Source organism: Vibrio sonorensis, assembly GCF_001854765.1.
Taxonomy (GTDB): domain Bacteria; phylum Pseudomonadota; class Gammaproteobacteria; order Enterobacterales; family Vibrionaceae; genus Vibrio; species Vibrio sonorensis.
Map to the genome: position 1 here is coordinate 228,900 of NZ_LJJE01000063.1, position 184,789 is coordinate 413,688.

Genomic DNA, 184,789 nt, shown 5'->3' on the forward strand with positions numbered 1-184,789 from the left:
ATTTGGTGCATTAGGCATGGTGGGTGCGTGGATCGCCTACAGTTTCCAACGCAGTAAAGACTACTTTGTAGAAGTTTCAGAAGTAGAAGCGATTGAAGGTGAACACTTGGCAGCAGTCGCGAAGGCCAAGAATGACGTTCAAAAACCTGATCAGGAAGACGACTCGTCTCCTGACGATGATTTGAAACCAGTCGATGCACCTGCATAAGGATTAAGGAACAACTATGACAGCTTTTGTAGAAAGCACTTTAGATACTCATCAGCCGGGCTCTCCGGCTGATGCTAAAGACCCACATGGCGGCCACGATGACCATGACCATCACGACTATGCGGGTGACACGATTTTTGGATTTTGGATTTACATCCTGAGTGACTGTCTCCTGTTTGGTACCTTGTTTGCGGTATTTGCAGTTTTCTCTAACAGCTTTGCAGGCATCATTGAACCGAGTGAACTGTTTAACCTGTGGTTTGTGGCAGGCGGAACCGCGTTACTTCTCTTGAGCAGCTTTACCTTCGGTATGGGCATGCTAAAAGCACAAAACCGAGATATGAAGGGGATGTTGCTTTGGTTAGGCATTACCTTTGCTCTGGGCCTTGGCTTCCTAATTATGGAAGTGTATGAGTTTTATCACTTTAGCCAAGCTGGAGCGACATTTGATAGTAGTGCTTATTGGTCATCTTTCTATGCATTGGTAGCAACGCACGGTCTGCACGTATTTGCTGGTCTAATTTGGATGATCGTTTTGTACTTCCACTTTAAACGCGACGGCTTTACCGAAGACAACCAAGCTCGGTTGTCTTGCCTGAGTCTGTTCTGGCACTTCCTTGATGTTATTTGGATTTGTGTGTTTAGCGTGGTTTATCTGATGGGAGTAATGTAATGGGTTCTTCAACTACTCATAATGAAACAGGCCATGGTGGTCAGGCTCACGGCAGCGTAAAAGAGTATGTCACTGGTTTGATTTACTCAATTATTTTGACCGTCATCCCATTCGCAATGGTGATGATGGATGCGGGAAGCCCTCAATTAAAAGTAGCGGTCATCATGATTTGTGCAGTCGCGCAGATTATGGTTCAGCTTGTGTTCTTCCTACATATGAACACTTCTTCTGAGCAGATGTGGAACTCGACGTCGGCCGTATTTGTTGTCGTCATCGTCGCCATTATTCTTGTTGGCTCTCTGTGGATTATGGAACACCTAAACCACAACATGTTAATGGGTCACTAAACGGAAGATCGGATGTTTAAACATTACCTTCAATTGACCAAACCGGGCATTATCCGCGGCAACTTAGTTGCCGCGGCTGCTGGATTCTTTCTCGCTTCACAAGGCAGATAGACTGGCAAGTGTTCTTGGCAGTTTGTGTCGGCACGACATTAATCGTCGCTTCAGGATGCGTTTTTAACAATTACGTAGACAGAGATATTGACGCCATGATGAAACGAACGTGCCAGCGTGAATTGGTCCAGAAGATCGTTCCGGTTTCGCATGCAATAGCGCTTGGTGTGGCATCAGGTGTTGCTGGCTTTGCGACGCTTTATTTCCATACTTCGATAATGGCGTTTGCCTTCGGTGTACTTGGTTTTGTTGTTTACGTAGGTTTTTATACCCTCTATTACAAGCGACAATCGGTACACGGAACCTTAATCGGTGGTTTATCGGGAGCATGCCCTCCGGTCATTGGCTATTGTGCGGTGACTAATCAGTTTGATGCAGCAGGTGCGATTTTGTTCTTAACCTTCTGTATATGGCAGATCCCGCACTCTTATGCGATCGCGATTTACCGCTTCAACGACTACAAAGCGGCGTCGATTCCAGTACTTCCAATAAAAGAAGGTGTAGATAAAGCGCGTTACCACATTATGGGTTATATCGTCGCTTTTGCCATTGCAGCACTCGCGTTGACTTACCTAGGATACGCTGGCAGTTGGTATGCGTTGGGCATTGGTTTGGTCAGCTTGTATTGGTTGTATTTGGCCAAGGTCAGCTTTCAAAAAATGCCTACTGAGCAATGGGGAAAGCAACTTACCGTGTTCTCAATTGTTTGTATCATGGTATTTTGCCTGTTGATTTCAGTGGATTTTGTCGCACCTGAAGTCGAGCCAACGCAACAAGCTGCGTTGGCGCTAGAATCTATGTTTAAGGACAGCTAATGTCTATGAATCCTGTCAAATGGGTGATGCTTGCTGGAGCGCTTGCTCTGGCTATCATTCTCGCTTTGTATCTGGATAACATCACCGTTCCAGTTGGAGAAAAACCGGTTCAATACAAAGATCTTGGTGGACGCTTTCAGCTTAAAAATTTAGATGGCAATGTCGACTTGGAGCAGTACAAGGGCAAAGCAGTGGTGATGTATTTTGGTTATCTCAACTGCGCTGAAGTTTGCCCAACCTCTATGAGTATCGTATCGGCAGCATTGGGCTTAGTGGATCCGACTCACTACGACAAAGTTCAAGGTTTTTTTGTCAGTGTAGACCCAGAGAGGGACGATCTTCAGTCGCTGCATGAATTTGCCCAATATTTTGACCCGAGGATCCTCGGCATCACCGGTACACCAGAAGAAATACAAGCGATGACAAAACAATACGGTGTTTACTATGACCTTGTTGCTATGGAATCATCGCAGTTAGCATATACGGTAGATCACGTCTCGCGATTCTATATTATTTCACCACAAGGCGAGTTGGTTGACTCAATGAGTTATACCACCACACCAATAGAACTGGCAGCGCGAATTGAACGCGCTATTGAACAAAATCTATAAGGTAGTTTCATGAAACTAAAATTGATTAGTCTATTTGCATTGTCATTGATGATAACGCCAGTTTCGTTTGCCCATCACGATGCTCACCACCATGGTGATAAAGGCGACTTCAAAGGTGTTAGCCAACCATTGGCAAACGACCTTTTTGTCGAAGATGCGAGAGCGACAGAGACGATTCCGGGTGTGAAAGTGGGCGCGGGATATCTTACTATCGTTAACAACAGTAATAAAAATATTCGCGTTACCGCCGCTTCAACCGCCGCTGCCCAATACACCGAGATACATCGTATGTTTATGCGCGACAGTAAAATGGCGATGCGCAAAGTCGAATATATAGAGATCCCTGCCAATGACCGCTTTGTATTAAAACCGGGTGGTTATCACCTGATGTTTATGATGTTAAACCACAGTTTAAAAGCAGGTGACAACATTGAAGTAGAGTTAGTTCTAGACAATGGCGATAAAGCTTTGATCACTATGCCAGTGATTAAAAAGAACAAAAAGTAAGACGGTGTTATGAAGAAATCAGCGAGTTTAGTCACAATGGGTTTGTTGCTCAGTCATGCAGTTTTTGCCAGTGAGCAAGGTGAAGAGCCACATACATCGATGGATACTATTGCAAGCCAGCAAGTGATTCCTTGTTCTAGCGAATTGCGTCAGCTCGCTGCTGCTTCTTTAAAACAAAACCCGCACCGAATACTTACTCATAAAAATGACGACGATGATATTCACCTGTTCAATGCGTTATCCGTCACTCATTATCGAGATAGAGATAGCCACGTATCCTTCCATGGCGTAAGAAATGAAAAAGGTACATGTGATACGTCGGTAACTGAAAGTTATGTATTGCAAACTTCTTGCGCCGATGCGCGGCACGAGGCGTTTAGTAAATGGAATTTTCAGGGTAAGCTGGATAAAAAAACTATGGTGTTGACCAGTAAACGCGTTGAAGGGAAGCAAGCTTTTTTGACAGATCAGTTTGGTCAGTTTTGCTTAGTGACGACACGGTTAGTGGTTCACAATTAAGTTGAATAAAAGCGCCAGACACTGAACTGGCGCTTTTGTTTTGCGTTAAGCTTTTTTCGCAGAAATAAAACCCACTCTTTGCTTATCTATGCCAAGTAGCCTGCGCTTGGTTTTGTTTAAATTTCCAAAGTCGTAGCAGTGCGACACTTGTATGTCTGTAAAGCCAGCCTTTTCAAGCATACTTACCCAAGTTTTCTCGCTGTGAAACGCGACACCAACCCCCGCAGTGTTTGCACCAAAATAACGTGTTATTGGTGATAATAGCTGAGACGAAGTGAGTTGATTAATTCTTTTTCCCGGAACATCGCCACCGTTTTTGTCGTCGTAGAAGTTTTCAAAAATGGTGACGATGCCGTCTTGGGAGAGCATCTCGTTGGCGAGTTTTAAAGCGGATAATTGTGCGTGGCAACTGGCTTGGTAATTATCGCTAACAAAGTGATGCAGCACCCAATTAAAGTTAATCACATCGGTTCGAGCCAAGGTATCCATATGCTGAAAAGGAGCATGCATAAGACTCTTTCTTGGATGTACTCGGTTTTTATTGAGTAAACCTTGGTCGGGCTCTACTACTACAGTATTCGCCATCGGAAAGTGTTCCAATATCTTGTCCGAATAAGAGCCGTTACCACCGCCCACATCGACAAACCTGGTCGGTGTAAAAGGACCGCAGTGGTGATTAATCGCTTGCTTTACTCTTTCGAAAAGCAAATCATTGACGTACTCCACATCAAAAGCTTGTGTTTGTTCAGCACTTAAAAATCGAAGCTCGTTACCCATATACACCTCCCCCAAACTATTACTAAGTGAATAATCAAAGGATGTGCCACTTTTATGCTTTTTAAATACAGTGGTTTAAAATGATAACTTTAATACTATATGCATTATAAGAATCAGTTTGGTTAGCGGTTTTCTTTTTGCGAATAGTACGCGGCGACGTCGCGAAGGTCAGCGTCATCGAGATGCTGTAATTGCGCTTTCATCATCGCCGCGAGTGCGCCTTTTCTTTCGTCGTTTTGATAACTCTTCATCGCCATGAAGAGATAATTGGCGTCTTGGCCTTCAATTTTAGGGTAAGACGGATTGTTGGAATACGCTGCTGGGCTGTGACAGAAACCGCAGCTTGGCGTTTTTATTTTTCCAAGTTCAGGGTCCCCTTGAGCCTGAACTGACAACGAGATAAAAAGTAGGGTAGTAAGTAGTAAAATAGACTTTGCCATTAGAGTTCCAGTATTTTTAGATTTTCTGGAACAATAAAGCTTCCCCTAAGGGGAAGCTCAAGTAGTGAGATCAATAGTAAGGCTTAAAGCCATTTTTTTAGCGCAGCCAATAGAGTTTTGATATCTGTGCTGCAAACGTCTTTATGAGTAACAAATCGCACCGGATTGCTCGGTGAAATAATGATATTTTCTGATTTGAGTTTTTCAGTGATTCGCTCGATATCTACGGTATCGTCGAGCTTTGCAAAAACGATGTTGGTGTGAACGAGTTCAGGCTTAACGTGAAATCCAGGGAGCTGACTAAGACCTTCTGCGAGCACGCGAGCGTTGTCGTGGTCAACCTTTAGTTGTTCCACTTGCTCCGTCAATGCAAGCTTGCCAGCAGCGGCGAGAATACCCGCCTGACGCATTCCTCCACCAACCATCTTTCTAAGACGTCTTGCATCACTGATAAAGGCTTCACTACCTAAAAGCAAAGAACCGATTGGTGCAGATAAACCCTTTGAGAGGCAAACAGTCATTGAGTCAAAATATTGCGCTATCTCTTTGATATCTACATCTAGTGCGACAGCAGCGTTGTATACTCTTGCACCGTCCAAGTGCAGCGAAAGTCCATATTGGTCTACAAACTCGCGTGCTTGTTGCAAGTATTGTAAAGGGAGCACTTTGCCATTAATGGTGTTTTCTAAACTAAGGAGCTTAGTACGAGCAAAATGGCTATCGTCTGGTTTAATAGCAAGCTTTAGCTTGTCAAAGTCCAATGTACCGTCTGGGTTGTTTTCAATTGGTTGGGGTTGAATAGAGCCCAACACTGCTGCACCTCCAGCTTCGTAACGATAGTTATGAGCTTGCTGGCCACACAAGTATTCATCGCCTCGTTGGCAATGAGCCATCAATGCCAAAAGGTTGGCTTGGGTGCCTGAAGAGGTAAACAAAGCCGCTTCAAATCCGTGTCGTTCGGCAGCCCATCTCTCTAGCTCATTGACGGTTGGATCATCACCATAAACATCATCGCCAACTTCCGCTTCAGACATGGCTTTTCGCATTTGAGGGGTTGGTCGAGTTACGGTGTCAGAACGAAAGTCCATTCTAGTCTCCCTAATGTGTCGTTTTACTTAATGGCTCTTACGGTGCTTAAGTGCTTAAACTTAGATATAACCACAAAGCTTGGCTTTACAAAGGCACGCAATGGTTTTGGCGTCGGTTAATACGCCTTCTTTGATCTGCTTTTCTAGCTCATCGATCTCAAGTTCAACCACTTCAATAACTTCGTCATCGTCGCAGTTGGTGTTATCTGTTTTGATTAGATCTTTGGCAACATATAGGTACTGTATCTCATCACAGAAACCTGCCAGCGGGGTGACTTGCCCCAAGGGGAACAACTGGTTTGCAATATAACCGGTTTCTTCTGTTAACTCGCGGGAAGCACATTGAGTGGCGTCTTCTTCGGCTTCTAAAGTACCAGCGGGGAGTTCCAGTAACCACTTTTTAAGTGATGGACGGTACTGGTTTACCATGACGATTTTCCCAGCGGAGGTGATGGGGAGAATAACGGCAGCACCGGGGTGTTGGAGCGTGGTGTGAACGATTTGCTTTCCGTTAGGTAAGTCAAGGTGTTCTTCAATTAGGGAAATTCGTTTCCAGCGATGGATGGTTCTAATTTTACTATTTTTATCCATATTATTTTCAACTAGCTCAACTGTTGGTTAACCATATCCAGTTATCGCAGTGAATGAAAGGAGAATTCCGAAACTGTTTGTGAAATGCTCCTAGCGACAAGTGAGTTAAATCTCATTATTGCAAACAAAGTTTTCAACAAATTTCACCTATGTTGCATTTGATATAAAAAAAGGTGTAGCAATAGATATTACTCTTGTAACAAACTGCTAACAAATGTATAAAAATAAATAAATGTGCGAACAGTTTGCGCAGGAGCCCACAGATGATACAAGCCGGTACGATTACCAGTCCCAACAAAGCGTTACTTTCAGAGCGAATCACCAAGTTGGCTCATGCTCTTTCCGATGGTGTTTACGAGCGTGAAGAGACCATTAAACTATGCTTGTTGGCGGCTCTAGCCGGAGAAAGTGTTTTTCTTCTCGGTCCCCCAGGGATTGCAAAAAGCTTAATTGCAAAACGCTTGATTCAAGCTTTTGACAACTCTTCCTACTTTGAATATTTGATGACGCGATTTTCCACGCCAGAGGAAGTTTTTGGTCCTTTGAGTATTCAAGAGCTAAAAGACAATGGCAAATATCTACGCCTAACCGATGGCTACCTTCCTAGTTCACAAGTGGTCTTTTTAGATGAGATTTGGAAAGCGGGTCCAGCGATCCTAAACACACTACTCACGGTTGTTAATGAAAAAACGTTTAAAAACGGCAACGATGTAGAAAAAGTGCCAATGCGTCTTCTTGTTACCGCGTCTAACGAATTGCCCGATGACGAAAGTGGATTAGATGCTTTGTATGACCGCATGTTGGTGCGCATTTTTGTCAATAGAATTCAAAACAAGCAAAACTTTAAGTCAATGCTAACCGTTGGTACGCCGCAAGAGGCTAAAATCCCAGACGGGCTAGCCATTACGGACGATGAGTACCACAAATGGCAAACAGAGTTAGATCAACTCGCGCTGACCGATACGGTATTTGAAAAGCTCTATGAACTTAAAACGCTCATAGAGAAAGCGTCAGCAGAAAGCCAATTGAGTAATGAAGAACTCTATATCTCAGACAGAAGATGGAAGAAAGCATCCAAGCTGCTAAAAGCGAGTGCCTATTTCAACGGACGTGACTCCATCAATCCGTTAGATATCCTGCTATTGCAAGATTGTTTGTGGAACAGTCCTGAATCGCGAGAACTCGTACGCGGTATTGTCCGTCAGTTTGCATTGGGTTATGCGTTTGACCAAAACGAAGTGGAACACCAAGTCGACATATGTCGGGAAAACTTAAACGACGTTCAACAAGCCATTGAAGAAGCGCATGCCATTTTGCTTACCAATGAGCAAACAACAGGCCTAATCAAAAAGCAAGTTCACCATTTTGACACCAGTGACGCCAAAACATTCAAGGTGGGCACGGCTCGCGATTTAGTTAAATTAGTCATGTTGCAAAGCAACATGTCGGTTTCTGAATCAGAAAAAGGGGATAGCCGCTGGGTATATCTGCCAAAAAACGAGTTAGAGCGTGTGGTGAAGGACGGACACGGAGAGGTTTACGGGTATGTTAACGACAATACCAGCTTGTGTCGTCTAAAGTTTGAATTGGACGCGGATGACCATCTTATTGTGAAAGACATCGCTAACCGCAACGTTCTGGTATCACTAGTAACAAACCAAGGTTTGGACGTCGAAGAGCATCAGCAATGGGTGGAAACCTCGGAGAGTGCATTGAAGCAGTTAGCGGAAGCAGAACATCTAATTAGAAAGTCTAAATCTGACTTTCACGGTGCCTTGCCCCATAATTTTATTGATCCTGAATTGCCTATTGCAATGGAGTCCGGGTTACAAGCCTTGAGCAAAGACGTCGAGTCTACGCGCACTGAGACGGAAAAAGTGATCTTCCGTATTAAGGCACTCAAAGAGTACTTTAGCTAGGAGCCGATATTATGTTAGGTGTTGATGGTCTGCATCTTGCCGTAACGCTTGCTGACTCCGGTATGGTAGAGGCAGCGGTAAACGACATTATGGCTCGCTCTCAAGTGTTAGCGATGCCTGACAATAACGGTATTAAATCGTCGGTAAAGAATCACTTGGTAAAGTGGCGAGGCAGTGTAAAACGCCGCATCACTAAGGTATGCGAAACAGAAAGGTTTCAGCAAGAACTCGCTCTATACCAAGAAGTCATTTATTGGGATGAAGAGACTTTCTTTCAGCAATTGCCGGAAGTCATTAAAAAGCTAGAGTGGCACTCAGCCTTCTACTTGCAGGCGCGTCGATTGGTAGAGAAGAACAAAGGGATAAATAACCCTATGTTTCCTCACTATTTTTGCGATCAATGGTACCAAAGCTTAAACGATGCGATTAAACAAGCCCAACTGACTGAGCTGGAAGCCAGTAAAGAAAAAGTACTCAACGATCTCTATCAACGCATGGAAACCATGAAAAACATGGAGAAAGTGGGGGAGCGTGGCAGTGAGTCAGGAATGGGGCGTTTGTGGGACATGGCTGCGGCAAAGCTGAGTAAGGGCGACTTAACCGCTATTCAACGCCATGCAGAGTTTTTAGCTAAACACAAGACATTGCAAGATATCGCTGAAAAGCTTGGACGAATGGCGAGGGAAGTGAATGACCCTGATCTTAACAAGGCTCCTGTCGAAGATGTAGAAATGGTTGAAGAGCGCTCGGAGATGGCCACCGATGATATAGTCGGTGTTCATCAAAATGACGACCTCAATAAACTCTTGCCCAACGAAACCATGTTTCTCGCCTATCCTGAACTTGAAGTTGTCTTCTACAAGAACCTTATCGACAAGCGTTTGATGAACTATCAGATGAAAGGCAAAGCTCGCAAACTGCGCAAAGTCACCACGAATTTGCCAGAGAGTGCCGAGGCAGATATCGAAAAGGGTCCATTTATTCTGTGCGTAGACGCTTCGGGGTCAATGACTGGTTTTCCTGAAATGTGTGCTAAGGCAATGGCGTATGCTCTGATGCAAATCGCGTTAGCGGAAGAGCGCGATTGCTATGTTATGTTGTTTTCCTCCGAGTACATTACCTACGAGTTAACACGTCAAGATGGATTGCGAGAAGCGAGTGATTTCTTGTCCTATCAGTTTCACGGCGGAACAGATTTTGAAGCGGTTCTTTTGAAGTCTGTAGAGTTAATGCAAGGTGAGCGCTACAAAAACGCTGACTTGGTGGTCGTTTCAGACTTTATCGCACCAAAGCAGAGCGAAGAGCTTGAACAAAAAGTATCTGAACTTAAAAAGAGCCACAATCGATTCCACGCAATAAACTTGTCTAAATATGGCAACCCACAATTGATGTCTATGTTTAACCAAGTGTGGTCATATCACCCCAATTTGGTCGGTCGACTTGTCGAGAAATTTGGCAGGACCAAGCATTAACGCCGAACAAATAAGCTAAGTGTAGAATTATTCTTCAAACAGATGCTAAGTTGCAGATTTTATTTGACTCTGTACTCAGCATCATTAAAGTAAGCAGCGAACACACTGATGACACTTTTAGTGTGTGCAAATAAGGCGCGTTGGCAGAGTGGCTATGCAGCGGATTGCAAATCCGTGGACCTCGGTTCGACTCCGGGACGCGCCTCCATTCAGTTTCTAAATGACCTTGCTATTTCTCTTCTTTGCGCCCACTGCGGCAATCACTTTCTGATCGTAACAAGCTCCCCCGTCTACCTGCTTCGCCTTGTACATAGCGTTATCCGCTAAGGCAATCAAGGTATCTTTGTCCTGTGCTTGGTTTGGGTAGTAGCTGATACCAATACTGACTTGAATATTGAGCAATTTTCCTTTGAACTCCAAAGGTTGACACAATGTAGTCAGTAATTCACTTGCTTTGCTTTTGATGGCGTTAACAGATGAGAGTAGGTCATAACACAAAATAAACTCATCTCCGCCGTGCCTACCCACAAAGTCGGAACGGCGAATGGACTCTTTGAGGCGTCGACTCACCTCTTTAAGCACGGCATCGCCTGCATCATGACCGTGTTTATCGTTGATCTGCTTGAAATTGTCTAGATCGACAAAGAGTATCGCTAGACTGAGATTAGTTCTTTTGGCGCGTATGATCGATTCGTTTAAAGTGCGGTCAAAAGCTCTGCGATTGAGTAGGTCAGTCAGTGGGTCGGTTTCAGATAGCAGTTCTAGCTTGGTCTGTTTAAGCTTTAAGTCGCGTGTCTGCTTTTCAATTTCTTCTTCCAGTTCAACCTTTGTAACGGTCGACTGCCTTAGCGAAGAAGCCATTTCGTTAAAAGAGCCAGCTAACTGTTGAAATTCGTGATCGAGAGTATGTGCGTTAATGGTCCGGTCAAGTTTTCCCTTAGACAAGTCTTCCATCCCTTCTCGAACTGACATCAAGCCCTTGTGAAAATGGAAGATACTGAGAATGGCAACAGCGCAGACCAACAAAGTAAACACGACAAGCCCGAAAGCGGCGTAGTAAACAATCTGGTTAAGTCGTGCGCGGTTTTCAGCAAGGCAATCTTGATGGACTCTGGCGACTTCTTCTGTCATGGTCTGAATAAGCATACTGTAACGCGACTGAAGAAGATTTTGAGCTTGGGTACTGGCGGTGCTAAACCCATACTTGTACTGGTCGAGTAGGGAAGCGAGCGTTTGGTTCATTTTCTCAACTGCGTACATGCTTTTATTGGTGATTTGAGATTGGCTCAATAAGTTGGCAAATTGCTGCTGACTGAGTTCAACTTCCCTTAAGCTGATATCGTCGCGATGTTGTGAATAAGACCAAAGCTGGCTTCTCAACTGATCAAGGCTAATCTGAACCTGATTTAGATACATAAGATCGCGTTCCGATTTATTCTGAAAATGAAAGATTTTGTACAGAGAGCCCGAGAGCAAGACAGTCAGCAATATACTAACTGTTGCCAATACACTTATCTTTTTTGCTAGGGAGTCAATCATTTTAATCTCCCGCTACTTAATAATTTATCAAAGCTCTCTCTAGAAACGATATCGCGATAAGAAGGCATAGTTCCGCGGCGAATATCATTTTCAAGTGCCCAGCGAGCTTGTAACTGCAAGTTAGTTAAAAGAGCGTTGCCCAAAGAAAGGCGGAACACATAGTCATCCCATGACCAACGCAATTGTTCGACTGGTATGTCGAGAGAATTAGAAATAACGGCTTGAGCTTGAGCAGGATATTGGTTAATCCAGTCGATGGCTTTGGCTAATGCCTCTATCGTTCGTTCACTAGTGGCTGGTGGCAGAGAGTGGAGCACTGAAGTAGATGATATTAAGTTGAAAGAAAGTTGATAGACCCCTGGGCTTCCAATGTTGACTACTTTTCCACCGGCATCCTGATTTAACATGTATCCAAATGGCTCCCAGATAGAAATAGCATCTACTCCGCCGTTGATAAGCGCTTCATTCATGCACTTGGTGCCAGATACACCTTTTCTACGCTGTTACTTGGGGTATTCGCCGCGATAAGGTGCGAATCTAAAAAGAACTCACTGGCACTAGCTTGAATAACACCGACTCGTTTACCACTGAGCTGATCGACGTTAACTATGTTGCTCTTTTGCAAAGAGAGCAGCTTAAGGTCGTTACTAGAAGCGACAAAACTCACTAGTAAACGAATATCAGGGTGTTTAAAACTCTCAAACATGACCACTGATTCAGACGAAGTGGCAAAGTCGCTCTGTCCACTTAACATTTTAGCCGCGCATTTCATGCCTCCGATACAGGGGATAAGTTCAGCGTCGACCCCTGCTTGTTTAAAAGCGCCGATATGTTTTGCAATGATAAAGGGTGCAGATAAAGGCGTTTGAGAAGTTGCTATGGTTATCTTGGGCAAAGCTGGGGGCGCAGCTTTAGTCGAGTAGAAGAGTAAAGCCGACAATAGAAAAACAGTACAACCAACCACAGCTAAATAAGTACTTGCCTTATTATTTATTCTTTTCATTATTCTGTGCCAATAAGAATAGGGGTTCATAATAATTTTAGACCCTAATTTGATGTTATGTTGATAGAAATGTAACTAATCCTTGATTTGTTGCATAAGTTGCTGAATCAATATCACTATTAGGGAGTGGAATATTTGTAAGTATGATGAGGCTGTAGACGCGGCAAAAGGTGGCTTCGAAGACAATTGCTTTTAAGTAATCGAATTGTGTTGCAAAAATACTGGATGTTAAAAAAACAGTTTGTCGGTAGTTTAAACAGCTTAGGTTGTAAATTAGCCAATTGATTCATAAAGTTAAAAATTTCAGTTGACCCGCTCACAAGATGCGTTAAAGTACGCATCGTTCTCGCAGCAAAGCGCGTGAGAACGGTGGTGTACCATCGCTTTTTGCGTTGCCCTGGTGGTGGAATTGGTAGACACAAGGGATTTAAAATCCCTCGACGTTCGCGTTGTGCCGGTTCAAGTCCGGCCCGGGGCACCATCAAAATATAAGGCGCGTTGGCAGAGTGGCTATGCAGCGGATTGCAAATCCGTGGACCTCGGTTCGACTCCGGGACGCGCCTCCATTTTGATGCTGTATTCTTTAGCATCACCGATGGGATCACCCATCTACGTTAGCCAGCCCAGAGCTGGTTTTTTTATGTGTAAAAATCAGAAAAAAAGTCTCCCATTATTTCAACTTATATTTATTCAAGGTATAAAACGCTTAGACTCGCCTAATACAAAGTATTTTTTCAGAAGACATTCATCTTGTTCGTTAACACCTTAAAATGCATTTTTAGTTGTAGAATCTTTACTCGTAAGTGAGTGAAACACGCTGTTCTGTCGGTATTTTGACCGTTTGACGAAAAGATTTTGTGATTTTATTGACTGGCTGTGTAATTCAAGTAAAGTACACACCTTCTCAAGGGGATTGCCCGTTGAGAGGATAAGATTTGCAGTATTAAATACTCAAGATGGTGCCTATCATCGCAATGCGTGCCCTGGTGGTGGAATTGGTAGACACAAGGGATTTAAAATCCCTCGGCGTTCGCGCTGTGCCGGTTCAAGTCCGGCCCGGGGCACCAGTTTGAATTTCAATATTGTAAAAAACAGAGTTTTCTTTTTCTAAGGAACACGAGTTCAAACAGAACTTGCTTCGTTCAAAAAGGCGCGTTGGCAGAGTGGCTATGCAGCGGATTGCAAATCCGTGGACCTCGGTTCGACTCCGGGACGCGCCTCCATCTTCTTCTAATTTTCACTCTAAAGTTTACATCCACTCTGCGTGAATCAACGCAAAGTATGACCTTGCTCCCATTAATAATAATTCTTATTAACATTTAGCGATCATTTGTTTGAGTGATTAATACTCAAGTTGCGTTTAATTTATACCTTAACGTATCATGTTTTATAAAATTGTAAGTAAAAGCTCTAGAATTATATATTGCTCAACTATTAAGTTATTGTGTGGTATGGCGATTTTTTCCGTTTTTTTAATGAAATACACCACTCATTTACATTTTGTAACTTAAGTGGTTATCTGTTGAACGGCAGTTTTGTGACTCAAATTAGAACAGTAAGGCCTTACTGAGTGTTCTGATGGTTATCTTGTTTTTGTGACATTGATACATACAATGTTCTCCGGCTAGAGTGGAGAATATATAATTATGCAGTTATTCAATTCGTTCTTGAATCAACTAAAAGTCGCGTCAAAAATTCGCTTAATCATTTTATTATCGAGTCTGTTTATTATCGGTATAGAAGTGATGTCAGCGGTAGCGCAGAGAAACGCAATCCTAACGGAACGCAAAGAGGCCGCTCAATCTCTTGTGGAATCCATCGTTAATCAAGTTCACTACGCAGCGCAAAGTGATGATATATCTGATGATCAAATTAAGAGACTAGTGGGCTCGGTTCGCTACGACGAAAACGGATACTTCTTCATCCACAATCTCGACGGTGTGATGATTATGCATGCGTTAAAACCGGAGCTGAACAATCAAGACATGAGGGTAAGCTCGGCGATCAACGCCCGCAATGCAGTACTGCGCTTTATAGAAGTAGCAAAACAGCAGGGCAGTGGTTTTGTCACCTATGACTGGGTGCAACCGGGTAGTGACGACCTCGAAGAAAAAGTTTCCTATGTAAAAATGACAAACCACCAAAACTGGGTGGTAGGTACTGGTGTTTATGTCTCTGATGTCGAGGAAGCATTCGAACAACAGTTACGAGATACCTTAATAATCACCTTACTGTTATTGATTGGTTTGGTGGGTGTTTCTAGCCTTATTTCTAGAAACATTATTAGGCCTTTGCAAAAAGTCACCAAGACTATGGAGCAGATCGCTGACGAAAAAGATCTAACTATAGAAATGAAGGGACAGGGCAAAGACGAACTGTCCGTTATGGCACGTTCATTTAATAAGATGAACCAAAATATTAAATCAGTTATCAGTGATATTAATTCGAGTACCAGTTCGTTAGCTTCCCAAGCGGAAGAGTTATCGACGGTGACAGTGCAGATCCAAAGTGGTGTGGTGGAGCAGAAAGCGAAAACCGTTGCCGTATCAGAAAGCGTTAACCAGTTGGCTGATGTATCACAGACGGTCTCTGACAAAGCGAATATTGCGTTAGAGCGTGTAAGTCACGCGGCTCAATCCGCTGAAAGTGCCAATCGGAGTATTCACGACAATATCAAAGTGATTGGTTCGGCTGCTGATAAAGTGAAAAGCGCAGTGGTTACAGCAGAAAGTTTGGAAAATTCTTCGAGCAAAATTGGCAATATCATAGAAGTGATCACCCAAATTGCAGAGCAAACTAATCTTTTGGCATTAAACGCTGCCATTGAAGCTGCGCGAGCTGGTGAACAAGGACGTGGCTTTGCAGTGGTCGCTGATGAAGTTAGAACACTGGCGTCTAGAACCCAAGAATCTACTTGTACTATCCAAGCTTTGATTTCTGACCTGCAAAGTGACGTCAACACGACCGTTGATGTAATGCGAGATTGTGATAAGTACACTGCAGCAGGTATTGAAAAAGCCAATGTATGTGGACTTGAGCTGGCAAAAATTGAAGAAGCAGTTTCTGCGATAAACTTAATTGTTAATGAAATCAATGCATTTTCTAAGCAACAAAGCGAGCAAGCATCAGAAATTAACGAGCATATCGTCAATATAGCCACGGTGGCGGAACAGACAGAAAATGGTTCGTTGCAAACCAGTCAATCGAGCGAACAGCTTAGTGATATGGCGCAGAGGCTGAATCATCTAGTTAATTCCTTCAAACTGTAATATACCAAGCCCAATCACTATTGATTGGGCTTGTTTGCTTTTATAGTTGGCAAGTCAACATTTTAATCATTTGGATTAAAGGTGAACTTTTCCGCCAATGCCATTGCAATATGACTAGTGGCGTAAGCCGCTTCGTTTATAAAGTGCGGATAGACGGTGCTGCTGCCGTCAAAGTAGGTATCTCTGCCATCAAAATAAGAAAACAGTGGTTCGCCTAGTTCTAGTGGTAAGAAGTCGCGACCCAAAAGTGTTGGGTGAACGGTCGCTAAGCGCTTGTTTTCATGATTTACTGGGAATGAAACCTCTTCTAACAGCCTGTACGCTGGAATGTTTTCTGGCAGCGTTGGCAAAGCTTCAGAGTTGTAGGCTTGAATAAAATCTAAGGTTGCTGCTACTGCGTTTCTCGTTGCCTCTAATACGTCCAATTGTAGAACGCCATGGGCGTGTCCCCCCATTTCAATCATGATTCCGGCGGGGGCGACCGTGCAGAGATAGGGATGTTCTTCCCAGCTAACTTGATCTTCAAAAAGAATGTTTGCGTTTGGAATCGCTTGCTTTATATAACCGGCCAATTTTCTGTAAAAAGAAGATTGCTCTAGTAAGATAAAGGTAGTGCCCATGTTACTTGTGGTGTTGTGTATATCGATAACAAAGTGATGTTTTCTATCACCGTACCAACCTTTGATTCTTTCTGCTCTAGACGCCTCATAGGAGTCACTCGAAAGTTCAGGCTTATTACTATCGGAAAACAAGCGATTAAGATCGTTATCAATAAATCTCACCCCTTTGGCTATCGCTTCTGGATTAGCGATTAAGCGATGTGACGTAAAGCTTTCTCTTTCAATTGAAAAGAGTCCTTGTTGAATCAACTCATTGAGATAGATCCCCGTGAGCTCGTTGCCATGAGTACCTGAGACTAATACGACGTGATTAATCATCAATTTTTCCTTTTATCTGATAAAATTAGGCAGTCCGACAAATCGACTGATGGCGAAAAGAAAAGCGCCTGACACTGCCATTGAAAAAACGATAACGACCTGACCAATTTTACTCAGACGTTCTTGCTTGAAGTGTTTGAGCCAATGTCGCTTGATCCCGTTAGCGTTAAAAACAAACAGGGATATGGTAGTAATTGTCCCTGTTGCCATTGTGAAAGCGGCGAGGTAACCGAGTGGCGCAGAAGCAAACATAGTGGCTAAAAACATGGTTAGTAATGTACTGGTACAAGGCCTTAAACCAATTAAAAGTGTGCTGTATAGCGAATATCTATCTGCCTTAGAGACGTTTTTTTTACTTCTGTTGTTAAACAGGTTGAGAGCGTGTTTTATCGCCAACAACAGGATAAATAGGGCACAAGCTTTTGTTAGCCACTGAGTCATGATCGACATATTTTGTGGAAGCGACGGTGTTATCGCGGTAACGAGTAAAAAAAGTAGACACGCAGTTAATGCTTGCAAATAACTGATTGTTGATACTAGTACTAATATTTGCTTTGGCGATAATTGGTAGAGCAAACTAGTCGTGACTATTGCGGTTTTACCGTGGCCTGGAGCCAAAGCGTGCAAAGTCCCGTATAGATAGGCAAAACCCAAAAAGTAGAAAAGATGTTGATGCCAGTTGTTTTGGACGTTAATAAGCTGAGCACTTAAGTTATCTGCCGCTTCTCTTTGTAGTGAATTGAGTTGTATCCAATAGACTGGAAAATTCGAGTAGAGTTGATATCCAAGGAATGAGAAGAGAACAAACAGCCCCCCTCCAATAAGTAGTTTTACACCTGCTCTGTTCACTGGACTTATCCTAATTGCAATGTATTTCCGCAGACTGCGTAAACAGTTGCCCTAAGTCGTTATCGGGAGACTCATCAGGCCCAAGCGACAGCGCATATGTCACTTGCTCAGGAGTGGGGTTTGGTTCGATAACGTTTAACTGGCAGGTACCTGCATAGGCCAGTTGAACGTCTCCCGGGTTATCCCAACTCATATCGACGTAATAAGTCGGGTCGAAAATGAGTAAACGTATTCCCTGTTGGTTGATGTTGATGGGCTTGGCTATTAAGAGTTCGAAATGCATAGTCAACTTAGCACCATTAAGAGTTAACACTGCATCATCAACTCGCTTGTACTTAATAGGCTCTTGATTGAGGTAGAAATAGGTAAAGTAATGGCTACTCAGCATATTATTGATAACGGAGTGGGCAATGCGATCTAGTACCTCTTGTTGATTTGAGCTGGTCATGCCTTCTCCAGCTAACATATAGGCAGAGGTCATTGCGTCGAATTCCCACGTCATCGAAATAGAAGTGATCTTATCTTCAGAAGTATTGATTTGAGATTTAATCGAAATCCAAGAATGAGGGTGTGCCAGTATTGGCGATGAATGCAAAAGAATCGCAGTGGCAAATGCTAACAGTCGAAAAAAAGAAAGACTCAATGTGATTACGTATAGTTAAATAATTGATATGTTATAACATATCAATTAGTGCAACAAGTGGCGCTTTTAAAAAGGAGGGCTTGTTATTAACACTGCGTTGCAGTGAGTCTTCTAGATTGATTGACGGATATAAAAAAGGCCTTCATGAGAAGGCCCTAAAAATTATGCTACATCGCTTTTCTGGAACTGTTTCATCAACCTTTGCAACGCCTCGATACGCGTAACTAAGTCACTTGTTCGCTTGATAGAAGTATGCGAAACCGAAGAAGTATCATCAGCCAATTGCTTTATCTTGAAGATGCTCTGATTGACTTCATTAGTCACCGTTGCTTGCTCTTCGACAGCGGAGGCAATCTGGTGGCTGCTGTCGGTGACACTATCAAGCTTATCTGAGATATCTTTTAAGATGCCACCCGTTTCATCTGCGCGAACTCTGCATCGGTCTGATAGCTCAATGCCTTTTTCCATAGCCTCGACTGCACCATTCGCGGTTTGCTGAAGATGGCTAATCATTGCGTGAATTTCTCCGGCCGAAGATCCGGTTTTTGACGCCAAGTTGCGTACTTCGTCAGCAACCACCGCAAATCCGCGACCCGCTTCGCCAGCGCGCGCAGCTTCAATTGCGGCATTGAGGGCAAGTAAGTTGGTTTGCTCTGAAATGGCAGAAATCACTTCTAGAATACTGTCAATGCGTTGAGAATCTTCAGAAAGCTTATTAATGATGGCTTGTGACTGTGTTAACTCAACCGCTAGCGCATTCACTTCCGTAATAGTCGAGCGTATGCTTTCAAGTCCTTGAGTCGATGCGTCGTTTGCCTCATCGGTTAGCATTGAAGAGGCTGATGCAGCGGTTGCTACTTCACTGATCGAGTGAGTTAACTCTTCCACTGCCGTTGCGACTTGCTCGGTTTCATTACACTGTTGATCAAGACTTTGGCCAATAGATTGGATAGTGCCAAACTCATCTTCTGCCGAGATCAAAATTTTACCAGCCGTCTCCGTAGAGCGGCCTGTAATCGCTCGCAGCTCAGCCTTTTTCATCATTAGTGCGAGTTCAATTTGCGAATAGTCGTCAAATTTATCGGTATAAGGCTTTTCCATCAGAGGGTTGGAATAGGCCTCTTGCGCCAGCTTAGATACTTGGGCAAAGCGCCACCACTGGAAGAAGCTATTGCCTGCATTGAGCAAGCAAAACGCAGAAAACACAAAAGTGTACCAAGCAGGGGTTAGGATCGAAAACGCTAGAGAAGCAACGCAAATCAAACCGCTAAGGACCATGCCTAAAAGATTGAATTGATAACGAGGAGCCTTGGGCACCTTGCCCTTGTTGATTTGCTTGTACAGCTTTTCAGCTCTAGCCACTTGCTCAGGTGCTGGTTTAGAACGAACAGATTGGTATTCGACCGTTTCGCCTGTTTCGTCTTTGATAGGTGTTACAAACGCAGACACCCAATAGTGTTTTTCGCCTTTACATTGGTTTTTCACCAACCCCATCCAGCTTTTGCCTGCTTTTAGGTACTCCCACATTTGCGCAAATGCAGCTTTAGGCATATCTGAATGGCGAACGATATTATGGGCATTACCAATAAGTTCTTGCTGATCATACTCGGCGATATCGCAGAAATCATGATTGGCATAGGTAATGACGCTAGACGGATCGGTTGTCGAAATCAAATTAGCGTCTTGGTTATATTCCTTGTTGAGGGAATCCTTATCTCTCATTTGTCACTATCTCTATTCTGTCGCTTAAATGGGACGCTTCCAGTACAGACGGTTTCCTGCGATACACCCCAGAAGAACACCCTGTAATTACAATCAGATATGTTAATAGTCCTTTCAATAGAAGTGGTTTGACTTGAATCAATCTATCGATTTTGTCGCTAAATGGATCACAGAAATATGATACGGCGCACCTATTTTATGTAACAGTAATATATGTAACGTTACATTTCAGAGGGCATTTGATGTGATTCTTGTTCAATTAATACGGTATATAATTCTGAATTTTATAAACTAAAGTTATAAGAAGAGGTTAAAAATAAGGCTATTGAGTATGAGTTCCAGATAGACGACTGGCAAAGTAAACTGTTATACCGAACAGGGTGTTCCTCTCGTGTTTTTTTCTGATTTTCCCATTGGCATTTCATCGATAAGGCTACTGATTTTGTTCCAATCAGTACTTGGACCCCAACGCAGTTTTTCGTCGCCATCTTTGCCAATTAGAATCGTGGTATGGGATTTTTGATCAATACCGAACAGGTGATACATAGAGGGTAAATCGACGTGATCTTTCACCCATTTGGGTTCAGTGTGTCCTTCAGCGGTGATGACCAGAGTGACGACATCTCTATTTTTGATAATACATTCATTGATAAGCACATCTAACAGAAACTGTTTAACCACTTTGTCTTGTGTAGGGGCAAAAAGAATGACACTGCGGTGTCCATAGTTAGGCTGGAACATCGGATACGCAGAACAAGCGAAAGAGACCGTTAGAGCCATCAAAGTGATGATTCGAATCATGGTAGCCCCCGTTAAATAGCTTTTATACTTTATATACGGTGTTGGGCTGTTATCTAGATCATCAATAGATACAGATCCGGGGACAAAGAGGGTTTAAAAGATGTTGACTGGTTCGTTGCTAACAGAGTTCAAAACCATAGAGGCTATGATATTAATCTATTGCCGAGGACGCCATGGCTGTAAAGAACTGTGCAGTCAGTGCAAAACGCTACTCGAATACGCAGAGATGAGGCTCGATCGTTGCCCATACGGAGCCCATAAACCAGCGTGTAACCGCTGCCCAGTGCATTGCTATAAACCCGATCCCAAGCAGCAGATCCGAGAAGTGATGATTTATTCTGGACCACGAATGTTGTTAAAACACCCTTGGTTAGCTCTACGGCATCTCTATATGGAGCGGAACAAGAGTGTGGGCAAGCCAGTGGGCAACCATTCCAATAGAAGCCTAAGAAAGAAAAAAGAGGCTGCAAACATATAGTTGCAATACCTCTTATAATGAAATCAGTTTATTGAAATCCCGTCTATGGCTATTTACTCAGTGCTGACCTTAACCATTGCTCAAATTGGCTTTTTGGCAAAGCCCCGTTAATGACATCTAGGAGCTGGCCGTTTTTTAACACTTTAACGGTAGGAATACTGCGAATTTGATGCTCAGAAGCGAGTTGCTGTTCCACTTCGGTATTGATCTTCACAAACCTAACTTGGCCTTTGAAATTTGCAGCTACATCTTCAAATACGGGTGCAAAACCGACACATGGGTTACACCAAGGAGCCCAAAAGTCGATGACTATTGGTAGGTCGCTTTTCAATATTGCATGGTAGTTTAAACTGGTTCCTTCAATAGGCTTACCGTCAAGTAGAGGCTCTTGACACTTGCCACATGAAGGGGATTCACAAACTCGTTCCGTAGGAACGCGATTAACGCCACCGCAGTGCGGGCAGCGAGAATTGAATGTTGACATAGCTTTACTCACATTTCTGTCCCTAATACCTGTACTTGGTAGCACACGAGTCTTTGATACAGGTTAAGGGATTCTTTTCATTGGGATGACACCGAGTATAAGACCTAGTTATACTCAGTGGAAACAAATATTAAAACCGAAAGGGTACGCAATGAACTCTATTTATGCGGAAATTACGGGTTGGGGTAAATGTCTACCGCCAGCCACGCTCTCCAATAACGATTTAAGCACGTTTTTAGAAACCAATGACGAATGGATTAAAACCCGTACGGGAATTGAAAATCGCCGTATCAGTCATGCAGAGACGTCAGATATGGCGACGGTGGCGGCGAAGCACGCATTGGCTTGTGCTGGGCTGACACCAAGCGATATTGATTTGATAATCGTTGCAACCTGTTCTCCAGATTCTCTAATTCCGAATATCGCCTCAAAAGTTTCCCAGAACCTAGCTATTCAAGGGGCTGCGGCCTTCGACCTAAATGCAGCTTGTACGGGATTTGTTTACGGCCTAGAAACCGCGACTCGTTTAATTCAGTCTGGGAATTACCGTAATGCGTTAGTGATCGGTGCTGAGCGACTCTCTTTTTATATCGATTGGACTAAACGAGATACCGCAGTGTTGTTCGGCGATGGTGCTGGGGCCGTTGTGCTTTCGAAAACCGAAAATCAAGTAGGGCTACAACAAGCTCAGCTCGGTTGTGATTCCGAAGGTCGCGACATCTTGGCTGTTCCAAAGTTTGGTACATGTATGGATAGGTTTGCAGCAGATAATGGCTACTGGGATTTTAACTTCGTTGGTAAAGAGATATTCAAACGAGCGGTAAAAGGAATGGGAGCGGCAGCTCACCAAGTCTTGTCGCGCTCTAAACTTCAAACGAAAGACGTTGATGTGGTGATCCCTCATCAAGCTAATATTCGCATTATCCAAACCTTGTGTGATTTGGCGGGAATCGAACAAGAGAAAGCGTTTATCAACATTCAGAAATATGGCAATACTTCGGCGGCGACGGTGCCTATTGCGCTTTGTGAAGCATTAGAAGAAGGGGCGGTTAAGCCCGGAGACAATCTACTCCTAGCTGCATTTGGTGCTGGATTAACGTGGGGCGCGGGCCATATCAAGTGGGGTGACAGAGTCACGCCTTTGGGGGCTTCTGATGCCAAACTGCCTGACAATAACAAAAGTGCGCTAGAACTTTTGAATAATGCGATAGAAAAATGTAAAGCTAGATAACCTAATTAGGTAACGAGGACTGCAACATGCAGTCCTTTTTTAATCAATCTCAATATTTGACGCCTCTTTTAGCTTTGAGGTACTTAGCGTTTCACCCGCCTAATCATTTCTTGCTAGAATCGAACCTTAACTGAACTAAAACAAACTATTATGAAGTTTCTACACACCTCAGATTGGCACTTAGGCCGTCATTTCCACAATATCTCACTGTTGGACGATCAAAAAGCAGTATTGGAGCAAATATCTGCCTATATAGAGTCCAATCCAGTTGATGCGCTTGTGATTGCTGGCGATATCTACGATCGTACGGTTCCGCCTAGCGCGGCCGTTGATGTTATGTCAGATTTTGTTGAAAAGGTGTGTGGTGAGTTAAATACTCCAATAGTGCTCATTCCGGGAAATCACGATGGAGCCGCTCGCCTTGGTTTTGCGGCGCAGCAACTGAAATCATCTGGGCTGCATATCATTCACGAATTGGACCAGATGACCAATCCAGTACTATTTGAAAAAGACGGACAGACGTTGGCGTTTTACGGGTTGCCGTATACCGACCCAGAAAGGGTAAGGCATCAGTTTCAAGTACCAGTAAAAGATCACAATCAAGCTTATGAATTTTTGACACAAGAGATTGCTTCAAAGTTAAAGTCTGGTCATGTTAACGTATTGATTTCTCACTGTTTTGTTGATGGTGCGTCAGGGTCTGATTCAGAAAGACCTCTTGCTATTGGCGGTTCAGAACGGGTAGACCATCAACACTTTGCCCCTTTTGATTATGTCGCTTTAGGGCACTTGCACCAGCCGCAATTTAAAGGAAAGCAAACCATTCGATATTCTGGGTCAATTATGAAATACAGCTTTTCAGAGCAATTTCATAACAAGGGTATGACTTTGGTAAACGTCGATGACGATGGGGAAGTGCACACAGAGCAGATATCACTAACAGCACCACACGACATGCGTGTCGTTGAAGGGTGCATGGCTGACATATTGCAAAGTGGTCAAATTGATCCAAATTCGCATGACTATATTCAAGTTCGTTTGATGGATACACATGCCATTTTAGATCCGATGGAAAAGTTGCGGAGTGTGTATCCAAACGTTTTACACCTCGAAAAACCCGGGATGCTTGTCAACTTAGATCAACCGCTTGCCAAAGCGAGATTGGCAAGGGGGGAGCTAGAAATGTTTGCTGATTTCTTTTTAGAGGTACAGCAGCACCCCTTGAGTGACGACCAGCAAGATGCGATGAAACAACTATTGAGACAAATGCAAAAAGGCGAGGAAAACGACAAGTGAAACCGATAAATCTCACGTTAGAAGCGTTTGGACCTTTTGCACAGCGTCAAATCGTCGATTTTGAAAAACTGGGCCATGCAGCTCTGTTTTTGATTAATGGGCCAACGGGTTCGGGGAAAAGTTCGATTTTAGATGCCATTTGTTTCGCTTTGTATGGTGAAACTACTGGCAGCGAACGCACCGGTGACCAGATGCGATGTGACTTAGCTCCAGAGACGTCTGTGTGTGAAGTGTGTTTCAGCTTCTCTTTGGCGAAAGATCGCTATTTGGTACAAAGAAGTCCTGATCAATTTGTCCCCAAAAAACGTGGTGAAGGCCTAACCAAAAAGACCCACTCTGCGGTGCTTTACAAATTGGACGCCAATGGTGATAAGGGCGAGTTGATTGCAGAAAAACCCTCGCAAGTGACAAAAGAAATCGCCGCCCGAATTGGCTTAGACGTAAAACAGTTTAGGCAAGTAACCGTGTTGCCTCAGGGCAAGTTTCGAGAACTGCTTACCGCAAGTTCAAAAGAACGTGAACAGATTTTTGGAAGGCTTTTTCAAACGGAGCATTATCAGCAAATTGAGCGGCTTCTATTTGAACAAGCCGCAGGAATAAGAAAGAGAAAAGAAGAGTTTGATAGTCAATTAAAAGGTGCGCTGGACGTAGCATCTGTTGAAGATGAACAGGCGCTACAAGAAAAATTACAAGCGCTAGAGCCTTTGAAAAAGGAGAAAAGCGCCCATCTTGAGTTGTCATCTAAAGCACTAGAAAACGCAAGAACGGACGTCAAAAATGCAGCGTCGCTAAATGAGAAGTTTGAACAAGCAGAAAAGGTGAAAACAGAACTCGACGCACTTGAAACGAAAAGTGGTTGGTTTGAAGAGCAAGTGGTGAGACGCAAGCTGGCAATGGAAGCGTCAAAACTTAGTGAAGTTTATAACCAGAAAACCACTTTAGCGAGTCAAAGAGTTGAAAGTGAGCAATCTCTAGAGGTCACGAAAGCCAGCGAGCGACAAATTAAAGTTGAGCTGGCCCAAGCTATGACGCAGTGGGAGCAAGCCCACGATGCAGCAAAATCGGTGAATGATTTAAAAGAGAGGGTATTTCTTCTTACCGATATACAGGCCAAGTTTAAAAAGCTGTCGATAAATCAAGCCAAGGATTTGCAGCTGAAAAATAGAGTGGCTGAACTTTGTCGAGAGAAAGAACAAAAAGATCAGCTAAGTGCAAAATTGCAAAAACAGCATGAGGCAGTCGAACAGCAGCTCCTACAAGGCAAAGAGCAGCGTGCGCAGTTGCCACTGCTTAAAGAGCAGTTAAACAAAGAAGCTCGTTTGCAACAAACAGCGAAAGAGCTCGCCAACACTTTATCGGCCCAACGGCACTATCAAGAAGTGTATGACCACGCCTTTAAATACCATGCGTCGTCAGAGCAACAAGCACTAAAAGCAAAGCAATACGCTGACAGTCAGGAGATGGACTGGCACTTGTCGCAAGCGGCTATATTAGCAATGACGTTGGAAGACCAAAAAGCATGTCCAGTGTGCGGTAGTCTCGATCATCCATCACCGGCATTAATGACTGAAAAGACGGTAACTAAAGAGCAAGTAGAGATCGCCAGAGGTCGTCAAAATGAAATGGATGCGTTGGTGAAATCTGCTTCGGATGCTCTTGTGGTGGCGAAAACAGATTTGGCCAAAGTTGAGCAGGCGGTGATTGGCTGGCGTGCGCAGTTGGGGGAGCAAGCCGATAAGAGTCAGTGCTATTTTGATGAAAAAGTGGAATCACTAGGTAAAAGCATTTCCGAGCTAGAGCGCATAAACATCGACTCGCTTGAAAGCCAACTGATTGAGATGCAAACGCAGTCAAAAGATTTAGCTCGCGATATAGAACAGTTGTCGGAGCAACTTAAGCAAGTTCAACTAGAAGAGTCGGCCAGTAACGCTGCAATGCTACAGCTTAAATCATCAATCCCAAGTGAATTCCAAAGCGAACAGCAGGTGTTTGATGCGCTGAACCAAGTTAAAAAGCAAGTTGAAGCGTTAGTATCAGAAGAGTTGCGTTTAAATAGTTTAGTGTCGGAAAAGAAGCAAAAGTTAGCGCAAGTACAAGGCAAAGTTGCGGCTCAGGAAGGGGAATTAGCCAAATTAGTACAACTATATGATCAAAAACTTTCAGCTTGGATATCGGAATTAGAACAGAGTTCGTTTGAGAGTGAAGATATTTATCTCGCGTCATCAATGTCGATTACGGAGCTGGAAAAACTTGATAAGCGTTTAGAAGACCATCAACATTCTAAAGTGACATTGAATGCAAAAATGAAGGTTTTAAATGAGGAGCTCAGCGGCGTGGCTAAACCGGACTCGGTAGCTCTTGAAAAAGTGGAGAAAGAGTCGCAAATTTCCCATACACAGGCGTTAGAAGCCTATACACTAGTACAAACCACCGTAGAGAACTTGCTAAAAGTTAGCGAGCGAATTAAGGCGATTAAAGAACAAAACGCGGCGCTTGAGGCAGAATACCAAGTCTTTGGTACGTTAAGCGACGTGGCAAACGGGAAGACAGGCGCTAAGGTTAGCCTTCATCGCTTTGTACTCGGAGTCCTTCTCGACGACGTACTTATTCAGTCTTCGCAGAGATTACTGCAAATGAGTAAAGGACGATATCTGCTGATGCGGAAAAATGAACGTTCAAAAGGCAATGCGGGTTCGGGACTAGACTTATTGGTTGAAGATAGTTATTCGGGTAAACAGAGAGATGTGGCTACACTTTCGGGTGGTGAATCATTTATGGCAGCCCTCGCACTCGCGTTAGGGCTTTCCGATGTCGTACAGTCGTATAGTGGTGGAGTGAGACTAGAAACACTGTTTATCGATGAGGGTTTTGGTAGCCTAGATCCGGAATCTCTCGATTTGGCGGTTAAGACATTAGTTGATCTGCAACAGGGTGGACGAACCATTGGCGTGATATCACATGTAAGTGAATTAAAAGAACAAATGTCATTACGCTTGATGTTCAACCGTCAAGAAATGGAAGTCATGTGTCAGTTTACGCGGGTTAAACCCTAAAAGGGACGTTATTCTTTTTACGTTGCTGCTTGGGGTATAGCTCGGTTCTGTGCTAAGAATTAAAGAGAAAAAATAAACACTCTTTTAAGGGTGAGTTGGTTGCGCGATGGTTAAAGAGGCGGTACGTAAAATCTACGAATACGCTGAACCCAATCTGACCTTAGTTGGTTGGATGGGGTTCATCGGATTCCCTGTCTATTATTACACTTGGGTATATCTGTTTCCTCAGCCATATGAAAGCCTAACGCTACGTATTCTCGGCTCGATAATGTTTGGTGTAATTGCTTTTAGAAAGCAATTACCGAATCACATACAAAAGCACTTTGCCTATTATTACTTAGTGACCATAGGTGCTTGTTTGCCGTTTTTCTTCTCATTTATGATGTTTAAAAATGGGTGGAATACGGTGTGGGCCATGTCTTTTATGGCCTCAATCTTCCTACATATTCTGTTAGTTCATACCTCAAGCATTATGTTATCGCAGGCCGCGATATGTATCGCGCTGGCCTATTTTTCCGTCTATGGGTTAGATTCACAACAGGCATCACAAGAAGTCGTGTGGCCCTATATTCCGATTTTTATCTTTACTTACGTGTTCGGAAACCTGTTCTTCTTTAGAAATCAGGTAGAACACGAAACTAAAGTGTCGATCGCCAAATATTTTGGAGCTGGTATTGCCCATGAGATGCGCAATCCTCTCGGCGCACTAAAAGCCTCTTTAGAGGTGCTTAATTCGGTGTTACCAAATCCAAAACTGGAAAAAAGCCAAAGTTATCGCATTACCGCTGATGAAGTGGCACTGGCACGAGAAGTACTTACCGATGCCCAAGAGGTGATCCGAACGGGTAATGAAACCATCGACCTGTTGCTCACATCGATTGACCAGAATCGAGTTTCTACCAGTACGTTTGTTAAGCACTCCGTCGCCGAAGTAACGCAACAGGCGATCGACAGTTTTTCGTATAAAAAAGCCAGTGATAGGAGAGTCGTTAAAGTCGACCTTGAACAGGACTTTCAGTTCTTAGGCAGTGACACCTTGCTAAAGTACGCTTTGTATAACCTGTTAAAAAATGCCTTCTACTATCAGAATAATGACCGGTTTGAGATCGAGATTAAACTGAGAAAAGGGGACACCTATAACGAGCTTACTTTTATAGATAACGGTGTTGGCATCGATCCCGATACGATGGAGAACATCTTTAAAGACTTTTATACATCAGGAAAAACAAATAGTTACGGACTTGGTCTGCCATTTTGTAAAAAAGTGATGAAAGCGGTTCGAGGGGATATTACTTGCCGTTCTATCGTTGGAGAGTGGACGCTCTTTACTTTGACGTTTCCGAGCTACGAGTCGAAAGATGTCGACCAATTAAAGCTGCAACTGATCAAAGACAAATCAATCTTATACATAGGTGAAGAAGGACAGTTGTCTAAAATGTTGAGTGAGTCAGCATTTTATCAAGGGTTTAGTTTGACCTTTGCCAGCGTGGATTCTGCGTGCTGCCGTCAGGAGTACGAGTTTGAGTACAACGTTATACTTATCGATCTTGATGTGTTTAATGAAAAACCGAACCAACGAAGCCAATTGGAGAACCTGCTCCATTTCACTGAAGCAAAAATTGTCTATTTATATAATCGTTCACATCGTTACCACAACAACTATGATCGTCACTTGAGCTTTGAGGCCTTAGAAAAACACTCGTTACTGTTGGATAGTAAGAAAGTGGTTAATGAGTTGTTCTTTAACGCGGACACTTCAAATCGAAACGTGATACCCACTATTGAAAAAGTAACGGGAAAGACGATTTTGATAGCCGATGATAACCATTCTCTTAGAAACTACACATCAATACTGCTTGAGCAACAGGGATTTGAAGTGATTCAGGTTCAAGATGGAGAAGAAGCACTGGAGAAAATCGCTGGTGAAAACATTGACCTAATATTAATGGATATTGAAATGCCAAAAATTGATGGCTTACAAGCGACCAACGAAATTCGTACTTCAAATCAAGTTTATGCCAATATTCCTATTTTAGGTCACACCGGTGATTCAACCCCACCTGCTATAGAAAAAATACAGCAAGCGGGGATGAATGACTATATTATAAAACCTGCGCCAACAGACCATCTTTTAGATAAAATATCTAATTGGATTTAAGAATAGTTATTATTTATACAAAATACATATCTGGTTGTTGATATGCTTTTTGACATACTTGAATAATATGCTGAATAGTTTGGTCAGTGACCGATGAATTAAGTGAAAAACGAATGATGTTTTTATTTGGCGTCGTAGCTGGACGACAAAAAACGGCACCAAACACGCCATTACATTCAAGAAAATCGCGTACTTTTTCAGTATTTTGCTCGTCTCCTGTTTCTAAAGCGACAATTTGAGACTCACTGCGTATGGTTAAGCCAAGAGCTCGCAATCCATTTGCGAGTTTATCCGCCTGTATCGCCAAGTGTTTTCGTTGCTCTTCACTTTTCAAAATGACGTCGAGTGTAGCCTCAATACGGTCGAGTTCATAAGGCAGCATCGCCGAACTAAAAATCGCTGGGTAAGCCACAAAAGGAATACAATCGTTAGCGCGATTGTTACACCATATTGCACCAGCTCGATAGGCAAACGTCTTAGCTAAACTCGCGGTCATAAAATCAACCTTTTTGGTCAACCCCAAGTGATTCAAAAGTCCTGAACCGTACTTACCATGAGTACCTAAAGAGTGGGACTCATCGACAACCACGGCACAGTTATACTCTTTAGCGATTTCAATCAACTCTTCTAACGGTGCAATGGTTCCTATTGTACTGTAGATGGAATCGACCAATAAAACACCGGGGCCATGGCGTTTAACTAACTTTTTGAAATGACGAACGTTATTGTGCATAAATGGATGAATTTCTGCACCTGCGATTCGCGCACCTTCCCACAATGACATGTGGGCAAAAAAGTCGACGTAGACTTTTGTATTGCTATCGCAAATCGTCTGAAGTAGTGCTAAGTTCGCACTCCATCCAGATTGTGATAACAAGCAAGAAGAAAATCCTGTGAAGGCCGCTAATCTGTGTTCAAGAGCGGGTTTAGATTCTTCATCTTGCAGGAAAATACCAGACATAAAAGGAGAGTCTTGGCCAGATCGGATAGACGAGATATGGCGTTCGACAATTTCTTTGTTGTTTGATAGATCCAAATAGTCGTTGCTTTGTAAAACAATATCTTGGTTATTTGGCCTCTTACCCAGCACTAAGTGCTTACCGTTGTTGTTAGATTGGATCAGATCATCGAGATAGAAGTCGATTTTACTAGAAATAAATTCTGGCAACGTCGGGTAGTGATTGATCATGTTCATAATGCATATATCCTTTTAATTCAAAAACCAGTGCCAGCTGACAGGAGATATATGAATGAACTTTGATATTAATGCGAGTATGAAAAATGATTTCTTTGCGCTTAATTGCAAATAAAAATATACTTTGTACTAATATGTTTATTAGTTGCTAAGGCTTTGGAAGCCTATCTAAATTAATATCATCAATGTTTAATTTGAGTACGACGTTTTGAAAATATTTCAGGCCAGTACAGTTTTACATAACCTACAGACACCCAAATTACCAATCCAGTAGCAATACTCAGTTCCAAAAAACCAAAATGATGAAGCCAATGCCAATGCGGATGGTAATGTTCAAAAAACGCGGTTAAACGGTGCATAGCGATAGCACTAATAACCGATGGGAACGTGACGGCAGCGATAGATGGTTGAAATTTCAATCGCATTAAGCGTATGTAACACAAATAAATAAGTAAAGTCATGGTCACCGCGATACCAGCTAATGCACCCGTTAAAATAGGGTCCGGTTGGTCGAAGTTAACCAAGTAAGTCGCAAGCGTCAGATTTATCGGGGCAGCCATAATGGCGAGGGTAGGGCGAGCTCTTCTAGGTAGATTGCCTTCAAACACCAGTCGATAAAGTACCAGTGGCAACATGAAAAAGTAAATTGCGATGCAAATAGAAACCAGAAACTCTGAAAACACCGTGTGCCCAAACTGTGAACCTGCCAATGAAGAGCTAATTAGCCCTACTGGATACAAAAACCAGCTAGGGACGATGTTGGACATCTTAAAGTTGATAATCTGAAAACCAAAGAAAAGCACCATCATTGTAAAGTGAAGCAGTAGTGCTACAAACCAAATGGGATAGGCGATGAATGTCGATACTGCCGCCAAATAATCGCAAAGGATCAATAGGGCCATACTCATAGGAGCCATTAAACTGCCACTTAACGGATTTCTGATATCGTTGATAAAGGTTTGATAACTCGTTAGGTAGCGTAGCAGAACGGGTAAAAGTAACAGTGCACCAAGCCCAGCTAAGTACGGGCGGATCACCGTTCCTATTTCTGGCACGTATAATGCCCAGGCGTGTCCTAAACCAATAATACCTAACGCCAGCGAGGCTTGAGAAGGGGGGACATTCTGGACCTGAGTCAATCTACGCCAGTTCAAATTCGCTCCTAAAATGCACTATTTCAACTGAAAATGTGCTTTACTATTCACAAATCAGTCAATCCGTTGTTTTGGGGGCGAAAATGATAGCAAGCCAACCGTTTGCTATGCAATTGTCATTTGTCACTTATAGGTAGATCTTGCTGTCTTAACTTCTCATTTTTGATAGTTCGATGCAGAAGCTGGCTGTATAACGGTTGTCCGCCGAACAATTGAGCAAAAATCACCGAGCCTAAGCAGGTGATAATCAAAGGTAAAATAAGGTAGTAGTTATTGGTCATTTCAATGACCAGCAAAATTCCGGTAATGGGTGCGCGCACAGTAGCGGCAAACAGAGCTCCCATTCCAGCGATAGCATACAGTCCTGGCTCAGAGGCAAATTCGGGAAACCATTGATTGGTCAACAATCCGAAGGCGTAACCAAATAGCGTACCCAAAGCTAACATAGGGGCGAAAATGCCACCCGGAGCGCCGGAACCAAAGCATATCAAGGTAGTTAAAATTCTCAGTGCAAACAAGAGTAGCAGGAATTTTGCACCGTATTCGCCATTTGCCACTTCAGGAATTAGAGAAACACCACCACCGGTAATTTCAGGTAGATACAAGAGTAGTAGCCAAAGGTGCCGCCAATTAAAGAACCAGTGATCAAGTATCTCTTACGGTCGTGACGATGGACTTTTGCAAAGCCGTCTTGAGCTAAGGTGACAAGTTTGTTGAAGAGTACACCAAATCCGCCGAATAGGGCTCCAAGTACAAGAAAGAGCCACAAGGTTTTCAGTTCCGGCGCATCGTATTGGGGCATTTCAATTACAGCAGATTGGCCGTTGATAAAGCGGAAAACGATATTGGCGGTAACGGCGGCAATGATCACCGCTTTAATCGAGATTAGAGAGTAGCGAAACTGGGGGCGCATCTCTTCGACGACAAACATAATTGCAGCAAGAGGGGCATTGAATGCGGCAGCAAGCCCTGCCGAGGCACCAGAGGCGAGTAGGGAGTGTTTTGTATCGTCGCTCTTTACTCGAAACAGATCGCAAATCATTCGACCCACGGCCCCCCCCATTTGCACTGTTGGACCTTCTCTGCCAAGAACCATACCAGAACCTAGTGCGCCCATTCCGCCAATAAATTTTACTGGAATAACTCGCCACCAGCGCACTGGACGAATCCCATCCATTGCCCCTTCAATTTCAGGAATACCAGAACCAGAGGCTTCTGGGGCGAATCGATGTACCAAGTAGTATCCAACAAACGCTAAAAGGGCACTAATTAAGAACGCGGCGAGCCAAAGGGGAATAACACCGCCGATCTGTTCTCTAAGCCAGTCGGTTCTGTATTCAGAAACAAAATGAATTGCCATCTCAAAAAGAGTGGCTAACAAACCAGCAACGATTCCGACGACAATGGCCAGTAGCAGCACCGATATTGGAGTCTTGTCCCTAGACAAAAACTGATTGAGATTGTCTTTCGGTATTCTAGATACTAGAGATGTCATTCTACGTACTGGATTTGCCATTTTTAACATTCAACGGTTGTGAGATTACAACTTGTAATTATAAGGATTCAATCATTCTGATACAGGGCCAAGATTGGAAATATGAATTGCAAAAATGACAAAAAAGTGCGTACGAAATCACAGCTTTAGCCTTGAAGTTACGGGGATTTGAGCCATAGTTAAAGTGTAAGGTAAATCTGAACCGACTCGCAGGGAGGACTAAAACGCCTTACGTACAATTTGGATGGATTCAACTAATATTGTTACTTCCTCGTATTATTTCAGGCCGATTTGTAAGACCTGAACCGCAAACTCACGATATGAGTCACGAGGGATAGGGCGCGCTCACCGAGTGCGCCTTTTGTCGTTTATGCACTTAAAAACCACGAAGTGATGTTATCTCATAACTGATTGAGGTATATATAGGTAATGCTAAAAAACGGAGTATGTCGATGGATCAACGGGTTCCAACTAATATCATCACAGGTTTTCTAGGAGTGGGGAAAACCACCGCTATTCTCAATCTTTTAAAAGAAAAACCGGCCGACCAAAAGTGGGCAGTGTTAGTTAATGAGTTTGGGGAGATTGGAATAGATGGAGCCATGATGGCTGACCAAGGAGCACTTATTAAAGAAGTTCCGGGTGGTTGCATGTGCTGTACCGCCGGTGTACCCATGTCCGTAGGCATAAATGCCTTATTGCGACAGCAGCCTGATCGCTTGATCATTGAACCAACAGGGTTAGGGCACCCCAAGCAGGTGATGGCGACATTGACCTCTGAGCAATACAGGGGTTATGTGGATTTAAAGGCGACGATTGCACTGGTAGACCCTAGAAATTTTTCCGACTCAAAATACACAAGTAACCAAAATTTTAACGACCAGTTAGACAGTGCCGATGTAGTGATAGGCAATAAAGTAGACTTGTGCCAAGTTCATGACATTGATGCATTCAACGATTGGCTTACTAATCAAACGCCACCAAAGGTATTTCACAAGTTAGTGAAAAACGGCCAATTGCCATTTGAGCTACTTGATATCGAAAGACGAAAAGGTGACGAGGCAACTCGGATTGAAACTCATCATCACCATCACGCTGAGATGGAACCGCAGTTTCAACTTGCACCGGGAGAACCATTTGCTAGAAAAGAGAACAAAGGGCAAGGGTATGTGAGTTGTGGCTGGTTGTTTGGTGCGGAATACCAGTTTGATTTCGACAAAGTCTTTTCATTGCTTTCCGCCCTAAACGCGGAGCGAATTAAAGCCGTGCTAAACACCGATAAAGCTGTTACGCCTTTAATGTTACAAATGGCGTGGTGTCGGTTAATGAGCTTACCTTAGATGGGTTTGAGTCAAGGTTGGAAGTCATCGATTCCCAACTACTACCATGGGATGAGTTGGAAAGCCACCTACGACAGTTAGCAGGCATATAGCAAAAAGGGCTGCATGGCAGCCCTTTCGTTGTTATCTCTAAACCACCGCCTTTGGCTGTGGTGATTGCTCGTTAACGTTTATTCTTTAAGTAACGTTTGCGTCTTTCTTCTTTCTTCTTAGCCTTGGCTTCGGCTTTCTTAGCCGCTTCGATTTCTACTTGAACTAGTTCTTCAGTGATCATCTCTGGTTTTTCGAGCGTTACTTGACCAAGTGTTCCACCGCGCAATTCGTGAAGAAGGATCTCGGATGCCTTGTGAAGGTCAACGCGTCCGCCAGAGCGCAGAGCGCCTCGGCGTCTTCCAATCTCTTCCATAATTTCGAGATCGCTACTTGGTAGTTCGTCTATTTGGTAGCGTTCCTTGAGTCGATTTGGATATACCTCGGCGAGATATTCAACGGTATAAAACGCAACTTCGTCATATTCCATCGCTGTATCTTTAACTGCACCAGTTGCGGCCAAACGGAAACCACTGTGTGGGTTTTCCACCTTAGGCCACAGAATCCCTGGGGTGTCGGACAAAACAATACCGTTTTGAAGATTGATGCGTTGCTGGCGTCTAGTCACCGCTGGTTGGTTACCTGTCTGAGCGACGGTGCGGCCTGCTAGGGTGTTGATAATTGTAGACTTGCCAACATTTGGGATACCCATAATCATGGTGCGAATGTTTTTGCCAATCTCTTCTCGGTGTGGAGCGAGTTTTCGGCACAACTCTAGGATTTTGTTCACTTCGTTGACATTGGTGGTTGTAATAGCCATCGCCTTGACATTTTTTTCTTTCTCGAAATGTTCTATCCAAAGTTCAGTGAGTTCAGGATCGGCAAGATCGCGTTTGTTGAGCACTTTGACGACGGGTTTATCCCCACGCAGCTCAGAGATCATAGGGTTTTCACTACTAAAAGGGATACGTGCGTCGAGGACCTCAATTATGACATCGACCTGAGGGATCGCTTCTTCTATCTCTTTTCGAGCCTTGTGCATATGACCCGGAAACCACTGTATTGACATGGTATGTTCTCTTTCTTGCGGTGTTTTGCGGACATTGTAAAGGGATTGAGATCGGAGTAAAGCAGTAATTGGGCGTAGGCGAGCAATGTAAAGCACTAGCAGTGTAAAAAGGGGCTTTCGCCCCTTACTTGTTTTACTGTTCAACCTTGTAGTCAGCGACGACCTCATCCATCTTAGAGGCTTGCGACTGCACGTGATCAACCTCTAAGAGGCACTGTTCAGCAGAGCGCATATTTCGCTCGGAAATACTGCCCAATTCGTCAACTGCGGAACTCACTTGTTCCATAACACCATTTTGCTGATCGATAGCACCGGCAATGTATTCCGAATTTGACTTTATTTCTTCCATATCTGACAGAATCTGACTAAGGCTGTCGTCGAGCTGTTGCGAGGCAACCAAAGTTTCTTGGCCTTGCGCGTTGCACTGAGTAATATTACTCACCACGTTCGACATCTGACTTTGAATCGCCGTGACGACTTTAGTTATCTCTTCAGTAGAGTCATGGGTACGGCTGGCAAGTGCTCTAACTTCGTCGGCTACGACAGCAAATCCACGACCTTGTTCTCCGGCACGTGCTGCTTCGATTGCAGCGTTAAGCGCGAGCAAGTTAGTTTGTTCGGCAATCTCTTGAATAATGGTGACCGCGTTACCGATTTGGTCCACGTGTTGATTGAGCGAAGAAATTGAGGCTTCACTTTCCGCTAGCGTGGTAGAGAGTGCGTCTATGTTGCTGACTGTCGTTTTAACAACGTCTCTACCTGTTATGGCATTTTCAGTTGCCTGCATTACGCCTTGGCTGGCGGTAGAGGTGCTTTCAGAGATTTGGGTAAGAGTACCTAACATCTCGTTGATCGACGATGCCATGGCTTCGGTATGATTTACTTGTACCTTAAACTGCTCCATAACCGAGGCGAGTTCATTGTGCATACTCGAAGTGCTAGACGATAGCTGGGACGATTTGTCTTGAGTACTGGAGATAAGGTTTTCGAACTTGTCTAACAGCCTATTAAAATATTCCCCGATCGAGACCAGTTCATTTTTGCCAGTTAGTTGGGCTCGCAAGCTAACGTTATTGGTTTGCGAAATTTGCTGGATGATAGATAGAAGTGAAGTCACCTGCAAATTGATAGAACGGGAAATTTGCAATATACCAATCAGTATGAGTAGCACTACAGCAACAGTGATTCCCTGCTTAAACACGAAAATGTTATGTGTGTATACATCAGATTGCTCAGAAAGAGAGGCAGAGAATGACTTAAACTGCTTTTCAACCGCATGAGATAGGCCTCTAGTCTCACCTAACAAGCCGACATTGTATTTGACCCCGACAAGTTGCTTTTGATTAACTAAAGCTTGTGCCGCATCAATGAGAGGCGTTCCTTCGGCAAAGGGCACCAAACCAGTATTTAACTCCCCCCAACAGCGAGGTCACTGAACTCCGCAAGTGCAATGAGTTGTCCGCTGTTTAGACTTGGTCGCAACTTCTCTAACTCAGCGTTAAACGCACCCAGCAAGTTCGACTTGTCATCAAGGCCAAATGTTTCGAAACCAGCTACTAGGTTCTGAAAGCCTTTTTGATACGCAAGAATATCTTCGCGAAGTTTGGCGCTAGAGGGAAGGTCGTGTTGTTTTAACAGCGATGCGAGCTCGGACTCAGTTTGGAGAAAGAGCGTCATGTTGTCATTAAATCGACCTAGGTATTTGCTGTCAGAACGCAGTAAAAAATCTTTTTCGTTACGTCTGAGGTTTAACAGGCGAATTTCTAGCTCCGCTACCAAGAGCTTAGCTTGACTCAGTTGATCTGTTGTTCGGGAGAAGTGAAATGTCGAGGCCATCAAAACGATGATGCCCAAAATAGCAATTGCACCCAATGAATACAGTTTTTGCTTGATATTCATAAGACTACCTAAAGTTTGTACTGTGATTTATTGTATATCCAAGTGACATCGAGAAGCCGCCAAAGCAAAGCTACTAATTGTCATCCAAGCAATTCTCGATGAAACAAGGCATCGAGGTTAATTGGGTAGTTATTATGCTCAAAGCGTAGTAACTAATGAGCAATATATCAATATAATCAGATTTCTAGCAGTGTATTGAACTGGGATTTTACATGTGTTGTTATTGGTGTGACTTACTTCTAAAGAATTCGGATAAATGATTGAAGATATAAACAAATATCAAGGGTTGATCTTTGATATGGACGGCACGCTTTTAGATACCATGCCCGCTCATCTAGACGCTTGGGAACTCACTGCGCAAGAGTTTGGTTTTCCATTCACTCGGGAATGGCTAAACGGTTTAGGTGGGATGCCGAGTTTTAAAATTGTCGCGCAAATAAACCGGGAATTTGGGCTTAATCTCGATGCCACTTTGGTCTCTAAGTTCAAAGTAAAAACGTTTGCGAAAATGGATGTTACTCCTGCGACTATCGATTGCGCGAAGCAGGTGTTCGATCATTTTGTTGGACAATTACCTGTTGCTATCGGTACTGGGAGTCAGCGGGAAAGTGCAGAGCGACTGCTGTCGGAAAGTGGATTGTTAGATAAACTCGACGCTTTAGTGACGGCGAGTGATGTCGAGAACCACAAACCTCATCCGGACACATTTTTAAAAGCAGCACAAGCTCTGGGAATAGAGCCGAGCCAGTGTGTGGTATTTGAAGACACTCAGTTAGGCCTGCAAGCCGCGCACGCAGCGGGAATGGACTGCTATTTGGTGGTGGATGACCGGCTAGAGTTTGAACCGGTAAAAAAAGAGCCGCAATAGCGGCTCTTTGAAGTTCTATCTATCCCAATAGGCTTCTTCTAAGCTATCTTCACGCTCGGGAAGCGCTCTAGAGAGTCGAGGGGAGTGCTGAGTCAATACTTCGTAACTGACGCGATTTGCATATTTACAGATCTGAGACAGAGACGAATAGGTCATAAAGGGTTGTTCATGTTTAGAGGAGTTAGGCACGTTGCGCTGATGGAAGTTGTTTGCTGCCATATCGTGTAAAAGTGCAGATAGAGCACCATCTCCAGCACCATTGGTGTTTTTGATCTCCAACGGACCACCTAGATACGGGCCGATATGAGAATACACTTTAACAGGATGGGTACAATCCATTCTGCGCATCGCACGACTAAACTCGTACTTGTTAAATTCCGCAATATTGCCCGGCAAAAGAGGCAGTTCTGTTTCACGTTTTACACTTTCGTCGGTGTAACCAGCCATGTATAAGCCAGTAGGACCCGCGGTGCATAATACTAGATCTACCCAATCAAGTGCGCGGTCTGCTGCTAAAAGTGGGTCAGATTCTCCGGTGAGTGCCAATCCTTCCTCTTCGTTCATTGCCACTATATCGATGTTTTCACTCAAATAGCGCTGCCACCATTCTGCATTGCCTTCAATCACCCACTTGGTTCCAAGTGTAAGTACGACAGGAACCCCATTATCACGGGCAACAGCAATGGCACGAGCTACCGCTTGTGGCATTGGATCTTTTGGGTTGCCTCTCATTAAATATGAGGAAACCACCAATGCGGAAGCCTTTTCAAATACGCTACTTGGAATGCTGTCAGGGCTGAGTTTATTCATGTGTCCTTCGTTAATCGCGAAGGTGCGCTCTCCATCAGCAGAGATCAGCGTATAGCAGCGGCCTATTGGTCCATCAACTACCTGCAAGTGGTTGAGATTCATTCTTGAAGACGTTCTGCACAAATAACGGTAAGCAAACGAACCTACTTCGATGTTTTTTGACATTACCCCCAACAACACGGATTTACTGTCAGCAAGTACTGAGTAGTTGTGCAAGGTATTGCCGATAGTATCACCGGGGTATTGGTGCGTAATTAGGCCTCTGTCGACCAATTCTTCATACAGTGCATCGGCTTTGCTCTCTTCTAAAACGAGGGAATGACCCTTACTTAGATCATACTTGGCCAAGAATGCGTCATCGACGCAGGCTTCGATGTCTACAATGGTTTGCCCAACACCGACGACAATGGGTCGATAGAGCTTGGGTGTATTGTGGATCTGTTTGATTAGAGGATCACGAGCGTGAGTTGGAAAATAGTGTTTAGATTTACGCTGACCGGGAAACTTCATTTTAGATGATGGATAAGGAAATAATCCTGCATGATATCACATTATTTTGAGATGACTTTCAAAAATTACATTCGTCATGCAGGAGGAAGTCTGCTGGTGCGACTTGTAAACCTATTCAGGTTTATAAGAGTTAAAAGCTTTGGTGCCCCAAAGAGGAACGGTAGAAAGACTGTGTTTAAAGCTTCCAGATGTCTCTTTAGTTGAGTATGACAAGTACATCAGCGTTTGATTGTCTGCATCCAAAATACGACGGATTTTCATGCTTTTAAAAAAGATACTTTTCGACTTTTTAAATACGACTTCTCCATCATTAGATTTATCGATCTGAGCAATCATTTCTGGAGTGATCTCGCCAGTTTGTCGGCATGAGATTGAACTATCACTAGGGTCAGCGAGGCTAAAGTCTGCTTCTATCGATGCTACATGGCAAGTAACACCGGAGACAATTGGGTCTTGAAGGTGGTTGAGTTTGATGTCCTTCATGGTAAACAAACCCAAGCTTACGTCGCCAACTTCATCACTGCCGCATGCCACTAAGGTCGATGCGATTAGCAATGAAAGGGTTATCTTTTTGATCATAATTAACTCCATTCATATCGATAGGGAGATATTACCAGAATTAAAGCGAGATATTGAACTAATGAACAAAGCTTGTCTGAGCGACATTTATAAGGGGTGTATCTCATCTTAACTGACGTGGTGAATTTGTTCTTGTGGTGAAGGGGAGATAGGTTTAACCTTCGAGCGAGCAATAATAATTATGGATAATCATGGCACCTTCGAATCAAGTGATCGTATCGAAAAAAAATCAGTGGATGAAGCAACATATCGACGTCCAATTCCCGACCAAAGAGAGCATCGAAGGTGAAAAGCTATACGCTTCCCGCTATCAAGGAAGTGAGATAGTTGAACTAACAACACCGCTTGAATCTCACGCTCCCATCGTCGAAGAAATTTACAAGGTTGATTTCCATCGATTGACGGTTATGTTTGCCATTTTACAGTCAAACTGTTGGCCGAGTGAGTCTGAGCAGTCGTTGATTCTAGAATACCTTTCTCAGGTCATTTACCAACCACCTTGCACGCTTTTTCTAGGATTTAAGGGGCAAGAGCCCGTTGCTGGAGGCATCGTGACTGAGGAGGTCGATTCAATCCTAGTTTCAGATCTCTGTTACAAAGGTCAGACGCAAGGTAAAGAAGTTGAGGGATTTGCCAAACAACTAATTAATTACTATTTGGCGGAAAACCAAATGAATCCCAACGCGGTTTGGATGGAGTTGTAACTGTTACAATCGCAGTATGTATTTCTGGGTAATTATTGACCAATGTCGCAGTGCGTCCATGCGCTTAAAGTGACTCCTTTAGCGTTTTTGTTTTTCTCTAAAAAGCAAAACCCTAAACTGTTAACTTCATCTTCTCACATCTTAAAAAAGCCGCTTATGATTCTTAAAAAAGGAGAATCTAGTGGCAGCCCAAACTCGATGTATCATTTTTGATTGTGACGGAACCTTAGTCGATAGTGAAAGGTTGTGTTGCCAAGCTTTGGTTAAAGTATTTAATCGCTTTGGTTGCACACTGAGTATGTCTGAAGCACTTGCACATTTCGAAGGCGGCAAGCTGGCTGATATTCTTTCCAGTACCAGAGATAGACTTGGAATCAATGTGTCGCTTGATAGACTTGAACCACTTTATCGCCAAGAGCTCGACCAACTTTTTCTAAGCCACCTTAAGCCTATGGATGGCGCACTTAACCTTATTGCTTATTTGAAAAATAAAGGCGTCGAATTCTGTGTAGCATCGAACGGCCCTAAAGCCAAAATTGAAAGGGCACTTGCGCTGACGGGTATGTTAGAGCTTTTCGAAGGTAAGGTGTTTTCGGCATTTGACACCAACAGTTGGAAGCCTGATCCCGATCTTATCCGCTACTCCGCTATGAATATGGGGTTTACCTTAGATGAGTGTTTATACGTGGATGACACTCCAAAAGGGTTAGAAGCGGGAATCAATGCTGGGGTAAAAACAGTTCAGCTAGTTGGGCCGGTTAGCCGTAATCACAAGCTAGAGGTGACAAAGATTCATCACCTCAGAGAACTGGAAACAATGCTTTAGCTTATTGAGGAAAAGTGTTGGGGATAAAGTGAGTGACTTTGATTGCTTTAGCCGCGAAAACGACAGGCTTAGTAGAAAGCTTAGAGACGTTGTTAAAAGTAGAACCACAACCTGCACATAGCATGGTATCTTTTTCTGATAGCAGATACTCATCACTGCCACAAAGCGGGCAACAAAGTGTGTCTGAATGAGCATTGTTGTTGGTTTTCATACTTTCTCCGGAGCAAAATGTTGTTGTATTGTGCTTTCTTCGTAGCACTTTTGTAATTGAGAGTCAGCTTAATAGCCAATCTTCTGCCTTTCAATTATAGACTAGTCTTTGTTGTCGCATAATTACGGAAAGCTAGTCAGTTTAACTGAACTATGGGAGGGAACTCATAATTTCCCTTTTTCAATTGGTCACTAAATATCACATAAAAAGAGACTCATGACTAAAGAATTTTGTATCGTTTTAGTTACAATCGACGATTCGTATGATACCAACCCATTGATTACGGCATTATTACAAAGAAAATTAGCGGCTTGCATTCAAGTTATGCCTATTCAAAGCCACTACGTTTGGCAGGAAAAAGTGTGTAGTGACAAAGAAAAATTGCTGATCATTAAAACGCGCTATGATTGCTACCAAACATTAGAGTCGGCTATTGTTGAAATCCACCCCTATGATGTACCTCAGATTGTTTGTATTGATATAGAGGATGGGTTTGATCCTTACCTTGCATGGGTAAGAGAAAACACCTGTAGAACGGTCAAAAAATAAGTCACCGGATAAAACCAAATTAAGTAATAAATTTTAATTTGACCCATATATCAGATAGAAAAAGTATTCTGGGAACCATCTCTGCCGCCCAAAGCGCAATGGCATTTTCTTTCAGTGATAAGTACAGATAGCAAGCGAAAGAGAGCACAGCCAGTGTTTTTAGGCATAAACTGAGTTTCATCATTATCCATCCTTTATCTTCCATTAATAAAGCGGTGAAATAATACCACTCAATAAAACGGTGTTCAATTGTTGGTAACTAACCGTGTTGATTGTTAGCAATTTATCACAAACTCTCGTTATGACTGAACTAACCTTAGATGAAGGTTTGATTAAAGCGAACCGACTACCTAAACTCATTCGCCCAATAACAAACAAAGAAAGATAAAGTCATGAAACTGGAAACCGTGGACTACCTTGCTGACAATGCCGCTGAGCAGTTTGTAAAATCTCTAAGAGAAACTGGGTTTGGCGTGCTTAAAAACCATCCCATTCCGAAAGAGTTAGTCGAATCAATATACGAAAACTGGCAAGCGTTCTTTAACAGCGATAGAAAAACGTCGTTTTCATACAATGTCGAGACTCAGGATGCTATTTTCCACCAGAGGTTTCAGAAATCGCCAAAGGCCATTCAGTTAAAGACATAAAAGAGTACTTTCATATCTACCCTTGGGGACAAATTCCCAACGAATTAAGAGAAGAGATACTGGACTACTACAAAAGAGCAAATGAGTTTGCACAAACTCTATTGGGCTGGGTTGAGCAACATGCACCTAAAGAAGTACAAGATAAGTTTTCTGTTGCGCTTTCAGAGATGATTAGAGAAAGCGATAAAACGTTATTGCGCGTGCTTCACTATCCGCCGATGACAGGTGATGAAGAACCGGGAGCAATCCGAGCAGCTGCCCATGAAGACATCAATCTATTAACCGTTTTACCCGCTTCAAATGAACCGGGGCTACAAGTGCTAAATAAAGACGGCAGCTGGCTAGATGTGCCTTGTGATTTCGGTAGTTTGATTATCAATATTGGGGACATGTTACAGGAAGCCTCTGGGGGCTACTTCCCGTCTACGACACATAGAGTGATCAATCCGTCAGGTAAGCGCCAACGGCACTCTCGTATTTCACTTCCACTTTTCTTACATCCGAAACCAGAGGTAGTACTGTCAGACAGATATACTGCTGATAGTTATCTGATGGAAAGGTTGAAGGAACTAGGAGTAATTTAACGAATGCAAGGCCAACAGATCGTTGGCCTTTATTTTTGCCTACAAGATCAATTCTTAGTGGATTGAACTAATTTGGTGCTCGACAAATAGGCCGACTTAGCTTTGAATTAATAAAAAAGTTTAACGTGAATTGGTATGAGTGAGCATCAAGGATTAGCTGCACAGTTTCAGCAATACATGGAAAATCCACTTCTTTGGCCCATGTTAGAAGTATTGCGTAAACAACCCTCTGGATGGAAAGTACACACACTGGCCTCCCATTTAGGTGAGTTGGGCTTTATACCCATACTTGACGTTAAGCCGGAAAAAGATCTCTTTAAGAGAAACTTTTTAATTATGAATGCTCTCTACCAGTTACAAGAGACTCTTTATCCAGACAACTGGCTGCAAGTCGAAGCGATGGATATCACGCTTATGTCTTCCCATCACGTAGCAGGTCACTGTATCGATCTTGAAGATCCTCTAAGAGACTATTACACACAGTGGCATAACTACGAAGCTGAGGAAGGGGAAGTCAAGCGCTTACTCAATCAGTTTTGGACGCGTTATCGAGAGTTTGTGGGCAGTACTAACGGAAAAGATATGGACAGAGCAAAAGCCCTGTCTTTGTTTGAACTACCACAAGACGCAACCCAAATAGAGATAAGAAAAACGTGGCGTAAACTGGCGTTAAAGTGGCATCCGGATAGAGAAAATGGCAACAGCGATAGATTTAGAGTGCTTTGCGAGGCGTGGAATGTTTTGCGGCATTAAACTCACTGCTGAGTAAAGCCATAACCGTAGTGCTCCACCATCGCCCTTTAAAGTATCTGTTTTCCAAAAACTCCGCCTCACGACGCATACCGACTTTGCGACATAACCTGATGGCGGCTTTGTTGTCCGAAATAGTCTCTGCATAAACTCGGTGAACACCAAGTGTGTTAAATCCATAACTGACAAGTGCCGACATTGCTTCTTCGGCCAGTCCAGATGCTTGGACGTCTCGTTTTAAACCACAGCCAACTGAAGCTTGTTTCTCGTCTTCCAAACGCAAACCGGCAATGCCTAGGTATTCATTGGTAACCTTATCGATGATGGCGAGATGGTAGCTCTTTCGGGGCTGTTCAGACGCCTGTTCGGTAAAGAGTGATACCAAGTAAGAGCAAGTTTCTTCGCTGTAATCTTTTTCGGGATAAAAGCGTTGGTACTTCGGGTCCTGACACTGCTGAAAGTATTGGTGAGTGTCATCTAAATGGTAATCGCGGAGAATCAACCTAGAGGTTTCGAGCTGAAAAGACATAAATAGGTATACAAGCAGTTAACACTTCTCCTGTATACCCGTTTTGAAGCAGTTATTCTAGTGATTTACCTTGAATTGTGATTTTCGCATTCGGTTTAGAGCAGCCATCACATCAACGACTCTTGGCTTTGCTAAGTCTCCCTGGGCGGGCATTGCCGCATACCAGTTCGGGCTATCCAACAATTGTGCAAAGGCCTTAGAGGGATTGCTATTCCAGCTGGGTTGTTGTGCCAATAAGAACCACAGCCAACCTATTGCATTAACTTCACTGTCAGATTCAAGCTGTTCTAGAGAAGAGAGATCGACGAACTCCTTCCCAAATCGAAGTGAGTGTAATCCCTTTGCATTAATTCGATATTTACCATCCGCTAAAATGGATTGTAGGCAGTTTGCATTGAATGAGCGTGGCTTAAAGGTTTTTAACGCACTTTCACTATCATTTTCGCGACCAGTTGGGAACTGAGTAACCACCTCTTTTGCTTTCAAAGTGACATCAATTGGCTGGTAGTCGTGCATCTGGATAACCGTATTTGCAACGTCAAAATAGTCGCCTGAACCGCCCATGACAACAATAGTAGAAATCCCCAAGTCGCTATGTAGTTGCCCAATGCGATCAACAAGAGGGGTTATTGGTTCGTCCCCTTTACTGACTAAAGCCTGCATTCTGCGGTCTCGAATCATAAAGTTGGTGGCGGACGTGTCTTCATCAATCAGTAGTGTTGAAGCGCCAGCTTCTACAGATTCTTGCAACCAAGCCGCCTGAGACGTCGAACCCGATGCGTCTTGTGTACTAAAGTCACTGGTGTCGCCTTGTTGCGGTAAGTGATTGATGTAATTTTCTAAGTTAAGGTGGTGAACACAACGACCGTCTTCCGCCTTAATTTTTACCGCCTCTGTACTAGAAACTATGTTCTCGCGGCCGTCACCGGGTATATGGTTGTACACCGATTTTTCAAGCGCGTTTAACAGTGTCGATTTACCGTGGAAACCACCACCAACAATAAGTGTGATACCTTTGGAAATGCCCATTCCCACAATTTTGCCTTGGTGTGGAGTTTCTAATGTCACTTCGAGAGAGTCGGGGGACACAAAAGGAATAGCATCTTTCATCGGCAAGTCGCTATTACCCGCTAGCTAGGTAAAACTGAACCATTAGCGACAAAAGCACAAAGGCCGTTCTCTTCTAGTTGAGCTCGAAGCGCGGCTTGATCCTCGATGGCGTGACAGTGTGTTGTTAATCCAGCGATGTCTAACTCTCTTTCAAGGGTCGCTTTGCGAATGTATTTGGGCAAGTGAAAGGTGATGAGGTTAATCGCTTTTTTAGCGAGTATGGAACGTCCATCGGCTGGTAAATTGATCCTAAAGCGCAGCTCTATACCCTGATCTGTAAATACCACCGCAGTAGAATCGAGAACCGTTTGCCCTGTTAGAGCGACACTAATATGGTTGTCTTGTGCGGCGTAACGGGCAAAAGTCCGCGCAATAAAATCTCGTGCGCCTTGCTGAAACTCTTGTGACGAGTCCTTGAGCCATGACAATCCTGTTACTGACCAAGGCCTAATCGCTCTTACTCTGGACGCACTGGCATGTGGGTCCGATTGGACGTGATCGAAAAACAGTTCAAAGTCGGTAAAGTCATACGAACCTTTGATTTGTTGGTATGCTCTGTAGTTTTGTTTTTCGAGCTTTTTGAGTTTTGCGATCAGTAGATCCATAAAAGGTTTGTCCTAAAGAGGGGTATTAAAGGCGAGGATTATAGGAACCCATCGCCAGTGAGTAAAGGGCGATGTTACTGATAGCGTATCTTTTGTTGATTGGATAACTGCTGATCGTATAAGTGCGATTCAAACTCATCACAAGGCATAGGTTTTCCATAGTAATACCCCTGCCCATATTCACAGCCTTGTTCAAGGATAAAGTCTTCGTGAGACTGATTCTCTACACCTTCAACGGTGACCGCTAAATTTAATTTTTTTGCGACGCTGATAATAGAGCGAACGATCTCTTTGTCTTCTTCGCACTTGTCTAACTGATGTATGAAACTCTTATCCACTTTGATCGCGTCAAAGGGAAACTTTTTGAGGTAGTTAAACGACGAGTATCCAGTGCCAAAATCATCAAGAGAGAGCGTAATTCCAATATCGTGCAGCGCGGAAAGTGTGTTTCTAGCAATCACTTCATCGGCTATCAGACCGCTTTCTGTTATCTCCAGCTCTAAATGCGTAGGGGAGAGTTGATAGGCATCGAGTAAGTCTCGAATTTGCTCTACTAGCTGCGGGTTTCTCAACTGGACAGCAGAAAGGTTAATGGCGATTTTAAACTCGTTGACACGCTCGGCCCAAACCGATGCTTTCTCAATGGCATTGCGCAGAACAAAGCTGCCAACTTCAAAGATAAGTCCATTCTGCTCAGCAAGATGGATAAGGGTTTCGTTAGAAATATCACCAAGAAGTGGATGGCGCCAACGAAGCAGTGCTTCTGCACCGGTCCATCTATGAGTAGTGGGAGACACCTTGGGTTGAAAGTATAGTAACAGGTCATCGTTTCTGACCGCTTGCAGTAAATAACTCTCAAGTTGACTGATGTGTTTGTGAGCATCGGAAGCCCCTTTAGCAAAGAAGCTGTACTTATGGCCAGAATCTTTACTGACGTGCATGGCTTCTGAAGCCTGTTTTAACAAATGGTGCCCATTTTCGGCGGTATCAGAGGTTGCCACGCCCATATAGGCATGAAGGTGTATGGTTTCATGCTCCACTTGATACTCTGAGTGACTGACATCTACTAGTGTTTGGCAGAGCTTTAGCAGCCTTGGCTGTTGAGGGTTACCTGCGACTAGTATGGTGATGTCTGTGGTAGTAGGGCGAGCAAAGAGAAGATCGTCACTAACGCTTGCTACAACTCGATCGCGGAATGACATCAAGACGCGCTCCCAATTTCCATGTCCGTGTTTGTGTTGCACTTGGCGTCCATTGGTAAAGGCGATGTGTATAGCGGCGAGCTCTTGTTTTGAATCAAGCTGGCTAAACCTGTTTTGACACTGGTATTCAAGGGCCGCTCTATTTAAAAATCCAGTGCCTAGATCGTGTTTTTGTTGATATTGAATACGCTGTTCGGCGGCCCGTCGTTTGTCAATTTCTAAGTTTAAGGAGTAATTGAGTTGAACTAGATCTTGCGTTCTCGTTGTAACCCTAGATTTAAGCTCTGCATTGAGGAGTTTTAACTCCTCATTTTTGTAAAGGGTTGCGAGTTGAGACTCGATAGATTGTTTAAAACTCAACAATAGATCTTGGTAGGTTTTACTGTAATGGTTCTCTTTGGTATCCAACACACAAATGGTGCCAAAGGCTTCGCCGTTGGGCCAAGAAAGTGGTAGGCCACAATAGGCGATCATCCCCAGTTTGATATCGGGATTGTTTTCCCATTGTGGATCTTTTATTGCGTTGGGAACGAGCAGTTGGTGTTGGCTCTCTACAACGGTTTCGCAGTACAACCCTTGGTCTAGTGGCTCGCGTTCGCCGATGCTGTATGGGTGGGCCACATTGTTATTGCAGCTAAACACTTCGATGTGTTTTGGGTGTAACCTCATCACCAAAGCCGCGGGCACATTAACAATCTCTGCTAACAAGTTAACTATGTTTTGCCAGCCTTGTTGTGCTTCATTAGGAATGGATAGCTGATGAGTGAGTACTTTTGACATACGATATCCCTGTCGGTTGCGATTAGCGAGTCCTTCGCACGCACACGTTTAGTATAGCTTCTGTTATTGATTTAGAAGGGTTTGAATCATCTTCAATGATGAATCTGCGAGCACTAAAAGTGATTAAACCCTGCTGTTTGTTGTTGGGGAAGTAGATTAATCACAGAGAAAAAGACAAGTTGAGAGACTTGTCTTTTTTCAGTAAGGCCTGATGTTTCAATGACTAATCGGCCGTTGAAGGCTGAGAGTAATCGATTTGCTCAAAGTCGAATCCATTGAGTTGCAGAAACTCTTGCTTAACGCCCTCATAGTCACCCAGCTTGGCAAAGTTATCTGCGTTCATATCTCTCAAAATAGAGCCAACGGTTTCTTGTACTTTTGCATCCAATTCAAGGTCGTCAATACGGATTAGCCTTTCTCCGTCAACGGGAACTACGCTACCGCAATAGAGTTTCGTCGTGAAGAGTCTCTGTACTTGCTGAATACAGGTTTCATGAGTGCCATTTTGCTTCATCACTTTGTAAAGGGCTGTTAAGTAGGGCGTTAGACCCGGAATAAAGACACTCGCTTTGGTGACTAGAGCTTTACAAACGGTCGCGTATGCACCGCCGGAAAAGTTAGCCAGTTTAAGGTTAAGCGAATGGCTGGTCTGGTGGAGATCGACCTTTGCGCGACCTAGTGTGCCATCGAGATAAATAGGATGTGTGTGTTGTGAACCTATGTATGAGAAGGCGATGGTTTTACATCCTTCTGAGATAGATTCTGAGTTGATAAGCGAATCTATCCAAGCTTCCCAATCTTCACCACCCATTACTTTTAGTGTGGCACGTGCCTCTTCTTCTGTAGCTGGTGGTAGAGTCTGCTCTGTCCAAGTGTCAGAGTCGAGCATAATACTCGCCCCAGTAACAGATTGACCAATGGGCTTGATGCTTGAACGCCAAAACTCACCAGTTTCATCATTTGGGCGCACACCACTGGCTAGGCTATAGATGACCAAATCTACTTCGCCTTCAAAGTAGGTTTCGATGGCCTCAATCACTTGCTCTTTAATTGACTTAGAAAAGGCGTCGCCAGCAATATTAATCGCAACTCGCCCCTCTTTTTGCGCGTGTTTCTTAAAGTAATAGTCGTTGTACCATCCGGCAGAACCGGTGCGTTCAGCAGTGGGTGCTCTTTCGAAAGATACACCTATGGTGTCTGACTGAGATGCGCCAAAGCTTAAGGCAATACGAGAAGCGAGGCCAAAACCCGAAGAAGCGCCCAATATTAAGACGCGTTTGGGGCCATGCTTGATCGGATTGGATTGTTTTACGTACTCAATTTGTTGAAGTACAGACTGTTCACAGCCTTCTGGGTGGGCATTTTTTGCAACCACGCCTTGAATATTTGGCTCAATGATCATGTTTGGATCCTAAATGTGGGCACATCGTTACGCCCATGTTACTAAAAGTCCAAACGCAATAAATTGAGCCAGAATAATTAAAGGTGGGTTATTAGCTCTTTAGCAACAAAATCGGCAATCCAAGGTTGTGCTTCGGACTTTGGGTGGATGCCGTCTGACATCATCCACTCTTTATTAGTAATGACGCCTTCTAAAAAGAAAGGAATAAGCGGCACTTCTAGTGTCTTTGCAAGGCTGGGGTATATGTTAGAGAAAGCCTCGGTGTAGCGCTTACCATAGTTAGGCAAAACATGTATTTGCATTAAAATTGGTGCTGCATCTGCTGCGCGAATAAGTGTGATAAGATGCGATAAGTTGTTTTCGATAATTTTAGGTGGAAAACCGCGCAGTCCATCATTGGCACCCAGTTCGATTAGTACCACATCGGGCTGATGCTTTGCCAATAACGAGGGCAAGCGATCTAATCCATTTCCAGTGGTATCTCCAGAAATGCTGGCGTTAACAACGGAGACTTGTTTGCCTTGTTCGGAAAGAACTGAAGGGAGCAAGGTTGGCCAAGCTTTTTCGATTGGCATTTGATAGCCTGCGCTTAAGCTGTCCCCCAAAACCATTAAAGTCGTGCTGTGAGCAGTTGCGGAAATTAGTAATAAAATGACTAAGGAAAAACGTCTGAACATGCAAACACCTGTTATAAAAGTTGAATCACTCTCTAAGCTAGTTTCTACCAATAGAGAAGAATTAACAATCCTTGAAGACGTAAATATGGACGTCGAAGACGGTGAGTCTGTTGCGATTGTAGGTCCATCTGGAGCAGGGAAGTCGACCTTAATGACGATGCTGGCGGGTCTTGACACTCCAAGCCGTGGAGAAGTGGTGCTTCTCGGTAAGCCCTTATCCAAACTGGATGATGAACAAAGAGCTCAAATTCGGAGCGAATCGATTGGCTTTGTGTTCCAGAGTTTTTTATTGATTCCCAGCCTTTCGGCAATAGATAACGTCACTCTTCCGTGCTTGTTACGCGGCGAGAGAGAAAATAGAGAGAGAGCCAAAGCGTTACTGACATCGGTAGGTTTGGCACAGAGGATAGACCACTCACCAGCTCAGTTGTCTGGTGGAGAACAGCAAAGGGTAGCGCTTGCTCGCGCTTTTATGATTCAACCGAAGATCCTCTTTGCAGATGAGCCTACGGGAAACCTAGATCAGAATACTGCGGAAAAAGTGATAGAGCTTCTTTTTGAACTCAATCAGCAACACGGTACGACTTTGGTGTTGGTAACCCACGATATGAATTTGGCCAATCGATGTAACCGACGTTTCCTGATTCAAGCAGGTAAGTTAGAGGAAGCGTAGCCATGGAACAAAGCAAAAATTTAAACTTTCGCCTTCTAGATTGGAGTGTCAGCGAAATACGCCATGGGCAATTGTGGCCAGTGTCCATCGCATTGACGTTAATTATTGCCTGTATTTTTGCTTTAACCGCATTAGCTGCCAGAATGGAACAAGTGGTTGTTAAGCAGGGTAAAGATGCGTTAACAGCAGACACTCTGTTTACGTCATCTAATCCCATTCCCGACGTTTTACTCAAAGGAGTAGAAAAGCGGGACCTAGATGTATCAACTCAAACTCGCTTTGCGACGATGGCGTTTAGCGATGCAAGTATGAAATTAGTGACGGTCAAAGCCGTCGACAGTCAGTTTCCTTTGAGAGGTGAGTTGAGGCTATCTGATGGCAAACGTCTGCAGACTTCCGTAAAAAGAAACGAACTTTGGCTCGACGAAAGGCTGTTTAGCGATTTGAATGTTGCAGTCGGTGACGCTGTCACAATTGGTGATGCAGACTTTGTTATTAGTGGCAAAGTACTGGAAGAGCCGGGATTAAGCTTTAATCCTTTCCAACAAATGCCTTCGGTATACATTCACTTAGACAGTATTAAAGAGACAGGTGCGATTCAAGAGGGGAGCCGAGTTCGATACAACTTGTATATCAATGCAGAGCAAAGCCAAGTAGAAGCGCTAAAAGAGCTGTATGAACTCACTCCAAGTGATCGCTGGCGCGATGAAAATAGCGCGAGTCGTACCAACGACGTATTCCAAAGAACACAACAATATCTTTCGCTTTCTGTAGCGATTGTTGTGATTATGGCGGCGACCACCTTAGTACTGACATGTCAGCATTATGTGTCGACAAGAGCTAAGACGATTGCGATGTTAAAAAGTCTGGGTGCGAGTAGAGCATGGCTAGGCCGGTGGTTAACTACACAAGTGACAATTTTAATCAGTGCCGCAGTAGTGGTAGGGCTGATTGTAGGTTTTGGACTAGAGAATTTATTGAGGATCCCCCTCAAAGATATGCTTCCCGATCCACTGCCAAGTTATGGTGCCCAGCCATTCTTGTACTCCATCTTTACTACTTTACTCATTGCGATTCCAGCGTTAGGTATCCCATTATTAAATCTGCTTAGTGTCTCAGCGGTCAACGTGTTGCAACCGGACGCTTCAAACAGCAAAAAGCGTTACTTGTGGTTACTTTTATTTCCGGTTGTCGCATTAGTGGTTCTCTATTGGGACAATGTGCTGGTCTGGATGGTACTTGGCGGAATAGTGCTCCTGTTTGTCGTGTTGGCTGGGTTGAGCGTTTCAATCAGCGCTGCTATTGCACGTTTACCACTTTCCACCGCGTTTAAACTTGCCATTAGTCGTATTAATCGAACGCCTTTGGCAACTGGACTTCAGTTTGGCGCACTTGCGTTGTCTTTGATGTTATTGGCAATAATGTGGCTAGTGAGAACTGATCTTTTAGCGGACTGGCAACGTACACTACCGGAGAATGCACCAAACGCATTTGCTCTTAATATCGCGCCTTATGAGAAAGAGGCCTATTTAAATGTGATAGACGAGAACAACATTGAGCGTTCAGAGGCCTATCCCATAGTTCGCGGCAGACTGACCCAAATTAATGGTGAAGAGGCAAAGTCGAGAGCGACAGGTGAAGAAGCGAGTGACGCACTAAGGCGTGAGTTGAATTTCACTTGGGGAGAGGGCATTCCAGACTATAACGAAGTGTTAAGCGGTGCGTGGACGACCGATGATGGTGTGTCCGTTGAGTCTGACATCGCTTCTGAGCTGGGTCTTACTTTAGGAGACACCTTGGAGTTTGTCATTAACAGTCAAACAGTGTCGGCAAAGGTGAACAGTATAAGAAAAGTGGAGTGGCGGGATATGAAGCCAAACTTCTACTTTATTTTTACACCAGATGTTCTTAAAGGTTTGCCGTCGACGTATCTCGTGAGCTTTAGAGTGTCTGACCAACACGACGACGTTTTACGTTCGCTGTCAAGGCAACATCCGACGGTAAGTCTTATGGATATCAGGGCGATGGGTGAAAAGATCCAAGAATTGCTCTCTCAGATAGTATGGGCTATTACCTTATTGGCAGCACTTGGAGTTGTGGCTGGTTTATTACTGATCTTTACGCTTCTTAGGTTGAGCTTAAGCCAGCGAATGCAGGAAATTCAGCTCTATCGCACTTTGGGCGCAAGTCGAAAACGCGTGACTAATACGATTTGGGCGGAATATGGCTTAATGGCGGTAATCGCTGGTTTAGTGGCAACTCTGGGGTCTGAACTCGTTGTAGCGGCACTTATGATGTACGGTTTCGAACTTGATCCTAGGTGGCATGTTTCGCTATGGGTGGGGCTACCATTGCTCACATTATGCACACTGTTCTTGGTGGTCAACAGCTTAATCAAACGCTTGTTGGTGCCTATAAACAAAGCGTTTGGCTAACTCTATTACAGTGGTGTTATGCACTTATCCACAAAAACAGTGGATAAAGTTTGGGATAACTTGGCCTGTTGATAAATGCAAATAATCCGCTAGGCCAGTAGTAGTGTAGTATGGAAGCAAATTGTTATTCACAGTTGCCGTTTTTGATGCTTCAGTAATATTTGAGTCAAGCGTTTTTTTGCTTTTTTTTCTTCAAAAAAATTCATAAAAACGAAACCAAAGCCATGAAAAAAATGTGATTTTCTTAACAGAGTTTTACTACTAAAATACGCTAGGAATGAAAGAATTAGCTGAGTTAATGTTGAAAAATAATAAATCGGGATTAGCACCAAGAGTGGCTGTAATTGGCGGTGGGGTTGCTGGTGCAACGGCAGCGCTTCACATGGCGGAACTCGGTGTTCAGGTACGTTTGATTGAAAAGCGCGATTCGCTTGTCAATGGCCCTCCCATTTGTCATTTACACGCTGGTGGTAACTTATACCGCGAGATATCTCTTCAACAGTGCATTGAATTGCTTCATCAATCCATCGATATTGTTCGCCTGTTTCCGCACACGCTTAACGAGCGCCCGACTATCATTGCAACGCCGCTATCTGACGGTGGAGAGCCAAATGAACTGTTGGAAAGGCTTAACACGATTAAAACAGCGTATAAGGATCTAGTTGAGCTAGACAGTGCAAACAAGGTTTTAGGCGAGCCTAGCAGTTACTTTAAAACCTATAGTCGCTCGGAGATTGAAGCGCTAATAGGGCTTGATCAACCTGAGCGCCCGTCAACTTTTGATGACTGGATGATTCCTTTTGCAAGCGGTGCGGATTTAGACGCCTTAAAATATCCTGTTATCGCTGTTCAAGAATACGGTTGGAGCGTGTTCCGTCTGGCGGCTTCGGCGACACTCGCTTTTGAGTCACTGTCTAATTGTTCTCTACACTTTAATACTTCCTTGATTAAAGCGGTTCGAAACAATGAAGTTTGGGAATTGACGACTAAAGACTCTGATGGCAATCAAAGTACTTTTCATGCGGATTATCTTGTAAATGCTTGCGGTTATCTCACTGGCACTTTAGATGACATGGTAGAAAAGCCCCGTAATAGATTGGTCGAGTTTAAGGCTGCTTATGTGTCTCATTGGGATACTGAACAGCAATATTGGCCAGAGGTGATCTTCCACGGTGAAAGAGGGACGCCCAAAGGTATGGCACAGCTAACGCCATACCCCAATGGGGTTTTCCAACTGCACGGCATGACGAAAGACATTACCTTGTTTGAAAACGGGTTAGTTTCTTCGACAGGGCAATCTTCTCAACCCGTTCTTCCTTCTCATTTGAAACGCAAGATCAATCTAGGTTGGACTGAGCAAGTGGCTAATGAGAGAACGGGAAAAGCCATTGCTCACATGTCTCAGATGATCCCCGACTATGCCAGTGCAACGCCGCTGGGGACACCGCTTTTCGGAGCTCAACAAATCCCTGGTCAAGATGATACGTTGCGTTCCGCTGACGTGACTTTTGAAAAAGATGATTACGCAAGGGTTGAAGTGGTAAAAGGCTCATCTGCACTTGAAGCCGCGAGAAAGATGGTTAGTACTTGGAAGTTATACCAATATTCAAGTGAATCAATTGAAGAGTTGCACCCAGTTACGCTAAAACTCACCGCGCAGGAAATCGAAAGTCGAGCGGAAGAATTGGCTACTCAACGAGGCTATCCTAAAGAGCTTGCTAAGTTCTACCCTGAACGTATTTAGTAGCCAAAGAAGTTCGCCCATTGACACCAAACATCTTGTAACCCTAATAAATCACCCTTGGTAAAGGTAACAGATTGGCCGGGTTTTCCTTGCGCCAATCTGGGTAGATCAATTCTCGCTACACAGCCAATTTTGGGATAGCCACCTATAGTTTGTCGGTCATTCAGCATAATGATTGGGCTTCCTTCAGGAGTGACTTGGATTGACCCCAGAGCAATGCCTTCACTTAAAATACCGTCGACAGGTGGTTTGATACTGTCGCCTTCAAGGCGATAGCCCATTCGATTGCTATGCTGGCTTATTACAAACTCAGAACGATAGAATCTTTCCATACTGGCGACACTAAAATCATCTCTTTGATATCCCTCGATGACTCTAAGTTCAAGGGGTAGGTTGTAGTCTGGTTGGTAGCGAAAAGTGAGTTGTACCGATTTGCTATCTAAACTGTGGGAAGTAAATGGAAGAAGGTCACCACTCTGAATTGCTGCACCGGCATTAAAGCCGCCGAGCTTATCCTTAGCGACACTTGACACACTTCCCAGCTGACTCGGTAGGTTAAATCCCCCTCGTATTGCAAGATAACTTCGCAGACCGTTTCTGGGTAGGGAAAAGCTTAATACCTGATCTTTGAGCGCTTTAAAACTAGACCAATTGGTGATGGGTTGGCCGTCGAGTGTCGCATTGAGATCTCCCCCTGCAATGGCCAATTGACAACTGGCAAGGATTTTAAACTCTGCCTGCCCTAAGGTGATTTCGAGAGAGGGGCAATTGATTTCATTTCCGAGTAAATGATTGGCCCAACAATAGGCGTAATCATCAACAGGTCCACCTTGAGTAATGCCATACTGGGCCAGACCGTAGCGACCAAAATCTTGAATGAGCGACAACTGACCGGGTTTTATCACTTTGATTGCGTTCATTGGATCACCTCTTGCGGGATTATCCCTCCTAATTTGAGAAACTCCGCTTTGTCGATTGGCACAAACTTTACTCGACTACCAACTTCAAATGGAATCATTGGGTCTTTTTGAGGGTCATATAGATCGATGGGACAGTTTCCTATAATGTTCCACCCTCCGGGGGACTCCGCTGGATAAACGGCCGTGCTAGCATCTGCGATTGCCACACTGCCCTTAGGTACCTTATATCTAGGTTGACTTAAACGCGGGCGTTGCAAATGAGGCTAACCCCGCTCAAAAATGCAAACCCCGGTGCAAAACCAATCGCAGATACATTGTAGACAGGTTGACTATGAAGTTTGATTACTTCTTCAAGAGTGATGTCTTGGTCAATGTAGTGCTTCAAGTCGGGCCCTACGGCTTCGTTGTACCAGACTGGTAAATCGATGATCGGTTTTTCAGTCGCCTCGTAAGTCTCTTTGACCCCCTGAACAAGAATGGACTCAATAATGGGACAAAGTTCGAAAACAGAGATTCTATGGGGTAGATAGTCGATTAAAATCGTTGAATAAGATGGCGTAATGTTCATTAGCCATGGTGCGAGTTCCCCTTGAATCTGTTTGGTTAACGCGCTTATGTTGGCAGACAGTTCGACGCTGACTGGTTCTTCAAAAGAAATGAGTATCGAGCACTCGGCGACGGGGTCTATGGTGTATCGATAATTCATATTGCCTCCAACGCGTTCTTAATTTGCTGGATTACTTCTATTGCTTGTAAATTATCGCCATGTACACAAATAGTGTCAGCCTGAATAGGGATAAAACAGTTGTCCAGCGTTGCTACTTTTTGATATTTGGCAATCTGTAGCACTTGATTAAGAATTTCTTCTCTTGTTTCTATAACAGAGCCGCTTAGTGACCGAGGTGCGAGTTTGCCGTCAGATAGGTAACGCCTGTCGGCAAAGGCTTCAAAATAGAGTGGAATGTCATAGTCATCGGCAATGTCTAGAAACTTTTCGTTGTCGGCCGTGGCAAGAATCATTAAAGGTACTGAAAATGGGGATACAGCGTTACAAATAGCTGTGAAGATACGTTCATCATGCATCATGTCGTTGTATAGCGCGCCATGGGGTTTGACGTATTCCATCTTTTGTCCATAGGCAGTGCATAATGCATTTAGCGCCCCAATTTGATAGGTCAGCATATGTGTGATGCTTTGGCTGTCCATTGGTAGGCTTCTTCTTCCGAAGCCTTGTAAATCAGGGTAACCGGGATGAGCTCCGATTTTAACTCCGTGTTTTCCTGCTAACTGGATCGTTGTCGCCATAACGTCGGGATCAGAAGCGTGAAATCCACACGCGATATTGGCCATCTGGATATGAGGCATTGCAAGATCGTCGGCCCCCATTTTCCAACTCCCAAAACTCTCACCCATATCACAATTGAGACTTATTACCCTATTTTTCATCGATTTAGCTACCTCGACAGTGCGTTGGACTTTTGCTTCCACCCTTTTGCGGCAATAAGGGTGATCCGATTCATTGTTTAAAGCACAATTCAGACCGGTGCGCTCGAATTCATATATATTATTGTCCGCTAATGATTACATAAGTGTAATGGATGGCTCAGTTTGGGATTTGAGCTCGGTTTTACCTTATATATACATCGCTAGATAAGTTAAGAATCGCATTAACTTTCAAGGTTCTAAACTGTTTGTCTTCCAATTTGAGAGGTAGGCATCAGTAGTAAGCAGCAAGTGGAAAACGATGTGACTATGCTCCTTTGCCAACTGGTTTTTAAATACATATGAAGTTTATCAATGGCCTTTCGTTAAGAAGTAAACTGATCCTGCCAATTACTCTCTTTATCGCTCTTATCTTCATTTTTTCCCAAGGTTATGGGTTGATGATGTCGTTTGAACGTGAAAGAGAAAATATGATCAGTAAAGTGAGGTTACTTTCCGAGGGTATCGCTTTCAATCTTCACACCGCACTGCTGTTTAACGATAGCTTAAACGCTACCGATGTGCTCAGTTCTTTTTCGGCTGATAGCCAAGTGTTGCGAGTTAAGTTGTATACCGAAGACAAGCAGTTGTTTGCCATGTATGAAAGGGAAGGGACGTCAGCTCCTGTTCCTACAGAACGGCAGAGAAATGAGATCCACCAAAAGGGTTTCTCGGTAGGCGACAACTACATCTACATGAAGGTTCCGATTGCGATAGATAACAATCATATCGCCCACCTGAGAGTCATCATATCATCGCAATCACTGGACATGATCTATCAAAAGTCCGTGACGAACAGTATGTTGTTTTTAGCGCTGTTACTATTGGCGTCTTTCATCCTCTACTACACGGTAGACAAGTTTATTATTGGTCCCGTTGATGCACTGAATCAGCAAATACGGTCCTTTATGGACAACAAAGAATCCAGTCGTTCAATTTTGCCTGTTGCTAACGATGAAATTGGCGATTTAGTCGAAGCGTACAATGCGCTTTTTCTTCGTCTTGATCGGAGAGAGAAACAAGTTACTCATACTATGGAGAGGCTGGAAGAAGAGAAGTCGTTCGTCAATGAAGTTGTAGAATCCGTCAATCATGCTTTGATTGTTGTTGACCACCGTGGACAGATCGTTCATGCCAATGCTGCCAGTTGCGATATGTTTAGATGTACGCGAGGATTTCTATCAAAGTCGAATATACTCAGCCTATTTGGAAAGGCTGATACCTTTGCTATCGAAGAAGCGCTTTTTTGCGGTGAAGAACTTCACCAACTAAACATCAAAACTACGGATCTGTTTGGTCAACACCAGCAGCTCAATATTAATTCAACCAAACTCACCAAGGCCAACCAAGTTCTCTTTATTATTGAGGATATTACCGAAACTGAAGCCGCATTGGCTCAACAGCGATTGGCAGCTGGCGTATTTGAAAATGCCCACGACGGATTAATGGTCATTAATGCGCAAGGTTTAATCACCATGATTAACCCAGCGGTTACAGAGTTGCTGGGTTATCAAGCGGACTTTTTGATCAACCGAAGCCCAGTAGAGGTACTAGAATGGCAACAGTTCGTTTCGCTAATGCCAAAGATAGTCGAATCAGTGAATGAGTTTGGTCAGTGGCAGGGGGAAATTTGGGAGAAGCATAAAAACGGTCATCTGGTTCCTATGTTTGTAAAGGTTAGTAAGATTACCAGCAAGGATTTCGCCGGTGGAGATGACCTAGTCTTTATTTTATCAGACCTATCTAACCTGAAAGAGATGGAGAGGTTGGAGTACTTAGCGCATCACGACTCCCTAACTGGATTAGCAAACAGAGCTAAGCTCTGTCGCGTACTGGATGAAAATCTCAAGTTAGACTCAGCAAATCGCCTAGCGTTACTTTATATAGACCTTGATGGATTTAAAAATATAAACGATAGCTATGGACACGACGCGGGGGACGAAGTTTTAAAACAGGTTAGCTTAAGGTTAATAGAAAATGTTGCTAGCCAAGATCTAGTTGCGAGGCTGTCTGGCGACGAGTTTGTTATCTTGCTAAACAATGCAGAACGCGAGCAGGTAATGCGTTTATCATCTTCTTTGGTTAAGCAGATCAAACAACCGATAAAGTATAAAGAACGGTGTGTTACAGTGAGTGCTAGTATAGGAACACATTGCAGTATCGGACAAAAGGACAGTTTAGACGAAGTGCTTAAGGCGGCGGATACTGCTATGTATAAAGCCAAAAATAGCGGGAAAGGTCGCTTTGTTATGTGTGATGAACCGTCTTAGGTGTTCGGTTTTACTGCAGTTGGTGTAGTATTATAAGTATCTAATTATTTGTTAAAACAAGTTAGGTAGCTTATGAGGATTCTGGTAACAGGTGGATTAGGTTATATAGGTAGCCACACATGTATTCAAATGATTGAAGCTGGCTATCACCCCATTATTCTAGATAACCTATGTAACAGTAAATCGTCAGTTTTAGACCGTATTAAAGAAGTGTCTGGACATCGACCTCTCTTTATAGAAGGCGATGTTAGAGATAAACGAGTGCTTGTTGATATTTTCCAACAGCAAAATATCGATGCAGTGATTCACTTTGCCGGTTTGAAGGCGGTTGGTGAATCGGTCGAGCTACCACTTCGCTACTATGATAACAACGTTAACGGTACTCTAGTATTGGTAAGTGCTATGCAGGAAGTAGGTGTGAAAACACTTGTGTTTAGCTCTTCTGCAACGGTTTATGGCGATCCGGCGAGTGTACCGATTACAGAAGATTTTCCGACTAGTGCTACAAACCCCTATGGCCGAAGCAAGCTTATGGTTGAAGAGTGCTTAACGGATTTTCAAAAGGCGAATCCAGAATGGAGTATTACGCTTCTTCGCTACTTTAATCCGGTGGGTTCTCATCCAAGTGGCCGACTTGGTGAAGATCCGCTGGGTATTCCGAACAATTTAATGCCTTTTGTTAGTCAAGTGGCCATTGGGCGACGCGAGTTCCTTTCCGTTTTTGGCGATGACTACGAGACAAAAGACGGTACGGGTGTAAGAGATTATATCCACGTTTTAGATTTGAGTGATGGTCACATCGCGGCACTTAAGCACCTAGGTAAAAAATCAGGTCTGCACACGTACAACCTTGGCACGGGTAATGGTTATAGCGTGTTAGAAATGGTCAATGCGTTTGAGCAGGCATCTGGAAGGGAAGTACCCTACAAAATCGTTGAGAGACGTAGTGGTGATATTGCTGAATGTTGGGCAGATCCGAGCAAAGCAGAGAAAGACCTCGATTGGAAAGCGACGAGAAATTTGCAATCAATGACTGCAGACTCTTGGCGATGGCAGTCGAACAATCCTGACGGTTATCCAGATTAAAACAAAGCCACCGTTTAGGTGGCTTTGTTGTGTTATAGCTCTTTGTCTTTGCCCAGAGCCAATATCCAAATGGAAAAGGCAGCTACCGCGGCAAAACCACCCAAAATTATCAGGGGCATTGCGCTATAGCCTAATACGTGCCAGATTACGGATTCGAATGTACTCATAGTTGTCCTTACCAGCCTTCAACGCCATGCATGTCGGGAAGTTTGTGTGCGATGCCCTTATGGCAGTCAACACAAGTTTTTTCGCCACTGGCCAATGCCGTCGAGTGCTGTTTGGCACTGCGAGGGCCCTGTTCGGAGAAATCCATAAACTCGAACTCATGGCAATTGCGACATTCTAAGGAGTCATTGGCTTTTAATCGAGACCACTCCCTTTCAGCCAAATATCCTCTGCGAGCATTAAATTTCTCTTCGGTATCAATGGTTCCGACAAAATGGGCGAATAGTTCTTTCGAAGCTTGGACTTTGCGAACGATTTTATCTGTCCACTCATGTGGAACGTGACAATCAGAACAGATAGCCCTTACACCTGAGCGGTTGGAGTAGTGAATGGTTTCTTGGATTTCTGCCACTATTGGAGCGTGACAACCAGAGCAGAACTCTTCGCTGTTAGTCGCTTCCATACCAGTGTTAAAGGCGCCCCAGAAAATGAGGCCGCCAGCAAAACCCATGAACAAAACCACACCAACCGACGCCTTACTAGGTGTGGTTAGTCGTCGCCAAAACGCTTTAATTAATTTCATAAATAGCCTCTAATCAATTGGTTTGGCTATTGCTAGCGTAGTGAGTCAACAGGTGTGAACTCATTTTCTACCAGTGGCTTAGCATTGGCTTGTGGTACGTGGCATTGCAAACAGAAGTAGCGACGAGGTGATACGTCAGCTAGTACCGCATCTTCGCGGTTAACATAGTGAGTAACACTCACCTTTGTTGCACCCATCTCCTTTGCATTTTTCCAGCTATGACAAGCCAAGCACTTATTGGCGTTAAGGGTTACTTCATAACCCCTAATACTATGAGGTACCAGTGGAGGCTGATATACGTACTCACTCTCTAACACCTGATCTTTTGGATACTTTTTAAAGTCATCTGCTGGTCGGGTATCTTCAAGTTCGCTCATACCTCTGAGTGATTGCAAACCACCAATACCACCGGGGTTATCAATTTCTGCATGAACCAAACCGGTCGTAAAAGCACCGATTGACAGCAGGACAAATAGTAATTTTTTCATCTAGAATTCTCCGCCTAAAGGCTAAAGTCTTTAGGGAAGGCAAAACCTCCCCATCAATCGTGTTATGCAACTTTAGTGATTTTTACAGGACACTTCTTAAAGTCCGTCTGCTTTGACAGCGGGTCGGTGGCATCCAAGATCAGCTTGTTGATCAAAATACGAGCGTCAAAGAATGGTACAAATACCAGTCCTTTAGGCGGACGGTTCCGACCTCGGGTTTCAACCCTAACTCTGATTTCACCGCGCTTGTTCGCTATCAACACCTCTTCACCACGGCGTACATTTCGAGCTTTAGCATCTGCTGGATGCATGTAGCAGACGGCATCGGGAACGGCTTTGTAAAGCTCGGGAACTCGACGTGTCATGGTTCCGGTATGCCAGTGTTCCAGTACTCGACCAGTACATAGCCACATATCAAACTCCGCATCAGGTGCCTCTGGTGGCGCTTCGTAAGGTGCAGAAATGATCAGAGCTTTGCCATCGGGTTTTCCGTAGAATTCAAAGCCTTTACCCGGTGTGACATATGGATCAGAGCCTTCGCGATAGCGCCACAAGGTTTCTTCGCCATTCACAACAGGCCAACGAAGACCGCGGTTTTGGTGATAGGTATCATAAGGGGCTAGATCGTGTGCTTTGCCACGCCCAAACGTCGCGTACTCTTCAAAAAGCCCTTTTTGCACGTAAAAGCCAAAGTGATGCGCATCATCATTGAGCTCTTTTGCCTCTTCTACAGGGAACTTGTCGACCACTCCGTTTTTGAAAAGTACGTCAAACATAGTTTTACCGCGGTATTCTGGCTTTTGCGCCAGAAGTTCTTCAGGCCATACTTCTTCAATTTTGAAACGTTTAGAAAACTCTAAAACTTGCCAAAAATCAGACTTAGACTCGCCAACGGTTTCCACTTGCTGGTACCAAGCTTGAGTACGTCTTTCGGCATTGCCGTACGCACCTTCTTTTTCAATCCACATCGCGGTAGGCAGAATTAGGTCCGCTGCCTGAGCTGTTGCTGTTGGGTATGGGTCGGATACGACAATAAAGTTTTCAGGGTTGCGATAACCAGGCAGACGTTCACCGTTGATGTTTGGTCCTGCCTGCATGTTGTTATTACATTGAACCCAGTAGGCGTTGAGTTTACCGTCTTTGAGCATTCGATCTTGCAAAACCGCGTGATAGCCCGGTTTAGGAGGGATGGTGCCCTCCGGTAACTGCCAGATTTTTTCACTGATCTCACGGTGTTTCGGATTGGCAACGACCATATCGGCTGGAAGTCGGTGTGCAAAGGTTCCCACTTCTCGAGCCGTTCCACATGCGGAAGGTTGCCCTGTCAAAGAAAATGGGCTGTTTCCTGGTGTGGCAATTTTACCGGTAAGCAAATGCAGGTTATATATTAAGCTGTTTAACCAAACACCACGGGTGTGCTGGTTGGCTCCCATTGTCCATAGAGACATCACTTTTGTATTTGGGTCGGCGTATTGCTTGGCGAGTTCCAATAGTTTTTCTTCGGAAACACCTGACATTTCGGACGCTTTTTCTAATGTATATGGAGCGACTGAGGCTTTGTATTGTTCAAAGTCTATTGAAGAAAGTTTACCTGAATTAGGGTTCTTCGCTTTCATTTGAATAGGATCGTCGTCGCGTAGCCCGTAACCAATGTCAGTAGCGGTTTGCTTAAAGTTGGTGTGCTTATTGACGAAATCCCAGTTAACGGCATCGTTATTGATGATGTAGTTTGCAATGTAGTTGGCGATGGCTAAGTCAGACTGAGGTTCAAAAATGTAGCTTGATCTGCCAATTCAAAAGAACGATGGTAGTAGGTCGATAGAACGTTGACTTTTACATGTGGATGGCTCAGACGACGGTCAGTGATACGAGTCCAGAGAACAGGGTGCATTTCAGCCATATTGGCGCCCCAAAGAACAAAACTGTCGGCGTTTTCAAAGTCGTCGTAACAGCCCATAGGTTCATCAATACCGAATGTACGCATGAACGCGCCAACGGCCGAAGCCATACAGTGACGAGCATTAGGGTCGATATTGTTTGAACGGAAGCCCGCTTTCATCATCTTGGCAGCAGCATAGCCTTCCATTACAGTCCATTGACCAGAGCCAAACATACCGATCCCACTTGGACCTCTATTTTTTAACGCTTCTTTCCACTTTTCTGCCATAGTGTCGAAAGCAACATCCCAAGAAACTGGGGCAAAATCTCCATCTTTGTGGTATTTACCGTCTTTCATTCTTAGCAAGGGTTGCGTAATGCGGTCTTTGCCGTACATGATCTTAGAAAGGAAGTATCCTTTAATGCAGTTTAAACCCTTGTTAACCGGTGACTCAGGGTCACCCTGTGTCGCCACGACTTTGCCGTTTTGCGTGCCAACCAAAACCGAACAACCAGTACCACAGAAGCGACAGGGTGCTTTATCCCAATGGATAGCAGTCTGATCTGAACTAGCAATTAAGTTGGTTGCGGTTGCTGGTAGTGTGATACCTGCAACTGCAGCGGCGGATGCAGCAGCGTTTGCCTTAACAAACGCTCGTCTTGTCATTTTCATACTTCATCCTCGGTATGGGAATGTTTCGTTCCAGTGTTATTGTTCTGTTCATCGTTAAGGTCGGTTTCGATTTGGTGATAGACCAATACCGTACTCAACACGTTGGGAAAATCGTTAATGGCATCTATTGTGTCGGTGACGAAACCTTGGTTTTCAGTTTCTAGCACAACTACAAGCTTGCCATCGGGACTTTCACCGTAGATTTCAGTGCCTGATAACTGCAAAATTTTAGCTTTGGTGTCTGATAATTGTGACGGTGTCACATGTACAACTAGGCTAGAAATATGTACTTCATTCAGAGACATAGCTTTTCTCGTTTTGGTTGACATTGCTTACTTTTATCGAGGATGTTGGGCAGACAGAGACACATGCACCACAGCCAGAACAATCCTCAAGCGACAATCTTGGTTCGGCGACTTTGCCTACTTGCAACTTGAACTGAATGGCCATCGGTTCACAGCTTTCGCTACAACTGCGGCATTCAACATTTTTGTTTGCTAGGCAAGAGTCAGCAATTGACGCTTTTATATTCCAAGGAGGTAAAGAACGATCTAAGAATAAATTTTCGGGACAGACATCGGCACATTGGTAACAGAAGGTACATTCATCTTTTTCAAAGTGGACGGTTGGAAAACCGCCATCACCCAGCGCGATGATATTGGTCTCACAACTTTCAACGCACTTGCCACAACGGGTGCAATCACGAGTAAACTGCTCAGGTTGTTTTAGCCATGGCAGGTGGGGCTCGGTATTGTTCCGCAAGCTCGGTTTGAAAAATCGTCTTCTGGATATATCCACGTTTCTTTTGTCTGCTAAAAGGAATTATGAATGAATGTTAGTTCACATAATTCGTTAATAAATCGTCATTTCTCAGTAAAAAATTGTAGTTTTTGACATATTTATATAAATACCCCTTAGGGGGTAATTGGCTAAAGCTCTTGTTTTAGATCAATAAAAACCATGGGTTAAGGCCTCATATTTGCGACTATAAATATGGGAAATATCAATAGAGCATGGTTGTGATTTTCGAAAGGGAAGGAAAGCGTATTAAAAAGGCAGCAAAACGTTCGGTAACAAGTACAGTTGCTAAAGCCATGCTACTCATCTTGTTGTTGTCTGTAATGATAACCAGCTTTGCGATAATCACGCTGGCGTCGAGCCTGAACGATGCCGAAGCGGTAAATGTCGCGGGCTCTATGCGTATGCAAAGCTATCGATTGGCCCATGATATTCAAACCAACTCCGGTCAGTATGCTCTGCATATCGCTCAGTTTGAGAAATCGATTTACTCTCCTTCGATGAAGGCGCTACAGAACTGGACAGTCCCAGACGATATCACCCATGACTATTACCAGTTAATCACTCGTTGGCATGAACTCAAGCACGTCCTCAAAGGGCAAAACAAGCAAGCATACTTAGATTTGGTGGCTGGTTTTGTAAGTCAAATAGACGCCTTTGTGTTTAAACTGCAAGAGTTCTCGGAACGAAAACTTATCAAGTTAGCTTGGGTAGGGGGCTTAGGTCTAGGTGGTGTCTTACTTATTTCCGTGTTTGTAGTGTATTTTGTTCGCGGCCAGATAGTGGCACCTTTGCGGGCACTGGTTTTAGCAAGTGAACAAATTAAAACTCGTAGTTTCAACGTGCAACTACCAGAATCGGGTGAAACAGAGCTGGGTGTTTTGACGCGGGCATTTAACAAAATGGCTTACGATCTTGGGATGCTCTATCGCGGGATGGAAAAAGCCGTTAATGAGAAAACTCACAAGCTACAACACGCCAATCAATCTTTGAAAGTTCTTTACGATTGCTCACAAGAATTGACGGCATCTCGAATTACCATCGATAACTTTCAAGCGATACTAAAACACCTTGTTTCTGTCGAAGGTATCGAAGGGGTCGAACTCGAAATCAATGAAATAGCAGAAAAAAGCATAAGGCTGTCTGAGGGTAAAACCATAGTGGATGGGGATAAGAAACAGCCCCTCATGCTCGATGGACTTCACCTTGGTAACTTACACTGGAAATCAGGCTTCCTTGCCCGGATCAGGCGTTAATTGATAACTTTGTTCAAATTCTATCGAGAGCTATCTATTACAATCATGCACAAAGGCAATCAGAGCAACTGATTATAATGGAAGAAAGGGCGACGATTGCTCGTGAACTTCACGACTCCCTTGCGCAATCCCTCTCTTATCTAAAGATACAAGTGAGTCTGCTCAAACGCAGTATCAACAGATCGGATAAATCATACAGTGGTGAACAAACTCAAGAGTTTATCAAAGAGCTAGATTCAGGCTTATCAGCAGCCTATACCCAGTTAAGGGAGCTACTAACCACTTTCCGACTCACGATAAAAGAGGGCAGCTTTGGCCATGCATTGCAGCAAATGTTGCTGCAATTGAATGAGCAAACGAGCGCAAAAATCGATCTTAACAATGAAATGTCCTCAGCAGAAATGGATGCACACCAGAAGGTCCATTTACTGCAGTTGATCAGAGAAGCGACTATCAATGCTATAAAGCATGCTGATGCTAGTTTAATTGAGGTGTCTTGCCGAGAAAGAGGCACTGAGCTAACCGTTAAGGTTAGCGATAACGGTAAAGGTTTTGACAAACACCATGCTCAGCTTAACCATTATGGTATGAGTATTATGGAAGAAAGGGCGTCGCGACTAGGTGGCACGCTGCAAATTGAATCATCACTCGGGAAAGGTACCGACGTTTCCCTCGTGTTTTTTAAGTCTTAGGAGGCAAGGTTTGACAACATTTCGAGTCATGTTGGTAGATGACCATCCATTAATGCGCAGGGGTATCAAGCAACTGCTAAATTTCGAAGAAGAGTTTGATGTGGTTGCAGAAGCCAGCAGTGGCGCGGAAGCCGTTGCTCTTGCCCATGACCATACGCCCGATTTAATCCTTTTAGACCTCAATATGAAGGGTATGTCTGGTTTGGATACGCTCAAGGCGCTAAGAGCCGATGAGTGCGATGCAACGATAGTAATACTTACAGTATCTGACAGCCCACAAGATATAGAAGCCTTGGTTTCTGCTGGGGCAGATGGCTATTTGCTTAAAGATACCGAGCCAGAAGAGTTAGTCACGCTATTGCGAAGTTCACTAACAGGTCAGAAGGCTTACAGTGATGTGGTGGCAGAATATCTTAAAAACCGAAGTGTACAGGAAGACGTATTTACAACTTTAACGGAAAGAGAAACGCAAATTCTCACTGAAGTTGCGAAAGGTTTTCGCAACAAGCAGATTGCGCAGCGACTGTTTATTTCAGAGTCTACGGTAAAAGTTCATATGAAGAGTTTGTTGAAAAAACTTCAAGTCCCATCAAGAACAGCCGCCACAGTGTTGTACTTAGAAAGGTATGGCGATAGATAGTTTACCAATAGTTTAAGATAAAAATAAGGCTCCGTTAGGAGCCTTATTTCGATGATTTAAGTAGCTTTTTAAGCCGTCATTGGCACAAGGATTAGCGTGCCGATGATCACGGTGACAAGGCCACCTAATACCGGAACGGATGTGCGTTTCACTACTTCAAATGGACTGATCTTGGCCATACCAGACGTTGCAACAACCACACCAGAAACTGGTGAAATAGTTCGACCCAAGTTTGAAGCTTGCAACATTGGAATGATTAAGAAAGCAGGGTTTAGTCCCATTTTCGCAGCTAAGGAAGGGGCTAGTTCTACAAACGCGTAAAAAGGAGCGTTGCCCGAACCCGTAGCAATGGCAGCGGCAACGGTTAGACCAGTTAGTATTAACATTAGGGCAATACCGCCAGCGCCAGCAGACTCAGCTAGGTGCAGAAGGTTATCAATCGCACCAATGGACATCAGACCTTGTGCGAATACACCAGCGGAGACCAAAAGCATAACGACACCTTTAAACGCATCAGCCATACCTTCGTAACAAGACTCAAGATCCTCTAGTGTCTTTTTGCCATCAAATCGCTTGGTGAAGAAGTCTACGACTGCGCCAAGGAAGATAGACAAGACAACGATCGTGTATATATCGAGTGACAAACCTGGAATTGTTTCACCGTTGAAGACAAAAACACCGACAATCGGTAGGAAAGGCAGCGCTGCATAGTAAGAAGGTGCGTTTACTTCAATTTCAGAAACGTCTATGCGTTCCATTGGAGAGTTCTCTTTCACATCCAGATACTTGTTCCAGAAGTATGCCGAGATAGACATTACCGCAATGGCACAGAACGAAACTGGTAGTACTGTTTCAACAGCAAATACGTGTAAAGGAAGCCCGGACTTCTCTGCTGCGATTACTACATCGCCCGAAGTAGGAGAGAGAATTATTGCAGCGGGTGACGCACAGACAGCTGTCGCGGCAGGTCTTGAAATTCCCATCGCGGTCATCATCGGGAACAAGGTAGCCATTAACAGCACGCCAAGCCCAGTCGCTGAGCTAACGGCTAGAGACATCAAGCAGGCGACGATATAAGCTGCAACCAAAAGAATGTAAGGTGACTTGATGACGGATAGAGGCTTAGAAAATTGTTTAACAACGACATTGTTTGCCCCGATATGTGTCATGTAGGCAGCAAATCCACATAACAACATGATCTGCATACCCAAACCGCCACCGCGGTATTGAAGCATGTATTTCACATACTCAAGTGCGTCAGTAAACAGGTTTCCGGTAGGGTCAACTTTGGATGGCAACACGGTGTGGCCAAGTAAACCCGTCACTATAAGTAACAAGATACCTGCGGTAAGTAAGACGCCAGCCGGACGGTAATTCTTTACGATGAAATAGCCGACAGCTACGGTTACAACTAACCCTATTAAGAGCTCTAACATAGATGGCCTCTGTAAATTAAACAAAAAGATAATAAGTGTTTCAATTCGTGTCAGAGAATGTACATAAAACGACTGAACAGAACGAGTGCTAAGTGCTTAAGAGATGATCCAAAACAAAAAAATAGTGAATCTTTATTGCGTAGTTACTTATATTGGAAGATTTGATTCAGGTGGCTAATAATATAATTGAATTGCTAAAGGTGTGGGATATTATACTGTAAATTAAAAAACAGCGAATAGGCAGTGAATTTACGCAGTTATAACACTGGGACTTGGTGATAATGCTTTGGGCATAGCAAGGAAGTAGCCTTGAAACATATCTATATCTAGCTGTCGCATAGCCGCGTATTGCTGGCTGGTTTCTATACCCTCTATTACGATTTGAGCACCAATGGACTGAGCCAGTTTTATACCACTTAGCAAAGGCTCGGTAATGCCATCGATGTACTGTAACAATAGTGAACGATCGAGCTTTAAAATCGAAGGGCGGATACTCTCAACACGTTCTCGATTGGAAGCCTCTGTTCCAAAATCGTCAACGGCGATTCTAAATCCATTATCAGCCAGTCCGTCCATCGCTTGCTTGAGGTTAGCTTCGTTATTTGCCGAGAGTTCGACCAACTCCATTACCATTTGAGACCGGTCTATATCGAGATCATCCAACCTTTTTGCAAGTAAGCTGGCGTTTATATCCATAAGTGCATAGTACTCTCCGACCGACGGAAGGACATTGAGAAATAGATTTAATTTGCGATAGTTGGATTTGGAAAAGTTGCGAATGTGAATAACGCGACTTAAACGCTCTACGCTAACTTTATCTTCCATAGAGACGTTGCTTGAATGGAAGAATAGGTCCGGGCGAATCTGACTGCCGTCGTCTTTTTTTAATCTGACTAGCGCTTCGACGCCAATAATATTTTCATTACGGCAAAATATAGGTTGATAGACGCTACTCAAAGTCAGATCTTTATATCTTGCTTGAAAGTGACCAGAGTCATTTTCTTCAAGGCATTGTTCAAACTGTTGATGAGTGGAAAGCATCATTGGTTTTGGGTACCTGCACTTTAGTACTATGAAAATAAAATTCTCGTTTACAATTCTCGATAATATTGACGTGGCTAATAGGCTGTCAATAAGTGAAAGGGTATCAATAGACAACTATCTAAATAAAAATCGACATAAATCAATTTATCGACACAAAGGGGAATAATTATCCGTGCTTCAATCTAAAGAACTAGAGTGTAATTGATAATTGTTTGAATAGTCGAAAAGCTATCTCTCATCAAAAAAATCTTTATTGCGAATATATTTACTCATCAAATGGTAGGAAAATGGACGAATTATCCAAGACGTCAATGAGCGCCAAAACCGGATAAGTGTTGGTGTGTTTTCGTAAATTTTGCCATTGTAAAGCCACAGCATTTTACCCACTTGCCAGTAGATGAATGGCAAGGGAGGTAAAAAAGTGACGATATCCAGATCGCAGCAAATTCGATAGGTTTTGTGGTGCAACAAGTAGTGCTTTTTGAAGTTGATAAAGCCGACTGCGGGCTGCCCGAAAGTGACGACGCGTTTTACAGACTTTGGATTATTGAACTCTAGTATATCAGCGCAAACGCAAGCCAAAGCGCCACCTGAAGAATGGCCGGTGATAGTGATGCGAAAGCCCTGACGTATTAGGGGAGTAAGGATGCTGTTGAGCTTATCGATAACCGATTGCCCAAGTATGTCGTCCCGATGTGTTGGCAAACTCTCTTGGCTGAGTAGGGAGTAGTATCCCGCGTGAATATGGTAGTGACGGCCATAGTTACGCATGCTTCTTGGCCAAAGTTTCAAATTGAGCAGCCAGTCCACCGGATTGTGGGACCCTTTTATGACGACGATTACTTCACTACTATGCTTGCTTCGCAGAACCCTGATAAACGGGCGACCAAACCGATTTGCAATGATACGTTGCCCATTGGGGGCGAAGCCGTAACGCGTATGCCTAAAGACCCGTTGATAGGTTAAGTTACACAAAATTGCGTAACGTTCGTATTGATATCTTTTCAGCTTTTTCATTGTGCCAAAGCGCAGATGGTTTAGCACAGTTTGCTCTGATTTGATGAAGATGAGATGACAAATCTAGCTCTAAGTTAAAGCTTAGTGTTGGCTGAATTTAGTGAGACTTGGCTTAGCTGAGCTGAATAACCGAGTACAGCTGGATATATTTTCTGACCAAGGTTTGATTGACACTTCTGCGCAAGGGGTGAGTGAACTTAACGTAATATGGGCTGAGGTTAAACTTAGTCTCCAGCGCGCTTGCCATTATAGAGTCGCTTCGATAAAGGCTTATTCCTTGGGCGCTATAGTCTTCGATTTCATCTGGTAAATGTCCTGTCCACCAGTGTAACAACTCGCGACTTTGCTTACTTCGCGTTATCCAGTGATCAGTAAGCAGAAGCAGCAAATCATTAGGCTGGATGGCAAATCCGTACTCATTTTGCCACTGGCTAATCGATTTATAGAGTTTTTTACGACAAGTATCTCCAGCACTAACAAGGTGTGAGGTAAGGATCCACACGGTACCAGCATCAGAGCTTACTCGGTAATGAAAAGGCAGTTCGGTAACAGGGAAGGTTTCTATAGGAGCAAAATCGCATTGATGACCAAATTCATTAAGTGTTCTTGCCAGCCTTCTGGCAAAGGCTAACCCCAAGTGGTGTTCACTCATGCCTTGATTGTGAATGGTTGGATAGTGTTTCTCTGCTAACTTCATGCAATCGGCTTGAAATTCATTAACACTTTGAATCAGTACATCTAAAAGCAAAAGAGTCTCTCCATGACCTTTATTAACTAGCGACGAAAGAGTAGCACACTTTACCACAGCGCCATGGGTAAAATAACAACGATTTGATCTCACACGCTTTTTCATCACCCAGCTAAAAACACACACCAAACCTGAAAACCGGATGGCTATTATTAATATCAAAAACATCACTGGTTTTTTTCTATCCAGTTACGCGAGAAATTTAATAAAAAGTTAACTATATGTGAATGTTGTGAGTGAAAAATACTCGACTTTGAAGTAACTTAACTTACTTGCATATTAAGTGGAACAAATCCATGTCGGAAATAGAGTTAACAAAGCAACAGGTCGCTCAAATGGCTGCGAAACTTCAAGATCACCTCTGCGACGAACACGAGGTAGAGCTCGGTCAGTTTGACGCAGAATTTTTATTAGAGTTCATTATCAAAGAATTTGGTCCTTCAATCTATAACCAAGGTATTAAAGATGCCGAGCTCCTCATTCATAGAAAGTTCAGTGATCTACAAGATGAACTGTATCAAGTGGAAAGAGATGACAAATATAAATAAAAACAATCACATACATGTTCTTCATTGATGTGGGTTTTAGCTTACATAAGTCGTTCAAAAATACTGAATGACTCAATCAATTTCTGCGGGTGTATTCCGAAACCGTTTCGATAAATACTTATATTCATTGAGTGACAAGCCAAATAATACTAATAAGCGGCTTTTTAGAAGAATGACAAGAGAACTGAGCGATGAGCAATGATGTAACTCACTACAACACAATAGCGCGATTGCTTCACTGGGCTTCTGCGCTAACCATAATTGGCATGTTTGCCGTAGGCTTGTGGATGGTTGACCTCTCTTATTACAGTGAGTGGTATCGAACTGCGCCACACTGGCACAAGTCAATTGGTATCTTGTTTGCCGGAGTAACCGTGTTCCGCTTCGTTTGGAAAACAACAACCAAAAGTCCCAAGGTAGAGGGTAAAAGCTATGAGGTCTTTGCAGCTAAGGTAGCTCACGGGTTTATGTATCTGTTAATCACAACCATAGTTGTCTCTGGGTATCTAATTTCTACGGCAGATGGCCGAGGAATTGACGTATTTGACTGGTTTACCGTCTCGGGAGCTGGTGCGCTGTTTGTTAATCAAGCAGATATTGCTGGCGAGATACATTTTTACGCCGCTTGGGCATTAATTTTACTTGCTGGTGTTCACGCGCTAGCAGCCATTAAACATCACGTGATAGATAAAGATAATACGCTACGCAAAATGATAGGAGCTTCAAAATGAAAAAAACGTTACTTGCTACTGGACTAGCGTTTGCAATGGCTTTGCCATTCGGTGCAACTGCTGCTGACTATGTAATTGATACAAAAGGGGCTCACGCTTCAATTAACTTCAAAGTTAGTCACCTTGGATATAGCTTCATCAAAGGCCGTTTTAACGACTTCAGCGGAGATTTTACATACGATCCAGCGAATGTTGGCGCAGCAAAGGTAAACGTTTCTGTTGATACTCGTAGCTTAGATTCAAATCACGCTGAACGTGACAAGCACATACGTAGCGCAGATTTTATTGATGCAGCTAAGTACAGTGAAGCAACTTTCAAAAGTACTAAAGTGGAAGACAAAGGCAACGGTATGTTAGCGATTAGCGGTGACCTTAACCTACATGGTGTGACTAAGGCGATTGTTATTGATGCTGAGTTTATCGGCGCGGGACAAGACCCGTGGGGCGGTCAACGTGCGGGCTTTGTAGGTACAACACGTTTGGAATTAGCAGACTTCAACATCACAGTGATGGGGCCTTCAAGTTACGTTGATATGGAACTACACGTAGAAGGTATCCAAAAGTAATTTTAAATGGATTGCTTAATAGAGTTGTAAAACACCCAAAATGGCTAATGCCAATCAGCATAACTGACTGGCATTAGCACAAAGGGTGTTTTTTCTTATGCAGTTTCTAAATCTTTTTCCACTACTTGCAAACGCTCACCGTAGATAGGGCGCAAAGCACTGACAATTTCGTAACGAGAAAGCACACCAACTAGCTTGCCATTTTCAAGCACAGGTAAAACTCTTGGCTTACTTACCTTGATGCTCTTTGCTCGCTCTTCTAACGACAGAGTACTGAACTGAGTAGCGATTCCCATATTTGTTGTTGGGTACAGCTGTTCTTTATCGATGCAAACGTATTCTGCTACATCGACAAGGCGCTCAGTGGCGTCCACTGCTACAACATCACGTGACATAAGATCGACGACCTTTTGGCCTTCAGCAGGAATGTAATCCTGACACCACAGATCTACCAAAACGTCGTGAACAGAGAAGAAACCAACGAGTCGACCATCTACATCAGCCACTGGAGCACCAGTCAATCGTTTGTCTAACAGAGTGTCGATTGCAGCCGAAGTCATGGTGTCGGCACTGAGTACAACCGGTTGAGTATTCATGATTTCTTTTACAGTAACGTTGTTATTCATTTTGACGGACTCCTTAATTGTGGTCATACGTGTCGTTTTAGTAATACTTGTAATTTTGGCGGCTTTGAGTTCTGGTCTTCGGTAGATACACCAGTTTGCTAAGCCAACTAGTACTGCTCCACCGACGATGTTACCGGCAGTCACTGGAATCAGATTTGCTGTGATAAATTGATAGATGTTTAGGTCCGCAAACTGAGAAGGTTGCGCCCCGATTTGCAACCAGAAACTTTCTGGAGCGAATGACTGAATAGCGATACCAAGAGGCACCATAAACATGTTGGCAACACAGTGTTCGAAGCCACTGGAAACAAACATAGCAACAGGCATAATGGTCATGGCTGCTTTGGTCATGGCACTGGCACTACTGAAGGTTAGCCAGATAGCTAAGCAAACCAATAGGTTACACAAAATACCCAAGGCAAACGCCTGAACTGGTGTATGGTGCAACTTGTGCTGCGCGATGTGCAGTGCGTTGAGACCCCACTCTCCGTGATCCAACTGGTATAACGCAGCTGCACTGACAAGAAGAAGTAAAAACATGGCGCCAATAAAGTTGCCAAGGTAAACCTTGCCCCAGATCCCTAACATTTTCCCGAAGCTAATCTGTTTGTTAGCCCAAGAAATGCTTGATAGAACTGAGCTAGTAAATAGCTCTCCACCGCACACGACGATTAAGATAAGTCCCATACTGAAAGCTAACCCACCAGCTAAGCGGCTTAGTCCCCATCCTGCATTGGCACTTCCTGTAGTTACAGTAATGTAGAAGATAAACGCTAGCCCAATAAAAGCACCGGCCATCATGGCCAATCCAAATATCATTCCATTGCTTTTCTTAGCTTTACTGAGTGCAAATTTTTCGGCTTCCGCCATCATTTCAAGCGGTGAAAAATTTTGCTTTTGTTCAGAGTAGGCTGTTGTCATAAACCCCTCCCGAATCGAATGTTCATTATTTACTCCTTAGTATCCAACGGCCTTATTCCTCCGTTGCCATTTCAATTTAGGGAGAATTTAAGTAGAGGTAAAATTGATAATTTTTAGAATCCTCATCAAATTAATTGATATAGAAATTAGAGTGGGTAAAATGAAACCCAATGCCTATAAGTAAGCGAAGTCTTACAACATAAATTCAGTGGAAGGAGTCGAATTTGCGTTATTCACTAAAGCAACTTGCTGTATTTGACGCGGTAGCAGAGAGCGGAAGTGTTAGTTTAGCGGCGGAGAAGTTGTCGTTAACCCAATCAGCTACCAGCATGTCGTTAGCTCAACTTGAAAAAATGCTGGGAAGACCCCTGTTTGAACGTCAAGGAAAACAGATGGCGTTAACTCATTGGGGGGTATGGTTACGTCCAAAGGCCAAACGACTCCTTCAAGACGCGCAACAGATCGAACTGGGCTTCTACGAGCAACATTTGCTCAGTGGTTCGGTAAAGCTAGGTGCAAGCCAAACACCAGCGGAACACTTAGTGCCAGATCTAATAAGTATTATTGATAACGACTTTCCCGAGATGAGAATTTCGCTGAAAGTGAAAAGTACCGACAGTGTTATTCAAGGTGTTTTAGACTACAAATATGACCTTGGTGTCATTGAAGGGCGCTGTGATGACAATCGAATTCATCAGGAAACCTGGTGTCGAGATCACCTCACCGTTGTCGCTGCTGCTCACCACCCATTTGCACGCCATGAAAGGGTAAGTTTAGCGCAATTAGAACAAGCTAAATGGGTACTGCGTGAACACGGTTCTGGTACTAGAAAAATATTTGATAGTTCCATTCACCATTTGATCGAAGATTTAGACGTTTGGCGCGAATACGAACACGTTCCAGTATTGCGCAGCATGGTAGCCAACGGCTCCTATTTAACTTGTTTACCTTATCTCGATGTAGAGCGATTTATTGAAAGTGGTCAATTGGTCGCGCTAAACGTACCAGAACTCAGTATGGAAAGAACCCTTTCATTTATCTGGCGAGCGGATATGACTGAAAACCCATTGGTCGATTGTATCAAACGGGAAGGGTTGCGAATGATGAAAGGAAAACCCAGCGTTCTATAGATAACCTTTCCTGTTGATTTATCGATTGCATCACATTATCGATGCAATTGATAAGTATCGGTTTTATTTATATGTGATCTAGATCGGTCAAGATCAACCAATCTTCGCCTATTATCGCTTCTTGATTATCTGACGCTGAAAAGCTTGGCGTATCGAGGCGTGAATGAGCACATTACTTGCGATAGCTATTACGACGGGGATCTTGTCTGGAATTTGGGGTTGGGTGGCTATGTCACTTGGTCTTCTTACTTGGGCAGGTTTTTTGGGTTGTACAAGCTATTTTGCTTCTCCAGCCGAAGGGGCAAAAGGACTCTTCCAAAGCCTTATAACAAACTTAGTTGGTGTTATGTGGGCAATGGTTATTATTGAAACTTCTTCTTTAATGAGCTTCGATATTTGGGGTTATATCGTGACAGCGCTCGTCGCGTTCGCTATGTGTATTCAGGCTAAGCAGCAATGGCTGGCATTTATTCCAGGGACTTTTATTGGTTCGTGCGCAACGTTTGCCAGCGATGGTTTGTGGCAACTAGTCATACCATCGCTTTTGGTAGGCGGGGTGTTTGGTTACTTAATGAAAGCAACGGGTATGTGGCTACACAGAAAATCAAATCAGCCCGAGGTTAATGAAAGAAGAGAGATTACGACTCGATCTTGAGTTCTAAAGGCACCCCTAATTGATTTGTATTTCTAGGTTCTTCCATTTTAATACACGGCACCATGTCTTATGGTGCCGTTATTTTTTATGTATTGCCATTTGCCATAGTTACCACGCGTTTTAAAGTCCAACGCAAAAGCAGCGGTATACACTCAACGCCTTGCTCTTCACAGAAAGACACAATGGCCAAAGCTAGGTCTGGTTTCGCTTTTTTCTTCAATACCCGCGCAACGACTTTTTTAGCAGGAATAGGGTGGTCGACAGGAATTTTAACCATCTGCTTAAAGAAAAGTTCAAAACCGTTGTTATAAAGGAAATGTTCTATGTCTCTGTCCGGTAGCTCAGTTAGTCGATGACGTTCTTGGTCGTGGCCGAGTAGAGCCTTCACAGCTTGAGCGTACTTTTTGCCGGCAGCATCACCATCAGTAACAACATGCCAGTCGATACCGAATGCTTTTGCTACTTTAACCAGAGAACGCAGACCCGACTGAGCAAATTCGATAATTTGAACACCTTCAGCAGCGAGGTTATAACCACATTGATTAGCGAGTTCATTAAACAACCAAACCTCAGTTTCGCCTTCGACAAGTAACCAACAGCGAGCGAACAGTGCGCCAGAACGATGAAAGCGTATATGGAACCCAATCCTTCTCAACTCGTCTTTACTCAATCCTTGCCTTGGTAGGCTAGTTGCAACGGTTTTGTCGGACTGCCTTACCAGGCGTCGGACACTGTTTAAGGGAACTTGCCCAAGTAAATCGCCACTATTTGTAGTTAGAATTTTTTGCATTGGTAGGAGTTGAAGCAAACTCCACGCTCTTGCTAGATGGGTAGGGTGTAGTCGCCCTTCAGGATCTTCTGTGATCAACAAAGGTCTAGCACAGCGGCGCAGGTCGGTTGGCCCTTTGGCTTGTAAATAGGCATTTAATAGCCCCATAAACAAAAGCCGCGTCTGCTTGTTTTTGGTCTCTTCCACGACTTCGGTAAGGCTCTTGTCCTGTTTAGTTCCGCTGTAGAAGATGCCATCTCTCTGTTTTCTTGGGTTTTTCCTACTGGAGGGTTTAAAGGAAAAGTAGTGATCTACTAACATACCCATGGAGTTTAAACTGCTGCGCATTTCCCCTTTATTCACGTGGCCGGGAATGGCCATCAAACGACGACAGGTATTGTTTATCCGTTTCTCAACTCTAGAATTGACGTTAGAACTGGCACTATTGCTTTCTTCAAATCGGCGCGAATCTCTTAGCCGAATGACTGGGTGAAGTGACATTAACTCTTGGGCGAGCTTTTCGGAGTGGTGTAGCTAAGAGGATTGCCCTCAATATCAAGGAAGGCATACTTAGTCTTTATTTCATAGCCGTCACGAGTGGCGCTAATTCTGTAATAGATCCGATCGATTTCTTGAGGATCTTTCACCCAAATTGGTTTTAATCTACGGTAGCGACCGGCGTTAATTTCGCCTTTATCGTTGGATACAAGACTGAGTACAATTTGTAAATGTTGGCTCTGAGGGTGGGCGATGGAGTAATCGACGTGAAAGTCTTTCATTTCAAATTGGTAGGGCTCTCCCGTTGGGGGAAGTGCGACTGACAAGGCATCGAGCAAAGAGGACTTACCCCAAGTATTTTCACCAATCAGAGTAGTTAGTTCGTCAAAAGCCAAGGACAAGCGTTTGATTCCACGGAACCCAGATACTTCTATTCTTTCTAACTGCATAAGCGAACCTTAGCGACTGCTTTTTATTAAGCATAATAGAAAATATTAATATAAGCAGGCTCTTAGCTCACATAACAACTGGTTTTCTGAATGCAGCTAGTTAAATATAAACGAGATCCATCTGCCGTTCGATATAAAAAATTTCATATCTGTTTCATAAAAGTCACGATTCTGTCATTATTTAGCCGCTAGGATAGACGAGAAACGAGAGAGAAATAATGAAAAAAATATCCAACAAAGCCGCTCAGCTTATCGTCGCTCATGTCAACGACACCCATTCTTATTTTGAGCCAACCTCATTGCAGTTGTCACTAGAGATCAATGGAGAAAAACTTTCTCCTTACGTAAGTGCTGGTGGCTTCGCACGTATTGCTACACGCCTTGAACAACTCAAGCAGGACGCAAAGCGCATGCAGAAAGGTTTTCTTTTTCTTCACTCCGGAGACTGCTTTCAGGGAACCTTGTATTTTTCCTTATTCAAAGGTCGAGCGAACGCTGACTTATTGAACGCGCTAAACCCCCATGCAATGACTTTGGGAAATCACGAACTCGATATGGGCAATGAACCCGTCGGTCAGTTCGTTAACAGCATCAATTTTCCTCTGTTAGCGGGGAACTGGGATCTAACCAATGAGCTGTCCGGAAAAGAGTACCCATTAAAAGGAAAACCCAACGTACTGGATTATGACTCTGCATCAGGGACAGCAAAATGGATAACCCATCTAGTTAACGAAGAGCCGATCGCCATTTTTGGTCTTTCAATAGACAAAATGGCAGACATCGCTAATCCCGACAGTGACACGCCTTTTGTCAATGCAACTGAAACTGCGAGAAAGACAGTTGAGCTCATTCGTTCAAACGGAATAAACAAGATTATTTTGTTAAGTCACTTAGGCTATGAAGGTGATTTACAACTCGCTGAAGATGTAGAAGGTATTAGCCTTATTGTCGGAGGACATAGCCACCGACTACAAGGGGATTTTGACGATATTGGACTTGGTAAAGACGATGAATATGGTATCAAGGTAAATGATACCCATATTGTTCAATCTGGTTGTCACGCGTTAACGCTCGGTCATTGCGCTATATACTTCGACGAACATGGAAAGGTGACGTCTTTCCAAGGCAGAAACGAGCTTCTCTTGGGCCGTCGACTGTTTCTAAATGCTGATATGAGCGAAACAGGTGATGACGAACACCATGAGGTGGCCTGCGAATATCTAAACGCACATCAAGGTGTGGTTGTATGCAAAAAAGATCCAACGCTCACTGATTTGTTGCGGAACAAATATCAAAATAAAGTGCGAGAGCTACAACAAAAAGTGATAGCCAAAGCAGAAGCAAATCTTTACCACACCCGCATACCGGATGAGAAAGGCCCAAGTATAGTCGCGCCCTTGGTGGCTGAGTCATTCTACTATTGTATGAAGCAACTGGGCCATGACGTCGACTTCGCCATTCACAATGCCGGAGGAGTGAGAAAGGGAATTGAGATAGGAGAACTAACGGTTGCCGATATTGCCGGAAAGCTCTTGCCTTTTGCCGTTCCTATAGGTGTGTATCAGATCACTGGTCGCGTACTTCAATTAACCCTTGAAGGCGCGATAAACAACGCTATCAACAATGGATTCCAAGGGACGGGCTCTGGTTCCTACCCCTATGTCTATAACTTAAAGTTTGACTACCATGCGGATAAACCAGCAGGGGAGAGAATTTCCGAGCTGTACCTTCGCAACACAAATGGAGAGTGGAACGCAGTTGAAAGTGACAAGGTATATAGAGGGACTTCTTCCGCCTACACGATGAAAGGTAAAGAAGGCTACGAGGCATTGTTAGAGGTAGTTGGTGAGAACAAGGTTTCTAACTTGTCGATGGCCGACTGCTTTATTAAGCTGCTATCTGAACATCCACAAAAGCTAACGTCTGCAAATATCCAATTTGGTTGAAAATATTGGCATAGGCCTTGCTTAATTATTAGTCAGATATCATTTTCACAGACATTGAGTTGTCGGGAGGATATATGTGGCGTAAAGACTGGATGGACGTAGTTGTCGTGATCAGTTGGGTAAGCGTATGGTCTGCCCTAGTTTATTTTGTACCTATGGGTGGCGTGTAAAAGAAGGAGCGATTATCGCTCCTTTTTCACTTTATGAGCTTTGTCATTTTTCTGTTAGTAAGTGGAAAATCATAGACTGCAGACTATTTCAAAATTAGACTACCGGAACTTGGGGAGTAGTCGCCTAGTTAACTTATCGTCATCCCGTAAAGCTAAGCTTTTCCGGTAAGTTTAAGTGTTTTCTTCCACTTCGACGAGACCAACGCAAACGCATCACTATAAGGAACAAGTGATGAATGCTGTATTGCGGGTTCTCGTGTCAGGATATGTTGCGATCCGCATCTAATGGTGAGGAGGCGCAATGCACCCATCAATCTACGTTATTTTTGCAATCTTAACGATTGTGCTTGTCGCATTGGATGTATGGCAAACCAAAGACGGAAAGGTCACTCTAAAAAAAGCAATCAGTTGGAGTCTTTTTTGGTTTTTGCTGGCTTTTGCTTTTGCGGTATCTATCTACTTCTTTTGGAATTGGTATGCACCAAATAGTATTTATACAAACCAAAAAGCCGCAATCGCTTTTACAACTGGCTACCTTTTGGAAAAGTCCCTTAGTGTAGATAATCTATTTGTATTTGCGATCATATTTCAACAGTATCAAGTTCCTGAGTCGCTTAGGGCCAGAGCATTGCTTTGGGGAGTGTTAGGTGCACTAATACTGCGAGCAGCAATGATCCTAATCGGATCAAGTCTGATAGAGCAGTATCACGGAGTCCTATACTTGTTTGCGGTCTTTCTAATTTGGACGGGAATAAGCCTAGCGATTGAAAAGGAAGCGCCTTCTATAAATCCTTTACCAGAAAGAGTAATCCGCAAAGTAGTGCCTTGTACAAAGAACTATCACGGCAGTGCTCTATTAATCAAGCAAAGGGCCAGTCTGGTAGCAACTCCTATGTTGGTCGTCATTGGTGTTATCGCGTTTATGGACGTAATGTTCGCGTTAGACTCGATACCAGCAATCTTTGCAGTGACACAAGAGCCGTTTCTAGTGCTGACAGCAAACGTATTTGCATTATTAGGACTTCGTTCACTCTATTTTGTTTTACAAGGAATGATGAACAAATTTGTCTATTTAAAGTCGGCGTTGGCAGCAGTGATGATGTTCATTGGTATCAAGATGTTGCTTGTAGGCACGTCATGGGCGATCCCCACAGTGTTGTCGCTTATGTTCTTGTTGGCAGTCATGACAGCGGCGATATTTGCATCGATTCTAAAGCCGAAACTCAAAAAATCAGAACAGACATAAAGGGATACTATTACTAATCCAGAATTGGACGTATTTCAAAGTTTTGAACAAGCGCAATGTGAATAAAATGTTTCACTATTGAGGGCGGCAAGCTGACAAATCACTGTTTAGGCGGTTGATAATATGTTTTTTGAGTAGTTATGCTACTTAAATGAATAAGCGAAGTGTGCTGGTGTTAAAATTTAGTAAAATTAGAATATCTAATCCGAAAAGGGAATTTTTGTCATTATTTTTTTAGTGGGGTTTGAGTAAAATTAAACCATACAAGTTACCGAATTGATAGAGAGGCTCCTATGGCACAAGTAATGCATTTTGACGCTATTCCAGCAAACACCTCTATGGACAAGAAGACCTATGCGGTTAACTTCAAAGGATTGATAGCACACTTACTCGATATAATGTTTACTGACAACAGTGAACAAACTTTTTACGCAAACGACCTATCTGGTCATATGCAAAAAGATATCGGTTTGAATCGCTAATTTAACAAGCGTCGACTTTGTTCGGCGCTTTTTTATTTCCTCATCACTGATAGCAAAAAGAACAAGGTTCAATCAGTTTTTAGTACCCATACAACCCGATGAAAGTAAATCGGGTGTTGTTCGGTCACTCTATACATAATTAGAGGGGACGAATCATGGGATTATTACTTATGTCTACACTTGCGCACTCCCTAGCGGGTGGCCAAGTTTGGACACATTCTGGGCAACCAGCTCAAGTTATAGAACTCTTTACATCACAAGGGTGTTCTAGCTGTCCGCCAGCAGACAAATACCTATCAAAGCTTACACACGACCCAAAGCTGTGGGTTGATACTATTCCCATTGCTTACCACGTAGACTACTGGAACTATTTAGGTTGGAAAGACCCTTTTTCACAACCCCAATTTAGTCAGTTGCAACGCCTATATCGCGCTTATGATATAGTCGGTTCAGTTTATACCCCCAGTTTTGTTGTTGATGGTAAAGAATGGCGGGGATTCTTTAATTGGTTGAACCGAACGTTACCTAAGAATGACCAACTCGCTTCCGATCAACTGACCTTAACAAGAAACGAAACAACCTTTACATTGAGCTTTGAAAGCAATGAACTGTTAGATGCAACCATTGTTTTTATTTCGCACCCTCATAGCCAGAAAATTCCGGCGGGGGAAAATAAGGGGAAAACCCTGACGTATAACTTTGTTGCACTGGACAGACAACAGTCACGTTCTAAGGAAGGAAAATGGGTGTTTAAGTGGGAAGGGCAGTTAACAGATGTCGCTTTCGTAGCAGCGTGGATATCTAAACCGGGTAGTTTTGAAAAGCTTCAAACGGTCGGTGGCGTCATCGAGTAGTACTTTGGTGGGTAACAGACGAAACAAAGGCGCTCGATAGAGCGCCTTTACTTAATATAACGACCGTAACTTGTGACTACTTCTTACGGCAATACTCAGCGATAACGTACATAGATTGGCCGCCATTTGCCTTACCAGAAACCAGTTTAGGATCGTCGCCAAGGCTGATGCCGCGGATAACTGTACCTTGCTTGATGACTTGGTTGGTCCCACGTACTGGAAGGTCTTTGATCACGGTAACGTCATCACCCTTTTTCAGTTCGACACCGTTAACATCGCGAGGCTTTTCGTCATCGTCATCTTGACCAATTTCAGCCCATTTTTGCGTTTCGTCTTCTAGATACATCATGTCTAAAAGATCTTGAGCCCAACCTTGTTCACTAGATAGGGACTTAAGTTTACGCCAAGCCATCACCTGAACAGCTGGCTCCTGATTCCACATGCTGTCGTTTAGGCAACGCCAGTGATTTACGTCTGTGTTTTCTGGGTTTTCGATTTGATCAATGCAGATGTCGCACAACACGACTCCGTGCTGAACAGTGAGCTGTGAATGAGGAGAAACAGTGTAAGCTGTTAGAGAAGATTCACTGGCGCAAAGTTCACATTTAGATTGACAACGTTCCATCAAGGTTGCTTCTGTAGACATATTATCCACCTTGTAAAAATTTGTAAGCGCGTATTATCCACTAATCACGCACGAAATAAAGGGATAACCGCCTATAAGACACGAATGTTTTCTGAAATCTTACATTGTGTGACGCGGTAACTAAGCCTTTACCAAGTTTGCATAGAAAGGCATAATTTGCACTAATCAATACTCAATATGCGCTAAGATGATAGAGCTACTCAACCAAGAATTTCTAGGAAAACCCCTTCGCTTAGAAGCAAGCCCAGCAGGTTGGCAACAACTGTTTTGGGATAATCAGTTGGTTTCCACTGCTGACGCAAGTGAAGGTAACCAGAAACAGATTCGACACAGGTTTTTGCTAAGGCAAGGTGAACAGACCATAACCTGCGAAGTTTTGGGCGACCTAAGTTGGCAACCCTTCACGGTAAACTATAGCGCTTATGTCGATGGGACAGAACTGCTTTCCGGTAGCCGTGATCAAAAAGACATCGAGACGCAAACACCTTACACACCACCTATACAGGAAAGACGCTTTAGTCCAATCGGTTTGGTATCCCTTGGACTCAAAGCGTTAAAAAGCGCCAAAGTGATAAAAGTCGCTCTGGCTTCGGCGAGTGTTGCTGCGTATTCGTGGCTATTTTCTTTTCAATTTGCTTTGGCACTTATTGCGTGTTTGATGGTACATGAGTACGGGCACATACGCGCAATGAAGTATTTTGGAATGAAAACAAAAGGCATCTATCTGATCCCATTCTTAGGCGGTTTGGCGTTAAGTGATGAGAAGATTAATACTAGATGGCAGGACGTGGTAATTTCGATGATGGGCCCTATGTTTGGTTTCATTCTCTCTTTAGGACTACTCATTGTTTATTGGTTAACTGGTGAGGTTTTCTTTGCTGGCCTTTCGGCGTTTAATGCCTTTTTAAACCTATTTAATCTGCTGCCTATCTTGCCACTAGACGGTGGACACGTATTGAAAAGCATTAGTTTCTCGATGAATAGCGTGGCTGGCTTGGCGTTGTGCACATCGGCTGCAATTGGAGGCGTTGTGCTTTCATATAGTCTAGGGTTAACGCTATTCGGATTTTTACTCATTATGGGAACGATAGAAATTCTTATTGAGTGGAAAGGAAGATACCAAACCCATCTTTTGCCCTTAGATCGATATGGCCAGGCGGTCTCTGCATTGTGGTATTTGGGACTAGTTGCAGGATTGATTGCCATTATTTGGTATTTTGCTGGCTCTGGTGACAGTATGTTGGCTCTACCACTGCAAATACTGGCGCAGTAAGATTAGCGATAACAAAAAGGGAGCATTTGCTCCCTTTAATAGATCTGACAGTTTGGTTTTTCACCGGAATAGGCGGGCAGAGTCTTAATCTTATTGGATAAGTCAGAAATTCTCGTGTTATGCGATGGATGGGTAGATAGCAGCTCTGGTGGCGCAGTTCCGCCAGACGCTTTTGCCATATTGTGCCACAAGGATACACTTTGCTGAGGTTGAAACCCCGATTTAGCCATTAATTCTAATCCTACCATATCGGCCTCAGATTCTTGTGTACGCCCGTAAGGCAATAATACGCCGTACTGAACACCTAGCCCCAAGGCGGCCATGGTCATCTGACGATATTCTGAGTATTCTGATGAACCCAAAGCTATATTGGTAAGCTGTAATCCAGCCCCAGCTAGTTGAGATTGTGAAAGACGTTCGTTGCTGTGATCCGCAAGGACATGTGCAATTTCATGGCCAATGACTGTTGCCAACTGATCTTGATTTTTGGCGACTTTTAAAAGCCAGTATAGACACCGATCTTCCCACCGGGCAGGGCGAAGGCATTTACTTGATCACTTTCGAAAACCACCACTTCCCAGTTGGTAACTCCGTAGCTACTTGGTACGTGTTTGGTAATGCTATCAGTGACACACTGAACGTAAGCGTTGATTTTGGGATCGTCACTGACTTTTTGCTGTGTTTTCATCTGCTCAAAAGATTGAGAGCCCAAGGAGTTCATATCTTGATCGGAAAACAGTAAGAGTTGGTTTCTACCAGTAGGTGATGATGAACAGGCGGTAATGAACAGTGTACCAATAACCGCGGCATACTTTGCTGCTTTAAGCATTACTTACTCCATGTATAAATTTTTAATTCTTGTTACTGATGGTAATGGGGTAGTGTTCCCTTTTGAATCGAAGGCAAAAATTGATGGTTTCGATTCTGCATCTATTCAGTGACTTAGGTATAATAGCAGTTTACCTCAACGAGTAGCATTGATTAGTTTGGGAAATGCCATGTCGATTTGGAAACGAGAAATAGATTTAGACGAGTTAAATAACACATCACAAAACACGCTGATAGAGCATCTCAATATAGTTTATACCGAGGTAGGTGAGCGACATATCAGCGCGTCTATGCCAGTGTGTCATTTTACTCACCAACCTTTAGGTATGTTACACGGTGGCGCATCGGTTGTTTTGGCAGAAACCTTGGGCTCGGTGGCGGCAAATTTTTGTGTTTCTGAACTAGATTACTGCGTTGGGCTAGACATTAATGCCAACCATGTTAGAGCCGTCCGAGAAGGATTAGTGTTCGGCAAAGCTGAACCGATCCATTTGGGAGTTTCAACGCAGGTTTGGCAAATTAATATATGCGATGAAAGGGAGCGTTTAGTCTGTACGAGTAGGCTTACTATCGCAGTAAAACGAAATAAAAAGGCATAGTCATGAGAATCGATTTTTCTAGCGGAAAAATTGTTGTTACATCGCAAGAGATTCAAATAAGAATTGATGGAGATTCTCAGATCGTTCTTCGAGCGCGAGCTGATGCAATCGCTCTCTTAGGTGGCGGAGCCAATGTCGTTGTCGCCAATGATAGTGAGGTTCAGTGGTCAGTAAGGTTGGATGACGTTCAACAACTTGAAGAGATATCTAGCTGTTTGGGCGTTAAGATTAATTAACCTTCCCACATCTTGATTATTTACCACTAAAAGAGGAAACTAATCTCTGTTGCTTGCAAGAGAGATTTCCCCTTTATGAGTAGTCCGCGATTAAGAGTCCAATTCGAAACCCTGTTTGAACACTACCGAGGTGTTGATAGTGGTGTGCAGTTGGAAGAGATAACCGAGGTTCTGTTTTGTACGCGCCGAAATGCGAGAATAGTGCTGAACAAAATGGAAGAGGAAGCTGGATTGAATGGCACCCTTCACCCGGCCGAGGAAAGCTCTCTCGATTGATTTTTAAGCGCAGTCGTACTGATGTTAGTGACAATCTAGCCAAGCGTTATTTAGATGAGGGCAAGGTCGAGCAAGCACTTAAGGTACTCGACAATGACTCAGCGAAACTGGCACAGGTTATTGAAAACTATTTGGGTGTCGTCCATCAAGAAGGTCAGCAAGTCCTTAGACTTCCGTACTATCGACCGTTAACTATCCTAAACCCAGAAAAACCAATTCGACGCTCAGAGCTTCATATTATCCGTCAGATATTTAGTGGATTGACGAGGATGGATGAAAATGAAGTACTACAAGCGGATCTGGCTCACTCGTGGGAAATGTTGACTCCGAAACACTGGCGTTTCTACCTGCGCCCAGGTGTACGCTTTCACAACGGGATCATTCTAACCTCTGATATGGTTATTGATTCACTTAATCGCCTTAAACAGAAGAACCTGTTTTCACACGTTATAGACATTAAATCGCCAAATCCAAGTGTGGTGGATATCTGCCTAAGCTCCCCTGACTATAGACTTCCGATTCTGCTCGCCGAGTCTTGTGCACGAGTTACGCTACCCAAAAGCGAAAGAACCGAACAATACGACAAATTTCCAGTTGGAACTGGCCCTTACAAGGTGATCAAAAACGATGACCAACGCTTGACTTTGCAAGCTTATGATGGCTATTTTGGCTATCGTCCATTGATAGATCTGGTTGAAGTATGGGTGGTTGATGAAGCGCATTCATCGTTCGTTTTTCCAAGTCTTAACAACCCTATTAAACCTGAGTCTTCAGCACATGCCGATGAAGTTGACCTTGATCCGGGTTGCACCCTCTTACTACTCAATCGGAAACAGGGCCTAGCAGCGGATGAAAGGTGGGCAGAGTATTTTTCTAACCGATTGAACTCATCAAGTTTGTATCGCTTGATTCCGCCGGAAAAAGTTGCGGACTTAGGTGTATTTCCCGCTTATGGGTTGAAACCGGGTTGGTATCATCAACCAGTCCACGCTCAGCAAGTGAAGCCGCCGCAGGACAAAACCGTAAAAATTGCCTATCACGGGCAGCACCCAATGTTTCCAACCCAAGTTAGTGCCATTAAAGCACTGTTTGCTGAGGATGGTATTTCAGTGGAACTGGTTGGTTATGACTATTCGTTAGACAAGCCAGAAGAGATCGATATCTGGCTAAAAGCGATGGGCATCACGAGCAACAGGGAGGATGCTCTTGCCGGTTGGCTTCTGGATTATGGTGACGTTCAAGCAATGAGTCGAGAAGAGGACTTTATTGATTGGAAAAGAACGATAACGGGCTGGCTTGCAGATGAAACAGCACCTTTTCCGGCAAAAGAGTTGGGCAAGTCGCTTGTCGAAAAGCGTCAAATTATTCCGATGCTTCACTGTTGGTTGGGCGTGAGTAAAGATCAATGTGGTGCGTTACAAAATGCTAAATGTAATGCTTTAGGCTGGTTTGACTTTGGTCAGGTTTGGGTGAAACCAGACTCAATGGACTGATTATGGCAAAGCCCAACAAGAAACTACCGGAAAAAGTCATTACCATCTTTTGCAAAAAGTGTAAAAAACAACTGCTTCGTTACCACAAGGGTGGAAAAGGGGCCTTAGTTAAATGTTTTAAGCAAAGAATAGCGGAAGATTACACCCAAACTCCATGCATCTGCCCGGGTGTGGTGGGCAGTTTGCACGCGAGACAATTATCCGCGGTTTACCCGCATACAAAATAATCGGCGGCAAGGTTAGTTACAAATAGAAATATACATTATTATTTCATGACAAAAATAAATGCTCGATATTTTGTAAAATTGTTTGAAATGAGGCGTGTGCGACGGTTTTTGATGTGGATCGACAAAACTAGTAAAAATTCAGTTAACACCTATCTATAAATTGTAAAAGTGTTTAAACTATGAGGGATTTCACAGCTTTTAGTATTTTCACTTTCAACGATAGGGGTTGCTCATGGAGCTAGGTCTTATCATCGCTTTTATCATTGCAGCAGCAGTAATGGTTAAAAAAGAGATGGCAAGCTCATAATAATTTCATTCATAACACCTTTTTTTCCTATTTTACATTGAATGAAACATAGAAAAAGTCAGCCTTGAGCTGGCTTTTTGTTTTAGTAGAGTAAAATACTATTAATTTATTTGTCATTAACTACCGGTAAGGCAAATTTCTTGAGTTAGCGGTTATCTTAGTGAGTTGGTTTTTATCAATTTATGTTACATGGTGTAAGTCGTTTAGTTGCTTGACTGGATTTAAGATGTAGTATTTGATGTGATTAAGCTTAAAATCAAAACTATAACATTTAAGAGTCAACCTCTATGAACAGCCCAATCACTCTAGAAGCTTTGCATATTTTGGATGCTATCGACCGACGAGGCAGTTTTGCTGCCGCTGCAAACGAGTTAGATAGAGCCCCGTCTTCTCTTAGCTATCAAATTCAAAAACTGGAACAAGACTTAGACATCATGATCTTTGACCGCTCAGGACACAAAGCGGCATTCACTGATGCAGGAACACTTATCCTAGAGCAGGGAAGGAATATCTTAACTGCCACGCAGGAGTTGGTGAACCAAGCGAGCTTGCTAGCCAATGGTTGGGAACTTGACCTAACGGTCGCATTTGACGGAATTATTCCAATTACTCACTTTTTTCCGATGGTCGATGCCTTGGGACAAGTAAGTAAAACGCGAGTGCGTTTACAAGAAGAAATACTGGCTGGTTGCTGGGAAGCGCTAAGCGACGGTCGAGCGGATCTTTTAGTCTGTCCGAAACCCGCTTCTCTTCCGCAAGATTTGAAAACGGAAACTATCGGTTATTTAAATATGATTTGGGTTGCAGCTCCTAACCATTACGTTCACAAGCGAAGTGGTGTATTTGACGAACAAGCGAGGGAGAAATACCGAGTTGTTGCGATAGCAGATACGGCGCGCGAACAACCCGCGATTAGCGTAAACATTTTGCAAAAGCAGCCAAGGCTTACTGTAACGGCCTTTAATTCGAAAGTGGAAGCGCTCAAAGAGGGGTTGGGTATTGGTACGCTACCAACGCATGTTGCTATGCCTTTGATTGAGTCTGGAGAGCTCAAACAAATTGATGGTAGTGATGAGCGAGGTATCGATATCATTCTGGCTTGGAAACGCAGCCAAATGGGCGAAGCAAAGTCTTGGTGTATTAAATACCTTAAGCAGCATTGGTCACTGAAATAGAGGATCCTGCGATCCTCTTGTAAGAACTGTTGCGTAAGTTATATGGACTTCGCAACCAGTACTAACCTGATTGACGAAGTGGCAAGACCATATCCGCTACACCGTCCTCAAACTGGATATCTAATTTAAATCCGAGCTTTTGAGCTAAGGTTAGCATTCCTCGGTTCGTTGGCATGGTCATTCCCGACATCTGCAATGTTTCTTTTTGACGGCAGTAGTCGATAATCTTGCCCATTAGGATTTTTCCTAACCCGTTTCCTTTAAGATCTGAACGGATTAAGATTGCGAACTCTGCATCGGTGTTTTCTGGATTGATTAAAGCACGCGAAACACCAATGATTTGCTCGGCCTCCGCATGTTTTTTAACTGCGACAAACGCCATTTCTCTGTCGTAATCTATTTGTGTTAAGTTGGCTAACGCCTCGTGATTCAATTCACCGACATCAGAGAAGAAGCGCTTGTAAAGATCTTCTTTTGAAACGTTTTGAATAAACTCAGCGTGGATAGGTTCGTCTTCAGGCAGAATTGGTCTTAACACAACTTGCTCACCGTCCCTTAAGGTAACAGATTCCTCGTATTCGACAGGGTAGGGACGAATAGCCAAACGGCTCTGCGCTTCACCTTCAAATCGCTTCAAGGTTAGATCCGCGTCTAAAATGGTAAAGCTTTGCCCATTTGCGAGTACTGGATGAATGTCCAACTCGTGTACTTGAGGGCAGTCAACAACCATTTGAGAAATTCGCACCAAAAACTCTGATAACCCTTTTATATCCATTGGTTCTGGGAGTTTTTGCGGTCGAATTTTCCCGCTTTTGATAGCCCGAACGACAAGATAACGGGCAAGGGTCATATTTAACGGCGGAAGGGCTGAAGCCGCATCAATAGTCTCATCCCACTCCGACCCACCTTGGCCTAGTAGTATCACGGGCCCAAAGGTTTCGTCGTGTTTTATTTTAATTCGCAGCTCTTCGCCACCGGCTAGCTTTGCCATCCCTTGGACTAATAACCCGTGTATATTTGCCGAGGGGTAAGAAAGCTTCGTACGGTCTAAAATGGCTTGCGCGGCATTTGCCACCTCCGTGCTATTGCGAAGGTTTAGCATTACCCCTTGTACATCAGATTTATGCGCGATATCAGGAGAACGGAGTTTTACTGCTACTGGGTAGCCAATTTGCTCTGCGACATGGACTGCTTCACTATCGTCTGAAGCGATCCAAGTGGGTAAAACACTAAAGTTAAAGTGTTCCAAAAAGGACCCGATTTGATGGGTGTCTAAATGGACAATCTCGTGCTCTTTTAAACGTTCGTCTATCCAAGATTTAGCATTGTTTAATTCGCTAACATGGACAGGTTCAGCCGTTGTTGGTGTCTCCATTAGTTGCTTTTGGTTTCGCCTGTACTCGACCAAATGCATAAATGCGACAACGGCACTTTCCGGTGTTCTGTAGGTCGGTATTCCCGATTGGGTAAAGATTTGCCTTGCGGGTTTGGCTGTTAGCTCACCAGACCAATTGGTCAATATATTAAATCTCTTGTGTCTGGGGTGGCTCTTAATTGCTTCAACTATGGCTTGCGCAGTACGTTCCGAGCCAGCGACTGCTGAAGGACTATGCATGATCAATATGGCGTCAGCGCAATCACTATCCATAATGGCATTTAGGGTGTGAACGTAGCGAGAGTGGTCGGCGTCCCCAACCATATCTATTGGATTGTTATAGCTCCAACTAGATGGCAGGATATCACTGAGTTTTTCAAGTGTGCTGTCATCCAGCTTTGCTAACTTTCCCCCCCTCTGGAGTAAGGTGTCTACCGCCATAATTGCGGGTCCACCTCCATTGGTGATAATTGCTAGCCTTTCGCCCCGTAGCGGTACTGAATGAGTGAGCGTCTCTACTGCGGCAAACAGCTCATGAGAGTTATTTACTCGCAACATACCAGTACGTCGAATGGCTGAGTCGTAGATGATATCAAGAGTGTCGTTACCCCCAGTATGCGCCTGTGCGGCTTTTTGACCCGCTTTTGTTTTACCGCCTTTTAGAACCAAAATTCGGCGATTGCGAGAGGCAGCTCTAGCTGCAGACATAAAGCGCCGGGCATCTTTAATGGTATCCACGTAGAGTAATATGGCATCAGTTTTAGAATCTGTACTCAAACAGTCGAGAAGATCAGCAAAATCAATATCGACAGCGTTACCAAGAGAAACAAACGCGGAGAATCCAATTTCTTTGTCATTTGCCCAGTCCAAAATGGTTGTACACATGGCGGCGGATTGAGAAATAAATGCAATGTTTCCTTTTAAAGCATTAACGGGTGAAAACGATGCGTTGAAGTTTATCCATGGCAAAATCATGCCCAAGCTGTTTGGGCCAAGAACGCGCATGTTGTTTTGCTTTGCAACCTCAAAACAAGATTGCTGAATACTGTCGCCACTTTCGGCAGCTTGATGCATGTCCGCAGAAAGTACGATAACGGCTTTTACTTGTTTTTCTGCGAGTGATTTAAAAAGTTCAAGGTTTCGTTTTGCATGGGTACACAAGATTGCAACATCTGGAACTATTGGCAATTTTTCAACGCAAGGGTAGGCAAGCACACCACAGACACTTTTGTATTTTGGTGTCACCGGCATGATCGCCCCTTCAAAACCGCCCTGAAGTAGGTTCTTCATTACAATGTTGCCCGCGCGCATGGCACGCGTTGAAGCTCCAATTACAGCGACAGATTGCGGTTTTAAAAGCTGATTGAGTTGATTCATTACGCACCTTGTGACCCATTGTATTTGTGTTAAATCCTAACTGACAATTTAACAATTTGTTGTGATGATTCGTGTCTCTTTTGCTATCTTGAGTGACAACCAACAAAGTTTGTGCCGTAAATCACAGTGTACTGATATATAATTACTGAGTTAGCTTGATTCTCGGCCGCTCTAACGGCATGATTTACAGTAATTTCTACTAAGGGCATTTGATAAATTCATGAAGAAGATTGCAATAGTTGGCTTATCAGTAGCGCTTACGGCTTGTGTTTCTGGCGATTATGTTACGGATGTAACTTCAGAAAGTTACCGTGAAGACTACAAGGTAGCGAAGGTTGAACCAACCATGATTCACGATATGAGTGAAACTATGGCTGAAAAACCTATGGAAGCTCAAGCAGTAAAACCTGCTATGAATACCACGGCGAAAGCGAAACCAGCGGTTGCCATTATTCCACCTACGGCAAAGCAGACCGCGATGAACCCGCGTTACGGTTTTACCATTCAGGTAGTGGCTGTTGGATCGCAGGCTAAAGTTGATCAATTTGCCCGTAAGTTGCCTCGTGATGGTCAACCTATCTGGGAAAACTACAAAGTAGTTAATGGAACCAAATGGTACACAGTGCTTTACGGTGATTACGCAACTCGCAAAGACGCTAAGAAAGCGATCAATGAATTATCCGCAGAGTTCCAGCAATTAAAACCATTTGTTAAGAGCATCGACGAAATCAAGAGTTCGCAGTTCCCAACACTAAATAAGTTAAACTAAAGAAAAGGGGCGATTAGCCCCTTTCTTTTTGGCTAACTAATAACCAGTTAGCCATATGGCCGCTATATCTCATCCTCTAACGGTGTACCTTTTTCGTAATTTCATTATGATAGAGCAGAGCACCATTAACACATTCACGGACTGACTTTCCAATGAACAGCATTACCATTCTTCTACTTTGTGGCGGAGGGTCTTCAGAGCATGAAGTATCTCTAGTATCAGCAGATTTTGTACAATCTCAATTGGAACTCAACAAGCAATTTGATGTTGTAAGAGTAGAGATGAAACAAGATGGTTGGTTTACTAGTAGCGAACAACTCACCAACTTGGATATCAACTCCGGTTCGATGATGATTGATGGCCAAGAGAAGCATATCGACTTTGTTGTGCCATGTATCCACGGCTACCCGGGTGAGACGGGCGATATTCAATCTCTATTGGAACTGGCAAAAATCCCTTACCTCGGCTGCGATGCTGAAGCCAGCAGTGTAAGTTTTAACAAGATTACTTCTAAGCTGTGGTACGACGCGCTTGATATACCCAATACCCCTTATCTGTTTTTAACCAAAAACAACCATGAGACGCATGATAAAGCGCTAAAGGCTTTTAAAGAGTGGGGAAGTGTATTTGTAAAAGCAGCTCGCCAAGGTTCTTCGGTTGGTTGTTACAAAGTGTCAAACCAATCGCAGTTAGATGAAGCGATTGATAAAGCGTTTGGATATTCTGATCAAGTGCTTATCGAAAAAGCGGTTAAACCTCGCGAACTCGAAGTTGCTGCATATGAGTATCAAGGAAGTATTCAAATCACCCAACCAGGCGAAGTTATAGCTCCGGCCGATAACTTTTATACCTACGAAGAAAAATACAGCAGTGATAGTCATTCGACTACCACGGTAGAAGTGTCCGACTTAACCGTGGAACAGAAATCGTTAATTGCTAAGATTAGTCGTACTGCTTTTGAACATCTCAACCTAAGGCACATGTCTCGTATCGATTTTTTCTTAACAGAAGATGATGAGATTTACCTAAACGAGATCAATACCTTCCCAGGCATGACGCCAATTTCAATGTTCCCGAAAATGGTCGAGCACAATGGACATAAATTCTCTGACTATTTAGCAGATTGCGTTATTCGATCGATTAAAGATTTCAAGGCAAGGGCTTAATCGCAAGGTACTTTAACTGGATTTGCTCGGCTTTGTTGTTTTTGCCTAGATACTGATAGGGCATAACAGGGCTGAGCCATCGTCCAAATCTTTGTATTTCGCTTACCTTCATGCCTTTTGACGCTAATTCTTTAACGGCTCCTACTCTTAAAGAGTGACCAGAAAACTTATCACTTACTCCTAGATAAACGGCAGCCTCTCTCATTAAGCGATAGATTGAGGAGTCATTAAGCGGCTCGTGAGCCAAATTTGCGTGTTTATCAATTGCGCAGAAAAGCGGTCCTTGGCAGTGTCCGCGAACGTTTAGCCATCGTTTAAGGCAATCAGATGCTTTTTGGGAAAGGGGATACTGGTTTTCTCCAATCGCGACTAAGTAGTTTTGCTGGAGATGGATCTGTTCATACCTAAGATCCCTGAGTTCACTGCGCCTCATCGCTACTTCAAACATTAAATAGTAAATAGTCAGATTGCGAATATCTTTTGGTCGGTCTGATTTAGACAAACGAGCATGAAGCTGTTTAATATGTTTTTTAGTTATCGCGATAGTGGAGCTTGAATCGCCCTTTTTATCGATTCTTAAATTGGCAAGTATCTTTTTGACTGACAGTACTTGAGTAGGGTCTTGCTGATAACCGAAAAGTATGCGATTAACCAATGATATGGTGACGGCGTAACGTTTTATGGTGGCGTATTTCCTCTGTTTTGCGGAGTGTGTTAAAAACAGACTAACAGTATCCGCACTTGAGGGAAGAGGGGTGAGATGACGATTTAAGCAGTACTCGATGAAAATATTCCAATCTTTACACATCGCAAGAGTGCTATTTCGAGAGTATTGTGAGTTGGTTAAGAGATTGAAGTCACTAGGTGAAATCTGTTGCGTAAACAAACTAACTAATTGTTTTTTAAGTGCTTGATTTGTGACTTGAGCTACAGATTTTTTCATTTATACGCACTATAACTGAAATAGTTACAATAACTATACTTGATTAACATTGATTTGCAATTATCATTAAATTAACTGTTTATAAAGATTAATATATATGGCCGTAGCGACTTACAAAGGTTTTAACCTTAAGACAGCAGGTAATAATAACGATGTCTGGCAAGTTCAGATCAAGAATCATGTGCTTTCTGGTAGTATGGCTGCCGTTAAAAAAAGTATCGATTGGTTCTGTGATACTGCGACGATAATTGATCCCAAAGAGTTTAGCTCTTTAAATGGTAAAAGGCCTGCCCCTCAAGCCACATCTGCTGGTCCTGCACAAGAAAATTTCCACGGATATGCCCTTAAAAATGACACCGGCGAGCCTAATGCATGGTACTGTTTTTTTAACGGTCGTCTGTTGAAAGGTGGTAAACTAGCGATTCAAAAACATATCGAAGCTTACTTGGTCGCAAGACAAAAAGCCGGTCAACAACCTAAAAAGTAGTTTTAAATGACACTGGTATATTCAACGGAAACGGGTCGTATTACACCTGAGAAAGAGAAACCATCACGACCCAAAGGTGATGGTATTGTAAGAATTATGCGCCAAACTAAAGGGCGCAAAGGGAAAGGTGTTTCAATCATCTCTGGGTTAGACCTAGATGATGCGCCGCTCAAGCTTCTCGCTGCCGAACTTAAAAAAGTGTGCGGCTGTGGTGGCTCGGTTAAGAATGGCGCTATCGAAATTCAAGGTGATGTACGAGACAAAGTAAAGGCGCACCTTGAAAAGAAAGGTATGACCGTTAAATTGGCTGGTGGTTGAACAACAATTAATACGACAAAGCACCCTGAGGTGCTTTTTTTATGTCCGCGAAATCCGTAGCGCGTTGCAGTGCAGTTTTTGTAAAAGCCTAATAAACGTTTTCTAATCTTGATTAGGTAAACTGTTTATTAGGTATTTTATGGTAAATCGAATTTGGGTTAAATGACTAGGATATGAATAGGTGACGCATTTAAACTATAGTTACCGCAATCTTTATTTAACATAAGATAGATAATACGCACTGTTGATGTAACAGCAATTTAGTAGTGTCCGGTTTGAGCAATTTTAAAATGCCTACTTATTAAGTTCTGCACCTAGCCACGTTTCTATGTGAACTTATTTAAGGGACATTGGGATGTTGGTAACTATGAGTGACAAAGACCTTTCACGTTACAAAGTGATCAATGATGTTTGCGAACGTCGTTTACGCCTTGCGGATGCGGCTGAGCCCCTTAACCTGAGTGAGCGCCAAGTACAACAACTCATCATTCGCGTCGTTCAACAAGATGCACTTTTTGGGCGCATAGGAATAGAAGTAAGCCGACTTCAAATCTCGTCAATGAAAACGCAAGACGTAGATATTAGAATTTAATCGCTATTGAATGTTACAGCGTCACTGATGCGGGATTCTAGTTCCATTAATCTGTATCTAATTAGTTAGTATCTTCTAGGTTTTAGTGCTGCCTATCCATACACAGAGATTAACGGTTAGCGGCTATACAAAAAATGCTTCATTCTGTACTTGGAGTTTGAAAGCTCCACCTTGGACATATTTGTTATGCATTTACCAACTTATATTTTACCTACGGCCTTGGATAGATTCCCGTCCAAGGCCTATTTTTTGGTTACAGCGTCACTCTTCTTTAAGTGCACTTTTTATTGGGGCGAGTTGCCAATCGTTGTAAACATAAGTGCGCAAACCTTCCTTGTATCGTACGTTCAAATTACGACTCTCTGTGATAAGCGTAAGTAGCGTCTGGTTTTCGGTGTTGTTAGCCGGGCTAAAACGCAACACGTTTTCTCTACAAGTTCTGTTTAGTTCAATAGGTGTTCCATTAACCAGTATCACTACGCCTCTTTCATCGACGAAGTATTTGCTTGAGCCACATTCAATTGAATAGTGACTGATGGTGATTGTGTGGTTCTGATGTAATTCTAGAATAGGTAGCGCAATACTCGTTGCGATGGGCGCGCCCGCTGCAAAAGCTGTACTACTTACAAGAAACCAAAAGAGAATTATTAAGTACTTTATCTTAAACAAAACATTCCGCTCCCACGCTAAAACACTGTCCTTATACACTATCAAACTCGATTTAACATTCCAGTTTATCTAGCAAAAACGTGATGATCTTTTTAGATCATTTTAATGAACTGATACCAGCCGGCAATAGTCTACACCTGTCCACAGAATAAAACACTGCGCGAAAGTATGTGCTTACATCGACCTGTAAGTACGTTGTAATTTTATTACAATGCGTGTTTTGCTGACTTTGTTTTTAGTGAATTATTCTGCCCTAACTAGTTGTAATTTAAAAGAATAATAGTATTTTAGAGCTGAGTGAAACGGATTTGGACACGTTGATTTTGTTTCGTTAGTTCTAACTTGAATGATTAGCTGGCTGGATTTCAGGTATAAAAAAAGCGCTCTATTGAGCGCCCTTCTCTTCTTTGATTTGATGTTGTTTTCTGATTTGCTGTGCAACGATTTTGATTGCTTCTGCGGTACTGATTCCTTCGGACATAAGCTTCTGGATTTCGTCTACCGCTTTTTGCTGTTCCTCATGTGAGAGAGGAGGTAAATTATCAAGCATTAAAAAGCCCCTTTTGATTCAGGGGCTGACTATATTACGAAACCGTTCGCGTGGCTAGTATCAGTAGCTTCCTAAGAAGTTGATGTATCCACCCATAGAGTTTTTGTTCTTGTAGCTAACACCTAAGTCCAACTGAATTAGGTTAAGAGGAGAAAGACCAATACCAGCAGTATATGTATCATCTTCGTTATCATAGACCATATTTCGTTGCCACCCTGCCCTCAGCTTTAATTGGCGCAATATGTCTATCTCAGCACCGACTCGCAGCATCTGGGTGTTGTCGTTAAAATTGGTGTAACGCTGTTGTTCGTTCAGATCGTAATCAACACTTAGAGACGCATAATCGCCAACTAATCCAAGTCCCACTGTATAGAGTGGTCGCATTTGGTAGAAGTATTGATTGCTGTATGAGCGGCTATGTGAATTCCCTTCAATACCCACGGTTATCGTTCCAGAGAGCTCTTTCGTTTCTATGTCTCGCTTAACCAAGTTGGTTGCAGCGAAGCCTACGCGTAAAGGGCCGTGGAACCACAAGAAGCCAGCATCAAGGTTAAACATGGTGTCACCCTGACCGTTTTCTCGGATATCTTTGATGTCGTAGTTGTCTAGATTCGCAGTATACACATAGGTGTAAATGCGCTGTAGTTTAGGGCTAATACCAAAAGAGATATGTTGACCTAAAAACGTTTGATACTTAGCCAGTGAGATTCCAACTTCTGTAATACCGACAGAAACAGCATTAACGCCACTGAGTGATGCGTTCACTGCCGTGTCGATATTTGAGTCACCTGTATTAGAACCGGTATAGATGTCGGTTTGAGCGAAAGATTCGGTATACGCTTTGCCAAATACGTTGGCGGCGATAAACTTATTTGGAATTGCAAACGCTACGGCTCCGCCAAGTTCTAGTTTCGCTTTGTCACCCTGTAACGCATCAAGTGAAGATTGCAATTCGCCCGACCGGCTATAATCGCCATTTTTAGCTTCAGTGATAAGATCTTTCATCTTATCGAGGTCGTCTACCATTAGATGCTCATCACTGTAAGCAAGTCCAAAACTCGGGATAAGCATTCCTACGTCGTCGTTACGACGATAAATAGCGGTAATCGCGGGATTGTAGAAAGGCGCAGTTAAAAAGTTAGCCGAAACAACACCTGTTCCACCCATTGCATCACCGCGTGCTTCAACAGCGTGAATGGCAGCAGATGCGGGAGCAGCGGCTAAAGCAATTGAAAGCGAAAGAATTTTGATAGACTTTTTCATAACGATATAAACTTTTTATTTCCCTAATGTTTATAACGGCCTATTGTCTATCATCTTTAGCTATTCCTCCACAGAAACATCATAGGTTTTATTAATAATTTGCGATTGTTCTATGATTATTGGCCCTTGCCAACGTTGTTGATTCATCGAAACGGCGAGAACATAGCGTCCTGCTGGGACGGTACTAGTATCTATCGAGGTCGGATAGTCAGATTCGGAAACCTGATTCCAGAGTTGATGGTAAGCGCCGTCTATGTAGTCGTAAAGAGATACTTTTTGTTTGGGGAGTGGACAGTGAGGGTTTAACAATGAACTCTGTTCAATATTCCAACTGTCTTTCGATTGCCACCTGACTCCGATAGTCGAGTTTGGTTCTCCTATGAGTAACCAAGAGCTCCATGTTGTATTATCACGCGAGGTAATATCTACTCGATAAAGCCCCATGGGTAATCGGCTGTTAAGGTTGTAACGTTTTGAATATACGTTACCTCCGTTAACGGCCTCTCTCTCTGTTAAGAGATCATCATTTGAGATAACTTTAGAGACCCATTGTGACATTGTCACGTCCTTTAGTTCCTTTGACGTCGTGACTTCAACAGTCGTTCTATAGGTGTCCCTACCTGGACTTTGAATCTCTGTTCGCCTTACTACAACAGAATCGATCCATTCGGGAAATGTCCTTGTATCAAGGCTTTTTCCACAATCGACAGCAAGAGATTGAACTAAAATGTCGTTTAAATGAGGAGCAAGTGCCCTATTTTTTTCCAATTGCCACACTTCTACCAGTGATGAGAACATCGCTGGTAAATCATTATTGAGCAGATTCTTATGGGCTTGAATTAACGGGCTGTTGTTTTCAAACCATGGAACAGTGTTGGCGTTGAGCGCGCCAGACACAAGTGCCAAAGCAAATAGGGTTTTACTTTTCATTTTATGCTTTCATTTTATAACCGACACCACGTAGCGTTTCGATTTCTAAACCGGGTAGTTTCTGTCTCAACTGGAGAACGTGTGTATCTACTGTTCGCGTCGTCGGGAAGTGATTGTAGCCCCACACGTGATCAAGTAGTTCGTCACGCGTAAACACGCGCCCAAGGTTGCTTGCCAAGAAGAGCAGTAAGTCAAACTCGGTGCGCGTAAGCGTTATGCTTTCGCCTTTGTAGAAAACTTCACGAGTTGACTTATCGATAGTCAGGTCCGCGGTTTTGACTTGAGCATCGTCCTGCGCTTCGCCATCCGGTGAACGCAATTGAGCGCGGATACGAGCAAATAGCTCAGCTTCTGCAAAAGGTTTGGTTAGGTAGTCATTGGCGCCAGAATCTAGTCCCGCTACCTTATCTTTAACCGTCACTAACGCCGTGAGTAGAATCACTGGTACATCTTTGATGCCTTTCCAATTTGGTAGATGAGTGACAGAGTCGCCATCTGGCAACTGACGATCAAGTATGACTAAATCAGCTTTACTCCAGTACTGTTCAACATCAGCAATTGTTTCCGCATGGAAACATTCGTAACCCGCTTGTTCTAGGCTGACTAGTAATCCGTCTGCCAGGTTCTTATCGTCTTCAACTAGTAGCAGTGTCTGTTTCACAGGGGATCTCCAATATAAATGTTGTTGGTGGGCCAACCAGTTTCATCTTGCCACCCATTCTTCCAACCATAGATTCTACAATCGTTAAGCCAAGGCCTAACCCACTTTTACTTACAAATGGTTTGCGCAGTTCTCGCCAATCTTTCTGGGATAGCGCGCCTTGGTCAATAACCTTTATTACGATCTGGTTCTCAGACGTTTCTACATCGAGGACCGTCGGTGCAACGCCGTATTTAATGGCATTGCGTATCAAATTATCTATACATGTTCCAAGCCAGTAGACATTGAGCTTGGCAGACACGTCTTGGTTAATTCTCAGTTCTACATTGTCTGAAAATTCGTCAGAAACTTTATACTCTAACCACTCTTGCACAGATGGTACCCAATCGGTCGCAAGAGGCTTATTGTCAGACTGCAAATAGTCTTTACTCGCTTCGGCAAGTTGTCTCAAGCGTCTTGAGTCTTCGCACAGTCTTCGGAACTCGTCGTACACCGACTCTGGAAGATGTTCAAATTCTCTTCTAAAGCCTTCTACAGTGAGTGAAAGACTCGCAATCGGTGTCCTCAGTTCATGAGTTAAGATTTGTAAGACCAACATTCTGCTTTTCAGTTCCTGTCGTTTGGTATTCCAACGATAGATCGACCAACCGATCACTAGCAAAACATTGGCAATCACGAGAATAACCATACTAATTCGCAACAGATCAGATTGATCTTGGTTATCCCAACAAATATTGCCTCTTTGAACGAAACAGGTGCCACTTTCGTTCACCATTCGAAAACTCAACCCCGCTTCATCGAGGTTTGCTTTCCAAACTGATTCTTCGAATACAAAGTAGTTGTCGTTTTGTCTAAGCCAAAAATAACCTTGTTCCATGAACATACTTGAACCCGCAATTAATGCCGTAATAGTATCAGCTCATTCGTTGAAGGCGGCCAAGCAGAGTTGTTTTTGGGGCGAGTGGCCGTTCGAGAATGTGCATGTATTTTTGTAGAGTAGCCAACTTATGCGGGAAAACTTGCACATAGCGTTTTGCGTAAGTCCCTCCCCCCGGATGTATATGAGAACTGCGAGCAAACCAACGATTCGACAGAGTATTTCCCTTACACAGAGTTCGGGTAAACACTAAAGGCTCAGTGGTTAAAGGGCTAAGAGGCAGTTGCCCACTGCAGGTTTGTGCAAGTTGATAAAGTCTTTGGATGTCTTTCAATGGATACTGAGTCGTTTGTGGCATCATTGACTCAGGGGTTAAAAGACGTGTTGGGTAATCCGATTGCAACACTCTAATATCGTATGACGCACTGGCTTGGGCAGGATCAAAAAGATCGACAAAGGTGTCGATTCGCTCAGGCAAGGAGTTTGCAGTAACAGGTTGACCTATCAACGCAAGCAATGCGAACAGAAATTTTAATGCTGTTTTGTTCAAAATTACAGGAACTTAAATCAGATGTTTACTGAACAGAATAATACATTGTCGCAGAAATATACACGGCAATTGTAAGTTCCCTGTCAAAATCTCCATAAAAATAAAGCCAGCATGAAGCTGGCTTTAAAATAAGGATGGAGCGTTTAATTTACGCAGTAAGCGCTTTCGCTATAGCGTCAACACTATCCTTCGCATCACCAAATAGCATTGATGTATTGTCTTTAAAGAACAATGGGTTTTGAACGCCAGCGTAACCAGTGTTCATCGAACGCTTAAACACAATAACGTTTTGAGCATTCCAAACTTCCAATACAGGCATACCTGCGATTGGGCTATTTGGATCTTCTAGTGCGGCTGGGTTAACAGTATCGTTCGCACCGATGACCAATACGGTATCTGTCTCATCGAAGTCGTCGTTGATCTCATCCATTTCAAGAACGATATCGTACGGTACTTTAGCCTCAGCAAGCAGTACGTTCATATGACCAGGTAGACGCCCCGCTACTGGGTGAATACCAAAGCGTACTTCAACACCTTGTGCACGAAGCTTTTCAGTGATTTCGTGAACTGGGTACTGCGCTTGAGCAACTGCCATACCGTATCCAGGAGTGATAATCACTCGCTTAGAGTTTTTCAGCATATCAGCAACATCTTCAGCGCTGGTTTCGCGGTGCTCACCTTGCTCAACGTCATCTGAAACAACAACTTCTTGACCAAAACCACCCGCAATTACACTGATAAACGAACGGTTCATCGCCTTACACATAATGTAAGAAAGAATTGCACCTGACGAACCTACTAGAGCACCTGTAACGATCAAAAGATCGTTTGCTAGCATAAAGCCAGCCGCCGCCGCTGCCCAACCAGAGTATGAGTTAAGCATTGAAACGACAACAGGCATATCAGCGCCACCGATAGATGCCACTAAGTGATAGCCAAATACAAACGCGATTAACGTCATTACGATAAGGGCTAGGTTGCTGCCACCAACGTTAACGAAGTGAATCATAAGCAGCGTTGAAACAACGATAGCCGCCAAGTTCATTTTGTGTTTGTGTGGAAGGTTAAGTGGCGAGGAAGAGATAATGCCACGTAGCTTACCAAAGGCAACAACTGAACCAGTGAAGGTTACCGCGCCGATAAACACACCTAAAAATACTTCGATTAGGTGGATAACGTGCTCGGCGTGTTGCATCGCTGGGTCAATAGATACCGGAGGCGGTGGAGCCATATAGCTGTTGAAACCCACTAGAACTGCTGCCATACCTACAAAGCTGTGTAGAATGGCTACTAGTTCTGGCATTTCTGTCATTTCTACTTTTCTTGCGTAGAAAATACCGATTGCGCCACCAATCACCATCGCGATGATGATCCAACCAAACCCTTGTGAATCTGGGCCAAATATCGTTGCGATCAACGCGATCGCCATACCAGCAATACCGTAGTAGTTACCTGAGCGCGCTGATTCTTGCTTAGAAAGCCCTGCGAGACTCAAAATAAAAAACACTGCAGCAACAATATATGCTGCTTGTACTAATCCTGCAGACATTGGTTACTCCCTTCTTAGTCTTTGCGGAACATTTCCAACATGCGCTTGGTGACGGTAAATCCACCAAAGATGTTGATACTTGCTATAAGAACAGCGATAAACGCGAGGAAAGTAACAAATCCATTTCCGTGGCCTATCTGCAAGAGTGCACCAACGACAATAATGCCGGAAATCGCGTTAGTTACTGACATAAGAGGAGTGTGCAACGCATGAGTAACGTTCCAAACAACGTAGTATCCAACTACACACGCTAAAACAAAAACAGTAAAGTGCGCGAGGAATGCAGGTGGCGCTACAGAGGCGACCCATGCAAAGGCACCAACACCAGCGGCCAAAGCAGCAATCTTTTTGATTGGAGAAACAGGTTCTTCAACTTTAGGTTCTGCAACAGGTTCAGGTTTTGGCTGAGCTTGTGGTTGAGCTGAAACTTGAATTGGTGGCGCAGGCCAAGTAATTTCGCCCTCTTTAACAACTGTTACACCGCGAATAACTACGTCTTCGAAGTCGATATCGATGTTGCCATCTTTCTCTTTACACAGAAGTTTTAAAAGGTTGACCAAATTGGTTGCGTACAACTGTGAAGATTGCGTAGGTAATCGACCTACCATATCTGTGTAACCAACAACTTTTACGCCATTTTCAGTAGTGAAAACCTGATCCGCAACTGTGTATTCACAGTTACCGCCATTCGCAGCTGCAAGGTCAACAATCACACTGCCCGGCTTCATGCTGTCGACCATCTCTTTAGTGATCAACTTCGGCGCTGGTTTACCCGGAATTAGTGCTGTCGTTACGATGATATCAACATCTTTGGCTTGTTCTGCGTACAGCTCTGCCGCTTTCTTATTGAAATCGTCAGACATCTCTTTTGCATAACCATCGCCAGAGCCAGTATCTTCTTCGAAGTCAACAGTTAGGAACTCTGCACCCATTGATTCTACTTGTTCAGCGACTTCAGGACGAACGTCGAACGCTCGTACGATAGCACCAAGGCTACCAGCTGCACCGATGGCAGCAAGACCCGCTACACCAGCACCGGCGACAAGTACTTTCGCAGGTGGTACTTTACCCGCAGCAGTAATTTGGCCAGTAAAGAATCGTCCAAACTCGTGAGCCGCTTCTACAACAGCTCGATAACCTGCAATGTTTGCCATTGAAGATAGAGCATCTAGTGCTTGGGCGCGAGAAATACGAGGAACTGAATCCATTGCCATAACATTGATCTTTTTAGAAGAAAGCTTCTCCATCAATGCTTCATTTTGTGCAGGCCAGATAAAACTGATTAATGTCGCCCCTTCCTTTATTAGCGCGATTTCATCAACGGTATCGGATTCACCCGTTAAAGGTGCATTAACCTTAAAGATTAGATCTGAGTTCCACACTTCTTCAGAAGATGAAACAGTGGCTCCTGCCGCTTGGTAGGCAGCGTCGTCAAAACTTGCAAGCGCACCAGCTTGCGATTCGATGATGACTTCAAAGCCTAACTTAATTAGCTGCTCAACTGACTTTGGTGAGGCAGCAACTCGCGTTTCTCCTGCGAGTAGTTCTTTTGGTACACCAATTTGCATAGCTATTCCTTGACTATTGGCACAATGATTACTCTGTTTGTATCGAACGCTAGACCAATCTGCAAGTGTTTTGTAATTAAAATACAAAAAATCATTACATATAACTTAAGGTAATGAACTTACAGCCCTAATATTTAGTAATGAAACAACACTTATTGCCGTTGTGGTCTTACCAGATAAGGGAGAATCGTTAATAAAACAGTAAATTAGTTACGTGCATGCAAAAATAAAAAGAGCCATCAGCATAGCGGCTAATGGCTCCAAAATTTATGATTCCAGTCAATTTGCTAAGGGCTAATTAAAAATATTATCACCCATTTGATCGATAAACATATGCGCCTTTTTTAGCATAAATTCATTAGCATCCGATTCACTTGGCAAAACATCAGATCGTATAAAGCGATGCACCTTAATTTCGCCATCTATTTCTTTGGTTATTCTACCCGCTATCCTGTACTGACCACTTTCGGGTAACGATTCTTGGTATATTAAGTACCCTTTATATTCAACAGGTTCGACTTCTTTAGGCTTAGCTGGTTCTTGTTTACTACCGAACAGACGTGAAAATAGTCCCACGCTTTCTCCTTATTTGACTTTGTCTTGATTAAGTATTGGTTTTTCGAACCATTCTAATTCGATGTCATCATCGATTCTAGGCTTGCTAAACACGACTGGCACTTCGTCCTCGTGACGGGCTTTACGCCGGTCGTCAATGATCATCGATTTTGCCGCTTCAATAGCTGTTTCGGCATACTCTTTTAACGACACAAGCCGCTCCTCAGGAAGCGCAGAAAGAAAATCTATGTCGTGTCGAATATAAACGGGTCTCAGTTGGCTCAGTGCAAGGCAAGCTAAATCGGCCAACTGTTCGTGATCAAAATGGTCAACGAACTCTTCTCTTGCGAGAACGTGACCTACCAATGTCTCCATATAGTTATGCACGTCGACACTTATTTGCATATAGACCTACTCCTTCTGTTTCTCAGGGATAGAGCCTAACTTTATGTTTACACAACAAAGTTAGACAAATTGGCTTAAGTACAAGTATAGAAAGAAAAACCCCAGCTAAACCACTGTTATATTGTTAAATGCTCCTCAAAAATGGTCATACTTTACGCATCGCCTCATTTTTCTAAGTTAAGTGTAGTAAAAAGCTTGGAAATTCATCAAATCACAGTATGCTATCTACTTTATTTGTTTTAATGTCAAACTGGCTTTACGTGATTTAATGTCCTTTTCAATTGTGACTACAAACTGGTTTCGTCTGAGTTTACCGCTATTTTTAGCTTTGCTATTGTGGTTGGGTATAGACAACTTGGTTAGTTTGACGCGTTCTAATCTCGGCTTTGCAGTAAATCTCCCTTATGCGTTGTTTTTTGGTGTAATCGTATTTGGCCACGCGTTTAAGCAAAGTCGAATTGGTGCACTTGCTACTGCTATGCTGCTCGCCTATTGGTTAATTCAAACTCGTTTACAGCAGCCACTCTCGTCCGGCACCACATTACTTGAGCTTTCGATTATTTCAGCTGTATTACCTGTTGCTTGTGCGTTTGCGCATTCGATAGAAGATGATGCAAATTTACTCAGCCGCGGCTACATATGTTACGCTGTAACGCTTATTTTACTTGTTATCTGGGGCTTCCTTGTCCTCGAACATCAATACGATGGTGGATTTGATAACTTTCATCCTGCTTTTCTCTTTATTGAGCCAACAGTCTCCAGACTGCCTTTTGTGTTGACCGCTTTCCTGTTACTTATTGTTTTGGCGTGCACAATTTCCGTATTGAGGAACAACTCCATCATCAACGCCGCCATCTACACCTCGACACTGATGGCGTTTTTCACCTTTGTTTTTTTTCATGTACCTTACGTTTCGATCTTTATGTTTTCGTTGGCCGGGTTGCTACTGCTTGTCTATTTGCTAAGTGCCAGCTACGAACTTGCGTTTAATGATAGGTTAACGGGTATACCCGGCCGATTAGCGTTAGAATCGGATCTCAAACATTTAGGCCGTAAATACACTATCGCGATGATCGACATCGACCACTTTAAGTCATTTAATGACACTTATGGACACGATGTGGGCGACGAAGTACTAAAATTGGTTGCCAGCAAACTAAAGAACGTTGGTGGCCGTGCAAAAGTATATCGCTACGGCGGTGAAGAGTTTACTGTTCTATTTAAAGGGAAACTGGTTGAAGAGGCAGAAGATCACTTAGAGTTACTCCGCCGCTCAATAGAAGAGTACGAATTAGTGATTAGAAATAGTGACTCTAGGCCAAAAGACCATAAGCAAGGTACCCGTCAAAGAGGCAAAGCAAACAGTAAAGGTCACGTATCATTGACGATAAGTATTGGTGCTTGTGATAGCTCGATTAGCCGTAAAACTGAGGAAGTGATTAAAATCGCGGATCAAGCGTTGTATGGCGCTAAGAAAGGCGGTCGAAACCGGATTGAAATTGCTTGCTAATAACTAGGCACATTAAAACGTTGCTCTCCCCCCTCTACATGACGGCCCCTAACTAGGGGCCACACAAAGCGCAAAGAGTTCAAAACTATAACCGCTATAAACTGCCTCTATTCTGAATCTCCTGAGATTACAAAACAGTTCTTACCTTGATGTTTGGCCTGATATAGCGCTTTATCAGCGATGGTATAAAAATCGTCTGGCAATTCTCTTCCTTTGGGGATAATACATGCTATACCTTGTGACACCGTAACATGACTTGCGGTTGGGCTATATTCATGAGGAAAGTTTAACGTTGCAAGTGCTTGGGTAATGCGTTTTGCTTCCGTTTCTGCCTGTTTAACGTCGGTATGACCTAATAGGACAACGAACTCCTCTCCCCCATAACGACCAACGAGTTCACCACTTCTCGTAAATAGCTGGGTCAATGCCTGTGCAACCGCAATAAGGCACTGGTCCCCTTTAATATGCCCATAGTTATCATTAAATGGTTTAAAGTTATCTACATCGAGTAGAATAACAGTCAACGGCAAACCGTGGCGACCGTGTACGGCAATCATCTCTGCTAGACGGGCATCAGAATATCTTCGATTGCTAACTTGGGTTAGGCCGTCTTCACTGGCTAGTTTTTCAAGCTCTTTGTTAACCTTTGCAAGCTCCGCAGTTTTTTGGTTCAGTTCACGACGCATAAAGGCAATCCGCTGCATGGCCACAAGTTTGGAGCTAAGCACGGTCTTGTCGACGGGTTTTATTAAATAATCGTCACCACCGGCTTCAATCGCTTTTGCAATCATGGCCGGTTCTTCATGACTACTTAAAAATATTATCGGTATCCATTCAGGGAAGCGTGTGCGGATTTGCTGGGAAACTTCAAAACCGTTCATATCGGGCATCGAAATATCAAGAAGGACGAGCTCAGGGTTAAACTCAGGGTATAACTCTAGGGCTTCTCGGCCTGAGCTAGCAACTTCTACAGTGTGTCCCTGTTGTTTCAATCTAATTGCCAGTTGCATACGTTCTATTTGAACGTCATCAACCAGCAATATTCTCATTGATGAGCTTGTTAATTCCACTCTCTAGCCCTTCCGTTTTTTTACTTATTTAATCTATGCTTATCAACGCATGACAAACTAGTTGTTTATGCCTAAGCATACGTTAACTCATCAATTTCATCCAGCTTAGTTGACTTTTGGTGTAGTATTTTTACCATAGCGCTTTTAAAGAACGAGATTAAGACTATGTCTGAAGTAAATCCAACAGAAAAACCAAAAATTGAACTATCGACACTTTCGGCAGAGCTGCAAAAAGTTATCCAATTTGATGACGTTCCTGAAGCAATGTATGAAATGGTGGCATCAATTCATGAAGTTTCTGAAGAAGCCGTTCGCGAAGCATGGGATGCACTACCAAAAAGTGGTCAAAACGTTCTCGACAGCTTCGAGCAATTTCACGCGTTAATCTCGGTAAGTCAGGCTTTTGCTGGCGTCAACGTAATGGAAGAGTTCCCTACTCTAAACTTACCAGAGGGAATGACCGATGAAGAGAAAGAAGAGTATCGCGCGCATCTGCTTGATCAAGTCTTGCATAACTGCGTTAAAGATATGGTAAAACAAGTGAAAAAAGCTCGTCGCGACCCACTTCTTAAGAAAGATTTTAGAGACGTGTTTGCCAAATAGTTGGCGCCTAACCTGTTAACTAGCATTTAATAAAAAAGCGCCTTACGGCGCTTTTTTTAATGATTAATCGCAATGTCTTTTTGTGAAACGCTTACCCCTTTTATCTGCGCAAAAACAGACATCCCTTCTTTTAGTTGAAGTTCCTCACATGCCCACTTTGTCACTGTTGCCGTTAGGACAAGAGATTGATCAAGGGATAATTTAACAGCAACACTTTGGCGAGTTTCCCCCGATTCTTGGACAGATATAGAGAGAATTTCAGCTTCCAAAATATTCCTAATTGAACTTCCCTGCGGCCTGATGAGCGAGAGAGAAACGTCATTGGCTTTTACTTGTAATCTCAGCTCTTCACCTATTGTTGCCGATATTGCCTGAACCCAGAGGTGCTTAGTCGGTGTTAGCTCAACTTTTGACAAGCCGTATTCAGTATGGGTTTCAACTAGTTTACCCTTGAGTAGAGAACTTCGGTCTGAAAAGGATTGCCAAGGCTGCATCGCTTGCGACGACCAAACATCTTCCACACTACCTTGTGCTACAACTCTACCGCCATCGACGATTACTATATTCGACGCCAAGCGCAATATTTCATTTACGCTATGCGTGACATAGAGAATAGGGATCTGAATATCATTGGCTAACTGCTCTAAAAAAGGTAGAACCTCTCTTTTTCTTGGCAAATCTAATGACGCTAAGGGTTCGTCCATTAGAAGAACCTGAGGTTTTGAAAGCAGTGCCCTTCCGATCGCTACCCTCTGCTTTTCACCACCAGATAATTGAGCGGGATAGCGCGTCAATAAAGTACTAAGGGCTAGAAGGGATGTAACTTGGTTAAAATGCTCGTTATCAATCGTATCAACACCAAAAAGAAGATTGTTCTTTACCGTCATATGAGGGAACAGTCGCGCTTCTTGAAATACGTAGCCGACGTTTCTTTTATGTGTAGGAACACTGAATCCGTTTTGACTGTCAAATAAGAGATGGTCTCCCACGCTAATTTTTCCGACTCTAGGGGTAAGTAACCCTGCAACTGCATTAATTAGCGTTGTTTTTCCAGCACCTGATCTGCCAAAAATCGCGGTTATTCCTGTCGAAGGTAATGACACATCAAACTCAAAAGATTTGGACTCTATTTCATGGTTCAGAAGGATGTTGATCATTTATTGTCCCCCTGCAACTTTCTGTTGGCACGTTTACTCAGCCAGTCAGAAACTAATAGCGACGCAATGGAAATTGAGATAGAGATAAGGCACAAACGCAAAGTTTCAGCTTCCATACCAGGTGTTTCGATAAAGTTAAACATGGCCAATGGGATAGTTTGTGTTTCACCGGGAATGTTAGACACAAAACTGATTGTCGCTCCAAACTCCCCCAAGCTACGGGCAAAAGCAACATGGTTCCTGAAATAACCCCCGGCACAATAAGAGGTAAGGTTATTTTAAAAAACACTTTAGTAGGTGAAGCGCCCAGCGTTGCAGCGGCTTGCTCTAACTTAAAGTCTACATTTTCGATACTCAAGCGTATAGAGCGAACCATTAATGGTAGCGCGACGATAAAGCAAGCCAACACCGCACCTTTCCAACTAAAACTAAAGACTAAACCAAAATGTTGATATAGCCATTTGCCGATAAAGCCTTGTGTACCCATGCTAATGAGCAATAAATAACCTATTACAACCGGTGGTAAAACAAGAGGTAAATGGATAAACGCATCTAAGAGGCTTTTACCAAAAAACTGTTTTCTAGCCATGACCCAAGCCAGGAATGTCGCAATAGGTAACAACCATAAAATGGCATAGAAAGAGACTTTAAGGCTGAGTAATAAAGCGGCTATTTCGTAGTCAGTCACAATTATCTCACCGTAAAAAACCATATGAAATCAATATGTTGCTAACGTATTCTGATTCCAAATATTTAAGAAAATCTTTAGCCAACTGCGTACTACTTATATTTGCCGCTGGGTACTCTATCGAATCGTGAAGTTCAACTGGAAACTCGCCAATAATAGTTACCGCGTCACTAAGTAGAGCGTCGGTTTTGTAGATAATACCCAATTTTGCTTCTTTTCTCTCCAGTAGAGTTAGTGCGACACGCGCATTATGGACAGGCGCAATTTTTTTCCTGATCGACGACCATACTTCTAATTTTTCGAGCGCTTGCTTTGAATATATCCCTAAAGGAACAGACGTCGGCTGACCTACCACTAATCGACTATGGGCTAGGTAAACTGACCACGCTTTCTGATCTGTAAGGTCAAAAGCAGGTATATTAGGGTCGGACGAAACCAATACGATGGCGTTACTTGCTAGCGTTGTGATGTTACGCGAACTAAGATCTTTGCTTTTTTGCACATATTCCATCCATCTCTGATTTGCTGAAATATAGACATCTGCAGGTGCCCCACTTGCAATCTGCCTAGCTAGCGAAGACGAGCTACCAAACACGCGTACTACTTTAACACCGTGTTGCCTTTCGAATGTGTCTGCAATATTGTTAACGACATTAGTCATTGACGATGCGGCGAAAATTCGTATCGACTCAGCAGCCTGAGCAACGTTTATTAAGCTAAACAGAAACAGTGTTATCGAAATAATTCTGGCCATAAGAGTGAAAGATCCATGTGTTCTTCGATCGCATCTGAAATACGGTTGATGGCATTTTCTTGAATGGCGTCTCTATCTATGTTGTCTATTGTAGCGCCATTTACCCATTCACAAATGGTTTTTAACATTTCATTGCTATCAAATAGACCGTGTAAGTAGGTGCCAAATATCTGGTTGCATTGACTTAGCGCTCCATCCAGTCGACCATCCGTGAGTGTAACAGGTTGTTCGCCATCAACTAGAGTTCTACCAACGTGAATTTCATAGCCTTTAACCGCAACAGACTCTCCGTTAATACGACATTGCCCGCTAACGTTCACCAGTGCTTTTTGCTCCGTCAGCTCGGTTTCGGTATTTAGTAATCCGAGTCCAACACTCTCTCCTTTTACTCCTTCAACGCCAAGGGGATCTCTGATGATATTGCCAAGCATTTGATAACCGCCGCAAATACCTAGCACCTTGCCACCGAGACGTACATGTCGATTGATGTCTTTATCCCACCCTTGTTCCTTTAGGTACTCCAGATCCGCTCTTACCGATTTACTGCCTGGCAGAACGATTAAATCTGCCTTGTCGAGTTTTTCGCCTTTGCCAACGAAACGGAAGTTAATTTGGGGATGTTGCCTAAGTACATCGAAGTCGGTGTGGTTAGAAATACGTGTTAGCACAGGTGCTACAACGTTAATTTTAGCGCCTTCGTCTAATACTTGTTTGCTGTTTATTGCATCTTCGGCTTCTAGATCAAAACCATGTAGATAAGGCAGCACACCTATTACTGGTTTGCCTGTTCGCTCTTCTAGCCAATCTAATCCGGATTGCAGCAGTGCAATATCGCCGCGAAACCTATTAATTACGAAGCCTTTGACGCGGGCCTGCTCAGATTCAGAAAGAAGTTCAAGCGTACCAACCAAATGTGCGAATACACCCCCTCTATCAATATCAGCAATAATAATCACGGGAACGTCGGCCTGTTCAGCGAACCCCATGTTAGCAATGTCGTTTTGCCTCAAATTGATTTCTGCCGGGCTGCCAGCGCCTTCAACAATAACGTACTGATACTTTTTATTTAACTTCTCAAATGAACCCATCACGTATTGCATTGCCAGTTTTTTGTAGTCGTGGTAGCTATTGGCTTGCATATTCGTCAAGGCTTTACCTTGTACGATGACTTGCGCTCCGGTATCGGAGTTGGGTTTGAGTAAGATGGGGTTCATATGAACTGTTGGCTCAATCCTCGCAGCAGCAGCTTGAACCGCTTGCGCCCTTCCTATTTCACCACCATCAGACGTTACGGCGCTATTTAGCGCCATGTTTTGCGGTTTGAACGGGGCAACACTAAGCCCCTTTCTTGCCAACACGCGGCAGATCCCCGCCACCAAGACGCTTTTCCCCGCGTCTGACGTCGTTCCTTGGACCATAAGTGCAAGATTTTGAGTTTCCATAGACAAATTAGATGGTTGTTTTACCTAACCGCAATGTTAGCGCTTTTAACTGACTAAATGAACGTTAAATGAATCACGAACTAAGACTTTGTTCATTACAACTCGTGTTTAATGCGTTTTGTAAAGTTAACTACTATTAGGAACACACTATGAAAAAACGCATTTTAACTATCGCCTTTTCACTTATTACCATTCCAACTCTTGCATTGGCTGATGGACATCGATGTGGCGATGACGATTTCACACTTAAATACAATGGTCCGACGGACTTAGCTTCAGTTAGCGAACTGCTCAAAGACACTGGCATGTTTTCAGAGCAAGATGTCATTGTTGAAGGGAAGTTAGTCAAAAGACTAAGTGCCGATACCTATCTATTTTCCGATGGCGTTAAAGAGATACAAGTAGAGTTTGACGATGACATTCGCATCACCGAGACACTAGACGATGCAAAAACCATTAGGTTATTTGGAGAGTACGAAGGTGGCGGAACACCAGAAATTGAAGTAGAGCACCTACAAGTGCTTTAATTTGCTCGCAGTGACTCGCTTTCCCAAAAACTGGCCTATAAATTGCTAGAACATTAATATCGTCAATAAAACATCTATTAGTCGGAGTACTAATTTTGAAAAAGCGTTATTTAGTCGCTGCGCTTGCTGCATTGGGTATGGCGGGAACCGCTCACGCGAACAACTTTTCCTATAACTTTTTGGAGTTTCGCACTGCAATGAATCCTCAGATGACGGGGATGGAGTTCAGTATGTTGTTCACCGAAAATACCCATTTAATCGCCAGAGCTGACTCTCAGTTTGAAGAAGACAGAGATCTGGCAGTAGGTATCGGTTTCAATGGCCCTATTAATCAATTTACCGATATTTATGGTCAGCTTCTTGTTCACAGTGTTAAGTACACCAAAGAAGCAGGAGGTGAGACCAAAACTCAACCTGAGCTCAATATCGGTATTAGAGCTTGGCTTGCAGATCAAATTGAAGCGACAGGCCGTATTGGTCGAAATGACGAAAATTCTGTTTTCCACGCTGGTGTACGTTTCCACTCCACCGATCAGCTGTCGCTGTCTGGAGAAGTTCGAAACAACGGCTTATATGGCCCGCAAGTGACCATGTCCGTTCGGTTCCAGTATTAACTGCCTTGGCCCGCATCGATTGCGGGCTTTCTTTTCTATCTCGTTTTTAAAATTCTCGGAACTAAGTGCACCCCTGCTCGGTAAGAACTGGTTTTTGCTTCTATCGCCCTATCAAACGCATTTTTTGCGATCACTTCAAACTGTTGCGGCAGTGAATTGACGCCAAAAGGTAAGAAGTCTAGTAGCCGATTGTCTCCAAAAGTGGCCAAACCAAGGTTCACTTCCAAAGCTTTAGAGGCAGAAAGTGCATCAAGCACACCTTCTAATAAGGTAAATGAAGTGGTAACGATGGCATCTGGTGCAACTTTGTCATTCTGGCTGCGACTGAATAGCTCTTGGCCTTCAGTTGCATTGAAATGTTCGCCGTAGTAGCAGGTGACTTCTGCTCCATATTTTGATGCTGCAGCTCTAACACCCAACTCACGCTCTCTAGAAATCAATAGCTCTGGTAAAGCTCCTATCAGTCCCAAACGCTTATAGCCTTGCTCAAGCAAAGATTCGGTGAGTTTATATGCTGACTCAAAATCTTCGCTAATTATACATCGAAACTTTTCGTCATCCATTGGTCGGTCAATCGCAATTACTGGTGTTCCTTTTTCCATTATTTCGTCATAAAAATCACTTGCATCTGTTAAGCAACTGGCAACAAATAGCGCTTCTATTCGACGACTAACAAGCGCTTTAGCAACGTTTTTTTCTATGGATGCATCGTCGTCCGAGCACCCTATTAAGATTTGGTAGCCTTGAGTTCTAGAGTGCTGTTCAAGTAGTTTTGCCAGACGAGCGTAACTGCTATTTTCTAGATCTGGGATAATTAATCCAAAAGAGCGGCTATTACCCGCTCGTAGCGCAGAAGCCGCAGAGTCTGGTTGAAAGTTATGCTCTCTTACTACTTTCTCCACTTTTTCTTGAGTTTTTTTACTGATTCTATATTTCTCGGCTTTACCGTTAATTACATAGCTAGCCGTCGTTTTAGAAACACCTGAAAGTCGTGCAATTTCGTCGAGTGTCATCTAGTACTCACATAATTTTTTGTGGTTGGGATCAAACTTCGCAAGCAAAGGATCGTTGTTTATTTGCATTATAAGCTGAAACGGTTCAGCATTAAAGCTGAATGGATTCAGCAAAAACTAAAAATGTGAGTACAAACACCTTTAAATAGGCAATCGCATTTTTTTTAAATTTAATGCTGAATCGTTACAGCAAGAAATATTAGTACCATCATTGAGTATCTAAACAGGATAAAACACATGTTGAAAGTTTCTCCGTCAGACATAGCAATGAACCAGCACTTTGAAGATAAGGTGGCAGCGATTAAACAACTGGGTATAGGGCTAAAGAAAAAGTCTTATACAAAGTCAGGTTATGAACAGGGCATGTTGGAACGCGAAGCCCAGCACAGTACTTATCTCGGAAGCGGTATAGCGATACCCCACGGTACTCAGAATTCCAAAGACAGCGTGATTACCACTGGTGTCACAGTTGCCCACTACCCCAGCGGTGTTGATTGGGGAGATGGCGAAACTGTCTATTGTGCTATTGCTATCGCTGCGAAGTCTGATGAGCACTTAGATATATTAAAACAACTGACACGGGTTCTATCAGAGGATGGTATTGAAGAGCGACTAAAAAACGCCCAGTCTTCTACTGAAATTACCGCCATACTGAGTGGAGAGCCGAGTAAAGCGCTTAAGCTCAGCAAAGCAAATCTGCTGACTGAGTTTCCTGCTGATTCGTTTACTAAGTTACTCGCTGTCGGTGGTGGTTTACTTAACTTTGCATCACACGCCCCGTCGGAAAACATCGTAGATCAAGTTATTAAAAGCAAGCCGATCCATTTAGGCCACGGTTTCTGGCTAACTAGTATTAAGTCTAACGCCGCAAGTCAAATTTCCTATACCGGACTGGAAACTCCATTTTTGTTTAAAGAGACTGAAGTAAAAGCTTTGTTTACTTTGTCCCTTTCTAATTACGACTCAAGCCAATTATTAAAGCGAATAACTAGCTTAGTATTTCAAAATCAACTCAGCGCTCTCAATCCCAACGATTCTGCCTCCGTGATGAGTGCGGTCAATGAGGAGGGGCAACCAACCCCCCATCCTGAAACTCATGCGATAGAAGCAACTTACACCATTGCTAATGAGCATGGATTACATGCCCGTCCCGGGGCCATTTTAGTGGCAACGGCCAAGGCGTTTGACAGCGATATTAAAGTGGAAAATCTCGATGGTGACAAACAGACGGTCAACGCAAAGAGCTTAATGAAGGTTATTGCGCTAGGCGTAAAAAAAGGTCATCAACTTAGGTTTTCCGCCGTAGGTTCAGATGCTGACGAAGCGATAAAGGCCATTGGTAATATGATTGCTGAAAAACTAGGTGAAGCATAATGACATTCAAAGTTGTAACTATAACTCTCAATCCAGCACTCGATCTAACAGGGGCTTTAGAGCACCTTAACTTAGGCAAAGTTAGTTTGGTCAATGAATCGAATTTCCGCGCTGCTGGTAAAGGTGTCAATGTCGCCAAGGTTCTTTCAGATCTTGGTGCTCAGGTAACAGTCACTGGCTTTTTGGGACAAGATAATCAAGAAAAGTTTTGCCAACTTTTTCAACAGATGGGTGCTAATGATGAGTTTATTAGAGTAGAAGGTGCTACGAGAATCAACGTGAAATTGGTTGAAGCAAACGGTCGGGTGAATGACATCAACTTTCCGGGCGTTGAAGTAAAACCGGAGCACATTCAGAGGTTCGAACATACCTTACTTCGCATGTGCAATGAGCACGACTATTTCGTTCTTTCAGGTAGTTTACCAAATGGAGTCAGTGCCCTTCAGTGTGCCGAATGGATAAAAATGCTTCAAGAACGTGGTAAGACCGTTCTATTTGACTCTAGTAAAGAAGCGCTAAAGGTCGGAATTCGTGCTAATCCAAGTTTTGTTAAACCCAACGAAGACGAATTAGAAGAAATTACCGGCGAACCCTCTAATTGTGTTGACCAAATTGTCCACTCTTCGAAGTTAATTCAATCGCTTGGTGTAGAAAATGTCTTTATCTCGATGGGGGCAAGTGGCGTTATATACAATGCTCACGAGCAAATTTTTCACGCCCTTCCACCAAAAATGGACGTTGTCAGTACTGTTGGTGCAGGCGACACGTTCGTAGCGGGATATTGCTGGGCAAAAATGAACCAAATGTCTGTTGAAGAAACATTAACTTTTTCAACCGCACTATCAGCATTGGCCGTCACTCAAGTTGGTGTCGGAGTTAACGAACTAAATAAAGTACGTGAAGTACAAAAACAAGTACGCGTGGAACGGAAGGATTGAAATCATGAAACTAGTAATTGTTACCTCCTGTAGAACAGGTGTTGCAGATAGCATCATCGCCGCTGGCGTTTTAGAAAAGGCGAGTAAAGCGCTTAGTTGGGATGCCAAGATCGAATGTCACTCAGAGTTAGAAGAAAACGAACTGCTAACAAATGATGAGATCGCTCAGGCTGATCTTGTTGTCGTTGCCGCTGATAATGATTTTGACGATCGCAGATTTGTAGGAAAAAGCTACTATCGCGCTCAGGTTACCGATTGTTTTGCAGACGCTGTGAGCTTTTTGCGATTAGCAAAGGACAAGGCGCAAGTTCTGGACTCTGCTGCATACGTAGAAAAAAAAGCAAACAAGGGTGGGAAAAATATTGTCGCGATAACGGCCTGCCCTACTGGCGTCGCTCACACCTTTATGGCTGCAGAAGCTTTGGAACAAACGGGTATTAAGCTGGGTCATAACGTTAGAGTTGAAACTCGTGGTTCTGTCGGTGCTAAAAACCAATTGACAGATAAAGAAATTGCTCAAGCTGATGTGGTAATAATAGCAGCTGATATTGATGTGCCTTTAGATCGCTTCAATGGTAAAAAGCTATACAAAACCAGTACCTCTTTGGCGCTAAAAAAGACGGAACAAGAAATTGAAAACGCATTTAACACTGATGAAGTCTTTAGCGTAGAAGGCAGTGATTCAACCAAACCTGTCAGTAAGACGCAAGAGTCCAAAGGCGCTTACAAGCATTTAATGACGGGTGTTTCGCATATGTTGCCTGTTGTCGTAGCTGGCTGCTTGATAATTGCGCTTTCATTTGTGTTTGGTATTGAAGCATTTAAGGAAGAAGGCACTCTAGCTGCTACGTTAATGAGTATTGGCGGCGGCTCTGCGTTTGCACTAATGATTCCCGTCTTAGCGGGCTATATCGCCTTCTCAATCGCGGACAGACCCGGACTTGCACCCGGTTTAGTTGGCGGCATGTTAGCAAGTAGCATTGGTTCGGGCTTTTTAGGCGGTATTGCCGCTGGTTTTATTGCTGGTTATAGCGCAAAATTTATCGCTGAAAAAGTGAGTTTGCCTTCCTCTATGGAGGCGCTAAAACCGATCTTAATTATTCCATTTGCAGCCACTTTGTTTACTGGTTTGGTAATGACTTATGTTGTTGGTGGCCCAGTTGCGGGAATTATGTCGGCAATGACCACTTTCTTGGATAACATGGGATCAACCAATGCGATTCTATTAGGTATCGTTTTGGGTGCGATGATGTGTTTCGATTTGGGTGGGCCCGTCAATAAAGCGGCCTATACATTTGGAGTGGGATTACTCGCTTCGCAAACTTATATGCCTATGGCCGCTATCATGGCTGCGGGTATGGTTCCAGCACTGGGCATGGGTGTTGCTACTTGGTTGGCAAAATCTAAATTTGATTCAAGCGAACGAGAAGCAGGTAAAGCATCTTTTGTATTGGGCCTGTGTTTTATTTCTGAAGGTGCGATCCCATTTGCGGCAAAAGATCCGATGCGTGTGATTCCAACGTGCATGCTAGGTGGAGCTTTAACGGGTGCCCTATCAATGTTCTTCGGAGCAAAACTAATGGCACCTCATGGTGGCCTGTTTGTACTATTGATTCCGAACGCAATTACACCTGTCCTACTCTATCTATTTGCTATTGCCGCCGGTACTTTAGCGACTGGTTTTACTTACGCATTCCTAAAAAACAAGGCGCAAGAAAAAACTGTCAATCCGGCTACGGTTTAATGCACGTAGAATAAGCAACTATTTTTTATTCAATCAAAGCACCCAAACGGGTGCTTTTGTTTTAGGTGGTATCAAGTGTAATTTGACTTTGGTACTAGGTAATACCACATTGCTCACATACAAAATGAATAGGTATCAGTATCATATACGCAATAAATTCGACTAATAATAATAATGCGTACTCTAAACACTCGGCTACTTACACAATTTACACTGGTTTTTGTCACCCTTAGCTTTGTTCCTACCCTTTACTTTATTAATGAAGTACTCAAGCTAGATAAGGTTGCAGAAAATCACGTGAGTCAGGCTCAAACAGCGAAGTTGGAATTTAGTCGGCTTGAGCTGGTTTCTGTCGTTGATAAAGTCACAAAATCTGTACGTATTTTGGCTGAAAACGGTATGCTTAATCGAGCACTAGAAAGCCCAACACAAATCAATTATGAAGCCGTAGAAGATTTTTGGCTGTTGGTGGCACGCTCTCAAGGGGTATTTTCTCAACTGCGGTTATTAGGCGCTGATGGTACCGAGTTGATTCGGGTGAATCACCAAAAAAACTCAACAGAAGTCGTTGCGCGGTCTCACCTTCAGGATAAATCCCACCGAGACTATTTTGCTTATGCCAAGACATTGGAAAGTGGTCAATTAGGCATGTTCGGCATCGATCTAGAATATGAAAACGATAAACTTGTTGAGCCGCACCAACCTTCCCTGCGGCTAATTATTCCCCTTGATCGTTCTGGAACCCGAAAGGGCTATTTTGTCGCCAACATAAACTTTGAGTCTATTTATCAGATGTTGGCATTTCAGGACACAAATGTGGATTTACCAGAGGTTGTTAACGCGTCTGGCTACTATGTCATGTCGAGCGCTGGTAACCATATCCTCGGTCATATTGCGACGGAAAACGCCGAGTACAACGTTGCAGTACAATCTCCTAAATTGTGGCGACAAATCTTGCTGCATCGCAACGGCACGGTTTACGACAACCGAACCTGGTACTCTTTCACAAAAGCCAAGGTAAAAACTAGCGCACAGCCAATCGAGTTCATCTTAATTAACTCAGTACCGGATAGTCAGATCAAACACGTTGTCCAAGCCAACAACACTCAATTATTCAGTTTGGCGTTGCTTGTATACATAGCCACCTTTGCGATTAGTTCTCTGTTTGTAATATGGAACTACAACCACAAAAAGAACAGTATGGAAAGCCGTATTGCACGTGCTGCAATGAATGGTATGTCCGCAATGATCATCACTGATCGCCACAATAGAATCATCAAAATTAACGAAGAGTTTACTCGTATAAGTGGCTACACCATCGATCAGGTTAAAGGTAAGCAGCCTTCCCTTTTCGCCTCAGGAAAACACGACCAAGGCTTCTATGACAATATGTGGAAGATACTGGAGTCCGATGGACTATGGGAAGGGGAAGTCATTAATCGTCGTCGTGATGGTTCTTTGATCACTGAAATTTTGCGAATTCAGACGGTCACTGATAAACAAGGCGTTGTTCAGTTCTATGTTGCTTCCTTTGTCGATATTTCCCATCGAAAAGAACTTGAAAATCGACTTAGAGAACTAAGCGAAGTCGATTCTTTATCCGGTTTGTCTAATCGCAGAAAGTTCGATTTAGAAATGCAGTCGGTATGCAATCGTATTAAACGATATCCCGATAAAGAACTCGCCTGCTTAGCCATAATGGATATCGACCACTTTAAACGAATAAACGATAAGTATGGTCACGACGTCGGTGACAGAGAGATCCGTTCTGTTGCCAAAACGCTTAAATATCACTTGAGAGAAACCGACTTTCTGGCGCGCATTGGCGGTGAGGAATTTGCTGTAATTATGCCTCATACCAGCTTAAAGGAAGCGGAACTCGTCACCAATAGATTGCGCTCTGCTGTTCAAATTAATGACGATACCATGGTCACTATTAGCGTCGGTTTGACAGATGTATGCGTTTCAATGAGCCAGTCATACAAGCGTGCTGATGTCGCTCTTTATGATTCAAAGTCTAGTGGTAGAAACAAGGTGACCATCGTAAGTGAAACCGAGAGCAGCACCATTGCTTGATTTTGGTGCAGTAATTATTTGTTTTGCACCAAAAACACGCGAAAAATCACACTTTGTAGGTGTAAGTACTGAAAAATCAAAACCCTTCTATCTGGCTCAAATCTTGTACTAGTCTCTAGATATATACGATCCTGCACATATTCAGGGAGAGATAGATGCAAGACACATTAACGGTCGTGTTGGCTGGCGGCATGGGTTCTAGGTTGAGTCCACTTACTGATGACCGAGCTAAACCGGCGGTCCCATTTGGTGGAAAGTACCGAATCATTGATTTTACCCTAACCAATTGCCTGCATTCTGGTCTTAGGCGGATATTGGTCCTGACCCAGTACAAATCGCATTCGCTACAAAAACACCTACGCGATGGTTGGTCCATCTTTAATCCCGAAGTAGGTGAATTTATCTCGGTTGTACCGCCTCAAATGCGCGGAGGTGGTGCGTGGTATGAAGGAACCGCGGACGCGATTTATCACAATTTGTGGCTACTATCCCGAAGCGATGCTAGGTATGTCGTGGTGCTCTCTGGCGACCATATCTATCGCATGGATTATGCAGAGATGTTAAAAGAGCACAAAGAAAATCAAGCCAAGCTGACTATCGCATGTATGTGTGTAGAAAGACATGAAGCAACCGCTTTTGGTGTGATGGATACAGACAAAGATGGACGTATAACCTCTTTTGTCGAAAAGCCTTTAGATCCACCTTCCATACCCGGGGATCCCTCTCATAGTCTCGCGTCTATGGGTATCTATATTTTTAATATGGAAACCTTACTTGAAGCACTTACAGAGGATGCAAAAATAGAAGGATCTAGTCATGATTTTGGCAAAGATATTATCCCTAGGTTAATCGATTCAAAATCCGTTTACGCTCATAACTTTTGCAATGATAAAGGCCGTGTTGCCAAAGATTGCTATTGGCGAGATGTGGGTACCATAGATTCTTTCTATCAAGCAAATATGGATCTGTTAGAGCCCATACCGCCGATGAACTTGTACCAAAAAGATTGGCCTATCAGGACTTACTCCTCACAGAATCCACCAGCGCGTACCGTCTCTTCAGCCACTGGCAACGAAGGGATCTTTATCAACTCCATTATCGCAAGCGGTGTAATAAATTCAGGAGGTTCTGTTCAGCACTCCATTGTTTCTTCTAACGTTCGCATCAACGACAGTGCAACCGTGGTAGACAGTATCATTTTTGATGACGTCGATATTGGCGAAGGGTGTCAGTTGATCAACTGCATCATTGATAAGCATGTGAAGATCCCTCCATTTACACAAATAGGGTTGAACCGCATTGAGGATGCGAAGAGATTTCACATCTCTGATAACGGTATTGTAGTTGTACCGGAGAGTTACGAGTTCTAACTTTGTCGTATCTCGGCCAGCGAAGGGCTGGCCCACTTACATCAAAGAATTGGTAACTAACAATTGATCAAAAAAAGCCCCCTTTGTAAAAGGGAGCTTTGGATGGGAGAGTGACAAGTTCTCCTACAGGGGGGCTAGCGATAATCTATGGAAACTTATCTATTTAGCAAGCCTGTAATCATTATGTATAAGAGGATTGTGTTATAAAACAGTAATTTTGTAAGGTTACATTTCCCCTTTTCTTACATTTGTAACTGATTATGTGCTTCTTTAGGTGTCTGATTGAACAGTCGCTTGTATTCCCTCGAAAACTGAGACGGACTATTGTATCCCACTTGTCTCGCGGCATCGTTAACCTTCACCCCTTGGCTGTGAATCAACTCTCTCGCCTTATTCAGCCTGACTTTCTTTATATACTGAATAGGGGTTTCTAAAGTTACTTCTCTAAAAGCTTGATGGAAAGAGGAAATACTCATACTAGCTTCTTTCGCCAACTGCTCTACGGATATCGTCTCTGAATAGTTTTGGTGCACCAAACTGAGGGATTTGGCGATACGGCTAAAATGGCCGTCTTGGTTCGCCAATTCAAGTAAAACATGTCCCTGTGAAGACATTAGAGCGCGATAAACAATTTCATCTAAAATGTGTTCCCCAAGAATCTCGGCGTCTGACTCGTTACACAGAGCTTTAGCTAACCGCCTGTAGGCGTCGAGCATCTCTTCACTCATACTTACCGAATTAATGCCTTGTAGACATTCACCACGAGTAAGCCGCTCAACACTAAGATCGAGTTTTTGAATAAGCTTGTGCAAGCGCTCCGCTGGAATATCTATAGAAATTCCCCTAATAGGTTCTCCATTACTTGCCACTGCTTTGCACATTAGCGGTATAGGGACACCGACAACAAGATAGTCGTTTGGCCCGTAGCTTACTTCACTACCTCCGATAACAATGTTCTTATACCCCTGACCGAGTACGATAATTCCCGACTGGTATACAAATGGAGTCCAGTTGTGGCCAGTTAGGCTTTGATAGAACCAGACACCTTTTATTTCGGTTTCGAAAGCTCCTACGTACTGCTCTAACTGATTTTCCGTCACATACTTGTTTAACCAAGCAGAAAATGATCTCATAGTAGATTTCAACCTTTCGTAGAAATAGGCAAGTAATTAGCAGGAATGTGGCTTTTAACTTCTTATTTCGCACACTAATATGCAGTTTATACCAACTGGTAATTCTCTAGCAATACGAATAAGAGGCGAACGATGAACTTTACCTATTCCAACCCTACACAGATTTTTTTTGGTCAAGGTCAGATTGCATCATTAGCGGACGCGGTCCCAACCAACAAATCAGTACTTGTCATTTATGGTGGCGGGTCAATTAAGAAGAATGGTATCTATAACCAAGTAGCCAAAGCGCTTACTAAACACACTTGGGTCGAGTTTTCAGGTGTTGAGCCTAACCCAACCAAGGAGACACTCGATAAAGCGGTACAGGTCGTCAAAGAAAACAAAATCGATATGATTCTCGCTGTTGGCGGTGGCTCTGTAATCGATGGGGCAAAATACGTAGCGGCAGCTGCTAACTACAATGGAGATGGCTGGGATATATTAGTTGGCAAACACCAAGTTACATCAGCGGTACCACTTGGATGTGTACTTACCCTCCCTGCTACAGGCTCTGAATCAAATATGGGCGCAGTGATTACAAAGGCTGAAACGCAAGACAAACTGGCATTTATGTCCCCTTTTGTACATCCTAAGTTTGCTGTCATGGACCCAGATGTAATGAAATCTCTGCCAGAAAGGCAATTAGTCAACGGTTTGGTGGACGCATGGGTCCACGTTTGTGAACAGTATATAACGGGTATACACGGAGCTATGGTTCAAGACGGCTACGCAGAGAGCTTGCTTAAGAACCTATTCACTCTGGGACGTGACTTCAAAAATCGCGACAGTGATATGTGGCGTGCAAATCTCATGTGGACAGCAAACCAAGCACTAAATGGCTTGATTGGTTCTGGCGTTCCTCAAGATTGGGCGACACATATGATCGGCCATGAGCTAACCGCTCTTTGGGGTGTTGACCACGCACGTTCACTGGCCATCGTCCAACCTTCATTACTCCGCAATCAAATGGGAAATAAAAAGGCCAAGTTAGAGCAAATGGGCAAAAATGTATTCGGACTGTCAGAGTCTGAACATCTCGCAGAACTAACAATTCAATCAATAGAGAAGTTTTACACTGAGCTCGGTGTGGCTATTCAGTTGGAAGATCACGGTGAAATAAAAAGCAATGCCGTCGACAAAGTGGTCAAACAGCTAGAGGGGCACGGAATGACCGCAATAGGCGAGCAGCAAAGTATCACAATTGATCGCAGTCGAGAAATATTGGAAATGGCTATTGCTTAGTTAGCTTTCTACTTGTACGCTAATTTAAAAGCAGCTAACGCTGCTTTTATTTTTTTTTCGATTTTAGTCAAACAAGCATACAAGTAGAGTTATCTATGTGGCTAGCTATCGCCCTTTTTTCCGCACTACATCTGTACTCCATTGAACGCGGGCCAAAATGGCTGTTTTATATTTCAAAACCTCTTCCCATCTGGATGTTAGCTGCATTTTTAACTGTCGAGTACCAATCCTTCTATTCGAATGCAATCGTCCTAGCACTTCTAGTTTCATCGTTGGGAGATATACTTTTGATGTCGCCAAAGGATAGATTTTTGTCAGGTTTAAGTGTGTTTCTATTAGCCCATCTAATTTACACCGTCACTTTTTGGCTTCAAATAGACACAAACCTTTCCCTATGGCTGCCTTTTCTGCTTGGCTGTATAGGAGTTATAGTTTATCTATTACTTCTGCCATCACTTGACGAGGTGAAACTGCCTGTTGCGATTTACTTTGTAGTCATACTGCTAATGGCTTGGAGCGCTATTGAGTTTTGGCGAACTTCACATTCTCAAGCCGCAGTGTTTGCCGTAATGGGAGCGTTAATATTCATTATTTCGGATTTGGTTCTGGCTATCGACCGATTTCGTTCTAGCTCGCGTTTTTCTAAGCAGGTGATTATGACGACTTACTACACTGCACAAGCACTATTTACCCTTTCCGTTGTTGCCAGTGTCAACTTATACCTTGCGCAATAAGGTAACCCTTAGATGTGTTTTCGATATATAAGATCATCGTAGAGTTTACCGCCTATTTCATAAGCGTCAGCCTCTCGCTCTTCAAGAGTAAACCCCGATTTTTCGAGTACCTTGCAGCTCGCTATATTTCCGTCCGTCACAATGGCCGTTATGCAGGTTATAGGAAACGCACTAACTACATGACCAATCAAAGCGATTAGAGATTCGGTACCAAAGCCTTTGCCGTGAAACTCAGGTAGCAACAAATAGCCTACCTCAACGTCGCCTTTCTCTTTATCTGAAATGCACAAACCTGTTACACCTATCGCTTCGCCCGATTCTTTGTCGCGAATAGTAAGACACAACCAATGTTCGCTTCCCCACTTCCACTTTGGTAGCCTTGATTCAAATCTCGCTTTGATTTCCTGTTCACTAGGCGGATCAAAAGCGTAACGCGTCACCTCAGGTTCTTGATTTAACCTAAGAAAAAGGGACCAGTCATCATTGATAATTTGCCCCATTGTGAGACGTTCAGAATTAATTACTATCATCGTGTTCCTTTAATGATGGCAAGCTTTTGATTTGTTTAATAGAACTCTTAATTTGGCTATCTATTAAATGAGCGTGCTTTTGATAGGTAGTAACGGAGTTATCAGCGAACTCAATGTCCTTACATAACTCGGCCAATGCTAACAAACCTAAGCTGGAAGCTGAACCCCTAAGTTTATGTGCTAGTTGAGTAATTTGAACATGGTCTTGTTCTTGGTTTGCTTTGTTTAAATCAACCAATACTTGCCTTGATGAAAGATCAAACATTTCGACAATTTCCTTAACACGAGTGACGCCAAGAACCTGAACATCATTTTCAATTATCGACTGATCGAACTCTAGAATGTCGCGTGTTGTCGGTGCAGGATCGATTCTGTCCTGCCCTTGATGGTCGATCAGCTTAGCAATGGTCTGATTTAGCTGTTCGATCTCTAGTGGTTTGGGGACAAAACCATCGAAGCCAGCATCGAGATATTGGGACACGTCTTCATTGAATACATGAGCAGATACGGCAACGAAAACCATCTTGTCACTGTCTTTTAGTTGTTTGAAACTTTGCAGCAAATCTATGCCCGAGCAATCTGGCAAATTAATATCTAAAAGTGCTAGGTCGTAACATTGCAACCTATATGCTTCTATAGCATCTTTACCCGTATCGACCACCGTCACGTCATGACCTAATATCTCTAAAAAGCCACGCGCTACTAATTGGTTGACAGGATTATCCTCGACAAGCAGTATTTTTAACTGAGCGCGGCGTGCTGAGGGTATACTTTCTTCTTCAATTGAGGCCATGCCTATAGGTAAGGTTAGTGTAAATCGGAAACAACTCCCTTGCTGATATTCAGACTCGACGTCTATCGTTCCACCCATCGCTTCGACCAAGTGTTTACTAATGGCCAAACCTAAACCTGTACCCCCTTTGATATGGGGGCCATCTTCCACTTGAGAAAACGCTTCGAATAGATTTGCCATCTCTTGTTCTTTGATACCAACGCCAGTGTCGCTGATCTCAAACGTCACTTTTTGTGGTTCATCAATATCTTGAAAAAGAGAAATATCGACATCACCTTGATCAGTAAATTTAACCGCATTGCCGATAAGGTTCGCTAGAATCTGACCAATTCTTGTTCTATCTCCAACTCGATAAGGTTTGACGTCCGACTCAATGAGAAAGTTTAAATTTATATTCTTGTCTATCGCCTTGGATTCAAATAGCTCTCCAACCTCTTTCACTAACTCGCAGACATTGAAGTTTGATGATGTGATTGATAAGTGGCCAGCCTCTATTTTCGAATAGTCCAGTACATCGTTGAGTATTGCTAACAATGATTTACCACTGCGGTTAATAACATCGACGTAGTGGTCTTGCTCTTTGTTGAGCTTGCTCTCTTTTAAAAGTCGCGCGGTTCCTAGCACACCGTTCATCGGTGTTCTAATTTCGTGACTCATGGTTGCCAAGAAGGCCGACTTTGCTTTACTTGCTTGCTCTGCTCTTTCTTGGGCTTTGGCGTGGTTTTCTACCTCAGCATTTAACCTGTCGTTTGCTTCAACCAATTCAAGTGTTCTTTGCGCTACTAAAGACTCCAGATTTTGCTTGTGCTCTTCTAGTTCAAATTTTGCTTTTGCCTCACTTTCTGCAACTATCTTTAGCGCTTTCGCGGTATCGCGGGCGTTGACAATTGCCTTCCCCATTTTTGCTAGTTCGTCACTACCACTAATATCTAAGTGAAACGCTAATTGCCCTTTAGAAACATCTTGTAGGGCTGAAGAGTACGTTGCTAAGCGTTTAAGAACGCGGATATAGACTAAGCGCCAAATAATCAATACCGCTATTGCAAAACCGACAAGAGGTATAATCGCCAGAGAAAGTTTGGCGTAATCCATCGTCATATTTAGTTTTTGTATCGCTTCCTTTGTCGATACATTCGCTTGATCAACTAACCGATTGACAGTGGTGTTAAGTGAACTAAAAAGTGCATAGGCGTGTTGGGCCTTTTCCGCTGATCTCTCTTGGTTTGAAAGTTTGTCGTCTACTCGTTTAAATAGATCTTCTTTTGCTTTCAAAGCGGATATAAGAGAAGTCATTTGCAAAGAGCGATTCGGGTCTTCAACGGAAAGTGCTCTTCTGGACATGAGTTTGAGGTTATTCGAAAACTCTCGTTGAATTTGAATTAGCCTTTCTCGATCGTTGAGACTTTTTGATTCTTCAATTTGGTTGAGTACGGTATAAGCCAATAAGTGCAACTCGTGGAGACGCTCAGCCAGATCTAAGTCTACCTCGACTAGCGTATCTAGTGCGTTGTAAACCTCTTCTTTCTTGTTATCTGCTAATAGTCCATATATTTGAGTCACGTTTGCTGTAGCTATAGTTCCAGTATTTGAAACTTGTGTAGCTGTGAGAGTTTCTAATTCCCGTGATATAACCTGCATTTCATTGGCTCTAAAACGGATTTCTTTCTCTAACGTTAGGCGGTTTTCTACCAAAACGCCCAGTTCCGCGAGGGTATCTATGATGTCTTGAACATTATTTGCCAAGTTCGCTAGCAGCTGCTCATCAAAACTTTCTGCTCCGAGCTCTCCTATGTGTGCAAGTAACGCCTCCAACTGTTCAACCAAAACCTTACCCGTTGATTGACGCTCTTGTTCCGTCCTAGAAGCGATTAACTGTTGCAGAGAACCTAGTATTTTTGAACTTAACTCAGAAACCTCTCTTGCCTGAACCATTGACGGTATGGCTCTGTTTACAACTTCGTTCTCTGTTTTCGCTACTTGCTTAAAACCAAAGACACCGATTAGCGAGGATACAACCAGTAAAATGGCCATAAAGCTAAAAGCGACTAATAGTTTTTGTCCAATGCTAGCTCTGGCAAACAACATAGATATACATCTCTTCTGAAAAGCAGTAGATTAAGTTATATTTTGCAGTGTTTATCTCTGGTTTACCAACCTTTCACCAACTATGAAGTTACTCAGAGCCTGTCAATTATTGATAACTACGTTTGCCACACTGTGCAGTACTACCGCTTTCGCTAACACTAAGTACAAATTGTGTGCGGTGTACCCCCATCTGAAAGACTCTTATTGGATCTCGGTTAACTACGGGATGGTTAAGGCCGCAATAAAGGAAGACATTACACTTCGAGTTTTTGAATCCGGTGGCTATCCCAATCTCAAGAAACAACAGGCTCAAATCAAATACTGCGCCAAATGGGGGGCCGACGCCATTCTACTCGGTACTGTAGACCCTAATGCGTATCACAACGGTTTTAACGATTTAGTTGGACCTATTCCCGTTTTTGCCATAGTCAATCAACTCAACCTTGACCTCGGTTATAACTTGCATGGTCGGGTCGGTGCCGATTGGTACGACATGGGATTCCTAGTCGGTCAGAAATTATCGGAGCTGCACCCCAAAGGTAGCAAACAAGCCAAAATAGCCCTGCTACCAGGACCAAAATCTAGCGGTGGTACAAAACCGGTCTTAGAAGGGCTAAACGATGCTCTAACAAACAGCAGTGCTAAAGTGACCTCTATCCATTGGGCCGATAACGATAAAGAACTACAACGCAATCTTGTTCAAGAGATCATCGACTCCGAAGAAGTCGACTATATAGTTGGTAGTGCAGTCGCCATCGAAGTTGCCATCAGCGAACTTAGGGCTGCCAATCGGTTAGAGGAAATAGGCTTACTTTCAACTTACCTTAGTCACGGTGTCTACCGCGGGTTGATCCGAGGAAAAGTACTTTTCTCTCCAACAGATTTGATGGTTAAGCAAGGCGAAGCATCCATATTACAAGCGGTTTCACACTTGTCGGGTAAAACGCAAGACTATTCAATTTCTCCAACTATTATAGGTCTCGAACCCGACTCATTGGATAGCCAAGTTATACAACAATCCCTATCTCCGTCTGAGTTTAGGCCAACTTTTATATTAAACAGCGAACAGAACTAAAACTGGAACAACACTAATGCAAAAGACGACTCGCTCCATGCCTGCACATAAACACGTTGCTCTCGTTGCACATGACAATTGCAAACAAGACTCCTACGTTGGGTAACAGAAAACAAAGACAAGTTACAAAAACACTTTTTGTATGCCACGGGCACGACAGGTTCAATGCTTAGCAAGGAAACCGGCCTAGCAATTAAAAGCATGATCAGTGGTCCTATGGGTGGTGACCAGCAAATTGGCGCACTGATTTCTGAAGGTAAAATAGACGTGTTGATCTTTTTCTGGGACCCACTGAACGCCGTTCCCCATGATCCCGATGTCAAAGCCCTGCTTCGCATTGCCAGCGTTTGGAACATTCCTGTCGCGACAAATCGCGCAACGGCAAAGTTTATTTTTTCTTCTGATCTGGTGGAAAAAGAGGTCGATATAGAGATACCTGATTACGAAGCCTATTTAGCCGAACGTACATAAAACAGAGCCTGCAATAAGCAGGCTCTGTTTTTTCTATCTTTTGATCACTGGATAGTCACTTAGCAGTTCTTTAACGAATACCGACCCAGACCCGTTGTAACACACCCATACATGCTTTTTCGCTCTGGTTAACGCGACATAAAATAACCGTCGTTCTTCTGCATAAGCAAAGTCATCTCCGTTGGAGGTCAAAACATCAGAAACGTGCGGCGCTTTTACTCTGGCTGGAAACTGCCCTTCGTCAACGTTGACAATAATGACATAGTCCGCTTCTTGTCCCTTACTAGCGTGGCAAGTCATAAAGCCAATGTCTAGAGTAGAATATTGTTTGATCCAGTCCTTCATCAGTTCTGGTTTATGATAGTGGTTTCTTCCTAAAATCAGTACTTTAGAGCCTTCATCTTTTCGATTAAGCGTATCCAAAACTTTTTCTACCTGCTTCATTTTCGAAACGGTGACAGATTTTTGTTTTTGAACTTTGTAGCTGTTTAATGGTTTTTCTAGCTGATTGGGGTTTTGAGTGATAAACCCGTTGGCAACATCACCCAAAGTACTCGGGAAGCGATATGTTGTATCTAAATAGTGGGTACTTGAGTTTGGAAAGCGTTCAGAGAACCCAGTAGTGAGGTCCACTTTAGAGCCTGCAAATTGATAAATAGATTGCCAATCATCGCCAACAGCAAATAGCACGGAAGGGTCTTTTGAGTTTTGCAGGCACAAGCTCTCAATTAACTCCAATCGCTTGGGGGAAATATCTTGGTATTCATCTACCATGATGTATTTCCATTGATTGGTGAATTTGTTTTTCTTCACTAACTGCGTAGCGTTAGAAATCATCAGATTAAAATCGATCTTGTCCTGTTCTTTTAATTGTTGATTCCAAGCCTGATAGCAAGGCCAGATAAGATTTAGTTCGCTGTTTAGCCTTGAGTAGTCACTGTGCGAAACCATCTGTTCTTGGATCTGTTTTTTGCTTATCGCAACTGAACAAAGTTGATCCAACTGCTGTAAAAGCCAGCCAATCAGTTTTGGGTTTTCTGAATGACTGCCAAGGTCTTCGTCACCAGATAAATAAGCGATAGGCCATTTGTTTAAATGTTTTTGCCAACGTTTGTAATTCGTAGGTGTCATCCAATGTTTCTTGAGCCAATCAATACACCACGCTTTTCTTTGCCCCTCGTCACTCGCCATTGGTGACAACGTCACTGAGCTATTATTGGAGTTGAGTATCTTTAGACCCAACTGATGAAAGGTATGGACGTTGACCTTCTCGGCTTCAATACCGATTTTTGCATTGAGGCGATCCTTCATCTCTTGAGCCGCATCACTGCCGAATGCCAGAAGTAAGATCTCCTCTGCTCTCGCTAAGTGACTTTGCAAAAGATACGCGACTCTCGCGGTTAAAACGCTTGTTTTGCCAGAGCCAGCCCCCGCTAACACCAAGTTGTGATCATCATTGAGTAGCACTGCGCACTGCTGGGAATGGTTTAACGGTGAGCTTTCAACTTGATTAAACAGTACTTCCCAGTTGGCTCTTTCCTGCTCAATCCAGTCTGAGTTTCGCAAGTCTGTACAAGCATCGTTTTCTGTTAACCAATTAGATATTGGCTCCATTCGTTTGGGAACATTTTTCACTGCTTCATCTAGGGTCATGTTCATTTCATTAAATTGAGCAGAGACTTCCTCAACCCATGCTTTAGTAGCAGAACGTTTAAGATAGGAAGGTTGGCGTTTAAACCCACTGATGGCCGATTCCCATTTTGGAAGGTAATTCGCTAGCTGTTGGCACTGATTGTTATGCCACTTCCCATATACATCGATAGCCGCTTTTGCAAAGGCTTTGCTTTGAACAGGTGGTAAACCTTGAACTAACCATGTTTGTTGTTTACTTCTTTCAATATGCCCAAAAAACTGAAGGGAAAACCAAAAAAGACCCGGAATTACCCGTACTTGACCATTCCACTTGGTAAAAGGGATCCTCTCCTCAATCGTCTCAGAGTGTAACACCAAGGTATCGTTTGCGATTTCCACATGGTGAAATTCGTCTTGAACAAAAAAACGGGCGGTCGTTTTCGCGTTTAGCTGCATAGAGCATAATCCATATCCAACAATCGCCACATCATATCGTATGCCAAAACTAAAACGCAATCGTCGGACACGGATTGACCAATCGATTTTGTTTCTTTATCTGGATCAGAAAGTTAGTGTATCTTTGTAGTTAAAGTAGCGTTTTTACAAGTGGGAAAGCGAAGTTGTTCGGTAAAAGTAGCATTAGACACCTCTGGGCGAATCAATCAGTCAATTATGGACTGCTTATACTAATGACATTAGTCGGTGTAATCGCACCCGCCGCTATATACCCTGAAGTGACCGATATGATCATCCCAATAATACTTGGGGTAATCGCCGCCGCACTCGCTGAAAATGACGACAAGCTATCAGGCCGTGTTAAAGCGATTACCTTGACTTTGATCTGTTTCGCCATAGCGTCGTTCTCAATTGAGTTTTTGTTCGCGACGCCGCTATATTTTGCAGTCGGTCTGTTTGTTTCTACTTTCGCGTTTATCATGCTAGGAGCGATTGGCCCTAGATATGCCAGCATTGCCTTTGGGTCCTTACTGATTGCCATCTATACGATGCTTGGTGCAAATCAAAGCACATCGATTTGGCTGCAGCCTTTACTACTTTTAGGCGGTGCGATCTGGTACTACCTATTGTCGATGATTTGGTACTTGATTTGGCCTTTACAACCCGTTCAACACAACTTGTCTGACGTTTTCCTTAAGCTTGCTAACTATCTCGACGCTAAAAGCGAACTGTTTTATCCCGTGTCGGACCTCGTTCCTCAACCACATCGAATAGCCGAGGCTCAATTAAATGCCTCAACCGTACAAGCTCTGAATGTGTCAAAGGCCACTTTACTCAACCGCTCTAAAAAAGGACACGTCGACAGTGCCAGCGATCGCTTCTTAAATATCTACTTTCTTGCACAAGACATTCATGAGCGAGTAAGTTCAACTCACTATCGCTATCAAGAGTTAGCCAGTGAATTTTCACGTACTGACGTTCTCTTCCGCTTTAAATACTTATTGGAGTGCTATGCCCAAGCTTGTCGCAATATTGCCGAATCAATTCGCGTCGGTAAAGAGTACAAACACGACTCCAAATCCATTTTAGCGCTCGATGAGTTACAGTCGTCGATGGCCTTTTTAGAAGGTCAGAATCGCCCCCAATGGCGTCAGCCCTTGGTCCAACTGGGGTATTTGTTTAACAATTTAACGACTGTTGAAAAGCAACTTAACAATGTGAATAATCCGGATGTTGAAAAGTTGGAGGACGAAGAGTTATACGACACTGAAGTACATACACTTTCGGCAATGTGGCAACGGATTAAGTCCAACCTTAACCGCCGTTCTATGCTTTTTAGACACGCAGTACGCATGTCTATAGCTCTTACTTTGGGCTATGGAATTATAAAAACATTTAATATCGAGATGGGGTACTGGATTTTGCTCACCACCCTGTTTGTCTGCCAGCCTAACTACAGTGCTACCCGCCAAAAGCTCGTAGCAAGGATCATTGGAACCCTTGCAGGTTTACTTATTGGCGTCCCGCTGCTTACTATTCTTCCATCGGTTGAAAGCCAACTTATTACAATCCTCATTTCAGGTATCGCTTTCTTTGTTTTCAGAAAAGCAAACTACGGCTACGCCACCGGATTTATTACTGTGCTGGTGCTCTTCTGTTTCCACCAACTCGGCGAAGGTTATGCTGTTGTCTTACCAAGATTGATGGATACCATTATTGGATGTCTACTAGCCGCTGGTGCTGTAACTCTTATACTCCCTGATTGGCAATCGCGAAAAATCCACACTGTAATGGCAGAAGCCGTCCTCGCCAATAGAAAGTATTTGTTGCAAATTATTGGGCAATATAGAGTTGGTAAAAAAGACAATTTAAACTATCGCGTCGCACGTAGAGATGCGCACAATCATGACGCCACACTCAGTAACTCTATTTCCAATATGCTCGCTGAACCAGGTCGCTACAGAACTTCGGTTGACGAATGCTTTCGCTTTTTGACACTCAACCACGCTCTTTTGAGCTACGTGTCTGCCCTTGGCGCCCATAGAACGCGATTGGACAATGAGTCTACTCACCAATTAGTGTTGGATGCTCACCGAGTAATTAATCAACATTTGGAGCTTCTGGAAAAATCGCTTTATGACCGTGTACCCCACTCCGATAGCAGTGTTCTATGTAGCAATGATATTGAACAAAGACTTTCTGAATGGCGTGAAGAAGACGACAGTTCGGCTCGCATGGTGTTACAACAGTTGTATTTGATCTATAGAATGCTCCCGGAACTCCATTCCCTGTCGGGTAATCTCGCGGTTCGAACTCATCAGCAAATCGAATCGTAATTTGCATTGAGTGTAAACCTAGCTGTTTCCATGTCACACAGGTCTCGGCGATTTGGGTTGCGTATATACAAAACTAATCAAAGGTTACTCTTATAGGCATAAGGCGTATTTTTTATTTAATATCTGACCATGCCTTTGCAGTAGTTGACACTATTCGGACAAAATACAAGCACTACAAGTTAACATTTGCATAAACGTTTACCCATGTATGGAGTGCAAGTAAAAGCCCAAAGCAACATTTGCTTTCTTGTAAAAGCTTATGAGTACACAACAGTTCGAATACATCAAATCACTCGTTGGGTCTTTAAACCCTAAGCAGTTAAAATTGCTTCGCGGTAAGATAAACGAAACCCTAGGTGAAAAAGAGAAAGTTAGAGAAAAGGCTATCCTCAGCAATCAAGAGCTAGATATGATTTCTAAATTATTTGCTGTCGAATAGCACAACTTGCTCAAAATGCAAACTCGGCTTAAGCTATAGTTAGAGCGGAGGTTATTTCGATGGCAGTTTCAAGTCTACAATCTGGATACCAAATCCTTGATCAGTCAAATCAAATGGCTGAGAGAGCTGCTCGCGAAATTAATGAAGTTGCCTCCCAAGAAAAGCAGTCAGAAGAGCTCTCTTTCAACCGCGTAGAACAAACTCCCACTCCCAACGACGTTGAACGTCGTATCGAAGAAGAAGATCAAAGACAACAGTCCCTCTCCCAAATTGAGCCTAGCTATACCGACGCTCTTGTAGAACTTAACCAAGCCCGCCAATACAATCTAATTGGAACCAATGTATTGCAACGCGACCAAGATATGATTGGTACTTTACTCGATATCCATGTTTAATTTGTAGCAAGTGATAAATGAACGGTTGTTATTGCTAGGTAAAGACGTACAATCCCCTGACCTGTTCTAATTTCTTGTCTCCATGCCGTTACCGAAAAAAGTTCTCAAGCACCCCATTTTTAATCATGCCCAGAACGATGGTCCTATTGACCTCGATGAGGTCCTTAAACCAATTTTTGATCGACCAAAGTACCGCCTAACGCCGTCTCCATCGATAGAACACAAAGCAATCTCACAGCGTTGGTCTGTACTATCTCAACTGACTGAACAATCGGTACTTTGCGATGAGGCCACCTATAGGAACTCTTCGGTATACGACAAAAACATTGAATACTTTATCGGTACAGCTAAGGTTCCTTTAGGGATTGCCGGCCCTTTACGCGTTAACGGTACAAATGCAAGGGACGATTTTTTAGTGCCTTTGGCTACGACAGAAGCGGCATTGGTCGCCTCTTACCACCGCGGCGCAAAGCTTATTACCGCAAGTGGTGGTGCCAGTGCCATGGTTATCAATGAAGGTGTAACGCGCAGTCCTGTCTTTCAGTTTTCGAACCTGTCTGAAGCTGGTCAGTTTGTCGCGTGGGTTGTAACTCAGTACGATAATTTCAAAGAGCTTGTTAAGACCACTACTTCTCACGGACGTCTTCACGACGTTTCGGTAAACATTGAAGGCAACCATGTCTACTTGGTTTTTGAATATCATACTGGCGACGCCAGTGGTCAAAACATGGTGACGATTGCTACTCATAAAGTATTTAATTTTATCAAGCAAAAGTCCCCAATAGGATTAAAGCAAGCTACTTGGACGGCAATCTATCCGGTGACAAAAAACCAAACTTACACGCACTGCGAGGTGTACGTGGTAGAAAGGTAGTGGCTGAAGTTCATATCCCTTCTCTCGAGATAGAAAAACACCTGCATTGTACCCCTGCTCAAATGGTTGAGTTTGGAAAAATGACAACGACTGGTGCTCAACTTAGTGGACAAATTGGCGTCAATGCCCATTATGCTAACGCCCTTGCCGCCCTGTACATAGCTTGTGGTCAGGATGCCGCATGCGTCGCTGAATCTGCTATCGGTATTACCCGTATGGAGCTAAGTGATGATGGTGGTCTATATGCGAGTGTTACTTTACCAAACCTCATGGTAGGGACAGTTGGCGGAGGCACTGGACTGCAACTCAGAAGGCTTGTCTCGATATTTTAGGATTGTTTGGTAGTGGTAAAGCCAATGCCCTTGCCGAAGTCGCAGCGAGTTTGTGTCTGGCTGGTGAACTTTCAATTGTTGGTGCGTTTTGTGCCGATCATTTTTCTCGCGCCCACCACAAATTAGCTCGATAGCGTTTTACCTGAAGGCATCTTGTTCTAGGTCACTGTTTTAGCGAGCATTTTAAACTATAGTATACGTTTTAAATACGCAACCTATTGCTATGCCTTCAGTTAACAAAACCATTAATGAGTTAGTTCCTCTGCTCAAGCCAGGCACTAGGCTATCCCTTACTATTGAATTTACTATTCAAGATCAGTTCACCTTTGCAACTTCCCTTGTGGGACACAAAGAGGGACAATACATTATCTTGGAATTGCCTAGTAAGGCGAAAGAAGCATTGGTTATGAGGAATGTCTCCAATGCACACGTAGTCGTAAGATGTGTCACTGATACAACACTCGGTCATGTTATTGCGTTTAAGTCGACAGTACTGCAGATAGTGAACTCTCCAGTACAACTCATTTTTATACGCTTTCCAAAACACTTTGCGTCTAAGCCTATACGAAACCACGAGAGATACTCTTTCGAGATCCCGATTGAGATTAGTTCAAACACCATCACTTACCAAGCGACTATGCTCGACTTCTCTCTTTCTGGATTAGCGTTTTTCGTACTTGGCGAGTGCAACTTATCGCGAAACAGTTTGATTGATATACACTCTCCATTTAGTGAGTTTTTGCCAGACAAACTTGGCTATAGCATAGTGAGTATTACAAAAGAGAAAAATGGTCACAGATACGGAGTTAAGTACGATCAGGCACTTAAAATGAATGATCGCCTCAAACTTGCACTACTTGAGCACAACTACCTTTCCAGTTCTTTGTGATAGAAATGAGATTTGTAATGTACAAATGCGGCGTTTAGCGCCCGCTCTTTTAAAGGTTTAACTAACACATAGTCGGCTCCTGCTGACAAGAATGCTCGTTTAGTGTCTTGCATACCGTCGGCAGTACAAGCGTAAACTGGGACATCTAGGCCCAGATCTTCGCGAATAATTTGAGTAGTTTCAACACCGCCAATATTTGGGAGCTGGTTGTCCATCAAAATCAGGTCAACGTCACTGTTAGATTTAAGATAGTCTAGCGCTTGGTAACCATCTTCAACCCAGTCCACTTTCATACGGTATTTTTCACAAAACGCTTTGGCAATAAAGGCGTTTGTTCTGTTGTCTTCAACTAACAATACGTTTAGCTCATTTTCAAACAGTTCAGCAGGTGGAATCATCACCTCTTCAATTTCCGTACCTTCTTCTATCAATCTAGATTCTACTGGTACTTCAATGTGAAACTGTGTCCCCTCTCCGACTTGACTTGTAACTGTCACCTTCCCTTCGAGAAGATCGACCAAACTTTTCACAATCGCCAGACCAAGTCCACTGCCGCCGTACTCTCTTGTTGTCGTAGACTCAGCTTGAACGAAGGGTTCAAAGATTTGTTCTAGTCTTTTTTGCTCTATTCCTATTCCTGAATCAGCAACGTGTATAACCAAAAGGTTATTTCCGTCCTCGGTCTCCTTGACCAGAATATTAACAACCACTTTACCCTTGTGGGTGAACTTCACCGCGTTGCTTACTAGGTTAAATAGAATCTGGTTTAACCTAACTTGGTCGCTGTTGGCATAGCACTTATCGTTCACATTGGTGTTCACATCAAAGCCAATATGTTTTTCTACACATAATGGCGCAAAGATTTTTTCTACTGCGTTAACTAACTCAGAGATTTTGAACTCTGAGTGTTGAATGTGGAACTTCCCTTGCTCAATTTTGGAAAAATCTAATATGTCGTTTAGTACAGCAAGAAGGTGTTCTCCACTGTTACAAAGGATATCTACATGTTCTAAGTCATCTGGGTCAGAAAGATTGCCTTTTAGCAGTTGGGATACACCCAAGATACCATTAAGTGGCGTTCTTAACTCATGACTCATTTTAGCTAGAAAGTCTGCACGTAAACGCGCAGATTCTTCTGCGGCTTCTTTGGCGACCAAGCTCTGTCTTTCTGCTTCGACAAAGCTGGTCACGTCCTGTCCTTGAGCCATCACATTAGACACTTGTCCATTTAAACTGATCGGAGAAAGGTTCCACCTATAAGTCTTGTTACTTATTTGCAGATTGACACCCGTCAGTGTTGCGCCTTTGGAACACATGTTAATTTGCGGCGCTAGCTTAGACAAAAACTCGTGATCGTCAGTGCTTTCTTCATCAATTTGGAAAATGTGTTGCGCTGCTGGGTTTACTCTTATCAAACGACCTGATTTGTCCCATAAGGTAATCGGCGATAATGAGAAATTAAACAGGTCAGCAAATTGCTTTTCCTGCTCTTGAGTACGCTTAAAGTTCCTTTCAAATGACTCGCCAATGGTGTGAAACTCTTCAATGTTTGAACCACTAAATGAGACGCCACTTCTATTTTTGACTGTTTGCCTCGTGAATTCAGTCAAGTTATCCAGCTCGGTAGCAACCCGTTTCCCCAACCAAAATCGGTTGTATACCACCATGATCATTAAACAAATTAATGCGCCTATGCCCCACCAGTAATGACTTCTGACCAAGGACAGAATATGGTCATTACTCTGCACGGTATAAACACTTAAGTAGGTCGGCACTCCATCTATCGACAAATCAGTCTTTGATACCATATTCTCAGTGAGAGCAAACTCAGGGGTGTACTCTTCTAACCAAGCTAGGTGAGTAGATGTCCCCTCTTTGCTGCTAGACGCAATAACTTCACTACCAACTGTCAGGAAAACATTTTCTACATTTGAGCCTTTTAACATGGCATTGATAAGTGCAAAGTTGCCATTCAGTATGACACCTATGTGTAGATAGCCGACGACTTCACCGGAGTCTGCGTTAATAATTGGCGAACGCCTTACCATCAAGTAACGTGTACCCAATTTAGAAGATGCTTGTGATAAGTGCCATGCCGACCCATGAGACACTTGATTCGCTATAACTTCGAGATCAACTTGGTCTATGCCGTAAAATTCGTTGTTGTGATCATGCCATATGATTTCTTGATGACTAGTGACAAACCGTAAATCTGGTGTGTTATTTGGGTTCATCTGATCGACGCTAGAGAAAAAGTTATACAGTTCGTCCGGTTCACTGGTCAAAGAGGTAACCAGAGTTGGGTTTCTACTATAACTATCCTGTTGAATCTCTATTGATTTCAATCGGAATGAGAAGATCTCTTGGACCAGACTAGATGTTTGTTGAACTGACCTTGCCACTTCTATCGAAACAACCTGACGATTCACTTGATAATTTTGTAGCAAGACAATACCCGTCAGTATAGCGATAGTCACAAATACCGACCGGGTAATTAACGAGACTAAACTGGTGCGTTTCGTTTTAATTTTGCTCATTATCTATCTGAGTACCTAAACGCTCTTTCTTTTAGCAGTTGAATTCTCTCTGGTGAGTCTTCTGCAGTAACAAGAGCAAAGTCACCTGAGTAAACATGAGGTACAGTTTTTCCTTCAATATCCCATTTAATTGCTTCAGCCATCGCGATTCCCGTGTCGTCATTCATACGCATCACAGTCACGTCTAATTGCCCTTTTTGAATCGCTTCCAGTTCGGCCGAACCACCGCCCCAACCATTGACCAAAATATCCGTGCGGTTAGTTTTGCTAAGCGCATCAACGGCACCTAAAGCGACGTCAGTTGAACACGCATATATGAATGAGATATCGGGGTCTTTATTGAGAATTTTTAGCGCCGCTTCCTTACCTGATTCTCGTGTCGCTTTGGTGTAAAAAGCAGATGAAAGAGTGTATGTATCATTTTGGCTCATGGCCTCAATAAATGTATCACCACGGGCATCACTTATATAACCTTCGGAAAAATAAAGTACCGAATATTTGTGGTCACGACTGAAACGGTCTTTGAAATAACTTTCGAGAACTTTAGTACCTTGTAAGTGGTCAAACCCAACGTACAAAAACGGGTGGTTTTCTTCCCATGCTCTGACCGGCGTCGTTATATTTTGTAGGATCAACTTGGTGTCTGCAGAGTTCAATACGTGTTCGATAAACTTTCTGTGACGCGTAGTATCAAGTGTAAAAACTAGATAATCTGATTTGTTTTTTACCGCTTCCAAAAGTGAAAGGTTTTGTTGCCTGACATCAACGTTTGGCCGTGTAAACACCTGATTGATTGAATAGTTTATACCCAGCTCTTCGAGTCGAGTCTCAAAGGCTTTTATATTTCTAACCCAGTAATCAGAAACCTGTTGCCCAGGATAGACTACCGATATGGTTATTGGTTGTTGTTGCGCTTTTGCTATTGGAATCGGATTATTTCTAACAGCATCAGCAAGATTTGAGGTCAATTTCTGCTGAGAGGGATTAGCATCTAAGTACTCTTCATACTGCCAGTAGCCACTCAAGGCTTGTGAAGAGTTTGTGTTTGCCACTACCGCTGTCGTAGTAGCAGTAAGCAACATCGCGAGTAACGCTCTATTGAACATGTGTAAGCCTCTCTATCTTTTGCCAACTTTAGTATTTTGCTCTATTTTGGTTTTCATTCAATGAAAATCTTATATTTTTTAATAGGTTGCACAACTATTGACCTTTTAGTCAATTTTTTGTTGTGCAACCTGTATCTTTAGAAAGTAAAGGCTAAGTTTGCGGAAACACCAAATTGGTTGTCTCCAGCATAACTACCAGCAACGTCAAAACTGACTAAATCACCGGGGCTAATGCCAATACCTGCGGTGACTGAATTATCCAAAGTGTCTTCTATGTCAATTTCGTAACCGGCTCTTAACTGTGCCCAACCCGCAGCATTGCCTTCAATACCAAAACGCAAAAACTGGGTATCATCATTTACGTTAACAAACCTTCCCTGCTCAGTAAGATCTAAGTCAGCCGTTGCAGTAAAGTATGTCGAAGTATAGGAACCAGATACCGTCACTTGAGTATCAAGTTCATATCGATACATAGTATTGTTCACCGCTAACGTATCGATCCTCTGCGAAAACAAATCTTTAATGGCAATACCCGCTCTAAACTGATCGGCTACCCAAACCGCACCCAGATCGATGTTAAACGCATTTTTTTTCTTTTCCGTTTGGTCGTAGTCATCTATATCAAAATCTTCAACCGACAAGTTTTGGTTATAGGTGCGCATTTGTTGCAACTTAGGTGTTACCCCTATAGATACCTGTTGACCACTTAATACAAAAATCTTTGCCAATGCTACGCCGTATTCCTCAAGCCCAAAAGCAATCACATCTACTGACGAGTTTTCGTAGCGACTTTGAACAGCGGAAGCGCTATTTCCGCCATCTGCTGCGATTTTTGTTGAAGCAATTACCTCTGCGTATCCACGCGCAAAAAAGTTGCTTGAGATAGTATCAATAGGCAAAGCAACAGAAACCCCTACCCCTCCATTGACAGCTAACGGTTTGTCATCTGCTAAACGGGTTAGATAGCTGTTCAGTTGATCCACTGTCGTTTGGTCGCCACTTCCACCATTTTCAAACGCTTTGATTGTGTCTTGCAGGTCATCAATAGTTGCAAGGCTTTCGTCGGTGTCGCGTACCCGTATCCCTATCGCTGGGAAAAGAACACCGAAAGAATCACTATCTCTGTACACCGCCACCAGCGCGGGGTTGTAAAATGGAGCAAGTACGTAATCTGCACTTGTTACGCCGGCATTGCCCATACCGTTACCGCGTCCATCGGGTACAACGGCAGCGCCATACGATGCAGTTGAAACCAATGAAGCAGCCACTACTATTGATAAATTTCTTTTTATATTCATGTCTCTACCAACCTTTTACTAGTCCAATTAAAAGGTTAATACAGATTTAGAATTTGGAAGGACTTTCTTTATGAATTGTTAGGTGTGGTAAGTTTCTCAAGGGAATATTGCCCGGAAACGAGCTTTTCTTTAGAAGCTTTACTAAGCTTTTTGAGTTTTATTTCTAATTTAGTGGCTTCACTGCGCGTACTGCCTGCACTTTGAAACCATACAAGAGTTAAAGGGCCTTTTCCTCTCAAGGCTTTTGCACCAGTACCCTTTACATGCTGCTGAAAGCGGCGCTCAACATCCGTGGTAATACCACAATACAAAGCGCCGTTAAAAGAGCGGATCATATATATAAACCACCCTTCTTTTTTATTGTTAATCGGTTGCAAAGGATTAGCTCAATTGCTCAACTGTCGCTTTAAGTTCTGCTAGTTGCACTTTAAGCTCTGCAACCTCTTGTTCTAAACGCGTCACTCTATCATCACTTTCTAGATGGCCTGTTTGCGATTCAACTACTTCGCCAACTTCAACCTCTCCACTAAACAGATGCTGATAGCGCGATTCGCGTTTGCCCGGTTCGCGTGCCAGTTTCACAACTAGCGCACCTTCTTCTCGATTAGCCATACCATCGAGAACGGCCTCTACCTCTTTCACATCGGTAAAATCCGCCAGCCTGTTGGTACGAGTGCGAAGTTCGCCCGGAGTTTGCGCTCCTCGCAGTAGCAGACAACACACAATACCTTTTTCTTGTGCAGATAGTTTTAAATCGCCAAACTCCGTATTACAGAAACGGTGTTGGTATTTGTTTGCCCTACTATTAAATCCGCTTTCATCGCTTACTAACCTTCTGGATATTAAGCCATCGACACCTTGCTGTATTTGCTGTTCTGAAAGCGCCATCACTGGCTCGCGATTGCTTTTTTGGTTGCACGCTGAAGTCAAGCTATTTAGCGTTAAAGGGTAGTAGTCGGGAGTCGTTACTTCCTTTTCGATTAAGCACCCAATAATTCGAGCTTCTATAGCGGAAAGTTCAATGCTCATATTTACCGTCCTTTTGGTTTTCTTTTTGGTATGCGCTAGTGCTCTGAAACAATAGTTACAGATTCAGTATTTCCATCCTCGTCGATCATCAATATACGCGAACGACCAATTTCGATTTCTGTCATTTCTTGTTGGGTTCGTTCACTTTGATATGCTTGACGTAGACGCTCTGAATTTTCAATCTGTACAGCACTCGGCTCACGGGGAACCAATATTTGAGAAACACGCATTTCCATGGTCATAAAAAGTTATCGGGAGCAAGATAATATCTTGACTGACGCTGCGGCTCAACGAATCAATTGCGAAACGAACAGTTTTTGCTCAATAAAGAGGCGTTATTGATCTAAAGACTGTTCTAACAAGGGCTGTTGTGTTTTAATCGATCTAAGTTATTGTTGATTATTAGGAAAGGGATCTATGAGCGGAGTATTTGAAATCGTTGGTCAAGCTCGTCGTAAAAACAAGCTTAAGCGTGAATTGGTTGATAATGAAAAGAAAGTACGTGACAACCGCAAGCGTGTTGACCTACTAGAAAACTTGCTTGACTACATCGAAGCTGATATGAGCACTGACGAAATCGTTGGTATCATCAAAAACATGAAAGCGGACTACGAAGATCGCGTTGATGACCACATCATCAAAAGCGCTGAGATCTCTAAAGAGCGTCGTGAAATCAGCCGCCGTATTCGCGAACTAACGGAAGTTGATAAGCAAACCGTTCAAGGCAAAAAGAAGTAATCTTTAAAACCCGCTTTTAAGCGGGTTTTTTCTTATCCATATGAGATTTAACTTTTCATCATCACGTAAAACGTTTGCGTAATCGCTAACCTTCTATTTACTGAAAAGTGGGGCTTTAATCACATATTTCCCCCTGTTATATTTCTTCGCAGTACTTATTCAAACCATTCGAGGCATGGAGCTTCCTCGCAAGGGCTATTCCCTATATCTCACGATGAGAAGATTGGTACCACTTTTGTCTGGCAAATTTGGTGCGGGCAGTAAATTACAGAGGGTTAAATTATGGACATGGTTGAAATTCTTGGTTACGCGGCTTCCATTATGGTTGCGATCTCCCTAATGATGAAAGATATCGTTAAGCTTCGCGTTTTGAACTTTATTGGTTGTGCGCTTTTTACTGCCTACGGACTTATGATTGACGCATGGCCTGTTGTAGTGACGAACGGCTTTATTGCATGTGTTAATGTGTATTTTTTGGCAAAGATGCGACAAGAGCAAAAACCAACTGCTGAGTCTGTCGCTTAAATATTAGTTAAAATAGAAAACCCCGCTTTGGCGGGGTTTTCTTTTACTCGTCATCTAGAGGTATTAGCTTGGTGCTTCCACCCCTAAACTTCTCACGACGCTTTTGGATAAACGCATAGAAGCCAGGTATCAAGAATGTACCTGCAAGTAGAACACACAATAGTCCCCCAACTAGCGAGATACCCAAGGAGTTTTGGCTTACATGACCGGCGCCTGCGGCAAATATCAAAGGGAACATCCCCAAGATAAATGACCAAGAGGTCATGTTTACCGCTCTAAACCTTAGCTTACCGCCTTTTACAGATGCATCCTCTATCCCTAACTCATTTTCTTCCCGTTCGTTCTTGGCAAACTCGACGATTAAAATAGCATTCTTCGCCGCTAACGCTATCAAAAGAACAAGTCCGATTTGGGCGTACAAGTTAAGTGGTATACCCGTCAAATTAAGCGCTAAGAAAGAACCTAGCGTCGCTATCGGAACGACGAGAATTATAGCAAGTGGAATACTCCAGCTTTCGTATTGCGCAACCATAAATAGATAGATAAAGATCAAAGCCAAAGCGAAAGCATATATCGCTTGGTTTCCTGCCAGTACCTCTTGATAAGCCATACCAGTCCACTCGAATTGATACCCGTGTGGAAGCATTTCTTGCGCAACTCGCTCCATGGCGGCGATAGCATCACCACTAGAATAACCCGGTGCTGGCTGTCCCTGAATAATGGCACTTCTGTACATGTTGTAGCGCCATGCTACATCAGGCTCAAATACCTGTTCATAAGAGACAAGTGTACTAAGCGGTACCATTTGACCATTTGACGCTCTAACGTGGAAGCGTTCTAGATCGTCCATACCACTTCGATGCTCGCTATCCGCTTGCATAGTAACGCGGAAATTTTTACCGAACATAGTAAAGTCGTTCACGTAAAGCGAGCCCAAGTTACCCTGTAGCGTTTGAAATATTGAGGTTAACGATATACCTAGTTGCTTCGCTTTATCGCGGTCTATATCCACATAGTAGTGAGGAACGTTCGCTCTAAAAGTGCTAAAGGTATAGGCTATCTCAGGTTGCTGGTTAGCTTTTGCAATGACCTGCCCCATCACTGTCGCAAGATCCGTTCGGCTGCGACCCAAGGTATCTTCTAAAACAAACTCAAAACCCGAAGCTGCTCCCATTCCCGGAACCGCAGGTGGCCCCATGGCAAATACAATAGCCTCTGGTATCTCATTCGCCGCTTTAGCATTAATGCGATTAGCGATGGCATTGGCAGATTGGTCACCATCCATCCCGTTGCGCGTATCCCAATCTTCCAGTTTGATAAATAGGGACGCGCCGTTGGAAGCAGCAGCGCCAGTCATAAATGCAAAACCGTTTGCTACCGTAACGCCATCAACCCCCGGCTCTTGTTCCACAAATCCGATAAGCTTTTCAGTTACTGCCTCAGTACGCGACAAGGATGCGGCGTCAGGCAACTGAACATTGACCAACAAGATCCCTTTGTCTTCCTGAGGAACAAATGCTGTTGAAGTAGTTTTGGCAAACAGTGTTACCGCAACAAGTGCAACTAGGAAGAAGCTAACTAGCAGTGCGGTCTTTTTCACCAATAGTCCAGCCACTTTGCCATAACCTTCTGTTATGCGCTCTAGACCACGGTTAAAGCTCTTGTACCAGTTTGCTGTATTTCCACCGCCCTGTTTTAACACTAAAGAACACAATGCTGGGGAAAGAGTCAGTGCATTTATTGAAGATATCACCACCGAGATACAGATAGTCAAAGCAAACTGTCGATACATTATTCCGGTAATACCTGGAAGCATTGCGACGGGCAAGAAAACCGCCAACAATACTAGCGTCGAAGTCACTATTGGGCCGGTCACTTCTTTCATTGCGAGCAGGGTTGCTTTTCGCGGTGTTAAACTCGGATCTTTTGCCATGGTTGTATCGACGTTTTCTATTACTAGAATCGCATCGTCTACTACGATACCTATCGCAAGTATTAAACCGAACAGAGTCACTGTATTAATCGTAAAACCAGTGATCTGCATCGCCGCAAACGTACCGATTAACGAGACAGGGATGGCAACAACCGGAATCAAAGTCGCTCGTGCACTACCAAGGAACAGGTAAGTGACAGCAATCACTAATAAAATCGCTTCGATAAGGGTTTTTACAACACCTTTGATAGACTCAGCAACAAACACGGTTGTGTCATAGCTAGTTTCGTAGGTCATGCCCTCAGGAAACTGCTTGCTCAGATTATCAAGCAGTGTCATTACCGCTTGGCCACTTTCTAGAGCGTTGGCATCCGATTGAAGTGATAAGGCCACAATAGATGCGTCTTCACCGCGAAACTTACCGCTACCGTCATAAAACTTCTTACCCAGTTCAACGCGGGCAACGTCCTTTAGAAAAACGGTATTTCCGTTGCTGTCAGCGCGAAGTACGACATTTTCAAACTCCGAAACAGTTTCTAGTCGGCCTTTGGTGACAAGGTTGAACTGTACTTCTTGTGGGTTGGCATACGGCGCCGCCCCTATCCGTCCCGCAGCGACTTGTACATTCTGCTCAGCCAATGCTGCGTAAACGTCTGACGTAGTGAGTTTTAAGTTCGCCATTTTTTCTGGGTCAAGCCAGACGCGCATAGCGTATTCACCGCCCCCGATTACATTTACTTCACTAATGCCTTTGACCCTCGCTAACTGGTCTTTGACATTGAGGTTAATGTAGTTGATCAAAAACTGATCATCGTATCGCCCGTCCGGAGAATAAAAGTTTAAAACCATCAACAGATCGGGAGATCGCTTCTTGACCGTAACACCAACCGCTCTCACTTCTTGAGGTAACTTGGATTCTATTTGGGCTACCCTATTTTGCACGTTCACCTGAGCCATATCAGGGTCCGTACCGACATCGAACGTAACATTCAAGTTATACGAGCCGTCGTTGGCACTTTTCGAGGACATGTAAATCATATCTTCGACGCCATTCACCGAAGTTTCGATGGGGTCAGCTATCGCCTGTTCAACAACCTCTGCACTAGCACCCGTGTAAAATGCTGTGACGCTTACCGAAGGCGGACTAATTTTGGGGTATTCAGCAACAGGCAAAACCGCGAGAGAAATCGCACCCGCAAGGGTGAGGATTATCGAAATGACCAGTGCGAACTTAGGACGTTGTATAAAGAATCTGCTTAACATCGCTGCACTCCGTTACTCTTGGTTTTTCACGTTAACTGGATTGCCATTCCTTACCCGTTGTAAACCCGCTGTAATCACTGTATCACTTTCCGAAATACCTTGATTAACTACCACTCCTTGGTCTGTCTGCTTTCCTAACGTCACATTTCGTCGTTCTGCTACGTTACCTTCACTAACAACCATGACAAAATCACCTTCAAGGTCCGTTTGCACCGCTTTTCTAGGTATGACTACAACATCTTGAGGTTCACTTTCCCTCAGCTCAACACGGATATGTTGGCCCGGAAGTAAACGATGCATCGGGTTTGACACAATAGCCCGCATAGCCATTGTTCCGGTGTTTAGGTCTATTCGATTACCCAAGTAATCAACCACCCCGGAATGTTCAAATTCTTGTCCGCTCTCTAATAGGATGCCCACCTCTATCTGACGGCTTGTTTGCGAATCTGTCTCAGAAATTTTATCTATGCCAAGATTTAACCTTTCTCTTTCGCTAATGCTAAATGAAGCGTGCACCGGATCTAGGCTCACTAGCGTGGTTAGCACACTTGTAGAAGGCGACAACAGGTCACCCTTGCTCACATTACTATCGCTAATCCTTCCATCAAATGGCGCTCTGATCTCTGTATAGGAGAGGTTTACTTCTGCTAGTTTAAGCTGCGCGGTCGCCGACTCTACTTGAGCCCTTGCAGACAGAAGTTGAGCGTACTTATCGTCGAAATTTGATTGAGAAATACTGCCTTTAGGCAGCAACGATTCCGCTCGTTTAAAGTCGAGGTCTGCTTTTTTAAGGGATGCGTTGGCCTGTGCAAGAGAGGCTTTAGCGCTCGCGACCTGTGCTTCGAAAGATGACGGTTCTATTGTGAAGAGCAGTTGTCCTTTTTCGACCATTTGACCTGCACTAAAATTCTTTTCCGCAAGGTAGCCGGTGATCTGAGCGGTGATATTTGTATCTTCTACCGCTTCAACACGACCTATATAAGACTTGCTTTGTTGGAATGGAATCACTTCTACTGTTTGAGTAGATACGACAGGTAATGGTGCTTGCGCATTTTGGGACGCATTGTTGTCACAAGCACTAAGAAACAAGGCGCTTGCGAGTGCAAGAGTTAAATTCGTTTTTTTCATTGATAAACCGTCGTTAAAATAAACATGGCAATTATAATTTAAACGACGGTTATACTGAGAATGTCCGAGAACTATCAGAGACTCTTAGAAAGGTGTATCAAAGTGTTACAGCGCTTAGTCAGTATAGCTTTCTAGTAATTTTTGGGGTGATTTCCACCCTATCACCAATTCGGGTATTTGCGAGCCACATGGCGCTTGCCATGTTTTTTCGTGCAAATTTTCACCACCAAAGTGATCATAAAACTCGTGGGCTTGTTTGTTTTCCTGCAGCACTTCTAGGTAGACGCCTTGATCGGGAAAATAGTGATTCATCCAACTTGCCATCTCATTGAGCAGCCGCTTTCCAATCCCTCTTCCGCGGTACGCCTTATCTACGTGTAACGACTCAATAATTGACCCTTTATCAATATCGTGGTTTCCAAAGCCACAGATAAATCCCATCAAAAGTCCACCCTCTTCCGCGAGCAGAACGTGCTGGTTAAAAGCAGGATTGATAAGTCTTGTTTGCCATACCACCATACGGTCTGGTAGTACGTCGTTGGTCAAGTAGTCCTCAGTGTAAATGCCCTTGTAGAAATCCTTCCAGCTCTGAGCGTGTAACTGAGCTATCCGCTCGTAATCGCTATATTCCGCTACTCTCAATTCCATTTGCAGTTCCTTATTGCACCTATACGGTATCTTATTGCAACTTCATACTATCCAAATCTATTCAAAAAGCAAAACATTCCATTCACAAATTAATAATTGCCATTTGACTTACACGTGTACGCTGATATTCTAGCGAACACTTGTAAGCTAAAAGGAACTTGTCATGTCAGAAGAATCTAAACCACCGCTTATATGGGTGAACCTTATTCTTTTTTCGAGCACATTTTTGATCAGTCTCTTTGTTGTACCTTATTACGCCATTGAGCAAAGTTTACAGACGTCTGTTATCGTTTGGACTCTGTTGTGTTTCGCTTTCTGTAATTTATCAATCACTGCGGGTTACCACCGTCTGTGGTCGCACAAAACTTACCAAGCTAACTTTGCTTTGCGTCTTATCTTTGCGCTAGGCGGGGCATTTGCGTTGCAAAATAGCATATTACATTGGAGTTCAGACCATAGAGTGCACCACAAACACGTCGACAATAACGACAAAGACCCTTACTCAGCGAAACGTGGCTTTTGGTTTTCACACATTGGTTGGATGTTAAGAGACTACAATAAAGATAACTACGCAGACTATTCTAACTGCCGTGACTTACAGAAAGATCCTATTGTCGTTTGGCAACACAAGTACTACCTCCCACTGGCATTAATCACCAATATCGGAATACCAGTAACTCTTGGTTTTATTTATCAAGACATAATAGGAATGGTGTTGTTTGTAGGTATCCTTCGTCTAGTACTTGTCCATCACACCACTTTTTTTGTTAATTCATTGGCACATATCTGGGGTAGACAAACTTACACTGACAAAAACAGCGCAAGAGACAACGGTTTTCTCGCTTTGTTTACGTTTGGGGAGGGGTATCACAACTTCCACCACATCTTTGAAAACGACTATCGAAATGGTATTCGTTGGTGGGATTACGATCCGACTAAATGGTTGATCAAAGGTTTCTCTTATGTCGGTTTAACGACAAACTTGCGCAAGACGCCTCAGATATTGATTGAAAAAGCGCGCTTAAAAATGATGCTAACCAATGCCGAGAAAAAAACTCAATCTTTTCCTCTCTTGCAAACGCAAATTCAAGATGAGTTCGAACGTATCATCAAATGCCTAGAAGACTATTATTCAGTTAAAAAACAGATGCTTGGTGCAAAGCGAACACGGCTTAAGGAAAAATATGAGTTTGACCTTCTTGTCATTAGAAAGCAGCAAATACAAGTCGAGCTAAATGCGATGATTTCTGATTGGCGTAAGCTTAGTTGTCAGGCGGTATAAACGATTTACAAGGCTACGATCGTAGCCTTTTTTTTGAGATTAAGCTCTTTAAGAAGAGCAACTATAATGGGATACGCCACCGGTGTTAAATAGTTCTAACGGCTTTAAGCGATAAAATTTTTCTTCCACTTGCTTTGAGTTCTCGCTATAAGGGTCTGCGAATACAGACTCTAGCTCCTTAATCAAACTGTAGTCTCCTTTTTCAGCTTGAGTGTAAGCTGGAACAATCAGCCACTCTCTCCAAGTATATTTGGGATTAACGCGTTTCATTGCTCGTGTTACTTCATCAACACTTTGATCAACTAAGACTGTTTTGCGCCAAATCTTTAACCATTTCTGCCACTCTTCCATAAGTTCATCACTCGGTGTAGCGTAAAAACTCTTAGTGAGCGCAGAGGCACAATTCGGCAAGTCTGACAGCTCCCTAAATAGGATTGTGTAATCTACGTGAGTTCCCATCATTAGTTTTAAAAGTTGATTAAACAGCTCTGGGTCGAACTCTTTTAGCCCCAGCTTGGAGGCCCACATTTTTACTAGCTTGCTTTGTACAACTTCCTCGAAAGAGTCATTAATACCATCTAACCTTTCGAGCGCACTTTGTTCGCCTTTTAGCAAAGGGCGAAGCGCACTGCAAAAAGACTCAAAATTTTTCTCCGCTGCGGCGGGTTGGTTAAAAAACGAAAAATGTTTTCCTCCGCCCGTCCAAGGTTGGAAATAGGGATCAAAGTGTTCGCAGAATCCAAACGGCCCATAGTCTAACGTGAATCCACCAACCGAGCAGTTATCACTATTAAAGTTCCCTTGACAAAAGCCGACCCTCATCCAGTGAGTAATAAGCGTCGCAAGTCTGTCTCTAAACGCTAAAGCCAATTCTAGAATCTGGTCTGTTTCAGAAAGATTAGGTCTAATCTCGTCTTTGTATTCACGATCGATAACGTGCCTAACAATCATTGTTAGCTCATCTAGTTCGTTTTTATTGGCTTCTGTTCTTGCTCTACGACTAAACAGTTCCAGTTGGCCGACTCTAAGAAAAGAAGAGGCAACACGAGTAGATATAGCAACCGGATTTGAAACCATAATATCCGGATTTTCCGACTGCGAGTTTTCACTGTACCAAGGCCTGTCTACCCTTTCAGTAAGGGAGGTGAACAAGCACAAAGAGCGTGAAGAAGGAATACCAAGCGCATACATGAACTCTTGTGCTAGAAATTCCCTAACGCTAGAACGCAAAACCGCACGGCCATCTGCTCCGCGGCAATATGGTGTTGGACCGCCGCCTTTTAACTGCATTTCCCAACGCTTACCGTTAAACATGCCTTCAAACACGGATATTGCTCGGCCATCACCATAGCCATTCCCCGTTTTAAAAGGGCATTGCTCGGTATATTCATTTCCATATATAGAGAGCGCATACCCCGTTGCCCAGCCTACTTGTTTTAATGGTTCGGCACATTTAGACATGTCTGCGGAAAAGAGTCGCTTAAATGCATCATCGAGAACCAATTCATCTTGGATCCCCAACTCTGAAAACAGTGCTCGGCTATGGCTTACGTAAACCGGAGATTCAATCGGCGTCGGCGCTACGGGTACATAGTGGCCCGATAACACTTGTCTAGGATAGTGATCAATTCCGTCTTCTCTTCCATCGGGATCTACCTTGAGACTTTCGATCAATGAGTAGTCAGCAACCTTTGAAAAGTCACTAAAGTTTACTATTCGCATTTCTTGTTTGTCGGTATTCCGCATAGCTGCTGTAATCGGTTAACTCTTTTCAAACAATTGTAACAGTTGTGGTACATAAACCAACAGCCAACAATTTAAAGGGCGAATAGTTATTTGGAATAGTTGAGTCGGATAAAGTAGCTAATAGCTTTGTAAAGAAGGAGCTATTTAGAAAAGATTGGAGCGTGCAGCGGGAATCGAACCCGCATCATCAGCTTGGAAGGCTGAGGTAATAGCATTATACGATGCACGCATCATCGTGGGACGAGAGTTAATATGCCATAGTGACTGAAAAAGAAAAGGATAATTTGAGTATTCGGTGACTGTGTGCGTATCTTTTGGGCACTTTGTTCAGAATCTACGCTACAAGCCTGTTGTTATTGAGAAAATCCTCACTGCCCATTTCGTCATTTGATAAAGATTAAATTGCAGTTACACAAAAAAGGCCAAGGTAAACACCTTGGCCTATGTAATCAGAAACGATTATTTTGCTTTTGGAGTGAAGGTCTGCGTACTGCGATCTTCTTCAGCTACTGGTTCAATTTTCTCACCATTTGCAGTGATCTTGCGAACGTAGTCGATAAAGGTTTCAGTGTACAGTTTAAGCGTATCTTCGTACTTAGACTTGTCCGCAGATACCTCGCCAAATGTTAGGTAACCATCTTTACCACCAGCGATGTAGTTGTTTGTTACCACTACCAGTTCTCTGTCATCACTTAGGGCAGACCATGAACCATCGCCTTTTGCTTTTACTTCAAAGTTGTGAACTCGCTCGCCAGCAGGACGGTTAAAGTCTACATCGTAACGAATACCCGCAGCGTAAGGATAAGCACCATCTGAACCTTCCGCACTTTGGTCAACAAACTCAGCGTAGGCTTTATCAACCGCCTCGTTTAGAACTTTCTTAACCTCAGCACCTGTCATGGTTAGGTTAACCATAGTGTTATTGAAAGGTAGTACCTTTGTAGCGCCAGCTACCGTAAATGAGCCTTGAGTAATGTTAGCTCGTGCGCCACCACCGTTTTGGATTGCTACGTCTGCGCGCTTAGTTTCCGCAAGGAAAGCTTGAGCGACTAAGTCTGCAACTTGAGAGCCGTGCGCATCAGTGTGTGTGTCACAACCATCCGCCCCGCTGTGCTTTTGTTGACCTGGTACACGCTCGTAACACAGAAGTTCGGTTGATTGTGCGATTTCCATATCCTTCATTGCATCAAGCTTTTCTGAATATACCGCTAGAGTTTTTTGCGTTTCTGCGTCAGGCTGAACTTGAATCAGGTTTGGTTGCGCTTCGATGTCAGCGATTACCGCTTCTAGCTCAGCTCCTTTAAGAACCTGTTTCTTGCCGTTTTCGTCTTTGCGTTTAAACTCGTTACCAATCAATAGGTGAGGTGTACCGCCACATGACGCTACTTTACCGTTACCATCAAAAGATACAGAAAGTTCACCAAGTACTTGAGTATATTGCCATGCTTGAGCAACACACACTTGATCACCGTCTTTGTTCTTAACTAATGTTGGGTATGCACCATCACTCTTAAGACCAACCGCGTCAAAGTCACCTAGTAGCGTGTGTGAGTCACCGCCGATGATGACGTCAACGTCCGTTAGCTTTTCTGCCAACTGAAGGTCGTTGGTGTACTGGTAGTGAGTTAGAAGTACAATTTTAGATACATCTTGAGCAACCAGCTTGTCGATGTATTTCTGAGCGGTTTCAACTTCATCCAAAAACTGTGTAGTTTCATCAGGATTAGATGAGTTCATCGTTTTATTAGAAATGTCGATGCCGACAATACCTATCTTGTGCTCACCGTACTGTTTTACCGTGTATGGCTTGAAGTAGTCGTTAGCAGAGTTCATTGCAAGTGGAGATACACCCTGCTTTGGAATCACGTTTGCCGCAACGACTTCTGTTGCACAGTTTCCTTCGTTTAACCAATCTAAGAATTTTGCAAGACCAGCATCACCATCATCAAATTCGTGGTTGCCCAATGCGAACGCGTCAAAGCAAGCGTGATTCATCATCGCTGCATCCGCTTCGCCCTTAAATAGCGCGTAGTACAAAGTACCTGATATAGCGTCACCCGCGTGAAGCTTAAGTACGTTTTCGTTTGCTTCGGTGCGTTGTTCAAGAGCAGTGATAAGTGCCGGGAAACCACCCACTTCAGCGTAAGTAGATTGACCAGCAAGCTTTAGCTTTTGAGAAGAAGGCTCTAGGTGAGAGTGGTGATCATTGATATGTAAGATAGTTAGGTCAAAAGGCGCGGTCTTTGACGCCTCTGTAGCGCATCCTGAAGCAACCACTGCTGACAAGAGAGCTAATGCCAATGGGCTTTTTTTCATTTTCTGTCCCTATAATTGGTGTGTTAGAAGATAGTAATTTTCCATAGCCAACAATTATAGGTAGGAAGTGAAGCTCCGTTTACACCGATATAACACTTATGTGAACGCAATCGTTTGTGTGAACCGAATCCCAACCAAAGTGTGAAGAAAACGCGTAACAATCGCTTTATAAATAGCCGCTCACTTGTAACCAACTGTTACCACACGGTGAGAACAGCAATTTTCTCCACTTAAACAAAATACCAGTTAGATTTGCGGTTCCGGCTCCCCACATTTGTTTTCACTTGCAATTACTTTTACTACTGCTCTGTCTTTGCCCAGACTCTTAGCGCTATACATTAGCTGGTCAGCGTCACTAAGGTTGATCTGGCTATTACAAGCTTTGTATATTGCGCAGCCCACACTGATTGTCACTGTTAAATCGCCACTATCAGGTAATGGGTGTTTTACCAATCGAACCGCACTGCATAAATTGTGTGCTAATTTTGTCGCTTTACGAGTCGATGCACCGTTGATCGCAATGGCAAACTCCTCTCCTCCTATACGACTAATCAAGATCTCAGGACCAAGTACACTCTTAGCCGCTTTTGCTACTGAACGAATCACACTGTCACCATAATCATGGCCATAGTTGTCATTGATTCGCTTAAAATCATCAATATCGAATACCATCACAACGATGCTCGCGCTGTTGTCTTTGAGAAGTTTAAAACTTTCGAAGAAGAATCTCCGGTTGGTAAGAGAAGTTAAAGGGTCCGTTTCAGATAAGGATTTCAGCTCAAGGTTTGCTTGTTGAAGTTGTTTGGTTCTGGCTCTAACCGTCATTCGCAACATCAAAATATAGCTTATCGCTACAAAGGCACTGAGCAAGATAACGACTGGCCATAGGTAATCCGGATACACCGTGTTGATATACATCCACTTGCTAAAGATACGATGTTTCTCTTGATCAGTGACCTGCGCCATGCCGTATCTAATCAGACTTTGTAAGTCGCTATTCCCTTCTGCGACCGCGGGTCTAAGTTTTCCGGAATACAGATGTCGGACTCCAATAAACTGTGAAGGATCGGTGTCGGAATAGAGGAAAAAATTAGCGACTTGTAGATCAGCAACGAAGGCTTGTATGTTACCGGCGAAGGCATCCATAATCATATCTTCGTTGTTTGGATAGGTAGTGACCTCAACCTCTGGAAACTGGGTTCTAACAAACTCTTCTTCATAGCCGCCGCGAACAACGCCAACCGGATAGTGATGTTGTCCTTCCAGAAAAAGATTTACATCGCTCCCCATAAGATTTCGGCTAAAAAAGAGCTGGGTGTCTATCGTCATAAACTGGTCACTGTAGTCGAGAAACCTGTCTCGACTTTCGGACCACAATAGTCCAGCGTGTACATCCGCTCTACCGTCTTTTACGGCAAGTAACGAATCATTCCAATCCGTCAAATAAAACTCAACATCAATCCTATTTACTTCGGCATACCTCGACCAAAGGTCAATAAGAATACCCGACGGTTTCCCGCTTTCATCTATGTATGAAAAGGGTTTCCACGCCTTAGAGTTTGTGACGATGAGCGTTTCTTTTTCTGTGGCAGTTGCCGTTCCTAACCCAAATAAGAGTATCAGTATACAAATCAGCTTTCGCACGACCTTCCCTCGCTGAAAGTGAGACGCATCCATGCGCCTTTTCTATTTATCACCCTATTTATACATTGATGACGATTAAAGTATCACTACAATTGATTGATTATGATCGAATTAGTTGAGGTGGATCTCACCTCAGGGGTAAGGCCGTGAAATCGAACGAGAACCACTTTTTGTTAATTGTGTAGTCTATACAAAAGTATTCGACCAAAGAGTGACTTAGGCACGAGTTGTCTTTACGTAGTTCACTAGATCTTGATTCGCTACGCTGGTAATAAACTCGTCGTTCAAGTAAAAGTCCACATTGCCGTGATTTTTTACACCTTTAAGACTTTTTACTTCTCCGGAGTTCATCGTCAAGCGCATTTCAAGTTCATTTAAAGCTGTTTGATGAACTTCAGCTTTTTTGTAGTTGGAGTTCGACGCTAACGGAACTTCAGTCAACGAGCTATCTAGCTTGTCGTTAACTTCGATATAGTTTTTTGTTGGGGTATCAACAACAGCGGGAGACTTGCCAGAAATAGGGTTGGTACCAGTCCAGAACTCGATAGCGTTTACGATAAACAAATCAGCTGCGCCAGCGATACCATACGCGGGTGACAGCAAGATAAACATGCCTTCTCTAGCGTAGCGATTGTCGACAACCTCTAAGTTAAATTTGCTTACCATACCAGTGGTTGCCATTTGTCCCATGCAGCCCGTTAATGATGTGATCCCCATAGCGGTAATCATGGCTATTGTTATCGATTTATATTTCATTGTTTCTACCTCATATTAAGACGGCAAGACTATATTTTCCCTTGTTACAATTTGAAACACTTCGCATGACAAATTTACTTAAATTTAACTAAGTCAATTTTTTGTGTGTATTTTCGAGCAAATGAAAACAACAGCTTCAACCCCCGTTAAACAAATATCAATCACAGTAATTTGATTACCTCCAAGCGCGGATCTACCGACCTTGCGCAACACTAAAAATACAGTTAATTAACATTTCAGGTTATTTGTACAAAATAGGTAAAAAAGAGATTCCAATCACATATTTATTGGTTATAATTCGCGCCCGTTACGATTTGTGTTGATAAACGCAAACAAATTTTGAGTTTTTCGTTACCTAGAGTAAAAATGATGAGCAAAATTGATAAAGCAATGCGCATCCTGTTAGCAGGTTTTTGTATTAACCTCTGTTTAGGCATCCTGTATGCGTGGAGTGTCTTTAACAAAGCGTTAGTCACCGACTTTGGTTGGAGTGCCGCCGACGCTTCCTCACCTTACGCCATTGCAACAATTACCTTCTCTGTCTGCCTTTTGGTTGCTGGCATCCTTCAAGACCGTATGGGTCCACGCAAGATCCTTATTCTAGGTACAACACTAACTGGTCTAGGCATGATTGCTTCAGGCTTCGTATCCTCTGTCCTAATGCTCAACATTACTTTTGGTGTAATCACCGGTGCTGGCATTGGTTTTGGTTATGCTTGCCTTTCACCATCGGCGATGAAATGGTTCCACAGCTCGAAGAAAGGACTTGTAAATGGTCTAATCGCAGCTGGTTTTGGATTGGCTGCTATATACCTTGCGCCTTTAACCTCAATGCTGATCACTCAAATGGGCATTAATACAAGTTTTATGATTTTGGGTGTAGGCGTACTTGTTATTGCAGTACCGTTAGCATGTACCATTACTAACCCACCAGCGGGTTACCAGCCAGAAGCTCCTAAAGTCAAAGCAGGAAAACCAGTTAAAGCAATTGCACCGTCTTGTGACATGACCTGGAGAGCAATGCTAAAAACGCCTCAATTTTATTCACTTTGGGTTATGTATGCGTTCGCCGCTTCAGTTGGTTTGATGATCATTGGTAACATCACCAACATTGCGAGCGTACAAGCAAACTTGCCAAATGCTGTTTACTTAGCGTCGATTCTAGCCGTGTTTAACTCAGGTGGTCGTGTTGCTGCAGGCATCCTGTCTGACAAAATCGGTGGTGTAAAAACGCTCCTACTCGCGTTCATTCTGCAAGGCGCTAACATGGCTCTGTTCGTTACTTTCCAAACCGAGTTCACTCTAATAATCGGTACAGCAGTTGCCGCACTAGGTTACGGAACTCTTCTTGCCGTATTCCCTTCTATCACTGCTGAATACTACGGCCTCAAGAACTACGGTACTAACTACGGTGTACTCTACACCTCTTGGGGGATTGGTGGTGCAATCGGTGCAGCAGTTGTAGGTTACTCTATGACGCAAGGCAGCGGTTATGGTCTCGCTTACACTATCTCGGGTGCGATGATGGCCGTATGTATTGTCCTAGCACTTGTAACTAAACCAGTAACACAAACGGAAAGTGAAGCGCTTTCAACCGTTAAAGCATAAGCTTCCTAAATTTCAGAAAAAGGCTTAACCTAGGTTAAGCCTTTTTTTTGTTTCCGATATGACTACTGTAACTTTACCAAGCGACTATTATTTAACCAACTTTAACAAACTTCGACTTCACGCGACTTCTTATTACAGTGACCTATTGTCTGAAGACGAAAAGTTATGGTTAAGTAGATTTGAGAATCTCGAAACAACGGCTCAATGCTTGCTTGTTCGATTGCTAACTCGCAAAGGGAAATGGTTTAGGAGCGATAAGTTAAACTATGTCGAAATTCCTGCAACCGATAAAGTACTGTCACAACTGCAAAAAGAAGGGTTTGTCGAATTAAACCCACAAATTGATCACGCCTCAATTGCAGAGTCTTTGTTAACAAAAAACGAAGTTGGCTTGCTGTTTCCTAATCTAGATAAAAAACTTCGCAAACCTCAACTCGTTGAAGCTATCGCAAATGATTCACTTACTCCATTATCCGAATACCCTTTTGATATTGTCTATTTGCAATCAAGTCGTTATCTAAAGCTGCTCAGTACGCTTTTTTTTGCCAACACTCGACAAGACCTCACTCAATTCGTTCTCTCTGATATTGGAATGCACAACTTTGAGCAGTACGAACTCAGCAAGGAACTGCGATTTTTCAAAACAAGAAACCAGATAGACGCATTGATCAAGATATTCGATATTTGGGAAAGCTTTGAAGCAAATAAGAAAGTTGAAAAAATTCAAGTTATCCAGTGGCTTTCGTCTATACCTAAACAAGTAAAACACAACTACGTAGACGCTAAGTTACAGACTTTAACTTGTGCTTTGGCACGCCAACTTGAAAGAATTGGTGATATTGAAACTGCATTACTCTGGTTTAGGAAGACACCAGCCCTACCAAGCCGTGAGCGTCAGGTCAGAATACTTGAAAAACTCAAACGCTACCAAGAGATGGGGGCTATGGTTGCAAAGATGCTATCTCATCCCATCAACAAGGGAGAATACGAAGTCGCGTTAAAACTCCATGACCGATTCAGACGTGTAAATGGTGAAAAGGTTCAGCGCAGAGAAAAGCCCAAGCACGAAAGTGTTCTGTTAAAGTTGGACATCGAAACGCAACGAGTAGAGTTAGCAGTAGCCGAACACTATAATCGATTAGGCTATCAGGTTTACTACACTGAGAATTCACTTCTCAACGGCCTTATGGTGCTAACTTTATGGCCCGCGATATTCGCTCCAATTGAAGGCGCATTTGTTAACTCTTATCAAGCTGCGCCAAAAGATCTCTATCAACCGAGCTTTGTCTCATCGCGAGCCGACCTGATAGAAAAAGAACTTAGCGACCTGCTTAAATACGGTTTAAAGCATCTATTGGATCGTTATCGTCGCAAAGCTGGTATAGAGAACCCCTTCTTACACTGGAAATACCTTCCACTTGAATGTGTAGAAAACGCAGTGAATAACATCTCACCTCAACTACTCGTCGATCTAATTAGAATTCAGTTAAGTGATCTAAAGCTATACCGCTCCGGAATGCCAGATCTGATTGCATTCAAAGGGCAACAGTTTAAATGGATCGAGGTAAAAGGTCCGGGTGATACACTTCAAGACAATCAAATACGTTGGTTTCACCATTTCAACGAACTAGGTATCGATTACTGTGTTGCATGGGTCAACGCTGAATAAGTCATCAAACCCTTCGCCTAGCTGCGATAAATAGATAAATATGTCGGTATTTCATATTGAAAGTCTAACCTTATTAATGATAATGGGAATAATTATCACTATATGGCTAACTCATGTTTAACGACGCCAACCAGTTTTACTTTAACGAGTATCAAAGTTCAAACTCTGAAAAACAGCCTCATATTCTGTTAGTAGAAGATGATTCCACCTTAACGAGCAATTGAGCCAGTTGCTAGAGAGCCAAAGCTATAAGGTCTCCGCACTGAAAGATGGAGACGCGGCGCTAACCGCTATTCAAAATCAACTGTTCGATCTGATCGTGTTAGATGTCGACCTACCCGGCGTAGATGGATTCAGCATTCTAAGTGCCGTTAGAAGCAAAACAAAAACCCCAGTGATTATGTTAACTGCGTATGGTGCCGAAGAACATCGTATAAGAGGCTTGCGTTCGGGCGCTGACGACTACGTTACAAAGCCTTGCAGCTTTACCGAACTTTCGCTTCGCATTGAAGCCGTTTTGCGCAGAACAGATCCTCAATCACACCCTAGTCAATTAAAAACCTATAGGTATGAAGAGATCGAACTCGATCGCTCTGAGCACAAAGTAGTGTTGCATCTAGCAAATCGGCACTCAACAATTGAAATGACACCGATTCAGTTCCAATTGCTTTGGACCTTAGCGACAAATCACGGGTTTACTCAGTCAAAACCCTTTCTGTATCAGACCGTATTGCAGAGAGAATTTAGTCCTTATGACCGAAGTCTTGATATGCATATGAGCAGAGTTCGAAAGCGTTTAATCGCAGAAGGCCTTGATCCACTCCGCATTCAAACCGTTCACGGAAAAGGGTATCTCTTAAAATGACTAAAACTCTCTTTTGGCGACTGTTTGTCATTGTCGCACTTGGCGGGGTAATTTTTATCTCGTTACTGCACAGTGCTACGCTACTATCAAACAAAAAAATGAGCTTTTTAGCACAAGAGCATCAACAAGAAATCTTGGATTGGGGAAAAACCGCACAAGCCTATGTTGACAATGATGACCTTGACGGTCTGCATACTTGGATAGAAGAGCTCTCTGAAACTGAGCAAACTTGGATAACGGTCGTCCAATCTAAAATAGATGTGGTCGCCGGAAATCAGCTCAACGCTAGGTTTTGGCACGGTTATGGTATTGGCCGTGACGTTAGTTGGAAAATACATCTCTATTTTAAAGAGAACCCAATAATGGAAGTAAGGCTTGCTCCGTCAGACCTGCACTTCCTTGTTCACCTACCCGATAGAATGCGCCCCGGCACCTATATGCCTCATGCGTTTTGGTTATTTAGGGTTGTCATTCCCTTTATCGCCCTACTCGCACTTACAATCTATATTTATCGCTACGTAATGAAGCCTTTGAAACAGTTTCAAAATGTCACTCAATCTTTTAGTCAAGGAAATTACGGTGAGAGGATCGGAGATAAACTCTCTGTAAACAACACCGAGATACATCACGTCGCACAAACATTCGACAATATGGCAGAACGCATAGAATCGGTTATCGAGTACAACCGAAACTTAATCGCCGAGATGTCCCATGAGATACGTACGCCCATTACCCGAATTGAGATGTCATTAGATTGCATTGACAACGATATTGATAGGGACACAATGAGTCAACGCATACGCGGTGAAGTTGCCCAAATGCGTGCGATTGCTGAAGACACATTAACCCTTGCATGGCTCGAAAATGAACGCCCAAATTTGAAAATAGAATCTATTGATTTAATCGAGTTACTCGATGCCATCATTGAAGATGCGCGTTTTGAATATCCCGACCGCAGAATCGAAACGGACATGCCAGAATCACTTTTGCTTCAAGCTTCTAACCAGAGAGCGCTAGCTCAAGCCATAGAAAATATTATAAGAAATGGCCTGCGCTACACGCCACAAGGCAAAGAACTGACTGTTCAGGTCGTTCAAAGCAAAGACAGCGCAACGCTTAAGATTATAGACAGTGGGCCGGGTCTAAACGACATCTTATGCGAGAAGATTTTTAACCCGTTTTTCAAAGCCCATTCGTCCAAAAGTCAACGTGGCGGATACGGTGTTGGATTAGCCCTCGCCAGACGTCATATAGAATCGGTAAGCGGAAGCGTAGAGGCGTTAAATGTGCCTTCGAAAGGACTCTGTTTTACCATAGTCCTACCCACTCATCATTAAGGCTCGTCAGAGCCTTTTTTAGGTTCATCAGCTGATTTGTAACAGATGTAAAATTGATTGTTTAGATAGTAGATCCCCTTAATATTCACGTCCGATAATAATTCTCATTAACATCGGAGTGTTCAATGAAACTCAACTTCAATTTTAAGCTCAGTCCTATCACCTTGGCGTTGGCGATAGCCATACCGTCGGCCCAAGCGGCACAAGTATTGGAGGAAGTAGTGGTAACTGCATCGCCAATAGTAGGAGACGATTCGCGTGTAACAGCCGAAGAGCTTGAAACTTCTCAAGCACAAGATCTAAATGACATTTTTAGAGGACAAGCCGAGGTCGCCGTTGGCGGCTCAAAAAGTATTTCGCAAAAAATCTATGTTCGCGGTTTTGAAGATACCCTTTTAAATGTCTCTATCGACGGCGCGGATCAATCCGCCAATCTCTTCCACCATCAGGGTAGATTGTCTATCGAACCAGAAATAATCAAACAAGTGGATGTAAGTGCAGGTGCCGGCCGAGCGACTGATGGTCCCGGAGCGTTAGCGGGTTCGGTGAAGTTTGTAACTAAAGACGCTCATGACCTTTTGAAATCAGGCGAGCAATTTGGCGCGTCGGTAAAAGCGGGTTACTACACCAATAACGATGGCTTTAAAACATCCGCCAGCTTATACGGTGAAATAACTGAGGGTTTAGGTATCCTAGCCCATTACACACAACTAAACACGGATGAAATTGTCGATGGCAATGGCTCGGAGCACCCATATTCAGACGTAGAGCAACATGCTGGTCTTGTTAAGTTATCGGGAAATCTAAACGCAAAGCACTACTTATCACTTAGCTATGATTTTCGCAACGATGATGGCGAAAGATTAAACCGCCCTCACTTCCATCCAAGCTTTAAAAATGAACCACTAATGCAAGAAGCAGACAGAGGTACATTCGTCGCCAACCACAAGCTGTCTCATAGTGAGCTAATCAATTTAGACACTCGCTTGTATAGTACGACAAGTCATATGGCGCAGCTAAACCACAAAAAGTGGGGAACCAGTGAAGGTACCCAAGATACACTAGGTGCTAAGTTTAGTAATACCAGTCATTTTGTCGATCAGAGTCTAGAGTACGGTTTTGATTATCGACAAGACAAAGGTAAGTTAGAGTCTAGTATGGACAAAACCCATCAAGAAAAAGGGACGGTTTACGGCCTATTCCTTCAAGATGACTGGCAGCTAACTGATTCATTTGTCGCTACATTCGGTGCCCGCTACGACTGGTATGAGCTAAATGACGACCTTGGCCAAGAGTTTAAATCCAATGGCTTTAGCCCTAACGTCGCTTTAACTGGCAAGCTAACGATTACGTAAACCTGTTTGCAAGTTACGCCGAAGCAATTCGAGGTCAGCAGGTAAAAGAACTGTTTGTGCTGGGTCACCACAAAAATGATCCCAACCGCAAAGAAGAAGAAACCAAAAACATCGAGTTTGGTACCCTATTCGAATACGGTGTTTTCTACGGACAAATAACTTTCTTTAACACCAAAATTGAAGATGTGGTTTTCAAAGATTCGACATTAACTAATGTTGGTGAGCTGGTCTCCAAAGGCTTAACAGGACATCTTGGAATCAATTGGGATTCTCTTGCAGCAAGACTGAGTTATAGCCAATCAAGACCAGAGTTAAACGGAGTGCCTCTTTCAGATCAAAACTGGTCATTGGGTACAACGGTTGGGGATAGATGGGTGTTGACCCTTGATTACGATGCTACCGAAAGCGTAAGACTAGGATGGACTTCTACCCTTGTAGAACGCATGACCCAAGTCTCTGACCCGACGAAATACCCTGAAAAGCCGGGGTATGGCGTCCACGATTTATATGCCCTTTGGCAACCGATTCAGGGGGAAGATCTAAAACTCACTCTTTCGGTTAAAAACCTATTCGACAGATACTACTTTGACCATGCATCATACAACTATTTCATCGGTAGCAAAGTGGCACAAGGAAACGCTAACGCTGGTCGTGACTTTAGATTCAACGTCAGCTACGCATTTTAAGGAGAACCTTTGTGAAAAAAAAATGGTTGAGCAACTTGGTTCTGCCGTTATTAGTAGCGCTGCTTAGCGCTACTAGTTCTGCAAACCAAATAACAGTAACACACTCGCTTGGTACGACGACGTTAGACAAAACACCTACCCGGATCGTTGTACTTGGGATGGACAGTCTCGACGTTTTAGATCGCCTTGGCATAGAGCCAATCGGCGTCGTTAAATCACCGATGCCAGCGTATTTGTCTAAGTATCAGGATTCAAAATACACACCAGTAGGGTCACTTTTTGAACCTGATTTTGAGGCCATTTACAACCTAAAACCCGACTTGATTATTGTCAGTAATCGAAGCTCAACCTCCTTTGAAGAGCTTGAAAAAATAGCGCCCTCGGTGTTGTTTATATCTGATTGGTACAACTATTGGGAAACAACCCAAGACGCGTGGCGCATGCTTGGAAAAATCTTTTCTAAACAAGAGCAAATAGAACAACACATCTCTGCTATTTCTTCTGAGATTGAAACTATTCGTTCAAAAACAAAGGGGCAAAAAGCGTTAACTGTCCTTCAAAGTGGCGGGAAAATTTCTACTTTCGGGGCCAAATCTCGTTACAGCTCGATTTACAAGCTATTCGGATTCTCCGAAGCAGTCGACTCGGTAGACGCCACTCGTCACGGGCAACTGATAAGCTATGAGTTTATTGCTGAAACTAACCCAGACTATCTATTAGTGTTAGATAGAGACCGCGCTATAGGACGTTCAGATTCCATCAACAGAGAGGAGTTTGATAACCCCCTTATCAACCCATTGCCCGTTTACAAAAACGATCGAATAGGTTTCCTTACTCCAGCTGCGTGGTATATATCCTCTAGTGGGATTACCGCAACCGAACTGATGGTAAGCGATATTAACCGCGCACTAAGTAACTAATCTAAAGCCCCACATGGGGCTTTTTCAAACTGACATTCGTGTTTAAAAGCGACCTGTGTATACTAAACAAAAAGTTTTCAGCAGGTTTTATGTCTAGTTTAAAGAGAATTCTTTTCACTTTCGTCATTGTCACATTCGCAGGTTGTGCTACTTACGCCACCTATAATTACGACCAATTGTTTGGTCAGCAACAGGTGCGTAACAGAGTTGCCACGCCAGAAGATCTTTCTGCTATAGACTATCTAAACGATGTAAAACCGATAATTGACAACAGGTGTGTTGTTTGTCACGCCTGTTATGATGCACCATGCCAATTGAAACTAACCTCGCCAGACGGCCTGGATCGAGGCGCCTCTAATCAGTTGGTTTACCAAGGTACTCGCCTTGTCGCCTCCAGCCCAACACGTTTATTTGAGGACGCTTTAACAACCCAAGATTGGCGTGCAAAGGGTTTTCACCCAGTACTTAACGAACGAGATCAAACTGTAGAGGCCAATTTACATGCAGGTCTTGTCGCTCGTATGCTAATGCAAAAACAGCACATGCCTCTGATCCATAGAGAACAGTTAAATGAATTTGATTTTTCAATTGATCGCGAACAAACCTGTCCAACGATAGAAGAGTTCGATGATTACGAAACAAAAAATCCACTATGGGGCATGCCATTTGGGTTGCCGGCTCTTAATGAAAAAGAACACAGTACTTTGATGACTTGGTTGGAGCGAGGCGCCAAGCACCCCCAACCGCAACCATTGACGACTTTGGAATTGAAAAATGTGCATCATTTTGAACATTTTTTAAACCAAGACTCATTAAAACACCAACTGTCCGCTCGGTATATCTATGAGCATTTGTTTTTAAATCACCTCTACTTCAAGGCAAAAGGCAACACCAAGCGATATTTTCAACTGGTTCGTTCGACTACCCCACCGGGTGAAACGGTTCATCGAATTTCCACACGCAGACCGTATGACGATCCTAAGGTATCAAGAGTTTACTACCGTCTTATACCGCTAGTAAGTACGATTGTAGATAAAACTCATATGCCCTATGCCCTCAACCAAGCTAGGCTATTAAGATGGAAAGAGCTCTTTATCACACCAGATTATACGGTTACGTCACTACCTAGTTATCGATCCGATGTCGCCGCCAACCCCATGACTGCATTTTTCGACTTGCCCGTGTCCTCTCGATATAAGTTCATGCTAGACAATGCTCAAAGTACGATAATGTCCTTTATTAAAGGACCGGTGTGTCGCGGTCAATTGGCTTTAAATGTTATCAACGATAGGTTTTGGGTCTTCTTTGTTGACCCAGATAAGGCTGATATTCCTAGTATTAACCGCTTCTATCAGCAGCAAGCGGATAATCTTAAGCTACCGGGAGAACTAGAAAGCAATACACTACCAATTACTAATTGGGTTAGCTATTCAAGGCAGCAAGCTCGATTTTTGGAGGCCAAATCAGAATTCACCAATAACTTTTTCAAAGACGGTGAGCATCTTACTGCCGATGTAATTTGGCACGGCGGCGGGGAAAATCCAAACGCTGCACTTACGGTATTTCGTCACTTTGATAGCGCATCGGTTGTGCAAGGCCTAGTTGGGAAGCCACCCAAAACGTCTTGGGTTTTAGACTACGCACTACTTGAACGCATCCATTACCTATTGGTTGCTGGCTTCGATGTCTACGGTAACTTTGGCCACCAACTTATAACACGCATGTTTATGGACTTCTTAAGAATGGAGGGAGAGAGCAATTTCGTATCCCTGCTTCCTTCACACGTCAGGCACAATGAAATGGCGAGTTGGTACAAAGATCAAAGCCCACAGCTAAGCCAATTTTTACAAAGGAATGTGCAACCTTTTAATCAGCCTACTCGCGTGCCTTACCAAACCACTGACTATAAGAATGAGCTTTACCAAATACTTAAGACCCAGTTGCAACCAGTTTTAAACCGCAGATACCAAATTGAAAACACCTCGCTGACGGTCCAAAACGAAGCGTTGCTGCAAAGCGTCGATCAGATAAGGGGCCAAGGCTTGTATTATTTGCCGCAAATACTGGTGTTGTTGGTAGAAAGCGAAAGCGGTACAGATGAAGTGTTTACTCTACTGCACAACAACGCTCATACCAACATATCTAGTCTTTTTGACGAAGAAAACAATCGAGATCCCAACAATGATGATCTGACTTTAGTTAGGGGCATCGTTGGCAGTTATCCCGCAGCGCTTCTCAAACTGAGTGAATCGCAAATCAAAGACTTTATTCAGTCATTGCAAACAATACAAAAAGAAGCCGATTACATTGCGCTCCTAGATATGTACGGTATTCGCAGGCACGATAGCCAGTTTTGGAAGTTTAGCGACCGCATCCATAACTGGTATCAAAAAGACCAACCTGTTGAATACGGTCTATTGGATTACAATCGTTTAGAAAATAGATAGTTTTCGTATTGTTCTCTTAGGGGGTATCACGACTTATCTAATCGATTCGCTAGGTAATGATCTCTGTGACAAAACCCTCGTAATAGAGTTGAATGGCGCCGTTGTGCACCTTAACTGTAGCGGCAACAAGTGTAAATCTAACTCGCCAGTCTTCTGTTAGATTCGTCATTGCCTACATTCGTCAATTGTCGTCTATACTCCAGTTGAGAATAGACAGAAATGTAATTTTAGACACTTTGATGACCTAGTTGTCGACCTATCAGTGGTAACTCATTTAAGGTTAGGAGAAGAGATTATGAGTATCCGAGACAGCATTGAAGCATTAGAGCAGCAAATCTACGTAGCTTGCTCAGAAGGTGACTATGACACTGTAACTATGTTGGAACATCAGTTGGAGTCATTGAGAAACAAGGCGGATCACCCCTTTGACGATGACCCTTACGCACCGGAGGGAAAAGTTTTTAATGACGACGATTGGTATTAGAAGTTCACAAACCTGAGCGCCAAGAAAGTCATCTACTTGGCGCTTCCCCTCAAATTTAAGACGATTTTTTAAACAGACAATTTGCTTTAAAACCCTCAATTTACAGTCACATATTTCATTAACACGCTTTTATCTCTAGAATATAGGCCTCACTATAAATAAGGCTTTACAAAGCATTTTTTATGGATATTATGCTTGCGCAAACGTTTACCTCACCATTTTCTCTATACAGTACGAGGGTTTTATGCTGTCAGATATAGAAATTTGTCGTCTAGCCGAACTGGAAAATATTGAATCGATCGCTACTAAATTCGGTTTACAAAAACAAGAGTTTCACGCTCAAGGTCCTGCTAAAGCCAAAGTATCCCTCGATACCATAAAACGTCTAACAGAAAGAGAAACTGGAAAACTCATTTCAGTCACTGCTATCACTCCAACGCCATTAGGAGAAGGAAAGACAGTGACGACCATCGGATTGGCTCAAGGCCTATCAAAGCTTGGTAAAAAGAGTGCTGCGTGTATTAGACAGCCTTCCATGGGCCCCGTATTTGGCGTAAAAGGCGGCGCAGCTGGCGGTGGTTATTCTCAAGTAGCACCTATGGAAGAGCTCAATCTTCACCTTACTGGTGACATTCACGCCGTTACCGTGGCTCATAACCTTGCTGCTGCTGCCGTAGATGCACGTATCTATCACGAGCAAAGACAAGGATATGAAGCGTTTGAAACAAGAACGGGTTTAACCGCACTTAAAATTGATTCCAGCCGCGTAGTATGGAAGCGCGTAATGGATCACAACGACCGCGCGTTGCGTATGATTCAAGTCGGTCTCAATCGCAAAGACTCTATCGTTAATGGTTACGAACGCCAAGATGGTTTCGATATTTCTGCTGCCTCAGAACTGATGGCTATTCTCGCTCTTGCGAGTGACCTAAAAGATCTGCGCAAGCGCATTGGGCGAACAGTCATCGCTTATAGCTTAGATGGGAACCCTGTTACTGCTGAAGATCTGCAAGTTGCAGGAGCAATGACGGTTTGCATGAAAGACGCAATTGAACCTACCTAATGCAGACGCTAGAGGGTGTGCCAACACTTATTCACGCAGGCCCATTTGCAAACATAGCTCACGGCAACTCCTCAATCATCGCCGACCGAATCGCTACCAAACTTTGCGATTATACGGTAACTGAAGGAGGCTTTGGCTCGGACATGGGCTTTGAGAAAGCGTGTAACATCAAAGCTCAAATCTCAGGCAAAGCCCCAGATTGCGCTGTAATCGTCGCAACACTGCGCGGGTTAAAAGCCAATTCAGGCCTTTATAGTTTTCGTCCCGGCCAACCTATACCCGATGAGTTATACCAAGATAACAGCGAAGCACTTCAACTAGGGTTTGAAAACCTTAAGTGGCATATTTGCAATGTTAAAAAATACGGTGTACCAGTAGTCGTTGCCCTCAACCGTTTCCCACAAGATTCTGAAGATGAATTGCAAACCTTAAAAGAGATGATATTGGCGTTTGATACAAATGCTAAAGTGGCAATAAGCGAAGCCTTCTCTAAAGGTGGCGACGGTGCTACGCAAATAGCTGAGGCCGTGATACAGCAATGTGAAGCCAACAGTAGTTTCAAACCACTATACAATCCGAGCCAGTCATTAGAAGAAAAACTAATGACCATCGCTGAAGTTGGCTACGGCGCAACGGGCGTTACTTTAAGCGATCAAGCGAAACAGCAGCTCGAACAGTTTAAGTCATTGGGTTTTGATGATTTGCTGGTATGTATGGCAAAAACACCGCTGTCGATTTCCACCGACGGCACAATTAAGGGCGCACCAAGCCATTTTGATGTTCCAGTTAGAGAACTAAAACTATGTGCCGGTGCCGGCTTTATATATGCCGTGTGTGGAAACGTTATGACCATGCCAGGCTTACCTGATAAACCCGCGTTTATGAACTTAGATATCGATGATGAAGGAAATGTCATTGGTCTAAGTTAATCATAAAGATTTCAGCAAAAGCGGGCACTGCCCGCTTTTTCTTAAACTATTCCGTGAAATTTTTTGCCCATTTCTTCTGTCTATTTCGTAAGTCTTGTTTTTATCGCGAGGTTTTATATGAAGGTCAGAGGTTTCCTATTTGGCGCATTCGCCATTTTACTAGTGTCGTTGTTTGCAATCGCTGATGACACCGAAACAACAAATCGCGTAGATGGAAAATACGAGCTCGCCACTTTAGCGGGCGGCTGTTTTTGGTGTACCGAATCGGATTTGGAGAAAGTGAACGGTGTACTCGACGTTGTCTCCGGTTATGCAGGGGGCACTGTAGAGAAACCTACTTATAAACAGGTTTCTTCGGGCAAAACGGGGCATATTGAAGTCATACAAGTCGCTTATAACCCGAGCATTGTGACCTATGAGCAACTACTAGACCAACTGCTAAGGCATATCGACCCCACTGATGACCAAGGCTCATTTGTCGATCGTGGCCGTCACTATCGTCCCGCGATTTTTTATCACAATGATGATCAAAAACAGGTGGCTCAGCGTTTTTTACAAGAAGTCGATGAGCTCGGTGTGTTTAAAAAGCCACTGAAAGTGGAACTTATCCAATACACAACGTTCTGGCTAGCAGAGGACTATCACCAAGATTACTACAAACGCAATAAAGTAAGATACAACTACTACCGATACGCTTCAGGCCGCGACCAATATTTAGACAAGATATTTGGCGAGGACAGAGAAGACAACCCGATAACGCTGCGACAAATGATCGACGAAAAAAAGCGAGTGCAAAGCGTAAAGCCTTATTCTAAACCACCCCAAGGCGAAATTAAGGACATGCTAACTGAACTGCAATATTACGTAACGCAAGAAGACGGGACAGAACGCGCTTTCGACAATCAGTACTGGGATAACAAGCGAGATGGGATTTATGTCGATATTGTTTCCGGTGAACCTCTTTTTTCATCAACTGATAAATATAAATCTGGCACTGGCTGGCCTAGCTTTACTAAGCCTATAAATTCGGCTACATAGTCACGGCTACAGACTACAAGCTGTTCTATGCCAGAACCGAGGTGAGGAGCCGGTTTGCTGATTCACACTTAGGACATGTATTTAAAGATGGTCCTGCACCGACTGGGCTTCGCTACTGCATGAACTCCGCTGCAATGCGCTTTATTCCAGTCGAAGAGATGAAAAACCAAGGTTACGAAGAGTTTCTATATTTGTTCGAGGGGTAATCCTTCCACTTCCCTGCGTACAAAAAAGGCCCTCATCTCGAGGGCCTTTTCATTTTCAAATCTTTTTTAGCGAATACCGTGTAAAAACTCGTGTCTAGTTGCTGGTATGGTTTTAAATATTCCACCGAGAGCCGTCGTCGTCGTTTCACTTGTAGCATCCATTACACCGCGAGATTTTACGCAGTAATGAGTGGCGTCAATGGTAACGGCAACATCGTCAGACTCTAAAAGAGTTTGCAGAGCTACTAAAATCTGTTGCGTCATTCGTTCTTGTACCTGAGGCCGTTGAGCAAAGAATCGAACAATGCGGTTTATCTTCGATAAACCAATAATTTTGCCTCTAGGGATATAGGCAACAGCGGCGCGACCATCTATGGTTACAAGGTGATGTTCGCAAGTACTGGTCACTGTAATATCTTTAACTCGCACCATTTCACTCACGTCCATCTTGTTTTCTATGACCGTGATTTTAGGAAAGTTTGCGTAGTCGAGACCCGAAAAGATTTCATCCACATACATTTTTGCAATGCGCTGTGGCGTCTCTTCTAGGCTGTCATCTGTCAGATCTAACTCCAGTAAGTTGAGAATTTCGCGCATGTGATGCTGAATTTTCTCTTTTTTCTCTTCTTTACTGAAACTGTTTGGAGACATTGGCGTCTCTAAACCTCGGCTCTCAAGCGCTTCTTTTACTAACTTTGCGGACTCGCTCAAACCTGACATACCACTTCCTCGTATTTACCCCTTTAGGATGGGTGACAAGCATACTCGGATTTTTGAATAATTACACCCATATTTTACTCAAGGTCATTCTTTCCTAATCCTTTATGTATGATAGAGTTGACCCCACAAAAACAAACTAGGAATACTCATATGGGTTGTTGTGATGCTCCGGCTTAATGCCGCTAGAAGAAGCAATGCAAAAAATGCTTGCCGATATCAAACCAATTAAGGCGACGATGCAGTTAGATTTGAACGAAGCCATTGGCTTTGTCTTATCTGAAGATTTGCTTTCACCTATCAATGTTCCGCCGTTTGATAACTCTGCAATGGATGGTTATGCGGTACGTCGAGCAGAGCTTTCTGGCAACCAACCTCTGCCACTAGCCGGTAAATCCTTTGCAGGTCAACCATATGAGGGAAAGTGGCCCCAAAATACCTGCATTCGAATAATGACAGGTGCAAAAATTCCGTTTGGCTGCGATGCCGTTATCATGCAGGAAAACACCACTGTGACGGAACAAGGCATTGTTTTTAATCAGTCAGATGTTAAGCATCTAAACAACATTCGTCCAACTGGCGACGATATCAAGCAATCTGATATTGTTCTAAGTAAAGGCATGAGACTCACTAGCGAGATATTCCCATGATCGCGACTTTGGGTATCTCCAAAGTTACGGTTTACAGAAAACCTAAAGTGGCATTTTTCTCCACTGGTGATGAGCTAAAACCTCTGGGTGAACCTCTCAAAGACGGACAAATCTACGACAGCAATCGATACGGAATTAAGCCACTAATCGAAAACTTCGGTTGTGAAGCTGTTGATCTGGGTATTATTCCAGATTGCCCAGAGAAACTTAAAGCCGCCTTCGAACAAGCGCAAAACCTAGCGGATGTCGTCGTTACATCTGGTGGTGTAAGCGTAGGTGAAGCGGATTACACAAAAGATATTCTAGAAGAAATCGGTCAGGTAGGTTTTTGGAAGTTAGCCATTAAACCGGGCAAACCTTTTGCGTTTGGAAAGCTGTCTACGGCATGGTTTTGTGGCCTACCAGGCAACCCTGTTTCGGCTGTGTTAACCATGTACGTATTAGTTCAACCCCTATTGGCTAAACTCGCTGGACACACTGACTGGAAAGAGCCAGAGTCCATTCCAGCGGTCACTCGAACTGCCTTTAAAAAATCACCGGGCAGAACCGATTACCAACGTGGGATATACTCAATTGAAGATGGAAAATTTGTAGTAGAAACGACCGGAAACCAAAGCTCCGGCGCGTTTCGATCAATGAGTCTTGCCAACTGTTTTGTCGTCCTCGAGAGGGAACGCGGTAAAGTAGAGCAAGGAGAAACCGTACAGATCCAACTCTTTAATTCAACCTTATACTAGGAAATCGATGGATATTTTGTCTGATCAGGAAATACTTAGGTATAACCGACAAATCACGTTAAAAAACTTCGATTTTGAAGGACAGGAAGCCCTTAAAAAGGCTTCTATCCTCGTGTTGGGTGCAGGTGGGCTTGGATGCGCTTCAACCCAGTACCTCGCCGCTGCTGGTATAGGAAAACTTACACTTATAGATGACGATAAAGTCGAGTTGTCAAACTTACAACGTCAAGTTTTACATCACGACCGTGACATTGGCCTTTCTAAAGTCAAATCGGCTGCCGAAGCACTGTCTGAAATCAATCCCCATATCGCTTTAAAAACAATAGAGAAGCGACTTTCCGACGATGAACTAAAACCCTTAATTGAAGGTCACAGCCTAGTATTAGATGCCAGTGATAATCTGGACACGCGTAACCAACTCAATCAACTTTGCTTTGAAACCAAAACACCGCTTGTTTCTGGTGCAGCAATTAGGATGGAAGGTCAGGTTAGCGTATATCTCTATCAAAACCGCGATGAACCCTGCTATCAATGCTTAAGTGCGCTTTTTGGCTCACAAGCGTTAACATGTGTAGAAGCTGGTGTTATGGCGCCGCTGGTTGGGATTGTAGGTGCCGTACAAGCGATGGAAGCGATTAAAGTACTCTCTAACTACGGCCAGCCAGTATCCGGTAAAGTACTGATACTCGATGCCCTCACCATGTCGTGGCGAGAGATGAAACTCAACAAGCTTCCAAGTTGCAAGACATGTGGGTGATAAACTTACAAAAAATAGAAATAGCCGACTCATTTTGATTCTCAATCTGAAACTCGACATCGCCAGATACAAGATTTATCTTAAAATCAATTACTTAAAGCATGGCACGTTCCTTGATATTGGTTATTTGAGCCAACATCGAGGAGCCTACCATGCGATTTATGCTGATCTTTGTATCACTTATCACATCCATAAGTACGGCCAATGCGACGCCATTCGACATTTGCCCCAGTAAAGCCTATCTCTTTCAAGCCAATCCTGTTCAGGTTTATGGCGTTAACTTGGTTACGGGACAGACGTCTCTTCTGGCGGCAAACACCGGATTGCAAACTAACATCAATGGCGTAGGTTTTGATTTTGAAGACAGATATATCTACGGTTACGATACCGGCAATAAGCGCATCGTAAGACTTGGTAAGGACTTTCAAGCTCAAATACTCAATACTTCTGGACTCCCTACTGCTCACACCTTTTACGTCGGTGATGTATATAACCACGTCTACTACTTATACCGCACAGGCGAAGGATTGTTTAAAATCGACCTTTCTCCATTGGACACTGACCCAACTGCCGTTTTAGACGTAGTACAAATTTCTTCTGTCGCAACAGTGAGGTTGACAGACTTTGCTTTTCACCCGGGCAATGGCCAGCTCTACGGTGTTGACAACAACACAGGCGGTCTTTACCACTTTAACACCACTGATGGAGCAGAAAACTTGATAGGTAATATCGGCGTAACGGGAACGTTTGGTGCGGGGTATTTCGACGTTAATGGGTATTACTACATTTCTCGTAATTCTGATGGTCATATTTTCCGAATTGACTTATCTGACCCAGAAAGTGGAAGCTATCCCGCCGAACTCTTCGCGACTGGCCCTTATTCTAACCAAAACGATGGTGCGCGTTGTGCCAATGCGCCTGTCATCGATGAAGACTCTACTATAGACTTCGGCGATGCGCCTAGTTCTTACTCTACCTTACTCGATGATAACGGACCACGACACGCAATAGATGGCATCACCTACCTAGGTGCGGTTTCACCTGACGGTGAACAAGACGGCTTTGTAGGCCAATTATCTGATAACAAAGCGGGATATCAAGATGAAGATGGTGTTGGTTTTGTTACCGCTATTGAGGCGGGCTTAGATTCAATTGTCGTGGTAAATGCTTCCACAAGTGGTGTGTTAAACGCTTGGATAGATTGGAACAAAGACGGAGATTTCGCCGACTCGAACGAACACGTATTTAACAATACTCCGCTTTCTGAAGGTGACAACACGCTTTTCTTTACCGTTCCCAACGACGTTACTATGGGGGAAACATGGTCCCGTTTTCGCTTTAGTCAACAGAGCGATTTAAGCTACGTGGGCGGAGCACAGTCTGGTGAAGTGGAAGACCATCCGGTTATTATTTCAGAAAACGGGATGTCAGTCCGCTACTTTCCCAGCGCCGATGTGTATGCAACGGTGGCCTATGAAGACAATTGGCCATATACCGATGACTACGATCTCAATGACGTTGTTATGCGTTACCGTGTCACTGAAGTCTTGAATTCTGGCAGTGTTGAACAGATAGAAATCGATGGCTATTTGGCCGCGTATGGTGCTGGTTACAACAATGGTTTCGCTTTTCAACTAGACGGTTTGACACCGGATCAGATTGATACTGATTTGTCGCGCCAACTTCACAATGGAACACAACTCAACGACCTTGGGTTGGAACTAGAAAGCGATAACGCAGTATTAGTAGTATCTGAAGACTTGAGTAAACTCATCAGCCCCGTATGCACTTATTTCAGGACTCAAACCGATTGCGACCAAAGCATTCAGTTTTCCTTTAGCTTTACTATTCGTTTTAAAGAGGGGGCTGATGTGTCAAACCTAATGACCATGCCATACAATCCCTTTGTTTTTGCCACTCCCGGCAGGTACCACGGAGAGGGCTTACCCCTTCATCCGGGCCGAGGGCTTGAGATCCATCTCGCCAACCACGAACCTACCTCCCGCTTCAACTTTGCACAACTTATCGGTTTAGGGGACGACGATAGCCAACCACAACAGTCGAGATATTTTAAAACCAGTAACCAATACCCGTGGCCATTTTAATCCCCGATGAGTGGCAATGGCCCAAAGAGAGAATCGATATCGTAGACGCTTACCCAAGCTTTGCTGCGTATGCCGAGTCTGGTGGTGTGATAAATCAACAGTGGTATTCAGAACAAAACGCTACGGCCAACAAAGTGTTTGTACAAGGAGATTAATATGAGATCACTCAATCTAACATTCTTATCCCTAATTGTACTAACAGGCTGCGGAGGTGGTGATGGTGATGATGGCGCAACAGGAAACACACCTGCCGTCGAAAACATTTTCACACCAGACGATTCAAGTAACCTCAATTCAGATCCGGAAGAACCTGAAATTGCCATTGAAGAAACCGTAAGCGATCTGGGTCCAGTTATCATTGAAAATACTGTTGGTTCCGAAAATAGTGGTAACTCTCAAGGCACCATAGTCTCCCAAAGCTCAGAGAGTATAGTTAACGAACAGCCAGAAATAGTGCTTACGTCTCAGCGCCGAATGGTTGAGCTATCAGTTCCTACGGACATGGACTACAGCAACGTCAAAGATGAAACGATTACTGTTGATATCAGTGCACTTACAACCCAACGTGCCTATTTAACCCTGTATAGCCAATATACTCGCAATCAAGATGGTAGTTATAAAGCCGATTACTCTTCTAAACTCACCAGTAGCTCGTTGAACAGTGGCAAAGCTACACTCAGCTTTAGTACTCGACAGGGAGATAATGGGTTGCTGGCAGAAGTTTGGTTTTATGACGGTTCTTCGCCATTGCAGAAAGAAATCAGTTACTCTTCTCCTAGTTGGATTTGGTAGTTTGAGAAAATCCATGTAAATTGGTTTGCATAAGCACGCCTATTTTAATGGACATGAATCAAGCAAAAATATTTATACTCGCTTTGCTCGGCACAACCTTGCTACTGGTTTCGTTACTGCTTGTTAGAAGCGGTTCTTCGGAACAAGTGCAAGGTGTTGTGCTTTCTGATACTGTCACACAATCACTTGATGGTGAGAGAAGATACATCACTGTAAAGTTGGCTTCCGACGAAACTCTTACCCTCACTGCTCCTATTAAAATCGCTTGTAGAGAAGGCGAAAGCGCCTACCTAATTAAAAAGGTAACAATTTTTAGTCATTCAGCACCGTGGAAGTTACAACGATGCGCTTTAGATGAGGAACAGAAATGAACCCTTTGGTGTCACCGCAATGGATAGCAAATCACCCAGATAGTCAACGCTTGGTATTATTAGACGCGAGCATGGCATTTCAACTGCCCTTTCCGGTTCAAAAGGATGAAGAAAATGTCATTCCCGGAGCCCGACGATTCGATTACGACACCCAGTTTTGCGATACCAATAACCCGTTACCTCATATGATGCCAAGTGACATAGATTTTAATCAAAAGGCTCAACAGCTTGGGCTAAATAACGATTCCATTATAGTTGTATATGACAACCAAGGTACCTTAGCGTCTCCAAGGGCATGGTGGATGTTTACAGCTATGGGCCATCAAGAAACGTATATACTCGACGGCGGCCTTACTGCATGGAAAGAAGAAGGCTATGGCGTCGTGCAACATTACAGCGCACAATTCGAAGTGGGCAATTTTTCCGGTATCAATCGCAAAGGTTTTGTTGACGCCGATTACATTGAGGCTCAAATACCTAATCAAACCAGCTTAACGATCGATGCTCGTTCACAAGATCGATTCTTAGCCCGCGTCCCCGAGCCACGAGAAGGCGTCCGCAGTGGCCATATACCTAACTCGGTCTGCCTGCCCTTTATGACTCTTCTCGACGGTTACAAAATGGCTAATACAAAGGTTTTGAATCAAGTGATTTCTGAACAAGTGGCAAAGGGGAAAGACGAATATCTGTTTAGTTGTGGAAGTGGAGTAACGGCTTGTATTGTTTTGCTAGCGGCGCATTTATGCGGCTACTCTAACTTATCGGTCTACGATGGTTCATGGACCGAATGGGGTACCAGTCAAAGGCCTATCAGTCGTTAAGCTTTAACGCCAGATTCGTTCAAATAGGGGCCGAAATCACTGCGGCCCTTTCTTTCTATTAACATTTGTTTTTATCTTAAATTCGCTTTGTAACAGCAAAATATGCATCTAGAAAGCGCCTTTCTCACTTTCGCGCTTTCACGCTCACTTTCTATCCATTTGCTCTACCAAGTTCAGTACTGTTAGTGCATTACTTACGCTAGTGGCAATAACATCTATTGCTCCGGTTCTTAACGCGCCTAACAAGGCCAGAGGTTTACTATTTTCAGCAGCAATTGCTATCACTTCAGAGATTGGCTTAAACTCTTCGATTCCTAGGCCAATAATGCGGTCATTCATTACGGTGTCTGCAATTTCCCCGTTAATGTCAAAAAAGTCGTAACCGGCAAAGTCTCCGACTACGCCATCATTACCTCTCGATTGCACAACTTCATCTGCGGTAAACCAGCCCAAATCAACCATATAGCTGTTTTCGCTCATATCACCGATACCAACTAATGCCACGTCTGCTTTACGCGCTAAATCCAGTGTCTGCTTGACTGTAGAGTTTTGCATAAACGCCAATTTTTGCTCTCGGTTTTCTGCATAAGCTGGCGCGTATAACGTTTCGGAGCTGCCCCCATATTTTTTTGCCAGTTGTCGACAGATGTGATCGGCGTTAAATCTACCGCCTCTTGGGTGGATACCACCAATACTACAAACAAACTTACAATCCCGTGGCGTAATCACTCCAGTGTAATGCGCGACCGACGAAACATTGCGACCTTGCCCCACCGTCACAACCATGCCCGTCTTTAACGTCTGTGCTAGATAATTTGAAACCATTCCGGCAACCTGCTTTCGCTGCTGCTCTTCATCGGGTTGGTCTAGGGCAATGAGAGCGCGTTTGACACCAAACTTATCAACAAGTCTCTGTTCAATTTTGGCACTGAACACCGGGTGATACTTAACGGTTATCTCAACGATACCTTCATCTCTGGCCTGCTTAAGAAGACGCCCTACTTTGGCACGCGAAACACCAAATTTACGGGAAATCTCCTCTTGCGTAGCGCCGTCTTGATAATAGGATACTGAAATTTCGGTTAGAAGATCTGTATTGGTTTCCGATAGATCACCGTTGTTCATATGGTCTGCTCTCCGCTTTATAACTCATTAATCTATTTGCTACTGTTAGCATAAAACAATTATCTACCACACTCAACATCCGCTCACACCCATTACATTTGCTCAACCACTTTTAAGGTGTGGTTAATACAATCGTCAGCACTCATTTAAATCGCGCAAACGTTTATTTATATCAACACCTAAATATATACGGTTTTTTTCTGATCGAAGTCACTAGGAACAGTATTCGATAATTGACTTTGGCCGCAATTCAGATAAATATGAACACATCATTTACTCATCCATTGAGCATTCGTTCAGAGCAAATGTTCAAAGGAGCAAAATTTAAGTCGAATTGTCGTTAACACGACTAAACTCAAATCGACATAATTATTCCTCAGTGACTCAACCACTGAGTTATGCCCAATAAATAGGAAGGCCAAATATGAGCAATAAGTTAGAGCAACTGCGCAAACTAACAACTGTAGTAGCCGACACTGGTGAAATTGACGCAATTAAAAAGTATCAGCCGGAAGACGCAACCACTAACCCTTCTCTTATTTTGAAAGCGGCTCAGATTGCTGAGTATGCGCCACTTATCGATCAGGCTATCGAATATGCAAAAGGCCAAAGCAGCGATAAAGAGCAACAAGTGCAAGATGCTTGTGACATGCTGGCAGTAAACATTGGTAAAGAGATCCTGACGACAATACCTGGTCGTATCTCAACAGAAGTTGATGCTCGTCTTTCGTACGATACTGAAGGCAGTGTGGCAAAAGCACGACAATTGGTAAAAATGTATAACGAAGCTGGAATCAGTAATGACCGTATTCTAATCAAGCTCGCATCTACTTGGGAAGGCATTAGAGCCGCTGAAACTTTAGAAAAAGAAGGCATCAACTGTAACCTTACTCTTCTATTCTCTTTCGCACAGGCTCGCGCTTGTGCAGAAGCAGGTGTTTTCCTAATTTCGCCATTTGTTGGCCGTATTATGGACTGGTACAAAGCGAAAGAAGGCCGTGATTTCGATGCTCAAGAAGATCCAGGCGTTCTATCCGTTACCAAGATCTACAACTACTACAAAGAGTACGGTTACAACACTGTTGTAATGGGTGCGAGCTTCCGTAACATTGGTGAGATCCTAGAACTTGCTGGCTGTGACCGTCTAACAATCGCACCAGCCCTACTGGCAGAACTCGAAGCCGCTGAAGGTGACGTAGTAGAAAAACTGGTCGACTCTAAAGGCGCAAACGAGCGCCCATCAGCGATGACACATGCAGAGTTCCTATGGGATCACAACCAAGACCCAATGGCTGTAGAAAAACTAGCTGAAGGTATCCGCAACTTTGCGGTAGACCAAGGTAAGCTAGAAGAGATGATCGCTGCCAAGCTTTAATCTTTATCGCGCCTGTCTCGACAGGCGCGAATTGTTTATGAGTTTGTACGCAACAAACTCTCCTGTTTCCAACATTTCCGAGAAGTAACACTATGGAT

General features: G+C 43.4%; 145 protein-coding genes, 6 tRNA genes and 23 pseudogenes (1 of these 174 running past the window's edge). 93 read left to right on the plus strand and 81 right to left on the minus strand.

The window, feature by feature from the left end:
- From cyoB to BLO31_RS11280, 7 genes are all read left to right on the plus strand, one after another.
- Positions 1-208, plus strand: the 3' end of a protein-coding gene (gene cyoB / locus BLO31_RS11250) for a cytochrome o ubiquinol oxidase subunit I (RefSeq protein ID WP_175443213.1). 1,841 nt of this gene lie to the left of the window's left edge; 208 of the gene's 2,049 nt are visible here — the last part of the coding sequence; its start codon lies beyond the left edge, outside the window; its stop codon occupies positions 206-208.
- 16 nt (positions 209-224) lie between these two features.
- Positions 225-881, plus strand: coding sequence for a cytochrome o ubiquinol oxidase subunit III (cyoC, locus tag BLO31_RS11255; protein WP_070966143.1), 657 nt, complete (start codon positions 225-227; stop codon positions 879-881).
- Complete coding sequence (cyoD, locus tag BLO31_RS11260; RefSeq protein ID WP_070966145.1) at positions 881-1,228, plus strand: cytochrome o ubiquinol oxidase subunit IV; 348 nt, start codon at positions 881-883, stop codon at positions 1,226-1,228. Before cyoC ends, cyoD begins: the two co-directional genes overlap by 1 nt.
- 125 nt (positions 1,229-1,353) lie before the next feature.
- A complete protein-coding gene (gene cyoE, locus BLO31_RS11265) occupies positions 1,354-2,154 on the plus strand; it encodes a heme o synthase (RefSeq protein ID WP_245688483.1) in 801 nt (266 codons plus the stop codon).
- A complete protein-coding gene (locus BLO31_RS11270; protein ID WP_070966148.1) occupies positions 2,154-2,765 on the plus strand; it encodes an SCO family protein in 612 nt (203 codons plus the stop codon). The genes cyoE and BLO31_RS11270 overlap by 1 nt, the downstream gene beginning before the upstream one ends.
- Positions 2,766-2,774: 9 nt before the next feature.
- Entirely contained in the window at positions 2,775-3,272 is a 498-nt protein-coding gene (locus tag BLO31_RS11275) for a copper chaperone PCu(A)C (protein ID WP_070966150.1), read from the plus strand.
- A 9-nt stretch (positions 3,273-3,281) separates the two neighbouring features.
- The gene (locus BLO31_RS11280; protein WP_070966154.1) at positions 3,282-3,791 is read left to right on the plus strand and encodes a hypothetical protein; all 510 of its coding nucleotides are present in this window, start codon (positions 3,282-3,284) and stop codon (positions 3,789-3,791) included.
- A gap of 45 nt (positions 3,792-3,836) precedes the next feature.
- Here the strand turns inward: BLO31_RS11280 and BLO31_RS11285 are convergent, their stop codons facing one another.
- The 4 genes from BLO31_RS11285 to BLO31_RS11300 all read right to left on the minus strand — a co-directional run bounded on the left by BLO31_RS11285 (position 3,837) and on the right by BLO31_RS11300 (position 6,687).
- On the minus strand, positions 3,837-4,568 hold the full coding sequence (locus BLO31_RS11285) for a methyltransferase domain-containing protein (RefSeq protein WP_070966158.1): 732 nt from the start codon (positions 4,566-4,568) through the stop codon (positions 3,837-3,839).
- A 122-nt stretch (positions 4,569-4,690) separates the two neighbouring features.
- Positions 4,691-5,008 carry a c-type cytochrome gene (locus BLO31_RS11290; RefSeq protein WP_070966162.1) on the minus strand — a complete coding sequence of 106 codons (318 nt, stop codon included), beginning with the start codon at positions 5,006-5,008 and terminating at the stop codon, positions 4,691-4,693.
- An 83-nt stretch (positions 5,009-5,091) separates the two neighbouring features.
- Positions 5,092-6,096 carry a low-specificity L-threonine aldolase gene (gene ltaE, locus BLO31_RS11295; protein ID WP_070966166.1) on the minus strand — a complete coding sequence of 335 codons (1,005 nt, stop codon included), beginning with the start codon at positions 6,094-6,096 and terminating at the stop codon, positions 5,092-5,094.
- A 60-nt stretch (positions 6,097-6,156) separates the two neighbouring features.
- The gene (locus BLO31_RS11300; RefSeq protein WP_070966169.1) at positions 6,157-6,687 is read right to left on the minus strand and encodes an NUDIX hydrolase; all 531 of its coding nucleotides are present in this window, start codon (positions 6,685-6,687) and stop codon (positions 6,157-6,159) included.
- 263 nt (positions 6,688-6,950) lie between these two features.
- On the opposite strand from BLO31_RS11300, the gene BLO31_RS11305 reads away from it, so the two are divergent.
- The 3 genes from BLO31_RS11305 to BLO31_RS11315 all read left to right on the plus strand — a co-directional run bounded on the left by BLO31_RS11305 (position 6,951) and on the right by BLO31_RS11315 (position 10,286).
- Positions 6,951-8,606, plus strand: coding sequence for an ATPase RavA domain-containing protein (locus BLO31_RS11305; protein ID WP_070966173.1), 1,656 nt, complete (start codon positions 6,951-6,953; stop codon positions 8,604-8,606).
- Positions 8,607-8,617: 11 nt separating this feature from the next.
- The gene (gene viaA / locus BLO31_RS11310; RefSeq protein ID WP_070966176.1) at positions 8,618-10,078 is read left to right on the plus strand and encodes an ATPase RavA stimulator ViaA; all 1,461 of its coding nucleotides are present in this window, start codon (positions 8,618-8,620) and stop codon (positions 10,076-10,078) included.
- Positions 10,079-10,212: 134 nt separating this feature from the next.
- Positions 10,213-10,286 (plus strand) — tRNA-Cys (locus BLO31_RS11315).
- Between the two features lie 8 nt (positions 10,287-10,294).
- Here the strand turns inward: BLO31_RS11315 and BLO31_RS11320 are convergent.
- From BLO31_RS11320 to BLO31_RS24530, 3 genes are read right to left on the minus strand one after another with little or no spacing between them, the layout of a single operon-like run.
- Complete coding sequence (locus tag BLO31_RS11320; RefSeq protein WP_070966180.1) at positions 10,295-11,617, minus strand: GGDEF domain-containing protein; 1,323 nt, start codon at positions 11,615-11,617, stop codon at positions 10,295-10,297.
- On the minus strand, positions 11,614-12,087 hold the full coding sequence (locus tag BLO31_RS24525; protein ID WP_245688484.1) for an ABC transporter substrate-binding protein: 474 nt from the start codon (positions 12,085-12,087) through the stop codon (positions 11,614-11,616). Before BLO31_RS24525 ends, BLO31_RS11320 begins: the two co-directional genes overlap by 4 nt.
- Entirely contained in the window at positions 12,084-12,620 is a 537-nt protein-coding gene (locus BLO31_RS24530) for an ABC transporter substrate-binding protein (protein ID WP_245688485.1), read from the minus strand. Before BLO31_RS24530 ends, BLO31_RS24525 begins: the two co-directional genes overlap by 4 nt.
- A gap of 394 nt (positions 12,621-13,014) precedes the next feature.
- On the opposite strand from BLO31_RS24530, the gene BLO31_RS11330 reads away from it, so the two are divergent.
- The 5 genes from BLO31_RS11330 (at position 13,015) to BLO31_RS11350 (ending at position 15,889) form a co-directional block, all read left to right on the plus strand.
- Positions 13,015-13,101, plus strand: a tRNA-Leu gene (locus BLO31_RS11330).
- An 11-nt stretch (positions 13,102-13,112) separates the two neighbouring features.
- A tRNA-Cys gene (locus BLO31_RS11335) sits at positions 13,113-13,186 on the plus strand.
- Between the two features lie 414 nt (positions 13,187-13,600).
- Positions 13,601-13,687 (plus strand) — tRNA-Leu (locus BLO31_RS11340).
- A gap of 82 nt (positions 13,688-13,769) precedes the next feature.
- Positions 13,770-13,843, plus strand: a tRNA-Cys gene (locus tag BLO31_RS11345).
- A gap of 423 nt (positions 13,844-14,266) precedes the next feature.
- Positions 14,267-15,889: a methyl-accepting chemotaxis protein gene (locus tag BLO31_RS11350; RefSeq protein ID WP_070966184.1), complete on the plus strand. Its 1,623-nt coding sequence runs from the start codon at positions 14,267-14,269 to the stop codon at positions 15,887-15,889.
- Positions 15,890-15,951: 62 nt separating this feature from the next.
- On the opposite strand, the gene BLO31_RS11355 is transcribed toward BLO31_RS11350, so the two are convergent.
- The 5 genes from BLO31_RS11355 to BLO31_RS11375 form a co-directional block, all read right to left on the minus strand.
- Positions 15,952-16,827 carry an aspartoacylase gene (locus tag BLO31_RS11355; RefSeq protein WP_070966188.1) on the minus strand — a complete coding sequence of 292 codons (876 nt, stop codon included), beginning with the start codon at positions 16,825-16,827 and terminating at the stop codon, positions 15,952-15,954.
- A gap of 12 nt (positions 16,828-16,839) precedes the next feature.
- Positions 16,840-17,676, minus strand: coding sequence for a HoxN/HupN/NixA family nickel/cobalt transporter (locus BLO31_RS11360; protein ID WP_070966191.1), 837 nt, complete (start codon positions 17,674-17,676; stop codon positions 16,840-16,842).
- A gap of 10 nt (positions 17,677-17,686) precedes the next feature.
- Positions 17,687-18,319, minus strand: a complete 633-nt coding sequence (locus BLO31_RS11365) for a DUF1007 family protein (RefSeq protein WP_139158994.1) — start codon at positions 18,317-18,319, stop codon at positions 17,687-17,689.
- Positions 18,320-18,481: 162 nt separating this feature from the next.
- A complete protein-coding gene (locus tag BLO31_RS11370; protein WP_070966195.1) occupies positions 18,482-20,041 on the minus strand; it encodes a methyl-accepting chemotaxis protein in 1,560 nt (519 codons plus the stop codon).
- A 366-nt stretch (positions 20,042-20,407) separates the two neighbouring features.
- A complete protein-coding gene (locus BLO31_RS11375) occupies positions 20,408-20,842 on the minus strand; it encodes a DUF4174 domain-containing protein (protein WP_084659781.1) in 435 nt (144 codons plus the stop codon).
- Positions 20,843-20,942: 100 nt separating this feature from the next.
- Between BLO31_RS11375 and BLO31_RS11380 the strand changes: the two genes are divergently transcribed.
- A complete protein-coding gene (locus tag BLO31_RS11380; protein WP_070966199.1) occupies positions 20,943-21,320 on the plus strand; it encodes a nitrous oxide-stimulated promoter family protein in 378 nt (125 codons plus the stop codon).
- Between the two features lie 49 nt (positions 21,321-21,369).
- Here the strand turns inward: BLO31_RS11380 and trxC are convergent, their stop codons facing one another.
- Positions 21,370-21,804 (minus strand): thioredoxin TrxC, encoded by a 435-nt coding sequence (trxC, locus tag BLO31_RS11385; protein WP_070966668.1) that lies wholly within the window; start codon positions 21,802-21,804, stop codon positions 21,370-21,372.
- A gap of 151 nt (positions 21,805-21,955) precedes the next feature.
- On the opposite strand from trxC, the gene BLO31_RS11390 reads away from it, so the two are divergent.
- From BLO31_RS11390 to BLO31_RS11405, 4 genes are all read left to right on the plus strand, one after another.
- A complete protein-coding gene (locus tag BLO31_RS11390; RefSeq protein ID WP_070966202.1) occupies positions 21,956-23,035 on the plus strand; it encodes a ketoacyl-ACP synthase III in 1,080 nt (359 codons plus the stop codon).
- Positions 23,036-23,185: 150 nt separating this feature from the next.
- Positions 23,186-24,331: an exonuclease SbcCD subunit D gene (locus tag BLO31_RS11395; protein ID WP_070966206.1), complete on the plus strand. Its 1,146-nt coding sequence runs from the start codon at positions 23,186-23,188 to the stop codon at positions 24,329-24,331.
- Positions 24,328-27,384, plus strand: coding sequence for an SbcC/MukB-like Walker B domain-containing protein (locus BLO31_RS11400; protein WP_084659783.1), 3,057 nt, complete (start codon positions 24,328-24,330; stop codon positions 27,382-27,384). Before BLO31_RS11395 ends, BLO31_RS11400 begins: the two co-directional genes overlap by 4 nt.
- Before the next feature lie 106 nt (positions 27,385-27,490).
- On the plus strand, positions 27,491-29,542 hold the full coding sequence (locus BLO31_RS11405) for an ATP-binding response regulator (RefSeq protein ID WP_070966210.1): 2,052 nt from the start codon (positions 27,491-27,493) through the stop codon (positions 29,540-29,542).
- A 13-nt stretch (positions 29,543-29,555) separates the two neighbouring features.
- Here BLO31_RS11405 and cqsA read toward each other — a convergent pair whose 3' ends face one another.
- The 3 genes and pseudogenes from cqsA to clcA all read right to left on the minus strand — a co-directional run bounded on the left by cqsA (position 29,556) and on the right by clcA (position 33,407).
- A complete protein-coding gene (gene cqsA, locus BLO31_RS11410) occupies positions 29,556-30,737 on the minus strand; it encodes an alpha-hydroxyketone-type quorum-sensing autoinducer synthase (protein WP_070966213.1) in 1,182 nt (393 codons plus the stop codon).
- Between the two features lie 182 nt (positions 30,738-30,919).
- Positions 30,920-31,891, minus strand: coding sequence for a TDT family transporter (locus tag BLO31_RS11415; RefSeq protein WP_070966218.1), 972 nt, complete (start codon positions 31,889-31,891; stop codon positions 30,920-30,922).
- Positions 31,892-32,007: 116 nt separating this feature from the next.
- Positions 32,008-33,407 (minus strand): annotated as a pseudogene (clcA, locus tag BLO31_RS11420) (H(+)/Cl(-) exchange transporter ClcA).
- Positions 33,408-33,838: 431 nt separating this feature from the next.
- Here clcA and BLO31_RS11425 point away from each other — a divergent pair.
- Positions 33,839-34,818 (plus strand): annotated as a pseudogene (locus BLO31_RS11425) (CobW family GTP-binding protein).
- Positions 34,819-34,889: 71 nt separating this feature from the next.
- Here BLO31_RS11425 and ylqF read toward each other — a convergent pair.
- Both ylqF and BLO31_RS11435 read right to left on the minus strand, forming a co-directional pair.
- Positions 34,890-35,825 carry a ribosome biogenesis GTPase YlqF gene (gene ylqF / locus BLO31_RS11430; RefSeq protein WP_070966221.1) on the minus strand — a complete coding sequence of 312 codons (936 nt, stop codon included), beginning with the start codon at positions 35,823-35,825 and terminating at the stop codon, positions 34,890-34,892.
- A gap of 133 nt (positions 35,826-35,958) precedes the next feature.
- Positions 35,959-37,724 (minus strand): annotated as a pseudogene (locus tag BLO31_RS11435) (methyl-accepting chemotaxis protein).
- A gap of 256 nt (positions 37,725-37,980) precedes the next feature.
- Between BLO31_RS11435 and BLO31_RS11440 the strand changes: the two are divergent.
- Positions 37,981-38,592: a beta-phosphoglucomutase family hydrolase gene (locus BLO31_RS11440; protein ID WP_070966225.1), complete on the plus strand. Its 612-nt coding sequence runs from the start codon at positions 37,981-37,983 to the stop codon at positions 38,590-38,592.
- Positions 38,593-38,607: 15 nt separating this feature from the next.
- On the opposite strand, the gene BLO31_RS11445 is transcribed toward BLO31_RS11440, so the two are convergent.
- Together BLO31_RS11445 and BLO31_RS11450 are read right to left on the minus strand one after the other, a co-directional pair.
- Positions 38,608-39,912 carry an inosine/guanosine kinase gene (locus BLO31_RS11445; protein WP_070966228.1) on the minus strand — a complete coding sequence of 435 codons (1,305 nt, stop codon included), beginning with the start codon at positions 39,910-39,912 and terminating at the stop codon, positions 38,608-38,610.
- A gap of 111 nt (positions 39,913-40,023) precedes the next feature.
- The gene (locus BLO31_RS11450) at positions 40,024-40,491 is read right to left on the minus strand and encodes a CreA family protein (RefSeq protein WP_070966231.1); all 468 of its coding nucleotides are present in this window, start codon (positions 40,489-40,491) and stop codon (positions 40,024-40,026) included.
- Between the two features lie 191 nt (positions 40,492-40,682).
- Between BLO31_RS11450 and BLO31_RS11455 the strand changes: the two genes are divergently transcribed.
- Together BLO31_RS11455 and BLO31_RS11460 are read left to right on the plus strand one after the other, a co-directional pair.
- Positions 40,683-41,195, plus strand: coding sequence for a hypothetical protein (locus tag BLO31_RS11455; protein ID WP_070966236.1), 513 nt, complete (start codon positions 40,683-40,685; stop codon positions 41,193-41,195).
- A gap of 181 nt (positions 41,196-41,376) precedes the next feature.
- On the plus strand, positions 41,377-42,021 hold the full coding sequence (locus BLO31_RS11460; protein WP_070966240.1) for an HAD-IA family hydrolase: 645 nt from the start codon (positions 41,377-41,379) through the stop codon (positions 42,019-42,021).
- A 1-nt stretch (position 42,022) separates the two neighbouring features.
- Here the strand turns inward: BLO31_RS11460 and BLO31_RS11465 are convergent, their stop codons facing one another.
- Positions 42,023-42,232, minus strand: coding sequence for a hypothetical protein (locus tag BLO31_RS11465; RefSeq protein ID WP_070966244.1), 210 nt, complete (start codon positions 42,230-42,232; stop codon positions 42,023-42,025).
- A 216-nt stretch (positions 42,233-42,448) separates the two neighbouring features.
- Between BLO31_RS11465 and cutA the strand changes: the two genes are divergently transcribed.
- The 3 genes and pseudogenes from cutA (at position 42,449) to BLO31_RS11485 (ending at position 44,765) form a co-directional block, all read left to right on the plus strand.
- Positions 42,449-42,781 (plus strand): divalent-cation tolerance protein CutA, encoded by a 333-nt coding sequence (gene cutA, locus BLO31_RS11470; protein ID WP_070966249.1) that lies wholly within the window; start codon positions 42,449-42,451, stop codon positions 42,779-42,781.
- Positions 42,782-43,173: 392 nt separating this feature from the next.
- A pseudogene (locus BLO31_RS11480) lies at positions 43,174-44,012 on the plus strand (isopenicillin N synthase family dioxygenase).
- A gap of 135 nt (positions 44,013-44,147) precedes the next feature.
- Entirely contained in the window at positions 44,148-44,765 is a 618-nt protein-coding gene (locus BLO31_RS11485; protein ID WP_070966255.1) for a DNA-J related domain-containing protein, read from the plus strand.
- Here BLO31_RS11485 and BLO31_RS11490 read toward each other — a convergent pair.
- The 5 genes and pseudogenes from BLO31_RS11490 to tesA form a co-directional block, all read right to left on the minus strand.
- Positions 44,725-45,291 (minus strand): GNAT family N-acetyltransferase, encoded by a 567-nt coding sequence (locus BLO31_RS11490; protein ID WP_070966259.1) that lies wholly within the window; start codon positions 45,289-45,291, stop codon positions 44,725-44,727. The two genes, BLO31_RS11485 and BLO31_RS11490, sit on opposite strands and share 41 nt — an antisense overlap.
- 57 nt (positions 45,292-45,348) lie before the next feature.
- Positions 45,349-47,006 (minus strand): annotated as a pseudogene (locus BLO31_RS11495) (P-loop domain-containing protein).
- Positions 47,007-47,080: 74 nt separating this feature from the next.
- Entirely contained in the window at positions 47,081-48,988 is a 1,908-nt protein-coding gene (locus BLO31_RS11500) for a sensor domain-containing phosphodiesterase (protein WP_070966262.1), read from the minus strand.
- Positions 48,989-49,211: 223 nt separating this feature from the next.
- Entirely contained in the window at positions 49,212-50,390 is a 1,179-nt protein-coding gene (gene fabV, locus BLO31_RS11505; protein WP_070966265.1) for an enoyl-ACP reductase FabV, read from the minus strand.
- 77 nt (positions 50,391-50,467) lie between these two features.
- Positions 50,468-51,067, minus strand: a complete 600-nt coding sequence (gene tesA, locus BLO31_RS11510) for a multifunctional acyl-CoA thioesterase I/protease I/lysophospholipase L1 (RefSeq protein ID WP_070966268.1) — start codon at positions 51,065-51,067, stop codon at positions 50,468-50,470.
- Between tesA and BLO31_RS11515 the strand changes: the two genes are divergently transcribed.
- From BLO31_RS11515 to BLO31_RS11525, 3 genes are all read left to right on the plus strand, one after another.
- Positions 51,066-51,740, plus strand: a complete 675-nt coding sequence (locus BLO31_RS11515) for an ABC transporter ATP-binding protein (protein ID WP_070966272.1) — start codon at positions 51,066-51,068, stop codon at positions 51,738-51,740. The genes tesA and BLO31_RS11515 overlap by 2 nt on opposite strands.
- Positions 51,741-51,742: 2 nt before the next feature.
- Positions 51,743-54,175: an ABC transporter permease gene (locus BLO31_RS11520; RefSeq protein WP_070966276.1), complete on the plus strand. Its 2,433-nt coding sequence runs from the start codon at positions 51,743-51,745 to the stop codon at positions 54,173-54,175.
- Between the two features lie 298 nt (positions 54,176-54,473).
- Complete coding sequence (locus BLO31_RS11525; protein ID WP_070966672.1) at positions 54,474-55,919, plus strand: FAD-dependent oxidoreductase; 1,446 nt, start codon at positions 54,474-54,476, stop codon at positions 55,917-55,919.
- Here the strand turns inward: BLO31_RS11525 and BLO31_RS11530 are convergent.
- The 3 genes and pseudogenes from BLO31_RS11530 to BLO31_RS11540 form a co-directional block, all read right to left on the minus strand.
- Positions 55,916-56,839 (minus strand): 5-oxoprolinase subunit C family protein, encoded by a 924-nt coding sequence (locus tag BLO31_RS11530; protein WP_070966280.1) that lies wholly within the window; start codon positions 56,837-56,839, stop codon positions 55,916-55,918. The two genes, BLO31_RS11525 and BLO31_RS11530, sit on opposite strands and share 4 nt — an antisense overlap.
- Positions 56,836-57,545: pseudogene (locus BLO31_RS11535) on the minus strand (5-oxoprolinase subunit B family protein). The gene BLO31_RS11530 and the pseudogene BLO31_RS11535 overlap by 4 nt, the downstream one beginning before the upstream one ends.
- Positions 57,542-58,285, minus strand: a complete 744-nt coding sequence (locus BLO31_RS11540) for a 5-oxoprolinase subunit PxpA (RefSeq protein WP_070966675.1) — start codon at positions 58,283-58,285, stop codon at positions 57,542-57,544. The pseudogene BLO31_RS11535 and the gene BLO31_RS11540 overlap by 4 nt, the downstream one beginning before the upstream one ends.
- 338 nt (positions 58,286-58,623) lie before the next feature.
- Between BLO31_RS11540 and BLO31_RS11545 the strand changes: the two genes are divergently transcribed.
- Both BLO31_RS11545 and galE read left to right on the plus strand, forming a co-directional pair.
- Positions 58,624-60,591, plus strand: a complete 1,968-nt coding sequence (locus BLO31_RS11545; RefSeq protein WP_070966284.1) for a sensor domain-containing diguanylate cyclase — start codon at positions 58,624-58,626, stop codon at positions 60,589-60,591.
- 72 nt (positions 60,592-60,663) lie between these two features.
- On the plus strand, positions 60,664-61,677 hold the full coding sequence (gene galE / locus BLO31_RS11550) for a UDP-glucose 4-epimerase GalE (protein WP_070966287.1): 1,014 nt from the start codon (positions 60,664-60,666) through the stop codon (positions 61,675-61,677).
- A gap of 32 nt (positions 61,678-61,709) precedes the next feature.
- On the opposite strand, the gene BLO31_RS11555 is transcribed toward galE, so the two are convergent.
- The 6 genes and pseudogenes from BLO31_RS11555 to napF all read right to left on the minus strand — a co-directional run bounded on the left by BLO31_RS11555 (position 61,710) and on the right by napF (position 66,262).
- Positions 61,710-61,844 (minus strand): TIGR02808 family protein, encoded by a 135-nt coding sequence (locus BLO31_RS11555; RefSeq protein WP_070966292.1) that lies wholly within the window; start codon positions 61,842-61,844, stop codon positions 61,710-61,712.
- 8 nt (positions 61,845-61,852) lie between these two features.
- The gene (locus BLO31_RS11560; protein ID WP_070966295.1) at positions 61,853-62,425 is read right to left on the minus strand and encodes a NapC/NirT family cytochrome c; all 573 of its coding nucleotides are present in this window, start codon (positions 62,423-62,425) and stop codon (positions 61,853-61,855) included.
- A gap of 32 nt (positions 62,426-62,457) precedes the next feature.
- The gene (locus BLO31_RS11565) at positions 62,458-62,913 is read right to left on the minus strand and encodes a nitrate reductase cytochrome c-type subunit (RefSeq protein WP_070966298.1); all 456 of its coding nucleotides are present in this window, start codon (positions 62,911-62,913) and stop codon (positions 62,458-62,460) included.
- 62 nt (positions 62,914-62,975) lie between these two features.
- Positions 62,976-65,464, minus strand: a pseudogene (gene napA, locus BLO31_RS11570) (periplasmic nitrate reductase subunit alpha).
- Positions 65,461-65,769, minus strand: a complete 309-nt coding sequence (locus BLO31_RS11575; RefSeq protein ID WP_070966302.1) for a chaperone NapD — start codon at positions 65,767-65,769, stop codon at positions 65,461-65,463. The pseudogene napA and the gene BLO31_RS11575 overlap by 4 nt, the downstream one beginning before the upstream one ends.
- Entirely contained in the window at positions 65,756-66,262 is a 507-nt protein-coding gene (gene napF, locus BLO31_RS11580) for a ferredoxin-type protein NapF (protein ID WP_070966306.1), read from the minus strand. The genes BLO31_RS11575 and napF overlap by 14 nt, the downstream gene beginning before the upstream one ends.
- A gap of 248 nt (positions 66,263-66,510) precedes the next feature.
- Between napF and narQ the strand changes: the two are divergent.
- Both narQ and BLO31_RS11590 read left to right on the plus strand, forming a co-directional pair.
- A pseudogene (gene narQ / locus BLO31_RS11585) lies at positions 66,511-68,210 on the plus strand (nitrate/nitrite two-component system sensor histidine kinase NarQ).
- A gap of 10 nt (positions 68,211-68,220) precedes the next feature.
- A complete protein-coding gene (locus tag BLO31_RS11590; protein ID WP_070966309.1) occupies positions 68,221-68,850 on the plus strand; it encodes a response regulator in 630 nt (209 codons plus the stop codon).
- Positions 68,851-68,918: 68 nt separating this feature from the next.
- On the opposite strand, the gene dcuC is transcribed toward BLO31_RS11590, so the two are convergent.
- The 4 genes from dcuC to BLO31_RS11610 form a co-directional block, all read right to left on the minus strand.
- Complete coding sequence (gene dcuC, locus BLO31_RS11595; RefSeq protein ID WP_070966314.1) at positions 68,919-70,286, minus strand: anaerobic C4-dicarboxylate transporter DcuC; 1,368 nt, start codon at positions 70,284-70,286, stop codon at positions 68,919-68,921.
- A gap of 249 nt (positions 70,287-70,535) precedes the next feature.
- Positions 70,536-71,330: an EAL domain-containing protein gene (locus tag BLO31_RS11600; RefSeq protein ID WP_070966317.1), complete on the minus strand. Its 795-nt coding sequence runs from the start codon at positions 71,328-71,330 to the stop codon at positions 70,536-70,538.
- Between the two features lie 228 nt (positions 71,331-71,558).
- Positions 71,559-72,347, minus strand: coding sequence for a lipase family protein (locus tag BLO31_RS11605; protein ID WP_070966679.1), 789 nt, complete (start codon positions 72,345-72,347; stop codon positions 71,559-71,561).
- 112 nt (positions 72,348-72,459) lie between these two features.
- Complete coding sequence (locus tag BLO31_RS11610; protein WP_070966322.1) at positions 72,460-73,095, minus strand: hypothetical protein; 636 nt, start codon at positions 73,093-73,095, stop codon at positions 72,460-72,462.
- 296 nt (positions 73,096-73,391) lie between these two features.
- On the opposite strand from BLO31_RS11610, the gene BLO31_RS11615 reads away from it, so the two are divergent.
- The 3 genes from BLO31_RS11615 to BLO31_RS11625 all read left to right on the plus strand — a co-directional run bounded on the left by BLO31_RS11615 (position 73,392) and on the right by BLO31_RS11625 (position 74,940).
- The gene (locus tag BLO31_RS11615) at positions 73,392-73,643 is read left to right on the plus strand and encodes a DUF2164 domain-containing protein (RefSeq protein WP_070966326.1); all 252 of its coding nucleotides are present in this window, start codon (positions 73,392-73,394) and stop codon (positions 73,641-73,643) included.
- A gap of 191 nt (positions 73,644-73,834) precedes the next feature.
- On the plus strand, positions 73,835-74,374 hold the full coding sequence (locus BLO31_RS11620) for a cytochrome b (RefSeq protein WP_070966330.1): 540 nt from the start codon (positions 73,835-73,837) through the stop codon (positions 74,372-74,374).
- Complete coding sequence (locus tag BLO31_RS11625) at positions 74,371-74,940, plus strand: YceI family protein (protein ID WP_070966333.1); 570 nt, start codon at positions 74,371-74,373, stop codon at positions 74,938-74,940. The genes BLO31_RS11620 and BLO31_RS11625 overlap by 4 nt, the downstream gene beginning before the upstream one ends.
- A gap of 95 nt (positions 74,941-75,035) precedes the next feature.
- On the opposite strand, the gene focA is transcribed toward BLO31_RS11625, so the two are convergent.
- Positions 75,036-76,487, minus strand: a complete 1,452-nt coding sequence (gene focA / locus BLO31_RS11630; RefSeq protein ID WP_070966337.1) for a formate transporter FocA — start codon at positions 76,485-76,487, stop codon at positions 75,036-75,038.
- 224 nt (positions 76,488-76,711) lie between these two features.
- On the opposite strand from focA, the gene BLO31_RS11635 reads away from it, so the two are divergent.
- Together BLO31_RS11635 and BLO31_RS11640 are read left to right on the plus strand one after the other, a co-directional pair.
- Positions 76,712-77,617, plus strand: a complete 906-nt coding sequence (locus BLO31_RS11635; protein WP_070966342.1) for a LysR substrate-binding domain-containing protein — start codon at positions 76,712-76,714, stop codon at positions 77,615-77,617.
- A gap of 163 nt (positions 77,618-77,780) precedes the next feature.
- Complete coding sequence (locus BLO31_RS11640; protein WP_070966345.1) at positions 77,781-78,272, plus strand: DUF1097 domain-containing protein; 492 nt, start codon at positions 77,781-77,783, stop codon at positions 78,270-78,272.
- Between the two features lie 85 nt (positions 78,273-78,357).
- Here BLO31_RS11640 and BLO31_RS11645 read toward each other — a convergent pair.
- Positions 78,358-79,988, minus strand: a pseudogene (locus BLO31_RS11645) (DUF2813 domain-containing protein).
- A gap of 218 nt (positions 79,989-80,206) precedes the next feature.
- Between BLO31_RS11645 and BLO31_RS11650 the strand changes: the two are divergent.
- The 4 genes from BLO31_RS11650 (at position 80,207) to BLO31_RS11665 (ending at position 84,686) form a co-directional block, all read left to right on the plus strand.
- Complete coding sequence (locus tag BLO31_RS11650; RefSeq protein ID WP_070966349.1) at positions 80,207-81,934, plus strand: bifunctional metallophosphatase/5'-nucleotidase; 1,728 nt, start codon at positions 80,207-80,209, stop codon at positions 81,932-81,934.
- Positions 81,935-82,405: 471 nt separating this feature from the next.
- A complete protein-coding gene (locus BLO31_RS11655) occupies positions 82,406-83,350 on the plus strand; it encodes a TerC/Alx family metal homeostasis membrane protein (protein ID WP_070966353.1) in 945 nt (314 codons plus the stop codon).
- 293 nt (positions 83,351-83,643) lie between these two features.
- Positions 83,644-83,832 carry a hypothetical protein gene (locus tag BLO31_RS11660; protein WP_070966357.1) on the plus strand — a complete coding sequence of 63 codons (189 nt, stop codon included), beginning with the start codon at positions 83,644-83,646 and terminating at the stop codon, positions 83,830-83,832.
- Between the two features lie 155 nt (positions 83,833-83,987).
- Positions 83,988-84,686, plus strand: coding sequence for a DUF1223 domain-containing protein (locus tag BLO31_RS11665; RefSeq protein WP_070966361.1), 699 nt, complete (start codon positions 83,988-83,990; stop codon positions 84,684-84,686).
- 76 nt (positions 84,687-84,762) lie between these two features.
- Here the strand turns inward: BLO31_RS11665 and BLO31_RS11670 are convergent, their stop codons facing one another.
- Positions 84,763-85,332: a PhnA domain-containing protein gene (locus BLO31_RS11670; RefSeq protein WP_070966365.1), complete on the minus strand. Its 570-nt coding sequence runs from the start codon at positions 85,330-85,332 to the stop codon at positions 84,763-84,765.
- A gap of 190 nt (positions 85,333-85,522) precedes the next feature.
- Between BLO31_RS11670 and BLO31_RS11675 the strand changes: the two genes are divergently transcribed.
- Complete coding sequence (locus BLO31_RS11675; protein WP_070966683.1) at positions 85,523-86,605, plus strand: site-2 protease family protein; 1,083 nt, start codon at positions 85,523-85,525, stop codon at positions 86,603-86,605.
- Positions 86,606-86,640: 35 nt separating this feature from the next.
- Here the strand turns inward: BLO31_RS11675 and BLO31_RS11680 are convergent.
- Positions 86,641-87,434: pseudogene (locus tag BLO31_RS11680) on the minus strand (M48 family metallopeptidase).
- A 169-nt stretch (positions 87,435-87,603) separates the two neighbouring features.
- Here BLO31_RS11680 and BLO31_RS11685 point away from each other — a divergent pair.
- From BLO31_RS11685 to BLO31_RS11705, 5 genes and pseudogenes are all read left to right on the plus strand, one after another.
- On the plus strand, positions 87,604-88,032 hold the full coding sequence (locus BLO31_RS11685; RefSeq protein ID WP_070966368.1) for a hotdog fold thioesterase: 429 nt from the start codon (positions 87,604-87,606) through the stop codon (positions 88,030-88,032).
- A 2-nt stretch (positions 88,033-88,034) separates the two neighbouring features.
- Positions 88,035-88,268 (plus strand): DUF3389 family protein, encoded by a 234-nt coding sequence (locus BLO31_RS11690; RefSeq protein ID WP_070966371.1) that lies wholly within the window; start codon positions 88,035-88,037, stop codon positions 88,266-88,268.
- 75 nt (positions 88,269-88,343) lie between these two features.
- Positions 88,344-90,037 (plus strand): annotated as a pseudogene (locus BLO31_RS11695) (SgrR family transcriptional regulator).
- A 2-nt stretch (positions 90,038-90,039) separates the two neighbouring features.
- Positions 90,040-90,290: pseudogene (locus BLO31_RS11700) on the plus strand (hypothetical protein).
- Positions 90,291-90,858: 568 nt separating this feature from the next.
- Positions 90,859-91,746, plus strand: a complete 888-nt coding sequence (locus BLO31_RS11705; RefSeq protein ID WP_070966375.1) for a LysR family transcriptional regulator — start codon at positions 90,859-90,861, stop codon at positions 91,744-91,746.
- Positions 91,747-91,807: 61 nt separating this feature from the next.
- On the opposite strand, the gene BLO31_RS11710 is transcribed toward BLO31_RS11705, so the two are convergent.
- Entirely contained in the window at positions 91,808-94,498 is a 2,691-nt protein-coding gene (locus BLO31_RS11710; protein WP_070966378.1) for a bifunctional acetate--CoA ligase family protein/GNAT family N-acetyltransferase, read from the minus strand.
- A 220-nt stretch (positions 94,499-94,718) separates the two neighbouring features.
- Between BLO31_RS11710 and BLO31_RS11715 the strand changes: the two genes are divergently transcribed.
- Complete coding sequence (locus BLO31_RS11715; protein ID WP_070966382.1) at positions 94,719-95,267, plus strand: SPOR domain-containing protein; 549 nt, start codon at positions 94,719-94,721, stop codon at positions 95,265-95,267.
- 152 nt (positions 95,268-95,419) lie between these two features.
- Positions 95,420-96,433 carry a D-alanine--D-alanine ligase gene (locus tag BLO31_RS11720; protein WP_070966385.1) on the plus strand — a complete coding sequence of 338 codons (1,014 nt, stop codon included), beginning with the start codon at positions 95,420-95,422 and terminating at the stop codon, positions 96,431-96,433.
- Here BLO31_RS11720 and BLO31_RS11725 read toward each other — a convergent pair.
- Positions 96,417-97,376 carry a tyrosine-type recombinase/integrase gene (locus BLO31_RS11725; protein ID WP_070966388.1) on the minus strand — a complete coding sequence of 320 codons (960 nt, stop codon included), beginning with the start codon at positions 97,374-97,376 and terminating at the stop codon, positions 96,417-96,419. The two genes, BLO31_RS11720 and BLO31_RS11725, sit on opposite strands and share 17 nt — an antisense overlap.
- A gap of 97 nt (positions 97,377-97,473) precedes the next feature.
- Between BLO31_RS11725 and BLO31_RS11730 the strand changes: the two genes are divergently transcribed.
- From BLO31_RS11730 to BLO31_RS11740, 3 genes are all read left to right on the plus strand, one after another.
- Positions 97,474-97,863, plus strand: a complete 390-nt coding sequence (locus BLO31_RS11730; protein ID WP_070966391.1) for a DUF3319 domain-containing protein — start codon at positions 97,474-97,476, stop codon at positions 97,861-97,863.
- A 6-nt stretch (positions 97,864-97,869) separates the two neighbouring features.
- A complete protein-coding gene (yciH, locus tag BLO31_RS11735; RefSeq protein ID WP_070966396.1) occupies positions 97,870-98,181 on the plus strand; it encodes a stress response translation initiation inhibitor YciH in 312 nt (103 codons plus the stop codon).
- 355 nt (positions 98,182-98,536) lie between these two features.
- The gene (locus BLO31_RS11740; RefSeq protein ID WP_070966399.1) at positions 98,537-98,773 is read left to right on the plus strand and encodes a hypothetical protein; all 237 of its coding nucleotides are present in this window, start codon (positions 98,537-98,539) and stop codon (positions 98,771-98,773) included.
- Between the two features lie 261 nt (positions 98,774-99,034).
- On the opposite strand, the gene BLO31_RS11745 is transcribed toward BLO31_RS11740, so the two are convergent.
- The 10 genes and pseudogenes from BLO31_RS11745 to BLO31_RS11785 form a co-directional block, all read right to left on the minus strand.
- The gene (locus tag BLO31_RS11745) at positions 99,035-99,442 is read right to left on the minus strand and encodes a hypothetical protein (protein WP_070966402.1); all 408 of its coding nucleotides are present in this window, start codon (positions 99,440-99,442) and stop codon (positions 99,035-99,037) included.
- Between the two features lie 385 nt (positions 99,443-99,827).
- Positions 99,828-99,992, minus strand: coding sequence for a YoaH family protein (locus tag BLO31_RS23135; protein ID WP_084659785.1), 165 nt, complete (start codon positions 99,990-99,992; stop codon positions 99,828-99,830).
- Between the two features lie 60 nt (positions 99,993-100,052).
- Entirely contained in the window at positions 100,053-101,255 is a 1,203-nt protein-coding gene (locus BLO31_RS11750) for a conjugal transfer protein TraF (RefSeq protein WP_070966407.1), read from the minus strand.
- Positions 101,256-101,315: 60 nt separating this feature from the next.
- Positions 101,316-102,185, minus strand: coding sequence for a DUF2861 family protein (locus BLO31_RS11755; RefSeq protein ID WP_070966410.1), 870 nt, complete (start codon positions 102,183-102,185; stop codon positions 101,316-101,318).
- Position 102,186: 1 nt separating this feature from the next.
- Entirely contained in the window at positions 102,187-102,846 is a 660-nt protein-coding gene (gene vxrB / locus BLO31_RS11760) for a response regulator transcription factor VxrB (RefSeq protein ID WP_070966414.1), read from the minus strand.
- Positions 102,821-104,273: pseudogene (vxrA, locus tag BLO31_RS11765) on the minus strand (sensor histidine kinase VxrA). Before vxrA ends, vxrB begins: the two are co-directional and overlap by 26 nt.
- Positions 104,274-104,421: 148 nt before the next feature.
- Positions 104,422-105,822, minus strand: coding sequence for a Re/Si-specific NAD(P)(+) transhydrogenase subunit beta (pntB, locus tag BLO31_RS11770; RefSeq protein WP_070966417.1), 1,401 nt, complete (start codon positions 105,820-105,822; stop codon positions 104,422-104,424).
- Positions 105,823-105,836: 14 nt separating this feature from the next.
- Positions 105,837-107,390: a Re/Si-specific NAD(P)(+) transhydrogenase subunit alpha gene (locus tag BLO31_RS11775; protein WP_070966422.1), complete on the minus strand. Its 1,554-nt coding sequence runs from the start codon at positions 107,388-107,390 to the stop codon at positions 105,837-105,839.
- Positions 107,391-107,684: 294 nt separating this feature from the next.
- Positions 107,685-107,966 (minus strand): HlyU family transcriptional regulator, encoded by a 282-nt coding sequence (locus BLO31_RS11780; protein WP_070966425.1) that lies wholly within the window; start codon positions 107,964-107,966, stop codon positions 107,685-107,687.
- A gap of 9 nt (positions 107,967-107,975) precedes the next feature.
- Positions 107,976-108,350, minus strand: a complete 375-nt coding sequence (locus BLO31_RS11785; RefSeq protein WP_070966428.1) for a late competence development ComFB family protein — start codon at positions 108,348-108,350, stop codon at positions 107,976-107,978.
- A 268-nt stretch (positions 108,351-108,618) separates the two neighbouring features.
- Here BLO31_RS11785 and BLO31_RS11790 point away from each other — a divergent pair, with 268 nt between their 5' ends.
- Complete coding sequence (locus tag BLO31_RS11790; RefSeq protein ID WP_070966431.1) at positions 108,619-109,860, plus strand: GGDEF domain-containing protein; 1,242 nt, start codon at positions 108,619-108,621, stop codon at positions 109,858-109,860.
- Positions 109,861-109,967: 107 nt separating this feature from the next.
- Here BLO31_RS11790 and BLO31_RS11795 read toward each other — a convergent pair whose 3' ends face one another.
- A complete protein-coding gene (locus BLO31_RS11795) occupies positions 109,968-110,909 on the minus strand; it encodes a GGDEF domain-containing response regulator (protein WP_070966435.1) in 942 nt (313 codons plus the stop codon).
- A 186-nt stretch (positions 110,910-111,095) separates the two neighbouring features.
- Here BLO31_RS11795 and BLO31_RS11800 point away from each other — a divergent pair, with 186 nt between their 5' ends.
- Positions 111,096-111,533 (plus strand): DUF3069 domain-containing protein, encoded by a 438-nt coding sequence (locus BLO31_RS11800; RefSeq protein ID WP_070966439.1) that lies wholly within the window; start codon positions 111,096-111,098, stop codon positions 111,531-111,533.
- Between the two features lie 56 nt (positions 111,534-111,589).
- Here BLO31_RS11800 and modC read toward each other — a convergent pair whose 3' ends face one another.
- From modC to BLO31_RS11820, 4 genes and pseudogenes are all read right to left on the minus strand, one after another.
- A complete protein-coding gene (gene modC / locus BLO31_RS11805) occupies positions 111,590-112,690 on the minus strand; it encodes a molybdenum ABC transporter ATP-binding protein ModC (protein WP_070966442.1) in 1,101 nt (366 codons plus the stop codon).
- Positions 112,687-113,384, minus strand: a pseudogene (gene modB / locus BLO31_RS11810) (molybdate ABC transporter permease subunit). Before modB ends, modC begins: the two are co-directional and overlap by 4 nt.
- Before the next feature lies 1 nt (position 113,385).
- The gene (gene modA, locus BLO31_RS11815; protein ID WP_070966446.1) at positions 113,386-114,132 is read right to left on the minus strand and encodes a molybdate ABC transporter substrate-binding protein; all 747 of its coding nucleotides are present in this window, start codon (positions 114,130-114,132) and stop codon (positions 113,386-113,388) included.
- Positions 114,111-115,574 carry a cobyric acid synthase gene (locus BLO31_RS11820; protein WP_070966449.1) on the minus strand — a complete coding sequence of 488 codons (1,464 nt, stop codon included), beginning with the start codon at positions 115,572-115,574 and terminating at the stop codon, positions 114,111-114,113. The genes modA and BLO31_RS11820 overlap by 22 nt, the downstream gene beginning before the upstream one ends.
- A gap of 149 nt (positions 115,575-115,723) precedes the next feature.
- Here BLO31_RS11820 and BLO31_RS11825 point away from each other — a divergent pair, with 149 nt between their 5' ends.
- On the plus strand, positions 115,724-116,101 hold the full coding sequence (locus BLO31_RS11825; protein ID WP_070966451.1) for a YgiW/YdeI family stress tolerance OB fold protein: 378 nt from the start codon (positions 115,724-115,726) through the stop codon (positions 116,099-116,101).
- Positions 116,102-116,193: 92 nt separating this feature from the next.
- Positions 116,194-116,715 (plus strand): hypothetical protein, encoded by a 522-nt coding sequence (locus BLO31_RS11830; protein WP_175443214.1) that lies wholly within the window; start codon positions 116,194-116,196, stop codon positions 116,713-116,715.
- A 35-nt stretch (positions 116,716-116,750) separates the two neighbouring features.
- Here BLO31_RS11830 and cra read toward each other — a convergent pair whose 3' ends face one another.
- Positions 116,751-117,728: a catabolite repressor/activator gene (cra, locus tag BLO31_RS11835; protein ID WP_070966460.1), complete on the minus strand. Its 978-nt coding sequence runs from the start codon at positions 117,726-117,728 to the stop codon at positions 116,751-116,753.
- Between the two features lie 237 nt (positions 117,729-117,965).
- Between cra and fruB the strand changes: the two genes are divergently transcribed.
- The 6 genes and pseudogenes from fruB (at position 117,966) to glgC (ending at position 125,230) form a co-directional block, all read left to right on the plus strand.
- Complete coding sequence (fruB, locus tag BLO31_RS11840) at positions 117,966-119,102, plus strand: fused PTS fructose transporter subunit IIA/HPr protein (protein WP_070966463.1); 1,137 nt, start codon at positions 117,966-117,968, stop codon at positions 119,100-119,102.
- Positions 119,102-120,040 (plus strand): 1-phosphofructokinase, encoded by a 939-nt coding sequence (gene pfkB / locus BLO31_RS11845; RefSeq protein ID WP_070966465.1) that lies wholly within the window; start codon positions 119,102-119,104, stop codon positions 120,038-120,040. Before fruB ends, pfkB begins: the two co-directional genes overlap by 1 nt.
- A 4-nt stretch (positions 120,041-120,044) precedes the next feature.
- Positions 120,045-120,338 (plus strand): annotated as a pseudogene (locus tag BLO31_RS25175) (PTS fructose transporter subunit IIB); the annotation flags it as partial.
- Between the two features lie 57 nt (positions 120,339-120,395).
- Positions 120,396-121,784, plus strand: a pseudogene (locus tag BLO31_RS11850) (fructose-specific PTS transporter subunit EIIC); the annotation flags it as partial.
- 174 nt (positions 121,785-121,958) lie between these two features.
- The gene (locus BLO31_RS11855; protein WP_070966471.1) at positions 121,959-123,860 is read left to right on the plus strand and encodes a diguanylate cyclase; all 1,902 of its coding nucleotides are present in this window, start codon (positions 121,959-121,961) and stop codon (positions 123,858-123,860) included.
- Between the two features lie 155 nt (positions 123,861-124,015).
- A complete protein-coding gene (glgC, locus tag BLO31_RS11860) occupies positions 124,016-125,230 on the plus strand; it encodes a glucose-1-phosphate adenylyltransferase (protein ID WP_070966475.1) in 1,215 nt (404 codons plus the stop codon).
- Between the two features lie 242 nt (positions 125,231-125,472).
- On the opposite strand, the gene BLO31_RS11865 is transcribed toward glgC, so the two are convergent.
- Entirely contained in the window at positions 125,473-126,363 is an 891-nt protein-coding gene (locus BLO31_RS11865) for an AraC family transcriptional regulator (protein ID WP_070966479.1), read from the minus strand.
- A gap of 132 nt (positions 126,364-126,495) precedes the next feature.
- Between BLO31_RS11865 and BLO31_RS11870 the strand changes: the two genes are divergently transcribed.
- Both BLO31_RS11870 and BLO31_RS11875 read left to right on the plus strand, forming a co-directional pair.
- Positions 126,496-127,644 carry an iron-containing alcohol dehydrogenase gene (locus BLO31_RS11870; protein WP_070966482.1) on the plus strand — a complete coding sequence of 383 codons (1,149 nt, stop codon included), beginning with the start codon at positions 126,496-126,498 and terminating at the stop codon, positions 127,642-127,644.
- Between the two features lie 95 nt (positions 127,645-127,739).
- Positions 127,740-128,378, plus strand: a complete 639-nt coding sequence (locus BLO31_RS11875; RefSeq protein ID WP_070966485.1) for a lysoplasmalogenase — start codon at positions 127,740-127,742, stop codon at positions 128,376-128,378.
- 8 nt (positions 128,379-128,386) lie between these two features.
- Here the strand turns inward: BLO31_RS11875 and BLO31_RS11880 are convergent, their stop codons facing one another.
- Together BLO31_RS11880 and torS are read right to left on the minus strand one after the other, a co-directional pair.
- Positions 128,387-128,908 (minus strand): GNAT family N-acetyltransferase, encoded by a 522-nt coding sequence (locus BLO31_RS11880; protein WP_070966488.1) that lies wholly within the window; start codon positions 128,906-128,908, stop codon positions 128,387-128,389.
- Positions 128,895-131,786, minus strand: a complete 2,892-nt coding sequence (gene torS, locus BLO31_RS11885) for a TMAO reductase system sensor histidine kinase/response regulator TorS (RefSeq protein ID WP_070966491.1) — start codon at positions 131,784-131,786, stop codon at positions 128,895-128,897. Before torS ends, BLO31_RS11880 begins: the two co-directional genes overlap by 14 nt.
- Before the next feature lie 82 nt (positions 131,787-131,868).
- Here torS and torT point away from each other — a divergent pair, with 82 nt between their 5' ends.
- Both torT and BLO31_RS11895 read left to right on the plus strand, forming a co-directional pair.
- A complete protein-coding gene (gene torT / locus BLO31_RS11890; RefSeq protein ID WP_070966494.1) occupies positions 131,869-132,861 on the plus strand; it encodes a TMAO reductase system periplasmic protein TorT in 993 nt (330 codons plus the stop codon).
- 16 nt (positions 132,862-132,877) lie between these two features.
- Positions 132,878-133,332: pseudogene (locus BLO31_RS11895) on the plus strand (methylglyoxal synthase).
- Between the two features lie 33 nt (positions 133,333-133,365).
- On the opposite strand, the gene helD reads toward BLO31_RS11895, so the two are convergent.
- Complete coding sequence (gene helD / locus BLO31_RS11900) at positions 133,366-135,420, minus strand: DNA helicase IV (protein WP_070966495.1); 2,055 nt, start codon at positions 135,418-135,420, stop codon at positions 133,366-133,368.
- 164 nt (positions 135,421-135,584) lie between these two features.
- On the opposite strand from helD, the gene yccS reads away from it, so the two are divergent.
- From yccS to BLO31_RS11925, 5 genes and pseudogenes are all read left to right on the plus strand, one after another.
- Positions 135,585-137,756 carry a YccS family putative transporter gene (yccS, locus tag BLO31_RS11905; RefSeq protein WP_070966505.1) on the plus strand — a complete coding sequence of 724 codons (2,172 nt, stop codon included), beginning with the start codon at positions 135,585-135,587 and terminating at the stop codon, positions 137,754-137,756.
- A gap of 259 nt (positions 137,757-138,015) precedes the next feature.
- On the plus strand, positions 138,016-138,195 hold the full coding sequence (locus tag BLO31_RS11910; protein WP_070966509.1) for a hypothetical protein: 180 nt from the start codon (positions 138,016-138,018) through the stop codon (positions 138,193-138,195).
- 59 nt (positions 138,196-138,254) lie between these two features.
- Positions 138,255-138,590: a hypothetical protein gene (locus tag BLO31_RS11915; RefSeq protein ID WP_070966512.1), complete on the plus strand. Its 336-nt coding sequence runs from the start codon at positions 138,255-138,257 to the stop codon at positions 138,588-138,590.
- Positions 138,591-138,672: 82 nt separating this feature from the next.
- A pseudogene (locus BLO31_RS11920) lies at positions 138,673-139,930 on the plus strand (hydroxymethylglutaryl-CoA reductase).
- An 89-nt stretch (positions 139,931-140,019) separates the two neighbouring features.
- Positions 140,020-140,685: a flagellar brake protein gene (locus tag BLO31_RS11925; RefSeq protein ID WP_070966515.1), complete on the plus strand. Its 666-nt coding sequence runs from the start codon at positions 140,020-140,022 to the stop codon at positions 140,683-140,685.
- Here the strand turns inward: BLO31_RS11925 and luxQ are convergent.
- The 6 genes from luxQ to BLO31_RS11955 form a co-directional block, all read right to left on the minus strand.
- Positions 140,664-143,222 carry a quorum-sensing autoinducer 2 sensor kinase/phosphatase LuxQ gene (gene luxQ / locus BLO31_RS11930; protein ID WP_070966518.1) on the minus strand — a complete coding sequence of 853 codons (2,559 nt, stop codon included), beginning with the start codon at positions 143,220-143,222 and terminating at the stop codon, positions 140,664-140,666. The genes BLO31_RS11925 and luxQ overlap by 22 nt on opposite strands.
- Positions 143,222-144,328, minus strand: coding sequence for an autoinducer 2-binding periplasmic protein LuxP (locus BLO31_RS11935; protein WP_070966522.1), 1,107 nt, complete (start codon positions 144,326-144,328; stop codon positions 143,222-143,224). The genes luxQ and BLO31_RS11935 overlap by 1 nt, the downstream gene beginning before the upstream one ends.
- A 137-nt stretch (positions 144,329-144,465) precedes the next feature.
- Positions 144,466-145,626: a conjugal transfer protein TraF gene (locus BLO31_RS11940; protein ID WP_070966525.1), complete on the minus strand. Its 1,161-nt coding sequence runs from the start codon at positions 145,624-145,626 to the stop codon at positions 144,466-144,468.
- 68 nt (positions 145,627-145,694) lie between these two features.
- Complete coding sequence (locus BLO31_RS11945; protein WP_070966687.1) at positions 145,695-145,961, minus strand: GIY-YIG nuclease family protein; 267 nt, start codon at positions 145,959-145,961, stop codon at positions 145,695-145,697.
- A 46-nt stretch (positions 145,962-146,007) separates the two neighbouring features.
- Positions 146,008-146,655: a YceH family protein gene (locus tag BLO31_RS11950; RefSeq protein ID WP_070966529.1), complete on the minus strand. Its 648-nt coding sequence runs from the start codon at positions 146,653-146,655 to the stop codon at positions 146,008-146,010.
- Positions 146,656-146,690: 35 nt separating this feature from the next.
- Entirely contained in the window at positions 146,691-146,885 is a 195-nt protein-coding gene (locus tag BLO31_RS11955; RefSeq protein WP_070966533.1) for a hypothetical protein, read from the minus strand.
- Positions 146,886-147,072: 187 nt separating this feature from the next.
- On the opposite strand from BLO31_RS11955, the gene BLO31_RS11960 reads away from it, so the two are divergent.
- Both BLO31_RS11960 and BLO31_RS11965 read left to right on the plus strand, forming a co-directional pair.
- Positions 147,073-147,393, plus strand: coding sequence for a DUF496 family protein (locus BLO31_RS11960; RefSeq protein WP_070966539.1), 321 nt, complete (start codon positions 147,073-147,075; stop codon positions 147,391-147,393).
- Positions 147,394-147,681: 288 nt separating this feature from the next.
- Positions 147,682-147,918 carry a YgjV family protein gene (locus BLO31_RS11965; protein WP_425425290.1) on the plus strand — a complete coding sequence of 79 codons (237 nt, stop codon included), beginning with the start codon at positions 147,682-147,684 and terminating at the stop codon, positions 147,916-147,918.
- Between the two features lie 43 nt (positions 147,919-147,961).
- Here the strand turns inward: BLO31_RS11965 and BLO31_RS11970 are convergent, their stop codons facing one another.
- The 3 genes from BLO31_RS11970 to BLO31_RS11980 all read right to left on the minus strand — a co-directional run bounded on the left by BLO31_RS11970 (position 147,962) and on the right by BLO31_RS11980 (position 152,890).
- Entirely contained in the window at positions 147,962-151,114 is a 3,153-nt protein-coding gene (locus BLO31_RS11970; RefSeq protein ID WP_070966546.1) for an efflux RND transporter permease subunit, read from the minus strand.
- Between the two features lie 12 nt (positions 151,115-151,126).
- A complete protein-coding gene (locus BLO31_RS11975) occupies positions 151,127-152,242 on the minus strand; it encodes an efflux RND transporter periplasmic adaptor subunit (RefSeq protein ID WP_070966550.1) in 1,116 nt (371 codons plus the stop codon).
- A 114-nt stretch (positions 152,243-152,356) separates the two neighbouring features.
- The gene (locus BLO31_RS11980) at positions 152,357-152,890 is read right to left on the minus strand and encodes a GNAT family N-acetyltransferase (RefSeq protein WP_070966553.1); all 534 of its coding nucleotides are present in this window, start codon (positions 152,888-152,890) and stop codon (positions 152,357-152,359) included.
- A gap of 163 nt (positions 152,891-153,053) precedes the next feature.
- Between BLO31_RS11980 and BLO31_RS11985 the strand changes: the two genes are divergently transcribed.
- Positions 153,054-154,172, plus strand: a complete 1,119-nt coding sequence (locus tag BLO31_RS11985; protein ID WP_070966556.1) for an acyl-CoA desaturase — start codon at positions 153,054-153,056, stop codon at positions 154,170-154,172.
- 48 nt (positions 154,173-154,220) lie between these two features.
- Here BLO31_RS11985 and BLO31_RS11990 read toward each other — a convergent pair whose 3' ends face one another.
- From BLO31_RS11990 to BLO31_RS12010, 5 genes are all read right to left on the minus strand, one after another.
- On the minus strand, positions 154,221-155,918 hold the full coding sequence (locus BLO31_RS11990) for a protein adenylyltransferase SelO (RefSeq protein ID WP_070966561.1): 1,698 nt from the start codon (positions 155,916-155,918) through the stop codon (positions 154,221-154,223).
- Positions 155,919-156,073: 155 nt separating this feature from the next.
- Positions 156,074-156,147, minus strand: a tRNA-Gly gene (locus BLO31_RS11995).
- Positions 156,148-156,377: 230 nt separating this feature from the next.
- Positions 156,378-158,234: an NAD nucleotidase gene (gene nadN / locus BLO31_RS12000; protein WP_070966565.1), complete on the minus strand. Its 1,857-nt coding sequence runs from the start codon at positions 158,232-158,234 to the stop codon at positions 156,378-156,380.
- Positions 158,235-158,480: 246 nt separating this feature from the next.
- The gene (locus BLO31_RS12005) at positions 158,481-159,911 is read right to left on the minus strand and encodes a transporter substrate-binding domain-containing diguanylate cyclase (protein WP_084659789.1); all 1,431 of its coding nucleotides are present in this window, start codon (positions 159,909-159,911) and stop codon (positions 158,481-158,483) included.
- 183 nt (positions 159,912-160,094) lie between these two features.
- The gene (locus BLO31_RS12010; protein WP_070966568.1) at positions 160,095-160,634 is read right to left on the minus strand and encodes a DUF3332 family protein; all 540 of its coding nucleotides are present in this window, start codon (positions 160,632-160,634) and stop codon (positions 160,095-160,097) included.
- 369 nt (positions 160,635-161,003) lie between these two features.
- On the opposite strand from BLO31_RS12010, the gene BLO31_RS12015 reads away from it, so the two are divergent.
- From BLO31_RS12015 to msrB, 10 genes and pseudogenes are all read left to right on the plus strand, one after another.
- Positions 161,004-162,242 carry an L-lactate MFS transporter gene (locus BLO31_RS12015; protein ID WP_070966695.1) on the plus strand — a complete coding sequence of 413 codons (1,239 nt, stop codon included), beginning with the start codon at positions 161,004-161,006 and terminating at the stop codon, positions 162,240-162,242.
- A 58-nt stretch (positions 162,243-162,300) separates the two neighbouring features.
- The gene (locus BLO31_RS12020; RefSeq protein ID WP_070966571.1) at positions 162,301-163,911 is read left to right on the plus strand and encodes a VRR-NUC domain-containing protein; all 1,611 of its coding nucleotides are present in this window, start codon (positions 162,301-162,303) and stop codon (positions 163,909-163,911) included.
- Positions 163,912-164,131: 220 nt separating this feature from the next.
- Positions 164,132-164,776, plus strand: a complete 645-nt coding sequence (locus BLO31_RS12025) for a response regulator transcription factor (RefSeq protein ID WP_245688486.1) — start codon at positions 164,132-164,134, stop codon at positions 164,774-164,776.
- On the plus strand, positions 164,773-166,113 hold the full coding sequence (locus BLO31_RS12030; protein ID WP_070966574.1) for a HAMP domain-containing sensor histidine kinase: 1,341 nt from the start codon (positions 164,773-164,775) through the stop codon (positions 166,111-166,113). Before BLO31_RS12025 ends, BLO31_RS12030 begins: the two co-directional genes overlap by 4 nt.
- Before the next feature lie 125 nt (positions 166,114-166,238).
- Positions 166,239-168,154: pseudogene (locus BLO31_RS12035) on the plus strand (TonB-dependent receptor domain-containing protein).
- An 11-nt stretch (positions 168,155-168,165) separates the two neighbouring features.
- Complete coding sequence (locus BLO31_RS12040) at positions 168,166-169,074, plus strand: siderophore ABC transporter substrate-binding protein (protein WP_070966578.1); 909 nt, start codon at positions 168,166-168,168, stop codon at positions 169,072-169,074.
- 89 nt (positions 169,075-169,163) lie between these two features.
- A complete protein-coding gene (locus BLO31_RS12045) occupies positions 169,164-171,521 on the plus strand; it encodes a fatty acid cis/trans isomerase (RefSeq protein ID WP_070966699.1) in 2,358 nt (785 codons plus the stop codon).
- 295 nt (positions 171,522-171,816) lie between these two features.
- Complete coding sequence (locus BLO31_RS12050; protein WP_070966582.1) at positions 171,817-172,005, plus strand: P-loop NTPase family protein; 189 nt, start codon at positions 171,817-171,819, stop codon at positions 172,003-172,005.
- A 244-nt stretch (positions 172,006-172,249) separates the two neighbouring features.
- Positions 172,250-173,997 (plus strand): annotated as a pseudogene (locus BLO31_RS12055) (formate--tetrahydrofolate ligase).
- Positions 173,998-174,114: 117 nt separating this feature from the next.
- Positions 174,115-175,241: pseudogene (gene msrB / locus BLO31_RS12060) on the plus strand (peptide-methionine (R)-S-oxide reductase MsrB).
- A 66-nt stretch (positions 175,242-175,307) separates the two neighbouring features.
- Here the strand turns inward: msrB and folE are convergent.
- Complete coding sequence (gene folE / locus BLO31_RS12065) at positions 175,308-175,961, minus strand: GTP cyclohydrolase I FolE (protein ID WP_070966585.1); 654 nt, start codon at positions 175,959-175,961, stop codon at positions 175,308-175,310.
- A gap of 150 nt (positions 175,962-176,111) precedes the next feature.
- On the opposite strand from folE, the pseudogene moeA reads away from it, so the two are divergent.
- The 6 genes and pseudogenes from moeA (at position 176,112) to BLO31_RS12095 (ending at position 182,191) form a co-directional block, all read left to right on the plus strand.
- Positions 176,112-177,345: pseudogene (moeA, locus tag BLO31_RS12070) on the plus strand (molybdopterin molybdotransferase MoeA).
- A gap of 7 nt (positions 177,346-177,352) precedes the next feature.
- Positions 177,353-178,102 (plus strand): molybdopterin-synthase adenylyltransferase MoeB, encoded by a 750-nt coding sequence (gene moeB, locus BLO31_RS12075; protein ID WP_070966590.1) that lies wholly within the window; start codon positions 177,353-177,355, stop codon positions 178,100-178,102.
- 152 nt (positions 178,103-178,254) lie between these two features.
- A pseudogene (locus tag BLO31_RS12080) lies at positions 178,255-180,362 on the plus strand (LruC domain-containing protein).
- A 1-nt stretch (position 180,363) separates the two neighbouring features.
- Positions 180,364-180,999 carry a hypothetical protein gene (locus BLO31_RS12085; RefSeq protein ID WP_070966593.1) on the plus strand — a complete coding sequence of 212 codons (636 nt, stop codon included), beginning with the start codon at positions 180,364-180,366 and terminating at the stop codon, positions 180,997-180,999.
- Positions 181,000-181,046: 47 nt separating this feature from the next.
- Positions 181,047-181,370 carry a hypothetical protein gene (locus tag BLO31_RS12090; protein ID WP_084659791.1) on the plus strand — a complete coding sequence of 108 codons (324 nt, stop codon included), beginning with the start codon at positions 181,047-181,049 and terminating at the stop codon, positions 181,368-181,370.
- Positions 181,367-182,191: a sulfurtransferase gene (locus BLO31_RS12095; protein WP_070966596.1), complete on the plus strand. Its 825-nt coding sequence runs from the start codon at positions 181,367-181,369 to the stop codon at positions 182,189-182,191. The genes BLO31_RS12090 and BLO31_RS12095 overlap by 4 nt, the downstream gene beginning before the upstream one ends.
- Positions 182,192-182,335: 144 nt before the next feature.
- Here BLO31_RS12095 and BLO31_RS12100 read toward each other — a convergent pair whose 3' ends face one another.
- Positions 182,336-183,316 carry a sugar-binding transcriptional regulator gene (locus BLO31_RS12100; protein ID WP_070966600.1) on the minus strand — a complete coding sequence of 327 codons (981 nt, stop codon included), beginning with the start codon at positions 183,314-183,316 and terminating at the stop codon, positions 182,336-182,338.
- A gap of 424 nt (positions 183,317-183,740) precedes the next feature.
- On the opposite strand from BLO31_RS12100, the gene tal reads away from it, so the two are divergent.
- A complete protein-coding gene (tal, locus tag BLO31_RS12105) occupies positions 183,741-184,691 on the plus strand; it encodes a transaldolase (RefSeq protein ID WP_070966604.1) in 951 nt (316 codons plus the stop codon).
- Positions 184,692-184,789 lie beyond the last annotated feature (98 nt).

Coding starts and splice junctions, on each gene's coding strand:
- BLO31_RS12020 (WP_070966571.1), top strand. CDS start 162,301: ATGACTACTGTAACTTTACCAAGCGACTATTATTTAACCAACTTTAAC.
- pntB (WP_070966417.1), bottom strand. CDS start 105,822: ATGTCTGCAGGATTAGTACAAGCAGCATATATTGTTGCTGCAGTGTTT.
- BLO31_RS11565 (WP_070966298.1), bottom strand. CDS start 62,913: ATGAAAAAATTACTATTTGTCCTGCTGTCAATCGGTGCTTTTACGACC.
- BLO31_RS11450 (WP_070966231.1), bottom strand. CDS start 40,491: ATGATCAAAAAGATAACCCTTTCATTGCTAATCGCATCGACCTTAGTG.
- BLO31_RS11540 (WP_070966675.1), bottom strand. CDS start 58,285: ATGAAAAATAGGGTAATAAGTCTCAATTGTGATATGGGTGAGAGTTTT.
- BLO31_RS11730 (WP_070966391.1), top strand. CDS start 97,474: ATGGCCGTAGCGACTTACAAAGGTTTTAACCTTAAGACAGCAGGTAAT.
- BLO31_RS11915 (WP_070966512.1), top strand. CDS start 138,255: ATGGCAGTTTCAAGTCTACAATCTGGATACCAAATCCTTGATCAGTCA.
- BLO31_RS11795 (WP_070966435.1), bottom strand. CDS start 110,909: ATGAGAATATTGCTGGTTGATGACGTTCAAATAGAACGTATGCAACTG.
- torT (WP_070966494.1), top strand. CDS start 131,869: ATGAAGTTACTCAGAGCCTGTCAATTATTGATAACTACGTTTGCCACA.
- BLO31_RS11715 (WP_070966382.1), top strand. CDS start 94,719: ATGAAGAAGATTGCAATAGTTGGCTTATCAGTAGCGCTTACGGCTTGT.
- BLO31_RS11925 (WP_070966515.1), top strand. CDS start 140,020: ATGCCTTCAGTTAACAAAACCATTAATGAGTTAGTTCCTCTGCTCAAG.
- BLO31_RS11685 (WP_070966368.1), top strand. CDS start 87,604: ATGTCGATTTGGAAACGAGAAATAGATTTAGACGAGTTAAATAACACA.
- BLO31_RS11790 (WP_070966431.1), top strand. CDS start 108,619: ATGTCCTTTTCAATTGTGACTACAAACTGGTTTCGTCTGAGTTTACCG.
- BLO31_RS11955 (WP_070966533.1), bottom strand. CDS start 146,885: ATGCGTGTTTCTCAAATATTGGTTCCCCGTGAGCCGAGTGCTGTACAG.
- BLO31_RS11525 (WP_070966672.1), top strand. CDS start 54,474: ATGTTGAAAAATAATAAATCGGGATTAGCACCAAGAGTGGCTGTAATT.
- BLO31_RS11490 (WP_070966259.1), bottom strand. CDS start 45,291: ATGTCTTTTCAGCTCGAAACCTCTAGGTTGATTCTCCGCGATTACCAT.
- BLO31_RS11600 (WP_070966317.1), bottom strand. CDS start 71,330: ATGATGCTTTCCACTCATCAACAGTTTGAACAATGCCTTGAAGAAAAT.
- BLO31_RS11485 (WP_070966255.1), top strand. CDS start 44,148: ATGAGTGAGCATCAAGGATTAGCTGCACAGTTTCAGCAATACATGGAA.
- BLO31_RS11875 (WP_070966485.1), top strand. CDS start 127,740: ATGTGGCTAGCTATCGCCCTTTTTTCCGCACTACATCTGTACTCCATT.
- BLO31_RS11665 (WP_070966361.1), top strand. CDS start 83,988: ATGGGATTATTACTTATGTCTACACTTGCGCACTCCCTAGCGGGTGGC.
- nadN (WP_070966565.1), bottom strand. CDS start 158,234: ATGAAAAAAAGCCCATTGGCATTAGCTCTCTTGTCAGCAGTGGTTGCT.
- cyoD (WP_070966145.1), top strand. CDS start 881: ATGGGTTCTTCAACTACTCATAATGAAACAGGCCATGGTGGTCAGGCT.
- BLO31_RS11320 (WP_070966180.1), bottom strand. CDS start 11,617: ATGATTGACTCCCTAGCAAAAAAGATAAGTGTATTGGCAACAGTTAGT.
- BLO31_RS12050 (WP_070966582.1), top strand. CDS start 171,817: ATGAGTATCCGAGACAGCATTGAAGCATTAGAGCAGCAAATCTACGTA.
- cutA (WP_070966249.1), top strand. CDS start 42,449: ATGACTAAAGAATTTTGTATCGTTTTAGTTACAATCGACGATTCGTAT.
- BLO31_RS11725 (WP_070966388.1), bottom strand. CDS start 97,376: ATGAAAAAATCTGTAGCTCAAGTCACAAATCAAGCACTTAAAAAACAA.
- BLO31_RS23135 (WP_084659785.1), bottom strand. CDS start 99,992: ATGCTTGATAATTTACCTCCTCTCTCACATGAGGAACAGCAAAAAGCG.
- pfkB (WP_070966465.1), top strand. CDS start 119,102: ATGACATTCAAAGTTGTAACTATAACTCTCAATCCAGCACTCGATCTA.
- BLO31_RS11620 (WP_070966330.1), top strand. CDS start 73,835: ATGAGCAATGATGTAACTCACTACAACACAATAGCGCGATTGCTTCAC.
- fabV (WP_070966265.1), bottom strand. CDS start 50,390: ATGATCATTGAGCCAAATATTCAAGGCGTGGTTGCAAAAAATGCCCAC.
- BLO31_RS11395 (WP_070966206.1), top strand. CDS start 23,186: ATGAAGTTTCTACACACCTCAGATTGGCACTTAGGCCGTCATTTCCAC.
- BLO31_RS12010 (WP_070966568.1), bottom strand. CDS start 160,634: ATGAAATATAAATCGATAACAATAGCCATGATTACCGCTATGGGGATC.
- BLO31_RS11515 (WP_070966272.1), top strand. CDS start 51,066: ATGCAAACACCTGTTATAAAAGTTGAATCACTCTCTAAGCTAGTTTCT.
- dcuC (WP_070966314.1), bottom strand. CDS start 70,286: ATGTTAGAGCTCTTAATAGGGTTAGTTGTAACCGTAGCTGTCGGCTAT.
- BLO31_RS11940 (WP_070966525.1), bottom strand. CDS start 145,626: ATGAATATAAAAAGAAATTTATCAATAGTAGTGGCTGCTTCATTGGTT.
- BLO31_RS11280 (WP_070966154.1), top strand. CDS start 3,282: ATGAAGAAATCAGCGAGTTTAGTCACAATGGGTTTGTTGCTCAGTCAT.
- BLO31_RS11440 (WP_070966225.1), top strand. CDS start 37,981: ATGATTGAAGATATAAACAAATATCAAGGGTTGATCTTTGATATGGAC.
- BLO31_RS12005 (WP_084659789.1), bottom strand. CDS start 159,911: ATGGATGCGTCTCACTTTCAGCGAGGGAAGGTCGTGCGAAAGCTGATT.
- BLO31_RS12085 (WP_070966593.1), top strand. CDS start 180,364: ATGAGATCACTCAATCTAACATTCTTATCCCTAATTGTACTAACAGGC.
- BLO31_RS11530 (WP_070966280.1), bottom strand. CDS start 56,839: ATGAACGCAATCAAAGTGATAAAACCCGGTCAGTTGTCGCTCATTCAA.
- ylqF (WP_070966221.1), bottom strand. CDS start 35,825: ATGTCAATACAGTGGTTTCCGGGTCATATGCACAAGGCTCGAAAAGAG.
- BLO31_RS12100 (WP_070966600.1), bottom strand. CDS start 183,316: ATGAACAACGGTGATCTATCGGAAACCAATACAGATCTTCTAACCGAA.
- BLO31_RS11960 (WP_070966539.1), top strand. CDS start 147,073: ATGAGCGGAGTATTTGAAATCGTTGGTCAAGCTCGTCGTAAAAACAAG.
- ltaE (WP_070966166.1), bottom strand. CDS start 6,096: ATGGACTTTCGTTCTGACACCGTAACTCGACCAACCCCTCAAATGCGA.
- glgC (WP_070966475.1), top strand. CDS start 124,016: ATGCAAGACACATTAACGGTCGTGTTGGCTGGCGGCATGGGTTCTAGG.
- BLO31_RS11775 (WP_070966422.1), bottom strand. CDS start 107,390: ATGCAAATTGGTGTACCAAAAGAACTACTCGCAGGAGAAACGCGAGTT.
- BLO31_RS11710 (WP_070966378.1), bottom strand. CDS start 94,498: ATGAATCAACTCAATCAGCTTTTAAAACCGCAATCTGTCGCTGTAATT.
- BLO31_RS11465 (WP_070966244.1), bottom strand. CDS start 42,232: ATGAAAACCAACAACAATGCTCATTCAGACACACTTTGTTGCCCGCTT.
- BLO31_RS11545 (WP_070966284.1), top strand. CDS start 58,624: ATGAAGTTTATCAATGGCCTTTCGTTAAGAAGTAAACTGATCCTGCCA.
- BLO31_RS11820 (WP_070966449.1), bottom strand. CDS start 115,574: ATGGAAACTCAAAATCTTGCACTTATGGTCCAAGGAACGACGTCAGAC.
- BLO31_RS11370 (WP_070966195.1), bottom strand. CDS start 20,041: ATGAGAGATAAGGATTCCCTCAACAAGGAATATAACCAAGACGCTAAT.
- BLO31_RS11560 (WP_070966295.1), bottom strand. CDS start 62,425: ATGAAATTAATTAAAGCGTTTTGGCGACGACTAACCACACCTAGTAAG.
- BLO31_RS11690 (WP_070966371.1), top strand. CDS start 88,035: ATGAGAATCGATTTTTCTAGCGGAAAAATTGTTGTTACATCGCAAGAG.
- helD (WP_070966495.1), bottom strand. CDS start 135,420: ATGCAGCTAAACGCGAAAACGACCGCCCGTTTTTTTGTTCAAGACGAA.
- BLO31_RS11640 (WP_070966345.1), top strand. CDS start 77,781: ATGAGCACATTACTTGCGATAGCTATTACGACGGGGATCTTGTCTGGA.
- BLO31_RS11375 (WP_084659781.1), bottom strand. CDS start 20,842: ATGATTCGAATCATCACTTTGATGGCTCTAACGGTCTCTTTCGCTTGT.
- BLO31_RS11825 (WP_070966451.1), top strand. CDS start 115,724: ATGAAAAAACGCATTTTAACTATCGCCTTTTCACTTATTACCATTCCA.
- tal (WP_070966604.1), top strand. CDS start 183,741: ATGAGCAATAAGTTAGAGCAACTGCGCAAACTAACAACTGTAGTAGCC.
- BLO31_RS11605 (WP_070966679.1), bottom strand. CDS start 72,347: ATGAAAAAGCTGAAAAGATATCAATACGAACGTTACGCAATTTTGTGT.
- moeB (WP_070966590.1), top strand. CDS start 177,353: ATGGATATTTTGTCTGATCAGGAAATACTTAGGTATAACCGACAAATC.
- BLO31_RS11355 (WP_070966188.1), bottom strand. CDS start 16,827: ATGATTAATCACGTCGTATTAGTCTCAGGTACTCATGGCAACGAGCTC.
- BLO31_RS11575 (WP_070966302.1), bottom strand. CDS start 65,769: ATGTCTCTGAATGAAGTACATATTTCTAGCCTAGTTGTACATGTGACA.
- yciH (WP_070966396.1), top strand. CDS start 97,870: ATGACACTGGTATATTCAACGGAAACGGGTCGTATTACACCTGAGAAA.
- trxC (WP_070966668.1), bottom strand. CDS start 21,804: ATGTCAACATTCAATTCTCGCTGCCCGCACTGCGGTGGCGTTAATCGC.
- BLO31_RS11990 (WP_070966561.1), bottom strand. CDS start 155,918: ATGCGGAATACCGACAAACAAGAAATGCGAATAGTAAACTTTAGTGAC.
- BLO31_RS12015 (WP_070966695.1), top strand. CDS start 161,004: ATGAGCAAAATTGATAAAGCAATGCGCATCCTGTTAGCAGGTTTTTGT.
- BLO31_RS11935 (WP_070966522.1), bottom strand. CDS start 144,328: ATGTTCAATAGAGCGTTACTCGCGATGTTGCTTACTGCTACTACGACA.
- BLO31_RS11290 (WP_070966162.1), bottom strand. CDS start 5,008: ATGGCAAAGTCTATTTTACTACTTACTACCCTACTTTTTATCTCGTTG.
- BLO31_RS11985 (WP_070966556.1), top strand. CDS start 153,054: ATGTCAGAAGAATCTAAACCACCGCTTATATGGGTGAACCTTATTCTT.
- cyoC (WP_070966143.1), top strand. CDS start 225: ATGACAGCTTTTGTAGAAAGCACTTTAGATACTCATCAGCCGGGCTCT.
- luxQ (WP_070966518.1), bottom strand. CDS start 143,222: ATGAGCAAAATTAAAACGAAACGCACCAGTTTAGTCTCGTTAATTACC.
- tesA (WP_070966268.1), bottom strand. CDS start 51,067: ATGTTCAGACGTTTTTCCTTAGTCATTTTATTACTAATTTCCGCAACT.
- BLO31_RS24525 (WP_245688484.1), bottom strand. CDS start 12,087: ATGAATGAAGCGCTTATCAACGGCGGAGTAGATGCTATTTCTATCTGG.
- BLO31_RS11880 (WP_070966488.1), bottom strand. CDS start 128,908: ATGATAGTAATTAATTCTGAACGTCTCACAATGGGGCAAATTATCAAT.
- BLO31_RS11405 (WP_070966210.1), top strand. CDS start 27,491: ATGGTTAAAGAGGCGGTACGTAAAATCTACGAATACGCTGAACCCAAT.
- BLO31_RS11625 (WP_070966333.1), top strand. CDS start 74,371: ATGAAAAAAACGTTACTTGCTACTGGACTAGCGTTTGCAATGGCTTTG.
- BLO31_RS11650 (WP_070966349.1), top strand. CDS start 80,207: ATGAAAAAAATATCCAACAAAGCCGCTCAGCTTATCGTCGCTCATGTC.
- BLO31_RS11705 (WP_070966375.1), top strand. CDS start 90,859: ATGAACAGCCCAATCACTCTAGAAGCTTTGCATATTTTGGATGCTATC.
- BLO31_RS11350 (WP_070966184.1), top strand. CDS start 14,267: ATGCAGTTATTCAATTCGTTCTTGAATCAACTAAAAGTCGCGTCAAAA.
- BLO31_RS11720 (WP_070966385.1), top strand. CDS start 95,420: ATGAACAGCATTACCATTCTTCTACTTTGTGGCGGAGGGTCTTCAGAG.
- modA (WP_070966446.1), bottom strand. CDS start 114,132: ATGGCCAGAATTATTTCGATAACACTGTTTCTGTTTAGCTTAATAAAC.
- BLO31_RS11615 (WP_070966326.1), top strand. CDS start 73,392: ATGTCGGAAATAGAGTTAACAAAGCAACAGGTCGCTCAAATGGCTGCG.
- BLO31_RS11655 (WP_070966353.1), top strand. CDS start 82,406: ATGCACCCATCAATCTACGTTATTTTTGCAATCTTAACGATTGTGCTT.
- BLO31_RS11910 (WP_070966509.1), top strand. CDS start 138,016: ATGAGTACACAACAGTTCGAATACATCAAATCACTCGTTGGGTCTTTA.
- BLO31_RS12095 (WP_070966596.1), top strand. CDS start 181,367: ATGAACCCTTTGGTGTCACCGCAATGGATAGCAAATCACCCAGATAGT.
- BLO31_RS12090 (WP_084659791.1), top strand. CDS start 181,047: ATGGACATGAATCAAGCAAAAATATTTATACTCGCTTTGCTCGGCACA.
- BLO31_RS11750 (WP_070966407.1), bottom strand. CDS start 101,255: ATGAAAAAGTCTATCAAAATTCTTTCGCTTTCAATTGCTTTAGCCGCT.
- BLO31_RS12030 (WP_070966574.1), top strand. CDS start 164,773: ATGACTAAAACTCTCTTTTGGCGACTGTTTGTCATTGTCGCACTTGGC.
- BLO31_RS11380 (WP_070966199.1), top strand. CDS start 20,943: ATGTTGACTGGTTCGTTGCTAACAGAGTTCAAAACCATAGAGGCTATG.
- BLO31_RS11965 (WP_425425290.1), top strand. CDS start 147,682: ATGGTTGAAATTCTTGGTTACGCGGCTTCCATTATGGTTGCGATCTCC.
- BLO31_RS11275 (WP_070966150.1), top strand. CDS start 2,775: ATGAAACTAAAATTGATTAGTCTATTTGCATTGTCATTGATGATAACG.
- folE (WP_070966585.1), bottom strand. CDS start 175,961: ATGTCAGGTTTGAGCGAGTCCGCAAAGTTAGTAAAAGAAGCGCTTGAG.
- BLO31_RS11445 (WP_070966228.1), bottom strand. CDS start 39,912: ATGAAGTTTCCCGGTCAGCGTAAATCTAAACACTATTTTCCAACTCAC.
- BLO31_RS11975 (WP_070966550.1), bottom strand. CDS start 152,242: ATGAAAAAAACGAATTTAACTCTTGCACTCGCAAGCGCCTTGTTTCTT.
- BLO31_RS11555 (WP_070966292.1), bottom strand. CDS start 61,844: ATGAGTACATTCGAATCCGTAATCTGGCACGTATTAGGCTATAGCGCA.
- BLO31_RS11390 (WP_070966202.1), top strand. CDS start 21,956: ATGAACTCTATTTATGCGGAAATTACGGGTTGGGGTAAATGTCTACCG.
- BLO31_RS11980 (WP_070966553.1), bottom strand. CDS start 152,890: ATGGAATTGAGAGTAGCGGAATATAGCGATTACGAGCGGATAGCTCAG.
- torS (WP_070966491.1), bottom strand. CDS start 131,786: ATGTTGTTTGCCAGAGCTAGCATTGGACAAAAACTATTAGTCGCTTTT.
- BLO31_RS24530 (WP_245688485.1), bottom strand. CDS start 12,620: ATGAAAAGAATAAATAATAAGGCAAGTACTTATTTAGCTGTGGTTGGT.
- BLO31_RS11970 (WP_070966546.1), bottom strand. CDS start 151,114: ATGTTAAGCAGATTCTTTATACAACGTCCTAAGTTCGCACTGGTCATT.
- BLO31_RS11740 (WP_070966399.1), top strand. CDS start 98,537: ATGTTGGTAACTATGAGTGACAAAGACCTTTCACGTTACAAAGTGATC.
- BLO31_RS12045 (WP_070966699.1), top strand. CDS start 169,164: ATGTCTAGTTTAAAGAGAATTCTTTTCACTTTCGTCATTGTCACATTC.
- BLO31_RS11520 (WP_070966276.1), top strand. CDS start 51,743: ATGGAACAAAGCAAAAATTTAAACTTTCGCCTTCTAGATTGGAGTGTC.
- cra (WP_070966460.1), bottom strand. CDS start 117,728: ATGACACTCGACGAAATTGCACGACTTTCAGGTGTTTCTAAAACGACG.
- BLO31_RS11945 (WP_070966687.1), bottom strand. CDS start 145,961: ATGATCCGCTCTTTTAACGGCGCTTTGTATTGTGGTATTACCACGGAT.
- BLO31_RS11785 (WP_070966428.1), bottom strand. CDS start 108,350: ATGCAAATAAGTGTCGACGTGCATAACTATATGGAGACATTGGTAGGT.
- BLO31_RS11865 (WP_070966479.1), bottom strand. CDS start 126,363: ATGAGATCATTTTCTGCTTGGTTAAACAAGTATGTGACGGAAAATCAG.
- cqsA (WP_070966213.1), bottom strand. CDS start 30,737: ATGAACATGATCAATCACTACCCGACGTTGCCAGAATTTATTTCTAGT.
- galE (WP_070966287.1), top strand. CDS start 60,664: ATGAGGATTCTGGTAACAGGTGGATTAGGTTATATAGGTAGCCACACA.
- fruB (WP_070966463.1), top strand. CDS start 117,966: ATGTTGAAAGTTTCTCCGTCAGACATAGCAATGAACCAGCACTTTGAA.
- BLO31_RS11870 (WP_070966482.1), top strand. CDS start 126,496: ATGAACTTTACCTATTCCAACCCTACACAGATTTTTTTTGGTCAAGGT.
- BLO31_RS11660 (WP_070966357.1), top strand. CDS start 83,644: ATGGCACAAGTAATGCATTTTGACGCTATTCCAGCAAACACCTCTATG.
- BLO31_RS11670 (WP_070966365.1), bottom strand. CDS start 85,332: ATGTCTACAGAAGCAACCTTGATGGAACGTTGTCAATCTAAATGTGAA.
- BLO31_RS11305 (WP_070966173.1), top strand. CDS start 6,951: ATGATACAAGCCGGTACGATTACCAGTCCCAACAAAGCGTTACTTTCA.
- BLO31_RS11755 (WP_070966410.1), bottom strand. CDS start 102,185: ATGAAAAGTAAAACCCTATTTGCTTTGGCACTTGTGTCTGGCGCGCTC.
- BLO31_RS11270 (WP_070966148.1), top strand. CDS start 2,154: ATGTCTATGAATCCTGTCAAATGGGTGATGCTTGCTGGAGCGCTTGCT.
- BLO31_RS11500 (WP_070966262.1), bottom strand. CDS start 48,988: ATGTCAAAAGTACTCACTCATCAGCTATCCATTCCTAATGAAGCACAA.
- focA (WP_070966337.1), bottom strand. CDS start 76,487: ATGACAACAGCCTACTCTGAACAAAAGCAAAATTTTTCACCGCTTGAA.
- BLO31_RS11800 (WP_070966439.1), top strand. CDS start 111,096: ATGTCTGAAGTAAATCCAACAGAAAAACCAAAAATTGAACTATCGACA.
- BLO31_RS11300 (WP_070966169.1), bottom strand. CDS start 6,687: ATGGATAAAAATAGTAAAATTAGAACCATCCATCGCTGGAAACGAATT.
- viaA (WP_070966176.1), top strand. CDS start 8,618: ATGTTAGGTGTTGATGGTCTGCATCTTGCCGTAACGCTTGCTGACTCC.
- BLO31_RS11950 (WP_070966529.1), bottom strand. CDS start 146,655: ATGAGCATTGAACTTTCCGCTATAGAAGCTCGAATTATTGGGTGCTTA.
- modC (WP_070966442.1), bottom strand. CDS start 112,690: ATGATCAACATCCTTCTGAACCATGAAATAGAGTCCAAATCTTTTGAG.
- BLO31_RS11855 (WP_070966471.1), top strand. CDS start 121,959: ATGCGTACTCTAAACACTCGGCTACTTACACAATTTACACTGGTTTTT.
- BLO31_RS11285 (WP_070966158.1), bottom strand. CDS start 4,568: ATGGGTAACGAGCTTCGATTTTTAAGTGCTGAACAAACACAAGCTTTT.
- BLO31_RS11455 (WP_070966236.1), top strand. CDS start 40,683: ATGGCACCTTCGAATCAAGTGATCGTATCGAAAAAAAATCAGTGGATG.